198 protein-coding genes, 1 tRNA gene, 1 pseudogene and 1 riboswitch (2 of these 201 only partly in view) are annotated in these 226,672 nt (G+C 65.6%); of the genes and pseudogenes, 99 read left to right on the top strand and 101 right to left on the bottom strand.

Annotated features, from left to right (window positions below; translation table 11 throughout):
* On the bottom strand, positions 1-1,024 hold the 5' portion of the coding sequence (locus tag METLW4_RS0110825; protein WP_018266228.1) for an OmpA family protein. It extends 206 nt beyond the left edge of the window; the window shows 1,024 of its 1,230 coding nt (coding positions 1-1,024); it begins with the start codon at positions 1,022-1,024; its stop codon lies beyond the left edge, outside the window.
* 158 nt (positions 1,025-1,182) lie between these two features.
* Here METLW4_RS0110825 and hemW point away from each other — a divergent pair, with 158 nt between their 5' ends.
* Positions 1,183-2,352, top strand: a complete 1,170-nt coding sequence (gene hemW / locus METLW4_RS0110820) for a radical SAM family heme chaperone HemW (RefSeq protein ID WP_018266227.1) — start codon at positions 1,183-1,185, stop codon at positions 2,350-2,352.
* A gap of 12 nt (positions 2,353-2,364) precedes the next feature.
* On the opposite strand, the gene METLW4_RS0110815 is transcribed toward hemW, so the two are convergent.
* Positions 2,365-4,893 (bottom strand): TonB-dependent receptor, encoded by a 2,529-nt coding sequence (locus METLW4_RS0110815; RefSeq protein WP_018266226.1) that lies wholly within the window; start codon positions 4,891-4,893, stop codon positions 2,365-2,367.
* Between the two features lie 126 nt (positions 4,894-5,019).
* Positions 5,020-5,793 (bottom strand): tRNA1(Val) (adenine(37)-N6)-methyltransferase, encoded by a 774-nt coding sequence (locus tag METLW4_RS0110810; protein ID WP_018266225.1) that lies wholly within the window; start codon positions 5,791-5,793, stop codon positions 5,020-5,022.
* A gap of 168 nt (positions 5,794-5,961) precedes the next feature.
* On the opposite strand from METLW4_RS0110810, the gene METLW4_RS0110805 reads away from it, so the two are divergent.
* Positions 5,962-6,972 (top strand): polyprenyl synthetase family protein, encoded by a 1,011-nt coding sequence (locus METLW4_RS0110805; RefSeq protein WP_371212329.1) that lies wholly within the window; start codon positions 5,962-5,964, stop codon positions 6,970-6,972.
* 78 nt (positions 6,973-7,050) lie between these two features.
* Here METLW4_RS0110805 and METLW4_RS0110800 read toward each other — a convergent pair whose 3' ends face one another.
* Positions 7,051-7,554, bottom strand: a complete 504-nt coding sequence (locus tag METLW4_RS0110800; protein WP_018266223.1) for a Spy/CpxP family protein refolding chaperone — start codon at positions 7,552-7,554, stop codon at positions 7,051-7,053.
* 179 nt (positions 7,555-7,733) lie between these two features.
* Here METLW4_RS0110800 and acuI point away from each other — a divergent pair, with 179 nt between their 5' ends.
* On the top strand, positions 7,734-8,720 hold the full coding sequence (gene acuI / locus METLW4_RS0110795) for an acrylyl-CoA reductase (NADPH) (RefSeq protein WP_018266222.1): 987 nt from the start codon (positions 7,734-7,736) through the stop codon (positions 8,718-8,720).
* A 31-nt stretch (positions 8,721-8,751) separates the two neighbouring features.
* Positions 8,752-9,219, top strand: a complete 468-nt coding sequence (gene greA, locus METLW4_RS0110790; protein WP_018266221.1) for a transcription elongation factor GreA — start codon at positions 8,752-8,754, stop codon at positions 9,217-9,219.
* A gap of 46 nt (positions 9,220-9,265) precedes the next feature.
* Here greA and METLW4_RS24620 read toward each other — a convergent pair whose 3' ends face one another.
* The gene (locus METLW4_RS24620; protein ID WP_018266220.1) at positions 9,266-10,171 is read right to left on the bottom strand and encodes a division plane positioning ATPase MipZ; all 906 of its coding nucleotides are present in this window, start codon (positions 10,169-10,171) and stop codon (positions 9,266-9,268) included.
* Positions 10,172-10,380: 209 nt separating this feature from the next.
* On the opposite strand from METLW4_RS24620, the gene METLW4_RS0110780 reads away from it, so the two are divergent.
* The 5 genes from METLW4_RS0110780 to METLW4_RS24615 all read left to right on the top strand — a co-directional run bounded on the left by METLW4_RS0110780 (position 10,381) and on the right by METLW4_RS24615 (position 19,166).
* Positions 10,381-11,691, top strand: a complete 1,311-nt coding sequence (locus METLW4_RS0110780) for a replication-associated recombination protein A (RefSeq protein WP_026191426.1) — start codon at positions 10,381-10,383, stop codon at positions 11,689-11,691.
* A 501-nt stretch (positions 11,692-12,192) separates the two neighbouring features.
* Complete coding sequence (locus METLW4_RS0110775) at positions 12,193-13,002, top strand: outer membrane protein (RefSeq protein WP_018266218.1); 810 nt, start codon at positions 12,193-12,195, stop codon at positions 13,000-13,002.
* A gap of 299 nt (positions 13,003-13,301) precedes the next feature.
* The gene (locus METLW4_RS0110770) at positions 13,302-14,450 is read left to right on the top strand and encodes an efflux RND transporter periplasmic adaptor subunit (protein ID WP_018266217.1); all 1,149 of its coding nucleotides are present in this window, start codon (positions 13,302-13,304) and stop codon (positions 14,448-14,450) included.
* Positions 14,451-14,502: 52 nt separating this feature from the next.
* Positions 14,503-17,745, top strand: coding sequence for an efflux RND transporter permease subunit (locus tag METLW4_RS0110765; RefSeq protein WP_018266216.1), 3,243 nt, complete (start codon positions 14,503-14,505; stop codon positions 17,743-17,745).
* Positions 17,742-19,166, top strand: coding sequence for a TolC family outer membrane protein (locus tag METLW4_RS24615; protein ID WP_018266215.1), 1,425 nt, complete (start codon positions 17,742-17,744; stop codon positions 19,164-19,166). Before METLW4_RS0110765 ends, METLW4_RS24615 begins: the two co-directional genes overlap by 4 nt.
* 125 nt (positions 19,167-19,291) lie before the next feature.
* Here METLW4_RS24615 and METLW4_RS0110755 read toward each other — a convergent pair whose 3' ends face one another.
* Positions 19,292-20,248, bottom strand: coding sequence for a trypsin-like peptidase domain-containing protein (locus METLW4_RS0110755; protein WP_018266214.1), 957 nt, complete (start codon positions 20,246-20,248; stop codon positions 19,292-19,294).
* A 219-nt stretch (positions 20,249-20,467) separates the two neighbouring features.
* On the opposite strand from METLW4_RS0110755, the gene METLW4_RS0110750 reads away from it, so the two are divergent.
* On the top strand, positions 20,468-21,157 hold the full coding sequence (locus METLW4_RS0110750) for a hypothetical protein (RefSeq protein WP_018266213.1): 690 nt from the start codon (positions 20,468-20,470) through the stop codon (positions 21,155-21,157).
* A 152-nt stretch (positions 21,158-21,309) separates the two neighbouring features.
* Here METLW4_RS0110750 and ruvB read toward each other — a convergent pair whose 3' ends face one another.
* Both ruvB and METLW4_RS0110735 read right to left on the bottom strand, forming a co-directional pair.
* Positions 21,310-22,353 (bottom strand): Holliday junction branch migration DNA helicase RuvB, encoded by a 1,044-nt coding sequence (gene ruvB, locus METLW4_RS0110745; RefSeq protein WP_026191424.1) that lies wholly within the window; start codon positions 22,351-22,353, stop codon positions 21,310-21,312.
* Between the two features lie 431 nt (positions 22,354-22,784).
* Positions 22,785-23,489, bottom strand: a complete 705-nt coding sequence (locus METLW4_RS0110735) for a transglutaminase-like cysteine peptidase (protein WP_018266210.1) — start codon at positions 23,487-23,489, stop codon at positions 22,785-22,787.
* A gap of 121 nt (positions 23,490-23,610) precedes the next feature.
* Between METLW4_RS0110735 and METLW4_RS0110730 the strand changes: the two genes are divergently transcribed.
* The 6 genes from METLW4_RS0110730 (at position 23,611) to METLW4_RS0110705 (ending at position 27,635) form a co-directional block, all read left to right on the top strand.
* The gene (locus METLW4_RS0110730; RefSeq protein ID WP_018266209.1) at positions 23,611-24,822 is read left to right on the top strand and encodes a cupin domain-containing protein; all 1,212 of its coding nucleotides are present in this window, start codon (positions 23,611-23,613) and stop codon (positions 24,820-24,822) included.
* A gap of 159 nt (positions 24,823-24,981) precedes the next feature.
* The gene (gene rplM, locus METLW4_RS0110725) at positions 24,982-25,470 is read left to right on the top strand and encodes a 50S ribosomal protein L13 (RefSeq protein WP_018266208.1); all 489 of its coding nucleotides are present in this window, start codon (positions 24,982-24,984) and stop codon (positions 25,468-25,470) included.
* Positions 25,471-25,472: 2 nt separating this feature from the next.
* Positions 25,473-25,955 carry a 30S ribosomal protein S9 gene (rpsI, locus tag METLW4_RS0110720; protein WP_018266207.1) on the top strand — a complete coding sequence of 161 codons (483 nt, stop codon included), beginning with the start codon at positions 25,473-25,475 and terminating at the stop codon, positions 25,953-25,955.
* 85 nt (positions 25,956-26,040) lie between these two features.
* The gene (argC, locus tag METLW4_RS0110715) at positions 26,041-26,958 is read left to right on the top strand and encodes an N-acetyl-gamma-glutamyl-phosphate reductase (protein ID WP_018266206.1); all 918 of its coding nucleotides are present in this window, start codon (positions 26,041-26,043) and stop codon (positions 26,956-26,958) included.
* Between the two features lie 85 nt (positions 26,959-27,043).
* The gene (locus METLW4_RS0110710) at positions 27,044-27,334 is read left to right on the top strand and encodes a ribbon-helix-helix domain-containing protein (RefSeq protein ID WP_026191423.1); all 291 of its coding nucleotides are present in this window, start codon (positions 27,044-27,046) and stop codon (positions 27,332-27,334) included.
* Positions 27,225-27,635 carry a type II toxin-antitoxin system RelE/ParE family toxin gene (locus tag METLW4_RS0110705; RefSeq protein WP_371212325.1) on the top strand — a complete coding sequence of 137 codons (411 nt, stop codon included), beginning with the start codon at positions 27,225-27,227 and terminating at the stop codon, positions 27,633-27,635. The genes METLW4_RS0110710 and METLW4_RS0110705 overlap by 110 nt, the downstream gene beginning before the upstream one ends.
* 9 nt (positions 27,636-27,644) lie before the next feature.
* Here the strand turns inward: METLW4_RS0110705 and METLW4_RS0110700 are convergent, their stop codons facing one another.
* A complete protein-coding gene (locus METLW4_RS0110700) occupies positions 27,645-28,745 on the bottom strand; it encodes a COX15/CtaA family protein (RefSeq protein ID WP_018266203.1) in 1,101 nt (366 codons plus the stop codon).
* A gap of 178 nt (positions 28,746-28,923) precedes the next feature.
* Between METLW4_RS0110700 and METLW4_RS0110695 the strand changes: the two genes are divergently transcribed.
* The 4 genes from METLW4_RS0110695 (at position 28,924) to METLW4_RS0110680 (ending at position 31,339) form a co-directional block, all read left to right on the top strand.
* On the top strand, positions 28,924-29,523 hold the full coding sequence (locus tag METLW4_RS0110695; RefSeq protein ID WP_043332601.1) for a MerR family transcriptional regulator: 600 nt from the start codon (positions 28,924-28,926) through the stop codon (positions 29,521-29,523).
* A 67-nt stretch (positions 29,524-29,590) separates the two neighbouring features.
* Positions 29,591-29,668: transfer RNA gene (locus METLW4_RS0110690), tRNA-Pro, on the top strand.
* 142 nt (positions 29,669-29,810) lie between these two features.
* On the top strand, positions 29,811-30,122 hold the full coding sequence (locus METLW4_RS0110685) for a hypothetical protein (RefSeq protein WP_018266201.1): 312 nt from the start codon (positions 29,811-29,813) through the stop codon (positions 30,120-30,122).
* Between the two features lie 125 nt (positions 30,123-30,247).
* Complete coding sequence (locus METLW4_RS0110680) at positions 30,248-31,339, top strand: Mrp/NBP35 family ATP-binding protein (RefSeq protein ID WP_026191422.1); 1,092 nt, start codon at positions 30,248-30,250, stop codon at positions 31,337-31,339.
* Positions 31,340-31,442: 103 nt separating this feature from the next.
* On the opposite strand, the gene METLW4_RS0110675 is transcribed toward METLW4_RS0110680, so the two are convergent.
* Positions 31,443-32,768 (bottom strand): OmpP1/FadL family transporter, encoded by a 1,326-nt coding sequence (locus METLW4_RS0110675; RefSeq protein WP_018266199.1) that lies wholly within the window; start codon positions 32,766-32,768, stop codon positions 31,443-31,445.
* 232 nt (positions 32,769-33,000) lie between these two features.
* Positions 33,001-33,101, top strand: a riboswitch (TPP riboswitch).
* Between the two features lie 72 nt (positions 33,102-33,173).
* Here METLW4_RS0110675 and thiC point away from each other — a divergent pair.
* The 8 genes from thiC (at position 33,174) to cysG (ending at position 40,645) form a co-directional block, all read left to right on the top strand.
* Positions 33,174-35,006, top strand: coding sequence for a phosphomethylpyrimidine synthase ThiC (gene thiC, locus METLW4_RS0110670; RefSeq protein WP_018266198.1), 1,833 nt, complete (start codon positions 33,174-33,176; stop codon positions 35,004-35,006).
* Positions 35,007-35,217: 211 nt separating this feature from the next.
* Positions 35,218-35,460, top strand: a complete 243-nt coding sequence (locus tag METLW4_RS0110660; RefSeq protein WP_018266196.1) for a hypothetical protein — start codon at positions 35,218-35,220, stop codon at positions 35,458-35,460.
* A 325-nt stretch (positions 35,461-35,785) separates the two neighbouring features.
* A complete protein-coding gene (mog, locus tag METLW4_RS0110655; protein WP_018266195.1) occupies positions 35,786-36,328 on the top strand; it encodes a molybdopterin adenylyltransferase in 543 nt (180 codons plus the stop codon).
* Positions 36,329-36,437: 109 nt separating this feature from the next.
* Entirely contained in the window at positions 36,438-37,253 is an 816-nt protein-coding gene (gene dapB / locus METLW4_RS0110650; RefSeq protein WP_018266194.1) for a 4-hydroxy-tetrahydrodipicolinate reductase, read from the top strand.
* 39 nt (positions 37,254-37,292) lie between these two features.
* Positions 37,293-37,913, top strand: coding sequence for a 2,3-bisphosphoglycerate-dependent phosphoglycerate mutase (locus METLW4_RS0110645; protein WP_018266193.1), 621 nt, complete (start codon positions 37,293-37,295; stop codon positions 37,911-37,913).
* Positions 37,914-37,945: 32 nt separating this feature from the next.
* Positions 37,946-38,569: an alpha-ketoglutarate-dependent dioxygenase AlkB family protein gene (locus tag METLW4_RS0110640; RefSeq protein ID WP_018266192.1), complete on the top strand. Its 624-nt coding sequence runs from the start codon at positions 37,946-37,948 to the stop codon at positions 38,567-38,569.
* A 165-nt stretch (positions 38,570-38,734) separates the two neighbouring features.
* Positions 38,735-39,133 carry a cytochrome c-554 gene (locus METLW4_RS0110635; RefSeq protein ID WP_018266191.1) on the top strand — a complete coding sequence of 133 codons (399 nt, stop codon included), beginning with the start codon at positions 38,735-38,737 and terminating at the stop codon, positions 39,131-39,133.
* 105 nt (positions 39,134-39,238) lie between these two features.
* Positions 39,239-40,645: a siroheme synthase CysG gene (cysG, locus tag METLW4_RS0110630; RefSeq protein WP_026191421.1), complete on the top strand. Its 1,407-nt coding sequence runs from the start codon at positions 39,239-39,241 to the stop codon at positions 40,643-40,645.
* A gap of 4 nt (positions 40,646-40,649) precedes the next feature.
* On the opposite strand, the gene METLW4_RS0110625 is transcribed toward cysG, so the two are convergent.
* Together METLW4_RS0110625 and recQ are read right to left on the bottom strand one after the other, a co-directional pair.
* The gene (locus METLW4_RS0110625) at positions 40,650-42,656 is read right to left on the bottom strand and encodes a TonB-dependent receptor (protein WP_018266189.1); all 2,007 of its coding nucleotides are present in this window, start codon (positions 42,654-42,656) and stop codon (positions 40,650-40,652) included.
* A 556-nt stretch (positions 42,657-43,212) separates the two neighbouring features.
* Complete coding sequence (recQ, locus tag METLW4_RS0110620; RefSeq protein ID WP_018266188.1) at positions 43,213-45,018, bottom strand: DNA helicase RecQ; 1,806 nt, start codon at positions 45,016-45,018, stop codon at positions 43,213-43,215.
* Between the two features lie 165 nt (positions 45,019-45,183).
* Here recQ and METLW4_RS0110615 point away from each other — a divergent pair, with 165 nt between their 5' ends.
* From METLW4_RS0110615 to METLW4_RS0110605, 3 genes are all read left to right on the top strand, one after another.
* Positions 45,184-47,421, top strand: a complete 2,238-nt coding sequence (locus METLW4_RS0110615; RefSeq protein ID WP_018266187.1) for a multicopper oxidase family protein — start codon at positions 45,184-45,186, stop codon at positions 47,419-47,421.
* A gap of 154 nt (positions 47,422-47,575) precedes the next feature.
* Complete coding sequence (locus tag METLW4_RS0110610) at positions 47,576-49,126, top strand: bifunctional ADP-dependent NAD(P)H-hydrate dehydratase/NAD(P)H-hydrate epimerase (protein WP_018266186.1); 1,551 nt, start codon at positions 47,576-47,578, stop codon at positions 49,124-49,126.
* 159 nt (positions 49,127-49,285) lie between these two features.
* The gene (locus tag METLW4_RS0110605; protein ID WP_018266185.1) at positions 49,286-49,804 is read left to right on the top strand and encodes a DUF1269 domain-containing protein; all 519 of its coding nucleotides are present in this window, start codon (positions 49,286-49,288) and stop codon (positions 49,802-49,804) included.
* 42 nt (positions 49,805-49,846) lie between these two features.
* On the opposite strand, the gene METLW4_RS0110600 is transcribed toward METLW4_RS0110605, so the two are convergent.
* Together METLW4_RS0110600 and METLW4_RS0110595 are read right to left on the bottom strand one after the other, a co-directional pair.
* On the bottom strand, positions 49,847-50,623 hold the full coding sequence (locus METLW4_RS0110600) for a glycerophosphodiester phosphodiesterase family protein (RefSeq protein WP_018266184.1): 777 nt from the start codon (positions 50,621-50,623) through the stop codon (positions 49,847-49,849).
* A gap of 3 nt (positions 50,624-50,626) precedes the next feature.
* Positions 50,627-51,112 carry a RidA family protein gene (locus METLW4_RS0110595; protein WP_018266183.1) on the bottom strand — a complete coding sequence of 162 codons (486 nt, stop codon included), beginning with the start codon at positions 51,110-51,112 and terminating at the stop codon, positions 50,627-50,629.
* Positions 51,113-51,382: 270 nt separating this feature from the next.
* On the opposite strand from METLW4_RS0110595, the gene METLW4_RS0110590 reads away from it, so the two are divergent.
* Positions 51,383-52,237: a cell envelope integrity EipB family protein gene (locus METLW4_RS0110590; RefSeq protein ID WP_018266182.1), complete on the top strand. Its 855-nt coding sequence runs from the start codon at positions 51,383-51,385 to the stop codon at positions 52,235-52,237.
* Positions 52,238-52,300: 63 nt separating this feature from the next.
* On the opposite strand, the gene METLW4_RS0110585 is transcribed toward METLW4_RS0110590, so the two are convergent.
* The 3 genes from METLW4_RS0110585 to METLW4_RS0110575 form a co-directional block, all read right to left on the bottom strand.
* A complete protein-coding gene (locus METLW4_RS0110585) occupies positions 52,301-52,876 on the bottom strand; it encodes a beta-class carbonic anhydrase (RefSeq protein WP_018266181.1) in 576 nt (191 codons plus the stop codon).
* 123 nt (positions 52,877-52,999) lie between these two features.
* Positions 53,000-54,643: a copper resistance D family protein gene (locus METLW4_RS0110580; RefSeq protein ID WP_018266180.1), complete on the bottom strand. Its 1,644-nt coding sequence runs from the start codon at positions 54,641-54,643 to the stop codon at positions 53,000-53,002.
* A gap of 3 nt (positions 54,644-54,646) precedes the next feature.
* The gene (locus METLW4_RS0110575; protein ID WP_018266179.1) at positions 54,647-55,018 is read right to left on the bottom strand and encodes a copper resistance CopC family protein; all 372 of its coding nucleotides are present in this window, start codon (positions 55,016-55,018) and stop codon (positions 54,647-54,649) included.
* A gap of 149 nt (positions 55,019-55,167) precedes the next feature.
* On the opposite strand from METLW4_RS0110575, the gene METLW4_RS0110570 reads away from it, so the two are divergent.
* Together METLW4_RS0110570 and METLW4_RS0110565 are read left to right on the top strand one after the other, a co-directional pair.
* Positions 55,168-56,094: a glycine--tRNA ligase subunit alpha gene (locus METLW4_RS0110570; RefSeq protein WP_018266178.1), complete on the top strand. Its 927-nt coding sequence runs from the start codon at positions 55,168-55,170 to the stop codon at positions 56,092-56,094.
* Between the two features lie 147 nt (positions 56,095-56,241).
* A complete protein-coding gene (locus tag METLW4_RS0110565) occupies positions 56,242-56,586 on the top strand; it encodes a hypothetical protein (RefSeq protein WP_157235052.1) in 345 nt (114 codons plus the stop codon).
* A gap of 6 nt (positions 56,587-56,592) precedes the next feature.
* Here METLW4_RS0110565 and METLW4_RS0110560 read toward each other — a convergent pair whose 3' ends face one another.
* The 4 genes from METLW4_RS0110560 to METLW4_RS0110545 all read right to left on the bottom strand — a co-directional run bounded on the left by METLW4_RS0110560 (position 56,593) and on the right by METLW4_RS0110545 (position 60,153).
* On the bottom strand, positions 56,593-57,150 hold the full coding sequence (locus tag METLW4_RS0110560; RefSeq protein ID WP_018266176.1) for a gamma-glutamylcyclotransferase: 558 nt from the start codon (positions 57,148-57,150) through the stop codon (positions 56,593-56,595).
* A 78-nt stretch (positions 57,151-57,228) separates the two neighbouring features.
* Positions 57,229-58,527, bottom strand: coding sequence for a hypothetical protein (locus tag METLW4_RS0110555; RefSeq protein ID WP_018266175.1), 1,299 nt, complete (start codon positions 58,525-58,527; stop codon positions 57,229-57,231).
* Positions 58,528-58,588: 61 nt separating this feature from the next.
* Complete coding sequence (locus tag METLW4_RS0110550) at positions 58,589-59,623, bottom strand: hypothetical protein (protein WP_018266174.1); 1,035 nt, start codon at positions 59,621-59,623, stop codon at positions 58,589-58,591.
* A 269-nt stretch (positions 59,624-59,892) separates the two neighbouring features.
* Positions 59,893-60,153: a hypothetical protein gene (locus tag METLW4_RS0110545; protein ID WP_043332595.1), complete on the bottom strand. Its 261-nt coding sequence runs from the start codon at positions 60,151-60,153 to the stop codon at positions 59,893-59,895.
* Positions 60,154-60,467: 314 nt separating this feature from the next.
* Between METLW4_RS0110545 and phaR the strand changes: the two genes are divergently transcribed.
* Positions 60,468-61,082, top strand: coding sequence for a polyhydroxyalkanoate synthesis repressor PhaR (phaR, locus tag METLW4_RS0110540; protein ID WP_026191420.1), 615 nt, complete (start codon positions 60,468-60,470; stop codon positions 61,080-61,082).
* Positions 61,083-61,126: 44 nt separating this feature from the next.
* Here the strand turns inward: phaR and METLW4_RS0110535 are convergent, their stop codons facing one another.
* From METLW4_RS0110535 to gloB, 3 genes are all read right to left on the bottom strand, one after another.
* Positions 61,127-62,923: a putative bifunctional diguanylate cyclase/phosphodiesterase gene (locus tag METLW4_RS0110535; RefSeq protein WP_018266171.1), complete on the bottom strand. Its 1,797-nt coding sequence runs from the start codon at positions 62,921-62,923 to the stop codon at positions 61,127-61,129.
* 172 nt (positions 62,924-63,095) lie between these two features.
* Entirely contained in the window at positions 63,096-63,548 is a 453-nt protein-coding gene (locus METLW4_RS0110530) for a cupin domain-containing protein (protein ID WP_026191419.1), read from the bottom strand.
* A 2-nt stretch (positions 63,549-63,550) separates the two neighbouring features.
* Positions 63,551-64,324 (bottom strand): hydroxyacylglutathione hydrolase, encoded by a 774-nt coding sequence (gloB, locus tag METLW4_RS0110525; RefSeq protein WP_018266169.1) that lies wholly within the window; start codon positions 64,322-64,324, stop codon positions 63,551-63,553.
* Positions 64,325-64,424: 100 nt separating this feature from the next.
* Between gloB and METLW4_RS0110520 the strand changes: the two genes are divergently transcribed.
* The gene (locus METLW4_RS0110520) at positions 64,425-65,180 is read left to right on the top strand and encodes a class I SAM-dependent methyltransferase (RefSeq protein ID WP_018266168.1); all 756 of its coding nucleotides are present in this window, start codon (positions 64,425-64,427) and stop codon (positions 65,178-65,180) included.
* A gap of 7 nt (positions 65,181-65,187) precedes the next feature.
* Here METLW4_RS0110520 and METLW4_RS0110515 read toward each other — a convergent pair whose 3' ends face one another.
* From METLW4_RS0110515 to METLW4_RS0110505, 3 genes are all read right to left on the bottom strand, one after another.
* Positions 65,188-65,892 (bottom strand): alpha/beta hydrolase, encoded by a 705-nt coding sequence (locus METLW4_RS0110515; RefSeq protein WP_018266167.1) that lies wholly within the window; start codon positions 65,890-65,892, stop codon positions 65,188-65,190.
* 43 nt (positions 65,893-65,935) lie between these two features.
* Entirely contained in the window at positions 65,936-66,847 is a 912-nt protein-coding gene (locus METLW4_RS0110510; RefSeq protein WP_018266166.1) for an EamA family transporter, read from the bottom strand.
* A 125-nt stretch (positions 66,848-66,972) separates the two neighbouring features.
* Positions 66,973-67,977, bottom strand: coding sequence for an outer membrane protein (locus tag METLW4_RS0110505; RefSeq protein ID WP_026191418.1), 1,005 nt, complete (start codon positions 67,975-67,977; stop codon positions 66,973-66,975).
* Between the two features lie 300 nt (positions 67,978-68,277).
* Between METLW4_RS0110505 and METLW4_RS0110500 the strand changes: the two genes are divergently transcribed.
* Positions 68,278-69,555 (top strand): cystathionine gamma-synthase family protein, encoded by a 1,278-nt coding sequence (locus tag METLW4_RS0110500; protein ID WP_018266164.1) that lies wholly within the window; start codon positions 68,278-68,280, stop codon positions 69,553-69,555.
* Here METLW4_RS0110500 and METLW4_RS0110495 read toward each other — a convergent pair.
* Positions 69,540-69,770, bottom strand: coding sequence for a hypothetical protein (locus METLW4_RS0110495; protein WP_018266163.1), 231 nt, complete (start codon positions 69,768-69,770; stop codon positions 69,540-69,542). The two genes, METLW4_RS0110500 and METLW4_RS0110495, sit on opposite strands and share 16 nt — an antisense overlap.
* A gap of 205 nt (positions 69,771-69,975) precedes the next feature.
* Between METLW4_RS0110495 and METLW4_RS0110490 the strand changes: the two genes are divergently transcribed.
* The 3 genes from METLW4_RS0110490 to METLW4_RS0110480 are packed head-to-tail and all read left to right on the top strand — an operon-like array spanning position 69,976 to position 72,257.
* Positions 69,976-70,323, top strand: coding sequence for an antibiotic biosynthesis monooxygenase family protein (locus METLW4_RS0110490; RefSeq protein ID WP_026191417.1), 348 nt, complete (start codon positions 69,976-69,978; stop codon positions 70,321-70,323).
* The gene (locus METLW4_RS0110485; protein ID WP_018266161.1) at positions 70,320-71,561 is read left to right on the top strand and encodes a DUF2325 domain-containing protein; all 1,242 of its coding nucleotides are present in this window, start codon (positions 70,320-70,322) and stop codon (positions 71,559-71,561) included. The genes METLW4_RS0110490 and METLW4_RS0110485 overlap by 4 nt, the downstream gene beginning before the upstream one ends.
* A gap of 45 nt (positions 71,562-71,606) precedes the next feature.
* Positions 71,607-72,257 (top strand): 4'-phosphopantetheinyl transferase family protein, encoded by a 651-nt coding sequence (locus METLW4_RS0110480; protein ID WP_026191416.1) that lies wholly within the window; start codon positions 71,607-71,609, stop codon positions 72,255-72,257.
* On the opposite strand, the gene METLW4_RS0110475 is transcribed toward METLW4_RS0110480, so the two are convergent.
* Positions 72,254-74,308 (bottom strand): thioredoxin domain-containing protein, encoded by a 2,055-nt coding sequence (locus METLW4_RS0110475; RefSeq protein WP_018266159.1) that lies wholly within the window; start codon positions 74,306-74,308, stop codon positions 72,254-72,256. The two genes, METLW4_RS0110480 and METLW4_RS0110475, sit on opposite strands and share 4 nt — an antisense overlap.
* Positions 74,309-74,412: 104 nt before the next feature.
* Here METLW4_RS0110475 and METLW4_RS0110470 point away from each other — a divergent pair, with 104 nt between their 5' ends.
* Positions 74,413-76,020 (top strand): flavin monoamine oxidase family protein, encoded by a 1,608-nt coding sequence (locus METLW4_RS0110470; protein WP_026191415.1) that lies wholly within the window; start codon positions 74,413-74,415, stop codon positions 76,018-76,020.
* On the opposite strand, the gene METLW4_RS0110465 is transcribed toward METLW4_RS0110470, so the two are convergent.
* From METLW4_RS0110465 to METLW4_RS26460, 5 genes are all read right to left on the bottom strand, one after another.
* On the bottom strand, positions 75,996-76,292 hold the full coding sequence (locus tag METLW4_RS0110465) for a hypothetical protein (RefSeq protein ID WP_018266157.1): 297 nt from the start codon (positions 76,290-76,292) through the stop codon (positions 75,996-75,998). The two genes, METLW4_RS0110470 and METLW4_RS0110465, sit on opposite strands and share 25 nt — an antisense overlap.
* 128 nt (positions 76,293-76,420) lie before the next feature.
* The gene (locus METLW4_RS24610) at positions 76,421-76,825 is read right to left on the bottom strand and encodes a PRC-barrel domain-containing protein (protein ID WP_018266156.1); all 405 of its coding nucleotides are present in this window, start codon (positions 76,823-76,825) and stop codon (positions 76,421-76,423) included.
* A gap of 68 nt (positions 76,826-76,893) precedes the next feature.
* On the bottom strand, positions 76,894-79,191 hold the full coding sequence (locus METLW4_RS0110455) for an amylo-alpha-1,6-glucosidase (RefSeq protein WP_018266155.1): 2,298 nt from the start codon (positions 79,189-79,191) through the stop codon (positions 76,894-76,896).
* Positions 79,148-80,332 carry a glycosyltransferase family 4 protein gene (locus METLW4_RS0110450; protein ID WP_018266154.1) on the bottom strand — a complete coding sequence of 395 codons (1,185 nt, stop codon included), beginning with the start codon at positions 80,330-80,332 and terminating at the stop codon, positions 79,148-79,150. Before METLW4_RS0110450 ends, METLW4_RS0110455 begins: the two co-directional genes overlap by 44 nt.
* Positions 80,333-80,378: 46 nt before the next feature.
* Positions 80,379-81,971 carry a CYTH and CHAD domain-containing protein gene (locus tag METLW4_RS26460; protein WP_018266153.1) on the bottom strand — a complete coding sequence of 531 codons (1,593 nt, stop codon included), beginning with the start codon at positions 81,969-81,971 and terminating at the stop codon, positions 80,379-80,381.
* 206 nt (positions 81,972-82,177) lie between these two features.
* Between METLW4_RS26460 and METLW4_RS0110440 the strand changes: the two genes are divergently transcribed.
* Complete coding sequence (locus METLW4_RS0110440; RefSeq protein ID WP_018266152.1) at positions 82,178-83,029, top strand: nickel/cobalt efflux transporter; 852 nt, start codon at positions 82,178-82,180, stop codon at positions 83,027-83,029.
* 6 nt (positions 83,030-83,035) lie between these two features.
* Here METLW4_RS0110440 and METLW4_RS0110435 read toward each other — a convergent pair whose 3' ends face one another.
* Genes METLW4_RS0110435 through METLW4_RS0110425 form a run of 3 tightly spaced genes read right to left on the bottom strand, consistent with a single transcriptional unit; the run spans position 83,036 to position 87,243 of the window.
* Positions 83,036-83,902, bottom strand: a complete 867-nt coding sequence (locus METLW4_RS0110435) for an SDR family oxidoreductase (RefSeq protein WP_018266151.1) — start codon at positions 83,900-83,902, stop codon at positions 83,036-83,038.
* 10 nt (positions 83,903-83,912) lie between these two features.
* Positions 83,913-86,732, bottom strand: a complete 2,820-nt coding sequence (locus tag METLW4_RS0110430; RefSeq protein ID WP_018266150.1) for a heavy metal translocating P-type ATPase — start codon at positions 86,730-86,732, stop codon at positions 83,913-83,915.
* 25 nt (positions 86,733-86,757) lie between these two features.
* Positions 86,758-87,243 carry a methyltransferase family protein gene (locus tag METLW4_RS0110425; protein WP_018266149.1) on the bottom strand — a complete coding sequence of 162 codons (486 nt, stop codon included), beginning with the start codon at positions 87,241-87,243 and terminating at the stop codon, positions 86,758-86,760.
* 173 nt (positions 87,244-87,416) lie between these two features.
* Between METLW4_RS0110425 and METLW4_RS0110420 the strand changes: the two genes are divergently transcribed.
* From METLW4_RS0110420 to METLW4_RS0110405, 4 genes are all read left to right on the top strand, one after another.
* On the top strand, positions 87,417-88,571 hold the full coding sequence (locus METLW4_RS0110420) for an 8-amino-7-oxononanoate synthase (protein WP_018266148.1): 1,155 nt from the start codon (positions 87,417-87,419) through the stop codon (positions 88,569-88,571).
* On the top strand, positions 88,568-89,203 hold the full coding sequence (gene bioD, locus METLW4_RS0110415) for a dethiobiotin synthase (protein ID WP_018266147.1): 636 nt from the start codon (positions 88,568-88,570) through the stop codon (positions 89,201-89,203). The genes METLW4_RS0110420 and bioD overlap by 4 nt, the downstream gene beginning before the upstream one ends.
* Positions 89,204-89,357: 154 nt before the next feature.
* Positions 89,358-90,059, top strand: coding sequence for a hypothetical protein (locus tag METLW4_RS26455; protein ID WP_018266146.1), 702 nt, complete (start codon positions 89,358-89,360; stop codon positions 90,057-90,059).
* A 104-nt stretch (positions 90,060-90,163) separates the two neighbouring features.
* Positions 90,164-91,417, top strand: a complete 1,254-nt coding sequence (locus METLW4_RS0110405) for an adenosylmethionine--8-amino-7-oxononanoate transaminase (RefSeq protein WP_018266145.1) — start codon at positions 90,164-90,166, stop codon at positions 91,415-91,417.
* A gap of 49 nt (positions 91,418-91,466) precedes the next feature.
* Here the strand turns inward: METLW4_RS0110405 and METLW4_RS0110400 are convergent, their stop codons facing one another.
* Positions 91,467-94,976: an indolepyruvate ferredoxin oxidoreductase family protein gene (locus tag METLW4_RS0110400; RefSeq protein ID WP_018266144.1), complete on the bottom strand. Its 3,510-nt coding sequence runs from the start codon at positions 94,974-94,976 to the stop codon at positions 91,467-91,469.
* Between the two features lie 460 nt (positions 94,977-95,436).
* Here METLW4_RS0110400 and METLW4_RS0110395 point away from each other — a divergent pair, with 460 nt between their 5' ends.
* From METLW4_RS0110395 to METLW4_RS0110385, 3 genes are all read left to right on the top strand, one after another.
* Positions 95,437-96,081, top strand: coding sequence for a DUF1007 family protein (locus METLW4_RS0110395; RefSeq protein WP_018266143.1), 645 nt, complete (start codon positions 95,437-95,439; stop codon positions 96,079-96,081).
* Entirely contained in the window at positions 96,078-97,109 is a 1,032-nt protein-coding gene (locus METLW4_RS0110390) for a nickel/cobalt transporter (protein WP_018266142.1), read from the top strand. The genes METLW4_RS0110395 and METLW4_RS0110390 overlap by 4 nt, the downstream gene beginning before the upstream one ends.
* Before the next feature lie 202 nt (positions 97,110-97,311).
* On the top strand, positions 97,312-99,021 hold the full coding sequence (locus METLW4_RS0110385; protein WP_018266141.1) for a long-chain-fatty-acid--CoA ligase: 1,710 nt from the start codon (positions 97,312-97,314) through the stop codon (positions 99,019-99,021).
* A gap of 28 nt (positions 99,022-99,049) precedes the next feature.
* Here the strand turns inward: METLW4_RS0110385 and METLW4_RS0110380 are convergent, their stop codons facing one another.
* Positions 99,050-99,448 carry a DUF2147 domain-containing protein gene (locus tag METLW4_RS0110380; protein ID WP_018266140.1) on the bottom strand — a complete coding sequence of 133 codons (399 nt, stop codon included), beginning with the start codon at positions 99,446-99,448 and terminating at the stop codon, positions 99,050-99,052.
* Positions 99,449-99,496: 48 nt separating this feature from the next.
* On the opposite strand from METLW4_RS0110380, the gene METLW4_RS0110375 reads away from it, so the two are divergent.
* The 5 genes from METLW4_RS0110375 (at position 99,497) to METLW4_RS0110355 (ending at position 103,954) form a co-directional block, all read left to right on the top strand.
* Positions 99,497-100,300, top strand: coding sequence for a cobalt-precorrin-6A reductase (locus METLW4_RS0110375; RefSeq protein ID WP_018266139.1), 804 nt, complete (start codon positions 99,497-99,499; stop codon positions 100,298-100,300).
* Positions 100,301-101,758 carry a cobyric acid synthase gene (locus METLW4_RS0110370; protein ID WP_018266138.1) on the top strand — a complete coding sequence of 486 codons (1,458 nt, stop codon included), beginning with the start codon at positions 100,301-100,303 and terminating at the stop codon, positions 101,756-101,758.
* A complete protein-coding gene (gene cobD, locus METLW4_RS0110365; RefSeq protein WP_018266137.1) occupies positions 101,755-102,783 on the top strand; it encodes a threonine-phosphate decarboxylase CobD in 1,029 nt (342 codons plus the stop codon). The genes METLW4_RS0110370 and cobD overlap by 4 nt, the downstream gene beginning before the upstream one ends.
* Positions 102,773-103,474, top strand: coding sequence for a 5,6-dimethylbenzimidazole synthase (gene bluB / locus METLW4_RS0110360; RefSeq protein ID WP_018266136.1), 702 nt, complete (start codon positions 102,773-102,775; stop codon positions 103,472-103,474). Before cobD ends, bluB begins: the two co-directional genes overlap by 11 nt.
* 192 nt (positions 103,475-103,666) lie before the next feature.
* Positions 103,667-103,954, top strand: a complete 288-nt coding sequence (locus METLW4_RS0110355; RefSeq protein ID WP_026191413.1) for a hypothetical protein — start codon at positions 103,667-103,669, stop codon at positions 103,952-103,954.
* A gap of 75 nt (positions 103,955-104,029) precedes the next feature.
* Here METLW4_RS0110355 and METLW4_RS0110350 read toward each other — a convergent pair whose 3' ends face one another.
* The 7 genes from METLW4_RS0110350 to METLW4_RS0110320 all read right to left on the bottom strand — a co-directional run bounded on the left by METLW4_RS0110350 (position 104,030) and on the right by METLW4_RS0110320 (position 117,033).
* Positions 104,030-107,158 carry an efflux RND transporter permease subunit gene (locus METLW4_RS0110350; RefSeq protein WP_018266134.1) on the bottom strand — a complete coding sequence of 1,043 codons (3,129 nt, stop codon included), beginning with the start codon at positions 107,156-107,158 and terminating at the stop codon, positions 104,030-104,032.
* Positions 107,159-107,344: 186 nt separating this feature from the next.
* A complete protein-coding gene (locus METLW4_RS0110345) occupies positions 107,345-110,488 on the bottom strand; it encodes an efflux RND transporter permease subunit (protein ID WP_018266133.1) in 3,144 nt (1,047 codons plus the stop codon).
* A 10-nt stretch (positions 110,489-110,498) separates the two neighbouring features.
* Positions 110,499-111,815, bottom strand: a complete 1,317-nt coding sequence (locus tag METLW4_RS0110340) for an efflux RND transporter periplasmic adaptor subunit (protein WP_018266132.1) — start codon at positions 111,813-111,815, stop codon at positions 110,499-110,501.
* Positions 111,812-113,368: an efflux transporter outer membrane subunit gene (locus METLW4_RS0110335; protein WP_018266131.1), complete on the bottom strand. Its 1,557-nt coding sequence runs from the start codon at positions 113,366-113,368 to the stop codon at positions 111,812-111,814. Before METLW4_RS0110335 ends, METLW4_RS0110340 begins: the two co-directional genes overlap by 4 nt.
* 252 nt (positions 113,369-113,620) lie before the next feature.
* Positions 113,621-114,064 carry a DUF2147 domain-containing protein gene (locus METLW4_RS0110330; RefSeq protein WP_245258431.1) on the bottom strand — a complete coding sequence of 148 codons (444 nt, stop codon included), beginning with the start codon at positions 114,062-114,064 and terminating at the stop codon, positions 113,621-113,623.
* On the bottom strand, positions 114,061-116,745 hold the full coding sequence (locus tag METLW4_RS0110325) for an MMPL family transporter (protein ID WP_018266129.1): 2,685 nt from the start codon (positions 116,743-116,745) through the stop codon (positions 114,061-114,063). Before METLW4_RS0110325 ends, METLW4_RS0110330 begins: the two co-directional genes overlap by 4 nt.
* Positions 116,746-116,823: 78 nt before the next feature.
* Positions 116,824-117,033 carry a DUF1674 domain-containing protein gene (locus tag METLW4_RS0110320; protein ID WP_018266128.1) on the bottom strand — a complete coding sequence of 70 codons (210 nt, stop codon included), beginning with the start codon at positions 117,031-117,033 and terminating at the stop codon, positions 116,824-116,826.
* 146 nt (positions 117,034-117,179) lie between these two features.
* Between METLW4_RS0110320 and METLW4_RS0110315 the strand changes: the two genes are divergently transcribed.
* Together METLW4_RS0110315 and METLW4_RS0110310 are read left to right on the top strand one after the other, a co-directional pair.
* Positions 117,180-118,580, top strand: coding sequence for an RsmB/NOP family class I SAM-dependent RNA methyltransferase (locus tag METLW4_RS0110315; protein WP_018266127.1), 1,401 nt, complete (start codon positions 117,180-117,182; stop codon positions 118,578-118,580).
* A 60-nt stretch (positions 118,581-118,640) separates the two neighbouring features.
* The gene (locus METLW4_RS0110310) at positions 118,641-120,374 is read left to right on the top strand and encodes a heparinase II/III family protein (RefSeq protein ID WP_018266126.1); all 1,734 of its coding nucleotides are present in this window, start codon (positions 118,641-118,643) and stop codon (positions 120,372-120,374) included.
* Between the two features lie 130 nt (positions 120,375-120,504).
* Here METLW4_RS0110310 and METLW4_RS0110305 read toward each other — a convergent pair whose 3' ends face one another.
* Positions 120,505-120,771, bottom strand: coding sequence for a GIY-YIG nuclease family protein (locus tag METLW4_RS0110305; protein WP_018266125.1), 267 nt, complete (start codon positions 120,769-120,771; stop codon positions 120,505-120,507).
* A 248-nt stretch (positions 120,772-121,019) separates the two neighbouring features.
* On the opposite strand from METLW4_RS0110305, the gene purH reads away from it, so the two are divergent.
* From purH to METLW4_RS0110285, 3 genes are all read left to right on the top strand, one after another.
* Positions 121,020-122,612: a bifunctional phosphoribosylaminoimidazolecarboxamide formyltransferase/IMP cyclohydrolase gene (gene purH, locus METLW4_RS0110300; protein WP_018266124.1), complete on the top strand. Its 1,593-nt coding sequence runs from the start codon at positions 121,020-121,022 to the stop codon at positions 122,610-122,612.
* A gap of 602 nt (positions 122,613-123,214) precedes the next feature.
* Positions 123,215-124,735 (top strand): porin, encoded by a 1,521-nt coding sequence (locus METLW4_RS0110290; RefSeq protein WP_245258430.1) that lies wholly within the window; start codon positions 123,215-123,217, stop codon positions 124,733-124,735.
* Between the two features lie 142 nt (positions 124,736-124,877).
* Positions 124,878-125,999 (top strand): helix-turn-helix domain-containing protein, encoded by a 1,122-nt coding sequence (locus METLW4_RS0110285; RefSeq protein ID WP_018266121.1) that lies wholly within the window; start codon positions 124,878-124,880, stop codon positions 125,997-125,999.
* A 77-nt stretch (positions 126,000-126,076) separates the two neighbouring features.
* On the opposite strand, the gene METLW4_RS24595 is transcribed toward METLW4_RS0110285, so the two are convergent.
* From METLW4_RS24595 to ptsP, 4 genes are all read right to left on the bottom strand, one after another.
* Positions 126,077-126,349: a hypothetical protein gene (locus tag METLW4_RS24595; RefSeq protein WP_018266120.1), complete on the bottom strand. Its 273-nt coding sequence runs from the start codon at positions 126,347-126,349 to the stop codon at positions 126,077-126,079.
* Between the two features lie 107 nt (positions 126,350-126,456).
* Positions 126,457-126,876: a hypothetical protein gene (locus METLW4_RS0110275; protein ID WP_018266119.1), complete on the bottom strand. Its 420-nt coding sequence runs from the start codon at positions 126,874-126,876 to the stop codon at positions 126,457-126,459.
* 62 nt (positions 126,877-126,938) lie between these two features.
* Positions 126,939-128,009, bottom strand: a complete 1,071-nt coding sequence (prfA, locus tag METLW4_RS0110270; protein WP_018266118.1) for a peptide chain release factor 1 — start codon at positions 128,007-128,009, stop codon at positions 126,939-126,941.
* 257 nt (positions 128,010-128,266) lie between these two features.
* A complete protein-coding gene (gene ptsP, locus METLW4_RS0110265; protein ID WP_018266117.1) occupies positions 128,267-130,534 on the bottom strand; it encodes a phosphoenolpyruvate--protein phosphotransferase in 2,268 nt (755 codons plus the stop codon).
* 299 nt (positions 130,535-130,833) lie between these two features.
* On the opposite strand from ptsP, the gene METLW4_RS0110260 reads away from it, so the two are divergent.
* The 3 genes from METLW4_RS0110260 (at position 130,834) to METLW4_RS0110250 (ending at position 137,348) form a co-directional block, all read left to right on the top strand.
* Complete coding sequence (locus METLW4_RS0110260; RefSeq protein ID WP_018266116.1) at positions 130,834-133,704, top strand: sensor domain-containing phosphodiesterase; 2,871 nt, start codon at positions 130,834-130,836, stop codon at positions 133,702-133,704.
* Positions 133,705-133,929: 225 nt separating this feature from the next.
* Positions 133,930-136,068 (top strand): NAD-dependent DNA ligase LigA, encoded by a 2,139-nt coding sequence (gene ligA / locus METLW4_RS0110255; protein ID WP_018266115.1) that lies wholly within the window; start codon positions 133,930-133,932, stop codon positions 136,066-136,068.
* Between the two features lie 272 nt (positions 136,069-136,340).
* Positions 136,341-137,348, top strand: a complete 1,008-nt coding sequence (locus METLW4_RS0110250) for a methyltransferase (RefSeq protein ID WP_018266114.1) — start codon at positions 136,341-136,343, stop codon at positions 137,346-137,348.
* Positions 137,349-137,407: 59 nt separating this feature from the next.
* Here the strand turns inward: METLW4_RS0110250 and METLW4_RS27760 are convergent, their stop codons facing one another.
* A complete protein-coding gene (locus METLW4_RS27760; RefSeq protein ID WP_157235050.1) occupies positions 137,408-138,043 on the bottom strand; it encodes a hypothetical protein in 636 nt (211 codons plus the stop codon).
* A 142-nt stretch (positions 138,044-138,185) separates the two neighbouring features.
* Positions 138,186-139,037, bottom strand: coding sequence for an invasion associated locus B family protein (locus METLW4_RS26450; protein ID WP_018266112.1), 852 nt, complete (start codon positions 139,035-139,037; stop codon positions 138,186-138,188).
* A gap of 125 nt (positions 139,038-139,162) precedes the next feature.
* Between METLW4_RS26450 and METLW4_RS0110235 the strand changes: the two genes are divergently transcribed.
* The gene (locus METLW4_RS0110235) at positions 139,163-139,582 is read left to right on the top strand and encodes a hypothetical protein (RefSeq protein WP_018266111.1); all 420 of its coding nucleotides are present in this window, start codon (positions 139,163-139,165) and stop codon (positions 139,580-139,582) included.
* 2 nt (positions 139,583-139,584) lie between these two features.
* Here METLW4_RS0110235 and METLW4_RS0110230 read toward each other — a convergent pair whose 3' ends face one another.
* Positions 139,585-141,081 (bottom strand): methyltransferase domain-containing protein, encoded by a 1,497-nt coding sequence (locus METLW4_RS0110230; RefSeq protein ID WP_018266110.1) that lies wholly within the window; start codon positions 141,079-141,081, stop codon positions 139,585-139,587.
* 62 nt (positions 141,082-141,143) lie between these two features.
* Positions 141,144-141,917: a bifunctional 2-polyprenyl-6-hydroxyphenol methylase/3-demethylubiquinol 3-O-methyltransferase UbiG gene (gene ubiG / locus METLW4_RS0110225; protein ID WP_018266109.1), complete on the bottom strand. Its 774-nt coding sequence runs from the start codon at positions 141,915-141,917 to the stop codon at positions 141,144-141,146.
* A 309-nt stretch (positions 141,918-142,226) separates the two neighbouring features.
* Between ubiG and METLW4_RS0110220 the strand changes: the two genes are divergently transcribed.
* Complete coding sequence (locus METLW4_RS0110220) at positions 142,227-143,459, top strand: aspartate kinase (RefSeq protein ID WP_018266108.1); 1,233 nt, start codon at positions 142,227-142,229, stop codon at positions 143,457-143,459.
* Positions 143,460-143,529: 70 nt separating this feature from the next.
* Positions 143,530-143,940, top strand: coding sequence for a DUF2267 domain-containing protein (locus METLW4_RS0110215; protein WP_018266107.1), 411 nt, complete (start codon positions 143,530-143,532; stop codon positions 143,938-143,940).
* 96 nt (positions 143,941-144,036) lie between these two features.
* Here the strand turns inward: METLW4_RS0110215 and murJ are convergent, their stop codons facing one another.
* Positions 144,037-145,575, bottom strand: a complete 1,539-nt coding sequence (gene murJ / locus METLW4_RS0110210; protein WP_018266106.1) for a murein biosynthesis integral membrane protein MurJ — start codon at positions 145,573-145,575, stop codon at positions 144,037-144,039.
* A 151-nt stretch (positions 145,576-145,726) separates the two neighbouring features.
* Positions 145,727-146,701, bottom strand: a complete 975-nt coding sequence (locus tag METLW4_RS0110205) for a glycosyltransferase family 2 protein (RefSeq protein WP_018266105.1) — start codon at positions 146,699-146,701, stop codon at positions 145,727-145,729.
* 103 nt (positions 146,702-146,804) lie between these two features.
* On the opposite strand from METLW4_RS0110205, the gene METLW4_RS0110200 reads away from it, so the two are divergent.
* Positions 146,805-147,659 carry a ChbG/HpnK family deacetylase gene (locus METLW4_RS0110200; RefSeq protein WP_018266104.1) on the top strand — a complete coding sequence of 285 codons (855 nt, stop codon included), beginning with the start codon at positions 146,805-146,807 and terminating at the stop codon, positions 147,657-147,659.
* Positions 147,660-147,661: 2 nt separating this feature from the next.
* On the opposite strand, the gene nadC is transcribed toward METLW4_RS0110200, so the two are convergent.
* The 5 genes from nadC to METLW4_RS24585 all read right to left on the bottom strand — a co-directional run bounded on the left by nadC (position 147,662) and on the right by METLW4_RS24585 (position 152,938).
* Positions 147,662-148,519: a carboxylating nicotinate-nucleotide diphosphorylase gene (nadC, locus tag METLW4_RS0110195; protein WP_018266103.1), complete on the bottom strand. Its 858-nt coding sequence runs from the start codon at positions 148,517-148,519 to the stop codon at positions 147,662-147,664.
* Between the two features lie 97 nt (positions 148,520-148,616).
* Complete coding sequence (locus tag METLW4_RS0110190; protein ID WP_018266102.1) at positions 148,617-150,143, bottom strand: L-aspartate oxidase; 1,527 nt, start codon at positions 150,141-150,143, stop codon at positions 148,617-148,619.
* Between the two features lie 109 nt (positions 150,144-150,252).
* Positions 150,253-150,888, bottom strand: a complete 636-nt coding sequence (locus METLW4_RS0110180) for a DUF4202 domain-containing protein (RefSeq protein ID WP_018266100.1) — start codon at positions 150,886-150,888, stop codon at positions 150,253-150,255.
* Between the two features lie 203 nt (positions 150,889-151,091).
* Entirely contained in the window at positions 151,092-152,174 is a 1,083-nt protein-coding gene (gene nadA, locus METLW4_RS0110175; protein ID WP_018266099.1) for a quinolinate synthase NadA, read from the bottom strand.
* 272 nt (positions 152,175-152,446) lie between these two features.
* Positions 152,447-152,938 carry an SH3 domain-containing protein gene (locus METLW4_RS24585; protein ID WP_157235048.1) on the bottom strand — a complete coding sequence of 164 codons (492 nt, stop codon included), beginning with the start codon at positions 152,936-152,938 and terminating at the stop codon, positions 152,447-152,449.
* A 184-nt stretch (positions 152,939-153,122) separates the two neighbouring features.
* Between METLW4_RS24585 and METLW4_RS0110165 the strand changes: the two genes are divergently transcribed.
* Entirely contained in the window at positions 153,123-154,070 is a 948-nt protein-coding gene (locus METLW4_RS0110165) for an aspartate carbamoyltransferase catalytic subunit (protein WP_018266097.1), read from the top strand.
* A 36-nt stretch (positions 154,071-154,106) separates the two neighbouring features.
* Positions 154,107-154,457: a hypothetical protein gene (locus tag METLW4_RS0110160; protein WP_018266096.1), complete on the top strand. Its 351-nt coding sequence runs from the start codon at positions 154,107-154,109 to the stop codon at positions 154,455-154,457.
* A gap of 51 nt (positions 154,458-154,508) precedes the next feature.
* Here METLW4_RS0110160 and cysK read toward each other — a convergent pair whose 3' ends face one another.
* Together cysK and METLW4_RS0110150 are read right to left on the bottom strand one after the other, a co-directional pair.
* Positions 154,509-155,498, bottom strand: coding sequence for a cysteine synthase A (cysK, locus tag METLW4_RS0110155; RefSeq protein ID WP_018266095.1), 990 nt, complete (start codon positions 155,496-155,498; stop codon positions 154,509-154,511).
* Between the two features lie 48 nt (positions 155,499-155,546).
* Complete coding sequence (locus METLW4_RS0110150; protein ID WP_018266094.1) at positions 155,547-156,059, bottom strand: Lrp/AsnC family transcriptional regulator; 513 nt, start codon at positions 156,057-156,059, stop codon at positions 155,547-155,549.
* Between the two features lie 372 nt (positions 156,060-156,431).
* Here METLW4_RS0110150 and METLW4_RS0110145 point away from each other — a divergent pair, with 372 nt between their 5' ends.
* The 13 genes from METLW4_RS0110145 to METLW4_RS0110085 all read left to right on the top strand — a co-directional run bounded on the left by METLW4_RS0110145 (position 156,432) and on the right by METLW4_RS0110085 (position 169,630).
* Positions 156,432-156,893, top strand: coding sequence for an RrF2 family transcriptional regulator (locus METLW4_RS0110145; RefSeq protein WP_018266093.1), 462 nt, complete (start codon positions 156,432-156,434; stop codon positions 156,891-156,893).
* 225 nt (positions 156,894-157,118) lie between these two features.
* Positions 157,119-157,841, top strand: a complete 723-nt coding sequence (locus METLW4_RS0110140; RefSeq protein ID WP_018266092.1) for a protein-L-isoaspartate O-methyltransferase family protein — start codon at positions 157,119-157,121, stop codon at positions 157,839-157,841.
* 142 nt (positions 157,842-157,983) lie between these two features.
* On the top strand, positions 157,984-159,408 hold the full coding sequence (locus METLW4_RS0110135) for a TolC family outer membrane protein (protein ID WP_018266091.1): 1,425 nt from the start codon (positions 157,984-157,986) through the stop codon (positions 159,406-159,408).
* A 188-nt stretch (positions 159,409-159,596) separates the two neighbouring features.
* Positions 159,597-160,364 carry a PopZ family protein gene (locus METLW4_RS0110130; protein WP_371212324.1) on the top strand — a complete coding sequence of 256 codons (768 nt, stop codon included), beginning with the start codon at positions 159,597-159,599 and terminating at the stop codon, positions 160,362-160,364.
* Between the two features lie 43 nt (positions 160,365-160,407).
* Complete coding sequence (locus METLW4_RS0110125; protein ID WP_018266089.1) at positions 160,408-160,761, top strand: FtsB family cell division protein; 354 nt, start codon at positions 160,408-160,410, stop codon at positions 160,759-160,761.
* A gap of 148 nt (positions 160,762-160,909) precedes the next feature.
* Complete coding sequence (pdhA, locus tag METLW4_RS0110120; protein ID WP_018266088.1) at positions 160,910-161,947, top strand: pyruvate dehydrogenase (acetyl-transferring) E1 component subunit alpha; 1,038 nt, start codon at positions 160,910-160,912, stop codon at positions 161,945-161,947.
* Positions 161,948-161,957: 10 nt separating this feature from the next.
* The gene (locus tag METLW4_RS26445; protein ID WP_157235046.1) at positions 161,958-162,749 is read left to right on the top strand and encodes a hypothetical protein; all 792 of its coding nucleotides are present in this window, start codon (positions 161,958-161,960) and stop codon (positions 162,747-162,749) included.
* Positions 162,746-164,182, top strand: coding sequence for a pyruvate dehydrogenase complex E1 component subunit beta (locus METLW4_RS0110110; protein ID WP_018266086.1), 1,437 nt, complete (start codon positions 162,746-162,748; stop codon positions 164,180-164,182). Before METLW4_RS26445 ends, METLW4_RS0110110 begins: the two co-directional genes overlap by 4 nt.
* A gap of 28 nt (positions 164,183-164,210) precedes the next feature.
* Entirely contained in the window at positions 164,211-164,927 is a 717-nt protein-coding gene (locus METLW4_RS27755) for a hypothetical protein (RefSeq protein WP_157235044.1), read from the top strand.
* A 67-nt stretch (positions 164,928-164,994) separates the two neighbouring features.
* Positions 164,995-165,900 (top strand): 2-oxo acid dehydrogenase subunit E2, encoded by a 906-nt coding sequence (locus METLW4_RS24570; protein WP_018266084.1) that lies wholly within the window; start codon positions 164,995-164,997, stop codon positions 165,898-165,900.
* A gap of 251 nt (positions 165,901-166,151) precedes the next feature.
* The gene (locus METLW4_RS0110095; RefSeq protein WP_157235042.1) at positions 166,152-166,490 is read left to right on the top strand and encodes a hypothetical protein; all 339 of its coding nucleotides are present in this window, start codon (positions 166,152-166,154) and stop codon (positions 166,488-166,490) included.
* A 105-nt stretch (positions 166,491-166,595) separates the two neighbouring features.
* Positions 166,596-167,318, top strand: coding sequence for a hypothetical protein (locus METLW4_RS0110090; RefSeq protein ID WP_018266082.1), 723 nt, complete (start codon positions 166,596-166,598; stop codon positions 167,316-167,318).
* Positions 167,319-167,383: 65 nt separating this feature from the next.
* Positions 167,384-169,630 carry a primosomal protein N' gene (locus METLW4_RS0110085; protein WP_018266081.1) on the top strand — a complete coding sequence of 749 codons (2,247 nt, stop codon included), beginning with the start codon at positions 167,384-167,386 and terminating at the stop codon, positions 169,628-169,630.
* Between the two features lie 199 nt (positions 169,631-169,829).
* Here METLW4_RS0110085 and METLW4_RS0110080 read toward each other — a convergent pair whose 3' ends face one another.
* A complete protein-coding gene (locus tag METLW4_RS0110080) occupies positions 169,830-171,119 on the bottom strand; it encodes a type II toxin-antitoxin system HipA family toxin (RefSeq protein WP_018266080.1) in 1,290 nt (429 codons plus the stop codon).
* A complete protein-coding gene (locus METLW4_RS0110075) occupies positions 171,109-171,447 on the bottom strand; it encodes a helix-turn-helix transcriptional regulator (protein WP_026191407.1) in 339 nt (112 codons plus the stop codon). The genes METLW4_RS0110080 and METLW4_RS0110075 overlap by 11 nt, the downstream gene beginning before the upstream one ends.
* A gap of 340 nt (positions 171,448-171,787) precedes the next feature.
* On the opposite strand from METLW4_RS0110075, the gene hemC reads away from it, so the two are divergent.
* The 6 genes from hemC to METLW4_RS0110045 all read left to right on the top strand — a co-directional run bounded on the left by hemC (position 171,788) and on the right by METLW4_RS0110045 (position 176,973).
* Positions 171,788-172,714, top strand: coding sequence for a hydroxymethylbilane synthase (gene hemC / locus METLW4_RS0110070; protein ID WP_018266078.1), 927 nt, complete (start codon positions 171,788-171,790; stop codon positions 172,712-172,714).
* The gene (locus METLW4_RS0110065) at positions 172,711-173,409 is read left to right on the top strand and encodes a uroporphyrinogen-III synthase (protein ID WP_018266077.1); all 699 of its coding nucleotides are present in this window, start codon (positions 172,711-172,713) and stop codon (positions 173,407-173,409) included. Before hemC ends, METLW4_RS0110065 begins: the two co-directional genes overlap by 4 nt.
* A 191-nt stretch (positions 173,410-173,600) precedes the next feature.
* Positions 173,601-174,389, top strand: coding sequence for a phytochelatin synthase family protein (locus tag METLW4_RS0110060; protein ID WP_018266076.1), 789 nt, complete (start codon positions 173,601-173,603; stop codon positions 174,387-174,389).
* Positions 174,386-176,071, top strand: a complete 1,686-nt coding sequence (gene ggt, locus METLW4_RS0110055; RefSeq protein WP_018266075.1) for a gamma-glutamyltransferase — start codon at positions 174,386-174,388, stop codon at positions 176,069-176,071. Before METLW4_RS0110060 ends, ggt begins: the two co-directional genes overlap by 4 nt.
* Positions 176,072-176,097: 26 nt before the next feature.
* Complete coding sequence (locus METLW4_RS0110050; protein ID WP_018266074.1) at positions 176,098-176,529, top strand: YeeE/YedE family protein; 432 nt, start codon at positions 176,098-176,100, stop codon at positions 176,527-176,529.
* Between the two features lie 3 nt (positions 176,530-176,532).
* The gene (locus METLW4_RS0110045) at positions 176,533-176,973 is read left to right on the top strand and encodes a DUF6691 family protein (RefSeq protein WP_018266073.1); all 441 of its coding nucleotides are present in this window, start codon (positions 176,533-176,535) and stop codon (positions 176,971-176,973) included.
* Here the strand turns inward: METLW4_RS0110045 and METLW4_RS0110040 are convergent.
* The 6 genes from METLW4_RS0110040 to METLW4_RS27750 form a co-directional block, all read right to left on the bottom strand.
* Positions 176,948-179,368 carry a glycosyltransferase gene (locus METLW4_RS0110040; protein ID WP_026191405.1) on the bottom strand — a complete coding sequence of 807 codons (2,421 nt, stop codon included), beginning with the start codon at positions 179,366-179,368 and terminating at the stop codon, positions 176,948-176,950. The genes METLW4_RS0110045 and METLW4_RS0110040 overlap by 26 nt on opposite strands.
* Before the next feature lie 5 nt (positions 179,369-179,373).
* The gene (locus METLW4_RS0110035) at positions 179,374-180,222 is read right to left on the bottom strand and encodes an aldose 1-epimerase family protein (protein WP_026191404.1); all 849 of its coding nucleotides are present in this window, start codon (positions 180,220-180,222) and stop codon (positions 179,374-179,376) included.
* A 39-nt stretch (positions 180,223-180,261) separates the two neighbouring features.
* Positions 180,262-181,248: a GDP-mannose 4,6-dehydratase gene (gmd, locus tag METLW4_RS0110030; RefSeq protein ID WP_018266071.1), complete on the bottom strand. Its 987-nt coding sequence runs from the start codon at positions 181,246-181,248 to the stop codon at positions 180,262-180,264.
* A 68-nt stretch (positions 181,249-181,316) separates the two neighbouring features.
* Entirely contained in the window at positions 181,317-182,723 is a 1,407-nt protein-coding gene (locus METLW4_RS0110025) for a mannose-1-phosphate guanylyltransferase/mannose-6-phosphate isomerase (RefSeq protein WP_026191403.1), read from the bottom strand.
* A gap of 202 nt (positions 182,724-182,925) precedes the next feature.
* Complete coding sequence (locus METLW4_RS0110020; RefSeq protein WP_018266069.1) at positions 182,926-183,132, bottom strand: DUF1289 domain-containing protein; 207 nt, start codon at positions 183,130-183,132, stop codon at positions 182,926-182,928.
* A gap of 426 nt (positions 183,133-183,558) precedes the next feature.
* The gene (locus METLW4_RS27750) at positions 183,559-184,026 is read right to left on the bottom strand and encodes a hypothetical protein (RefSeq protein ID WP_157235040.1); all 468 of its coding nucleotides are present in this window, start codon (positions 184,024-184,026) and stop codon (positions 183,559-183,561) included.
* A gap of 331 nt (positions 184,027-184,357) precedes the next feature.
* On the opposite strand from METLW4_RS27750, the pseudogene METLW4_RS28530 reads away from it, so the two are divergent.
* A pseudogene (locus METLW4_RS28530) lies at positions 184,358-184,533 on the top strand (IS3 family transposase); the annotation flags it as partial.
* 49 nt (positions 184,534-184,582) lie between these two features.
* Here the strand turns inward: METLW4_RS28530 and METLW4_RS0110010 are convergent.
* The gene (locus METLW4_RS0110010) at positions 184,583-186,607 is read right to left on the bottom strand and encodes a hypothetical protein (protein ID WP_018266067.1); all 2,025 of its coding nucleotides are present in this window, start codon (positions 186,605-186,607) and stop codon (positions 184,583-184,585) included.
* A gap of 184 nt (positions 186,608-186,791) precedes the next feature.
* Between METLW4_RS0110010 and METLW4_RS0110005 the strand changes: the two genes are divergently transcribed.
* Complete coding sequence (locus METLW4_RS0110005) at positions 186,792-187,091, top strand: hypothetical protein (RefSeq protein WP_157235036.1); 300 nt, start codon at positions 186,792-186,794, stop codon at positions 187,089-187,091.
* Between the two features lie 46 nt (positions 187,092-187,137).
* Here the strand turns inward: METLW4_RS0110005 and METLW4_RS27740 are convergent, their stop codons facing one another.
* From METLW4_RS27740 to METLW4_RS0109955, 8 genes are all read right to left on the bottom strand, one after another.
* A complete protein-coding gene (locus METLW4_RS27740; RefSeq protein ID WP_157235034.1) occupies positions 187,138-187,677 on the bottom strand; it encodes a hypothetical protein in 540 nt (179 codons plus the stop codon).
* A gap of 158 nt (positions 187,678-187,835) precedes the next feature.
* Entirely contained in the window at positions 187,836-188,297 is a 462-nt protein-coding gene (locus METLW4_RS0110000; RefSeq protein WP_157235032.1) for a hypothetical protein, read from the bottom strand.
* Between the two features lie 109 nt (positions 188,298-188,406).
* Positions 188,407-190,290, bottom strand: a complete 1,884-nt coding sequence (locus METLW4_RS0109995; RefSeq protein WP_026191402.1) for a TniQ family protein — start codon at positions 190,288-190,290, stop codon at positions 188,407-188,409.
* On the bottom strand, positions 190,283-191,410 hold the full coding sequence (locus tag METLW4_RS0109990) for a TniB family NTP-binding protein (protein ID WP_043331815.1): 1,128 nt from the start codon (positions 191,408-191,410) through the stop codon (positions 190,283-190,285). Before METLW4_RS0109990 ends, METLW4_RS0109995 begins: the two co-directional genes overlap by 8 nt.
* 3 nt (positions 191,411-191,413) lie before the next feature.
* On the bottom strand, positions 191,414-193,702 hold the full coding sequence (locus METLW4_RS24565; protein WP_018266062.1) for a Mu transposase C-terminal domain-containing protein: 2,289 nt from the start codon (positions 193,700-193,702) through the stop codon (positions 191,414-191,416).
* Complete coding sequence (locus METLW4_RS27735; protein ID WP_157235030.1) at positions 193,699-194,448, bottom strand: hypothetical protein; 750 nt, start codon at positions 194,446-194,448, stop codon at positions 193,699-193,701. The genes METLW4_RS24565 and METLW4_RS27735 overlap by 4 nt, the downstream gene beginning before the upstream one ends.
* Positions 194,449-194,962: 514 nt before the next feature.
* On the bottom strand, positions 194,963-195,301 hold the full coding sequence (locus METLW4_RS0109965) for a hypothetical protein (protein ID WP_018266058.1): 339 nt from the start codon (positions 195,299-195,301) through the stop codon (positions 194,963-194,965).
* A 419-nt stretch (positions 195,302-195,720) separates the two neighbouring features.
* Positions 195,721-195,993, bottom strand: coding sequence for a hypothetical protein (locus METLW4_RS0109955; RefSeq protein ID WP_198290183.1), 273 nt, complete (start codon positions 195,991-195,993; stop codon positions 195,721-195,723).
* A gap of 95 nt (positions 195,994-196,088) precedes the next feature.
* On the opposite strand from METLW4_RS0109955, the gene METLW4_RS24555 reads away from it, so the two are divergent.
* From METLW4_RS24555 to METLW4_RS24550, 5 genes are all read left to right on the top strand, one after another.
* The gene (locus tag METLW4_RS24555; protein WP_157235026.1) at positions 196,089-196,907 is read left to right on the top strand and encodes an 8-oxoguanine DNA glycosylase; all 819 of its coding nucleotides are present in this window, start codon (positions 196,089-196,091) and stop codon (positions 196,905-196,907) included.
* On the top strand, positions 196,904-197,257 hold the full coding sequence (locus METLW4_RS0109945; protein ID WP_018266054.1) for a hypothetical protein: 354 nt from the start codon (positions 196,904-196,906) through the stop codon (positions 197,255-197,257). The genes METLW4_RS24555 and METLW4_RS0109945 overlap by 4 nt, the downstream gene beginning before the upstream one ends.
* On the top strand, positions 197,254-198,462 hold the full coding sequence (locus tag METLW4_RS0109940) for a PfkB family carbohydrate kinase (RefSeq protein ID WP_018266053.1): 1,209 nt from the start codon (positions 197,254-197,256) through the stop codon (positions 198,460-198,462). The genes METLW4_RS0109945 and METLW4_RS0109940 overlap by 4 nt, the downstream gene beginning before the upstream one ends.
* Positions 198,459-199,052: a 7-cyano-7-deazaguanine synthase gene (locus tag METLW4_RS0109935; protein WP_018266052.1), complete on the top strand. Its 594-nt coding sequence runs from the start codon at positions 198,459-198,461 to the stop codon at positions 199,050-199,052. Before METLW4_RS0109940 ends, METLW4_RS0109935 begins: the two co-directional genes overlap by 4 nt.
* A gap of 64 nt (positions 199,053-199,116) precedes the next feature.
* The gene (locus METLW4_RS24550; protein ID WP_043331813.1) at positions 199,117-199,713 is read left to right on the top strand and encodes a hypothetical protein; all 597 of its coding nucleotides are present in this window, start codon (positions 199,117-199,119) and stop codon (positions 199,711-199,713) included.
* A gap of 4 nt (positions 199,714-199,717) precedes the next feature.
* Here METLW4_RS24550 and METLW4_RS24545 read toward each other — a convergent pair whose 3' ends face one another.
* The 14 genes from METLW4_RS24545 to METLW4_RS0109860 form a co-directional block, all read right to left on the bottom strand.
* On the bottom strand, positions 199,718-200,497 hold the full coding sequence (locus METLW4_RS24545; protein ID WP_157235024.1) for a hypothetical protein: 780 nt from the start codon (positions 200,495-200,497) through the stop codon (positions 199,718-199,720).
* Entirely contained in the window at positions 200,490-201,947 is a 1,458-nt protein-coding gene (dgt, locus tag METLW4_RS0109920) for a dGTP triphosphohydrolase (protein ID WP_043332550.1), read from the bottom strand. Before dgt ends, METLW4_RS24545 begins: the two co-directional genes overlap by 8 nt.
* Before the next feature lie 302 nt (positions 201,948-202,249).
* Positions 202,250-204,679 carry a DNA topoisomerase (ATP-hydrolyzing) subunit B gene (gene gyrB, locus METLW4_RS0109915; RefSeq protein WP_018266048.1) on the bottom strand — a complete coding sequence of 810 codons (2,430 nt, stop codon included), beginning with the start codon at positions 204,677-204,679 and terminating at the stop codon, positions 202,250-202,252.
* A 303-nt stretch (positions 204,680-204,982) separates the two neighbouring features.
* A complete protein-coding gene (locus METLW4_RS0109910; protein ID WP_083919255.1) occupies positions 204,983-205,846 on the bottom strand; it encodes a DUF3592 domain-containing protein in 864 nt (287 codons plus the stop codon).
* A gap of 228 nt (positions 205,847-206,074) precedes the next feature.
* A complete protein-coding gene (locus METLW4_RS0109905; protein ID WP_018266046.1) occupies positions 206,075-207,313 on the bottom strand; it encodes a molybdopterin molybdotransferase MoeA in 1,239 nt (412 codons plus the stop codon).
* On the bottom strand, positions 207,306-207,800 hold the full coding sequence (gene moaC, locus METLW4_RS0109900) for a cyclic pyranopterin monophosphate synthase MoaC (RefSeq protein WP_018266045.1): 495 nt from the start codon (positions 207,798-207,800) through the stop codon (positions 207,306-207,308). Before moaC ends, METLW4_RS0109905 begins: the two co-directional genes overlap by 8 nt.
* A gap of 2 nt (positions 207,801-207,802) precedes the next feature.
* Complete coding sequence (gene trpC, locus METLW4_RS0109895; protein ID WP_026191400.1) at positions 207,803-208,627, bottom strand: indole-3-glycerol phosphate synthase TrpC; 825 nt, start codon at positions 208,625-208,627, stop codon at positions 207,803-207,805.
* An 86-nt stretch (positions 208,628-208,713) separates the two neighbouring features.
* Positions 208,714-209,727 carry an anthranilate phosphoribosyltransferase gene (gene trpD / locus METLW4_RS0109890; protein ID WP_018266043.1) on the bottom strand — a complete coding sequence of 338 codons (1,014 nt, stop codon included), beginning with the start codon at positions 209,725-209,727 and terminating at the stop codon, positions 208,714-208,716.
* An 88-nt stretch (positions 209,728-209,815) separates the two neighbouring features.
* The gene (locus tag METLW4_RS0109885) at positions 209,816-210,427 is read right to left on the bottom strand and encodes an anthranilate synthase component II (protein WP_018266042.1); all 612 of its coding nucleotides are present in this window, start codon (positions 210,425-210,427) and stop codon (positions 209,816-209,818) included.
* A gap of 337 nt (positions 210,428-210,764) precedes the next feature.
* Complete coding sequence (locus tag METLW4_RS0109880; RefSeq protein ID WP_018266041.1) at positions 210,765-211,856, bottom strand: site-2 protease family protein; 1,092 nt, start codon at positions 211,854-211,856, stop codon at positions 210,765-210,767.
* A 160-nt stretch (positions 211,857-212,016) separates the two neighbouring features.
* Positions 212,017-212,529, bottom strand: coding sequence for a transcriptional regulator LdtR (gene ldtR / locus METLW4_RS0109875; protein WP_018266040.1), 513 nt, complete (start codon positions 212,527-212,529; stop codon positions 212,017-212,019).
* A 207-nt stretch (positions 212,530-212,736) separates the two neighbouring features.
* A complete protein-coding gene (locus tag METLW4_RS0109870; RefSeq protein ID WP_018266039.1) occupies positions 212,737-213,300 on the bottom strand; it encodes a DUF6163 family protein in 564 nt (187 codons plus the stop codon).
* Between the two features lie 23 nt (positions 213,301-213,323).
* Positions 213,324-214,841 carry an anthranilate synthase component I gene (trpE, locus tag METLW4_RS0109865; RefSeq protein ID WP_018266038.1) on the bottom strand — a complete coding sequence of 506 codons (1,518 nt, stop codon included), beginning with the start codon at positions 214,839-214,841 and terminating at the stop codon, positions 213,324-213,326.
* 5 nt (positions 214,842-214,846) lie between these two features.
* Positions 214,847-216,757 carry a SurA N-terminal domain-containing protein gene (locus METLW4_RS0109860; protein ID WP_018266037.1) on the bottom strand — a complete coding sequence of 637 codons (1,911 nt, stop codon included), beginning with the start codon at positions 216,755-216,757 and terminating at the stop codon, positions 214,847-214,849.
* 248 nt (positions 216,758-217,005) lie between these two features.
* On the opposite strand from METLW4_RS0109860, the gene METLW4_RS0109855 reads away from it, so the two are divergent.
* The 4 genes from METLW4_RS0109855 (at position 217,006) to METLW4_RS0109835 (ending at position 221,364) form a co-directional block, all read left to right on the top strand.
* Positions 217,006-217,431 carry a hypothetical protein gene (locus tag METLW4_RS0109855; protein ID WP_018266036.1) on the top strand — a complete coding sequence of 142 codons (426 nt, stop codon included), beginning with the start codon at positions 217,006-217,008 and terminating at the stop codon, positions 217,429-217,431.
* Positions 217,432-217,583: 152 nt separating this feature from the next.
* A complete protein-coding gene (locus tag METLW4_RS0109850; RefSeq protein WP_018266035.1) occupies positions 217,584-218,069 on the top strand; it encodes a hypothetical protein in 486 nt (161 codons plus the stop codon).
* Positions 218,070-218,311: 242 nt separating this feature from the next.
* Entirely contained in the window at positions 218,312-220,045 is a 1,734-nt protein-coding gene (locus tag METLW4_RS0109840; RefSeq protein WP_018266033.1) for an ABC transporter permease, read from the top strand.
* Positions 220,046-220,056: 11 nt separating this feature from the next.
* On the top strand, positions 220,057-221,364 hold the full coding sequence (locus METLW4_RS0109835) for an ABC transporter ATP-binding protein (RefSeq protein WP_018266032.1): 1,308 nt from the start codon (positions 220,057-220,059) through the stop codon (positions 221,362-221,364).
* 9 nt (positions 221,365-221,373) lie between these two features.
* Here METLW4_RS0109835 and METLW4_RS0109830 read toward each other — a convergent pair whose 3' ends face one another.
* Positions 221,374-221,808: a CHRD domain-containing protein gene (locus METLW4_RS0109830; protein ID WP_018266031.1), complete on the bottom strand. Its 435-nt coding sequence runs from the start codon at positions 221,806-221,808 to the stop codon at positions 221,374-221,376.
* Positions 221,809-221,956: 148 nt separating this feature from the next.
* Here METLW4_RS0109830 and METLW4_RS0109825 point away from each other — a divergent pair, with 148 nt between their 5' ends.
* Positions 221,957-222,289 (top strand): rhodanese-like domain-containing protein, encoded by a 333-nt coding sequence (locus tag METLW4_RS0109825; RefSeq protein WP_018266030.1) that lies wholly within the window; start codon positions 221,957-221,959, stop codon positions 222,287-222,289.
* A gap of 120 nt (positions 222,290-222,409) precedes the next feature.
* Here METLW4_RS0109825 and METLW4_RS27730 read toward each other — a convergent pair whose 3' ends face one another.
* The 5 genes from METLW4_RS27730 to METLW4_RS0109795 form a co-directional block, all read right to left on the bottom strand.
* Entirely contained in the window at positions 222,410-223,942 is a 1,533-nt protein-coding gene (locus tag METLW4_RS27730; RefSeq protein ID WP_157235022.1) for an ATP-binding protein, read from the bottom strand.
* A gap of 118 nt (positions 223,943-224,060) precedes the next feature.
* Positions 224,061-225,662: a glutamine-hydrolyzing GMP synthase gene (gene guaA, locus METLW4_RS0109815; RefSeq protein ID WP_018266028.1), complete on the bottom strand. Its 1,602-nt coding sequence runs from the start codon at positions 225,660-225,662 to the stop codon at positions 224,061-224,063.
* Positions 225,663-225,997: 335 nt separating this feature from the next.
* Positions 225,998-226,312: a type II toxin-antitoxin system RelE/ParE family toxin gene (locus METLW4_RS24540; RefSeq protein WP_018266026.1), complete on the bottom strand. Its 315-nt coding sequence runs from the start codon at positions 226,310-226,312 to the stop codon at positions 225,998-226,000.
* Positions 226,309-226,578: a type II toxin-antitoxin system ParD family antitoxin gene (locus tag METLW4_RS0109800; protein ID WP_018266025.1), complete on the bottom strand. Its 270-nt coding sequence runs from the start codon at positions 226,576-226,578 to the stop codon at positions 226,309-226,311. The genes METLW4_RS24540 and METLW4_RS0109800 overlap by 4 nt, the downstream gene beginning before the upstream one ends.
* Before the next feature lie 83 nt (positions 226,579-226,661).
* Positions 226,662-226,672, bottom strand: partial view of an RsmB/NOP family class I SAM-dependent RNA methyltransferase gene (locus METLW4_RS0109795; protein WP_018266024.1) — the end only. The gene runs 1,282 nt beyond the window's last position; the window shows 11 of its 1,293 coding nt (coding positions 1,283-1,293); the start codon falls outside the window, past its right edge; its stop codon occupies positions 226,662-226,664.

Below are 226,672 nucleotides of genomic sequence, written 5' to 3'. Positions count from 1 at the left end.
CGCGCAGCTCGAGCGCCGCATCCGGGCATTGCTTCAGCGCGCCGGCGAGACGCGCGAGGAATTTCTCCGCTCCGGCGCCGAGCGCGACGCTCTTGGCCGAGAAGCGGATTTTCTCCGAGGCTGCGAGCGCCGCCAGCGCCGTGCGACAGGGCGAGCTTTCCTCGGCGGTCGCGGGCGCCGGCAGGCTCGGCCCTTCCGGCGCCGGCAGCGTCGGGTCATTGGGGCTGTTCCAAACCAGCGCGGCGGGCGGCGGAGACGGCTCGGCGGGGGGCGCGGAGCGCTCGGCCGTACGGCCTTCGGCAAGTTTCTCCTTGCGGCCTTTCTTGGGGAGAGGCGGCGCCGCGACCGTCGGGGGCCGCGCGGCCGCGGCGGCGGCGACGCGCTCCTGCTCGCGCTCGGCCCAGGCGGCCGCGGCGGCGCGATGAGCGTCCTGCTCGGCGGCGACGGCGGCGAGCGCCTCCTCGCGCTGGGCGGCGGCCTCCGGCGAGAGGGAGTCGACGCGCCAGACCGTTCGCACGCCGGCGGCGCTCGCCAGCCGCTCGGCCAGAGCCCTGTGGCCGGAAGCGTCGGCGGGCAAGAAGACGTCGCGGCCGCTGACCTCGAAATTCAGAGGATCGCCGCCCTCCCGCTGCACCAGCGAGCCGAGACGATGCCCGAGCGCATCCTCGAGGCTCACGGCCGCCTCGCTATTGGCGAGAATGGCGATGACGGCGACCACGCCGGCGCCGACGCGCCAGCCGATATGATCGCGCGCGATCGGCCCCGACCACAGCGCCACAGCGCCGATCCCGGCCAGAAAGGCGATGTAGAGCGCGAATGCGCCCTCGAGATAGAGCGCGACGCGGCCGAGCGCGGCCTTCGCGAGAATGGCGCCGAGGCATAGCGTCAACGCGAGCAGAAAGTCTCCCTCGCGCAGCAGAGAGGGGTCGTCGTCCGCGCGGCGCAGGCTGGCGAGGCCGGAGAGGGCGCCGACGAGAAAGGCGCTGACGAGCCAAATTCCGTAAAAGCTGAGGAAATAGGTCATGTGGGGCGCGGCATCTCGAGCGGGACGTCCCGCGAAGCGGCAATTAACGCCGCTTTCGCGCCTTTCAATGCGGCAATGCGAAACCATTCGTTCCGGCAAAGCCTCCGGCCGCGTTTCAGCAGCGTGACCTTCTCGGCCTGGCGTGGCATAAAGCCCCCATGGCTGCGACGATTCGAAACGCGTTCGACCCGGGCTTCGGCGTCTATGTGCACTGGCCGTTCTGCCTGTCGAAGTGCCCCTATTGCGACTTCAACAGCCACGTCCGCAAGGGCGAGGTGGATGAAGATCGCTTTGTGGACGCTTTCCGCACGGAGATCGCCCATCGCGCCGCTCTGGCGCCGGGACGCGAGGTGCGCTCGGTGTTCTTCGGCGGCGGCACGCCCTCGCTGATGCTCCCATCCACGCTGGAGGCGATCCTCCGGGCGATCGCCGATCATTGGCCCATGGCCGCCGATTGCGAGGTCACGCTCGAGGCCAACCCCACCAGCGTCGAGGCCTCGCGCTTCCGCAGCTTCAAGGCGGCCGGCGTCAATCGCGCCTCGCTCGGCGTGCAGGCGCTCAACGACATAGAATTGCGGGCGCTCGGCCGCCAGCATTCGGTGGCGGAGGCGCTCGCAGCGCTCGATGTCGCCAATAAGATTTTCGAGCGCACCTCCTTCGATCTCATCTACGCCCGTCCGCAGCAGACGCCGGCGGCCTGGCGCAAGGAGCTGGAGCTCGCTCTGGGGCGCGTGACGGAGCATGTCTCGCTCTATCAGCTGACCATAGAGCCGGAGACGATGTTCGAGCGCATGGCGGACGCCGGCAAGCTCGATCTGCCGGACGTCGACACGCAGCGCGCGCTATGGGACGTCACGCAGGAAGTGACCGCCCGCGCCGGCCTGCCGGCGTACGAGGTCTCCAACCACGCGCGGCCCGGCTCGGAATGCCGGCACAATCTCGTCTATTGGCGCTATGGCGAATATGCCGGCGTCGGCCCCGGCGCGCATGGGCGGCTCATCACGCCGCGCGGCCGCCGCGCCCAGGCGACCGAGAAGCACCCGGAAATGTGGCTCACCTGCGTCGAGACGGAGGGCCATGGCCTCGTCGAGGACGATCTGCTCTCCGCGGAGCAGGAGGGCGACGAGTTTCTGCTGATGGGCCTGCGCCTGCGCGAGGGCATAGATCCGGCCCGCTTCTTCGCCCTCACCGGCAAGAAGCTGTCGCAGTCGCGCGTCGCCGAGCTGATCGGCGACGGGCTCGTGGAGCTGACCCGCGACGATCGCATCCGAGTGAGCTCGGAGGGTTTCCCCGTGCTCGACGCAGTGGTGGCCGATCTCGCGGCGTGACGCCGCGCCGGCTCAATAGAGCTTCACCAGCAGGCTGCCGCCGAAGCTGCGCGGCTGATTGGTGAAGGCCATCGTCGCCGGCGTTGTCGAGGAGCCGGGCGACCAGCCGTTATTATTATTGGCGGCGCTGGTGTTGGTGGAGGTCGTCGTATTGGTCACCTCGCGGCGATCCAGCAGATTCTTCACCCAGAATGAAATGCTCCAGTGCTCGTCATCGCTGCGCAATCCGAAGCCGGCGTTGAGAATGGTGAAGGGCGCCTGCCAATACGTATTGGTCGCGACCGGGCTGGTAAAGAGAATCTTGTCCGTCCAGCTCGCATTGACATAGCCGAACAGAGTGACCGGCTGCTTGGCCCATTCGCCCCATTCGGCAAAGGCGGCGCCGAGCGGATGCTCGTAATTCGCGCCGATGTTGAAGGCCCATATCGGCAGATTCTCCCAACGTGTGTTCGAGCGCGAGATGGTGAGCGGCGGCTTCACCCCGTTGATATTGGTCGTCCAAATCCAGTCCGCCGGCGGCGCGGCGTCGGGATAGCTCACATAGCGCGCCTCGGTGAAGGCGCCGGAGGCGTTGATCCACAAGCGCTCGATCGGATTCCAGCGCCCGGTGAATTCGACGCCCTTCAGCCGCACATGAGGCACGGAGCCGAGATAGGTCGAGCGGATGGGCGAGCCGGTCGAGTCGACATAGTTCGTGTCCGTCTGATTGGCCTGGAAATTATAGAGATCGTTCCAGTAGAAGTTCACATTGGCGATCAGCTTGCCGTCGAGCCAATTGGTCTTGGCGCCGAGCTCATAGTCCCAGGAGACCTCGCGCTTGGTGAGGATCGGCTGAAATCCCTTGAAGGCGTTGGTCGAGTCGTAGATCGGAACCGCGAAATTGACGGCCGCCGCCTTCTCGCCGCGTCCGACGAGGCCGTAGACCAATATATTATCGTTGTAGCGATAGGACGGATTGAAGATTCCGGTCAGCAGATTGGCGCCCTTCGACGTTCCGCCGGTGTCGAAGAATTGCTGTGTCGAGCTCGCCCCGCGCACGGCGTTGGCCAATTGCTGCAAGGTGAAATTGCCGCTGAGATAGCCGGGCTGTATCCAGCCGAAATCCGAACCTTCCTTCACCTCATAGCCGTTGCGCAGACCGAAGGTGAGCGCGAGCTGCTCATCGACGTGATAGGTGGCCTGTCCATAGGCGGCGCCGTTGATCGTCAGCGCCTTGCCGTCCGTGTGGTAATCGACGCCCCAGAGCAGGCCCTTGCTCGTCGTCGGCGACCCGAACCATTGCGCGGCGTCCGAGCCATATTCCGTCTCGCTGTAATTGAAGACCTTCTCATAGAGGCCGAAGAGGCCGACCGTCCATTCGAGCGGCTGATCCTTGGGTGAGGAGAGGCGAAACTCCTGCAAATATTGATCGGTCCATTGATTGGTGTGGCTGTCGCTGATGTCGATCAGCTGATTGCCGGTGTTGTTGTAGGGCAGCAGGCGGAACTCGCCCCAGGCGGAGATCGAGGTGAATGTGTTCTCGCCGAGCTGCCAGTTCAATTCGTTCGAGACGGTGATCGTGCGCGAGTCCAGCGTGCCGAGATGCGTGTAATAGGGCTTATAGGGGTCGAAGGTCAGAATCTGCTTGCCGAGCCGCCGGAACACGGTGGTCGCATAATCGGTCGCGATCGTGCCATTGGCGAAAATCTGCAGCGAGTTGGAGAAGGGGCCGTTGTTGTTGTTGTTGTATTCCGCCGAGCGCGCATAGCTGAAGATGAGCCGGTCCGTCACCTCGTCGCCGACGTAATATAATTGCCCGCGCGCGCCCCACCGATTGGAATCGGAAATGCCGGCGCCCGTCACCTGGTCTTTCAGGAAGCCCCGATCCTTGTCGTAGAAGAAGGTGACGCGATAGGCGAGCTTGTCGTCGATGATCGGCCCGGTCACATTCAGCTTCTCGATGAGATGCGTGTGATTGCCGAAGGAGGTCTCGAATGTCGCCTTGCGCTCGAAAGAGGGCAGCTGCGTGCGCACGATGATGTTGCCGACCGTGGTGTTCTTGCCGCCCGCGGTTCCCTGGGGTCCGAGGCCGAGCTCGAAATTCTCGATCTCGACGAAATCGGCCCATTGGAAGCCGACCGCCTTCCAGAACACATTGTCGATGATGAAGCCGGTGTCGTTCTCCGAGCCATTGCCCGTGCCCGCGCCCTGGCCGACGCCGCGAATGGCGGGGCGGGAGGTCTGCGGATTGGAGATGTTCGGACGGTAATTGGGAACGAGCTGGGAAAAGTCCGAGAGCCGCTCCAAATGCTCGGTCTGCGCCTTCTGTCCGCCGACGAAATCGCCCGAGCGCGGCGTCTTGACGAGGACCTTCTCCTCCTGGCGCGTCAGCCCCGCGTCATTGACCGCGGCGCCGACCCGCACGTCCTCGATTTGCGCATTTTCGGGCGCCGCTTGGGCGAGTGCGGCGTCGCGCGAGGCGGAAGCCGCGAGAAGGAGAGTGAGAACGAGCTTGGAAGCCTCCAGCGAGGGGCTGCGTCCGACGAGCCGCTTTTGCTGCATTTTTGCCTCTAACATACTAGATTATAGTGATTTTAGCGCGCAGAGCAGCGCATATGCGTAGTTATACGTAGATTATAGCCACAGTCTCAGCTATGCCGCAACAATTAGTCTATCTGTGGGATATACTTAGTGATTGCCTGGGGCTGGCCAGGGCAGCTCGCCGTCGCCGCGATGGAGCGCGTCGGCTTCGGGCGTGAAGCCGCCGTCGGCGCCATGCAGAACCAGCGGCGGGTAGAGGGCCAGCGGCGCCTTCGAGCCTTTGACGCCGCGCAGCAGAATGCGCGTCGCGGCCTGGCCCTCGCGCGGCGCGATCGGCAAAATCGCGAGGCCGCCGAGCCGCGCGCCGACGCTGGCGAGGCAATCGGTCAGAGCGTCGGCGCGATGGATCATCGCCAGCGCGCCGCCGGGGCGCAGCAGCGCGACGCAAGCGCGTAGCCAGGGCTCCAGCCCGCCCGCGCTCACATGGGCGAGCGCGCGTCGCGGATCGGGCGAGACGCGCGCGCGGCCGAGCGTCAGATAGGGCGGATTGGTGAGGATCAGATCGGCGTTCGCGCCCTCGAGCCCGGCGGCGCGGCGCGCGGCGGCGGAGAGGACATCGCATTCGAAAACGCGCGCGCGCTCTGCGAGGCCATTGGCCGCGACATTCTCGCGCGCGAGCGAAGCGGACAAAGCGTCTATCTCGACGAGGCCGATCGTCGCCCGCGGCGCGCGCAGCGCGGCGATGAGGCCGACCGCGCCGACGCCGGCGCCTATGTCGAGCAAAAGGCCGCCGGGCTCGCGCGGCGCGGCGGCGGCGAGCAGAATGGCGTCCGTTCCCACCCTATGGCCGCGCGCGGGTTGCAGCAGCCGCAATTTGCCGCCGAGAAAGGCGTCGGCGCGCGGCGCGGCGGGCGCGCTCATGCAGGCCGGCGCGCAGAGACGAAGCCGCCTGCGCCGTGGCAAGCCGCGGGGCGGACGAGGCTTTTGGCGCAGGAGGCGCCTGCGCGCATCCCGGCTTGCCGCGAGAGCTGCAAAGCCTTAAGTTCCCTTCACATTCGACAGAGTCAAGCCAAAGGGGTCTACGTGGGCATCGTCATACCGCTGGAGGAAAAGGAAAAGAAGTCCGCCGGCCTCGATAATCTCCTTTCTCTGATCGGCCCCGACCTGCAGCGCGTCAATCAGCTGATTCTGCAGCGCACCGGCTCCGACGTGACGACCATCCCCGAGGTCGCCAATCATCTCATCTCTGCGGGCGGCAAGCGCCTGCGGCCGATGCTCGTGCTCGCCACCGCCGGAATGTGCGGCTATGAGGGCGACGGCCATATCAAATTCGCCGCCGGCATCGAATTCATGCACACCGCCACTCTGCTGCACGACGATGTGGTGGACGAGAGCGACATGCGCCGCGGCAAGATCGCCGCGCGAATGCTGTGGGGCAATGAGACCTGCGTTCTGGTCGGCGATTTTCTGCTCGGCCACGCCTTCAAGATGATGGTGGAGCCCGGCGTGCTCTCCTGCCTCTCCGTCGTGTCGCAGGCCGCCGCCGTCATCGCCGAGGGCGAGATTCTCCAGCTCAACGCCGCCAAGGACACGCAGACGACGGAAGACGCTTATATGGCGGTCATCCGGTCCAAGACGGCGGAGCTGTTCGCCGCCGCGGCCGAGGTCGGCCCCATGCTCACTGGCCGCTCCAAGGCGGACGAGGCGGCCTGCCGCAGCTATGGCATGAATCTCGGGATCGCCTTCCAGCTCATCGACGACGCGCTGGATTACGGCGGACAATCCTCCAAGCTCGGCAAGAATGTCGGCGATGATTTCCGCGAGGGCAAGATCACGCTTCCCGTCGTGCTCGCCTTCCGTCGCGGCTCGGAGACCGAGCGAGAATTCTGGCGTCGCACGCTGGAGAAGGGCGAGATCAACGACGGCGACGTCGAGGCCGCCTGCGCGCTGATGAAAAAGCACGACGCCATCAAGGACACGGTCGATCGCGCGAGCCACTACGGCGCCATGGCGCGCGACGCGCTGGAGATTTTCCCGGCCTCGCCGTGGAAGTCGGCGCTGCTCGAGGTCGTCGATTTCTGCGTCGAGCGCGCCTATTGACGCGAAAACGCCCCGCAGGCGACTTGCCATGCGGGGCGTCGAGGAGGCTTTTAGAGAGGATTAGACGCGCGGGAAGCGTCAGTCGTGCTCGGGACCTTCGTGCGGACCGCCCCATTCATGGCCGTGATGCGGGCCTTTGGCGATCGTATGCAGCAGAACGGCGAAGCGGCGCTTCTGGGCGTCGTCCAGGCTGTCGAAGAGCGGCTTGGCCGCCTCGGCGAGCTTCTCCGTCTCGGCGGCTTTCGCCGCGAGCGCCTTGGAGCGCCACTGCAGGCCTTCGATCACGCTGCGATGCTCGTGGATTTCCTTGATCTTGTCCTTGGCCTCGGCGAAGCGGGCGGCGCGCGCCTTGGCGATGTCGCGCAGCGCGGTCTCCACCGCCGGCCAGCTCTTCTCCTGGGCCGGAGTGAGCTTCAATCCGGCCTTCAGAGCGGCGACCTTGGCGTCGGTGAAGGCGGCGTGATCCTCCGCCGAGAATTGGTGGTGTTGATGCTCGCCGGGAGCCGGCTCGGCAAAGACTCCAGCCGAGAGCGGAAGGGTGAGAGCGACCGCGGCGACGGCGGCGAGGAGATGTTTCTTCATGAGCGTTCACCTGGGGGGAATGGGTGGACTTGACGCTCACACAATTCGTTCTCGACCGCCGAAAAGCAACTTAATGTTTGGTAATGTCCTGCTTCAGAAATCTTTCGTTTACATAGAGTTTTACGTATAGGCACGGATGGCGGCGCGCATGTCGCGTCCCGGCGAGAGAGGGGGATACAGTGAGCGCATTCACCGCCATACGCATCGACAAGGACGAGGCCGGCTATCGCGCCGATTATGCGCAGCTCGCCGACGGCGATCTGATGGAGGGCGACGTCGACGTCGCGGTCACGCATAGCACGGTCAATTACAAGGACGGCCTCGCCGTCACCGGCAAGGCGCCGGTGGTGCGGCGCTTTCCGATGATTCCGGGCGTCGATTTCGCGGGCGTCGTCACGCGCTCGAGCCACCCCGATTTCTGGCCGGGCGAGCAGGTGATCGCCGGCGGCTGCGGGCTCGGCGAGCAGCATTACGGCGGCTTCTCGCAGCGTGCGCGCGTCAGCGGCGATTGGCTGGTGCATTTGCCGCAAGGGCTGACGCCGGAGCAGGCGATGGCGATCGGCAGCGCCGGCTACACGGCCATGCTCTGTGTGATGGCCCTGGAGCGGCAGGGGCTCGAGCCCTCGCGCGGGCCGGTGGTGGTGACGGGCGCGGCGGGCGGCGTCGGCTCCGTGGCGGTGGCGCTGCTGGCGGCGCTGGGATGGCGGGTCGTCGCATCCACTGGACGTCCAGAGGAAGAAGCCTATCTGAAAGATCTGGGCGCGTCGGAGATCGTCGATCGCGCCGAGCTCTCCACCCCCGGCAAACCGTTGCAAAAGCAGCGTTTCGCTGGCGGCGTCGATACGGTGGGCTCGGTGACGCTCGCCAATGTTCTGGCGCAGACCTCGATCGACGGCGTCGTCGCGGCCTGCGGCAATGCGCAGGGAATGGAGCTGCCGACGACTGTCGCGCCCTTCATCCTGCGCGGCGTTTCGCTCATCGGCGTCGAGAGCGTTCGGCCCAGCCTGCCCTTGCGGCGCATGGGCTGGGAGCGTCTGGCGCGCGATCTCGACAAAGGATTGCTCGCCAGAATGACGGAGACGGCGCCTTTCGCGCAGGCGCTCCAGCGCGCGCGATCGATCGTCGCCGGCAAGATCAGAGGCCGGCTGGTGATCGAGATCGGCTGACGCGCAGCGGCGTCGAACAGGACGTGATGATATGAGCAGCGCTTTCACCAAAGAGCAGGACGACGACGAGCTCCGCCAGGAGCTGCCCGATCGTCCCATCAGCCCGCATCGCAATCTCGTGACGCCGGAGGGCCTCGCGATGATCGAGGCGGAGCTGGCGCGGCTGCACGACGAGCTGGAGGCGGCGCAGGCGCGGGACGACAAGGGCGCCGTTGCGCTGGCGGCGCGCGATCTGCGCTATTGGTCGGCGCGGCGGGCCACGGCGGAGGTCGTGCGGCCGATCGCCGATCACGAGCTGGCGCGCTTCGGCCATCGCATCGTCATAGAGGACGAGACCGGCAAGCGTCAGAGCTTTCGTCTGGTGGGCGAGGACGAGGCCGATCCCGCCAAAGGGCTCATTCCCTATGTCGCGCCGCTCGCCAAGGCGCTGCTCGGCAAGAGCGTCGGCGATGGCGTCGAGGTGATCCACCACAGCGCCAAAATCATCGAGATCGGCTGACTCTCCGGCGAGGAACCGCGCGGCGACCGCGCGGTTCGTTTTTGCGTCAGGCCGCTTTCCTGACCGCGGGCTTGGCCTGCGGCTTGGCTTTCTCGGCGGCGGCGGGCTCGGCGGCCTGCTTGCGCGCCGCGGGCTGCTCCTGCTTGGCCACGACCTTCTCCGCCTTGGCGGCGGGCGCGACCTTCTCCGGCGCTTTGGCGGCGACTTTGGCCGCAGGCTTCGCCTCCGCCTTGGCCTCGACCTTGGCTTCCGCCTTCACCGGCTTCGCCTCGACCTTGGCGGGAGCTTCCGCCTTCGGCTCCGGCTTGGCGACGGCCGCGGGCGTGAAGCCTTTCTTGAGGCGGCGCTTCACCGACTGCCACAATTCGCGCATCTCCTGGGCGGCGACGCCTTCGGGATTGAGCTCGCAGACGCCGAGGCCGAGGCGAGCCGCCTCCTGATAATCGACGCGCGCCGAGACCATGGGGGAGAGCAGCGCGCCGATCGACTGCAGCGCTTGCGCGCCCTGGTCGACGCGGGCGTTCTGCTGCGCGGGCGGGCATTGGTTGAGAAGAAAGGCGTAATCCTTCTTCTTGTCCTTGATGCTGGCGCGGGTCAGCTCGCAGGCCCAGAGGTCGAAGACATTGGGACGCGCGGGGATGATGCAGAGATCGGCGACGCGAATGGCGGCGTCCGAATATTCGCTGTCAGCGCCGGGCGCGTCGATGACGACGAGGGTCACGCCCTTTTTCTCGAGCGCCGCCAGCGCCTTGCCGAGCTTGGCCGGCGGCACATGCTCGACCGGAACGTCGGTCGCCTCACGCGCCCTCGACCATTTGACCAATGATTGAAGCGGATCCAAATCGATAATGAAAACGCGCTCGCCTGCGCTACTGGCGGCGACGGCGATGCTGCTGGCGAGCGTGCTCTTTCCGGCGCCGCCCTTCTGCGTGACGAATGCGATAGTGCGCATGCTGATCGACCTGTGTTTGAAAGTTGGGCTCCTACGCCGCCAGGACGCCACGATAGAACAGGGGGGTCGGTAGAATTTTACAGAATCGTAATAGCCTGGGAATGGTTAACCGCTGGTTAAACGAGCCCCGGCAAAGGTAAAGGTTCGGAAACTACGAACAACGGACGGGGTCGGGCGCGCTCGCCGGCGATCCGCTATAAAGGCGTCCCATGAGTGATTTGTTCGCCGCCGCCGGGCTCGATCGCAATGCGCCGCATCCGCTGGCCGACCGCCTGCGTCCGCAGCGGCTGGAGGAGGTCGCTGGCCAGGACCATCTCGTCGGCCCGGACGGGGCGCTGACGCGCGCGATCCGTTCCGGCTCGATCGGCTCGCTGATCTTTTGGGGGCCGCCCGGCACCGGCAAGACGACGGTGGCGCGGCTCCTCGCCCATGAGACCGATCTCGCCTTCGTGCAAATATCGGCGATCTTCACCGGCGTCGCCGATTTGAAGAAGACCTTCGAGGCCGCGCGCGCCCGCCGCGCCATGGGGCAGGGGACGCTGCTCTTCGTCGACGAGATTCACCGCTTCAACCGCGGCCAGCAGGATTCCTTCCTGCCGGTGATGGAGGATGGCTCGGTCACGCTGATCGGCGCGACGACGGAAAACCCCTCCTTCGAGCTCAACGCCGCGCTCTTGTCGCGCGCCCGCGTTCTGACCTTCAAATCGCTGGGCGCCGAGGCGATCGAGAAGCTGCTGCAGCGCGCCGAGCAGGCCGAGGGCAAGCCCTTGCCGCTGGACGCGGACGCGCGCGCCGCTCTCGTGGCGATGGCCGATGGCGACGGACGCGCCTCTCTGACTCTCGCCGAGGATGTCTGGCGCGCGGCGGGGGAGGGCGAGGTCTTCGATCGCGCCCGGCTCGCCGAGATCGTGCAGCGGCGCGCGCCCATCTACGACAAGGCGCAGGAGGGCCATTACAATCTCATCAGCGCGCTGCACAAATGCGTGCGCGGCTCCGACCCGGACGCAGCGCTCTATTATTTCGCGCGAATGCTGGTCGCCGGGGAGGACCCGCTGTTCCTGGCGAGGCGAATCGTCCGTATGGCGGTGGAGGATATCGGCCTCGCCGATCCGCAGGCGCTGGTCGTCGCCAACGCCGCCAAGGACGCCTATGATTTTCTCGGCAGCCCGGAGGGCGAGCTGGCCCTCGCGCAGGCCGTTCTCTATGTGGCCAGCGCGCCCAAATCCAACGCGGGATACGTCGCCTATAAGGCCGCCCGCCGCCTCGCCGAGGAGAGCGGCTCGCCCATGCCGCCCAAGACCATCCTCAACGCGCCGACCAAGCTGATGAAGAGCGAAGGCTATGGCGAGGGCTATCGCTACGATCACGACGAGCCGGACGCTTTCTCTGGCCAGGATTATTGGCCGGAGGCGCTCGGCCGACAGAGCTTCTACCGGCCCGTGGAGCGCGGCTTCGAGCGCGAGATCGCCAAGCGCCTCGACTATTGGGAGCGGCTGCGGCGAGAGCGGCGCGGCGGCTGACAGCGCGCAAATCATTGAAAGAAGAGTCGTTCTCGGATGGCGAAACGCGCTGCCTGGAACAAGATAGTCATCTCCAATGCTTCCATCACGCCGCGACTTATCTTCAAACGCTTGTTCACATTCGCTGTTCGAGCCTCCACGGCGTTCGTCGTTCTTCGGCGGTCGCCTCAGCGCCGCCGTCGCGGAGGAGCGAAGCAGCGCTTATGCAATCATATTGATTATTTTAGAAAAACAGATTTTATTGCGATTCGGTTAAGTGAGAATCTGCGCATTCGAAGATGTCAAGCATAGATTTCGAAAGAGCGTATTCAATGTGACGAAATTGTCACAATCATAATGAAATCGGAACAGCGGCGAAGCAAATTGGCGATGTCAGCGTTGACGTCGCTTTGGGCCGGGGCCTAGATCACGCTCGATCGGCAACACCAGCGGCCGTTCGGTTCCGGCGTCGGGGGGCGCAACGGACACGAGCGACGGCCGCACTGATCCAGTGAGGGACCTATGAAGACTCTTTCCGCCGTTGGCGCTATTGCGCTGGCCATCGCCGCCGCTCCGGCTTTCGCGGCCGACCTTCCGTCGCAGAAGGGCGCGCCCGCCTTCGTCGCTCCGGCCGCTCCTGCCTTCAGCTGGACCGGCCTCTACGCCGGCGTGAACATCGGCTATGGCTGGACCGACAATAACAATGTCAGCGGCCTGTCGTCCTTCGGCCTGCTGCCGGTTTCGGCCTGGTCCTATGGCGCCTCCAACGCCGATGGCGTGCTCGGCGGCGTCCAGCTCGGTTATAATTATCAGTTCGCCGGCACGGGCTTCGTGGTCGGCCTCGAGGCCGATTTCCAGGGCGCCGATCTGAAGGGCTCCACCGGCGGCTTCGGCTTCGGCCTGCTGCCGTCCGGCGTGACCGTGAATCAGCGTCTCGACTGGTTCGGCACGGTTCGCGGCCGCCTCGGCTACGCCGTTCTGCCGACCCTGCTGGTCTATGGCACGGGCGGCTTCGCCTATGGCCAGGGCTCGACGACCTTCTCCTATGCGGATGGCGTCGGCTTCACCGCCTTCGGCTCCGAGTCCGGCACGCGCACCGGCTGGACCGCCGGCGGCGGCGTGGAATGGGCTTTCCTGCCGAACTGGTCGGCCAAGGTCGAGTATCTCTACACGGAGCTCGAGCGCGGCAATGCAATCGGAACCCCGAGCTTCCCGCCGGTGCTGTTCGTCAACCAGCGCGGCGTGGAGAACCACTTCCACTCCGTCCGCGTCGGCCTGAACTATCACTTCAATCTGTTCGGCGCGCCGGGTCCGGTGGTCGCGAAATACTGATCTCTTCCGAGATCGGGGGGAGAAGAGCCCGGCGCTTTGCGTCGGGCTTTTTTCATTGGCTGTTCGAGAAGCAGGCGAGGCGCCCGTTTTTCCGGCGCTCTGGCGTGGACGCGGCCAGCCGTACGGGTTAAAGAAGTCTCGAGATGCGACTGCGAGACTTGGCCCATATCCTCCGCCGCCTGGCGGCGTCCGATGTCGTTCCCGCCGACGCGGGGGGGCGGCCGCCGAGCGTCATTCCAGTTTGGAACTCTTCTAATTCAGGGCGGGCGCGCCTTTGCGCCGCGCTGCTGGCGAGCGCCATGCTCGGCTCGCTATTTCCGCAAATCTCCGCGCCGTTTCGCGCTCTGCTCGGCGCTGGCGAGAAAGCCGCCGAGAGCGCCGACGCCAAGGGCGTCGATGGCCTCGTCAAGCTGACTGCCGAGCAGATCGCCGCCGCCAAGATCGCCACGGTCGCCGCCGCCTCGGGCGTGCTGACGCGCGATGTGGCGGCGCCCGCCGTCGTCTCTGTCGATCCCGACCGCATCGGCCGCGTCGCCGCCAAGGTCGTCGGCGCGGTCGCCGAATTGCGCAAGAGGCTCGGCGATCCGGTCGAGAAGGGCGAGGTGATCGCTATCATAGAGAGCCGCGAGGTCGCCGACGCCAAGAGCGACTATCTCGCCGCCAAAGTGGGCCTCGATCTGCAATCGGCCTTGTTCCAGCGCGAGAAGGGGCTCTTCGACAAGAAGATTTCCGCCGAGCAGAGCTTTCTGAAAGCCCGCGGCGCCTATGAGGAGGCGCGGCTCCGTGTCGAGCTGGCGCGCCAGAAGCTCGCCGCGCTCGATCTCTCGGAAGGCGAGATCGCCGCTCTCGCCGGCCAGCCGGTCGGCGAATTGCGCCGCAAGGAGATTCGCGCGCCCATCGCCGGCAAGGTGATCGAGCGCCGCGCCGATCTCGGCCAGCCGGTCGGCGGCGATGCGCAGATCTATGTGGTCGCCGATCTGTCCACCGTCTTCGCCGATATCGCCGTCGCCATCGCCGATCTTCCCTCCGTGCGCGAGGGGCAGAGCGTGCGCCTCTCGCATGACGGCGAGGAGGAGGCGGAGGGCCGCATCGTCTTCATCGGCCCCTTGCTCGACCATGAGACGCATTCGGGCCGCGCCGTCGCGTCTTTCGCCAATGCGGATTTCGCGCTTCGTCCCGGCACGGCGATGACGGCGCGCATCACCCTCGAGGAGAAGAGCGCGCGCCTGCGCCTGCCGCGCTCGGCGCTGCTCACTTTCGAGGGCGAGACGGTCGTCTTCGTGCGCGCGCCGGAAGGCTTCGTGAAGCGCAAGGTGGAGACGGGCGCGAGCGACAATGAGGCGATCGAGATCATCGCGGGTCTCGAGGAGGGGGAGCAGGTCGCCGCGACCAATGTCTTCGTGCTGAAGGCGGAACTCGGCAAGTCGCGGCTCGAAGGGTTGGACTGACCGCCCGCCTCGTCGATGACGGCGGCGCGCGACGGGAAATGTGTGACAATAGATGATCGAGCGTTGCATCGCCTTTTCGGTCCGCCAGCGCTGGCTCATCGCGCTGCTGACTCTGCTCGCCTGCCTCATCGGCGCCGCCTCGCTCGATCGCCTGCCGATCGACGCCGTGCCGGACATCACCAATAATCAGGTGCAGATCAACGCCATCGCGCCGGCGTTGTCGCCGACCGAGGTCGAGAAGCAGATCACCTTCCCCATAGAGAATGCGATCGCCGGCATTCCCGGCCTCGAATATACGCGCTCGCTCTCGCGCAACGGCTTCTCGCAGGTGACGGCCGTCTTCGCCGAGAAGCTCGACATTTATTTCGCGCGCCAGCAGGTGAACGAGCGGCTCGCGGAAGCGAAGGAGAATTTCCCGGTCGGCGTCGAGGCGCGCATGGGGCCGATCGCGACCGGCCTCAGCGAAATCTATATGTGGGCGATCCGCTATGCGCCGAAGACGCCGGGCCGCAAATATCTGGACGGCGAGCCGGGCTGGCAGAATGACGGGACCTATCTGACGCCGGACGGACAGCTCCTGCGCAGCGAGCTCGAGCGCTCGGCCTATCTGCGCACCGTGCAGGATTGGATCGTCAAGCCGCAGCTCAAAGTGGTGCCCAATATCGCCAGCATCGATTCGCTCGGCGGCTTCGTGAAGCAGTTCGACGTGCGGCCGGATGCGATGAAGCTCTATTCGCTCGGCCTCTCCTTCGCCGATGTCGCCACCGCGCTCGAGCGCAATAATCAGAGCCGCGGCGCCGGCTATATCGAGCGCAATGGCGAAGGCTATGTGGTGCGCAGCGGCGGCCGTCTGGAGACGATGGACGATATAGAGCGCGTCGTCGTCTCGACGCGCAATGGCGTGCCTTTGCGCGTGAAGGACATTGCCGAGGTCGGCGTCGGCCGCGAGATGCGCGTCGGCAGCGCTAGCATGGATGGCGAGGAGGTCGTCATCGGCACGGCGCTGATGCTGATCGGCGGCAATAGCCGCTCGGTCTCCGCCGCCGTCGGCGCCAAGCTCGACGTCATTCGCGCCTCGCTGCCGCCGGGGATAGAGGCGAAGACGATCCTCGACCGCACTGTGCTCGTCGACGCGACCATACGGACGGTCGCCTCCAATCTCGCCGAGGGCGCGCTGCTGGTCATCATCGTGCTGTTTCTGCTGCTCGGCAATTTCCGCGCGGCGCTCATCACGGCGCTGGTCATTCCCATCACCATGCTGCTGCTCGCCACCGGCATGGTCTATGGCCGCATCAGCGCCAATCTCATGAGCATGGGCGCGCTGGATTTCGGCCTCATCGCCGATGGCGCGGTGATCATCGCCGAGAACAGCCTGCGTCATCTCTTCGAGCGGCGCCATGCGCTCGGCCGCGCGCTCTCGCTCGAGGATCGGCTGCAGACGGTCATCGCCTCCGCCGTGGAGATGATCCGCCCCACCGTCTATGGGCAGGCGATCATCATTCTCGTCTATGTGCCTCTGCTGTCCTTCTCCGGCGTCGAAGGCAAGATGTTCCACCCCATGGCGCTGACGGTGATATTGGCGCTCGCCGCGGCCTTCATTCTCTCGCTCACCTTCGTGCCGGCGATGATCGCCATTCTCGTCTCCGGCCGCATAGAGGAGAGCGAGAACAGGTTCATCGCTTCATTGAAGCGCGCCTATCTGCCGCGCTTGCAGAGCGCCATTGCGGCGCCGCGCCGGCCCATCGCCATAGGCGCGGGCGCGTTTCTGCTGGCGCTGCTGCTCGCCTCGCGCCTCGGGCAGGAGTTCATCCCGACGCTCGACGAGAAAAACCTCGCCATGCAGGCGGGCCGCATTCCGAGCGCCTCGCTCACCCAGTCGCAGGCGATGCAGAACGAGGTCGAGAACGCCATTCATCGCGCGCCCGAGGTCGACTATGTCTTCTCCAAGACCGGCACGGCGGAGGCGGCGACCGACCCCATGCCGCCCAATCTCACCGACACCTATATTTTCTTGAAGCCGCGCGAGGCCTGGGCCGATCCCAAGCTTCCCAAGGAGGATCTGATCCGCCGCATCGGCGCGAAGGTCTCCGAGCTTCCCGGCAATCTCTATGAGTTCTCGCAGCCGATACAGCTGCGCTTCAACGAGCTGCTGGCCGGCGTGCGCGGCGACATAGCGGTGAAAGTGTTCGGCGAAGAATTCGACTCCATGGCCAAGGAGGCGGAGCAGATCGCCGGCGTGCTGCGCGGCGTCTCCGGCGCCGAGGATGTGAAGGTCGAGCAGATCGCGGGCCTGCCCTTCCTCGAGATCAAGATCGACAAGACCGAGATCGCGCATCTCGGCCTCAGCGTCGCGGAAGTGCAGGACGTCATCGGCGCCGCTGTCGGCGGCCAGCGCGCCGGCGTCGTCTTCGAGGGCGATCGGCGCTTTCCCATCATCGTGCGTCTGAAGGACGAATTGCGTCACGACATTCGCGCGCTGGAAAATCTTCCCGTCTCCGTGCGCGGACATGACACGGGGCAGACGCGCACCGTGCCGCTGAAGCAGGTCGCCTCCTTCTCCTTTCATGAAGGGCCGAACCAGATCTCGCGCGAGAATGGCAAGCGCCGCGTCGTCGTCACCGCCAATGTGCGCGGCCGCGACATCGCCTCCGTCGTCGCCGACGCGCAGGACAGGGTGAGAGCGAGAGTCACGCTGGCTCCCGGCGATTGGCTCTCCTGGGGTGGACAGTTCGAGAATCTCGCCGCCGCGCGGCAAAAGCTCGTGCTCGTCGTGCCGCTGTGCTTTTTCCTCATCTTCCTCTTGCTCTATTCGGCGCTGGGCTCGGCGCGCGATGCGCTCATCGTGTTCAGCGCCGTGCCTTTGGCGCTGTCCGGCGGCGTCGCCGCGCTCTGGCTGCGCGGAATGCCCATGTCGGTCTCCGCGGCTGTCGGTTTCATCGCGCTCTCCGGCGTCGCCGTGCTCAATGGCCTCGTGATGCGCAGCTATATTCTGCAGCTGGTGCAGCAGGGCCGCGCGCCGCGCGAGGCCATTGTCGAAGGCGCCATGACGCGCCTGCGTCCTGTCGCCATGACCGCGCTCGTCGCCTCGCTCGGCTTTCTGCCCATGGCCTTCGCCACAGGGACTGGCGCGGAAGTGCAGAAGCCCATTGCGACGGTCGTCATCGGTGGTCTGGTCAGCGCGACGGTGCTCACGCTCTTCGTGCTGCCGGCGCTCTATGCGCTGTTCGGCCGCGATGAGGCGGTCGTCGCGGCGGAGGAGGATGTCGTCGCCGAGCCGCGAGGCGCCGACGCATGAGAGGCGTTTCTGTCTTCGCTCTGGGGCTCGCGCTGCTGACGCCGGCCGCCGCTTCGGCGGAAACGCTCGCTAGCGCGCTGGCGCGCGCCTATGAGCTCAATCCGACCATCAATTCCGCGCGCGCGGGACAGCGCGCCAATGACGAGAATGTGCCGCGCGCGCTCGCGCAATTTCGTCCCAACGTGAGGACGGACGCCTTTCTCGGCGTCGAGCGGCGCCGCTCGGTGCAGAAGTCCTTCGAATACGACAATGGCAATTACCTCGATCCGCTATGGGTCGAGAGCATTCAGAACAATCGCGGCGGCGGCCCGCCGCGTTCCGCCGTGCTCAGCGTCGAGCAGCCCTTGTTCGACGGCTTTCGCACGCAGAACGCCGCGCTCGCTGCGCAGACCAATGTGCATGGGGGACGCGAGCGGCTGCGGCTCATGGAGCAGCGGGTGCTGTTCGAGGCCGTCTCCGTCTATATGAACGTGCTGCGCGACACCGCTGCGCTGCGCTTGCAGCAGAACCATGTCTCCGTGCTCGAGGAGCAGCTGCGCCAGACCAAGGAGCGCTATACGGCCGGCGAGATCACGCCGACCGATATTGCGCAAGCCGAGGCGCGCCTCTCCGCCGGCCGCTCACAAGCCGCGACGGCGCGCGCCGAGCTCGACGCCGGCCTCGCGCGCTATGCGCAGATCATGGGCGCGGAGGCGAAGCGCCTCGCGCCGGCCGAGCCGATCGATCGCCTGCTGCCGAAGACGCGCGAGGCGGCCGAACGCATCGCGCTCGTCGAGCATCCCGTGGTGCGCGCGGCGCAGCATGACGCCGAGACCGCCGATCTCGACATAAGGGTGATCGAGAGCGATTTTCTGCCGAGCCTCTCCATGGTCGGCAAGGTCTACACCGAGTCCGATATCGACGGCCGCGGCAATCGCGCCGTCGGCGCGCAGCTGCTCGGCAAGCTGTCGGTGCCGATCTATTCGGGCGGCGGGACCTCGGCGCGGCTGCGCCAGGCGAAAGAGACGGCGGGGCAGAAGAAATTCGATGTCGACGCCGCGCGCGCCGAGCTGATGGCGCTGACCCGCGCCAATTGGGGAGGGTTGCAGGCCGCCAAAGCGCAGATCGCCGCCGCCAGCGCGCAGATCGCCGCCGCCGAGCGCGCGCTCGAGGGCGTGCGCGAGGAGGCCAAGGCCGGCAAGCGCACCACACTGGAGATTTTGAACGCGCAGCAGGAGCTGCTCGGCGCGCGGCTGGCGCTGGTGGTCGCGCAGCGCGACCGCGTCGTCGCCTCCTATGCGGTGCTGGCGGCGATGGGGCGCCTCTCGGCCCAGCAGCTCGGCCTTTCCGTCGCCGCCTATGACGCTTCCGCGCATTTCGAGGCGGTGAAGGATTCGTGGGGCGGCATCGGGGGCGGAATCGAAACGCCCGGCGGCCGCTGAGAGCGACGCCGGGCGTTTTTCATCTACTCGGGGCTCGTCATTGCGAGCGAAGCGAAGCAATCCAGAATCGTTGGGCGGCCCCTGGATCGCTTCGTCGCTGCGCTCCTCGCGATGACGGCCGTTCGTCAGTCGCGGCCGGCGGAGCGGCGCTGCTCGCTGTCCGCGGCCTTGTCGGCCTCGGCCTTCTCGCCGGCGGGCGTCGCGCTGGCGGTGGCCGGCAGCGTTCCATTGCCGGCGGCGGCGAGCACCGCCTCGCGGAAGGCGCCTTCGACCGACACGACGAAATTGTAATTCGTCGTCGAATAAGGCCCGATGCGCGAGGGGTCATTGCTGCGCCAGCCGACCAGAATGGCGCCGAGCTTGGCGCGCTGCTCGCCCGCCAGAACCGCGCCGCCGGAGGCGCCGTCGCCCGTGCCGCAATCGAAGGCGAACTCGCGCGCGCCGCCCTTCAGCTGATTGGTCTGCGCGCGTAGGCGGCAGGCCTCGAAGGACATTGTCTCGGCGTCGCGCCAATCGGAATGGCCGCGCGAGACGAACTCCACCGTCTGCTCGACGGCGAGCTGGTCGGCGAGCTCATATGGCTTCACATCGTCCAGCGGCTGCGCGAGCCGCGCCACCGCCCAGTCGTTGATCGCCTTGACGGCGTAGGGCTTGGCCGAGCCGGCGACGATCGACGACATATCCACGGCGATGCGACGCTTCTTGCCATCCACCTCGGTGACGAATTGGCAGACGCGCGCGCGCTTGGCGCCGCGTTCGTCGAAGAAGACATGCGCCGCAGTGGTGATGACATTGTTGGAGAGCGTCAGCTGCCCGGCGCCATGCGCGCGGCCGCATTGGATGAGCCCGGAGGCGGCGTGCGACTGCTTCAGCGCGCCGGCGTCGAGCTTTTGACGCGCGGCGTATTGCTCGGCGTTGACGCGATGCTCGGAGCCGAGCACCAGCACTTTCGTCGGCTCCAGCCGCGCGGCAGCCGAGAATTTCACCTGCTGGGTGACGCCGGCTTCCGCGGTGGAGGTGGCAAATGGCGCAGCCGCCAAGCAAAGGGCGGCCGCGAAAAGACGATATTCGACGTTCTTCATCGCGTCCTCTTGTCTCGTTCGCGATTAGGACTATGCGAGGCCCTTGCAGTTCACAAGCTTGGCAGTAAGCAAAAACACGGACTTCGCCGGAATACCTTCGAAGCGTCACAGAGTCGCCACGCGCGGGCGCGGCCGCCGCGAAATCGCCGCCGTCTGCGGCGCGCGACAGGGGCGGGCGCTTGCGCTATTCACATCGAGACGAGGCGGAGGAGCGCTGTGATGCGAGCGAAGATGAGACGAGCGGCTTTCGCGGGGCTCGCTTTTCTGTCGGCGGCGCCGGCGTCGGCGCGCGCGCCCTGGCCGGATGATTTCGTCGGCCGTCTCGAGGCGCTGGCGCTGATCGAGACGCTGAACGCGGAGCTGCTCGCCGGGCGCAGCGCGACTTTGGTGCTGGAGAAATGGTGCGCCGACCATCACATGGCCGCGGAGCCGAAGATCGTCGCCCAAGTCGCGTCGGGCGCCGTCGCCGCGCCGAGCGCCGAGCAGCGCGAGCGATTGGCCGTCGGAGCCGAGGAGCCGGTGAAATATCGCCGCGTGGCGCTGCGCTGCGGCGCGCATACGCTTTCGGAAGCCGATAATTGGTATGTGCCTTCGCGCCTCACGGCGGAGATGAACCGCGCGCTGGAGACGAGCGACGCGCCCTTCGGCAAGGTGATCGCGCCGCTGCGTCCGTTCCGCCGCACATTCTCGGCGGAGATGCGCTGGTCGCCGCTGCCGGCCGGCTGGGAGGGCGAGACGCGCGAGACGCTCATGCGCGAGCGGCCGAAGAAAGCGGACCTCGATCCGCCGCACGCGCTGTTCGAGCATCGCGCCATCGTGCATGGCGGCGATGGCAAGCCGATCTCGGAAGTGCGCGAGACCTATACGAGCGAGCTGCTGGATTTCGACGCGGCGGCCGTGCGGGAGTGAAGGAGAAGCTTTGGGGAAGAGCCCCCTCCCTCACCCTCCTCCGCTGACGCGGGAGAGGGAAGCGGCAGATATTGCGCGAAATCTCCATGAAGCGCGGCGTCTGCTCCCTCTCCCGCGCATCGGGGGAGGGCCGGGGAGGGGGCGCGCTCGCCTCACTCCTCCTCTTCGTCGAACATTCCGAATTGCGCCGGCGGGCGCGACGGCTCGGCGAGGCCGAGATGGCGGAAGGCGTGCGGCGTCAGCAGGCGGCCGCGCGGCGTGCGTTGCAGAAAGCCCTGCTGCAGCAGGAAAGGCTCGATAATGTCCTCGATCGCGTCTCGCGGCTCGGAGAGCGCGGCGGCGATCGTCTCTATCCCCACCGGGCCGCCGCCGAAATTGACGGCCACCATTTCGAGATAGCGGCGGTCCATCACATCGAGCCCGATGCTGTCGACCTCGAGCAGAGCCAGCGAGCGATCGGCCAGCTCGCGCGTCACCTGTCCCGCATTCTCGACAATGGCGAAATCGCGCACGCGGCGCAGCAGGCGCCCGGCGATGCGCGGCGTGCCGCGCGAGCGCCGCGCGATCTCCCGCGCGCCATCCTCGCTCATGGCGACGCCGAGCACGCGCGCGCCGCGCCGCACGATCAGCTCCAATTCTTCCGCCGTGTAGAAATTGAGCCGGATCGGAATGCCGAAACGATCGCGCAGCGGCGTCGTCAGCAGGCCGGCGCGCGTCGTCGCGCCGACGAGGGTGAATTTGGCGAGATCGATCTTCACCGAGCGCGCCGCCGGGCCTTCGCCGATGATGAGATCGAGCTGAAAATCCTCCATGGCCGGATAGAGGATTTCCTCCACCGCCGGATTGAGGCGGTGAATTTCGTCGATGAAGAGAACGTCGCGCGGCTCGAGATTGGTGAGCTGCGCCGCGAGATCGCCGGCCTTGGCGATGACCGGGCCGGAGGTGGAGCGGAAATTGACCCCCAGCTCGCGGGCGACGATCTGCGCCATGGTCGTCTTGCCGAGGCCGGGCGGGCCGACCAGCAGCACATGATCGAGCGCCTCGCCGCGCGTCTTCGCCGCCTCGATGAAGATTTTGAGATTCTTGCGCGCCGCCTCCTGGCCGGTGAAATCGCCGAGCGAGAGCGGACGCAGCGAGGCGTCGGGATCGTCCTCGCGCTTTTCGGGCGTCACCAGCCGGCGGGGAGGGGTGGTCAAAGAATCGGGCTCCGATTGCGTCGATGCGCGGGCTGCCGCGTTATGCTAGACTATACGCCCGGAGAAAAGCCCGTGAGCCGCCCCTCGTCGCAATATGAGCATATGTCCCTCGACGATTTTGAGGAGCTTCTCGCCGACAAGCCCGCGAATGAAAAGTGGGAGCTGATCGGCGGGATCTGCCGGCGATCGGCGTGAGCGTGCCGCTCGCGGAAATTTATCGGGATGTGATTTCTATTTAGGTAGGGCGCGCTCCTTCTCCCGCCTGCGGGAGAAGGTGGCCCGACGTAGTCGGGTCGGATGAGGGGCCGAGCTCGTCAGCGGAATGACCGCCGCTTAACGTCGAAGAACAGAGGCGCCTGCGCGGACCCTCATCCGACCCTCGCTGACGCGAGGGCCACCTTCTCCCACGAGTGGGAGAAGGATAGGGCGCGTTATCGCGCGCCGATGCGCCGGCGGGTCTCTATCGTCACCCACACATTCGGGTCTTGCTGCGACTGGCGCTTCACGAAGCGATAGCCGGTCGCGTCCCATGGCTTCACCTCGTCGGCGAGATTGTCCAGCACGAAGTCGCCGCGATTGGTGCGCGCCGTCAGAATCGCATGGCCCTGGTCGTTCTTGTCGCGCACGATGGTCATCAGCAGCGCCTGGCGCGGAAAGCCCATTTCCATCAGCAGCCGGCGCTTCTGCAGCGCGTAGATCTTGCAGTCGCCCTTGCCGTCGGTGGGATAATCCCAATGATCGGCCATCGTGCCCCAATGCTCGAGATTGGAGAGCGGCTGTATCGCGGCGTTGACGGCGCGATTGATCTCGTTCAGCCGCGCCCAGGTTTCGCGCGAGAGGTCGAGATCGGCGGCGGGCAGGGCCGTTTGCTGGCATTCCTGCGGCTGGCGGCCGCAAAAATCCATCCAGCCATAGGGGATGGAGGTGGGCTCGCCGGTGACGACGAAGCTCGCGCGCGGGACCTCCGCGCGTGCGGCCGAGGCGCTGCAGACGATGAGCGCCAGAGCGAGCGGACTCAAGACGCGAATGAGAAAATAGGCCACGCGAACCCCCGAAGCCGGCGTGGAGCGCCGCAGCCCGCCGCTACGGAGCGCCTCGCCATCGAGGCCGAGAATGCGCGCGCGCCTTTTGCCCACTCGCCAATTCGAACGCTCGGATTTTAGCGATCCCGCGCTTTTCCCTGCGGTTGACCCTCGCGCTGGCGGCGCAATCTGACAGAGGCGGTCGCCTCCCCTTTTCCCTCGGAGAAAGAAGCAAATGGCCACTGCAAAGAAGCGCGAGACCGCCGCGCGTCCGACCCCCTCTTTCGGCAATCCCGATCTTCCGCCGCAGGGCGCGATCAATGCGCGAAACAAAGCCAGCCTCACCGATCCCGGCCCGCGCAGCGAGGCGATCGGCGGGCAGTTTCCTTCGGCGCAGTTTCCGCCGCCCACCGACGTCAGCGACATGCCCATGTTCTGGGCGTCGTTCAACAATGCGCCGAAGCGCGTGCAGAACGGCGGCTGGGCGCGGCAGGTGACGCAATATGATTTCGCCATCGCCGAGGAGATTTCCGGCGTCGATATGCGCCTCACCGCCGGCGGCATAAGGGAGATGCATTGGCACCTCGCCGCCGAATGGGGCTATGTCTCCTATGGCTCCTGCCGCATCACCGTGCTCGACGATCAGGGCCGCGCCTATGTCTCCGATGTGAAGGAGGGGGACATTTGGTATTTCCCCGCCGGCCAGCCGCATTCGCTACAGGGGCTGGGGCCGGACGGCTGCGAGTTCCTGCTCTGCTTCGACGACGGCAAGGCGACCGAATACAACACTCTGCTCGTGACCGACTGGATCGCCCACACGCCGCCGGAGATTCTCGCCGCGAATTTCGGCCTGCCGGCCGAGACCTTCGCCAATATCCCGCTCAATCAGCTCTATATTTTTCAAGGCGAGGTTCCCGGTCCCTTGGCCGCGGATCAGGCCTCATCGGCGCAAGGGGAGGGGGCGCCGCCCTATCCCTACACTTTCTCGCTGAAGGGCAGCGCCGCCGCCAAAAAGACCAAGGGCGGCGAGGTGCGCGTCGCCGACAGCGATAATTTCAAGGTCTCCTCCACCATAGCGGCGGCGCTGGTCACGCTCGCGCCCGGCGCGCTGCGCGAGATGCATTGGCATCCCAATGGCGACGAATGGCAATATTGGATCAAAGGCCATGGCCGCATGACGCTGTTCGACGCCGGGCCGAAGGCGGTGACACAGGATTTCCACGCTGGCGACATCGGCTATGTTAAGCGCGCCCATGGGCATTACGTGCAGAATGTCGGCGATACGGAGCTGCAGTTTCTCGAGGTGTTCCGCGCCGCGCATTTCCGCGACGTGTCGCTCACCGACTGGCTCACCCATACGCCGCCGGCCATGGTCGCCCAGCATTTGAACATAGACGAGGCGACCATCGCCAAATTCCCGCGCGGCAAGCCCATCGTCATGCCGTGAGATTTCAGGTATGATAATACCTATGCGGTCTATCGCCGGGAAATGCGGGCTTTTCGGGCGCTCACAGGCGCCCGATTCCGTTTGACAGGGGCGGCGCGGTCGCTTATCACCCAGCGATCCCACGGGCGCGGACCCGAAAAGAACGGAAATAGCTCTCCCATGTTTGGCAAGACCTATTCGGCGAAGCCCGCCGAAGTGCAGAAGAAATGGGTGCTGATCGACGCCAAGGGCCTCGTCGTCGGCCGCCTCGCCAGCCTCATCGCGCTGCGTCTGCGCGGCAAGCACAAGGCGACCTTCACCCCCCATGTCGACGACGGCGACAACATCATCGTCGTGAACGCCGACAAGGTGATCCTCACCGGCCGCAAGCGCGACCAGAAGGTCTACCATCATCACACGGGCTTCCCGGGCGGCATCAAGGAGCGCTCGGCCAAGTTCATCCTCGAGGGGCGCTTCCCGGAGCGCGTGGTCGAGAAGGCGGTGCAGCGCATGCTGCCGCGCGGCCCGCTCGGCCGCAAGCAGCTCGGCAATCTGCGCGTCTACAAGGGGCCGGACCATCCGCATGTCGCTCAGACTCCCGAGCCGCTGGACGTCGCCGCCCTCAATCCCAAGAATGCCCGCAACGGCAAGAACGCTAAGAGCGCCTGACCATGGCCGAGACCACGCTTTCCTCTCTCTCCGAGCTCAATCAGGCGACGGTCGCGGCAGCGTCCGAGGCGCCGAAATATGAGCAGAAGCTCGACAAATACGGCCGCGCCTACGCCACCGGCAAGCGTAAGAACGCCGTCGCCCGCGTGTGGATCAAGCCCGGCACGGGCAAGATCACCGTCAACGGCCGCGACGTCGCCGTCTATTTCGCGCGTCCGGTGCTGCGCATGATCCTGCAGCAGCCGCTCGGCGTCGCCAATCGCGTCGATCAATACGATCTCGTCGTCACGGTGGCGGGCGGCGGCCTCTCCGGCCAGGCCGGCGCCGTGCGTCATGGTCTTGCAAAGGCGCTCACCCATTATGAGCCCGAGCTCCGCAGCGCGCTGAAGCGCGAGGGCTTCTTGACCCGCGACTCGCGCGTGGTCGAGCGTAAGAAATACGGCAAGCGCAAAGCCCGCCGCAGCTTCCAGTTCTCGAAGCGCTGATTATCTCTCGATCGGCGATACGGGCGACAAAGGGCGGCGCGAGCCGCCCTTTTTATTTGTCTCACGGGAATCGGAACCAGCACCAATGGCGAAAATCTTCATCGACGGCGACAGCGGCACCACCGGGCTCGAGATCCGCGAGAAGCTCGCGGGCGCGCCGAATCTGGAGCTCGTCTCGATCGCGCCGGAGCTGCGCAAGGAGGTCTCCGCCAAGCGCGACATTCTCGCGCGCGTCGATGTCGCGATTCTCTGCCTGCCGGACGCCGCGGCCAAGGAGACGGTGGCGCTCGCCGATGAATTGGGCGAGGCCGGCCCGCGCATTCTCGACGCCTCCACCGCGCATCGCGTCGCGCCCGGCTGGACCTATGGTTTTCCAGAGCTCGCGCCCGGCCAGGCGGAGGCGATCCGCAAGGCGCGGCGCGTCGCCAATCCCGGTTGCTATGCGACCGGCGCGATCGCGCTGTTGCGGCCCCTCGTCGATGCGGGGCTGATCGCCGCGCAGGACGCGCTGACGATCAACGCCGTCTCCGGCTATTCCGGCGGCGGCAAGCAGATGATCGAGGCCTATGAGAAGGGCGAGGCGCCGGCCTTCGATCTCTACGGCCTCACGCTCGAGCATAAGCATCTGCCGGAGATCGCCGCCTATTCGCGCCTCGCCGCGCCGCCTTTGTTCGTGCCGTCCGTCGGCAATTTCCGACAGGGAATGCTGGTCTCGATTCCGCTCCGGCTCGACGCGCTCTCGGCGCGGCCCCGCGCGGTCGATCTCGAGGCGGCGCTGGCGCGGCACTATGCGGGCGCGACTTATGTGCGCGTCATGCCGGCGCCGAAGTCCGGCCGTCTCGATCCGCTCGCCTTGAACGGAACCAATGATCTCGAAATCTTCGTCTTCGCGCGCGAGGAGAGCCGCCACGCGCTGCTCGTCGCTCGGCTCGACAATCTCGGCAAAGGCGCGTCCGGCGCGGCCGTGCAGAATCTGGCGCTGATGCTGGGGGATGCGCGCTAGCTGTCGACCCGGGACCCGCCGATAGTGGACTTTACCTCATGCGCGCCGCAATATCTGCGGAGAGGTTCTGAGGAGGAGGCTCGCCGTGTCGAACGTCCAAAAAATCAGCGTGGCCCTGACGCATCAGCAAATGGCGGATGTGCGGGCGGCGATCGACGCCGGCGAATATGCGACTCCTGCGGAGGTCGTCAGCGAAGCGATCGGCGATTGGCAGGCAAAGCGCGCCGCTCGCCATGATGACATCGCGCGCCTACGCCAGCTATGGGATGAAGGCAAGGCCAGTGGCGATGGCGGCCATGTGGATTTCGGCGAATTGCGCAAGGAGGCGCGCAGCCGCCTCGAAACCGCGAAGGCGGCCGCCGCAAAGGATGGTTGAGCTTCGTTGGAGCAAGCGCGCGCGAGAAGACTTGCTGCAAATCTATGTTGCGATCGGCCTCCAAAACGTGAGCGCGGCCGATGCCTTCTATGATCGTCTCGAATCCCTCGCCGCGACGCTGACAGAACATCCGCGAAAAGGCCCACGTCGCCGCGACATTCGCCCGAGCGTGCGAATGCTCGTCGAGCGGCCCTATCTCATCCTATACGAGCTGACCCCGGACACGGAGCACGGCCCGGTCGAGCGGATCGAGATTTTGCCTGTGGTCGATGGTCGGCGCGACTTGCGCGGCGGCGTCTGACCGTCTTCCTCAATCCTCCTCCGCCTCGGCCTGCGCCGTGTGCAGACGACGCGCATGCAGCGTCGCGACGGCCAGCACGCCCATCGCCAACGCCTGATGCGCGAGGCCGGCCCACAGTGGCACGACGAGCAGAAGCGTCGTTATGCCGAGCACGACTTGCGCGCTCACATGGCCGAACAAGAGCCCGGCGCCGCGCGCCGCGCGCCCGCCTGCCGTGCCGGCGGCGTCGATTAAGTGAAACAGCGACAGCGCGAGAATCACATAAGCGATCATGCGATGATCGAATTGCACCAGCGCGACATTGTCGACGAGATTGCTCCACCAGGGCGAGAGCCGCAGCAGCTCGTCCGTGGGCGGAACGAAGCTGTCGTCCATCAGCGGCCAAGTATTGTAGGCGTAGCCGGCGCGCAGCCCGGCGACCAGCGCGCCGGCGCCGATCTGCGCGAGCACGAGAACGAGCAGAAGATTCGCGAAAAACGAGAGCCGCCGGCGCCCGCTCGCGACAATGATGCGCGTCCCATAGCCGAGCCCGCCCGCGACCCACAGACATGCGGCGAAGATGAAGGCCGCGAGCAGCAGATGAATGGCGAGCCGCTCCTGCGCCACCTCGACGCGATTGACGAGGCCCGAGGACACCATCCACCAGCCGACGCCGCCCTGCAGCGCGCCCAGCGCCAATATTCCGATGAGCTTCGGTTTCACGCTTTTCGGCAGCCGTCCGCGCAGCCAGAACCAGGCCAGCGGAACGGCGAAAGCGAAGCCGATGATGCGGCCGAGCAGACGATGGCTCCACTCCCAGGCGAAAATCGTCTTGAACTGCGCGAGGTCCATATTCGGGAACATCTCGCGATACTGCGGAATCTTCTTGTAATCCTCGAAGGCGGCTGACCATTGCGCCTCCGAGAGTGGTGGAAGAACGCCCGTTATCGGCTTCCATTCGGTGATGGAGAGGCCCGATTCGGTGAGCCGCGTCGCGCCGCCCACCACCACCATGGCGAAGACCAGCGCCGCTATGACGAGCAGCCACAGGCGAACGTCGGTCGCGCTCTCCTCGCTCGGCGGCGCGACGATGGCGGGCGTGGGAGCGGGAAACTGGATCCAGTCGGTCATGGGGCGGCTCGATGTGAGAGGCTCTCGCGCGCCAATTAAGGGGAGCCGCGCGCCCTTGTCCACGGGGCCGCGGGGCCGAAACGCCGAGGGCGAGAATTTTCCGGCTGAAAAACGCCACGTCCGGGAGGAAAATAGAAGCGCGCGAATCGTCGCGCGGGCAGGGAGCGGAGCGCAGATTTTGACCGCCAAGACCGATGGCGCCTTCCGCACGATCGGCGAGGTCGCGGAGAGCCTCGACCTTCCGCCGCATGTGCTGCGCTTTTGGGAGACGCGCTTTTCCGAGATCGAGCCGGTCAAGCGCGCCGGCGGACGGCGCTACTACCGGCCGCGCGACGTCGAGCTGGTCGCCGCGATTCGTCATTTGCTCTATGGCCGCGGCTATACGATCAAAGGCGTGCAGCGCCTGCTGCGCGAGCAGGGCGTTCGCGCGGTGATCGAGAGCGCCCGCGGCGGCGGCGGGCCGGAGCGCGGCGATTTCGACGAGCCCGAGCCGCAGGCCGCCGAGGCGCCGCTCTTCTCCTATGGCGAATCGCCGGCGCGGCCGCAGCCGTCACGCTCGTTTCACGCGCCGGAAATCCACGAGGAGGACGCGCCGAGGGCGTCCACCTCTCTCGTCGCGCTGGCGCCGCGCGAGCCGCCGCCCATGCTGACGCTGCCCGCCCTGCGCCTTTCCGAGGCGCCCGCCGCCGGCCTGCGCCCGCAGGACGAGCGGCTATTGCGGCAGGCGCTGGCCGATCTCGCCGAATGCCGCCGCATGCTGGAGCTGACGCGGCGGTGAATTCCTCGCTTCTTCTGCGCTGTCATGCGTTGCCAGCGGCTTCGCCGGCCTCTATAAGGGCGGCCATCGGAGTGTAGCGCAGCCCGGTTAGCGCACTTGTCTGGGGGACAAGGGGTCGTGGGTTCGAATCCCGCCACTCCGACCAATTCTTCTTTCGATGTTCCGTCACAGCATGGTCCGCGCTCACGGCGCGGGCGATGCGTCGCTCTCGGGCTCGGCAGGGTTGATAATTCGTCGCCACGCGCAAGTTCGTTACGGTCGTTAACCGTCAGCGAAAGGCGCAGCCCATGTCCGAGACGCTCATCAATCTCATCATCCAGCTCTTTGCCGGCGCGGCCGGCGGCTCCGGCGTCGCCAAGGCCAATAAGAATCTCGATCTCGGCCCGATCGCCAACGCCATCATCGGCGCGCTCGGCGGCGCGGGCGGCGGCTCCATCCTCACCTCGCTCATTCCGGCGCTCGCGGGGGCGGCGGGCAATGGCGGATTCGATATCGCCGTTTTCGCCGGCCAGCTCGTCGGCGGCGGCGTGTCGGGCGCGATCGTCACCGCCATCGTCGGCCTCATCCGCAACGCTCTCGTTCAGAAGCAGCGGGCGTGACGCGCCAGCGCGCGGACCTGTAGACGCATCGGCCGAATATCGGCATACCGATTGCGTAGAACGCTTCCAAAAGACGCCCTCCTCGTGAGGGCGTCGGATGCGGGTTCGTGCGAAAGGCGAAGACAGTGGCCGATGAAGCATCAGTCTTGAAAGCGCTGGAGAGCGTCGCCGGGCCGGGCGGCAAATCGATTGTCGCGGCCGGCCTCGTCAGCGGAGTCAATGTGTCGGGGGCCAAGGCCTTCGTCTCGCTCACCGGCGATCCGGCGCGGGCCAAGGAGCTCGAGGTTCTGCGCGTCGCCGTCGAGGGCGCCGTGAAGACCGTGCCGGGGATAGAGTCGGCGATCGTGACGCTGACCGCCGAGCGGGCGCCGGCGCCCGCCGCGCCGCCGCCGGGACAGGCGCCGCAGCGCAAGACCATCGCCGCGATCGAGAAGATCAAATATATCGTCGCGGTTTCCTCGGGCAAAGGCGGCGTCGGGAAATCGACAACCTCCGCCAATCTGGCGCTCGGCCTCGCGGCGCAAGGCTGGCGCGTCGGCCTGCTCGACGCCGATATCTACGGCCCATCGGCTCCGCGGCTGTTCGGCCTCAAGGGCCAGCCGGAGGTCGTCGGCAATAAGATGATCCCACTCGAGGCCTATGGGCTCAAGATCATGTCCATCGGCTTTCTGGTCGAGGAGGACGTGCCCATGGTCTGGCGCGGCCCGATGGTGGCTCAGGCGCTGGGGCAGATGCTCGGCGAGGTCGCCTGGGGCGAATTGGACGCGCTCGTCGTCGACATGCCGCCCGGCACGGGCGACGCCCAGCTGACCATGGCGCAGCAGGTTCCGCTCGCCGGCGCGGTCGTCGTGTCGACGCCGCAGGATCTGGCGCTGATCGACGCGCGCCGCGGCGTGGCGATGTTCCAGAAGGTCTCGACGCCCATTCTCGGCATTATCGAGAATATGAGCTATTTCCTCTGCCCGCATTGCGGCGGCCGCACCGACATCTTCTCCCATGGCGGCGCGCGGAAGGACGCTGAGGCGTTGGGCGTGCCCTTCCTCGGCGAGGTGCCGCTCGATCTCGCCATTCGCCAGACCTCGGACGCCGGCACGCCGGTCGTCGCCTCCGCGCCGGAAGGCCCGCATGCGGCGATCTACAAGGAGCTCGCCGCCAAGGTGAAGACTCTGCTGGAGACGCAGTCGCTCCGCGCCCCGCCGAAGATCGTCATCGGCTGAAACATGCGAAAAGGCCGCGGCCGCCGTCTGGCGGGCCGCGGCCTTTTGCTTTTTCTCGTGGGCCGGTCAGGCGCGCTCGGCTCTCGCCGCCGCCGACCAGTCTTCAGAGATGGGTCGGGATGAAAGAATCGTCGCCGAGGTCGAATTTGTAGTTCCAGCCGATCGAGACCTCGGTTCCGCGCAGCCAGAGATTGACATTGGCGGCCGGATTATAGGCGCCGAAAGGCGTCGCCGGCGTCTGCGGCAGCGCTTCGCGCCCGCGGACGCTGTTCTTGAAGCCATAGACGAAGGCGACATCGATCGTCGAGTTCTTGGTGATGGCGTAGCTCACGCCCGCGCTCGCGTGATGCGCATTGATGATCGGCGCCAGTATGTTCAGCGTCACGCTGTTCGTCGGTATCGGATTGGTCGCGTAATGATAACCGAGGCGTAGGGCGAGGCTGGGCTGGACGCGCCATTCGACGCCGAAGGACGCCGAATCCGTGTCTTTCCAGCCGAAGCCCGGGCCGTTCGACGAGCCGAGCGTGCGATAGAGGACCGGGAAGCTCGGATTGCTCACCGAGGAGACGCCCGAATAGAAAATATGGCGCCAGTCGGCCATGACCGTCAGGTCAGGGGTGAGGTCATAGGCGACGCCGGCGGTGATCGAGGCGGGAATGTCGAAGCGGCCGCCATCGGCGAAAAGCCCGGAATATTTGGCGAAGCGCGTCATGAACATGGGCGTCGACGCGGCGGCGCCGATGCGGAACTGATCGGTCACGCGCCATTGCATGCCGAAGCGGACGCCGCCGCCGAAGGACCAGTCATAACCATTGTCCGAGAGGCGATACATGTCGGACGAATAGGGCGAGAAGGTCTTCAGGCCCTGTATGTTGATCGTCTGCACGGCGATCGTCGGCGCTATGCCGATCGCCAGCGAGCCGAATTTTTGCGCATAGGCGAAGCTGGTGAAGGACTGCTCCAGATTGACGCCGGCGTAGCCGCCGCCGAACGGGCCGCCGAGCGGCGGGTGATAATGGCCGAAATCGAAAGAGGTGGCGATGCCGCCATTGCCGTAGGACGCCGTGCCCCAGGACGAATTGGCGTCGAGCGGCGAAACATATCCGCTGTTCGGCACCGGAAAGATCGGACGGCCGCTGCGAATATCGCCGGGCGCCACGACTTTGGGCAGCCCGTCGGTCGAGTAGCCGCGCTCCGGCATGAGGGCGGTGATGCCCACTTGCATCTGGCGCTCGAGATCGACAATGCCGGCCGGATTGACCGAGATCGCCATGGAATCGCGCGAATCGGCGACGCCGGCGCCGCCCAGCGCCTTCTGACGCGGGCCATAGCCGATCAGAAAATAGCCGTCCGCCGCCAGCGACGGAGCCGTCATCGAGACCGTGAGCGCAGCCGCCGAGGCCAGATTACGCCAGGAATATCCGTTCATTATCTATCGCCCCGCCCCAGATTTCGGTCGCCGTTCACACGCCATTTAGAAGCACTCGGCAATCCGGCGGCGTTCTCATCACACGACTCACTATTGTCCGAGACCCTAGCAGAGCGCTCGCCCCGCGACAGCGCCGTCGCCCGGATTTCCGTGAATAATTCGAGGCCTGTCACGTTTTTGCCACAGCGCGTGATTGCCGGCTTGCCGCGATCCGAGGCCGCGGGTAGAATCGGAGCATGGCGAGGGGCGCCTCTCCGAGAGGAGCGGCTGAGAAGCACCCATCGAACCTGATCCGGGTAATGCCGGCGCGAGGGAAGGCCAGCAGGACGCGACGCCCGATTTTTCGGGACGGCGCGCCCGACTTCATCGCCCGCCGCCCATCCTCAGAACCAATGGAGCGCGACGATGAACGTGCAGGACAAGCGCCCGACGACGCCCCAGAGCGTGACCACCGGACCGATCGGCGCCTCGCGCAAGCTCTATTTCGCGCCGCGTGGCCGCGAGGATATTCGCGTTCCCGTCCGCGAGATCGCGCTTCATCCCTCCGCCGGCGACGCGCCTCTGCGCGTCTATGACCCGTCCGGCCCCTATAGCTGCGCCGATTTCACGCCCGATCTCGCGGCCGGCCTGCCGGCGGCGCGGCGCTGGCTGGAGAGCCGCGCCGGGCTCGAGGCCTATGACGGTCGCGCAGTGAAGCCGGAGGACAATGGCTTCGTCGGCGAGGATCGGCTGGTCCCACCCTGTCCCGCGCCGCGCGCCATTCGCCGCGCCGCCGGCTCGGCGCCGGCGACGCAGCTTGAATTCGCGCGCGCCGGAATCGTCACCGAGGAGATGATCTATGTCGCGCATCGCGAGAATCTCTGCCGCGAGCGCGCCTTCGCGCAGGCGGCGGAACGGATAGAGGCGGGGGAGGGCTTCGGCGCCGCTGTCCCGGCTTTCGTGACGCCGGAATTCGTGCGCGAGGAAATCGCCCGCGGGCGCGCCATCATCCCCGCCAACATCAATCATCCAGAAGCCGAGCCGATGATCATCGGCCGCAATTTCCTGGTGAAGGTCAACGCCAATATCGGCAATTCGGCCATTACCTCCTCTGTGGCGGAGGAGGTGGAGAAGATGGTGTGGGCGATCCGCTGGGGCGCCGATACGGTGATGGATCTCTCCACCGGCCGCAATATCCATAACATCCGCGACTGGATCATCCGCAACTCGCCCGTGCCGATCGGCACAGTGCCGATCTATCAGGCGCTGGAGAAGGTCGGCGGCGACGCCACCAAGCTGGATTGGGAAGTGTTCAAGGACACGCTGATCGAGCAGGCGGAGCAGGGCGTCGATTATTTCACCATTCACGCCGGCGTGCGCCTCGCCCATGTGCCGCTCACGGCGGATCGCGTCACCGGCATCGTCTCGCGCGGCGGTTCCATCATGGCGCGCTGGTGCCTGTCACGTCATTCGGAGAGCTTCCTCTATGAGCGCTTCGACGAGATTTGCGACATCATGCGCCGCTATGACGTCTCCTTCTCGCTCGGCGACGGTTTGCGTCCGGGCTGCATCGCCGACGCCAATGACGCAGCGCAATTCGCCGAGCTGGAGACGCTGGGCGAATTGACCAAGATCGCCTGGGACAAGGGTTGCCAGGTGATGATCGAAGGCCCCGGCCATGTGCCGATGCACAAGATCAAAGTGAATATGGAAAAGCAGCTGCGCGATTGCGGCGAGGCGCCTTTCTACACGCTCGGGCCGCTCGTCACCGACATAGCGCCCGGCTATGATCACATCACTTCCGCCATCGGCGCCGCGATGATCGGCTGGTTCGGCACGGCGATGCTCTGCTATGTCACGCCGAAAGAGCATCTCGGCCTGCCCGATCGCGAGGATGTGAAGACCGGCGTCATCACTTATCGCATCGCAGCGCATGCGGCCGATCTCGCCAAGGGCCATCCGGCGGCGCAGGAGCGCGACAACGCCATGAGCCGGGCGCGTTTCGATTTCCGTTGGGAGGATCAGTTCGACATCGGCCTCGATCCCGATACGGCGCGCCGCTATCACGACGAGACGCTGCCCAAGGAGGCGCATAAGGTCGCGCATTTCTGCTCCATGTGCGGGCCGAAATTCTGCTCCATGCAGATCACGCGCGATCTGCGAGAGGAGGCGGCGGCCATCGCCGAGCGGGAGAAGGGCTTCGCCGAAAAGAGCGCGGAATTTTTGGAAAAGGGCGCGCAGATCTACGTCGCCGAATGAGGCGCGCGACGGCGGTTTTCGTCGGAAAATGCGGGCGGGAGCTTTTTCTGCGTTGCAGCGAAGGCTTTCTCCGCATCGTCTTCGGCGCGACACCGAAATGTCAATTACATTGACAGCCGCAGCGAAAACAGCCTATTTCCCCCGCGGGACGATGCGCCCTGTAACAAAATAAGGGACAAATGCTCCCACGTCCAAAAGAGGGAAACGGCAAATGAACATTCGCGCCATTGTGACGGCCGCTGCTCTGTCGCTCGGCATGGTCGGCCCGGTTTTCGCCGGTTGCGACACCAAGGATGAAGACAAGCAGGGCGTCTGCGTCGACAAGTGCTACTTCGAATTTCTTTCGATCAAGAATCGCTTCTCCTCGACCCCGGCGTCGATCGAGAAGGCCAAGTCCGACAAGGACGCCTGCTATCAGAAGTGCGGCTGCGAGCCGGCCTCTGTGAAGGAGTAATCCTTATCGGATCGACGCGAGCCGGGCGGGAGCAAAGCTCGCCTCGAGGCTCGTGACGCCGCCGGGCGCGCGATATATCGCGCGCCCAGGAGGCCTCGGAATGGGCCTCTGAGAGACGATCTCGCGCGCTGTGCTCGAATTCCATACAGTCGCCGTGTTGCTAAAATTGCGCTCGATGCGCCGACGCTGCGGATAACGCTCTCTCGCTCAGAAGAGGCGACGCCGCTCCACCATCATTCTTCACTTCCGATTCGAGGATGCTTCGTCGTCGCGATGGACGGAGCTTTCGGTTGTCTCGCGCCTTGGACCCGCTATTGTGCGGCGCATGACTGAGAGACAGCAAGCCGTCATCGGCGTCGTCACCGCCTCCGACCGCGCCAGCGCAGGCGTCTATGAGGACATCAGCGGACCGGCCATCGCCGCCTATTTCGAGAAGGTGCTGACCACGCCCTTCCGCATAGAGCGGCGCCTCATCCCCGATGGCTTCGAGAGCGTGCGCGACACGCTCATCGATCTCGCCGACAATATCGGCTGCGATCTCGTCGTCACCACTGGCGGCACGGGGCCGTCGCCGCGCGATCTGACGCCGGAGGCGACGCTCGCCGCCGCGCCGCGCGAATTGCCCGGCTTCGGCGAGCTGATGCGCAAAGTGTCGCTGGCGCAGACGCCGACGGCGATATTGTCGCGGCAATTGGCCGCGCATCGCGGCAAATGCCTCGTCATCAACCTGCCCGGAAAGCCGGCCGCAATCGAGCTCTGCCTCGACGCGGTGATGCCGGCCGTGCCCTATTGTCTCGATCTCATCGGAGCGGCCTATATAGAGACCGATCCGGCGCGCGTCGCCGCCTTCCGCCCGAAAGGCAAATAGCCGCCCGATCGGGTGGGGCGTCTCCCCTTCTCATTCGCGCATCGGGGCTGTATAGACTGGCCGCCGGCTCGAGTGAGGCCGCGCGAATTTCGAATGGGGGCGAAGCGTCATGAGCGATGTGCGGCTGGTCATCGTCGGCGCCGCCGGCCGCATGGGCCGGATGCTCATCGCCGCCGCCGGCGAGACGAAAGGCGTCGCTCTGACCGGCGCGCTCGTATCGTCCAATTCCCTCGTCCTCGGAGAGGACGCCGGCCTGCTGGTCGGGCGCCCCGCCAATGGGGTGCGCCTTTCCGCCGATGTGGCGGCCGCGCTGGCGACGGCCGATGTGGCCATTGATTTTTCGACGCCCGCGACGACGGTGGCGCTGGCCCGGCTCGCTGCGGCGGCGGGAGTCGCCCATGTCATCGGAACCACCGGATTTTCGGGCGAGGACCTCGTCGCTCTCGCCGCAGCGGCCGAGCGCGTTCCCGTGGTGCGCTCCGGCAATATGAGCCTCGGCGTCAATCTTCTCGCCGTTCTGGTGGAGCGCGCCGCAAAGGCGCTCGGCTCCGCCTGGGACATAGAGATCGTCGAGATGCACCACCGCATGAAGGTGGACGCGCCCTCGGGCACGGCGCTCCTTTTGGGCGAGGCGGCGGCGCAGGGGCGGGAGATCGCGCTCGCCGAGCATAGCGCCCGCGCCCGCGACGGCCTCACCGGCGCGCGGCGGGAGGGCGACATAGGCTTCGCCTCGCTGCGCGGCGGCACGGTGGTGGGCGAGCATTCGGTTATTTTCGCCGGGGCGGGCGAGCGCATAGAGCTCGCGCATCGCGCCGAGGATCGCGGAATTTTCGCGCGCGGCGCGATCGCCGCAGCAGTTTGGACGCGAGGCCGGCCGGCCGGCCTCTATTCTATGGCCGATGTGCTCGGCCTCGCCGGCGCCTGATCGCGCGCCGCATCGTTCGATTCGAGGGACATAGCCCGCATGGACCGTATTCTCGTCCTCCTCCGCCATGGCGAAAGCGAGTGGAACGCCAAAAACCTCTTCACGGGCTGGAAGAATCCTGACCTGTCGCCCAAAGGGATCGAGGAGGCGCGGCGAGCCGGGCGGGAGCTCAAGCGCATCGATCTGCGCTTCAACATCGGCTTCACCTCGCTGCTGCTGCGCGCGCAGCACACGCTCGATCTCACCTTTCATGAGCTCGGGCAGAGAGATGTGCCCGTCATCCGCAGCCGCGCGCTCAATGAGCGGCATTACGGCGACCTCTCCGGCCTCAACAAGGACGAGGCGCGCCAGCAATGGGGCGAGGAGCAGGTGCGGCTGTGGCGGCGCTCCTATGACGTCGCGCCGCCCGGCGGCGAGAGCCTCAAGGATACGGTGGCGCGCGTGCTGCCCTTCTATTGCCAGGAGATTCTGCCGCGCGCCATGCGAGGCGAGCGTGTGCTGGTCGCCGCCCATGGCAATTCGCTGCGCGCTCTGGCCATGGTGCTCGACCGGCTGACGCCCGAATCGGTGTCCTCGCTCGAGATCGCCACCGGCGTGCCGATCGTCTACCGGCTCAATTCCGATTCGACCGTCGCGACCAAGGAAGTGCTCGACCGCTGACGCGCGGCCGCTCCGCGCCGGATGGAGCGATCATGTCTGAAATAGAGCCGGGCGTTCGCCTCTATCGCGGCTATTTCGACGAGGCCGCGCAGCTCGCTCTGCTGCGCGAGCTGGAGCGGATCGTCGCCGGCGCGCCCTGGTTCACGCCCACCATGCCGCGCAGCGGGCAGCCCTTCTCCGTGCGCATGACCAATTGCGGGCCGCTCGGCTGGCTCAGCGATCAGGCGCGTGGCTATCGCTATGAGGCGCGCCATCCGCAGACCGGCGAGCCCTGGCCGCCCATGCCGCAAATGCTGCTCGACGCCTGGGCGGCGCTGGCCGGGCATCCGCAGCCGCCGCAGGCCTGCCTGGTGAATTACTATGGGCGCGACGCCAAGATGGGCGCGCATCAGGACCGCGACGAAGCGGATTTTTCGGCGCCGATTCTTTCCGTTTCTCTCGGCGCCGATTGCCGTTTTCGTCTCGGCGGCGTGAAGCGCTCCGATTCGTCGCGGGCCTTCGTTCTGTCTTCGGGCGATGTGCTGACGCTGGGCGGGCCGGCGCGGCTGCGCTTCCATGGCGTCGATCGGCTGCTGCCGGAGCTCGCGCCGAAGCTCGCGTCGCCATTATTCGCCGAGGGCGGGCGCATCAATTTGACGTTGCGCCGCGTTACCTAACGATATTTCAGGCCCCGTTCAGGCGGGGGAGCATATTGTCACCAATAGCGCTCCGATATAGTTTCCCGGCCGCGGGATGAACGATCGGCGCTGGCGTCACGCCCGGGCCGGCAAAACCAAGATAGTCGGTTCCCAGGGGACGACGCTTCGAGGAAAGGAACGAGGATGAAATCTGTGACCAGACTGGCGCTCGCTGCGGGCGTCGTTTTCACCGCCATGGCCGGCCAGGCGATCGCCGCCGGCGATCCCGCGGCGGGCGAGAAGGTCTTCAACAAGTGCAAGGCCTGCCATCAGGTCGGCGAGACGGCGAAGAACGCCGTGGCTCCCGAGCTCAACGGCATCAACGGCCGCAAGGCCGCCTCGGTCGAGGGCTACACCTATTCCGACGCGCTGAAGGGCGCCGGCATCACCTGGGACGAGGCCGCCTTCAAGGAATTCGTCAAGAATCCGAAGGCCAAGGTCGCCGGCACCAAGATGGTGTTCCCGGGCCTGCCGTCCGAGGCGGACCAGGACAATGTCTGGGCCTATCTCAGCCAGTTCGGCGCCGACGGCAAGAAGAAGTAGTCCGAGCCTCTCGTTCGGTTGGCGAAAGCGGCCCTCGCGGGCCGCTTTTTCTTTTGCAGGATAGGGGCTAAATGCCCTCGTGACAGTCATGGAGAGAGAGCCGAGTTGACGCGCAAGCCAGACGAAGTCCCTGCCGAGCTAATGCAGGAGCTCGCGACCCTGCCGGTGTTCTATGCGCTGGAGGGCCGGCGCGTGGTCGTCGCGGGCGGCTCCGATGGCGCGGCTTGGAAGGCGGATCTCGCCGCCGCGGCCGGCGCGCAGGTCGATGTCTTCGCGGCGTCTCCCTCGCCGCGCCTCCAGGCCGTCGCCGCGGCGCGCGCGCGCCTCACCCTGCATGAGCGCGGCTGGCGAGCGGACGACCTCGCCGGGGCGGCCATGGCGCTCGCCGTCATCGAGGACGATTCCGAGGCGCAGACCTTTCGCGACGCCGCGAAAGCGCAGGGCGTTCCCGTCAATCTCACCGACCGGCCGGCGCTCAGCGATTTTCTGATGGGCGCCATCGTCAATCGCTCGCCGCTGGTCATCGGCGTCTCCACCAGCGGCGCGGCGCCGGCCTTCGCCCAGGCCGTGCGCGCCCGCGTCGAGACGCTGATTCCGTCGAGCTTCTCCGCCTGGACCAGAGCGGCGCGCGCCTGGCGTCCGCGCGTGATGGCCTCCGGCCTCGATTTTTTCGCGCGCCGCGATTTCTGGCGCCGGTTCACCCGCGAAGCTTTTGCACGCGTCGAGCATGCGCCGCAGGACGGCGATCTCGACGCGCTGCTCGAGGAGACGCGTCGCGCTGATGAAACGTCCGCGCGCGGTCGCGTCACTCTGGTCGGCGCCGGGCCGGGCGACCCGGAACTGCTGACGCTGAAAGGCCTGCGCGCGCTCGTCGGCGCCGATGTCGTTCTCTTCGACGATCTGGTGCCCGCCGCCGTGCTCGATCTCGCGCGGCGCGAGGCGGTGCGCATCAATGTCGGCAAGCGCGGCTATGCGCCTTCGGTGAAGCAGGAGGAGATCACCGCTCTTCTGGTGAAGCTCGCCAAGGAGGGCAAGAATGTCGTGCGCCTCAAGGGCGGCGATCCGATGATCTTCGGCCGCGCCAATGAGGAAATCGGCGCCATTCGCGCCGCCGGCCTCGAGGCGGAGATCGTGCCCGGCGTGACGGCGGCGCTGGCGGCGGCGGCGGCGCTCGAGGTCTCGCTCACCAATCGCGACACGGCGCGCCGCGTGCAATTCGTCACCGCGCATACGAGCGACGGCAAATTCCCCGAGGACATAGATTGGCGCGCGCTCGCCGACCGCCGCGCGACCACGGCGGTCTATATGGGCAATCGCACGCTTCCCGCTCTGTCGAAGCGCCTGCTCGAGGAGGGCATGGACCCTGCGACCCCGGCCTTTCTCGTCGAGCGCGCCAGCACGCCGCAGCAGCGCATCATCGCGGGCTCGATCGGCGATCTGCCGCAGCGCGTCGCGCAGGAGACGCTCGAAGGGCCGTGCCTCGTGCTGATCGGCGCGACGCTGCGCGGCTGAGCGTTCAATATTTGAACGACACCGTCGCCGAGATCGAGCGCGGCTCGCCGCGAAAGAGCGCGCCGCCGGACGTGAAATTCGGTCGATCGGTGAGATTGCTGGCGCTCACGTCGAGCTTCCAATGCTCGTCGAAACGATAGCCGAGCGAGGCGCCGAGCATTTGCTGCGGCGCGAGGGTGAAGCCATAGACATTGGGCAGCGTCGCCTCCGCCGCGCTGGCGTAATAATAGCTCGCGCCCAGTTCCAATCCGCGCAGGAAATCCCATTCCGGCTTGTAGTCGAGGCTGACGCTGAAGACGCGGCGCGGCGCGCCGAGGAGATCGCTGCCCGCTTGCGAGGGGACGTTGGAATCCTTTGCGACGACGGCGTGCAGAAAAGTGGCGGCGCCGCTCGCGTTCAATCCGGGAAGAATTTCGGCGGAGAGATGAAATTCGACGCCATGGCTGTGCTGGCGTCCTGTGACGAGGGCGTAGAAGCCGCCCGGATCAGCGGGATCGGCGATGGCGACATGATCGCGCGTCACATCGAAAAGGCCCACTTCGAAGCGCGCTTTATAGTCTGGAAAGCGCCGCTCGAAGCCGACCTCATATTGTGTGTCCTGTTGCGGCGGCGGCGCGTCGCCGCCGCGCACGCGCACGGAAATATTGGGAATGAGCGAGCGCCCGAAGGCGGCAAAGAAATGCGTCTCGTCGTCCGGCCGATACAATAGGCCGGCGCGCGGGCTGAAATAGCCGCGGATTCCCTTGCCGATCGTGGAGGACGATGTTCCAGAGAGCGCGCCGAGAGGATCGAAGACGGTCTCGCGCTGCGCCAGCAGATCATAGCGGCCGCCGAAGAGAATGCGCCATTGCGGCGAGAGATCGATGAGATCCTGCGCATAGACGGAGCGGCTCCAGGCGCGCGCCGCGCCATTGGCCCATTGCGCGCCGAAAAAATCGACGCCGACCGGATAGATCGGCGCGCCTATGTCGATGTTCGGCAGCGTGTCGCGCGCGAATTTTTCGTCATGGCCGAAGAAATAGTCCCAATGCTCGAGCCCGAGAAAAACGCTGTGGCCGATATCGCCGGTCGAGAAGCGTCCGTTCAGCCGCAGCTGCGCGTCGAAGCTTCGCGACGCCTGATGCGTCCGCACCGGGCGGCCGAGCGTCACCGAATGGAGGCCGTCATAGCCCCAGCCCTGAAACCAGCCGTATTGGTTGCCGTTCAGCGAATAATCGACGACCGATGTGAGCGACCAGTCGGCGCCGAAGGCGTGCTCATAGGTGAAGGTGAAATCCGCCGCATTCGGCGTCTCATGCTCATAGACCGGCGCGCCTGCGTAGAAGGAGCGCGGCGCATGTAGAAAGATCGGCGCGGCCGGCGCGCCGTCGCGATAGACGAGGCGCGATGCGCTATATTCGGCGCGCAATGTCGCCTTGTCGCCATTGTCGAGGATGAGCGTTCCCGTCGGCGCGAGGAGGAATCCGCGCGAGCGCACATAATCGACGAAGCTGCCGACGCTCTGCGCGAAGCCGGTCATGCGGAACAGCAGCGTCTGCGCGTCGTTCAGCGGCGCGTTCACATCGAAGGTCGTGCGATAGACGTCATAGGCGCCGATCGTCGCCGTTCCGCGCGCGAAAGTCTCTGTCGTCGGCGCCTTGCGTATGTAGTTCGCCGAGCCGCCATAGCCGCCGAGCGCCTTGCCGAACAGCATGGCGGAAGGGCCTTTGTAGAATTCGACGTGATCGACCGTCGAAAGATTGACCTCCTGCGAGGTGAAGCCATGCGCGGCGCCGTCGAACAAAGTGAGCCCGCCGGGAAAGCCGCGCATCACAAAGCCCGGCGAATAGCCAGAATCGGAGACCGACGCATTGACGAAGACGCCGGCGACATCCTTGCCGAGACTCTTCGCCTTCGGCGCGTCGTCCTTCTCCTTTTTTTCTCCCGGCCGCATCTGCGCGACGCCGACTCTCGCTTCCTCCGTCGCCTCCTCGCAAAGAGCGGGCGCAGGCAGAGCGAAGACAGAGATCATCGCTATGTCGCGGAGGCTTCGACGTAGACGATAGGAAGAAAGCGCGCTGGACTGCGCGTCTCGTCTCTCGCTCCGAGCAAGCAAAAACAAGGGATCTACGCTCGTCGGGCGACGCTCTGCGCGCGTCGTCCGAGAATATGCGTCAGGATGAAGCCTCACATGAACCTCACGGCGAAACGCGCCGCGGAACAGAGCAGAACTCGCTCCGGCGCAGCATGCCGCTCTCTTATAACGCACTCTCTTTCGACTGCAATCGAACGACAAAATTCATCGGCGAATCTTTCACCAACCTGTCGTGTTACTTTCGCGAGACATTTCTGAAAACGCATGCGCGGTCGAATGCGCTTTGCGCGCCGCGCGCTTTTAGAGTGTTTTCGAGCGAAGCGGGGACCGGTTCGCGTAAGGAAAACATGATGGAACAAGGGAAACTAGAGTCATTCCGCTTCGATCTGAGCCGGAACGACTCTCGACGCGGATGATGGCGAAGCTCTCCGTCATAGGCGTCGAAGATGACGGAGGTGGTTCCGCGCCTGTCGCCGTCGCCGAGAGCGCCGGCTCAGCGCAGCGCGTCGGACAGCGCCTCGAGGAAAGCGTCGCCATATTGCGCGAGCTTGTGCTCGCCGACGCCTTGCACGCGGCGCATTTCGTCGAGCGTCGCCGGGCGGCGCGACGCCATCTCGATCAGCGTGCGATCGGGGAACACCATATAGGCGGGCAGGCCGGCGTCGCGCGCCAGCTCCAGGCGCTTTTTCTTCAGCGCCGCCAGCACGCGCTCCTCCTGATCGTCCAGCGGCGCGCCGCGCGGCGCCTCGCCGCGCTTGCCGCGCGGCGCCTTCGCGGTCAGCGGATCGCGGCGCAGCGAAATCTGCGCGCGGCCGAAGAGAATATCCTCGCCCTTTTGCGTCAGGCGAAAGCCGCCATGTTCCGTGCTCGCCAGAGCGCGCGCCGCGAAGAGCTGCCGCAGGATCGCGCTCCAATCCTGCTTGGAGCGATCCTTGCCGACGCCGAAGGTCTTGATGGATTCGTGGCCGTTGCGGCGCACCGCCTCGCTGGCCTCGCCGATGAGAATATCGGCGAGATAGCCGGCGCCGAAGCGCTGCCCCGTCCGCATGGCGGCGGAGAGCGCCTTTTGCGCATCCACCGTGCCGTCATAGACATGCACCTGGCCGAGACAGACGTCGCAGCGTCCGCAAGGCGGGCTCTCCTCGTCGAAATAGGCGAGCAAGGTCTGGCGTCGGCAGGAGGGCGTCTCGCACAGCATGGCGAGCGCGGAGAAGCGATCGTGCTCTATGCGCTTGCGCTCATCGGGCACGTCTTTCTGATCGATCTGCCGGCGGCGGAAGGCCATGTCGTCGAGGCCGTAGAGCGTGAGCGTGTCGGCCGGCAGACCGTCGCGGCCGGCGCGGCCGATCTCCTGATAATAGGCCTCGACGCTCGACGGCATGTCGGCGTGCGCGACGAAACGAACGTCCGGCTTGTTGACGCCCATGCCGAAGGCGATCGTCGCGACGGCGATGATTCCGTCCTCTTGCAGGAAGCGATCCTGATTGCGATTGCGCAGCGTCTGCTCGAGCCCGGCGTGATAGGCGATGGCCTCATGGCCCTGCTCGGCGAAATAGGCGGCGAGCTTTTCTGTGCCGTCGCGCGAGGAGCAATAGACGATGCCGCTCTCGCCGCGGTGCTTGTCCAAAAAGCGTTGCAGCTGGCGGCGCGGACTGTCCTTGGCCGCGAAATTGAGCGCCAGATTGGGCCGGTCGAAGCTGTGCAGAAAGACATGCGGATTGGTCTTGAACAAGCGCTGAGCGATATCGGCGCGCGTCGCCTTGTCGGCGGTGGCGGTGAGGCCGACGACCTGCGCGCCGAGCGTCGCCGCCGTCGCGCCGAGCTCGCGATATTCCGGGCGGAAATCATGGCCCCATTCGGAGACGCAATGCGCCTCGTCTATGGCGAGGCGGGCCGCGCCGGCGCGTTGCAGCTCGGCGATGAGGCCGGGCATCACCAGCCGCTCCGGCGAGACGAACAAGAGCCGCAATTCGCCGGTGCGAATGCCGCGGCGCGCCTCGTCATTCTCGGCGGCGTCGTTCATGGAGTTGAGCGTCGCCGCCGGCACGCCATAGGCGCGCATCTGCCGCACCTGATCGCGCATCAGCGCGATGAGCGGAGAGACGACGACTGTGAGCTTGCCGTCGACGAGGGCGGGCAGCTGGTAGCACATGGATTTGCCGCTGCCCGTCGGCATGATGGCGAGCACCGGCTCGCCGGCCAGCACGGCGGCGATGATCTCCGCCTGGCCGGGCCGGAAATCCTCATAGCCGAACACGGATTTGAGCAGCGCGCGCGCCTGCGGGGGGAGGGAGGGCATGGGAAGGAGTTAGCACGCCGGGGGAGATGGCGCGAGGGCGACGCGGCTATCGTCCGATTTCGGCCAAAGGAGACGATCCGTCACATTGTTCGCCACAATATGGGCGATCATTCTCCCGTTCGCGGTTTCGCGTTCGTTTACTTTGTCTCTCGAGGATTTCGTTTCATGCTCATGAAATTCGACAATCACCTGCCGCTCGCCGCCCTCGACGTCATCGGCGCCGGCCAGACCGGCGGCTGGGGGAAGATCGCCATTTCGGTCGAGGCGCGCAGCGTCAAATATACCGATTCCGTCGCCGCGCCGGCCTCGCCCAACGCCTGGTGCTATATTCGTCAGGGCTCGCCGCAGGAGCGCGCCGCCAGCCTCGAGAATTATCTCGGCCCCATCGTCAATGTCACACGCGGGCGCCCGCTCGAGGTGGTCTGGATCAACCGAATCGGCTCCATGCCGGCGGAAAAGCCCGGAGACGCGCGCTCGCTCGCCATGCCGCCGATCGATCCGCCGCCCATGGATCTCGCCGAGGACATAGACCAGTATAAATCGATGAATTATCCGGTCGGCGTCGTCGCCCATCTGCACGGCGCCAAGGCGCGGCCGGATTCGGACGGCTGGCCGCTGAGCCCGGCGAGCTTCGAGGGCAATCCTTATGGAATGCCGGCCTATCGCTCCTATTGCTATCCCAATGACCAGCGCGCGGCCATGCTGTGGTTCCACGATCATGGCATGGACAATACGGCGGTGCAGGTGCACGCCGGCCTCGCGGGCCTCTATTTCGTGCGCGACAATTCGGACGCCGAGCTGTTCCACCTCATCGGCGACGAGACGCAGGAATTGCCGCTCGTCATTCAGGACCGCTGCCTGAACGCCGACGGCGCCGGGGTGAGCTATTTGAAGGGCGTGCCGCTGCAGAAAGATCCGGCGACCGGCAAGCGCTCCTTCATTCGGCCGGAATTTCTCGGCGACACGATTCTCGTCAATGGCCGGCCGTGGCCGCACGCCCATGTCAATCCCAAGATCTATCGCCTGCGCATTCTCAATGGCTCCAACGCTCGCAGCTATGCGCTGACGCTGGCCGATCCCGATGGAAAGATCGGCGGCAAGATCTGGTATGGCGATCTTCTCACCGCCATCGGCAATGACGGCGGCCTGTTCAGCCGCGGCGAGAAGCTCGAGGAGCTGGATTATCTGCTGCTGGCGCCGGGCGAGCGTCTCGACGTTCTGCTCGATCTCACGCAGATCGACAATGACGTCCTCGGCTCGCTCCATCTCGTCAATCTGTCGATCGCCGGCTATGACCCGGCGCAGCCGGAGCAGGAGCCGATCTTTCAGAACGACGCCAATTCCGTCTTCGCGCCGGGAACGCCAGAGGCGCTGAAGGCGATCGCCTTCACGCCAAAGAGCGACGGACCGCATGCCGATCTGCCGCTCGCCAATGTGATGGAGTTCCGCATCGTCGACGCCGCGCATACGCATGGGGCCGCGACGCCCGCTGCGCCGGCCGCGCATCACGCCGCGGCGGCGCCGCTCGATCGCGTCACGCTCGACAAGATTTTGCTGCGCTACGCCGATGACGAGAGCTTCCGCTGGGACGCCAGCAAGCCGGGGCTGACGCGCGCCAACGCCGATGCGCCCGTGGTGCGCAATCGTTTCGTGCTGCTGATGAACGACACCGCCGGCAAGGCGGATGTCGAGCCGGTCAGCCCGATCACCGGCGGCCCCTGGCGCGACACGCAAATGTGGGAGCTGCGGCCGTCCACCGCGCCGGCCGGCGACTTGAGCGCCTTCACCGCGCCCTTCGACGCCAAGCTGGCGACGCCTTGGGAGGAGGGCCAGCCCGCTGCGGGCGTCGCCTATCAGGTCTCGCGCGCCTTTTTCTTCGAGCCCGCCGATCCCAATCCGCCCCATGCGGCGCGCCACGCCGATCCGCTATGGCCGCTCGCGACCGATAATGTCGATCCGGCCGGCTATCCGCCCATCTATCGCTATGCGCATCTCTATCGGCACAATCCGGCGGCGGGGCGCGCTGTCATCCGCCCGCGCGAGGGCAGCTATGAGCGATGGTATGTCGCCAATATCGGCAATGACCAGGCGCATCTCGCCGATGGCGTTCCCGATATGCATCCGTTTCACATGCATCTGGTGAATTTCGTCGTGCTGCGGCGTTTTCGCCTGCGCAAGGACGCCTCTGAGAACTCGCTCTTCGCGCGCATAGAGCGACGGCTCGATTTCGATGGCGTCGTGCGGCATGACACTGTGCGCATCCAATCCAATGAGCTGGTCGAGCTGCTCGTGCATTTCCCGCGCGGCTATACCGGCGTCTATCCCTATCATTGCCATCTGGTGGAGCATGAGGACATGGGCATGATGCTGCATTTCGACGTGCAGCCCCAAGGCGCGCCCTGAGCCTCGCCTCGGCGCGGCGCCGATTCGGGCGCCGCGCTCTCGAGGCGAGACGCCCGGCCGCCCCGCTGGCGCAAACGCGTCAAAAAAGCGCGGGTTTCCGCCATAGCGGGGAAAAGGCGTTGCGGAGCGGGGCGGTTTCGCCCACCATCGCGCCATGCCGCTCGGACCCTATCCGCCCGAACTTTTGACCACAGCGCAAATGGCGCGCGCCGACCGCCTCACCATAGAGAGCGGCGTCGCCGGCATGGCGCTGATGGAGAAGGCCGCCGCCGCCATAGCCGCGGCCGCCACCGCCTTTCTGGTGAAGACGGCGGGGCGGCGCGTGCTGGTGCTGTGCGGGCCGGGCAATAATGGCGGCGACGGCTATGTCGCCGCGCGCATATTGCGCAGCCAGCGCTTCAAGGTGCGCGTCGCCGCGCTCACGCCGCCGGACACGCTCAATGGCGACGCGCGCTTGGCCGCGGCGAGCTGGGATGGCCGCGTCGAGGACGCCGCCACTTGCGATTTCAAAGGCGTCGATCTCGTCATCGACGCTTTGTTCGGCACGGGTCTCGCGCGTGATCTGGACGGGCCGACGGCGGAGCTGATCCTGCGTCTCAACGCCTGGCGCGAGGAGACCAAGCAGAAGGTCATCGCCATCGACATTCCCTCCGGGGTCGACGGCACCAGCGGCGCCATTCGCGGCGTCGCCGTGCAGGCCGATTCGACAGTCACTTTCTTCCGTCTGAAATGCGGGCATCTGCTGCTGCCGGGTCGGCTTCGCTGCGGAACAATCTCCTGCGCCCATATCGGCATAAGGTCGAATGTGCTGGAGAAGATCCAGCCGCAGACCTTCGTCAACGAGCCCGCCGCTTGGCGCGACGCTCTGCGCCTGCCCGGCGTCGAGGGCCATAAATATGCGCGCGGCCATGCGGTGGTGGTCTCGGGCGGCGCCTCGCATACGGGCGCGGCGCGGCTCTCGGCGCTGGCGGCGCTGCGCGGCGGCGCCGGGCTCGTCACTCTGGCGACGCCGCAGGAGGCTTTCGCCATCAACGCGCCGGCGCTGACCGCGGTGATGCTGCGCGTCGCCGACGGGCCTGCCGGGCTCGCCGCTCTGCTCGAGGACAAGCGCAAGAATGTCGTCGCTCTGGGGCCGGGGCTCGGCGTCGGCGAGGCGAGCTGCGCTCTGGTCGAGGCCGCGCTCGCGCCGTCGAAGGAGCGCCGCGCGGCCGTGCTCGACGCCGATGCGCTCACCAGCTTCGCGCTCGCGCCCGACCGTCTGCGCGAGGCGATTCGCGCCGCGCCCGGCCCGGTCGTGCTGACGCCGCATGGCGGCGAGTTCGCGCGGCTTTTTCACGGCCAGCGCTGGGAGCGGACGATCAGCGGCGCGCCCATCTCCAAGCTGGAGCGCACGCGCGACGCCGCGCGCGATATCGGCGCCATCGTTATTTTCAAAGGACCGGACACTGTGGTCGCCGCGCCGGACGGGCGCGCGTCCATATTGGCGGAGGCTTCGCCCTGGCTCGCCACCGCCGGTTCCGGCGACGTTCTCACCGGCATTGTCGCCGGCCTGCTGGCGCAAGGCATGGAGCCTTTCGCCGCCGCTTCCTGCGCGGTGTGGATGCACGCCGCCGCGGCGGATGATTTCGGCGCGGGCCTCATCGCGGACGATATCATCGACCGTCTGCCGGCGGCTTGGCGCCGGCTGGTTTCGATTCAGCCCTAGCTCCCTACATAGAGAGAAGCGGAAACGATGCGCGCGGTCGCGCGTTTCGCCGGGTGACGGCGGAGCGCGCATCGTCGTCTCGCATTCGCGCGGTCGTCGCAACGACACGTTCACGCGCTTCAATGAGGATGCGCGTCTACCGACAAGAGGAGAGCTTTCATGTCCGATCTCGTTGTCATCGTCTATCCGACCGAGGCCAAGGCCGAGGATATTCGGCAAAAGCTGTTCGAGCTGCAGAAGGAATATGTGATCGAGATCAGCGACGCCGTGATCGCGGTGAAGGAGCCGAGCGGCCATGTGAAGCTCAATCAGCTCATCAACACCACCGCGGCCGGCGCCGTCAGCGGCACCTTCTGGGGCGCGCTGATCGGGCTCATCTTCCTCAATCCGCTGCTCGGCGCGGCGATCGGCGCGGGCGCGGGCGCGCTCAGCGGCGCGCTCACCGATTACGGCATCAACGACGCTTTCATGAAGCAGCTCTCGGAGACGCTTCAGCCCGGCAACGCCGCGCTCTTCGTGCTGATCCGCAAGCTGACCACCGACAAGCTGCTCGACGCGGTGAAGGGCACTGGCGGCATCGTGCTCAAGACCTCGCTCGACCACAATAAGGAGCAGGCGCTGCGCGACGCGCTCGCCGCGCATGTGTCGACGGCGGTCGCTGCGCCTTCGACGCCTTGAGCCGCTGAGGAACGTGACTCTCTCCCGTGGCGCGGGAGAGAGTCACGGCGCAAATCCCTCGAAGACGATCTGATCGGCGAAGGCGAGAGCGGCCTTCGCCTGTTCCGCGCTGCGCACCGTCCATGTCGTCACCGGAACGCCGAGCTCCTCGCGGCAGCGGCGCGGAATCGCATGCGGCAGATCGGCGACGTTCCAGGAGAGAAAATCCGGCCGCGTGCGCGCGACATGGGAGAATTGCGTGAGTTCCTCCCGTTGCGCGGCGGTGAGAAAGCTCCAGTCCGGCCCTTCGTAAGACGCCTCTGCGACAATGCCGAGCGGAACGCCGGAAATGCCCAACCGATCGAAATGCGCGCGCAATTCGGCGATCGGCGCGGGGTCGAAGCTCTCGATCGCCACGGCTCCGCGATAATGCGCGACGATGTCCGCGACATTGCGCGCGAGGGTGAGATCGCCGTCGAAGCGGCTCTTGATCTCGATGAAGAGCGGAACATTTCCGCCGATCGTCGCGAGAAGATCGCGCAGCGTCGGCACGCCCTCGCGCGTTCCGCGCAAGGTGAGCCGCGCGATCTCGAAATGACTGAGCGCGTCGAGACGGCCCGTCGCATCGGTCAGGCGCTCCAATGTCTCGTCGTGGAAGACGACGACCTCGCCATCGGCGCTCGCCTGCACGTCGCATTCTATCGCGTAGCCGGCGCAGGCGGCGGCGCGCGCCGCCGACAGCGAATTCTCGGCCACGCCTTTCGCGAGATCGTGCAGGCCTCTATGCGCGATCTTATGTTCCGTGAGCCAATGGTAACGATCGCCGCCGCTCTGGCGCATCGGCTACGCCAATATCTCGAAGGTCGCGTCCACCTCCACCGCGGCGTCGAGCGGCAGCTGGGCGACGCCGACGGCGAAGCGCGCATGGCGTCCATTCTCGCCCAGCACGGCGGCGACGAGATCGGAAGCGCCGTTCAGCACTTGCGGAATCTGGCCGTAATCGCCGGCGCTGTTGATGAATCCGCCGAGCCGCAGCACGCGCAGCTTGGCGAGATCGCCGCCCGCCGCGACGGAGGCTTGCGCGAGGAGATTGAGCGCGCAGATTCGCGCCGCCGCCTGGCCGGCCTCGAGCGCGACCGAGGCGCCGAGCTTGCCCTTATGCGCGGGATCGATCGCGCCGCCGGCGCCGACCGGCAATTGTCCCGAGACGAAGACCAGATTGCCGGAGCGCGTCCAGGGCACGTAATTGGCGACGGGAGCCGCCGGGGTAGGGAGGGTTAGACCCAGCGCCTCGAGCTTTTCGAGCGGCGTCTTCGCTGTGTCGGACATCGCGCTTTTCCTTTCCGAATCTCTGAAGAAATTTGCGGCTTTGCCGCCGACCGTAATTTGGCCAAGGTCGGGAGGCAATGCGTCGAGCGAGACTTCGCCTCGACATCTCGCTCGTCCGAGATAGAGTGGACGTCAGCGCGGGCGCCGCGCCGCGACGACCCGCCGGAGCGAAAATAGAGCCCTCCGGCCCCTGTCGTCGTCGACGCGAAGCGCCGGGAGACGCCGGACCCGAAACCAACCAAGAGCGCGACAGAGGGAGAAAGACCCCATATGGCTCAAAAATATCTCATCGGCGCGACGCTCGCCTGCGCCTCCTTCCTCGCGCTCGCCGCCCATGCCGAGACCGCGGCCACTGTGGCGGCCGTCACCGGCCATCCGCAGCTGACGCCGCATCGCGCCGTCTATGATCTGACGCTGGCGCAGGCCTCGGGCAGCAAGGCGCCGACCTCGGCGCGCGGCCGCATCGCCTTCGATTTCACCGGCTCCTCCTGCGAGGGCTGGGTGCAGAATTTCCGCCAGATCACCGAGCTGCAGCCCGCCGAAGGCCCGCCGCGCCTCTCCGACATGCGCTCCGCCACTTTCGAGGCCGGCGACGGCAAGGATTTCCGTTTCCGCATCGAGACCAAGCTCGACAATGTCCAGGCCGAGGACATAGACGGCAAGGCCAAGAAGAAGACCGGCGCCGCGCTCTCGGTCGATCTCGCTCGGCCCAAGCAGTCCCAGCTCTCGCTGGACGGCGGCGCGCTGTTCCCCACCGAGCATCTGCGCCATATCCTCGCCGCGGCCCTCTCCGAGGAGCGCATTCTCGAGGCCAAGGTCTTCGACGGCTCCGGCGACGGCGAGAAGGTCTTCGACACGATGAGCGTCATCGGCCGGCCGACCAGCAGCGTCGTCACCGAAAAAGCCGCGCAGATCAAGGAGCTCGAAGGGCTCAAGCGCTGGCCGGTGTCGATCTCCTATTTCGAGCCGGGCAAGCGCGACGAGCAGCCGGTCTATGTGCTGTCCTTCGACCTCTATGAGAATGGTGTCTCCCGCGCGCTGAAGCTCGACTATGGCGATTTCGCGCTGACCGGCGAGATGACCGAGCTCTCCATTCTGCCGAGCGCGGCCAACTGCAAGATGTGAGGCTTCGGGCCGATCTCTCGAAAAAAGAAAGCCCGGCGCGTCGCGTCGGGCTTTTTCGCTTCATCAGGCGCGGCCGGCCTCGGTCGCCTTGGGGACCTCGATCAGCTTGCCGCTCTTCACATCATAGATGAAGCCATAGATCGGAATATTCTTCGGCGTCAGCGGATTCTCCCGGATGCGCTTCACATCCTGATAGACGCTCTCCTCCTGCGACTCGATGGTGAGCCATTTCACGAAATGGCCGGCCGTGCAGCCGCCGCCATGCTGGGGGTTGGACCATTTCGTTCCGTCGAAGGCCGCGGTCGCCAGGCTGTCGTCGAGAAGATCGGCCATCACCTCGTCGCAGAACAGCTCCATGCCGCAGTCGGAATGGTGGATCACGAACCATTCGAGCGTGCCGAGCAGCTTGTGCGAGATGATCAGCGAGCGAATGGCGTCATCGGAGGCGCGTCCGCCGGCGTTGCGGATCACATGTGCGTCGCCTTCGGAAAGGCCGGCGTATTTGGCCGGGTCGAGGCGCGCGTCCATGCAGGTCAGTATGGCGAAACGCCGCGCCGGCGGCAGAGCGAGCTTCGCCTTGTCACCGAAATCCGCGACATATTTGTCGTTCGCCGACAAGACTTCCGCGAGAATCGTCATTTGTTCCTCCCATTCGGCTTTTCGCCTTTCGGCCCTTCGCCGTTCGCGATTTCTAAGGCGGGGGCTTTCGGGGACCGAAATGCAGAATTTTCATGGAGGCATGAACAATCTGCATAAGCAGAATCACGCTTCCCGATAGGCGAGCAGCATCAGCCCGGCCAGAGTGAAGGCGATGGGCCAGACGATTCCGGCGATGCGCGCGCCGCGGCCCTCGAGGCGTATCTCCAGCCAGCGGGCCGAGGAGGCGAGCAGGCCGACCAGCGCCAGCGGCGTATGCGTGACCTCGATCAGAAATTCTTCCCTTATGTTGGAAAGCCCGTGCGAATGGGCGAGCAGCAGCGCGCCGCCGACGCCGGTGATGAAGGGGAAGGCGAGCGGCGCCCATTGCGCCTTCACGCGCCGCGTCCGCACGCGCCATTCGAAAATACCGAAGCCGATGATGAGCGCGAGGAAGATGCGATGCTGCGCGATCTCGGGATCGCGCAGGCTCTCTATGAGGCCGAGCTGGCCGAGCGGCCAGACCGCCTCGTCGGCGCGCAGGAAGAGAAAGCCGGCGAGGCCGAGCATCAGCATCGGCCAATGGCGCGCGAGCGGAGCGAGGCGACGCCAATGCTCGAGCAGCGCCAGCAGCCCCATGGCGGCGACGAAGAGCCCGGCGATGTGGTGGTTATATTCGGACCAGGCGATGTCCTCGGCGTTGCGCTGCGCGGCGATGACGGCGGCCGCGTCATTCGTCTCGGTCGCGGTCGCTTCCTCGGCGCGCGCGGTCTGGACCTGCGGCAGCGAGACGGAGAGGGTGGAGTGATCCGGGCTCTCGAGCCGCGGCGGCCATTGCGGCGTCAGCCGCTCGACGATCTCGGCGAAGCTCACCCGGTCGCGCGCGAGATCGACGGCCGGCGGCAGCGAGGAGAGCGAGGCGGCGGCGAAGACGACCGTCCAGCCGACGCCGATCTCCACCTCCGCGAAACGGCGCAACCGCGCGAAGGCGGCCCGATCGGCCGGCGAGCGGCGGACGGCGAGGAAATTGAGCGCGCCGAGCGACAGAAGGCCGGCGAAGAGGATTGTCTTGGCGCCCACCATGACGCCATAGGCGGCGCCGTAGAAATTCTCGACGGCGCCGATATAGACGATCGACATGGCGACGCCGCCGGCGGCGATCATCGCCACGGCGATCATGGAGAGATGCGAGAAGCGCAGGCCGATGGCGCGCTGCGCCTCGCCGTCCGGCGCGCGGGCGAGCGCCATGAGGAAATAGGGAATGCCGCCGATCCACAGAGCGACGCCGGTCAGATGCGCGAGCTCCGCGGCGACGAGGCCGGGCGGATTGTCCAGTCGGCTGACGGCGTGCGTGGCGCCGAGCCGCGCGCAGACCAGGGCCGCGGCAAAGGCGGCGAGGGGCAGGGGCCGCGCTGCGCCGCCGCGAATCGCGAAGGCGAGCGCGAGAGACGGCGCCGCCGCCAGCGCATCGGCTTTCACCGCATCGGCGGTGAGCGCATCGGCGAAGGAGAGTTCTAGGGCGCCGACGAGCATGGTCGCGAGCGCCGCGGCGTCGAGAGCGACGAGGCAGGCGAGGGCGATCGCGCTCCAGAAGACGATTCGTCCGGCGCGCGCGGCGATGGGCTCCGCCGCTGCGCCGAGCCGCGGCGCCAGCGGCTCGGCGACGAGCAGCAGAAAGGCGACGCCGCCGACGGCGAGCGACAGCGCTCCCGATATGGAGCCGCGCAGAATGACGCTGAGAAAGCCGTAGATTTCGATGAATTGCTGCATGGCTCAGCGGCCGACGCGAAAGGAGATGTCGCCGCGGGTGATGTGTCCGTCGACGCTCAGCACCTGCCAATGCAGCCGATAGGCGCCGCGCCGAAGATCATGCAGCCCGGCGCGCAGCTCATCGGCGGCGGCGCCCTCCAGCAGCGGAAGCACAGTTCCATGCATGTCCGGCGAGATCAGCAGCAGCCGCGAGCGGCGCGCGTCGATCCGGCAGTTGAATCTCAGCTCCACATCGAGATCGGGTCCGAGGACGATCTGCGCCTCCTGCGGCGTCGATTCCGACAGGACGGCGTGCGCCTGCGCAGGCCTCGCTCCTTCGATCCAAATCGCCGCCGCCGCCCCGCCGATCGCCAAGACGAAATCACGTCCCCTCATTCCAGCCCTGCGCTCCTTTGTCATCGCCGGCAGCTGAACAATAGCGCGGGCGCTCGGATGGCGCGCGGCTTTTTTGCGGGCGCCTCGCCGCGTTGACCGGCGCGCGCGCCGCGACTAGCCTGCCGGCCGCAGCATGAGGATCGATGCAAATGACCGCGCCAGACAGACTTTCTCCCACCCGCTCGTTCCAGGGCCTCATTCTGACCCTGCAGAATTTCTGGGCGGCGCAGGGCTGCGTCATTTTGCAGCCCTACGATATGGAGATGGGCGCGGGCACGTTTCACCCGGCCACCACTCTGCGGGCGCTCGGCCCCAAGCCCTGGAAGGCGGCCTATGTGCAGCCGAGCCGGCGCCCCAAGGACGGGCGCTATGGCGAGAACCCCAATCGGCTCCAGCACTTCTATCAATATCAGGTGATTCTGAAGCCCTCGCCGCCGGATTTGCAGTCGCTCTATCTCGCCTCGCTGGCGGCGATCGGCGTCGACGCCAAGCGGCACGACATCCGCTTCGTCGAGGATGATTGGGAGAGCCCGACTCTCGGCGCCTGGGGATTGGGCTGGGAATGCTGGTGCGACGGCATGGAGATCTCGCAATTCACCTATTTTCAGCAGGTGGCGGGCTTCGATTGCGCGCCCGTCGCCGGCGAGCTGACCTATGGGCTCGAGCGGCTCGCCTGTTATCTGCAGGGCGTCGATTCGATCATGGAGCTGAATTTCAACGGCGGCGACGAGGACCAGGTCACTTACGCCGATGTGTTCCTGCAGGCCGAGCAGGAATATTCACGGCATAATTTCGAGGCCGCCGACACGGAGAAGCTGTTCTCCGACTTCCGCGCCGCCGAGGCCGAATGCCGCAAGCTGCTCGCCTTCGGCGACAGAGGCGAGGGCGAGCGCCATCTGATGGCGCTGCCCGCCTATGATCAATGCATAAAGGCCAGCCACGCCTTCAATCTGCTGGATGCGCGCGGCGTGATCTCCGTCACCGAGCGGCAGAGCTATATTCTGCGCGTGCGCGAATTGGCGCGCGCCTGCGGCGCCGCCTGGCTGCGCACGGAGGGCGGCTCAGCGGCCGCCTGATCGTTCAGAACCACGAAGCGTTTGACAAAAGTTCCTTTTATGTTCTAAATTTGTTCTCGTCTTTCTTCGAGGTTTTTCGTGAGGGGCGTGATGTTCGTGGTCGATCGAATCCAGGGCCGGGACGGAAGGCCGGCGGCCGAAGCGTCCGTGGTCATTCGCGGAGGCGGACTGGCGGCGCTGCGTGCGACGCCTCTGCGCGAGCGCTTCTATTCCTGGCGCGCCGGCCGCGGCGAGCGCTATGTCTGCACGATATTTTCGGCGGAGGAGGAAGCGCTGGTGGCGGGCTTCGCCCGCGCCGTCGTCATCGGCGTGGCGCGCGAGGGCGCGGAGCGTCGGCCGGTCTGCGTGCTCTCGACCGAGGAATTCGATGCGCCGAGCGGCCGTCTCGCGCGCGCGGCGGCCGTCGCTCTCGGCGTGAACGAATGGCATGTGCGCTTTTGCGCTCTGCCGGTCGAGGTCGCGCGCCACCTCGCCAAAGCCTTGCTGAACTGAGCCTGCTCAGGCGCTCTCGGCGAGGGAGGCCGTCGGCGCCGAGAGCCGGCGCACGATCTCGGCGAGGGCCGGATCGTGAATGTCGAGCTGCTGGAGATGCTCATGCGTGTTGCGGACGTAGGATGGATTGTCGCCCGAGGCGCCGACGCCGCCTTCCACGAGCCGCGTCATCTCGTCGATCGACAGGCGCCCGGCATATTGCTCATGCGCGCGATCGACGATGAAGGCGAGCGCGCGGGCGGAGCCGCCCTCGGCGAAGCGCAGACCCACATTGCGCTCGACATAGACTGAGGTCACGAGCTCGCGCGCGCGCAGATAAGCGATCGTCTCCTCGCGCGCCGCTCCGGCGACGCGAAAGGCGACGCCGAGGCAGGAGCCGCCATAGTCGAGGCCGAGCACGAGGCCGGGGCGCTCCCGCGTGCCGCGGTGGACATGGGAGAAGACGCAGAGCGATCGGTGATAGCCATGCACCCAGGCGAGGGCGCTCTCGAGAAATTCGAAGCCCGGCCGCCACATCAAGGAACCATAGCCGAAGACCCAGAAATCGCCGTCCATCGTCGCCATCGGTCGCAAGCCCTCCTTTCGCGCTTCAAATCCCTCGATTCGGCCGCTCGCCGGAGCGTCTCGCCGAGCCTGCGCCGCTCACAGCCGGTGATCCTCGATCGTCGCCAGCAGCAGCACGGCGATGCTCCACACGATGGCGAAGGCGAGGAAGATCAGCAAGGGGTAAGTCAGGCGGTGCGGATAGCGCGAAATCTCCGGCGTCGCCGGCGGAACGAAGACGGTCAGATAGATGCTCTGCCGATTGGCGCGCAATTGCGCGCGGTCGAGATCGGCCTTGGAAAGGGCGTAGAAGCGCTCGGCGAGCGCCTTGCGAACCTCGAGCTCCTCGAATTTCGCCAGAATGCCCGAGACGGTGGAGCCGGAGGAGCGCGCCCCGTCGTTGGAGGTGAGCTTGCCCTTCAGCTCCTTGATCTGCTTTTCCGCGGAGTCGAGCTGCTCGCGCAGCACGCGCACCGTCGGCGCCTCTGGCGACAATTCATGCGCGGCGACGAAAAGCTCGCTCTCCAGCCGGATCTTCTGCGCGACCAGCGGCGCCAGCAGCTTGCCGATCTCGGTGCCGGTCAGGCTGGGGTCGATGACGCCGAATTCATCGCGGAACTTGTGCAGATCGGACAGCGTCGCCTGCACCGCCTCGAAGGAGCGGCGCACGTCTCTCTCCGCCATTGCGGTGGCGTCGCGGCGCGCGCGCTCGGAGATGCGATTGACCAGCGCCTCGCTCGCCGCGACGATGGCGTTGGCGAGCGCATAGGCGTCCTCCTTGCGGAAGGCGCGGACATTGACGGTGACGAGGCTGGAGTTGGCGTCCACCGTGGTCTCGACCATGGATTGCCAATAGTCGGTCAGCTGCTCCATCGTCGCGTTGCGGCGCAGCCGTGCCCAGAAATCGGCCTCCGGCCGGCGGTAGATGGCGCGCAGGTCGAGCTTGGCCATCACATCGCTGACGATCGCGCGGCTGCGGATGTAGCTGGTGACGATATAGGCGTTCTGCCCGGACGGCGTGAAGGTGAAGGCCGCCGACTCGCCCTTGGGCGTCGCGACGGCCTCCAGCTCGATCGCGCGCACCGCGAAGCGCGTCTCGACCGCGAATTGATCGGCGGCGAAAAAGGCGAAATAGACGCTGGCCGCGAAGGACGGAACCAGCACCAAGGCGATGAAGCTCAGCCACAGCGGCGGAATGCGCGTGCGGCTCTCGAGCGCGCGATTGGCCTCCGTCGCGATCCGCTCGACCTGGACGACGATCTGGCGCGCAGCCTCCGGCGCATGGGCGAGCGGCCGCAGCCATCCGGCCGGGACCAGCGCTCGCGCGGGCTTCGGCTCCAGCCTGGGGCTGCGCGACCGCAGACGCTCGTCGTCGAGCGGGGGCTTGGTCTCGATCATCGGCGTCCGCCGGCGATGCGCGCCCGCTGCGGCGCGAGCTTTGCGGCGTCAGAAATCTTCGTCAAAAGGCCTCCTCGATCGCCGCTTTGGCGGTTTGGTAGACTTCGAGGTCCTGCTCCAGCAGCAGATCGACCTCCGGCAGCCGGCGCAGCTCCCGCGCCAGCTCGCCCACCGCCGCGAAATGCGGCAGCGTCGGCAGAACGCCGGGCTCTATGTCGAGCAGGGCCTCCACCTCCTCGAGAAAACGGTCCTGACTCTCGCGCAGCCCGACCACGGAAAAGCTGGCGAGAGCGGCGAGCGCCTTGGCTACGGCGTTCTTGGGCGGCGGCTCGTCCAGCGCCTCGGAGGCGAGCTGCCGCGTCAGCGGATTGGCGAGCGCGCCGATGACGTCGCGCGGCATCGAATCGAAAGCGCGCCGCAGGCCGGAGCCGTCCGGCTCGATCTGCTGCGCGAACTCGATCGCCCGCTGATAGGTGAGCATGTCGCGCGGCCCCAGCAGCTCCTCGCCGAAGCGCGAGACATGCTTGAGCGTCAGCAGTCGCTCGGCGAGCTCGAGATAGGGATCGTGCATCAATATGATGGAATTGAACTTGTCTTGCAGCTGGCCGGAATAGCTGGCGAAGGTCAGGCGGCCGCTGACATAGAGCGAGCTGACGTTCTCCAGCATGAAGACCTGCATCGCGGTCTCGCGGCCATGCCGCTCCACGCCCTTGTGGAAGAACTGAAATCTGTGCTCGACCTTCTCGTCCAGCCGCCACAGCGGGAAGAGATGCGTCTCCAGCCGAAAGACGCGGCGCTGCGTCACTTCCGCGCCATTGCGCCGACGGTAGATCAATATGCCGGATTCGGCCTCGCGAATCTCGAGGCCCTGATTCGAGGCGAGGTCGGGAACGATAGAGCTGTCGACCGTGAAGCCGCAGAGGCCGGTGGCGTGGCGGCCGGCGGCCACCAGCGACGGCCGCCCCTCGCGGCAGGTCAGCTCCGCGATCTGAATGCCGTTCTGCGTTATGCGAAGCGTCGGCGAGGCCGTGTAATCGTCTGGAACGACATAGCCGACGATCTGGTCGCTACGGTCGGCTTCTATGTTGAACAACATGAGCCCAATTCCGTTTCCGGCCTGTCTCGCTCCCGCTGGCGTCCGACGGCGCCCGTCTCTGGCGGAGCGCCGATCGGCGAATCGGCCGCCGCGCGCGCCGTCTCGGCGCGCTGTTTCGCATATGGGCGAGCCCGTCTCAAGCGCTCGGGCTCTCGGCGGGCCGCTGCAGCGGCGCCTTCCTCATAGCCGATTGCTGCGCTGCGGGAAACCGCATGCCGCGCTGCGGCGAAAAATCGCGAAAGCACCCTGTTTTCGTCAGATTTCCGCCATCACCACCAGCCCCGGCCCCAATAGCCGCCGCGCGGCCCATAGCCATAATAGGGATAGTCGTAGCGGGCGGCGCGCCGGTCGGCCGAGCGGTCGAGGTCGACCTGCATCAGGCATTTCGAGAAACCGTCGCTCCCCGGCCTGAAGCCATAGTCTCGGCAGCGGATTTCATCGGCGGCGCGCTGCTCGGCCAGGCTCGTGGTGTTGCAGGCCCCGACGAGGAGCGCCGCGGCCGCCGCGAGCAGCAGCTTGGTGATCGGCATGTCGTCCTCCAATGGGCTTCGTCGAATGGTCTCTCGCAATATAGCCGAGGCCGCGGCTCTTATCGAGAGGCTACCGCGCCCCGAATTCGACCTTTGCAGGAGGAAAAAACCTTTTCGCGACGAATTCATTGCGGGATGCGTGCGGTTGCGGCTATCGTTCGGAAAGAAGCTGCGATCGCTCAGCGCGTCGCCGGACGAGAAGCGAGGAAATTTTGCTACGCACGCCGAAATATGAGAAGGGAGCCGGCGCTCAGCCCGCCGGAGCCGAGAAGAGCGTGGCGGCGCGCCAGGATGACGGAGGCGGCGGGCGGAACATGGCCACCGAAAAAAAGCCGACGACGATCAAGAAATACGCCAATCGGCGTCTCTATGACACGGGCACGAGCACTTATGTCACGCTCGAGGATCTCGCGGCCATGGTCAAGCGCGGCGAGGATTTCGTCGTCTGCGACGCCAAGACGGGGGAGGACATCACCCGCCCCGTGCTGACGCAGATCATCTTCGAGCAGGAGGGCAAGGACGGCCAGAGTCTGCTGCCGATCGCCTTTCTGCGCCAGCTCATCCGCTTCTATGGCGATTCGATGCAGATGCTGGTGCCGAGCTATCTCGAGTTCAGCATCGACCGGCTGACGCGCGATCAGCAGAAGTTCCGCGATCAGGTGTCGCAGGCGCTGGAAGGCGCGCCTTTCGGCGAGCCGACGCGGCAGGCTTTTCAGTCGCTCGAGGAGCAGGCGCGCAAGAATATGGCGGTGTTCCGCCACGCGCTGACCATGTTCAATCCCTTCGGCCTGCCGACCGAGCCGCCCGCCGCCCCTGCGGAGGCCGCGGCCACAGCCGCCGAGCCGCCGCGCTCCGATCTCGACGAGATGAAGCGCCAGCTCGACGAGCTGAACAAGCGCATCGATCAATTGTCGACAAAGGGCGGCTGAGCGCGCCGTCTCTCGTCGACGCGCGCCGCGAGAGGCGCGCGGCTTCAGGCGAGCCGCGCGAGAGGCTGCGACTCGCCCGGCGCCGCGACCATCACCGCCGAGCCGTATAGCGAGCCCTGGAAATAATCGACGCCCCAGCCTTGCAGCAGCTGCGCCGTCTCCTCGTCCTCCACCCATTCCGCGACGATCTTCAAGCCGAGATGCCGCGCGAGATCGGTGAGCGTGCGCACGAAGAAGCGATCATCCTGCGATTTGATGATGTTCTGGACGAAGACGCCGTCGATCTTGACGAAGTCGAAGTCGAGCAGGCGCAGATTGCGGAAGGATGTGTGTCCGGCGCCGAAATCATCCATGGCGAATTTTATGCCCTGGCGCTTGCAGTCGGTGATGAGCTGCCGCGTCTTGTCGAAATCGTCGATCAGCGTCGTCTCGGTGATCTCTATGGTGAGGCGATCGGCGACTCCCGCATAGACGCGCGTGGCGTTGGCGAGCCACTCCGGCCATTCGGGATCGTGGAGCGTGGCGACGGAGGCGTTGACCGAGATGCGCAGCGACGGATCGGCGCGCAGCTGCGCGAGCGCCAGCTCCAGAACGCGCTGATCCAGAAGGCGCACCAGGCCCGACTTCTCGGCGATGGGCAGAATGTCGCCGGGCACGACGATGGAGCCATCGGCCAGCCGCACGCGCAAAAGCGCCTCGTAAAAGGCCGTTTGGCCGGTCTGCGCTTGCACGATGGGCTGAAAGGCCAGCTCGACGCGGCGCTCGTTGAGGGCGGAAACGACGCTGTCGGAAATCTGCAGCGCATGCAGCCGCCCATTGTCGCGGGCCAGCGAGGTGGCGTAGCAGACGAGCCTCTGCGCATTGCGCTGACGTGCCGCGTCCAGCGCCTCCTCGGCGTGCTGGAACAGCACGGCCGGCGATCTCCCGTCGCGCGGCGCGACGACGGCGCCGATGCGCGCCGACACGGAGATGGAGCCGATCTCGGTCGTGAAAGGCGTTTGGGCGATCACCTCGATGAGCCGCTGGCCCGTCGATTTGGCCTGCTCGACGTCGCAATTCTCCAGCAGCACGGCGAATTTATTGCCGGCGTAGCGCGCGACGAGATCATTGACGCGCACATTGCTCCGCAGCCGCGAGGCGAGGCCGACGATGATCTCGTCGCCGGCGTCATAGCCGTAGGTGCGATTGAGCGCGAAGAGATTCTCCAGCGCGACGAGCAGAATGGCGAAAGGCTTGCGCGTCTTCTCGGGCTGTCCGAGCAGGCGCAGCGAATGTTCCGCCAGAAGCGCGCGGCTCATCGCGCCGGTGAGTGCGTCGAATTGCGCGCTGCGGGTCATCCGGCGCTCCATCTCGTGGCGCTCGGTGATGACGCGCACGACGCCATGGGCGCGGCATGGGCGGCCGTCGCGGCCGGCGAACCATTTGCCGCAATCCTCGATCCACACCAGCGGGCCGCCGCCGGTTTCGCGCGGCGGCGCCAGCGCATAGATGGCGTTGAAGAGCACGCCATTGCCGTCGTCGCTGCCGGTGGCGGTGACGATGGCGTCGAAGCGCGAGGTCGCGCTCTGCGCGCCGAGCCGCTCGCCATAGGCGCGCCCGCTCGAGAGATCGACATCGGCGAAGCCCGGCAGCACTTCGGCGAGATTGTCGCCCCAGCCGAGCCGATCGGTCACAATGTCCCACTCATAGGCGAGCATGCCGATCGAGGCGAAAATGTCGAGCGCATCCGGCCCCGCGGGCTGGCGCGGCTCCGTCGTCTGGATCGGCGCTGCTGCGGGGGAGGAGGCCGGCTCCTGCAATCCCGTGGAAACCGCCTTATCGGCGAGATGGCGCAATTGCATCGGTTGGGCCTGATCGAACGAATACGGATGCGGCGAAGTATTGGGGGCCAAAAGTAAACGGGTCGTTTAGCGCTCCGCCGCCGCGCCGCGGGCGTGCGACGGGCGGCGAAGGCCCGCGCGCCCGTATCGCCCGTTTTCGATCATTCATGGTCCGAAATCGGGGCGATTCGGCCTATTCCGCGCTGTCTTCGCGCGATGGAGAAAAATCCGCGGAGGCCAGCTCGAAGCGGGAGAACTCGAAGCCCGGCGCGACCGTGCAGCCGACAAGCGTCCAGGCGCCGAGGCTGCGCGCGCTCTGCCAATGATCCGCCGGCACGACGATCTGCGGCTGCTCGCCATCGCTCACGCGCGCGCCGAGAATATGCCGCGCGCTCGTCGCGCCATTCGCGGAAATGTCGAGGGCGAGCGGCGCGCCGGCGTAATAATGCCAAATCTCGGCGGCGTCGACGCGATGCCAGGCGGAGACCTCGCCGGCGCCGAGCAGATAATAGATCGCCGTGGAGGCGGCGCGGCCGTCCGCGACCGCGCGGGAATCGCGAAAGGTCTCGCGATAGAAGCCGCCTTCGGGATGCGGCGCGAGGGAGAGCAGCCGCGCGATATCGGCGGCCGAAAGGCTCGTGTCCATCGTCATCGGAAGACGTTCTTCCTTTCGCGGATCTGCGTGAAGACCTGGACCGAATCGGCGGTCTCCATGCCGATCGCGCGCCGCAGATCCGGGTCCTCGGCGCGCAGGAAGGGATTTGTGGCGAGCTCGAGAGCGATGGTCGTCGGCAGCGTGGCCTCGCCGGCGGCGCGCAGCGCGTCGACCTCGCGAGCGCGCTCGGCGAGCAGGAGATTGTCGGGATCGACGCTGCGCGCGAATCGCGCATTGGCCTGCGTATATTCATGGCCGCAATAGACGCGCGTCTCCGGCGGCAATTCGGCGATCTTCTCCAGTGAGGCGTGCATGACGTCCATCGGCGTCTCGAAGACGCGGCCGCAGCCCAAGGAGAACAGCACGTCGCCGACGAAGAGAATCTCCTCCGCCTCGAAATGATAGAGAATATGTCCAGTCGTATGGCCCGGCGCCTCTATCACCCGCGCCGTCGCCGCGCCGACCGTCACCAAATCTCCTTCGCCGACCTCGAGATCGAGGCCGGGGATGCGGGCGCGATCCTTGCGCGGGCCGACGGCGCGAGCCTTTGGAAACAGCGCCTTCAGCCCCGCCACGCCCTGAATATGGTCGGCGTGGTGATGGGTGATGAGAATGTCGGTGAGCGTCCAGCCGCGCCGCGACAATTCCGCCGCTATGGCGCGCGCGTCGGGCGCATCGATGGAGGCGACGGCGCCGGTCGCCTCGTCCCGCAGCAGCAGGCCGAAATTATCGGCGAGGCAAATGAATTGAACGACCTCGACGCTCATTGCGCTGCTCCTGTCGAAACGCATAGGATCGGCGGGGCGACGCGGCCGCGACCGTTTCTCGCGCTTGCGTCGCGCCTTGGATAAATGCGAAATAGCAGATATGTCGCTCGACGTCGTCGACTTGCGGAATTTTTACGCCTCGCCGCTCGGTCAGGTGGCGTTGCGCCTCCTCGGGCGCATGGCGCGGACCCGCTGGGAGGATCACTCCGGGCTGCGCGTGCTCGGCGTCGGCTACGCCACGCCCTATCTCGTCGATTTTCAGGAGCGGGCGCAGCGCGTGCTCGCCTTCATGCCGGCCGCCCAGGGCGTCGTCCATTGGCCCAATGGCGGACGCTCGGCCTCGGCGCTGGTCGAGACGACGATGATGCCGCTGCCGGACGCCAGCATCGACCGCGTTCTCGTCGTCCATGCGCTCGAGGTCGGCGAATCGCCGCGCGACATATTGGAGGAGATTTGGCGCATTCTCGCGCCGGGCGGCCGGGTGATCGTCGTCGTGCCCAGCCGCTCGGGCCTGTGGGCGCGGGTGGATACGACGCCCTTCGGCCATGGCCATCCCTATTCGCGCGGCCAGCTGCAGAGCCTTTTGCAGGAGACGCTGCTGCTGCCGGTCTTCTGGGGCGAGGCGCTCTATGTGCCGCCCTTCGCCCGCGCCTCGCTGCTGCGCTCGGCTCCCGCCTTCGAGCGAATCGCCGGGCGCTTCTCGCTGCCCGGCGGCGGGGTTCATATCGTTGAGGCGACCAAGCAGCTCTATCGCCCGGCGGGCCTGCGCCGCGCCGTGCGCCGCGCCCTGCCGCCGCTGGACGAGGTGCTGGCCCCGGTGGGCGCCGGCGCCGGACGCGACGCCCCGGCGCTCTGAGAAAGGCTCAGCGCGGGGCGCCGCCGCCTCGACGGCCGAACTCGACCGGCAGGCCGAAGCTCCTGGCCAAAAACAGGCCGCCATGCAACAGACCGGCATTGTCTATGCCATGGTCGAGCCCGGCGGACAGATGCCATTGCGTCGGAACCTCCGCCTTGGCCAGCGCGTTGGCCGAGAGCAGCAGCGCATCGGCCGGGATCATCGAATCCTCCTCGCCATGGACGAGCAGCACCGCCGGCGGCTTGGCTCCGAATTGCGGGGGGATATCCGGCGGCTCGCCGCCCGCCACCAGCACGCCCGAATAGCCGAGAATGGCGGCCGGGGCCCGGCGCAGCCGCAGGCCCACATGCAGCGCCAGCATCGTCCCCTGGCTGAAGCCGACCAGAGCGAGCTTGCTCTCGTCCAGCTCGTTCTTGGCCAGCTCCTCGGCGAGGAAGCTCTCCAGCAGCGGCCGCGTCGCCACCACGCCGCGCCAGCGCTCGCCAGGATCGCGCATGGTCAGCGGAAACCATTGCCGCCCATTGGGCGAGAGCGCGCAACGCTCCGGCGCATGGGGGGAGACGAAGGCGGCGTCCGGCAGGAAGGACCGCCATTGCCGGCCGATCTCGATGAGATCATTGCCGTCCGCGCCATAGCCGTGGAGGAAGACGACGAGCTGCTTGGCCTTGCCGGCCTTGGGCTGAATTCGGGGGCCGTCGATCTGGGACGCCATGTCTGATCTCGCAATTCTAAGGGGATGCGGGCCGAATCGGCCGCTATCCGCCGTTCAACACGGCCGCGACTCCGGCGATCAGCATCGCCAGGCCGAGCCATTCCCGCGCTCCGGTCCTCTGCGCGAACATGCGGCGCGTGACCAATTGCGCGAACAAGACTTCGATCAGCGCCAGCGTGCGCACCCGCGGCGCGGTCTCGAGAGCGAAAGCCAGGAACCAGAACAGCGTCGCAAAAGCGCCGAGCAGTCCCGCCGACAGCGATTCCCGCCACTGGGCGACGATGGCGAAAAGGCCCCCGCGGTCGAAGACGCCCAGATAGAGCAAGATCAGCGCCGTTTGCAAGACGAGCCCGAGAACCAGCTCGGTCGCGGCCGCGACCATGATGGACGGGCCGCCGAGCGCCAGCACGCCCTCGCGATAGAGAACCGTCGAGCCGCCGAACAGCGCCGCCGAGGCGAGTCCGTAGAGAATTGGCCGCCAGGTCGCGCCGCGCAACGCCGCCGCAGGATCGGGCAGCGACAGAGCGAGCACGCCTAATGTCGCGCCGAGCGCGCCGAGCGCGAGCGATGGGGTCGCCGTCTCGCCGAGAAACAGCATTCCGAAGACGACGAGCTGCGCCGCTTCCGTCTTCAGCAGCGCCGTCACAATGACGAAGGAGCGCTCCTTCATCGAGACGAGCATCAACGCCGTCGCCGCGATCTGCAGCGCGGCCGCCGCTGCGATGACGAGCACGGCATGCGCTCGTGGCGCCGGCGGCGGAACATCGGCGATGGCGCAGGCGCCGGCGAGAATGAGAAAGGCGAAAGGACAGCCGAAGAGAAAGCGCACGAAGGTCGCGCATGCGGCGCCGAGCTTGTCGGTGAGATCGCGCTGCAGAGCGTTGCGCAAAGTCTGTCCGCCCGCGGCGGTGAGAGTGAATGCGGCCCAGGCCCAGGCGGGAGCGGCGGAGATCATTTGCGGCGGAGCTTTCGTTGCGTCGCTCGTCTTCTAGCGCGAACCGCTCCGAAATATCCACGCTGAAAAACGAAAAGCCCGGCCATGAGGCCGGGCTGTCGCGATCTCGAAGAGAGAAGATCGGATCAGTATCTGGCGACGACCGGAACCGGCGGCGCCGAGATGAAGTGATAGTTGATGCCGACGCGCGCGATGTGTCCGTCGAATTTCACGCGCGTGATGCCCTGGTTGATCGAGGTGAGCAGCGGCGAGGTGATGCCGAGGAAGCTGACCGACGGGCCGGTCGCTGCAATCGGGCTGTTGAGGTAACGCGCCGTGCCGAGATCGTAGTAGAGATATTCGGCCTTGAAGCTCAGGTTCGGAGCGAACAGCCACTCGATGCCGCCGCCGACCGTCCAGCCGATGCGCGATTGATCGTAGCGCGAGAAACCGCCGATCGAGCCGTAGGGAACGCTGACCGAAAGGAGCGGAGGGAGAACGGACAGCGTGTTGTTCAAATAGAAGGACTGATGCGTCGCCGCCTGCGTTCCGCCATAGGCGAGACCGCCGGTGGCGTAGATCAGGAAAGACGGTCCCCAGATGTAGCCCAAACGGCCGCGCACAGTGCCGAGCCAATCCGTGCGCGTCGTCACCGTGGTGGCGCCGGCGGCGGAGCGGTCCAGTCTGAGAATGCCGGGTCCGATGTTGAAGGCGTTCCACGACGAGCCGCTGACGAAGCTGCTATCGCTACGGATGCCGGCTCCTTGCAAATCGGCTTCGAGACCGACCAGGAAGCTGTTGCCGAATTGATAATTGTAGCCGACCTGGCCACCTCCGATGAATCCGTTGCGCTGCGTGTTGGCGGTCCCGCTCAAAGCGAGGCCGGCGCCGCCGGCGCGAGGATCGATCACGATCGGAGCGAGAAAGCCATTCGGTCCGAGCGAGTCGTAGATGTGGGCGGTCGTGACATCGATGTTGTTGCTCGCGCCGAACGAATAGCCGGCGTTCAGACCGACGTAGAATCCGGTCCACAGGGGCGGCGGCGGCAGCGGAGGCGGCAGCGGAGCCTTGACGGCGGGCAGGTCCGCGGCCAGCGCCGCTCCAGCGGATAGAGCCAGTGCAATCGCGGTGGCTGAGAATAACTTCTTCATCGAGGAATCCTTTTTCAACAAAGTTTGTCACCGCATGGGCCGCGCGCTGTCGCTGTCCGCTCGCCGTGGGTAATGCGGCTATTGAAATGCTAAGTCGCTCGTTGAGATTCGGTCAACGACGGTGAACCGCAACGACGTGACATTTCATCGATTTTCTGTGACTGTGACGTGCATGCGACCTTAGCGAAAAAAGCTACGTATTCATTTGTGTGGAGATGATCGAAGAATGCGCGCGCGCTGGATTTCATATACGGAATCGCAACCGATCTTCCGCGCCGAGTCGACGACAGGAGAGAGATCATGAGCAGCGAACGCTATCACAAGATCCGCATCGGCGATCATCGTCTCCACGCAGAGACGCTGATGCTCGGCTATGGCTATGATCCCGCTCTCTCCGAAGGATCGGTGAAGCCTCCGGTGTTTCTCACATCGACATTCGCATTCCGCACGGCGGAGGATGGACGCGATTATTTCGACCATATCGCCGGCCGCGGCGCGCATGCGCGCAACGAGGCGCCGGGGCTCGTCTATTCGCGCTTCAATCATCCAAATCTCGAGATCCTCGAGGACCGACTCGCCGTGCATGAGAATGCGGAGGCGGGGCTCGTCTTCTCATCCGGCATGTCGGCGATCGTCACGACGATCCTCGCCTATGCGAAGCCGGGCGACGTGATCTTGCACAGCCGTCCGCTCTATGGCGGAACCGAAGTGCTGATCGGCCGCACGCTCGCGCCATTCGATATAAAAAGCGTCGGTTTCGCCGACGGGCTCGACGAGAGCGTCATGCGCGCCGCCGCCGAGCGCGCGATGGCGTCGGGCAATGTCGCCATGATCTTCGTCGAGACGCCGTCCAATCCGATGAACAGCCTCGTCGATATCGCCATTGTGGCGCGCATCGCGCAAGAGATCGGCGCGCGTCAGGGACGGCGTCCGATTCTGTGCTGCGACAACACATTGCTCGGGCCCGTGTTCCAATCGCCGCTCGAGCATGGCGCCGATCTCTCGCTCTATTCGCTGACCAAATATGTCGGCGGCCACAGCGATCTCATCGGCGGCGCCGTCATCGGCGCGCATGCGGCGCTGGCGCCGATCCGCACGATGCGCAACGCCATAGGCACGCAACTCGATCCGCATTCCTGCTGGATGCTGGCGCGCTCTCTCGAGACATTGTCGCTGCGCATACGCGCCGCCGCCGGCAATGCGGCGATCGTCGCCGAATATCTCTCCGCGCATCCGAAGGTCGCGCGCGTGCATTATCCGCCGCTGCTGCCGCCGGATCATCCGGCGCGCGCGCTGATGCAGCGTCAATCGACCTCCGCGGGCTCCACCTTCTCCTTCGATGTGGACGGCGGCGAAAGGGAAGCTTTCGCCTTTTTGAACAGGCTGCAGATTTTCAAATTGGCGGTGAGCCTCGGCGGCACGGAGTCGCTCGTTTGCCATCCGGCGACCACTGTTCATTCTGGATTGGCGGAGGAGGCGCGACGCGAGATCGGCATCACGCCGGCGCTGGTGCGCATGTCGATCGGCATAGAGCATCCAGAGGATCTCGTCGCCGATATCGCTCAGGCGTTCTCCTGAGCGATCACATCGCCGCGCATGATTCGCGCTGCGAAATCGTCGCAGCGTCGCCGCAGGCATTCGTCGGGGCATTCGGTGGCGTAATGCTCGCCGAGCGCGGTGAGACAAAATCGCGCGAGCGCGCGCTCGTCCTCTCGCACGCCTGCAGGCGCGGCGCGCGCCGCCGCCTCGAGCAGCGCGTCGATCCTGCCGCGCTCGCTTTCAATATCGCACATGGCCTTCTCCTTTCGCTTTCGCCGCGCCGATGATGGCGGCGTTTCTGGCGATATCGTGGAGCTGCGGCTGGAAAGCTTGCAGAGTAGGATTTTGGAAGTCTTGCAGCCTCCTCGGCCGAGACGGGGCTTGATCGCGACGCGGCGCCGGGCGACGATGGCCTCCAATTCCGGCCGCCGGCGCGCGGCCGACGAAACGGAGCTCGGCATGTTCATCGCGATGAATCGATTCAAAGTGGTCAAGGGCGAAGAAAAAGCGTTCGAGCAGATTTGGGCCTCGCGCCGCACGCGCCTCGAGGAGATGGAGGGATTCATTTCCTTCCATCTGCTGCGCGGGCCGGAGCGCGAGGATCACACGCTCTACGCCTCGCATACGATGTGGGAGACCAAGGCGAGCTTCCTCGCTTGGACGACGTCGCAGCAGTTCCGCGATTCGCACAAGGACGCCGGCAAGAACAAGCCGCTCTATGTCGGCCATCCCGAGTTCGAGGGGTTCGACGCCGTGCTCGCGCAGACCAATGCGCGTGACGATGCGGCGGTGGAGGCGACGCCATGAGCGAGCGGCGGCCTCTCGTTTCATTGAGCGTGCTGAAATCGGCCATGGCGAGCGAGGGCTTCGAGCTCGCGCCCGCCGCGCGGCGGGAGGCGGGCGCGCGTCGCCGCATATGGGAGATCATCGGCGCGTCGCATTGCTCGATCGTCGGCACATGCCTGACGATCGCGGAATTGCGCAAGATCGCGCGGCGCACCGGCTTTCTCGGCGACGAAGCGCGCTACAATGATTATCAGGTGCATGGCCTCTTCGTCGAGAAGATGCATGACGAGAATGTCGTCTCGCGCGCCGTGCAGAAGCATCTCGACACGCGCTATGAAGGCGCCATTCGTAAGGCCAAGGCGCTCGACGGCGAGGAGGCGCTGCTCGCCTATTGGGAGAGCGCGATCGACGCTGGCTTCGTTCCCGGCGCCTATTGGGCGCTGATCGGCCATCCGCGCCTCACGCCCGGCGTCGAGACGCGCATTTTCGGCGATATTCACATGATGTCGCATTTGAGCGGCGCCGCGCATCGCGGCGACGCCCGCGAGGCGGCCGAAGCGCGACGCGCGAAGGCGGAGATCGCGCGCCGGCTCGCCAGCGTCATCGCCGAGCGCAATGACGAGCTGGCCGTGCTGCGCGACGAGATCGTTCGGCTCGGCGCGCAGCTTCGCGAGGCGCGCACGCTCGCCAGCGAATGCGAGAGCCTGCGCCGCGAGGTCGACGCTTTGCGCGCGGCGGAGCGCGGCGACGAGACATTGCGCGCGCTCACGGCGCTCCGTCTTTCACATGCCGAATTGCGCGAGGATTATGCGCGGCTCGAGCGCCGCCTTGAGCGGATGAAGGCGAAGGAGACGCGCGCCCCGGCGCCGATTGTTTCCGAAATCGCCGTTGCGGCGGCGCCCGTCGCCGACGAGCCGCGCGAGAGCGAAACGGATCTGTGCGGCCGCTGCCTGCTCTATGTCGGCGGCCGGCCGCGCACGGTATGCCGGCTGCAGCGTCTCGTTGAGCGGCGCAATGGCTCGCTCATCCATCATGACGGCGGCATGGAAGACAGTCGCGCCATGCTGAGCGAGCTGGTGCGGCGCGCCGACGCCGTGTTCTTTCCCGTCGATTGCGTCAGCCATCGCGCTGTCGGCGCGGTGAAGAGCTTGTGCGAGAGCCATGGCATTCCCTATTGTCCATTGCGCAGCGCGAGCGCTTCGGCTTTCGAGAGAGCGATCGAGACGCTCGCCGCGCCGGCGGCGGAGGCGCAGCGATAGGGAGGGCGCGTGAAGCATCCATCAGCGCATGCAATGGCGCATGCAATGGCGCATTCTTGGGCTCCCGCGGTGAGCGAAGGGCGCATCGAGATCACGCGTCTCGATTTCGATCTCGCCGCGCCTTGGTCCGAGGCCGATTGGGACGCGCTGAGCGCGGAAGAGCGCGCGCGGGCGCTGCGCTTTCTGCGGCATGAGGATCGGCTGCGCATGATCTCGACGCGCGCCGCATTGCGGCGTCTCATCGGCGAGAAGCTGGGCGTCGATCCGGCGGCGCTGCGCTTCGACTCCGGGGCTTACGGCAAGCTCGGGCTCGCGGGCGCGGGCCTCTTCTTCAATGTCTCGCATTCCGGCGCGTGCGCGCTTATCGCCGTCTCGCGTCATTGGGAGGTCGGCGTCGACATAGAACGCGCCGATCGCAAGGTGGACGTCGCGGGTCTCTCCTCCATCGCCTTGACGCGAGAGGAGCGCGAAGGGATCGACGCCGCTGGTTTTTTCGAGCGCTGGGTGGCCAAGGAGGCGGCGCTGAAAGCGCTCGGCATCGGCATAACGGAGAAGCTGCAGGCCTTCTCCATATGGCCGGGGCAGGGCGATCTCTACGAGCTGCGCCACGCCGAGGCGGATTGGGGCGATCTTCGCATCGCGCGTCTCGAGGCGCCGCCGGGCTATGCGGCGGCGCTGGCGTGGAAGACGCCCTAACGAAGCGCTTTCTCGAGCTCCGTCGCCTCGACGATCGGCAATGAGCAGGTCGCGCCGCGGCAGACATAGGCGGCCGCGCTTCCGTTGATCATTGTCTTGCCGGCGGCGGGATGCGCCGGCGGCAGCTCGGCGCCCGGCGCGACAATGGCGAGCGTGCGGCCCGGCAGGCTCACGCCATGAACCACGCGCAGCAGCGCGGCCGTGTCCGGCGCGTCGCGCGCGCCGATGACGACGATCTGCAATCCGTCGCGCAAAGTCTCGGCGCCGTTCAGCAGCGTGGAATAGCCGAGCATTCCGCGTCGCACGGCGCTGGCGAAAGCCGCGAGCGTGGAGTCGGCGCGGGCGCGATAGCGCTCGTCGCCGGTGAGATGATAGAGCTGCGCGAGAATTTGCGTCATCGTCCCATTGCCGGAGGGCAAGGGGGCGTCCTCGGCGATTTTCGAGCGGCGGATCAGCGCTTCCGCGTCGTCGGCGGTGAAGAAATAGCCGCCGGCGTTCGCATCGCGATAATGCGTCTCGACGATCTCGATCCAATCGCCTCCGCGCTCGAGGAAGCGCGCTTCGCCGGTCGCCTCATGGAGCGCCAGAGCGGCGCGCGTGAGATCGGCGTAATCGTCCAGCACGGCCATATGTTTCGCGCGGCCGGCGCCATAGGAGTGCAGCAGCCTTCCACCGGCGGTGGTCATTTTCGCGGCGATGAAATCGAAGGCCGCCGTCGCCGCCTCCAGCCAGTCGCGCCGCCCGAAGACTTGCGCGGCGCTGGCTATTGCGGCGATCATCAGCCCGTTCCAATCGGCGAGCGCCTTGTCGTCGCGGCCCGGCCGCACGCGCGCCGCGCGCGCCGCCAAAAGCTTCGCGCGATCCAGCGCGAGCGCGGCTTCTTCTTCCGCCGACAGCAGTTCCATCGAACGTAGGCGATTGGGAATGGATTTGCCTTCCCAATTGCCGTCCTCCTCTATGTCGTAGACGGCGCGAAAGGCCGCAGCGCGCGCGCCGAGAATGGCGTCGACCTCGGCCGCGGTCCAGACATAGAATTTGCCTTCCTCATGCTCGCTGTCGGCGTCGAGGCTGCTGGCGAAGACGCCTTCCGCGAGCCGCATCTCGCGCAGCGCCCAGTCGATCGTCTCCTCTATGCGCGCGGCGTAGAGCGGCGTCTTCTCGTCTTGCCAGACGAGCGTCAGCAGATCGACGAGCTGGGCGTTGTCATAGAGCATTTTCTCGAAATGCGGGACGAGCCAGCGCTCATCGGTCGAATAGCGCGCGAAGCCTCCGGCGAGATGATCGTAAATGCCGCCCTGGCAAATATGATCGAGCGTCGTCAGCACGGCCTCGCGATAAGAGGCGCGGCCCATGCGCTTCCATGCGCGCCAAAGAAATTCGAGGCTCGCCGCCTGCGGAAATTTCGGCGCGCCGCCGACGCCGCCATTGGCGCGATCGATATAGCCGTCCAGCTTTTCGGCGATCGTCTCGACGAGATCGGGCGAGATCGGATCCGCGGGCGCGGTTTCGGCGAGGCGGCTCAGCCCTTCGCCGATCGCCGCCACATTGCGCGTGACCACTGCGGGATTCTCGCGCCAGAGCTCGGAAATGGCCTTCAGAATATCGGCGAAGCCGGGCATTCCATAGCGCGGCTCCGGCGGGAAATAGGTGCCGCCCCAAAAGGGCTCGCCGTCCGGCGTCAGAAACATGGTCAAAGGCCAGCCGCCGCGCCGCCCGGTGAGCTGCAGCGCCTGCTGATAGAGATGGTCTATGTCCGGCCGCTCCTCGCGATCGACCTTCACATTGACGAAATTCTCGTTCATCAGCGCGGCGATCGCGTCGCTCTCGAAGCTCTCGGCCGCCATCACATGGCACCAATGGCAGGCGGCGTAGCCGCTGGAGAGCAGAATGGGCTTGCCCTGCGCCTTGGCGAGCGCCAGCGTCTCGGCCGACCACGCGCGCCAATGGACGGGATTGTCCTTGTGCTGGAGGAGATAGGGGCTCGTCTCCTCCCCGAGGCGGTTGCGGTCTTGCGTCACTTGCGGTCTCTCCATCGGAGGCGGCTTTGCCATAGCACGCCGGGCGCCAGCGGGCGAAAGGCGCAAAAGCGACAAAATCCCGGCACGCCCTTTGCGTCGCTTTGCAGCAAAAGGCCAGACGGCTCAGGAGCTGAAATATGCTGGACGTTGTGATTGTCGGGGGCGGGGCCTGCGGCTTGGCGCTGGCGCGCGGTCTCGCTGGGGCAGGGGTGAGCTTCGCGCTCTATGAAGCGCGTCCGCGGCTCGGCGGGCGCGTATTGTCGGTCGAGGACAAAGCCTCGGGAATGCGCGTCGATATGGGTCCGACCTGGTTCTGGCCGGACACGCAGCCGACCATCACCGCTCTGGTGAAGGAGCTCGGCCTCACGGATTTTCCGCAATATGATCCGGGCACGGCGCTGCTGCTCGCCTTCGGCGACAAGAAGCCGGAGACGCGCATGACGCCCAATCTCCATTCCGGCGCGCGTCGGCTGGAGGGCGGCATGGCCTCGCTGATCGAGGCGCTGACGGCGGCGGTTCCGGCGGATGCGATTCATCTCTCCTCCGTGCTGCGCGCCATCGCCGACCGCGGCGATCATGTGGAGCTGACCTTCGAGTCGGACGGCAAGACCGAGACCGTGACCGCCAAGCGCGCCGTTCTCGCTCTGCCGCCGCGCCTGCTGGCGGAGCATCTCGCCTTCCAGCCGGAGCTCGACGCGCTGAGCCGCAACGCCATGCGCAGCGCGCCGACCTGGATGGCGTCGCAGGCCAAGGCCGTGGTCGGCTTCTCCGGCGCGCCGGCCTGGCGGGCGGAAGGGCATTCCGGCAACGCCTTCGCCACCCATGAGCAGGCCGTTCTGGGCGAGATTTTCGACGCCTGCGACGCCTCCGGCGAGCGCGCGGCGATCGGCGGCTTCTTCGCGCTCTCCGCGGAGCTGCGGGAGGCGTTCAGCGGCGGCATGTCCATGCTGATCGAAAGTCAGTTCGTTCAATTGTTCGGCAGGTCGGTCGAGGACGGCGAGCAGCATGTCCAGGATTGGACGCACGAACCCTTCACCTGCGCGACGATCGATCTCACCCCGCCGTCCGAGCATCCCGACTATGGCGATCCGCTGCTGCGGCAGGCCTTTTGGGACGGAAAGCTCTATCTCGGCGGCACGGAGACCGCGCGCGAGGGCGGCGGCTATCTCGAGGGCGCGCTGGTCGCGGCCGAGCGTATAAGGCTGCGCCTTCTCGATCAGAAGGAGACGTCGACGATGATTTCCGGCGAAGGCGCCTCCGGCGAGGCGCTCAATGAAGCCAGCATGGCGCGTTTCCGCGAATGGGTGAACGCCAAGCGCGCCCCGACTTTCGCCAGCTATCGCCAGCGGCTGAATTTCGGCCTCTCCAACGGCCAGAAGGAGCAGATCACGCAACGCGCCATGCTCGGCGCGATGGAGGCGGTGCTGAAGGAGGCGATCGCCGTGCTCGAGGGCCTGCCCTTCGACCATTCCGTCGTCGCCGTCGACAAGGGCCGCTCCGATCTGACGCCGCTGGCGCAAAAGGCCTTCGACGGCTTCATTCAGGAGCTGCTCGACGGCGTCATCGACTTTAATCGCACCTCTTGCGCGCTCTCCAATTTCCCGGAGGAGCACAAGCCGTCCAAGGATTATCTCCAGGTCACGCTGCTCGACATTGCGGCGGCGTGGAAGGAGTTCTCGCTGGACGCCAATCAGGTGCTGCTCGACAAGCGCGTCGTCGATCAGCAGGCGACGCGCAGCCTCTGATAGCCGAGAAAAGCGCCCCAATTGTCGTAGACGCCCGCATTCACGAGACAGCCGTTGCGGGCGTAGACGTAAGGATAGGGCGCCGGATAGCGGTAATAATACGAATAGGGCGTGGCGGTGAGGACGCCCGGCGTCAGCGCCGGAACCGCGCCCGGCACAGGCGCGGGGAGCTCGGGAACGAAAAATCCGTCGGCCTGCGCGAGAGCGGAGGTCGACGGAGCGAGGAGAAGCGCAGCCGAAAAGCCGAGCGCCGCGAAGCGTCGAAGAGTCACGAGAAAATCTCCATTCGAAAAAGCGAGTCGAGAAAAAACGCCGCGCGAATCGACGGTCTGAAATTTCTAACGCATAGCGGCGAAGCCTGTCGATCCTGGAGCGAGCCGCAGGCGCGCCGCCGCGCGCCTCAGCCGCGCGGACGCGGCTGCTGCTCGCCCTGCCATTGCTGCGACTGCTCGTCCCAATAAGGGCGCGCGTGATAATGCTCGTGAACACGCTTCTCCCAGTCGCGGTCGGTCCAGCTGTCGTCGCTGAACTCGGGCGCATTCTGCAGCTGCTGCTCGATGATGTCGGCGACATAGCCCTCGCGTTCATTGTCGTAGGAGAGCGAGTTCCACGGCAGCGGATAATGGCTGTGGCCGAGGCCGAGAAAGCCGCCGAAGCTCATGACGGCGTAGCGCACGCGGCCCGAGATCTTGTCGATCATCAGATGATCGATCTCTCCGAGCTGATTGCCGAGCCGATCGAAGACAGTCGTGCCTTCGACGTCTTCGCTGGAGACGAGATTGAGGTCGGGATTGGCGCTCGCCATCGGCAGTTCCTCCTGTGGCCGCGATCGTCCCGAAGCAACGCGGCGGCTCTGGAATGGTTCCGCCGCCCTCAGCCCTTGGCCGTGAGCGGATGCTCGCGCACATCTGGATCGAAGACCAGCGACACTTGGACGTCGCCGATGGTGCGCAGCACATGCAGCGATATGGCCGAGCGGGCGTCCTGCTTCAACGCCAGATCGACGCGCGCCTCGCCGAGCGAGAGATCGCGTATCACGATCTCGCCGGCCGAGAGCGGCACGGAGGGATTCACCAGGCGAATTTGTCGCGCCTTATGGTCGAACTCGAGGCCGAGCATGGTTTGGATGAGCAGGAAAGGCGCACTCGCCGCCCAGGCCTGTGGCGAGCAGGCGGCGGGATAGAGAGTGGGGCCGCGTCCGCGGCGCCGGCGAAAGCCGCAATAGAGCTCTGGAATGCGGCGCGCCTCCATATAGCTCGCGGCGCGGATCAGCGAGTCGAATATCGCCGCGACGCCCTCCTTGAAGCCATAGCGGCCGAGCCCATGCGCGATCAGCGCATTGTCATGCGGCCATATGGAGCCGTTGTGATAGGACATGGGATTGTAGCGGCTCTCGCCGCGCGCCACGGTGCGCAAGCCCCAGCCGGAAAAGAATTTGGAGTCGAGCAGCCCATCGGCGACGCTCTGCGCGCGCTCCGGCCGCGCTATGCCTGCATAGAGCGCATGTCCCGCATTGCTCGTGCGCACCTTGCATTGCTTTTTGTCGCCGTCCAGCGCCAGCGCATAGGTGCCGATCTCCTCGCACCAGAAGGCCTCCTCGAAACGCGCGCGCAGAGTCTCGGCGGCGCGCGCCAGCTCCTCGGCGCGCGCATGCAGGCCGAGCTCGCGCGCGCAATGGGCGGCGAGGCGCCGCGCGGCGTAGACATAGGCCTGCGCCTCGACCAGAGCGATCGGGCCATCCGCGAGACGTCCATCGGCGTGGAAGACGGAATCATGCGAATCCTTCCAGCCCTGATTGCGCAATCCCTTCTCCGTATGGCGCGCATATTCGACGAAGCCGTCGCCGTCCGGGTCGCCTGGTCCGTCGATCCAGGCGAGCGCGCGCTCTATCGCCGGCCACAGCTCGCGCACCAGCGCGTAATCCCCCGTGCGACGCGCGTAATAGCCGGCGAGAACGATGAAGAGCGGAGTCGAATCCACCGAGCCGTAATAGAGGCCGAAGGGAATTTCGCCGAGCGCCGCCATCTCGCCGTCGCGCATCTCGTGCAGAATCTTGCCGGGCTCGCTGTCCGCGCGCGCGTCGAAATCCTCCGCCTGATGCGCGGCGAGACGCTTCAGCACGCCGATGGCGATGCTGGGGTCGAACCACAGCATTTGCAACGCGGTGATGATGCCGTCGCGTCCGAATGTGGTCGAATACCAGGGAATGCCGGCGTAAGGATAGCAGCCTTCCGCCGTCTTGGTGAGCAGCATGCGCACATCGGCGGTCGAGCGCCAGAGGATTTGATTGAGCGTCGGATCGGATGTCTCGACATGCGCGCTCTGGCCGGCGGCGGCCTTCAATTCGCGATGCAGACCGGTCAATCCGTTGAAGAAGGATTGCGTCGATTTCGGCAGACGTCCGCGGCTCGCGGCGGTGAGGAAGATCGTCTGCGCCTGGCGCGGCGCGAGGCGCAGCGAATAGGTGGCGACGCTGTCGACGAGAAGCGAAGGATCGGGCTCGAAGGACAGCGCCGTCTCGCGCAGCGCGCCGTCGAGGCCGCGATAATAGAGCGCGACTGCGCCGGCCGCCAAAAGCTGCGTCCAGGCGCGCCCGCGTTGCGCGCGCTTGACGCCGCGCACCTCGAAAATATCGGCGAAATCATTGCCGAAGCCGATCGACAGATCGAGCCGAACCTCCTCGGCGCTCTGGTTGGAGATCTCGAGCCGCTCGCGCAGCGAGCCGTCCTTGAGATAGAGCGTGCGCGAGACATAGACCGAGTCTTTCAGCAGCGCGATCTTCTCGTCGCGGAAAATATCGGGATTGGTGAGATCGACATAAAAGCTCAGATTGTCGTCGCGTATGGCGGAGTCGAGCAGCAAGGGCTGCGCGCCTTCGATCAGGAGCTCGAGATGAGAGAGATAGCGCGTGTCGTGATCGAAGAGCCCGTCCGGCCCGCCCGCCGTCGCGCCTATGTCGCCATGGCTGTCGAAGACGGCGAATGTGTCGTCGTGCTTGAGCGTGCGGCGCGGCCGCGAAGGCGGCCCGGTCGCCGGAATGTAGAATTGCAGCTCATGCGCCTGCGGCGCGTCGCCGGCGTCCGGCGGCGCGCCGGACTCTCGCGGCTCGCGCGCTGCCTCGCTTTCGCTAGAGCGGGGGATATGTATCGTCCGGTTCGATTTGCTCGACATTCCTGCTGAAATAGGTCGGCGGCAGCACAATGGGATGCGCGCGCAGCTCGGCCGGCGCCGGAGCGCGCAGCAGGCGGCGATAGATGGCGACATATTCCGCCGCCATTCGCGCCGCAGAAAATCGCTCCTCGAAGCGTCGCCGGATCTGCGCGCGGTCGAGCGCGAGCACGCGCGGAAGACGCGCGATCGCCTCCGCGACATTCTCCACCAGCGCGCCGGTGACGCCGTCCTCTAGGATCTCCGGCGCCGCGCCGCGGCGAAAGGCCAGAACCGGCGCGCCGCAGGCCATCGCCTCGATCATGACGAGGCCGAAAGGCTCGGGCCATTCGATCGGAAACAGCAGCGCGCGCGCCTCGCCGAGAAAACGGCTCTTGCAGCGATCGTCGATCTCGCCGACGAACTCGATTCCCGGAAGCGACAGCAGCGGCTCGATATGCTCGTGAAAATAGGCCTTGTCCGGCAGATCGACCTTGGCCGCGATCTTCAGCGGCAGGCCGACGGCGCGCGCTATGGCGATGGCGTGATCGAGACCTTTCTCCGGCGATGTGCGGCCGAGAAAGGCGAGATAATCGCCTGCAGAATGCAGCGTCGGCGCGAGCAGATCGAGCGGCAATGCGTTCATCACCGTGCCGACGAAATTGGCGTGTGGAACGGCCTTGCGCTGCGAGTCGGAGATGGAGACCAGCGGCATTTCGGGAAAGCCGGCGTAGAGACGATCGAGATCGGGAAGGTCCTGGCGCCCGTGCAGCGTCGTCAGCGTATGCGCCGCAATGTCGCGAAACAGCGGGAAATGCAGCTGATCGATATGAAAATGCAATATGTCGAATTGTGAGGCCACGCGCCGCACGCGATCGAGCATCAGCAGATAGCTCGGCGTCGGATCGCTCGCGCGCTTCTGACGCAAAGGCAGATCGCTGCAGCAGACATGTCGCGCGGAAGTGACCGAGCCGCCGCTCGCAAAGAGCGTGACGTCATGGCCCTGCGCGACCAGCTCCTCGGTGAGAAAGGAGACGATGCGCTCCGTTCCGCCATAGAGGCGCGGCGGCACGCTTTCGATCAATGGCGCGATCTGGGCGATTTTTAAAGGCGGCGGACGCGTCCATTCGATCGGCGCGCGCCACTGCTGGTGCAGCGTGCTCATTTGGCAAGACAACGTCTCGCGGGCGTCTTGGTTCCGCGCGCATGGCTCAGCGCCAGAATGTCTCGAGCTTCTTCAAGGATTTCTCGGTCTTCTTCCAATCCGTCGCGGCGCCCTCGCGCGCATGCGCGCACCAGCCTACGGCGAAGGCGCTCGCCGGCGCGATATCGGGGTCGGATGCGCCGAGATCGCGCAGCAGCTCCGCCGCGACGGCGAGATCGTTGATGGCGCCGAGCTCGTCCTGCAGCGCGGCCGTGCGTCGCAGATAGTGGCGCGATTTCGCATGCGCGTCGAAAAGGGATTCGAAAAACTCCGCGGCGTAGCGCGCCTTCTTGAAGGCGATGCGCGCATGGTGCCGCTGCTCCGGCGTCAGCGCGGCGAGGTCGCGGCTCTTCTTCAGCGCGCGGCGATGCAGCCGATCGAGCGAGCGTATGGCGAATTGCTTCGCCGAGCCGGGCGCGCTCGCATCGAGCCTCGCGCGTCCATCCTCGCCGGGCTGCGCGCGCCAATTTCTGGCGGCGAGGGCGGCGCGCAGATCGACGACGAATTGCGTCGTCCGCGGCGCGGCGATGAGCGCGGCGACGGCGGCGTGCGCTTCTATGCGTCGCCGCTCGACCGCATCGAGCAGCGCATAGAAGCTCGGCTCGCCATTGGCCTGGGCGAGCGGACCGGCGACCAGCATATCGACGAGCACGTCGAGATTGCGCGCCGCGCCGAGTGTCGTCGCTATCTCCTTCGCGCGCGCGGCGGCGATCTCCAGCGCTTCGCTCGTGACTCCGCGGCGCAGCATGCCGACGCCGGCGCGCAGGCGTCGCAGCGAGACGCGCATCTGGTGAATGGCTTCCTCCGGCGCCTGATATTGCAGCGCCGGCCAATTGGCGACGAATTGATCGAGGCAGGCGGAGAGCGCCGCGACGATCGCTTCATCCAGCGAGGCCCCCTCGGCGAGCGTCGGCCGGCGCGCCTTCGCCGGCGCGAGGCCTTCGCCGGTCGCGCGCGCCAGCGCCAGCTCGGCCTCGCTCATCGGCAGAAAGCGCGCTCTCACGCGCGGCGCGAGCTCGGCGGCGACGTTCCAGAATTCTTCCTCGGCGCCGTCGATGAGCTGCAGCTCGATCTCATGGAAATTGACGCGGCGTCCACCGCATTCGACGAAGCCGTCGTCGAAGCAGACGGCGATGCGCGTCTGCGCGCGCTCGACCAGGCGCTCGCGTCGCTCCGTCTCGGCGACGCTGCGCGCCTCCAGCGGACGATCGGCGATGGAGCGGCGCAGCGGCTCGGAGAAGCCGAGCATCTTGCCGACCTCGAGCGTCGGCACGCGTAGCTCTATCGAGCCGCGCGCCCCCGGCGCCGAAGGGCGCTCCCAGCTCAGCTCGACGAAAGCGGCGCCATGCATCTCATAGCCGCGCAGCTGAATATTCTGCTTGCGCAGATCATCGACGGCGGTGTCGAAAATGATCGAGCGAATGCGCCGCGTCGGCCGCGAGACGGAGCCGATGGTGAGGCTGTCGCTGCGGGCGGCGACGGTCATGCCGGCGCGATCGGTTCCAAAACGGATGCGCGGACCTTCGCCGCTGCGCCGGCTCCGCAAGGCGCGCCGGGTCGCCTCCTGGGCGGCCGCGCTCGAGGCGAGTTGGCGATCCATATGAAACCGTGCGGCTTTCGGGCTCGATGCGGAGAGTTTCGGCTCTCGCGACGGGCCGGTCAAGGGGCGGGACAGGGATTAGATGTGGCGCGGACGGCGATTTCGCTATTCATGCTTACCGCGGCAAAAGCGCCGCGCGCCCAGAAGAGGGACTTAACCGGCGGCCCGAAAGTCAGTATATGCCACGGGCGGAGAATAGAGGGCGCATGGCGAATCTCGCGGATTTGTTTCGGGACGGCGCGGCCAACGCCTGGCTGTTCGCGCCGACGGCGGTCGCGCTCGGCGCGCTGCACGGCCTCGAGCCCGGCCATTCCAAGACGATGATGGCGGCCTTCATCGTCGCGGTGCGCGGCACGGTCGGTCAGGCGATTCTGCTCGGCCTCTCGGCGACGCTCTCGCATACGGCGATCGTATGGATCGTCGCGCTCACCGGGCTCTATCTCGGCGCGCATTGGAACGCAGAGGCCAATGAGCCCTATCTGCAAATCGCCTCCGGCGCGCTGATCCTCTCCGTCGCCGCCTGGATGACATGGCGCATCTGGCGCGATCGTCCGCGCGCGCATGCTCACGATCATTCGCATGACCACGCGCATGGACACGACCACGATCACGATCATTCGCATCGCCACGCGCACGACCATGCCGCGGCGGACAGCGTTTCGCTGATTCTCGACGAGGAGACGATGGACGCGCATGAGCGCGCCCATGCGCAGGACATAAAGCGACGCTTCGCCTCCCGCCATGTGACGACGGGGCAGATCATCGTGTTCGGCCTCACCGGCGGGCTCATCCCATGCCCGGCCTCGATCACCGTGCTCCTGCTCTGTCTTCAGCTCGGGCAGATGGCGCTGGGCGCGGCTCTGGTGCTGTGCTTCAGCATCGGCCTCGCGATCACAATGGTCGCCGTCGGCGTCGCCGCGGCGCTCGGCGTGCGTCATGCGTCGGACCGTTGGTCCGGCTTCGATGCGATCGCCGCCAAGGCGCCCTATCTCTCCGGCGCGCTGATCTCCATTGTCGGACTCTACACGCTCTATTCTGGCTTTGCGGCGCTCGGCTGAGCGCGCTCAGCCGCCGAAGGGGAATTTCTGCACGCCGGCGGTGATCGGCGCGTCGAGGAAGAAATCCAATATCGCCGGCTGGCTCGGATCGACCGCATAGGGCGAGAAATCCGTCACGCCTTCCTCGGCGAGAACATTCACATCGATGAAGAAATTGCCGGTGCAGGCGCGCGCCTCGCGCGTCAAAATCGCATGGGCGGCGTCGGCGACGATTTGCGGCTTGCGCGCGCGGCGCAGCACGGCGTCGCCGCCGAGCAGATTGCCGACGGCGGCCGTGGCGATCGCCGTCTCCGGCCATAGCGAGTTCACCGCGACCTTGCCGGAAAGCTCGCGCGCGAGGCCGAGCGTGACGAGGCTCATGCCATATTTCGCCATTGTGTAGGCGAGATTGGGCGCGAACCAGCGCGGGCTCATGTCGAGCGGCGGCGACAGAGTGAGAATGTGCGGATTGGCGGATTTCTTCAGATAGGGCAAAGCGAGCTTGGCGCAGAGAAAGGTCCCGCGCGCATTGATCTGATGCATCAGATCGAATCGCTTCATCTCGATCGCCTCGACGCCGCGCAGATCGATCGCGCTGGCGTTATTGACGAGAATGTCGACGCCGCCGAAGATCGCCGCCGTCTTGTCGAAGGCCTCCTGCACCTGCGCGTCGAAGCGAATGTCGCAGGGCAGGGCGAGCGCCCGCCCGCCCGCCTTCTCGATCGCCGCGGCGGCGGTGTAGATCGTCCCCGGCAGCTTTGGATGCTCGGCGACGCTTTTGGCGATGATCGCCACATTGGCACCGTCGCGCGCCGCGCGCTCCGCTATCGCGAGGCCGATGCCGCGGCTCGCGCCGGTGACGAGAAGAGTCTTGCCTGCGAGCGATCCCGCCATGGGCGCGCGCTCAGGCCGCGACCCGCGCCGGATAGCCGGCGTCGGTGATGATCTTGGCGAGGCCTTCCGGGTCCTTGGGCGAGGGGGAGACCTCCACCTTGCCGGTGGCGAGGTCGATCTTCACCTGCGCCTGCGGCTCCGCCTTCTGCACCGCCTCGGTCACATGCTTCACGCATTTGCCGCAAGACATTTCCTGAACGTCGAATGTCGTCGTCATATCGTTTTCCTCCTCATTGATTTGCAGCGGCGAGCCCGAAGGCTCGCGGTCCGACGCCGCTATGGACCGCGAGCCTTCAGGCTCGCTCTCTTCCACGCGCAAAGGCGTTTCGAAGCTCGTCGCGCTCTCCTCCACCGGCGGCTGGAAGCGCCGCAGCCGCAGCGCATTGGTCAGCACGAAGACGCTCGAGAACGCCATGGCGCCCGCGCCGAGCATGGGCGAGAGCAGCGTTCCATTGAAGGGATAGAGCGCGCCCGCCGCGACGGGAATCAGAATCACATTATAGGCGAAGGCCCAAAAGAGATTCTGCGCGATATTGCGCATGGTCGCGCGCGAGAGCGCGAGCGCGGCCGGCACTTTCGACACATGGCCGGACATCAGCACGACATCGGCGGCCTCGATCGCAATGTCGGTTCCCGTGCCGATGGCGATTCCGACATCGGCGGCGGCGAGCGCCGGCGCGTCATTGACGCCATCGCCGACGAAGGCGATGCGTCGCCCTTCGCGCAGGCGCTGCAATGCGGCCACCTTGCCCTCCGGCAGCACGCCGGCGATCACCTCGTCCATGCCGAGCTTCGCCGCAATGGCGCGCGCGGTGCGCTCGTCGTCGCCGGTTATCATCGCCGTGGCGACGCCTTGCGCATGCAGAGCGGCGACGGCGGCGACGCTCGTCTCCTCGAGCGCGTCGGCGACGCAGAGAATGGCCGCGAGCTTTCCATCGATCGCGACATAGAGCGGCGTCTTGCCTTCCGCCGATAGCCGCGCCGCGGTTGTATCGAAGGCGCCGATATCGAGGCCGAGCGCCGTCATGAAGCGAGCGGCGCCGACGGCGATCTTTCGCCCCTCCGCCGTCGCCTCGACGCCCATGCCGGGCGTCGCCACAAAGTCTCGCGCCTCGACGAGGGAAAGCCCGCGCGCTTTCGCGGCGGCGACGAGCGCGCCGGCGATCGGATGTTCCGAGCGCGCCTCGACGCTGGCGGCGAGCCGCAGCGCGTCATCGGCGGAGACGCCTTGCGTCGCCTCGAGATCGGTGAGCTCGGGCTTGCCGCGCGTCAGCGTGCCGGTCTTGTCGAAGGCGATCAGCGTTACATCGCGCAGGCTCTGCAACGCCTCGCCCTTGCGGAACAAAATGCCGAGCTCGGCCGCGCGCCCCGTGCCGGTCATGATGGCCGCCGGCGTCGCCAGCCCCATGGCGCAAGGGCAGGCGATGATGAGCACCGCGACCGCCGCCACCAGAGCATAAGAGACGTCGCGCTGCGGGCCGAAGGCGAGCCAGACGATGAAGGTGACGAGCGCGATTGCGAGCACGGCGGGCACGAAGACGCCGGTGACGCGATCGACCAGAGCCTGTATCGGCAGCTTGGCGCCTTGCGCCTGCTCCACCATGCGAATGACGCCGGCGAGCACAGTATCCGCGCCGACGCGCGTCGCGCGAAAGGTGAAGGCGCCGGTCGTGTTCACCGTGGCGCCCGTCACCTCCGAGCCTTTGCGCTTGCCGACAGGCGCGGGCTCGCCGGTAATCATCGATTCGTCGACATGAGAGGCGCCGTCGACGATGATTCCATCCGTCGCTATGCGCTCGCCCGGCCGCACGGCGACGAGATCGCCGACGACGACATCGTCGATCGGCAGCTCGATCTCCTCGGCGCCGCGCAGCACGCGCGCGGTCTTGGGCTGCAACGCGGCGAGCGCGCGGATCGCCTCCGACGTGCGGCCCTTGGCGCGCGCCTCGAGCGTGCGGCCGAAGAGGATCAGCGTGACGATGACGACGGCGGATTCGTAATAGACATCGGCGGCGCCATGCGGCAGCAGGCTCGGCGCGAAAGTGGCGACGACCGAATAGAGATAGGCGCTCATCGTGCCGATGGCGACGAGCGAGTTCATATCCGGGTGGCCGCGCCAGAGCGAGGGCAGGCCTTTCTCGAAGAAGGCGCGGCCCGGCCCGGCGAGCACCAGAGTCGCGAGAATGAAGGAGAGATAGCGAATGGTCTGATGGCCGATGGCGGCCATGAGCCAATCGCCGAGTCCCGGAATCGTGTGCGCGCCCATCTCGAGGAAGACGACCGGCGCGCTGAGCGCCGCCGCGACGATGAGGCGCTTGCGCAGCGACGCGGCCTCCTGCTCGCGCGCGGTCCTCTCGCGATCGGCGGCTTTGGCGCCGGTCTCGAGCTCGCGCGGCTCATAGCCGGCTTCCGCCACCGCGCGGCGCAGCGCCTTGGCCATATCGCCGCCGCTGAGCGCGCGCACCCGCGCTCGCTCCGTCGCGAGATTGACCTCGGCGGCGATCACGCCAGGAACGGCGCGCAGCGCTTTTTCGACATGGGCGACGCAGGAGGCGCAGGTTATGCCGCCGACGCCGAATTCGATCGTCTCGATCGCGGGCTCATAGCCGGCCTCGTCCACCGCGCGGGCGATCTGCGCGAGGTCCGCGCCCGGCGCGAGCGTGACGTCGGCGCGCTCCGTCGCGAGGTTGACGGAGGCCGAGAGCACGCCCGGCGCGCCGCGCAGCGCCTTTTCGACATGAGAAACGCAGGAGGCGCAGGTCATTCCGCGCACGCCGAAGGCGAGATGCGCGTCGGCGGGCGAGTCTGCGCGAGTCGCGGCGTCGGCCATCAGATTCAGCTCCTCTCGCCTCAGTCTACAACCAGCGGCGCGTTCTCGCGACATAGGCGTCGAACTCGGCGCCGAACCGTTGCGACAAATGGCGCTCTTCCCGCTCTATCGCCAGCCGCTGCACCAGAACGGCCGCCACGGGCGTGAGCAGGAGCATCCATGTCGAGCCGAGGGCGAGGCCGAGGCCCGCGATCAGCGCGACATGCGACACATAGATGGGGTTGCGCGACCATTGGTAGGGCCCTGCGGTGACGAGGCTCGAGACGGCGCGATCAGGCCGGATCGTGGTGCCTTGCCGGCGCATCAGCGACGCGCACCAGAGATCATTGGCGAGCGCGAGCGCGACGATGAGGCCGCCGGCGATGCGCGCGCCGAGCGGCCAGGCGTCCTCGGAGAGCGGCAGAAGCAGATCGAGCAGCGCCCCGCCGGCGATCGCCGCGAGGAGCAGCAAAGGCGGCCATGCGATCCGCGACGGCGGATCGGCCTCGGCTCGGCTCTCGTCGATGGACATGGGAACCCTCTTTCTGCTCAGATCGCGTTGGCGTGAAGGATTTTCAAGTTGCGACCGGATGAAAAGCCGCGGCCTCGGGCTTTCTTGCCGTCCCGTCGCCGCCCGGCTATTTAACCGGCTCCCCCGGCGCGATGAAAGTCGCATGATGTTCCGGGCGACCCGGGAAGGATCGAGTGACGATAGATCGCGCGAGCGGAGCGCTCGACTTCTACGCCGCGGACCTCGCGCGCCTCGCCGCGCAGGATCGCTTGCGCACGCTCGCGCCGCGCCATGGGCTCGACTTCAGCTCCAATGATTTTCTCGCGCTCGCCGAGTCGCAGGAGCTGCGCGACGCCGCCGCGGCGGCGCTGGCGCGCGGCGTTCCCGTCGGCGCCGGCGGCTCGCGGCTGCTGCGCGGCGACCATGAGGAGCATCAGGCTCTGGAGCGCGAGGCGGCCGCCTTCTTCCATGCGGAGAGCGCGCTGTTTTTCGGCGCCGGCTTCACCGCGAATGAGGCGCTGCTCTCGACCTTGCCGCAAAAGAGCGATCTCATCGTCCATGACGCGCTCGTGCACGCCAGCGCGCATGAGGGCATGCGGCTCTCGCGCGCGGAAAGCGTCGCCGCCGCGCATAATGACGCCGACGCATTCGCCGATCAGATCGCGGCATGGCGCCGCGGCGGCGGAACGGGCCGGCCCTGGATCGTCGTCGAGAGCCTCTACAGCATGGACGGCGATTTCGCGCCGCTCGACGCGCTCGCTAAGATCGCCGCGCGTCACGACGGCTTTCTCCTCATCGACGAGGCCCATGCCACCGGCGTCCATGGCCCTGGCGGGCGCGGCCTCGCCGCCGCGCTCGAGGGTCGCGAGAACATTGTCACGCTGCATACATGCGGCAAGGCGCTCGGCGTCTCCGGCGGCCTCGTGCTGCTGCCAGCGACGCTGCGCGAATTCCTCATTAACCGCTGCCGGCAATTCATCTTCGCGACGGCGCCGTCGCCGCTCGTCGCCGCTTGCGTTCGCGCCGCGCTGCCGATCGTGGAACAGGCGGAAGGACGCCGCGTCGCATTGCGCTCGCGCATCGCGCTCGCCGCGCGCAAATTGCAGGAGGCGGGACTGGCGCCGGCGCAATCGCAGATCGCGCCCGTCATTGTCGGCTCCAATGCGCGCGCGTTGGCGCTGGCCACGGCGATGCAGGCGCAGGGCTATGACATTCGCGCGATCCGCCCGCCGACCGTCGCCGAAGGAACCGCGCGTCTGCGCATCTCGCTCACGCTGCATGTGAGCGAGGCGCAGATTTCCGCCATGGTCGACGATTTGGCGTATGCGCTCGCGGGCCTGCCGGCATGACGCGCCTCGTCGTCGCGGGAACCGACACCAATGTCGGCAAGACTGTGTTTTCCGCCGCGCTCGCCGGCGCGCTCGGCGCTTATTATTGGAAGCCGGTGCAGTCCGGCCTCGAGGGCGAGACCGACACGACTTCCGTCGCGCGACTCTCCGGCCTTCCCGAGGAGAAGCTCCTGCCGGAAGCCTATCGTCTGCGAACGCCGGCGTCGCCGCATCTCGCCGCGCGGTTGGACGGCGTCGCGATCGACGTCGATCGTCTGGCGCCGCCGGATCGCGCGCCTCTCGTCATCGAGACGGCCGGCGGGCTGATGACGCCGCTGACGGAAGCGTCTCTGACGATCGATCTCATCGCACGCTGGCGGCTTCCGGTCGTGCTCTGCGCGCGCACCACGCTCGGAACGATCAATCACAGCCTGCTGTCGCTCGAGGCGCTGCGTCGTCGCGACATTCCGATCCTCGGCGTCGCCTTCATCGGCGAGGAGAATGAGGAGACGCAGCGCATTATCGCGAAACTCTCCGGCGCGCGCGCGCTCGGCCGTCTGCCCTTTGTCGCGCCGCTCGGCGCCGAGACGCTGCGCGAGGCTTTTCTCGCGCATTTTCGTCTCGCCGATTTCAATTCGCGTCTTCCGCAATGACGCCCCTTCGTCATTGCGAGCGCAGCGAAGCAATCCAGAGCCATGAGGCGGCTCCCGGATTGCTTCGTCGCTGCGTTCCTCGCGCGGACGAACTCGGGCGTTCTGGCTCTGTCGCGGCGAACGACAATGCGCGCCGCATCGAGGAGCGCGCGGCATGATGGCGCGGCGCTCGTTCCTTTCCATTGCGGCGTCGCTCGGCGGCGCGTGGGCGCTCGCGGGCTGCGACAAGCCGGGTTCCGGCGCGGCGTATCGCTACCGCCTGACGCTGGACGTCGAGACGCCGGAAGGCGCGAAGACGGGTTCGAGCGTCATCGAGGTGCGGACATGGGAAACGCATTTCGAGGGCAAACGCACCAATCACGCGGTGACAGGCCAGGCGGTCGTCGTCGATCTCGGCGCGCGCGGGCTACTGTTCGCGCTGCTCGCGGGGCGCGGCGAAAATGGTGGGCTCGGCTCAGTGGACCATGCAGCCTATCTGCCGGCGCTTGTGGCGCTGCGCGGGGGAAAACTGCGAGACTCCGATCCGGCATTCCAGAAAAACTTGTCCTCGACGGGCGGCGGCGATTTGATCGACAAGGAGATCCCGTTTCTCGTGCGCTTTCGCGACGTCGATGATCCGAAGACGGTGGAGGCGGTCGATCCGAATGATCTCGCAAAGAGCTTCGGCCTCAGCGTGCGCTTGAAACGCGCGACGATCGAGATGACCAGCGATCCGGTGACGACGGGTATTGAGAAACAGCTGGGGTGGTTGGCCGCGCTCAAAGGCGGCTACCTTGATGGTCAGTTCGCAGGGGGTGGACCGGCCCTGTCGAACATCCTTCATGGCGGCAATTTTAAATCATCAGGGGGCCAATGACATGGCGATCTCCGATAATCTCTTTCTCGCTATTCTTGCGATGGACGCATATAATCAAGGCTGTGGCGCCAGAATTCTAATGACGACAGCCAAAGGAGACGGTAATGACATCGCCCGTCTGGCGGCCTTTCACACAGCATGCGCTGCAGAAAGACGCGATCCTCGTCGCGCGCGGCGAGGGGGCTTGGCTCGAATGCGCGGATGGCCGCCGCATTCTCGACGCCATCTCCTCCTGGTGGGTCATCACCCATGGCCATCGCCATCCGAGGATCGTGCAGGCGATCAAGGATCAGGCGGATCGGCTCGATCAGATCATCTTCGCCGGCTTCACCCATGAGCCGGCCGAGTCGTTGGCGCGTCGGCTCGTCGCGTTGACGGCGCCGGGGCTCGATCATCTGTTCTATTCCGACAGCGGCTCCACATCGGTGGAAGTCGCGATCAAAATGGCGCTCGGCTATTTCCGCAATCGCGGCGTCGCGCGCAATCGCGTCATCGCTCTCGAGCATGGCTATCACGGCGACACTATCGGCGCCATGTCGACCGGCGCGCGCTCCGTCTTCAACGCGGCCTATGAGCCGCTGCTCTTCGATGTGACGCGCATTCCTTTTCCCAGCGCCGGCTGCGAGCAGCAGACGCTCGACGCGCTGGAGGCTGCCTGCCGCAGCGCGGACGCAGCGGTTTTCGTCGTCGAGCCGCTCGTGCTCGGCGCCGGCGGCATGCTCGTCTATGGCGCCGATACGCTGCGCGAGATGCGGCGCATCTGCGCTGCGCATGGCGTGCTCTTCGTCGCCGATGAGGTGATGACCGGCTTCGGCCGCACCGGAACGCTCTTCGCGTGCGAGCAGGCGGGCATCGTTCCCGATATCGCCTGCTACGCCAAAGGCATCACCGGCGGCTCATTGCCGCTCGCCGTGACCATGTGCTCGGCGGAGATTTTCGAGGCGCATTATTCCACCGACCGCGCGCGCACATTCTTTCATTCGAGCTCGTTCACCGCCAATCCCATCGCCTGCGCGGCGGCGCTGGCCAATCTCGACATTTGGGAGAGCGAGGATGTGCGTGGGCGCATCGCGCATCTTTCGGCGATGCAGGAGGAGCGGCTGCTGCGCTTTACGAATGACGCGCGCTTTTCCAATGTGCGGCGCATCGGCACGATAGCGGCGCTCGATCTGCGCGCGCGCGACGCCGGCTATCTCGCGACCATCGGCCCGGCGCTCTATGAATTCTTCATTTCGCGCGGCTTGCTGCTGCGTCCGCTCGGCAACACGATCTATATTCTGCCGCCCTATTGCATAGAGGCGAGCGAGCTCGACGCGCTCTATGCGGCGATCGACGAGGCGGGGGATCGCTTCCGCTGAAAGCGCCGCGTTCCGCCTCGACAGAGAAGGCGGCGCGCCGCCTTCTCCCTCACTCCGCCGCCATCTTCAGATCGGGCTTGATCGCGTAATATTCGCCATAGAGCCGCGCGATCTCGGCGCGCGCCTCCAGCACGCTGCGGGCGCGTATGTGGCCGAAGCCGCGAATCTTCTCCGGTATGCGCGCCAGCGCGACGGCGGCGGCGTGATTGGCCGGCGATAGGCGCGGCAGAATATCGTCCAGGAGCGTCTGATAATCGGCGAGCATCTTGCGCTCGGAGATGCGGTCGCTGTCGGGACGGAAGGGGTCGAGAATGGTGCCGCGCAGGCCCTTGAAGCGCGCCAGCCATTTCAGCACATGGAACATCCACGGGCCGAAGGTGATCTTGCGCGAGCCGCCTATGTCGTTCTTGCGCTGGAAGGCGACGAGATTGGGTGCGAGATGCAGCTCCATGCGCAGATCGCCCTCGAAGATTTCGGCGAGCTGGCGCTGGAAAGAGCCATCCGTGTAGAGCCGCGCCACCTCGAACTCGTCCTTGGCCGACATCAGCTTGAAGAGGCCGCGCGCCACCGCCTCGGTCAGCTCCTTCGTTCCGGGAACGCGCTCCTTCTCCAGCCGCGCGACGGCGTCGACGCGAGCGCGATAGCGGGCGGCGTAAGCGGCGTTCTGATAATCGGTGAGGAAGGCGACGCGGCGATCGATCATCTCCTCGAGGCTCTGCGAAACGTCACGAGTCGGATTGCGCTCGCGCAATGAGGAGACGACGGTCGTTACGCTCGAAAGATCATGCGCGGCGCGGCGGCCCCAGGCGAAGGCGGAATGATTCATCGCCACCGCCTCGCCATTCAGCTCGATCGCGCGCAAGAGCGCGGCCTCGGAGAGCGGCAGCAATCCCTTCTGCCAAGCGTAGCCGAGCATGAACATATTGGCGGCGATGGAATCGCCGAGCAGCGCCAGCGCCAGCTCCGTCACATTCAGGAAATCGACGCGCTCGCCGGCGGCCTCGCGTATGGCGCGCTCTATGCGCTGCGCCGGCAGCACGAAATCCGGGTCGCGCTCGATATCGCCGGGAAACACCTCGGCGCTGTTGACGACGACATGGCTGCGCGTGGGATCGATGGCCGCGAGTATCTGCTTGCCGCCGGCGACGACGAGATCGCAGCCGAGCACGAGATCGGCCTCGCCCGCGGCGATGCGGATCGCATGAACCTCGTCGGGCGTGCGGCCGATCTTCACATGGCAGTAGACGGCGCCGCCCTTTTGCGCGAGGCCGGCCATGTCGATGACGCCGACGCCCTTGCCCTCGAGATGCGCGGCCATGCCGAGAATGGCGCTGACCGTGACGACGCCCGTCCCGCCTATGCCGGCGACGAGCACGCCGTAAGGCGCGGCGCCGATCTGCGGAACGGCGGGTTCCGGCGGCGGCGGACATTGCGTCTCGCTGGTCGGCGCGGCTTTCTTCATGCGCGCGCCATGTACGGTGACGAAGCTCGGGCAGAAGCCCTCGAGACAGGAGAGATCCTTGTTGCAGCTCGACTGATCGATGCGGCGCTTGCGGCCGAACTCCGTCTCCAGCGGCTGCACCGACACGCAATTGGAGGCGCGGCCGCAATCGCCGCAGCCTTCGCAGACCAGCTCGTTGATGACGACGCGCACATCCGGGTCGGGATATTCGCCGCGCTTGCGGCCGCGGCGTTTCTCGGTCGCGCAGGTCTGATCATAGATCAGAATGGTGACGCCATCCGTCGCGGCCAGCTCGCTCTGCACGCTGTTGATGACGTTGCGATGATAAATGTCGAGGCCCGGCGGCCATTGAATATCGGAGGCGTATTTGTGCGGCTCGTCGGAGACGAGCGCGATTCGGGCGACGCCTTCCGCCGCCACCTGATGCGCTATCGCCTCGACGGTCAGCTCGCCCTCATGCGCCTGTCCGCCGGTCATGGCGACGACGCCATTGAAGAGAATCTTGAAGGTGATGTTCGTCTTCGTCGCGACGGCGAAGCGAATGGCCAGCGAGCCGGAGTGATTATAGGTGCCGTCGCCGAGATTCTGGAACACATGCTTGCGCGTCGAGAAGGGCGCCTCGCCGATCCAATTGGCGCCTTCGCCGCCCATATGCGTGTAGCCCTCGGTCGAGCGGTCCATCCATTGCGCCATATAGTGGCAGCCTATGCCCGTATAGGCGCGCGCGCCCTCCGGCACATGGGTGGATGTCGAATGCGGGCAGCCGGAGCAGAAATGCGGCACGCGCACGCCGGCGTCGGTCAGCGATTTGCGGCGCTCCTGCATTTGCTCGAGCCGGCGCACGCGCCCTTCGAGCTCGTCGGAGCGAACGTAGTTCAGCAGCCGCCGGCCGATGGCGATGGCGACGTCATTGGCGTCGAGCGAGCCTTTGACCGGGAAGAGCCATTCGCCGACCTCGTCCTTCTTGCCGATGCAGATGGGCTGATGCGACGAGCCATAGAGCTGCTCGCGCAGCTGCACCTCGATCAGCGAGCGCTTCTCCTCGACGACGATGACGAGATCGAGCCCGCGCACGAACTCGCGCAGGCCTTGCGGCTCGAGCGGCCAGGGGCAGGCGATCTTGTAGAGGCGCAGGCCGTAGTCATTGGCCTTCACCTCGTCTATGCCGAGATCGTCCATCGCCTGGCGCACGTCGAGATAGGATTTGCCGACGGTGATGACGCCGATCTTGGCGTTGGGGCCGCCCGATGTGACGATGCGATTGAGGCGATTGGCGCGGATGAAGGCGAGCATGGCGTCGCGCTTGCTCTCCTGCATGCGCTCTTCCTGCGTCAGCACCGGATCGCGCGGACGTATGTTGAGGCCGCCCGGCGGCATCAGAAAATCGAGCGGCGCGATGGGGCGCACGCGATCGAGCGAGCCGTCGACGGAGGCGGTGGATTCCACCGTGTCCTTGATGAGCTTCAGGCCGGTCCAAACGCCGGCGTAGCGCGACAGCGCGAAGCCCATGAGTCCGTAATCGAGAATCTCCTGCACGCCGGCCGGCGAGAGGATCGGCATCATCATATCGACGAAGACGAACTCCGACTGATGCGCCGTGGTGGAGGATTCCGCCGTGTGGTCGTCGCCCATCAGCGCCAGCACGCCGCCATTGCGCGAGGAGCCGGCGAGATTGACATGGCGCAGCGCGTCGCCGGAGCGATCGACGCCCGGCCCCTTGCCGTACCAGACGGAGAAGACGCCGTCATATTTGCCTTCGCCGCGCATCTCCGCCTGCTGCGCGCCCCAAATGGCGGTGACGGCGAGATCCTCGTTGAGGCCCGGCATGAAGAGAATGTCGTGCTTGTCGAAGAGCGCCTTCGCCTTGTGCAGCTGCGCGTCTATGCCGCCGAGCGGCGAGCCGCGATAGCCGGAGACCAAGCCCGCCGTGCGCAGTCCGGCGCGACGATCCATCTCCTTCTGCATCAGCAGAAGACGCACGATCGCTTGCGTGCCGTTGATGAGCACATGCGTCTTGGAAAGATCGAATCGATCGGCGAGGGACACGTCGCCTAGGGCGGGGCCGGTTGTCGTGGCGCCGGCGACTTCATCCGCCATACGTATTCTCTCCTCGCTCGGCGCGACCCTCGCGGGGAGCCCCGCTCGCGCAGGGCCGCGCGACGTCATCGTCTCGGAGAGGGGCGCGAGGCCCGCTCCCCCTATGAAGCGTTGCCGCTCGAAAGCTCTCGCGCGAGGCGCTTTCGAAAGAGTCATATTGCGGATTTGCGCGTCGGCGGAAAGACTCCCGTCCTCCTCATCCGTGAAAATCCGTATCCCATCCGCGAGGGATGGCCGCCGCCGCCCCCGGCGCGACCCGCCCGGCTTGTCCTTGCGGCGCCGGGCGTGGCATTATACGTCACGACGAGCGACGCCAGCAAGCGAGCCTTCGCGGGCGCCGAAAAAGCTGTCGAAACAGCGCGTCCGGCCCTGTTTCCGCCGCCTTCCGCGACTACAGCCTCCGCGCTCGGAGCGGGAGCGATTCGCGAGAGCGCCGCGCCCCACCGAGGCGAGAGCCCCTATGCCGAGAAGATTCGCATTCGCTTCGCTGACCCTCGCCATGGCGCTCGCCGCCGTCCCGGCCGTCGCGCATCCGCATGTGTGGGTCGCCATGCGCAGCGAGATCGTGTTCACGCCTGACGGCAAGATCAAGGGCGTGCGCCACGCCTGGACCTTCGACGAGATGTATTCCGCCTTCGCGCTGCAAGGGCTCGGCAAGGACGGCAAGCCGCCGAGCCGCGAGGAGCTCGCGCCGCTCGCCAAGACCAACGCCGAATCGCTCGCCGAATTCGACTATTTCACCTTCGCGAAATATCAGAACGCCAAGGCCGCCTTCGGCCCGCCCGAGGATGTGTGGCTCGAGGCCGACGACAAGCGCATCGTCACCATGCATTTCACTCTGCCGCTGGAAAAGCCGCTGCCGGCGCAAAAGCCTTTCTCCTTCCAGACTTATGATCCGACCTATTTCGTCGCCTTCGATCTCGAGAAGCAAAATCCGGTAACTCTCGCCGGTGCGCCGGCGGGCTGCTCCACCAGCGTCGTGGAGCCGAAGCCGTTGCTCGCCGTCGACACGCAAAAGCTCAGCGAAGCCTTTTTCGCCAATATGTCGCCCGGCGCCGATTTCGGCATGAAGCTCGCCGCGCGCATCGTCGTGGCCTGCCCGTGAGGGTTTCGCCGCGGAGTCGCGCGCTGCTCCTCCTCCCGGCCCTGGTCCTGGCGCTGGCCGCGCTCGCGCTGTCGCAGGACGTCGCGCTGGCGCAGGCCGCGCGTCATCCTTTCGCCGTCGGCCCTTCGGAAGGCCCAGTGGGCGCGGCGAGCGGCCTCGCCGGCCTGCTGCTCGCCTGGCAGAGCAAATTCCATTTGGAGCTGCAGAACGCCGCGCGCGCGCTGAAAACAGACAACAGCGCCTTCTTCCCTCTGGCGGCCGCGAGCTTCGCCTATGGCGTTTTTCACGCCGCCGGACCGGGCCATGGCAAGGCCGTGCTCGCCTCCTATATGATCGCCAATGAAACGGCGCTGAAGCGCGGGCTGACGCTCGCCGCCCTGGCGGCGCTGCTGCAGGGCGTGGTGGCCATCGCGCTCGTCGGCGTGGCGGCCATTCTCTTCGGCTTCACCGCGCAGCGCATGACCGAGGCGGCGACATGGATCGAGACGGCGAGCTACGCCGCCATCGCCGCCGTGGGCGCGCGCCTCGCCTATGTGAAAGGGCGCGCGCTGCTCGCCGCGCTGCGGGAGCCGGCGCCCGTCCTCGCCGTCGCGCGCCGCGGCGCCTTCGCCTGCGAAGCGGTCGACGACGATCCCGGCCATGTTCACGGGCCGGACTGCGGCCATATGCATGCGATCGACGCCGCTCGGCTCGGCGCCGGCTTTCGTTGGGGCGATGCGCTGGGGACGGTCGTCGCGGCGGGGCTTCGTCCCTGCTCTGGCGCCATTCTCGTGCTCGTCTTCACACTGTCACAAGGCGTCTTCATAGCCGGCGCAGGAGCGACGCTGCTGATGTCCGCCGGCACGGCGATCACCACCGGCGCCTTGGCGGCGACGGCGGTCTTCGCCAAGGATTTCGCCGCGCGTCTCGCCGCGCGCAGATCGTCGCGCGCGGAGACGCTGCTGCGCGCGGGCGAGCTGCTCGCCGCTCTCCTCGTGCTCGCTTTCGGCCTCGCGTTGCTGCTCGGCGCGCGCGCCGTCGGCGCCTGAAGGCTTTCAATTTCGCGAGCGGCAGCGATGCTGCGCTGCGACGACGATCGTCGCGCGCGCGGGGCTGCGCTCGCGCCCGCGGCGCGCTATATTTTCGTGTGTGGATTGCGCTGTCCCGAGTTGTCGCTATCCCGAGCAAACGCTAATCCATTGAGCGGACCGCTGGGCCGCGGTCGATCGCGCCCATGCCCGGAGGCCACGAATGACTGCCGCCACTCTCGCGTCGGACCCTTACGCCACCCGTCCCTGGGTCGCGTCTTATCCGCCTTTCGTGCCTGCCGAGATCGACCCGGCGAGCTATTCGACCCTCGTGGACATGTTCCGCCAGAGCGTCGTCGAATTTTCCGGCCGCACCGCTCTCGAGAGCTTCGGCGCCAAGCTCACCTATGCGGAATTCGGCAACGCCGCGCGCTCGATCGCGGCTTGGCTGCAATCGCAGGGAATCGCCAAGGGCGATCGCATCGCGATCATGGCGCCCAATGTGATGGCCTATCCGCCCTTGATCTTCGGCGTGCTTTTCACGGGCGCGGTCGTCGTCAACGTCAATCCGCTCTACACGCCCAAGGAGCTCGCCCATCAGATCGAGGATTCCGGCGCGCGCATGATCTTCGTGCTCGAGAATTTCGCGCACACCGTCGAGGCCGCATGGCCGTCGATGAGCCTCGAGAAAGCCGTCGTCATCGCTCCGGGCGATCTTCTCGGCCTGCGCGGCCCGATCGTGAATTTCATCTCGCGCTATGTGAAATGCGCCGTGCGGCGCTATCGCCTGCCGCAGAGCCTGCGCTTCTCGCGCGTGCTGTGCGAAGGCGCCGTGGCGCCGCTGCGCGACGCCGACGTCGGCCCGGACGATCTCGCCTTTCTGCAATATACCGGCGGCACCACCGGCGTCGCCAAGGGCGCGATGCTGCGGCATCGCAACATAGCGGCCAATGTCACGCAATCGGCCGCTTGGCTCTGTCCCTATCTGCCGACGCCGCTCGATCAGGTGATGGTGACGGCGCTGCCGCTCTATCACATCTTCGGCCTCACCGCCTGCTGCCTGCTGATCGTGAAGATCGGCGGCTCCTGCCTGCTCATCGCCAATCCGCGCGATATTCCCGGCTTCGTGAAGACGCTGCGCAAATCGCGCTTCACCATGATCTCCGGCGTCAACACGCTCTATGCGGCGCTCGCCAATCATCCCGATTTTCGGCGCGTCGATTTCTCCGATCTCATCTTCTGCATCTCCGGCGGCATGGCGACGCAAGACGTCGTCGCGCGCAAATGGAAGGAGATCACCGGCCATCCCATCATCGAAGGCTATGGCCTTTCGGAGACCTCGCCGGTCATCACCTGCAACCGGCCCGATCTCGTCGAATTTTCCGGCGCCATCGGCTATCCCTATCCCTCGACGCAAGTGTCGATCCGCCTGCCTTCCGGCGAGCCCGCGCCTTTCGGCGAGCGCGGCGAGCTCTGCGTCAAAGGTCCGCAAGTGATGGCCGGCTATTGGAACCGGCCGGAGGAGACCGCCGCCGCGACGACGGAGGACGGCTTTTTGCGCACCGGCGACGTCGCCGTGATGATGCCGGATGGACTGATGAAGATCGTCGATCGTCTCAAGGAGATGATCCTCGTCTCCGGCTTCAACGTCTATCCCAATGAAGTCGAGAATGTGCTGACGCGCCACCCCAAGGTCAGCGAGGCGGCGGTGATCGGCATTCCCGATCCGCATTCGGGCGAGGCGGCGCTCGCCTTCATCGTGCCGCGCGATCCCAGCGTCACCGGCAAGGAGCTGCATGACTTCTGCCGCGAGACGCTGACGCATTACAAGGCGCCGCGCCATTTCGAGTTCCGCGACAGCCTGCCCAAGACCAATGTCGGCAAGGTTCTGCGCCGCGTTCTGAAGGAGGAGTATCTCGCGCGGGGGAAATAGAGCGGCGCGCAGAAAGCGCGCCAGCCGCTCAGCGCACCCGCGTCCACTCCTCGCCGCCGCAGATATTGGTGCCATTGACGCAGCCCTCGAGCAGCAGCACCTTCTCGCTGCGCAGCGCGAGGCTCGCGGCGTAGCTCTGGCCGTCCTTGGCGTTATAGATGGTGCCGGTCCATTGATTGTCGCCGGTCGGCTTCAGATTCAGGATCGGCAGGCCGAGCAAAGAGCGCTTGCGCTGGCGGGGGTCGGGATTGTTCTCGTCGACGCCCTTCTCGGAGAGCCAGGCGATCTTGCCGCAGATCGCTTGCCCGCAGCGGCTGATCTGAATATGCGCGGTGCCGTCGGCGACGCGCCACTCGCCGATCGGATCGGCGAGCGCCGCGGTCGCGACGACAGAAAAAATCGACGCGCATATCCAGGACCGCTTCATCTCGAGCCTCCGTTTGAATAATCACGGGCGGGAGTATAGGGCTAAGCCATGCCTCAGACCAATACGCCGGCCGCGGCGCCCCTCGCTGCGCTGCGGCAAAAGGCCGGGCCGATCCGGGCGCTCATTCTGGGCGGAACCAGCGAGGCGCGCGCGCTCGCCGCTCGTCTCGCCGGCGACGCGCGCCTTCATGCGGTGGTCTCGCTGGCCGGCCGCACCAGCGCGCCGCTCGCCTCGCCGCTGCCAGTCCGCATCGGCGGCTTCGGCGGCGTCGAGGGGCTGACGCGCTATCTCGTCGAGGAGCGCATCGAGCGCGTGATCGACGCCACCCATCCTTTCGCGGCGCGAATTTCCGCCAATGCGCGCGCGGCCTGTGCGGCGCTCGGCCTGCCGCTGCTGGTCTACACGCGCGCGCCTTGGAGCGCTGTGGAGGGGGATCGCTGGATCGAGGTCGCGGACAATGCCGGCGCGGTGGCGGCGCTGGGCGAGGCGCCGCGGCGCGTCTTTCTCACCATCGGCCGTCTGGGGCTCGCGGATTTTCTGTGTGCGCCGCAGCATTATTATCTGATCCGAACGATCGATCAGCCGCAGGAGAACGATCTACCGCAACGCTACCAATTGATCCTGGAGCGCGGTCCTTTCACAGTCGAGAGCGAATTGTCCCTGATGCGCGCCTCGGCGATCGACGTCGTCGTCTCCAAGAACAGCGGCGGCCGCGAGACCTATGCGAAGATCGAAGCCGCGCGCATGCTCGGCCTGCCGGTCGTGATGGTCACGCCGCCGCGCGGCGGCGCGGCGCGCATCGTTCATGACGTCGCGGCGGCCGTCGATTTTCTCTTTTGCGAGGCGGCCTAGATGAGCGTCGCTCTGATGTTCCAAGGCACGGGGTCGGATGTCGGCAAATCGCTGGTCGTCGCCGGCCTCGCGCGCGCGCTCACACGGCGCGGCTATCGCGTCGCGCCCTTCAAGCCGCAGAATATGTCCAACAACGCCGCGGTGACGGCGGACGGCGCCGAGATCGGCCGCGCCCAGGCGCTGCAGGCGCGCGCCGCCCGTCTCGCGCCGACCGCCGATATGAATCCCGTGCTGCTGAAGCCGCAGGGCGCCGCCGGCGCGCAAGTCGTGCTGCGCGGAAAGATCGTCGGCTCGGCGCGCGCGCGCGACTATCAGCAATGGAAGGCGGGGCTCATGTCCGCCGTGCTGGAGAGCTATGAGCGCCTGCGCGCGAGCTGCGATATCGTGCTGGTCGAAGGCGCGGGCAGCGCGGCGGAGATCAATCTGCGCGCCAATGACATCGCCAATATGGGCTTCGCTCGCCGCGTCGACGTCCCGGTCGTGCTGGTCGGCGATATCGACCGCGGCGGCGTCATCGCGCAGCTCGTGGGCTGCAAGGCCGTGCTCGATCCAGAGGATGAAGCGCTGATCCGCGGCTTCATCGTCAATAAATTCCGCGGCGACCCCTCGCTCTTCGACGAAGGCATGCGCTTCATCGCCGAGCGCACCGGCTGGCGGCCGCTCGGCCTCGCGCCTTTTTTCGCCGACGCCGCGCGTCTGCCGGCGGAGGACGCTTTCGGCCTGCGCGCCGGCGCCTCGGACGGGGAGGGCGGCCTGACCATCGCCGCGCCGCTGCTGCCCAATATCGCCAATTTCGACGATCTCGATCCGCTGCGGGCGGAGCCCGGCGTGCGTTTCATTCTGGTGCGGCCGGGCGAGCCGCTGCCGGCGGAGGCGCGGCTCGTGATCCTGCCGGGCTCCAAGGCGACGATCGCCGATCTTTCGGCCTTCCGCGCGGCCGGCTGGCACATAGACCTCGCCGCGCATATTCGTCGCGGCGGGCGCGTCTTCGGCATTTGCGGCGGCTATCAGATGATGGGCCGCCGCATCGCCGATCCGCAGGGGCTCGAGGGTCCGCCCGGCGCGGTGGAGGGGCTCGGCCTCCTCGATATGGAGACGGTCTTCGAGACCGAGAAAGTGCTGCAGCAGGTGAGAGGCGCGACCATCGCCGACAATATCCCCTTCTACGGCTATGAGATGCACGCCGGCCGCACGGAGGGGCCAGATTGCACGCGTCCGCTGCTGCGCTTCGAGGATGGGCGGCGCGACGGCGCGGTTTCGACGGATGGGCGCTGCGCCGGCGTCTATGTGCATGGCTTTTTCGCCGATGATTCTCTGCGCGCCGCCTTTCTGCGCGATCACGGCGCGCGCGCCTCGGACCTCGCCTATGAGCAGTCGATCGAGGCGACGCTCGATGGCCTCGCCGAACATTTCGAGCGCCATTTGGACGTGGATGCGCTTTTGGAGCTGGCGCGATGAGCGCTTCGCCGCCGATCCTGCCGCCGATCCTGCATGGGGGCCGGCTCGATCTCGCGCGGGCGCTATTTCCAGAGGCGCCGGAGCCCTGGATCGATCTCTCGACTGGCGTCAGCCCCTATCCCTATCCGTTTCCGCCGCTCGCGCCGGAGGTTTTCACCCGCCTGCCGGATGTCGCTGCGCTGGCCGCGCTGGAGCGCGTCGCGGCCGTCGCCTATCGCGCCGGGCCGACGGCGCAGGCAGTCGCGGGGGCGGGGACGCAGGCTTTCATTCAATGCCTGCCGCGCATGAGGCCGGCGGCGCGGGTCGCCGTCCTCGGCCTCACTTATGAGGAGCATGCGGCCGCCTGGCGCGCCGCCGGCGCCGAGGTCGCGCGGGTGGAGACATTGGAGGAGATCGCGGCGGCCGAGATCGGCGTCGTCGTCAATCCCAATAATCCCGACGGCCGCCTCGAGCCCGCCGCGCGCCTCGCCGAGACCGCGCGCGCCATGGCGGCGAAGGGCGGGCTGCTGATCGTCGACGAGGCTTTCGCCGATTTTCTTCCCGCCGAGGCCAGCCTCGCGCCGCGCGCGGGGGAGGAGGGCCTCCTGCTCTTGCGGTCCTTTGGCAAGACCTATGGGCTGCCGGGCGTGCGGCTCGGCTTCGCCCTCTGCGGCGCGGCGCTCGCCGAGCCGTTGCGGGCGGCGCTCGGACCCTGGAGCGTCTCCGGCCCGGCGCTGGCGATCGGCGCGGCGGCGCTCGCCGATGCGCCCTGGCTCGCGGCCCGCGGCGTCGCGCTGGCGCAGGACGCCGCCCGGCTCGACGGACTGCTCGCCGCATCGAGCTTCGAGATCATTGGCGGAACGTCGCTTTTTCGGCTCGTTCGGCATGCGGCGGCGGATCGATGGTTTGCCCATCTCGCCCGGCGCGGCATATTGACGCGAAGGTTCGGCGAGCGGCCGGATCGGCTCCGTTTCGGCCTGCCGGCTGAGCCTGTGGCCTGGGAACGGCTGGAGCGCGCATTGGAGAGCGGACGAAATGGTCTTTGATCCCGAGCCGTCGCTCGTCGCCAGCGCGCCATTCTCGGAGGAGGAGCGCGCCGCCGTCTATCGCGCCATCCACACGCGCCGCGACGTTCGCGACGAGTTCCTGCCCGATGAATTGTCTCACGAGGAGGTGATGCGCCTGCTCGACGCCGCGCATCACGCGCCATCCGTGGGCTTCATGCAGCCCTGGAACTTTCTGCTCATCCGCGACCGCGGCTTGCGGGAGGCGGTGCACGCCGCATTCGAGCGCGCCGCCGAGGCGGAGGAGGCGCTGCTGCCGCAAGAGCGCCGCGCGCAATATCGCAGCCTGAAGCTGCAGGGGATTTTGAAGGCGCCGCTCAATATCTGCATCACCTGCGACCGCTCGCGGCAGGGCCGGACGGGGCTCGGCCGCACGCAGCAGCCCGAGGCCGATCTCCTCTCGACCGCTTGTGCGGTGCAGAATTTCTGGCTGGCGGCGCGAGCGGAGGGAATCGGCGTCGGCTGGGTGAGCATATTGAGAGAACAGGACTTACGTGCGATTCTCGACATTCCGCCGGACATCGCCATCGTGGCCTATCTCTGCGTCGGCCGCGTCGCCAAAGCCTATGCGCAGCCGGAGCTCGAAATTCGGCAATGGGCCAAGCGCCTGCCGCTAAAGGAATTGATCTTCTCCGATCGGTGGGGAAATCGCATAAATAATTCCGAGGGTTGAGGCAGTTACAAAATTGACAAGCTTTTGTGATTTTTAGGACCCTGAAAGCCGCGCTCTCCTTTTGACCTTCGCCTGAACAGGTCTATAGTGAGCGCAAGGCGCAAGGGCGGATGCGCTGCAGCATGAGCTAGTGGCTCCGCTCGCGGTATGCGTCTTGCTTGCCATTAGGCCGGCAATCTTGGGGTCGGATTTATGAAACCAGCAGATTACGAGCTCGTTTACGATAAGGCCCGCCCTCTCTCGAACACGACGACGCTCACTGTCGCGGAAGTGCCGGATCGAATGGAAGATCTGCTGCATCTGCTCAGCGAGGCGATGATCGAGGGGCGTGACAATCATTCGCGGCTTACGGAAATTCACCTTCCCATGTCGCGCTTTCCGCAGATGGATTCGAAATTCTGGCACATCCCGGTCGAGGATTGTGGCGAGCATCCCGTCCTGCGGCTGTTCTTCGAGACGCAGAGCGACTTCACGCACTGATCTCGACGATCGCCTCGCGGCCTTCATAGGCGCCCTTATCCCTGCATGCGGGGACAAGGGCGCCGCCGCGGCGCGTCACGAGGCTTTCGCCGTCTGCGGCTCCGCGATCGCCGCCTCCCGGCTCGGCGCTTCCGCCGCCCGCCGCGGCCGCCGGCTCTCCAGCTTGCTCATCAGCAGATAGATCACCGGCGTCGTGTAGAGCGTCAGCATTTGGCTGAGCAGCAGACCGCCGACGATGGTGACGCCGAGCGGACGCCGCATTTCCGCGCCGACTCCGCCGGCGAAGGCCAGCGGCAGCGCGCCGAGCATGGCGGCGAGCGTGGTCATCAGGATAGGCCGGAAACGCTCCACCGCCGCCTCCAGCGCCGCGTCGCGCACGGAAAAGCCTTTGTCGCGCTCGGCGTGCAGGGCGAAGTCGACCAGCATGATGCCGTTCTTCTTCACTATGCCGATCAGCAGCAGAATGCCGATGAAGGCGATCAGCGTGAATTCCGTGTCGAAGGCCTCGAGCGCCAGCAGCGCGCCGAGTCCGGCCGAGGGCAGGGTGGAGATGATCGTCACCGGATGGGCGAGGCTCTCATAGAGCACGCCGAGGATGATGTAGACCGCGAGCAGCGCGGCCAGGATCAGCCACGCCATGCCGGAGGAGAGCTTGCGGAAATCCTTGGCGTCGCCGGCGAATTCCGCCTGCACCCCATTGGGGAGCCGCATTTCGTCTGTGGCCGTGAGAATGGCTTTCGCCGCTGCGTCCAGCGTATGGCCGGGCGCGATGTTGAAGGTGATCGTCGCGGCCGGCAGCACGCCCTGATGATTGACGACGAGCGGCATGGTCCCGCGCTCTATGCAGGCGACGGCGGTGAGCGGCACCTGGGTTCCGTCGCTGGCGGAGACATAGAGGCCGGAAAGATCGCGCGGGTCGCGCTGGCGCGACAGCGGCGCCTCGACGATGACGCGATATTGATTGCGCTGGGTGTAGATGATCGAATCCTGGCGCTGGCCGAAGGAGCTGTTGAGCGCCGCGTCGATCGCCTGAATCGGCACGCCCATGCGCGAGGCGGCGGTGCGGTCGATCACGACATTGGCCTTCAGCGCGCCCTGCTGCCGATCGGTGGTGACGTCGGCGAGATCGGGCAGGCGTTGCAGCCGCGCCAGCAGCTTGGGCGTCCATTCTTCCAAATCATCGACCGTGGAGGCGGTGACGGTGAACTGATATTGCGCCTTGCTCTGGCGCCCGCCGGAGCGCAAATCCTGCGACGGCGTCATGAAGACGGAGAGGCCGGCGATCTTGCCGAACTCGTTGCGCAGGCGCGCCAGCACCTCGAAGCTCGACGCCTTGCGCTCGGTGGCGGGCTTCAGCGCCAGGAACAGCCGGCCCTGATTGCCGGACATGCTCTGATTGGAGCCGCCGATGAAGGAGCCGACATTGACGACGTCCGGGTCGGCGGCGGCGACGGCGGCGGCCTTTTTCTGCAGCGCGACCATATCGCCGAAGGAAATATCCGCCGACGCTTCCGTCGTTCCGTTGAGCAGGCCGATATCGTCCTGCGGCAGATTGCCCTTGGGGACCGAGGCGTAGAGATGGACGGTCCAGCCGATCGTCAGCGCGACGACGCCGAGCGTCGCCCAAGGATGATCGACGACAGGCCGCAAGCTGCGCGCATAGAGGCCGACGAGCCGCGCCAGCGCCCCCTCGACGATGCGGTCGAAGCGCGACGGCGTTTCTCGCTTGGGGGAGGGCAGATGCGCGCAGATCGTCGGCGTCACCGTCAGCGAGACGATGGTCGAGATGACGATGGCGAAGGTGAGGGTGAAGGCGAACTCGCGCAGCAGCCGGCCGAAAATGCCTTCCATCAGCAGCAGCGGGATGAAGACGGCGATCAGCGACAGGCTGATCGAGACGACGGTGAAGCCGATCTGCTTCGCGCCGGCGAGCGCCGCCTCCAGCCGGCCCATGCCGCGCTCGACATTGGTCTCTATGTTCTCGATCATGACGATGGCGTCGTCGATGACGAAGCCGACGGCGATGGTGAGCGCCATCAGCGAGAGATTATCGATCGAGAAGCCGGCAAGCCACATGGCCGCGCAGGAGCCGACGAGGGACAGCGGCACCGTCACCGCCGCGGCGAAGACCGGCGTCGCCCGGCGCAGGAAGACGAACACCACCGCCATCACGAGGGCGATGGAGACGAGCAGCGTGTTCTGAATCTCCGAGACGCTGGCGCGGATCGTCTGCGTGCGATCGGAGAGGATGGAGACGTCGACGCCGCTCGGAATCCATGTCCGCAGCTCGGGCAGCAGCGCCTTCACCTGATCGACCATGGCGATCACATTGGCGTTGGGCTGGCGGGTCACGATGATGATGACGGCCGGCTTGCCGTTGAACCAGCCGGCCCCCAGCCGATTGCGCACGCCGCGCTCGATTGTGGCGATGTCGCCGAGCTTGACCACGGCGCCATTGCTCGCCGAGACGACGATATTGCGAAAGTCGCTCGGCGTCGTCAGCTGATCGCTGGCGCCGATGGTGCGGCCGAGCTGATCGCCATTCAGCGCGCCGACCGGCGAGAGCGCATTGGCGGAGACGATGGCGCTCGCCACCGCGTCGACGCCGAGGCCCATCGCCGCGAGTCGCGCCGTATCCATCTGCACGCGGATCGCCGGCTGCTCGGCGCCGGCGATGCGCACCTCGGCGACGCCCGGCACTTGCGAGATGCGCTGGGCGATGACCGTGTCGGCGGCGTCGAAAACGGCGCTGGTCGGCAAGGTCTCCGAGGTCAATGCGAGGACGATGGAGGGCACCGTCGCCTGGCTCGCCTTGCGGAAGACCGGCAGCAGCGGCAGATCGGTGGGCAGGTCGGTGGCGGCGGCGTTGATCGCCGCCTGCACGTCGCGCGCCGCGGAGTCGATGTTCCGGTTGATGTCGAATTGCGCGACGATCTGCGTCTGGCCGAGCGAGCTGACCGAGGTGAGCTCGGTGACACCCGAAATTCCGGCGAGGCGGCGCTCCAGCGGCGCGGCGACCGAGGCCGCCATTGTCGCCGGATCGGCGCCCGGCCGCGCCGCTATGACGCCGATCGCCGGAAAGTCGATCGCCGGCAGGCTGGCGACGGGCAGGAAGAAATAGGCGATGGCTCCGACCATGAACAGCGCCGCCGCGAGCAGGCTCGCGCCCACCGGCCGGCGGATGAAAGGCTCGGAGATGTTCATGGCGTTCGCTCGGCGCGCGGGCGAGATCGTTTCGCGCGGCCTTCGCCGTATTCCTTCTCCCCGCTCGCGGGGAGAAGGTGAGGATGGGGGGCCTGGGCCGTTTTCCGTTGCTGGCTCATGCCCCGAGCCCCTCACCCCGACCCTCTCCCCGCAGGCGGGGAGAGGGAGAAATGGCGCCCAACCCTATCACTCCGCCGCCTCCCTGCGCTCGGACGGCGGCGCGGTCGGCGCGGCGGGCTGCGGCTGCTGCGTCTGCGATCCCTGCAGCCAATCGCGCAGCCGCGCGCGCAGGCGATCGACGGCGAGATAGATGACCGGCGTCGTGTAGAGCGTCAGCAGTTGCGACAGGACGAGCCCGCCGATGATGGAGACGCCGAGCGGGATGCGCAGCTCGCTGCCCGGCCCATGCGCCAGCGCCAGCGGCAGCGCACCGAGCAGAGCGGCGAGAGTCGTCATCATGATCGGCCGAAAGCGCAGCCGGCAGGCGCGCACGATAGAGTCGAAGGGCGTCAGCGCCTCGGCCTTCTCCGCCTCCAGCGCGAAGTCGATCATCATGATGGCGTTCTTCTTGACGATGCCCATCAGCAGCACGACGCCGATCAGCGCCACCAGCGACATGTCGAGCCCGGTCGCCATCAGCGCCAGCAGCGCGCCGACGCCGGCGGAAGGCAACGTCGTCAGCACGGTGAAGGGATGCGCGTAGCTCTCATAGAGCACGCCGAGCACGACATAGATGGCGATGGCCGCCGCCAGAATGAGCCAGGGCTGGCCGGCGAGCGACTTGCGGAACTCCGCCGCATCGGCGCTGAACATGCCGATGATGGAGGAGGGCAGGCCGATCTCGCGCTCTATGCGGGCGATCGCCTCCACCGCATCGCCGAGCGCGGCGCCGGGCGCGAGGTCGAAGCTGATCGTCGCCGCCGGAAACTGCTCCTGATGCGCGACGGCGAGCGGCGCCGTCGTCTGCTCCACCGAGACGAAGGTGGAGATCGGCGTCTGCGGGCCGCCATTGGTGGGCGAGACATAGAGCTTGTCGAGCGCCGTCGGATCGCGCTGATATTGCGGCGCCGCCTCCAATATCACGCGATATTGGTTGGACTGGGCGTAGATGGTGGAGATTTGCCGCTGGCCGAAAGCGTCGTTCAGCGTGTCGTCGACATTCTGCGCGGTGACGCCGAGCCGCCCCATCAGCTCGCGGTCGATGTGCAGGAAGGTGCGCAGCCCGCCGTTCTGCGTCTCGGCGGCGACATTGCGGAACACGCCGTCGCGGCGGATCGCGTCGATCAGTCTCTGCGACCAGTCCTGCAGCTCGGCCTGGTCGGGCGCGGTCAGCGTATATTGATATTGCGAGCGGCTGGCGCGCGTCGTGATCTGAATGTCCTGCACCGGCTCTATGTAGACGGCGGCGCCGGGGACGCGCTCGGCCGCCTGCTTCAGCCGCTCGGCGATCGCGTCCGCGCCTATGCTGCGCACATCGCGCGGGCGCAGCGTCACCGACATATGGGCGACATTGGTGGTGGCGTTGAGCGGGCCGACGCCGAGCACCGAGGCGGTTCCCGTCGCCTCCGGCTCGGCCTCGAAGATTTTCGAGACCTCGGCCTGCAGCCGCGTCATCGTCTCGAAGGAGGAATCCGGCGAGGCCTCCAGCACGACATTGAGCAGGCTCGTGTCCTGGCGCGGCAGGAAGCCCTTGGGGATGAAGGCGTAGAGCGCGATGGTGAGCGCCAGAGTGCCGAAGGTCAGCGCCAGCATCCATTTCTGCCGGCCGAGCGCGATGGCGAGAGTCTTGGCGTAGAATTCGTCGAGCCAGGCGGAAAAGCCGCTGGCCTCCGCATGGGCGGCGTGGCCGGCGCCCGGCTTCAGCAGCTTGGCGCAGAGCATGGGCGTCAAGGTCAGCGAGATGATCGCCGAGACGACGACCTGGGCGGTGAGCGTCAGCGCGAACTCGCGGAACATGCGGCCGACGAGGCCGGTCATGAACAGAAGCGGGATGAACACGGCGATCAGCGACACGGTGAGCGAGATCACCGTGAAGGCGATCTCCCGCGCGCCGTCCAGCGCGGCGCGATGCGGCGTCTTGCCGAGCTCTATGTTGCGGACGATGTTCTCGATCATGACGATGGCGTCGTCCACGACGAAGCCGGCGCCGATGGTGAGCGCCATCAGCGAGAGATTGTCGAGCGAGAAGCCGGCGAGCGACATCAGCGCGAAAGTGGCGATGATGGAGAGCGGCAGGCTGACGCCGGCGATCACCGTCGCCCGCCAGCTGCGCAGAAACACCAGCACCACCAAAATCACCAGCGCGGTGGCCAGCACCAGGGTGAATTCCACATCCTCGATGGAGGCGCGGATCGTCTGGGTGCGGTCGTTCACCACCTCGAGCGACATGCCCTTGGGCAGGGCGCGCATGACATTGGGCAGCTCCTTATGGAGCTGATCGACCGTGCTGATGATATTGGCGCCCGGCTGGCGCTGCACGTCGAGGATGATTGCCGGCTCGCCGCGATACCAGCCGCCGACCCTCGCATTCTCCAGACCGTCCAGCACGGTGGCGACATCGCGCAGCATGATCGGCGCGCCATTGCGATAGGCGACGACGACGGTCTCGAACTGCCGCGCCGCCTGCAGCTGGTCATTGGCGTCGAGCGTGTAGGATTGGTGGAGCCCGTCGAGCGAGCCCTTGGCGCCGGCGACATTGGCGGCGGCGATGGCGGCGCGCAAATCCTCCATGCTCATGCGATTGGCGGCGAGCCGCGCGAGATCGGCCTGAATGCGCACCGCCGGGCGCACGCCGCCCTCCACCGCCACATGGCCGACGCCCGGCACTTCCGAGAGGCGCGGCGCGATCAGCGTGTCGGCGACGTCGCTCATCTGCCGCATGCTGGCGGTCTTGGAGCGCAGCGTCAGCGTCACCACCGGCGTGTCGGCCGGATTGACCTTCGCATAGACCGGCGGATAGGGCAGGCTGCGCGGCAGCGTCGAGGCGGCGGCGTTGATCGCCGATTGAACGTCCTGCGCGGCGGCGTCTATGTCGCGGTCGAGCTCGAATTGCAGCGTGATCTGCGAGAGGCCGAAGGAGCTCTGCGACGACATGGTCTGCAGCGACGGAATCTGCCCGAACTGCCGCTCGAGCGAGGCCGTCACCAGCGCCGCCATCGTGTCGGGATTGGCGCCCGGCAATTGCGTCGTCACCTGAATGGTCGGAAAATCGACCTGCGGCAGCGGCGAGATCGACAGGCGCGCATAGCCGAGCAGGCCGAACAAGAGCACGGCGAAGCTCAGCAGCGAGGTCGCCACCGGCCGTTCGATGAAGGGCGTCGACACGCTCATCGCCGGAGCGTCACCTCTGTTGCGGCGGGCCGCCGGCGTCGCCGCGCCTCTCGTCGCCGGCCTCGCCCTTGCGTTCCTCGCCTCTACGTTCCTTGCGCGGGCGCTTCGGAGCCTCTGCGCCGCGATCGGCCGTCGGCTCCATCACCTTGACCTGCGATCCGTCGACGAGCCGCGAGAAGCCGGTCGTCGCCACTTTCTCGCCCGGCTCGAGGCCGGAGACGACCACCGCCTGAACCTCGTCCTGCCGTCCGACGGAGACCGCCCGCATCGAGACTGTCTCATCCTCGTTCAGCGCATAGACGAAGGCGCCATTGGGGCCGCGCTGGATGGCCGCGCTCGGGACCACACGCGCGTCTTGTAGCACATCGACCGTCAACCGGACGTTGACGAACTGGCCCGGCCAGAGCGCGAGGCCCTTGTTTTCGAAGGTCGCCTTTATCTTCACCGTGCCGGTGGTCTGGTCGATCTGATTGTCGATCACCGTCACCACGCCCGTGTCCAGCACGCTGGAATTGTCCGGGCCGAGGGCGGCGGCGGGCGCGGGGCCGCGGGCCTGCGCCTTCTGCACCGCGGGCAGGGCCTGCTGCGGCACGGTGAAGACGACATAGATGGGCTGCAGCTGGGTGATGACGACGATTCCGGTCGTATCCGAGCTGTGCAGAATATTGCCGACGTCGACGAGCCTTATGCCGGTGCGGCCGTCGATGGGCGAGCGTATGGTGGCGTAGTCCAGCGTCGCCTTGGCGTTGTCGATCGCCCCTTGATCGGCGCGGATCTGCGCCTCGAGCTGGGTGACGAGCGATTCCTGCGTCGCATATTGCTGCTGCGAGCCGAAATTGCTGGCCGCGAGCTTCTTATAGCGCGTGACGTCGACGCGGGCGTTGGCGAGATTGGCCTCGTCCTGCGCCTTTTTGGCGACGGCCTGGTCATAGGCGGCCTGATAGAGCGTCGGATCGATGAGCGCGACAATGTCGCCCTTCTTGACGTTCTGCCCCTCGTCGAAGCCGAGCTTGATGAGCCGTCCGTCGACCTGCGTGCGGACTGTGACCGTGTTGAGCGCCTGCGCCGTGCCGACGGCGTCGATCGTCACCGGCACATCGGCGATCCGCACCGGCGTCGCCGTTATCGCGACCGGACCATCCAGGCTGCGGCGGCGCCCATCGCGCTTGCCGCCGGAGACCGCGGCCGCCTCTTTCGCTCCATCGCCGAAAATCCAGGGACGGGCGACGTAATAGCCGGCCGCGAGCGCGACGATCGCTCCCAGCGCGACCAGCGGCGATGGCCGCTTCGCGCGCCAGCCGGCCGGCAAGGAGAGCGGCGGCTTCACGGCCAGGGACCTTTGTCCGACTCATAGGCGCCGTCCTCGGCGGCGAGCTCGAGCGCGCGCGTCGCGCCGGACCAGCCGCCGCCGAGCGCCTGATAGAGGCTGGTGGCCGCCTGGAAATGCGCGAGCCGGACAACGGCCAGGGCGTCCTCGGTCTGGAACAGGGTCGTCTCCGTGGTCGACAGGGTGATGATGTCGATCGTTCCCTCGCGGAGCCGCGCCTCGGCCACCTCATAGGCCCGCCGCGCGGCAGCCACCGCCTCGCCCTGCAGCTTCAGCTGCCGGGTCGTCTCCTGTATGGCGATGAGCGCGTTCTCGACGTCGGAGAAGGCCGTCAAAATTTGTTTTTTGTAAGCCTGCGCCAGCTCGGCGAACTTGCCCTGCTGCAGCAGATATTGGCCCTGCAGATTATAGCCGTCGAAGACCGGCTGCGTGAGATTGCCGGCGATCTGCCAGGCGATCGCCTCTGGCCGGAACAGCGAGCGCAGCGCGATGCTCTGCACGCCGTAATAGCCGGTCATCTGGATCGACGGGAAGAAGGCGGCGCGCGCCTGCAGCACGGAGAATTCCGAGGATTCGAGCTTGGCTTCGGCCTCGGCTATGTCCGGCCGGCGCAACAGCAGCTCGGAAGGCAGGCCCGGCGCCACCTTGGGGTAGCGCAATCTGATGAGCGAGCCGCCCTTGATGACGGCGCTCTCCGGCGGGACGCCGAGCAGCACCGCCAGCGTGTTCTTCGTCTGGCGCAGGGTCTGCTCCAGCGGCGGCACCGAGGCGCGCTGCTGGGCCACGACGGAATCCTGCTGCGAAAAGTCGAGCGCCGTGGCGGTGCCGACGTCGAGCCGGGCCTTGATGGCCTTCAGCACGGTTTCGGCGATCTTGATGTTGTTGTGGGCGATGCGCAGCCGATCTTCCGCCGTCAGCACCTGAAAATAGGCGTTCACCACCGATGCGATGGTGGAAATCTCGACCACGTCGCGATCGAAGCGGCTGGCGTAGGCGAGGAGGCGGGCGGCGTTGGAGGCGTCCTGATTCTTGCCCCAGAAGTCGATCTCATAGCTCGCGGTGAGCTGCATCTGGAAGAAATTGGCGCGCCGCGCGCCGAGCGCGCTCGAGCTGGCCGCGCCGGTCGTCGTCGTGGCGCTGGTGGAGGCGCTGGTGCTCGTCGCGCTGGTGATCGTCGCCGGCGTCTGCGTGCGCCGCGCTATGTCGTTCATCGTCAGCGAGGGCCACAGCGGCGAGCTGTTGATGCGCGCGGTGGCGTCCGCCTGCTGGATGCGCGCCACGGCGGCGGCGATGTCGAGATTCTGGTCGAGCGCCTTGGCGACGAGGCTGGTCAGCTCCGGCGAGCCGAAGCCCTGCGACCAGTCCTTTGCGGCGCGGATCGGCGCGGCGGAGCGCGCCGGCTTGTCGGCCTTGAAGGCGGGCGGGGTTTCGATCGTGGCGTCCGGCTTCTCCCAATCCAGCACGCAGCCGGAGAGCGCCGTCGTGGCGGCGAGCGCCGCGGCGCGACCGAGGAGCAGGGACGGCCGTGATCGTCGTCTCGAAGACAAGGACAATTCCGTTCTATCTGCAAGCGCGCCCGGGCGGGCGCGTGACCCCTGACAGGGCCTAGACCAATGAGCGCCGCCTTCAAAGCGGGCGCGTGAATTTTCCACCGGCGCTTCTCGGTCGAGAGCGCCGATTCCACTCGACCCCACGAAAACGGCCTCGCGAGGGCGCGTGAAAGAGCCGCCGAAAACAACTGATTCCGTCGCCGCGGCTGCGCTCGACCCTGCGAGGCGGGGCCGTTATGGTCAAGTTACGGATTGTTAATTTCTTCGCCGCGACGTCGGCGTCTTTTGGGAAGGCGCCGGCTCGCCCGGCACTTTGCTCCAGCTTTCGCTCTGACACAAGAAGGCGATCAGGCAGCCGGTGAGCGTGAGCTGCGTCGGGCTGTCCAAGGTAATGATTCCGATATAGATTTTGCCGTTCTCAGGATTGAAGAGGTCGCCTTTCCAGCGATTGGCCTCGGTCCGCGCCGCATGGCGCAGAATCAGCATGGGCTGCTGGCCGGGGGGAGGCGGCGGAAACACGCCGCGCGCGCAGAGCTTGCCGTCGCAATCGAAGAATTCGAGCTTTTGCTGATGGCCGCCGCGAATCCATACGCCATAGATCGGCTCGGCAGGGGCGGGCGCCGCCTCCGCAGGGGCCGCCGCCGCGGGAGTCGCGGAAGCGAGGGCGAGAAGCAGGGAAAAAGCCGCCTTCTTCATCATGGCTCCGAGCCTATCACGCCGCGCGGCGGCTGCACAGGCGAAGCCGGCTGCGCCGAATCGCTCGCTGCGCCCTGCGGACCGCCGATCGCCTCGGCCTCCTCCTCCAGCCGTGGCGGGCCGAGGAAGGCCGGCACGATGATGAAGGCGGCGAGCAGAGTGAAGAACAGCGAGATGGCGAGCAGCGCGCCCATGCTGGCCGTTCCCGGATGGCTCGACAGGAACAGGCTGCCGAAGGCCGTGCCCGTGGTGAGCGCGCTGAAGAATATGGCGCGCGTCAGGCTCGAGGCGAGCATGTCCGAGACGCCCTTGCGCCAGGCGATGACGTAATAGATGTGGAAGGCGACGCCGACGCCGAACATCAGCGGCAGCGCGATGATATTGGCGAAGTTGAGCGACATGCCGAGCAGATCGGCCGCCTCGAGGCTCATGATTCCCGCGAGCACCAGCGGGCCGAGCGTGAGCGCGACATCGCTCGCCCGCCGCAGCGCGACGACGAGAATCAGGAATATGGCCACGAAGGCGAGCACGCCGGCCTGCAGAAAGGCGTCGACGACGGTCTTGCCGGCCTCGGCGACGATGACGGGCGGACCGCCGGCGTCCGGGGCGAGCGTCTGCACCGCCTCGGCGAAGCGCGTCATCACCTCGCGATCATTGCTGTCGCCCTTGGGCGTCACCTCTATGCGCACCGCGCCATCGGCGGCGATCCATTCCGAGCGCAGATCCTCGGGCAGCGAGTCGGGCGTGATCTTCTGCGCGGCGAGCGCTCTGCGCAGCTCGCCGAACAGGCGCTCGAGATCGGAGAGGGCGGCGATCTGCGCCTCCTTGCGAATCTCCGGGCTGGCCTTGACCAGCGCGTCCAGAGAATCGGCGAAGCGGATGAGCCCGGCCGGCGCCTTGGGCGCGCTGCCGGCCTTGCGGATCGTCTTGGCGGCGCGGGCGAGGGCTTTCTTTGTCTCCTCGTCGCTCGGCGCGGGCTTCACCGTCGGATCGAGAACCTTGCGCAGCTGAGCGGCGGCGTTCTCGAGCAGCGGCAGCTTCTCGTCCTGATCGGCGGGAATCAGCTGGTCGATCGTCGTCACATGATCGACCTCCGGCAGAGCGGCGATCCTTTTGGCGAGCTCGCGCGCCGCCGGCAGGGACGGCGCCAGCGCCTCGATCTTATTGGGCGCCGTCTGCGGATTTTTGGAGAGATCGAGGAAGGTCGCGACCGATTCGACCGTCTGGTCGCGCAGATTCATCGGATTGGAGTCGAAGCGCAGATGCAGCAGGAAGGGCGCGCCGGCGAGCGTCACCACCGCCGTGGCGACCAGCACCAGCACGCGATGCCGGGCGATCCAATGATCGACGGCGGCCAGCGAGGCGGTCTCCACCGGCGCCGTCTCCGCCTTGGGGCCGAGAATGCGGATCAGCGCCGGCAGGAAGGTGAGCGTCGCCAGATAGGCGATGATCATGCCGAGGCCGGCGATGAGGCCGAGCTCGGCGACGCCGCGAAATTCGGTCGGCAGAAAGCAGAAGAAGCCGGCGAGCAGCGAGACGGCGGCGAGCGTCAGCGACCAGCCGATGCCGCGCGTCGCCGCCAGCAGAGCTTGCGGCAGATCGTCGACATTGTGGCGCTCCTCGCGATAGCGCGTGGCGAATTGAATGCCGAAATCGACGCCGAGGCCGATGAACAGAACCGCGAAGGCGACCGAGATGAGATTGAAGCGGCCGATCAGCGCTATGCCGAGGCCCGAGGTCATGGCGAGGCCGGCGATGATCGTCACCAGCACGGCGAAGATGAGCCGCTTGGAGCGCAGCGCCGCCCACAGGATGAGCGTCACCACCGCCAGCGTGGCCGAGACATTGAGCCCGGTGTTCTCGGCGACGGTGGCGAATTCCTCATCCGCCAGCGGCACTTGGCCGGTCAGCCGCACGCTCACGCCCTTGTCCGGGACGAGGCCGAGCGATTTCGCCGTGTCGCGGATGATCTGCACCGCATCATGGCCGGGCTCGAGCGCCGAATAGTCGATGATCGGCTTGATGAGCACGATGCGGCGCGGCTCCGCGCTGGGGCCGACCGAGGGCGTCTCCGGCTCGCGGCCGCCGGCCAGCAGCTTCTCCCAGGAGACCTTGGCCGGCTTGCCGGCGAGCACGGCGTCGAAAGCGTCGGTGAAATTGTCGAGGCCCTTGGCGAAGGAGGCGAGGCCGCGCTCGCTCGCCGCGACCTGCTTCAGGCCGAACAGCAGAGCGTCCGACAGGCCGCGCAGGCTGGGGTCCTCCGCCAGCGGCTGCAGAAACTCGCGCTGCGCGACGAGAGAATTCATGTCGCGGCGAATCTCGTCGACGCCGAGGAAGAGAACGCCATTGTCGCGAAAATATTTATTGTCGTCCGGGCGCCAGACGCGGGACATCAGCGGCTTGCCGGTCAGCGCGTCGCGCAGCTCATTGGCGCTTTTTTCCGCCTGTTCGCTGGTCTTGGCGTCGATGACCGCCACGATGATGTCGTCGATCTGCGGAAAAGCTTTGTAGAGGCGCGACTCATTGGCGCGCCAGGGAACCTCGGGCGAGAAGAGATGCGCCGTATCCGTGTCGATGGCGAAACGCGTGGCGGTCACATAGGCGCCGGCGGCGGTGAGCGCGAGCGTGACAATGACGACCGTCCAAGGCCGCCGCAGACACCAGGCCACGAGCTTTTCCAACATCAAGGGTCCTCGAATTGTGCGGAGCGCCGTGGGCGGCGCTCGTCACGCCCGCCGCGAGCATGGGCTCGGGCCTGGCGTTCAGAAGTCGCTGGCTATTCCTTTGGTCTCCCAGTCGCCGTAGCGAGCGGGGTCGAGCCCGCCGCGGCCGCCGAGCTCGCGCTGTGGCGCGGCGCGAGTTCGGCTCGCGCGCGCGCGGCGCTCCTCGGCTTCCGCCAGCGCGCGCTGCGCTTCCGGCGGCAGGGTCCGCTCGGCCGCGGCGCGTTCCGATCGTGTCTCAGCTTCGTCCATTCATCCTCCTCGGAACGCGACGCTCCCGGGAAACTGGCCCGGGAAACTCTCCCGACAAGCTGGTTCTCGGGCGCGCGATCGGCGCTCGCCTCAGGTCAGCTCCGTATGTGATATAAACGACGATTCGATCCGCGTCGAAGGTGTGAATGCGAGACAATAGACCTTTCTCCGCCAAGGCCAAGGCGCGGGCCGGCTTCCTTCCGGCGGACGCCGCGCGCGAGGCCGAGGCCGCTCAAGTGCCGGGGCTGCAGGCGCGCATCGCCGCGGCCAATGTGATCGCCGATGTCGCGCAAGGCGGCCACCGGCTGGACGAACGTTTTTCTCCGCAGGCGGTTCCGTACCGGCTCGCGGGAATGGAGCCGCGCGACATAGCGCTCGCGCGCTCCATCGCCTATGTGGGCGTTCGCCGGCTCGGCGCCATTCGCCATGCGCTCGCGGCTCTGCTGGAGAAGGGCCTGCCCAAGCAGGCCGCGCGGCTCGAATGGCCGCTCGTCGCCGCGGCGGCGCAAATCCTCTTTCTCGACGTTCCCGATCACGCCGCCGTCGATCTCGCCGTGCGCGCGGTCCGGCTCGAGCCGAAGACCGCGCCCTTCGCGGGCTTGGTGAATGGCGTGCTGCGCAATCTCATCCGCCGGCGCGAGGAGTTTCTCGGCGCCGATCCGCTCGATCTCGACACGCCCGCCTGGCTCGCGCAGCGCTGGATCAAATCCTTCGGCGAGGCGCAGGCGCGCGCCATCGCCGCCATGCATATGCAAGAGCCGCCGATCGACCTCACGGTGAAATCGGACGCCGAAGGCTGGGCGCAGCGCCTCGATGGCATTGTTCTGCCGACCGGCTCGGTGCGGCTGCGCGCGCGCACGCCGATCGTCGAGCTCGACGCTTATGCGGAGGGCGAATGGTGGGTGCAGGACGCCGCCGCCGCTCTGCCGGCGCGGCTGCTCGCCGTCGAGCCGGAGGAGCGCGTGCTCGACATGTGCGCTGCGCCCGGCGGCAAGACCGCGCAGCTCGCTCTCGCCCGCGCGCAGGTGACGGCGCTCGATCGCTCCGCCGAGCGGCTGAAGCTGCTCGCCGCCAATCTGCAGCGCGTTCGCCTGCACGCAGACATAGCGGTGGGCGACGCCGCCTCTTATGCCGCCGCGCGTCCCTTCGACGCCATTCTGCTCGATGCGCCCTGCTCGGCGACGGGGACGGTTCGCCGTCATCCCGACGTGCCCTGGATCAAAAAGCCCGGCGATCTCGATTCCCTCGTCGCGCTGCAATCGCGCATATTGGAGCGCGCCGCCGCTCTGCTGCGGCCGGGCGGGCGCCTCGTCTATTGCACCTGCTCGCTGGAGCCGGAGGAGGGCGAAGCGCAGATCGCGAGCTTTCTGCGCCGTCATCCCGAAATGCGCCGCGCGCCCATCGACGCCGCGGCCGATCGCGTGCCGGCGGAATTCGTGACGCCGGACGGCGATTTGCGCACGCTGCCGTCCTATTGGCCGAATGAGGACGCGCGCCTCGCCGGTCTCGACGGCTTCTTCGCCGCGCGGCTCGTGCGGCGCGACTGACGTAAGGCGGGGGATCGCATCTGTCGCTTTCCCGCTTTTGCGTTTCGTGTCATCCCATTCATGATTCGCTTCGCTCCGCTCGAAATCGCGGAGCGCGAGGAGGACGCTCTGAGCGAGACGGCCAAAGGCTCTGGACAGCGATTGGCGAACGCCGCCGCGCGCGGCGTCGCCACATTCGCGCGCGCGGTGCGCGGGCCTTATTACGCCGTGCAGGCCATGGGCGTTCGCGCGCCGGAGCGGCTCTATGTGGCGCCGCAGGACATTCGCACCGCCGATCCCACTGTCGCGGATGAAATCTACGCCGGCTATTTTTCTTTCGACGGCAAGGTCGTCGAGACCAATGGGCGCTCGCCCTTCTCCATCGCGCCGCCCTCCGTCGCCTGGCGGCGCTCGCTCGCCGGCTTCTCCTGGCTGCGGCATTTGCGCGCCGCCGATCGCGCGCTCGCGCGCGCCAACGCTCGCGCGCTGGTCGACGAATTTTTGCGCACGCGCACCGATTTCGTGGACGATCCCGCCTATGAGCCGCGTATCGTCGCGCGCCGCACGCTGTCTTTTCTGGCGCAATCGCCGATTCTGCTCGAGGGCGCCGATCAAGATTTCTACGAGCGTTTCATGCGCGCGCTGGCGCGCAATATTCGCTTTCTGCTGCGCGCCATGGGCTCGGAGCGGCGCGCCTCGGATCGGCTGCTCTGCGCCGTGGCGCTCGCCGCATTCGGCGTCTGCGCCGACGCCGGCCGCAAATTCGAGACGCGCGCCACCGCTCTGCTGGACGCCGAGCTGTTCCGCCAAATTCTGCCGGACGGCGGCCATATCGGCCGCAATCCCGATACGCCGGTGGAGCTGCTGCTCGATCTCTTGCCGCTGCGCCAGGCCTATGCCGCGCGCGGGCGCCGGCCGCCGGAGCGGCTCACCGCCTCCATCGCGGCGATGATCTCCTTTCTGCGCGTGCTGAAGCATGGCGACGGCTCGCTGGCGCTGTTCAACGGAATGGGCCGCGCGCCGCCGGATCGTCTGGCGACGATCCTCGCTCATGCCGACTCCGGCGGCGCGCCCATTCTCGACGCGCCGCATTCGGGCTATCGGCGGCTGCAGGCGGGCGCGGCCGCGGTCGTCATCGACGCCGGCGCGCCGCCGCCGCTGGTCTTCTCCGGCGCGGCCCACGCCGGCTGCCTCTCCTTTGAATTTTCGATCGGCGCCGAGCGCATCGTCGTCAATTGCGGCGCGCCGCCCGCCGGCTCCGACGCGCTGCGCCGCGTCGCGCGCTCGACGGCGGCGCATTCCACCCTCGTCGTCGAGGATCGCTCCTCCTGCCGCATAGAGGCGCGGCCGGGGCGCGGCCGGCCGGAGGAGCGCATCGTCGCCGGTCCCGCGCAAGTGAAGGCGTCGCGCCGCGCCACCGACACGAGCCATGAGCTCGAGCTTTCGCATGACGGCTATGCGCGCGAGCTCGGCCTATTGCACGAGCGCCGGCTGGCGCTGGCCCATGACGGCTCGCAGCTGCTCGGCGACGACAGGCTCATCGCGCTGCGCCACGGCGCGCGCGCCGAGAATTTCGTGCTGCGCTTCCATCTGCATCCCAATGTGCAGGCGAGCGCGGCCGGCAACCGCAAGGTGCTGCTGCGCAGCCTCGGCGTCGATCTCGTCTTCGAGGCCAACGCCGATGTGAGCGTGGAAGAGAGCGTCTTCTTCGCCGGCCCGGCCACAGCGCGCAAGAGCGCGCAGCTGGTGGTGGACGGCCGCGGCGTGAAGGACGCGCATTTGCGGTGGTCGTTTTCGCGGGTGGAGGAGGGGTGAGCGACCGAGACGCTGGCGGTTTCAAGATGGCCACGGTCGCAAAGACCAATCCACGCCCCGAGGGACCGCCGGCGTCCAAGTCTCGCAAGAGACGATGCGATCATGCAATCCACGCCGCGTCGCTTCCGCGCTATCGGGCGAGTTCCTCGAGGAGATCGCGCCAATCGGGATTCATGTCGAGGATCAGCTTGGCCTTCCAAGCGCGACGCCAGTGCTTCATATTCCGCTCGCGCTGAATTGCGTCGCGAATATCCTCGAAGCGTTCGTACCAGACGAGCCGCGTCAAGCCATAGCGTCTCGTAAACCCCTCGAAGAGCCCTTCACGATGCTCGAAGGCTCGGCGCGAGAGATCGTTCGTCACGCCGGTGTAGAGCGTTCCGTTTGGTCGGTTGGTCATGATGTAGACCCACCCTCCAGCCATGCCGCAGTTTGCAAGGCGTGGGTGGCCGGGACAAGCCCGGCCAGGACGGCGGCCGTCGAAAAACGAGGGTTGAAAGCGGTCCTTTCGGCGTCCGTTCTACAGCTCGGTGCGTCCCGCTGGCGATCTCGTCGGCGCCCAGTTGGTTTCTCCCCCCGGCGATCTATGCTAAGCGCCGGGCGATATCCTTTCCCCGCGACGTCTTCGCTCCACCAAGAGGGACCTGAATGCCGGTCGATCTGCGCCGTATCACGAGAGCTCTGCTGTCCGTCTCCGACAAGACGGGGCTCGTCGAGCTGGCGACGGCTCTCGCTGGGCTGGGCGTCGAGCTGATCTCCACCGGCGGCACGCGCAAGGCGCTCGCCGATGCAGGCCTCGCGGTGCGCGATATTGCCGACGTCACCGGCTTTCCCGAGATGATGGACGGGCGCCTCAAGACTCTGCATCCCAAGGTGCATGGCGGCCTGCTGGCGATCCGCGAGAATCCCGAGCATGAGGCGGCCATGCTCGCTCATGACATTCCGCAGATCGATCTGCTCGTCGTCAATCTCTATCCCTTCGAGGCGACGCTGGCCAAAGGCGCGCCCTTCGAGACGTGCGTCGAGAATATCGACATTGGCGGGCCGGCGATGATCCGCGCCGCCGCCAAGAATCACGACGATGTCGCCGTGCTGGTCGAGCCCGCCGATTATGATGGGTTTCTGGCCGAGCTTTCCGCCAATTCCGGCGCCGCCACTCTGGCGACGCGCCGGCGCCTCGCGCAAAAGGCCTACGCCCGCACGGCGGCCTATGATGCGGCGATCTCCAACTGGCTGGCCGGCGCGCTCGGCGAGGCGACCCCGCCCTGGCGCGCCATCGGCGGCCATTTGTCCGAGCCCATGCGCTATGGCGAGAATCCGCATCAGAGCGCCGGCTTCTATCTGACGGGAGAAAAGCGCTTCGGCGTCGCCACGGCCAAGCAGGCCCAGGGCAAGCAGCTCTCCTACAATAATGTCAACGACACCGACGCGGCTTATGAGCTCGTCGCGGAGTTCGATCCCGCGCGCACGGCGGCGGTGGCCATCATCAAGCATTCCAATCCTTGCGGCGTCGCCGAGGGCGCGAGCCTCGCCGAGGCCTATCGCAAGGCGTTGCGTTGCGATTCCGTCTCGGCCTTCGGCGGTATTGTCGCGCTCAATCGCAAGCTCGACGCCGAGGCGGCGAGCGAGATCGTGAAGATATTCACCGAGGTCATCATCGCGCCGGATGCGGACGAGGAGGCGATCTCCATCATCGCCGCGAGGAAGAATTTGCGCCTTCTGCTCGCCGGCGGCCTGCCCGATCCGCGCGCGGGCGGGCTCACCTTCCGCAGCGTCGCGGGGGGCTTTTTGGCGCAGTCGCGCGACAATAGCGTCGTCGATGATCTGACGCTTTCCGTGGCGACGAAGCGCGCGCCGAGCGAGAAGGAACTGGCGGATTTGAAATTCGCCTTCCGCGTCGCCAAGCATGTGAAGTCCAACGCCATCGTCTATGCGCGCGATCTCGCGACGGTGGGCGTCGGAGCGGGTCAGATGTCGCGCGTCGACTCCTCGCGCACGGCGGCTTTCAAGGCGGAGGAGGCGGCGCGCGAGGCCGGCGTGCGCGAGAGCTTCGCGGTCGGCTCGGTGGTCGCGTCCGACGCTTTCTTCCCCTTCCCGGACGGGCTGCTGGCGGCGGCCTCGGCCGGCGCGACGGCGGTCATTCAGCCGGGCGGCTCGGTCAATGACAAGGACGTCATCGCCGCGGCCGACGAGGCCGGCCTCGCCATGGTGCTGACCGGCGTGCGTCACTTCCGCCATTGAGCCGGCCTGCGCTGCGGCGCAATATGTTTCCATAGTCCGTTGTTTTAGCGTGGGGTGCGCGACATCGTGCCGCGTCCCCTGCGCCGCGCATATTGTCGCGCTGTCGCATTTTGCATCGAATAGAGCGCGACTGTCGCAGGCTGCGTCAGTCGTTTCCGCTACAAAGCCGATAGCGTGACAATTCTGAGGCGATTTCGAGCGGTTCTAATTGCCATTGTGCGCCGCATCGCGCCTAATCATCCCGAGAAATACGACGCTCTCCTCTTGCGAGGCGAGCATAGATCGGGAGATGTGCTTGAAGTCGAGACGACACATTAGCTGATCGAAAGAGCTCGATCGTTCATCTGCCGCATTTCGACACGCCTTTCCTTTGTGAATGGCGGTCATGCCGCAGCCTCCCCCACAATTTCGGTCCGATCTCGTCGCGCTGCTCTTGCGAGCGGCGGCGCCCGGTCGCGCCGTCACCGGACTTTCCTTCCCAGGGAAAGAGGCCCGCGCCGCTGGGTCGATGACGAGCGGCTCACTCAATCCTCCCTAAAACTTTCCCGGCCGTCTCTTCGAAGGGCGGCCGGGACTTTTCAAGAAAAAAAACGGAAACGCCAATGACAGGAACCGGCGATGCGGCCGCTCCGCGCCCAATGCGGCTCGATGCGGCGAATGTGATGGCGGCAGGACTTGCCTTTATTACGATCTGTACTGGAGCGGCGCGCGCCGACACCACCGACCAGCTGCTCGACCAGCTGAAGGCCAAGGGAATTCTCACCAAGGGCGAATATCGCAAGCTCAAGGCGCGCCATGCGGCCGAGATCGCCGCGCCGGCCCGCGCGGCTGTCGCGAGTCATGCCGCGCAGCCGGTCGCGACGCCTTCGGATCGCTACATCACGCGGCTCGACAAAGGGATCGGCGCGCGCGTCGGCGCGGTCGACGTTCGCATCTCGGGCCAGCTCGCCTTTTTCGCGACCGAGCAATTCAAGCAGGCCGGAACGGCGAGCATCGCCGGCGGGCTCGGCGGCGGCAGCCTCTATAATAATTCCTCCGCCATTCGCTCCGGCCTGCTGCCGAGCGCTCTGGCGCTCAATCTCTCGACCGAGCAGGAGGGCTATAAGGTCTCTTTCTCGCTCGGCCTCTACGCCGGCGGCAATAATATTCGCGTCGGCCTGCTCAACGGCAACAGCTCCGGCGCCTCGGTGGCGCTCGGCACGCCGGGCGTCGATCTGCGCCAGGTGTTCGGCGAGATCAGCTCGCCGGATTTGGGCTCGCTGAAGGTCGGCCGCGATCTCGGCCTCTTCGCCGCAGACGCCATTCTCAACGATTTCACGCTGTTCGGCGCCGGCACCATCGCCGCCAACGCCAGCCCCTCCAACACCAGCCTCGGCCGCATCGGCTTCGGCTATGTCTATGCGGATTGGATTCCGCAGCTCACCTATACGACGCCGGATTTCCATGGCGTCACCGTCTCGGTCGGCGCCTTCTCGCCCTATCAGCAATTCGACAACGCCGGCTCCTATGTGTCGGCGGCCGGCGTGCTTCCCTATTCGGGCGTCATGACCGGGCATGACCAGCCGGGCTTTCAGGCGCGCGTCAAATATGTCGGCGAACTCGCGCCGGGGATGAAGCTCACCCTGTGGACCTCCGGCCTCACCCAGCGGCATCGCGTCGAATCCGGCGACGCCATTCTGCTGCCGCGCGGCGCCGGCGTGCGCTCCATGGCGATAGACGCGGGCGGGCGGCTCGACGTCGGTCCGGTGACTCTGGTCGGCTACGGCTATAAGGGCGTCGGCCTCGGCACGACGGGGCTCTATTTCGACGGCGTCGGCTATGACGGCGAGCGGCGCAAATCCTCCGGCTATTACGCGCAGGCCGGCTACACGCTCTTCGAGCGCCTGACCTTCGGCGGCAGCTATGGCGTCAGCTATCTCGACGCCAATCTCGCCGATTATCCCGGACGGCTCGGCGATGGCGCGCTCGTCTCCGCAAACGCCTCGACGATCGGCTTCGTGAAATATCGCTTCACCGATTGGGTCACCTTCCAGAGCGAGTTCATACGCTCGGTCTCGCATAATCTGCTGGGGCAGGGGGTGAGGACCAACGCGCTCGTCGCGGGAACGATTTTCTCTTTCTGATCGCGGGGATAGCGGATCTGCCTGCGACAATTTGTGCGGTGCACAAAGCGGGCGGGCTCTCATAATAAAAGGCGGCGGTCGGCCCGGCGACGGTTCGGCCGCCGCCGCCGCGTGATCGGGCGGCCGTGAAAAGGCGTCTCAAATGCCCCTCTATTCCGCCAGCCTGACGGAGGCGGCGCGTGATAAATTCTTCGGCCGCGGCGAGCTGCCGACAGTCGAGCTGAAACAGCCGATCCTGCGCTCTTGGCTGCGCTGCGCCGAGCTCGGCCTCGACGCCGCCCGGCCGTCGCGCGTCGCGCCGCTCGAGCGGAGCGAGCTGCAGATGTTTCTCGCGCGGCACGAGCGGTTGCGGCGCTTGTGCCGGCCCGAGCTCGACGCGCTGAACGCCGAGGCGCATGAGACGGGCGCGATCGTCATTCTCGCCGACGCCCAGGGCATGGTGGTCGACGCCATCGGCGATATCGGCTTCGCCGGCCAAGCGGCGGAAATCGCGCTGAAGCCGGGCGCGCTCTGGAGCGAGGCGGCCGCCGGCACCAACGCCATCGGCGCCGCGCTGGCCGAGCGGCGGGCCATGGCAGTGCATGGCGGCGAGCATTTCTACGAGAGCCACAATATTTTGAGCGGCGCGGCGGCGCCCATCGTCGATCCGCGCGGCGTCGTCGTCGGCGCGCTGGCGCTCGCCGCTCACGCCGCCGTGCAGCGCGTGCATGCGCTGGGGCTGGTGCGCTTCGCGGCGGAGCAGATCGAGCATCGCTTCTTCGGCGGCGGCGCTTTCGCGGCGGCCACCTTGCTGCGCTTCCACACTGATCCGGCCGTCGTCGGCGCGCCGCGCGAGGGCCTGCTCGCTTTCGACGAGGACAAGCGCCTCATCGCCGCCAATCGCCGCGGCCTCTCCTTCGTGCAGCGCGATTGGTGCGCGCTCGATGTCGCGCGATTGGAGGAGCTGTTCGAGCCGCTGCGAGCCGGGCCGCAAATGGGGGAGATCATCGGGACCGACGGACGGCGCTATTATGGCCTCGCCAACACGCCCGGCGTCTGCCGCGCGCGGCCGACCGATTGTCCCTGGGAGCTGCAGGACATCTGCTTCGAGCCGCCCTCCGCGCGGCTCGCGGAGCACCGCCTGCGCGACGCCGAGCTGTCGGCGATGCGCGCGGCGCTCGACGCTTGCGACGGCAATTTCAGCAAGGCGGCGCGCATTCTCGGCGTGCATCGCAGCACGCTCTATCGCCGCTTGAGCGAGCGGGCGGGAGAGAGGGCGCGCTAGAATCTTTCCGGTCGAGAGGCGCGGCCGCTTCGAGATCGAAGGGCCGCGCCTTTTCGGGCTCGCTCATCCGCGCTGGCTCACTCGCAGACGCGCATGTGGCGGAAGTAGAGGACATTGCCCCAATCGTCGGTCACCGGGCGGCGGGCGATGTAGCAATTGCTGGGCGCCTCGGAGGCGGCGATGGCGCCGAGAGTCAGCGCGGTCAGCGCGCCCGCCGCGGCGACGCCGCCCCAATAGTGGCCGTGATGACCGTGACGCCAATAGGGATCCGCCTGGGCGGTGGAGGCGGTGAAGGTCGAGGCGGCGAGAGTGGCGGCCAGCAGGCCGGCGGCGAGGAATTTCTTGGACATTTTTGCGCTCCGTGGCTCGGTGTCGTTCACGTCTCTCGTGAACGTCCCGAACTTACGAAGCGCCGAGCGCCATGGATGTGCGCCTTCGCACGAGACCGTCGTCGGCGTCAGTCGTCGATCACCTCGATCTCATTGTGATCGCACCACTCCCGCAGCGCCGCTTCCTGGGCTTTCGCCTCGAAGTCATACCAAGCGTCGAGCGCATCGCGTCGCTCGAGGAAGTTCTTGAAACGCGAGAACGCGCCCTTCCGCATAAAAATTTCCCGAACGTCGTCGAAGCCATCCGCTAGAAATAGGCGCGTGAATTCGAGCGCGAGCGGCTTGCCGAGACCGAGCGCATTCGGGCTCGGAAGCTCGAGATATTTCTCGTCGTCCTCGATATCGTCGGGCAATTCCTCGAGATCTTCGTCGAGGTCGGTTCGCCAATAGATCCGGCCCGTCTCTCGGCAGAGAAAAACCTCCGGGCCGGCTCCGTCGGCGCTGACGGATTGGGAGGCCTCGTGCAATTCCTTCCATTTGACCGGCATGATTTGACTTCCGGGCCGAGGGGGAATGCTGAAAGACGATTATACGCCCAAAAGCGCGGCTATCACTCCTCGCTCTGCGCGAGCAGCTTCGCCTGATGATCCGTCGTCAGCGCGTCGAAAATCTCGTCCATCTCGCCTTCCATCACGCGATCGAGCTTGTAGAGCGTCAGATTGATGCGATGGTCGGTGACGCGCCCTTGCGGAAAATTATAGGTGCGGATGCGCTCCGAGCGATCGCCCGAGCCGACCTGCGCCTTGCGGTCGGCGGCGCGCGCATTGTCGAGGCGCTGGCGTTCTGCGTCATAGAGCCGCGAGCGCAGCACCTCCATCGCCTTGGCCTTGTTGCGATGCTGCGAGCGCTCCTCCTGCATCATCACGACGATGCCGGATGGAATATGCGTGATGCGGATCGCCGATTCGGTCTTGTTGACATGCTGGCCGCCGGCGCCGCCGGAGCGCATCGTCTCTATGTTGAGGTCCTTGTCGTCTATGGCGACGTCGACATCCTGGGCCTGCGGCAGCACGGCGACCGTCGCCGCCGATGTGTGAATGCGTCCCTGCGTCTCCGTCGCCGGCACGCGCTGCACGCGATGCACGCCGGATTCGAACTTTAATTTCGCATAGACGCCACGGCCGGCGATCTCGGCGACGATTTCCTTATAGCCGCCGAGCGCGCCTTCGCTGGCGGAGAGAATGTCGACGCTCCAGCCTTTGACGCCGGCGTAGCGCTGATAGGCGCGGAAGAGATCGCCAGCGAAGAGCGCGGCCTCATCGCCGCCGGTGCCGGCGCGCACCTCGAGGATGACGCCCTTCTCGTCGGCGGAATCTTTCGGCAGCAGAGCGAGCTTCAGCTCATGCTCGGCGCTGGTCAGCGCTTCCTGCGCGACATCGAGCTCGCCTTCGACGAACTCGCGCATGGCCGGATCGATCGCCGGATCGGCGAGCATCTCGCCGGCGCCGGCGATCTCGGCCAGCGTCGCGCGATAGATTTTGATCTTGGCGACGACATCGTCGAGCGAGGCGAGCTCGCGCGAGAGCGCGACGAAGCTCGCGGCGTCCGGCCCGGAGCTGAGCCTGTCGGCGATCTCCTCGTGACGACGCAGAATGAGGTCGAGCTTGTCTTGGGCGAACATGGGGCGAGCCGAGCGAGAGGGTAGGGGATGGCGTGGAGCGAGGCGCGAGCGTCGCTAGCGGCCCCGGTCTTTCGCGCGCCCCCTCGGCTTTTCATCGCTGTGCGGGGCCGGCCCCCTCCCCAACCCTCCCCCGCTACGCGGGAGAGGGAGCAGACTGCGCGCGTCATCGAGATTTCGCGCAGCGCCGGCCATTCCCTCTCCCGCGTAGCGGGGGAGGGTGAGGGAGGGGGCGTTTCCGCGTTCGAATCGGCCCATGCTCAAACCGGAATATCGCGGGCGGCGGCGAATTCGCGCAAAGTCTCGCGCAGGCTCGGCGCGCCGTCCTCTCTGGCGAGCAGCGAGGCCAGGAACACCTCCGCCTCGTCGAGATTGACGGCGAGGATCATCGCCTTCACCGGTCCGATCGACGACGGCGACATGGACAGCGAGCGATAGCCGAGCGCGAGCAGCGCCAGCGCCTCCAGCGGACGGCCGCCCATCTCTCCGCACAGCGTCACCGTCTTGCCGGCGCGCTTGCCCGCGGCGGCGATGCGCTCCAACGCGCGCAGCACGGGGGTGGAGAGCGTGTCGTAGCGCTTGGAGACCCGCGTGTTGTCGCGATCGGCCGCATACATGTATTGCACCAGATCATTGGAGCCGACCGACAGAAAATCGGCGCGCGCGGCGATCGTGTCGAGCTCCCACAGCAGCGACGGCACCTCGACCATGGCGCCGAGCTGCACATTGGTCGGCGGCGCATGGCCGTGGCGCTCAAGATGCGCGAGCTCGCGATGCGCGATCGCCTTGGCCGCCTCGAACTCCGCGACATTGGCGATCATCGGGAACATGATGCGCACATCGCGTCCGCCGGCCGCTTTCAGCATGGCGCGGATCTGCATGCGCAGCAGGCCCGGCCGATCGAGGCCGATACGGATCGCGCGCCAGCCGAGCGCCGGATTCTCCTCGTCGATCGTCGCCATATAGGGCAGGATTTTATCGCTGCCGATGTCGAGCGTGCGGAAGGTGACGGGGCGGTCCTGCACCGCGTCGAACACCGCCTTGTAGAGCAGGAACTGCTCGTTCATGCGCGGGAAGCGCGGCGCCAGCATGAATTGCAGCTCGGTGCGGAACAGGCCGATGGAGCGTGCGCCGGTCTCGTGCAGATGCGGCACGTCGACGATGAGGCCGGCGTTCATATGCAGCGCGATCTCCACGCCGTCCTTGGTGACGGCGGGCACGTCGCGCAGCTTGGCGTATTGCTCCATGCGGCGGGCGCGCAGCCGCGCCTTCTCGCCATAGGCTGTCTGCACATCCGGCGGCGGGCGGATGTGGACGTCTCCGGTCACGCCGTCGACGATGACGGCGTCGCCCGCCTCGACGAGATCGGTCACATTGGCGGCGAGGCCGACCGTCGCGATGCCGAGCGCGCGGGCGACGATGCCGACATGGCTCGCCGGGCCGCCTTCCTCCAGCACCAGGGCACGCAGCCGCGAGCGGTCGTAGTCGAGCAGCGCCGCCGGCCCCATGTTGCGGGCGATGAGAATGGCGTTCTCGGGGATCGATTCGCGCTCGGCCACATAGCTCTGCCCGGTGAGCTGATGCAGCAGCCGATTGGCGAGATCGTCGAGATCGTGGAGCCGGTCGCGCAGATAGGGGTCGGTCTGGCGTTGCAGCTTGGCGCGGGCGTCGTTCTGCACGCGCTCCACCGCGGCCTCCGCCGTCAGGCCGCTGCGCACGGCCTCGTGCAGCCGGCGCACCCAGCCGCGGTCATTGGCGAAGATGCGCACCGCCTCCAGCACCTCGCGATGCTCGCCGGCGCCCATGCGGTCGCCATGGGCGACCAATTCGTCGATGGAGAGGCGCATCGCCTCGATCGCCGCATCGACGCGCTGGATCTCCGCGGCGATATCCTCGGCGATGAGCTGCTTCACGACGACGCGCGGCTCGTGCAGCACGGCGTAGCCGAGCCCGACGCCCTCGCACATGGGCGCGCCCTTCACCGCCACCGGCCGGTCGAGCGCGAAGCTCTCCGGCGTCTTGGCGATGGAGCGCAGCTCGCCCGAGGCGATCATCTCGGCGACCAGCATCGCCGTCGTCTGCAGCGCCTCTATCTCCTCCTCGGAATAGATGCGCCGCACGCGGTTCTGCACGACGAGCACGCCGAGCGTGTTGCCGCCGCGCAATATCGGCACGCCGAGGAAGGAGTGGTAGATCTCCTCGCCCGTCTCCGGCTTGTACGAGAAGGAAGGATGCTCCTGCGCCTCGGAGAGGTTCAGTGGCTCGGCGCTTTTGGCGATGAGGCCGACGAGGCCCTCGCCGGCGTGCATTGTGGTGAGATGCACCGCCTCGCGATTGAGGCCTTCGGTCGCATAGAGCTCGAGCCGCTGATCGGCGCGCAGCACATAGACCGAGCAGACTTCCGCCACCATATTGGACGCGATGAGCACGACGATCTTGTCGAGCCGCGCCTGCGCGCTCACCGGCTCCGCCATGACCTCGCGAAGCCGGCGGAGCAGCAAGCGGGGTCCGCCGAGAGCGCTACGCATCCAGTTTCCTTAGTTTCGACAGGCTGTCGCCGCCAGACGAGGGCTCTGCGTGGACGCATCTCCCAAATCTAGAGAACTTCTAAATTTCTGCCCTGTTCCTGTTTCAGCGTATATTGGCCCCGTTCGGCCTCCGCAAGCGCGGCCGCTCGCCCGCTCGCGATACGCAAAGACCATACCGGCTTGCAGAGCGACGACTTAGCCGGTACCAGTCAAAATTCAGACAAGAAGAAATCCGAAAGCCGACCGGTCCACCTCGCGACATTCGGACTTTTTCGGCCTGCGCGCCAGAGACGAGATTCGTGCCGCTATCCAGATATCTGATCGCCCTCCTGTTTCTCGTCCTCTGCGGGTCGCCGGCGCTCGCCATCGATTCCGTGCGCGTGCCGCAGGACGCCTCCGCCATCGACCTCACCCATGCGGTGGAGAAATATTCATCCGAGGGCGACCGCCTCCAGGTGTCGACCGCCCCCGGCTCCGATGGAATCATCCGACGCATCGAGGTGGGCGCCAAGGAAGCGGGCACCCGCCCCAGCTGGATCGTCTTCGCGCTCACAAATGATACGGATGAGCAGCTGGAGCGGCTGATCGTCGCTCCGCATTTCCGGCTCCAGGGCTCCGGCGTGATCTGGCCGGATCTCGGCGCGACGCGCATTTCGGCCATCACCGCGAGCCAGGGGTTCCCGCCGGAACATGAGGAAAGCGGGGACGCCGATGTTTTTCGCCTGACCCTCGATCCCGGCACGACGATCACCTATGTCGCCGAGCTGCGCACGCCCAATCTGCCGCAGCTCTATCTGTGGGAGCCGGACTCCTACAAGGACAAGGTGACGAGCCTCACGCTGTACAAGGGCATCGTCATCGGCATCGCGGGCCTTTTGGCGCTGTTCCTCACAATCGTCTTCGTCGTCAAAGGCGCGGTGATCTTTCCGGCGGCGGCGGCGCTCGCCTGGTCGGTGCTGGCCTATGTCTGCATCGATTTCGGCTTTTGGGCCAAGATCTTCGGCGTCGATCCCAACGCCGACCGCATTTGGCGCGCCGGCGCCGAGACGGTGCTGTCGGCGACGCTGGTGGTGTTTCTCTTCGCCTATCTCAACCTCAACCGCTGGCATGTGCGCGCCTGGCATGTCGCCGCGCTCTGGCTGCTGATTCTCGCCGATCTCGTCGGCCTCGCCATTTTCGACGCGCCGGTGGCGGCGGGCGTCGCCCGCATCTCGCTGGCCACGGTCTCGGCGGTCGGCTTCGTGCTGGTCCTCTATCTGGCGACGCATGGCTTCGATCGCGCCATCATGCTGATTCCGACATGGTTTCTGCTGCTGCTCTGGGTCTGCGCGGCGGGCTTCACCGTGGCCGGCTGGCTGACCAATGACCTCGTCTCGCCGGCGCTGGTCGGCGGCCTGGTGCTGATCGTGATGCTGATCGGCTTCACCGTTATGCAAAATGCCTTCGCCAGTGGCGGCCTCGCCCATGGCGCGATCTCCGACACCGAGCGCAAGGCGCTGGCGCTGACCGGGGCCAATGAGATCGTCTTCGACTGGGATGTGCCGGCCGACTACATCTATGTGAGCCCGGAGGTGGAGGAGCAGCTCGGCCTCGACCGTGGCGGGCTCGAGGGAGCGGCCTCCTCCTGGCTCGCTCTGCTGCATCCTTTCGAGCACGACCGCTATCGCGCCTGCCTGGACGCGCTGCTCGAGCAGCGGCGCGGGCGCATCAATCAGGAATTCCGTCTGCGCGCCGCGGACGGCCATTATTTCTGCTACCGGCTGCGGGCGCGCCCGGTCATCGGGCAGGATGGCGAGGTGATCCGCGTCGTCGGCACGCTCATCGACGTCACCGACGAGCGCAACGCGAGGGAGCGGCTGCTGCATGACGCCGTCCACGACAATCTGACCGGCCTGCCCAATCGCGAGCTGTTCTTCGACCGGCTGGAGGCGGCGCTGGTCTTCGCCGGGCTCGAGGCCGGCCTGCGGCCCACTGTGCTCGCCGTCGATATCGACCGTTTCCGCCAGATCAACGAGCAGGTCGGCGTCGCCACCGGCGATTCGATCCTGCTCACCATCGCCCATCGCCTCACCCGGCTCCTGCAGCAGCAGGACACTCTGGCGCGGCTCGACGGCGATCGCTTCGCCATCATCCTCGTCTCCGAGACCAACGCCGACCATGTGATCGCGCTGGCCGATTCGGTGCGGCGGACGCTGGCGACGCCGGTGCGCTTCACCGATCGCGAGATTTCGCTGTCGGTGTCGATCGGCGTGGCGCTCTTCGACAAGGAGTTGCATCCCGACCGGCACGAGATGCTGGAGGACGCCGAGATCGCGCTGCGCCACGCCAAAAAGCTCGGCGGCAATCGCATAGAGGTGTTCCGCCCGGCGATGCGCGCGCAGCGCTCCGACCGGCTGACCCTGGAGGCCGATCTGCGCCGCGCGCTGGAGCGCGGCGAGATCAAGGTGTTCTTCCAGCCGGTGGTGCGGCTCGAGGATCGCACCATCGCCGGCTTCGAGGCGCTGCTGCGCTGGGACCATCCGCGCCTCGGCCAGCTCGATCCGAGCGAGTTCAGCCAGGTCGCCGAGCAGACCGGCCTCGTCGTCGATTTCGGCCTTTTGGCGCTGGAGCGCACCGCGCGCGAGCTCGCCGCCTGGCAGCGCGCGCTCGCCGTCGATCCGCCGATCTTCGCCTGCGTCAACATAGGCTCGCGGCAATTGCTGCGGCACGATCTGTTGCGCGACGTCAAAAGCGTGCTGATGCGCAACGACATCGTCAAAGGCAGCCTCAAGCTCGAGCTGAGCGAAGGGCTGGTGATGGAAAATCCCGAATACGCCGCGCAAATGCTCGGCCGCATCAAGGAGCTGGGCGCCGGCCTCGCGATGAGCGATTTCGGCTCCGGCTATTCCTCGCTCGCCTATTTGCAGAGCTTCCCCTTCGACACGATCAAGATCGGCCGCTCCTTCACGCGCCAGACCGGCAAGGGCTCGCGCGCGGTGATTCTGCGCTCGCTGATCTCGCTGGCGCATGATCTCGGCATGGATGTCGTCGCCGAGGGCGCCGAGACGGAATCGGACGCCATCGAGCTCTATCAGCTCGGCTGCGCCTATGCGCAGGGCTACGCCTTCGGCCGCCCGATCAGCCCGATGGAGGCGCGCAGGCTGGTGGGCGCCGCGCCCGAGGCGGCGTAGGGCAGGGGCGTTACTTCCTTCTCCCGCTCGTGGGAGAAGGCGGCCCGACGAAGTCGGGTCGGATGAGGGTCCTTTCGAATATCCATACGCTTTGCGTCATCGCGCAAATAATCGTAAACGGCGGAAGCGGCGCGAGCCCTCATCCGACCCTCGCTGACGCGAGGGCCACCTTCTCCCACGAGTGGGAGAAGGCGCGTGCGCTGGTTTTCAAGTTCGGAAGTCATCATGAGCGCTGATGATGGTCGCCCCTCGGGCAAACGCGCCGAGAGAAAGCCAACGCCGATCGAAGATCTCTCGCCGCGGCGGGCGAAGCTCGAATATTCGCGGCTCGCGGAACAGCTCGCCGAATATGACCGCCGCTATTATCAGGAAGACTCCCCCGCGGTCAGCGACGCCGAATATGACGCGCTGCGCCAGCGCTATGAGGCTTTGGAAAAAGCCTTTCCCGAGCTTGCTTCCGACGCCTCGCTGACCAAGAAGGTCGGCGCCGCGCCGGCGGAGAAATTCGCCAAGATAAAACATGTCGTGCCGATGCTCTCGCTCGGCAATGTCTTCGCGGATGAGGATGTCCATGAATTCGTCGCGCGCGTGCGGCGCTTTCTGGGCTTCTCCGACGAGGCGCCGCTCTTCTTCACCGCCGAGCCGAAAATCGACGGCCTCTCCTGCTCGCTGCGTTATGAGAAGGGCGCGCTCGTCTATGCCGCGACGCGCGGCGACGGCTATGAGGGCGAGGACATCACCGCCAATATTCGCACGCTCGAGGAAATCCCGCAGCGCCTCAATGGCGAGAGCTGGCCGGATGTGCTGGAGGCGCGCGGCGAGGTCTATATGCGGCGCGAGGATTTCTTCGCGCTCAATGAGAGACAGGCGGCGGCGAATAAGCCGCTCTTCGCCAATCCGCGCAATTCCGCCGCCGGCTCGCTGCGCCAGCTCGATCCCAAGGTGACGGCGAGCCGGCCCTTGCGCTTCTTCGCCTATAGTTGGGGCGAGGTCAGCGTCATGCCCGCCGACACGCAATATGGCATGGTGCAGGCGCTGGCGAGCTTCGGCCTGCCGACCAATCCGCTCACCAAAATTTGCGTCGGCGCCGATGAGATGCTCGCGCATTTCCGCGATATAGAAGCGCGCCGCGCCACGCTCGGCTATGACATAGACGGCGTCGTCTACAAGGTGGACGATATCGGCCTGCAAATTCGCTTGGGCTTCGTCTCGCGCGCGCCGCGCTGGGCGGTGGCGCATAAATTTCCCGCCGAACAGGCGAAGACCATTGTGCGCGGCATAGACATAAATGTCGGCCGCACCGGCGCGCTGACGCCCATCGCGCGGCTGGAGCCGGTGACGGTCGGCGGCGTCGTCGTCTCCAACGCCACTCTGCACAATGAGGACGAGATCGCGCGCAAGGATATTCGCGTCGGCGACACCGTCGTCGTGCAGCGCGCCGGCGACGTCATTCCGCAGATCGTCGAGGTGGTGCTGGACAAGCGGCCGGAGGGGACGAAGCCTTACGAGTTCCCGCATGTCTGCCCGGCCTGCGGCTCGGCTGCGGTGCGCGAGATCGACGAGAAGGGAGTCGCCGATGTGGTGCGCCGCTGCACGGGCTCGCTGGTCTGTCCGGCGCAGGCGATCGAGCGCTTGAAGCATTTCGCCTCGCGCAACGCCATGGATATTGAGGGGCTCGGCGACAAGCAGATCGAGGCTTTCTTCGAGGAGGGTCTCATTCGCACGGCGTCCGAGATTTTCACTCTCGCAGAGCGAAACCGAACGAGCCTGACCAAGCTCGAGAACAGAGAGGGCTATGGCGAGACCTCGGTGCGCAATCTCTTCGCCGCGATCGACGCGCGGCGCAGCGCGCCGATCAATCGTTTCCTCTTCGCGCTCGGCATTCGCCATGTCGGCGAGACCAACGCCAAGCGCCTCGCGCGCCATTTCGGCGATTTCGCCAGCCTGCGCGACACGGCGCGCGAGGCCGCGCCGGGAAGCGAGGCGCGCGAGCGCATCGAAGCGATCGAAGGCATTGGCGGGGTCGTCGCCGAGGCGCTCTATGATTTCTTCGCCGAGCCGCACAATGAGCGCGAGATCGACGCCCTGCTGCAGCATGTGACGCTGGAGCCCATGCCGCAGATCGAGAGCGCTTCGCCGGTCGCCGGCATGACGGTGGTCTTCACCGGCGCGCTGGAGAGGCTGACGCGCGATGAGGCCAAGGCGCAGGCCGAGCGCTTCGGCGCGAAAATTTCCGGCTCCGTGTCGAAGAAGACCGATCTCGTCGTGGCGGGGCCGGGCGCCGGCTCCAAGCTCGCCAAGGCCAAGGAACTCGGCGTCGAGGTCATCAGCGAAGAGGAATGGTTTTCGCGCACAGGGCAATAGGGTCGAAGTCGACCGGCGCTGCGCCAAATGGTAAGACGAGTCTGTCATTTTGAAAGTAGGGCGGTCCCTTCTCCCACTCGTGGGAGAAGGTGGCCCTCGCGTCAGCGAGGGTCGGATGAGGGCCCGGCCCGCCTAGCGCGATCTCAGAGAGATTTTTTGAAGCGCCGCGAACCGCGGCCGCCGCCCTCATCCGACCCGGCTACGCCGGGCCACCTTCTCCCGCAAGCGGAAGAAGGAGACGCGCGCGAAGATCGCTGTTTGTGAGGACAAAGATGAGCCAGCTCTCCCCGGAAAAAATCCTCGGTCTCGGATTCGCCTTTTGGAATTCGAAAGTCCTGCTCACGGCGGTCGAACTCGGCCTGTTCACTGTCCTGGCGGAAGGCCCGGCCGACGCCGAAACGCTGCGCGGCCGGCTCGGCCTGCATGAGCGTTCGGCGCGCGATTTCTTCGATGCGCTGGTGGCGCTCGGAATGCTCGAGCGCGAGAACGGCCTCTATCGCAACACGGCGGAGACGGATCTCTTCCTCGATCGCGCCAAGCCGAGCTATGTCGGGCAGATATTGGAAATGTCCAATCTGCGCTTGTTCGCGAGCTGGAACCGCCTCACCGATGCGTTGCGCACCGGCGCCGCGCAGAGCGAGAACGCCGCCGACGGGGATTTTTTCGGCGCTCTCTACGCCGATCCGCAAAAGCTGCGCGGCTTCCTTACTGCGATGAGCGGCATAAGCGCCGGTCCGGCGCAGGCCATCGCCGCGAAATTCCCGTGGAAGGATTATGCGAGCTTCGTCGATGTCGGCTGCGCGCAGGGCATGGTTCCCGTCACGGTCGCGCGCGCGCATCCGCATCTTATCGGCGGCGGCTTCGATCTGCCGCAGGTGCAGCCGATCTACGACGATTTCGTCGCGCAGAACGGCCTATCGGATCGACTGCGCTTCTATTCGGGCGATTTCTTCAAAGATGCGCTGCCCAAGGTCGACGTCATCGTCATGGGGCATATTCTTCACGATTGGAATCTCGAGGAGAAGCGCCTGCTGCTCGCCAAGGCCTATGAGGCGCTGCCGAAGGGTGGGGCGCTCATCGTCTATGAGGCGCTGATCGACGACGAGCGCAAGACCAACGCCTTCGGACTGCTGATGAGCCTCAACATGCTGATCGAAACGCCCGGCGGCTTCGATTACACCGGCGCGGATTGCCAGGGCTGGATGCGTGAGGCCGGCTTCTCGCAGACGCGCGTCGAGCATTTGCTGGGGCCCGATTCGATGGTCGTCGGCGTGAAGTGAGCTTTGCGAAGCGTCGCGAAGCAATCCCGATGCAAGACGGCTCTTGCGACGCTGGCTCGTCAATAAGCGAGATATTCTGGATTGAAGATGTAGACGAGGCCAGAGTATCGCTCATCGACCCAGGCGTAGGGTTGATGGATGCCCGCCTGTCCACGACACAGTATCTCGACGAGCCAACCATTCTGGCTCAGCAATCCCGAGCGCGGGTCGACGGTGTTGGACGTCGAAAACAGATTGAAAATATTTCTAATTTCATCGAGATCGCAGTGCATGAAAAAGAAGCTGCTATGATCTAACAGCAGTCGAGGTATCGCATTCGAGGTAAGGTTATCGAGCTCGATAAATCCGCTGAACAAAATTTCATGCGCTCGGCTACGCATAACCTCTTCAGAGCGAACGCCATTCGGTAGGGCGACGCCTGCATCCGCCAGACGTCTCCAAAGTTTTTTGTAACGGGTAATGCGGTTGTCTTCCAACCACCCACTATGCGCAAAAAGCACGGGACGTCCGTTGAGGTGTGTCGCCGCTACTCGTGGCGCCATGATGTCCAGTATCTCTGCAGTTACAATTTCTTTGTCCGACCAGTTGTTGTCGACGTATCCGACTGCGCTCAAGCAGCAAGGAAGCTTGTCTGCTATAAAGAATTCGTTGTCCTTCCGAAGATCCTGAACGCTCACAAATCGCTTGGCGGCCATAACGACGACCTTGTAGAACTAAGTTGAATTTTGAGCTTCGCGTCGAGCCTAAAGCCGCGACAACCCATTATCAATGGCGTTCGTCTCAAAGGATCGATAGTGCCGCGCTGATCGTGGCGCCGGGGGCCCCCGTCGCGCTCGCCTACGGGCATTCCTTTTGCACGCGGCCGAGCGCGTCCGAGAGGCCCTTCAGCGAATAGCTGTCGGTCGTGACATTGCCCTTGGCCGAGGGCGCCTTGACGACGAGCTTTGTGCCGCTCTTCAACGCCTCGACGAATTCTTTCTCTTTCGCCGGATTCTTCACCCAGGCGTTGGAGCCTTTGGTCACGAGCTCGAAATTGTCGCCGTCGATGTCGGCGCTGGCGGCGCCGCCATCCTTGGCCGCGAAGCCGAGGATGATCGCCACCTCATTGCGCACGCCTTCGCCGGGCCGCGTCGAGATGAAGACATAGGCCTTGTCGCGCTGCAATTTCGCCGGCTGGCGATCTTTCGGCTCGGCGAGCGCATAGCAGGTCTTGTCCTTGCCCTGCCCATGCGCGGTCATGGCGTTCCAATCGCCATAGGAGCCGATGGCGGTCGGCGTCTTGGCGCCGGGCTTCTCTTTCTCGGCCGGCTTCTCCTTGCCCGCCGACTTGGCGTCCTTGCCGCCCGAGTCCTTGCCGGCATGGTCCTTGCCGCCTTTGACAGGCTTGCCGTTCTTGTCCTTGGCGGGCTTGGCGTCCGGCTCCTCGGACTCGTCCGCGGCGGCGGCCTTTTTCGCATCCGCGGGCTTCTTCGCCTCGGCGGTCTTTTTCGCGTCCGCGGGCTTTTTGGCGGCGTCCGGCTTTTTCGTCTCCGGCTTTTTCGCCTCCGATTTGGCGGGCTTCTTCTTATCGGCCTTGGGTTCGGCGGCCGCATCCTCGGCCGCCGGCTTTTCTTTGGCGAGCGCCGGCGCCGCGACAGTGAGGCCGAGGCCGGCGGCGAGAAGGAGGGGAAGGAAAGAAGGGCGAATCATGGCCGCAATTCTATCGCCCGCGCCTGTGGCGAACCAGTGGCGGCGTCACAGATGAAGGCGGATCGCTGGAATGTTTCCTGCTTGGCGCGTGCGCGCGAAAGACGCGCGCGAAACGGGATGCTTCCATGGCCAGACGGCATATTCTCTATATCGAGCGCGGCAAATTGCCGGATCGCGCCGCGCATCAAAAGGCGATCGACGCGACCAAGATCGGCGTCGCGCTGGATCACGACTACGCGCCTTTCGCCGTCGAGGGCTATCTGCCCTGCACCTATGACGGCGAGGACGCCGGCTTCGACATTCGCTTCTCGGAGCGCGACCCCGCCGCGGCGCTGTCGCCGGAACTGGCCGCGGCGATCGGCGGCCGCGATGCGCAGATCGCCATCAAATGGTCGAGCGACCCTCGCGAGAAGATCGCGGCGCTGGCCTTCAGCGCCGCGCTCGCCAAGGATTTCGAAGCGATCGCCCATGATCCCGAGAAGGACAAGATCATCGCCGCCGACGCGCTGCTGAAGCAGGCGAAGGCGGCGCAGGACGAGCTATAGTCTCAGCGTTTCCGCAGCAGGACCAGCCGGCCGTCGACCGGCCGGTTGGCCTCTATGCGGATCGTCGTCGCCCGCGAGACGAGCGGGACGAAGTCCTTTTGCGAGAGCGCCTCTATATAGGCCGGATCATGCGCGAAGCGGCCGGCGGGATCGAGCGCGTAATCCGTGCCGGCGCCGGTCTCGAAGCTGAATGCGAAGACGCCGCCCGGCGCGAGACGCGCCGCCGCGCCGGCGAACAGCGCCGAGAGATCGCCGAGATAGATCAGCATATCGAGCGCGACCACGAGATCGAAGCGCTCGTCGCAGCCGGCCAAAAACGCCTCCGCGTCCTGCTCCACGAGCCGCGAATAGAGTCCGCGCTCGCGCGCTTTCTCCAGCATGCGGGAGGAGAGGTCGACGCCGACGATCTGCGCGCCGAAGCCGGCGAGCATGGGCGCCGCGAGGCCGGTGCCGCATCCGAGGTCGAGAATGCGTGGAAAGCTGCTCGCGGTTTCCGCCAGCAGAGGCTGCAATGTCTCCGGCACGCGATAGTCGAGCCTCTCCGTGAGGTGACGGTCGAAGTCCGGCGCATAGAGATCGAAGCAGGCGGCGATATAGGCCGGCGAGGCGCGCTCGCGCGGCGTCCCGCGCAGCGCGTCGAGATGGAATGGGATGATCTGATCGTCCGGCGCCGCGCGCAGCAGCGCCTCGCCGAAGCGAATCGCCGCCTCCTTGTGGCCGAAGCCGCAGAGCGCGCGGAACACCACGCGGCCGATGCGTGCGTCCTCCTCCGCGTGAAGCCCGGCGGCGCGCCGATAGGCGGCGAAGGCGTCCTCGGGCGAGGCGTGCAGCGCCGTTTCCACGCAAGCGGCGAGCGCATATTTGCGGACGATCGCCGCTTCCTCGGGCAGAGCGGCGGCGGCGGGCGCCAGAGCGGCGCGCGCGGCCGCGAACTCGCCGATTAGATAGAGCGTCTGGCCATAGCAGGCGTAGAGGCCGGGCGTGGCGACGCCGCGCTCCAGCGCGCCGCGCAGCAGCGTGACGGCTTCGTCATAGCGGCGGCTCTCGAGGCAGATGAGGCCGAGCCCGGTCGCCGCCTCGGCGCAGGCGGGATCGAGATCGAGCGCCGCGAGATAGGAATGCTCGGCGGTGGCGGTCTCGCCGATTTCGTTGCAGAGGCTGGCGACGGTGAGCCAGACCTGCACGCGGCTCGGATCGCGCTCCAGCGAGGCGATGAAGCATTGCAGCGCGTCGGCCTTGCGGCCGTCGAGCCAGAGCACCGCGCCGAGATCGGCGAGGAGATGAGCGTCCTCGGGCGTCAGCGAGGCGGCCGTCGTCAGAGCGGCGACCGCGCCGGTCACATCGCCCTCCTGCCAGAGGCCGAGGCCGAGATAGCGCAAAGCTTTGACCGGCGATTCGCCGGCGTCCATCATTTCAGCGAAACGAGGAAAGCGCGCGCGCCAGACAGCGAGCGTGTCGATAAGGTCCGGCGGCGACGGCGGAGAAATATGCAGACTCATGCGGCTATGCTCCCGAAACAAACGGGACATATCCTGCCGCGCCGAGCTGTCGTCAGGCTGGCCTAGCCGACCTTTGTCGCGGCCATCATGTAATTCACATCGGTGTCGTGGCTCTTGCGCCAGCTGCGCGTCAGCGGCTGGAAGCTCATGCCGGAGCGGTCGATCTCGCGCAGACCGGCGCGGCGCAGCCAGGCCGACAATTCGTCGGGCCGCACGAATTTGTCATGGTCGTGCGTGCCGCGCGGCACCCAGCCCAGCACATATTCGGCGCCCAGAATCGCCAGCGCATAGCTCTTCAGCGTGCGGTCTATCGTGGCGAGAAACAGCATCCCGCCGGGCTCGACCAGCGAGGCGAGCGTCGCGACGAAATCGCTCTGTCCTTCGACATGCTCCAGCACCTCCATGGCGACGACGATATCGAAGCGCGCGCCTTCCGCGGCCAGCGCCTCGGCGGTACTGTTGCGATAGGCGATGTCGAGGCCGGAGCGCTCCGCATGGCGGCGCGCCACCTCTATATTATTGGGCGCGGGATCGACCGCCGCGACATTCGCGCCCAGCTCGGCCAGCGATTCGCTCAATATGCCGCCGCCGCATCCGATATCGACGAGCCGCAGCCCCGCGAGCGGCTCCGCGTCGTGACGGTCTCGGGCCGCGCCGTCCACGCGAAAATGCCGGCAGGCGAGATCGCGGATGTAATTAACGCGGACAGGATTGATGTCGTGCAAAATGCCCATTTTTCCCGTGGCGTCCCACCACAGCTCGCCGAGCCGGTCGAAGCGGTCGACGTCTTTCGGGTCGACGCTGGCGGAATGGGGGCGGTCATGATGCTGCGGCACGCTTGTCCTCTCTCATCGGCTCTCGGGGCGCCGAACTGTTCGAAGAAGGTTTCCTCATCCTGAGGAGCCCACGCAGTGGGCGTCTCGAAGGACGAGGAAGCCGTCATCCCCGCCTTCTGGAACCCTCGTGCTTTAAAGACGCGCCTTTTCAGGCGCTCCTCGGCATGAGGGGGCGGGGGCTTGGTCCAGTCCCCGCCGCGGCGTTGACACCGGCGACGGGGGCGTCACATATACGCCCGCTTTTGGTCGGATGCGAGCGGCCATCCGGCTCGCCCCGAGCCGGGCCCGTGTTTCCAATCTAGGTCGGTCATGGCTCGTCTGGTGATGAAATTCGGCGGCACCTCGGTCGCCAATGTGGAACGCATCCGCAATGTCGCGCTCCATGTGAAGCGCGAGGTGGAGGCGGGCTACAAGGTCGCCGTCGTGGTCTCGGCCATGTCCGGCAAGACCAATGAGCTGGTCGCCTGGTGCAAGGACGCCGCCGTTCTGCACGATCAGCGCGAATATGACGCCGTCGTCGCCTCCGGCGAGCAGGTGACCGCTGGCCTTCTGGCCATCGCCCTGCAGAATCTCGGCCTTGCGGCGCGCTCGTGGCTCGGTTGGCAAATCCCGATCCTGACCAGCGACGCCCATGGCTCCGCGCGGATTCAGTCGATCGACGGCTCGGCGCTGCTCTCGGGCTTCGATCGCGGCGAGGTCGCCGTCATCGCCGGCTTTCAGGGAATTCACCAGCCGAGCGGCCGCATCACCACGCTCGGCCGCGGCGGCTCGGACACGAGCGCCGTCGCCGTCGCCGCCGCGATCGAGGCGGACCGCTGCGACATTTATACGGATGTCGACGGCGTCTACACCACCGATCCGCGCGTCGTTCCCAAGGCGCGGCGCATGGAGCGCATCGCCTTCGAGGAGATGCTGGAAATGGCCTCGCTCGGCGCCAAGGTGCTGCAGGTGCGCTCGGTGGAGGTGGCCATGGTGCATGGCGTCCGCACCTTCGTCCGCTCGTCCTTCGACGATCCGGCCCGTCCCAACAGCGGCACGCTGATCTGCAAAGAGGAGGATATTGTGGAAGCCCAGGTCGTGACCGGCATCGCCTTCTCGCGTGACGAGGCGCAGATCACCCTTCGCGGCGTCGCCGACAAGCCCGGCGTGGCGGCCGCGGTCTTCGTGCCGCTGGCCGAGGCCGGCGTCAATGTCGACATGATCGTGCAGGTCGCCTCCGACGCGACCATGACCGACATGACCTTCACCGTGCCGGCTGCCGAATATGAGCGCTGCCTCTCCATTCTCGAGAAGGCCAAGCCCTCGATCGGCTATGCCGGTCTCGCCGGGGCCAAGGATGTGGCGAAGGTCTCGGCCATCGGCATCGGCATGCGCAGCCACGCCGGCGTCGCCGCCCGCGCCTTCAAGGCGCTGGCCGAGAAGGGCGTGAACATTCGCGCCATCACCACTTCGGAGATCAAATTCTCCGTGCTGATCGACGCCGCCTATACGGAGCTCGCCGTCCGCACGCTGCATTCGCTCTACGGCCTCGACGCCGAGTGAGCCGCTGCGAATTCGTCGCAATCGCCGCGTAATTGTCGAGACCGAGCTTTTTTTGAAGTAGGAGCCGAGCATGGATGAATTGATCGCCCGCATTTCCGCAGCGCTCGGCGTCGAGCCCGAGACGGCGCGCCTCGCCGCTGGTCATGTGCTCGGCTTTTTCCGCAAGGAATTCCCGGACGGTCCGGCGGCCGATCTCATCGCCAAGCTGCCCGGCGCCGAGGAGGCGATCGCCGCGGCCGAGGCGGCTCCGGCGGCGGATGGCGGGCTGCTCGGCGGCTTGCTGGGCGGGCTCGGCGGCCTCGTCGGCGGCTCCAAGGGCGATCTGATGGCGCTCGCCGGCCGGCTCTCCAGCGTCGGCCTCTCCATGGATCAGAGCCAGGCGCTGGCCAAGGAGTTCTTCGCCCATGCCGAGGGGCTGGTGGGCAAGGAGAAGCTGAAGGAAATTACCGATTCGGTGCCGGGGCTGTCGCAGTTTCTGTGAGGCCGTTTTCGTCCAGCGGACAGAAGCGAGCCTGAAGGCTCGCGGTCCGGGGCGGGCGTTGGACCGCGAGCCTTCGGGCTCGCTTCTCGATGCGTGTCAGCGTTTCGCCCGTCGCAGCTGCGACAGGCGCAGGCCGAAGGCGCGCAGGCAGACGGCGAGAACGCCCGCATAGACGAGCGCTCCCGCTGCGCCCAGCAGCAGCAGAGCGGCGATGTCGCGCATCGGCCCGAGGCGCCCAGCCAGCGCCATCGCCGGCCCATAGCCATAAAAGGCCGTCGCCAGCAAAGGCGCGCTGGCGCAGAGGCTCGCGATGGAGACGCGCAGAAACGTCTCGTCGAAGCGCATCGCCCCGCGATGCAGCGCGAGGCCGATCAGCGCCGCGAGATTGATCCATAGGCCGACGGAGGTCGCAGTGGCGAGGCCCGGCGCGCCCATCGGCTCATAGAGCGCGATCTTCAGCCCCACATTCACGACGACGGCGCCGAGCGCGACATACATGGGCGTCTTGGTGTCGCCATGCGCCTGAAAGCTCGCGCGCGCCGAGGCGATCAGCACCAGCGCCATCAGCCCGCCGCCATAGGCCGCGAGCACATCGGCGGCGGCGACGGCGTCGGCGTGGGTGAAGGCGCCGCGCAGGAAGACGCCGCTCATGATGAGCTCGGGGATCGTCACAAAGGCGATGAAGAAAGGCGCGGCCAGCGCCACTGTCAGCGCCATCACGCGATTTTGCGCCGCATGGGCGCCGTCCTCGTCGCCGGCGGCGATGCGGCGGCTCATCTCCGGCAGCAGCACTGTGCCGGCCGCGAGGCCGATGACGCCATTGGGGAGCTGATAGATGCGATCGGCGTAATTGATCGAGGAGACGCCGCCGTCCGGCAGCATCGACGCGATGATCGTATCGGCGAAAATGGCGATCTGCCCGCTCGCCGAGCCGATCACCGCCGGCCCCAGCATCAGGAAGAATTCGCGCACGCGCTTCCAATGCGGCCGCGCGAGGCCTTCCATCACGCCGATCATGCGGGCGTTGGCCATCAGCAGAGCGAGCTGCAAGACGCCGGAGATGGTCACGCCCCAGGCGGCGGCATAGGCAGCGCTCGGAAACAGAAAGGCGACGGCGAGCGCCGCGATCATGGTGAGATTGAGCAGATTTGGCGCGAAGGCGGGCGCGGCGAAACGGCCATTGGCGTTGAGCGTGCCCTGATGCAACGTGACCAGAGTCATGCAGAGCAGATAGGGGAAGGTGATGCGCGTCAGCGAAACGGCGAGCGCGAATTTCTCCGGCCGATCATCGAGCCCCGGCGCGAGCAGGGCGACGAATTGTGGCATGAAGGCGTAGGCGAGAAGGAGCAGAACGATCTGCGAGGCGAGCAGAAGCGTGAACACCTCGCTCGAGAATTCCTTCGCCGAGTCTTTTCCTTGCTGCTCGAGCGCCTTGGAATAGCAGGGGACGTAAGCGGCGTTGAAGGCGCCTTCGCCGAAAATGGCGCGGAAATGATTGGGCAGGCGAAAGGCGATGAAGAAAGCGTCCGCCGCGAGCCCGGCGCCGAGAATGCCCGACAGCATCACATCACGCAGAAAGCCGGTGATGCGCGAGAGCAGCGTGAAGCCGCCGACAGAGAGGAGATTGCGGATCATGGAGCAACCACACCCCTCATGCTGAGGAGCGGCCGCAGGCCGCGTCTCGAAGCACGAGGGGCTCCAGAAGGCGGAACCGATAGATGCGGCGTGCTTCGAGACGCGCCTTTCAGGCGCTCCTCAGCATGAGGGGGGCTCTGGAATCGATTGGTCACTCGAGCGGCCTCGCCGTTTCGTCTTCCACCCCTACACGCTCAGCGACGAGATAGAGCGGGCGTCCTTTCACCTCGCCGAAAATGAGCGCGATATACTCTCCGAGCACGCCCAGCGAGAACAATTGCATTCCGCCGAGAAAGGCGATGGAGACGATCAGCGAGGCGTAGCCGGGGACATCCACGCCATAGAACACCGTGCGCCAGAAATAATAGGCCGCCATGGCGAGCGCGAAGGTCGAGACGGTGATTCCGATCACCGCCCAGACCTTCAGCGGCACGGAGGAGAAGGACATCAGCCCGTCGAGCGCGAAGCGGATGAGCTTGGCGTAATTGAATTTGGAGCGGCCGGAGGCGCGCTCCTCCACCTCGAAAGGCACGCCGATCGATTTGAAGCCGATCCAGGCGAAGAGGCCTTTCGAAAAGCGCGCCCGCTCGCGCATGCGCGAGAGCGCGTCGATCGCCTGGCGGTCGAGCAGGCGGAAATCGCCGGCGCCGCGCGGCAGCGGCGTCTCGCCGAAACGATCGAACAGGCCGTAGAAGAGATTGGCGAAGAGCGTTCGCATCAGCGGCTCGCCGGCGCGGTCGCGGCGCACGCCATAGACGTTCTTATAGCCCTCGCGCCATTTGGCGACGAATTCGGCGATCGTCTCCGGCGGATGCTGGAGGTCGGCGTCCATCAGCGCCACGGCCGCGCCGCGGGAATGGTCCAGAGCGGCGGCTATGGCGATCTCCTTGCCGAAATTGCGGCTGAAGGACACTGCTTTGACGCGGGCGTCCTCTCTATGCAATTCGCGCAATCCCGCGAGCGTTTCGTCCGAGGAGCCGTCATCGACGAAAACGATCTCGAAAGAGGCGGCGCAACGCTCCAGCACGGGCTTCAGCCTGGCGACCAGCGGGCGAAGATTGGCCGCCTCGTTGAAGACCGGAATGGCTACGGATATCTCCGGCGGATTTTCGGCTTTATCGTCCATCGCTCGCCTTATAGGTTCGGACCGGGCAAGAGAAACGGGCAAGACCTAGGCGGGCGCGCGAAAATGCGCAAGCGCGCCGAAGCCGGGAGGACGGGGTAGGAAGATGGCGGCGCAACGTGCGGTCGCGCTCTGCGCGGATGATTACGGCCTCTCCATGGGCGTCAGCCTCGGCATTCTCGAGGCGCTGGACGTCGGGCGGCTGACGGCGGTCTCCGCGCTCACCAATGTCGATCGCTGGCCGGCCATGGGGCGGGAGCTGGCGCGCCGCCGCCATGACGCCGACATCGGCGTGCATTTCAATCTGACGCTCGGGCGTCCGCTCACCAATATGCCGAAATTCGCGCCCGGCGGCGTGTTTCCGCCGCTGCGCGAGGTGATTCGCGCCGCCATGCGCGGAAAGCTGCCGATGGAGGAGATCCGCGCCGAGATCGACCGCCAGATCGACCGCTTCTACGCGGTGATGGGCCGCGCGCCGGACCATCTCGACGGGCATCAGCATGTCCATGCGCTGCCCGGCGTGCGCACGGCGCTGTTCGACGCGCTGGAGAAGCGCGGCCTCACGGGCGAGAAGCTCTGGCTGCGCGACGCCGGCGATCGGATGCATCGCATCGTGATTCGCGGCGCCGACATGCGCAAGGCCATGGTGGTCCGCGCCATCGGCCGCGGCTATCGGCGCGAGGCGGTGGCGCGCGGCTTTCTGCTCAACGAAGGCTTCGCCGGCTTTTCCGATTTCGATCCGCGCAGCGATTACGCCGCGCAATTCGAAACCTATTTGCGCGCGCCCGGCGAGCGGCATCTGGTGATGTGCCATCCCGGCCGCGTCGACGAGGATTTGCGCGCGCAGGACCCGGTGACGGTGACGCGCGAGCAGGAGCTCGCCTTTCTGCTCTCGTCGCGCTTCGAGGAAGTGATGCTCAATCGCAGCGCGTCGCTCGCGCGGCTGCGACGAGAGGTGTGACCTTATCCAATTTCTATATCGAGGCCGAGATCCAGCGTTTTCGCGGAATGCGTGAGCGCGCCGACGGAAATGAGATCGACGCCCGTCTCCGCTATCGCCGCGATCGTCTCCAGCGTGACGCCGCCGGACGCTTCCGCGCGCATTGCGCCGCCGATCAGCGCGACCGCGGCGCGCAAAGAATCGAGCGCCATATTGTCGAGCAGCACGATATCCGCGCCTTCGGCGAGGACCTCCTCGAGCTGCGCGAGCGTGTCGACCTCTATCTCTATCTTCACCATATGGCCGGCGAAGGCTTTGGCGGCGCGCAATGCGGGGCCGACGCCGCCGGCGACGGCGATGTGATTGTCCTTTATCAGCACCGCATCATCGAGGCCGAAGCGGTGATTGGCGCCGCGGCCGCAGCGCACCGCATATTTCTCGAATGCGCGTAGCAGCGGCGTCGTCTTGCGCGTGTCGCAGACCTTGGCCTTCGTATGCGCGATTTTCTCCGCATAGCGCGCCGTGAGCGTGGCGACGCCACAGAGCCGGCCGAGGAAATTCAAGGCGACGCGCTCCGCCGAGAGAATGGCGCGCGCCGGGCCTTCGATCCGGGCGAGAACATCGCCCTCGCCGATGCGCGCGCCGTCCTGCGTCGCAGGCGTGAAGACGACGGCGGGGTCGACGAGGCGAAATGCGGCCGCCGCCACGCCGAGGCCCGCGACGACGCCGGCTTCGCGCGCGGCGATGACGGCGCGGGCGTGGGCGGTCTCGGGGATCGTCGCCTGAGTGGTGATGTCGCCGGCGCGGCCGAAATCCTCGGCGAGAGCGGCGCGCACGGCCTCTTCTACATGCAGGGCGGGGAGCGTCCAGGGGGCTGTCATCGCGGCGTCCGAGCTGAAGCGAGCCTGAAGGCTCGCGGTCCGAGGCGCGCGCTGGACCGCGAGCCTTCAGGCTCGCATCGACGGCGCTGAGACGCGATCATTTCAGCGCGTCCTCGGCGATAGCGCGCGCTTGCGTCATTGTCATGTAGGAGCGATGCGCGAGCGCGTCCTCGGCGCGCGGAAAATCGGAGCGGAAATGCGCGCCGCGACTCTCGCGCCGCGCCAGCGCCGCGCTCGTCGCCAGCAGAGCGGTCAGCGCCATATTGCGCAATTGCGCATTGGTTGTCGCCGCCTCTACGCGCAGGATCGTCCGCGCCGCGCGCGTGAGCCCGATCGCATCACGGATAACGCCGACATCGCGCGCCATCACATCGCGCAATTCGTCGATGAGGCTCTGCTCGGGCGCGTCGGCCGCGTCGGGCGATGGGGCAGGGGCGGGCGCGGCCTCGACAGTCTGCTCGCCTATGTCGTTCGCGATGCGCGCTGCGAACACCACGGCCTCGAGCAGGGAGTTGGAGGCGAGGCGATTGGCGCCATGCACGCCGGTGGAGGCGACCTCGCCGGCCGCCCAAAGTCCGGCGAGAGACGTCCGCCCGCGCGCATCGGTGGCGACGCCGCCCATGTGATAATGCGCGGCGGGCGCGATCGGAATGGGTGCGGTCACAGGATCGACGCCGCCGGCCATGCAGCTCGCATAGACGGTCGGAAAGCGCGCGGGAAACTCCGCGCCGACAGTCGCGCGCGCATCGAGAAAAGCGCCGCCTCCCGCCGCGATCGATGCGAAGACGCCGCGCGCCACGATGTCGCGCGGCGCGAGCTCGGCGGCCGGAGCGATCTCCGCCATGAATCGATGGCCGGCGCGATCGATGATGATCGCGCCTTCGCCGCGCAGAGATTCCGTCGCCAGCGGCGCCGGATCGACGCCAATGTCGATCGCGGTCGGATGGAATTGCACGAATTCCGCATCGGCGACGAGCGCGCCGGCGCGCGCCGCCATTGCGAGGCCGATTCCGCGCGCTTCCTTGGGATTTGTGGTGACGCGGTAGAGATGGCCGATTCCGCCCGTCGCCAGCACGGTGGCGGGTGAGAGAAAATCACGCAAAATGCCGTCGCGGCCGCGCGCGCGCAGGCCGATGACGCGTCCGTCATGGGTCAGCAATTCCTGCGCGGAAAAGCCTTCCAATAATTCGATGGAAGGCGTCGCGCGAACGGCGGCGACGAGCGTCTCCATTATCGCGCGGCCGGCGGTGTCGCCCTTCACGCGCACGATGCGCCGCTCGGAATGGGCCGCCTCGCGCGAGGGCGTGAATTGGCCGTCGGCGCGATCGAAGGGCACGCCATAGGAGAGGAGATCTTCGATGCGGGCGCGGGCTTCGCGCGCCATGCCGAGCGCGACTTGCCGATCGACGATGCCGGCGCCGGCCTTCAGCGTGTCCTCGGCGTGGCGCTCCGGCGAATCCGTGTCGAGCACGGCTGCGGCGACGCCGCCCTGCGCCCAGAAGGACGCCGCGCCTTCGTCGATGGAGCCTGGAGTGAGCACGCGGACGTGGCGCGGTGCGAGCTTCAACGCGCAGAAGAGGCCGGCGAGGCCGCCGCCGACGATGAGGATGGGAGTCTGTGTCACGTTGAACGCTCCCGAGCGCGCGGCGCGTTGCGCGCAATATCGATGACGCGCGGAATCTGCTCCCTCTCCCGCATGGCGGGGGAGGGGTGGGGAGTGGGCGCGCCGATCATCAGTCGATCGCTACGGCTGCGAGCTTGGCGAGAGCCTCGCTCTCCTTGGCGATGGCCGCCGCCACCAGCGCGCGCGTACGCTCCGGCAAGGGCAGGGCCAGCGCCGCGCCATGGCCCTTGGGCGACATTTTGCACAGCGTCTTGCCGAGGATGTCGACGATCTTCTCATCGTCGTAGTCTTTGTATTTCTCGTGGAAGTCGTCGAAATAATGCTCGAGGAAGACGATCGCCGCGACATTCTCCAGCGCTTGGGAATCGCGATCCTTCTTCAGCTTCTCCTTGCGGATGATCGCGCCGACATGCGCGATCTCGTCTTCCGCATAGCCCTGAGCGCGCATGAGCTCGCCGACGAGGCGCGCGTGATGCGCGCGGCACTCCTTGCGCCAATCATTGTAGCCGTGGCGGCCGAGCGGGAAATTCTCGCGCGGAATGTCCCAGCGGCGCAAATGCTGCGCGCGCGTCGCGATTTGCAGCAGCTCCGAGGCGTCGGGATAGAGCGCGGCGAGGCGCGCCGTCATCCGCTCGGCGTAGACGATCTCGAAAGCGCGCTCGGCTCCATCGGCCGTCACTTTGCGTGGATCGTCGGCGTTGGCGGCGTCGATCGCTGCGATCAGAGCCTCGTATCGAGCCGTCATGGCCGCGCTCCTTTGAGAATTCCTTCTCCCGCTTGCGGGAGAAGGTGGCCCTCGCGTCAGCGAGGGTCGGATGAGGGTCCTTCGGCCGTTGTCTTGCGCATGGCGATTTGGGGCGGACGGGAGGCAGGATTGTCTTCGACGTTCCCTCATCCGACCCGGCTTCGCCGGGCCACCTTCTCCCGCAGGCGGGAGAAGGGAGTCCTCTAACCCAGATCGATCATCCGCTGCACGGAGACGCGCGCGCGCGCGGCGATCAGCGGATCGACCGTCACCTCCTCGCGGATGTGGACCAGCGCGTCGAGAATCTTCGGCAGCGTGATGCGCTTCATATGCGGGCAGAAATTGCAGGGGCGGATGAACTCGGTTCCCGTCGTCTCCGCCGCCACATTGTCGGCCATGGAGCATTCGGTGACGAGCAGCACGCGCGCCGGCTTTTTCGTGCGCACATAATCGATCATCGCCGCAGTCGAGCCGGCGAAATCGGAAATCTCCACCACCTCGCGCGGGCATTCGGGATGGGCGATGATCTTCACGCCCGGATGATCGGCACGATAGGTCTCGAGCTCTTCCGCGGTGAAGCGCTCATGCACCTCGCAGGCGCCGCGCCAGGCGATGATCTTCACCTTGGTCTGCGCCGCGACATTCTCGGCGAGATAGCGGTCGGGCAGCATGATGACGCGATCGGAGCCGAGGCTCTCGACCACTTTCAGCGCATTGGAGGAGGTGCAGCAAATGTCCACCTCCGCCTTCACTTCGGCGGAAGTGTTGACATAGGCGACGATCGGCACGCCCGGATATTCGGCGCGCAGCGCGCGAACGTCGGCGGCGGTGATGGAGGCGGCGAGCGAGCAGCCGGCCTCGAGATCGGGCATCAGCACCACTTTCTCGGGGCTCAGAATCTTGGAGGTCTCGGCCATGAAATGCACGCCGCCCTGCACGATGATCTCGGCGTCGGAGGTGGCGGCGAGCTTGGCGAGCTGCAGGCTGTCGCCGACGAAATCGGCGACGCAATGATAGATTTCCGGAGTCTGGTAATTATGGGCGAGAATGACGGCGTTGCGTTCCCGCTTCAGCTCGTTGATCGCCTTCACATAGGGCGCGTGATACGCCCATTCGATCGCCGGCATGACCTTCGCCACCCGCTCGTAGAGATGGGCGGTCGCGGCCTCGACCTCCTTGCTCCAGGCGAGATTGGGCATGGGCAGCACGGGAAAGCGCTGCGCCGCTCCGACGAGCGCGCCGATGGCGGGCGCATCGAGACGCTTCTCGGGGAAGGTGAGGGTCATGGACCTTGCTCCATCCTCACTTATGCTCAATTCGAGCATAAGGCGGGTCGATCAAAATCTCCTTCGGGCGCCGCCCGACGGAGGCTTATTTTGTAGCTTAAGTGTCATGGCGCGTTTGAGCAACCCTCGCCAACCACTCTTCGCGCTACAGATATGCTCGCACTGAGCATATGTCAATCGGTTCGAGGGCGCGCGCCGCTGTGCGAGAATTCGCGCAAAAAAGCCCAGGGCCGGGGGCCGGCCATGGGCTGTCGCGTCTCTATGGTCCGCCTTTATCGGGCGAAGACGGCGCCCTTGCGCTTCAGATAGTTGCGGTCCACATAGCCGGACTTGCCCTCATAGGTGACCTTGCACCAGCTGGTCATCCAGCCCTTTTGGCAGGCGGAGGCGGCGACCTTCTGGCCCGGCGGGATTTGGGCGATGGCCTTCCAATTTCCGCCGGGGCCGGAGCGCACGGCGGTGGTGTCGCGGGTGACGAGCGGGGCGACGATGACGTTCTTCATCGTCGGCTCCAGCGTGTTGGCGGCCACGAAGCCGCGCTTGCCCTTGTAGCGGATCTGGCACCAATCGTGTTTCCAGCCCGGTCCGCAATTGTCGAGCCGTATCTTGGCGCCGGCCGGGATTTGGGCGATGACCGGCCAGCGTGCGCCGGGGCCGGAGCGCATGTTGGAGAAATCCGTGGCGACGGTGGTCGCCGCCATGGCCGTGGCGGCGCAGAGGGAGAGAGCCGCCGCGAGAAGCGGCGAGCCGAGCCGAATTTGCATGGCGATCTCCTGTTTCGTGAAAAATTCGGGGAAAGAGCGTCTCTGAGACGGGCAAAGGCGAGAACTCTTTTTCATCCCCTTTGGTTCCGCCGTCGCTTTCGAGCGATCGTCTCGAGGATTTCTCAACCATGAGCGCGCGGCGGGAAGGCTGGCCAGCGCGCCGGAAACTGTTATAGACGGCGGCATGCCGCAAAAACCGCATCCCGCCTTCCCGCATCGCCATCTGCTCGGCATAGAGGGGCTGTCGCGCATCGACATTCTCACTCTGCTCGATATGGCGGAGGAGGCGATCGAGGTCTCCCGCCAGGTGGAGAAGAAGCGCGCCACGTTGCGCGGACGCACCCAGGTCAATCTCTTCTACGAATCCTCCACCCGCACGCAGGCCTCATTCGAGATCGCCGGCAAGCGGCTCGGCGCCGACGTCATGAACATGTCGGTCGCCAATTCCTCGGAGAAGAAGGGCGAGACGCTGCTCGACACGGCGATGACGCTCAACGCCATGCGGCCGGATATTCTGGTGGTGCGCCACGCCCGCGCCGGCGCCGTGCATCTTCTGGCGCGCAAGGTGGATTGCGCCGTGGTCAACGCCGGCGACGGCGCCCATGAGCATCCGACGCAAGCGCTGCTGGACGCTTTGACGATCCGCCGCCACAAGGGCCGCATCGAGGGGCTCACAGTGGCGATCTGCGGCGATGTTCTGCATTCGCGCGTCGCGCGCTCCAATATTATTCTCCTGAGCGCGCTGGGCGCGCGGCTGCGCGCGGTCGGCCCCTCCACGCTCGCGCCCGATTCGCTGTCGCGCCTCGGCGTCGAAGTATTCCACGACATGCGCGCGGGGCTCGCCGGCGCCGATATTGTGATGATGCTGCGGCTGCAGCGCGAGCGCATGAACGGCGCCTTCGTGCCCAGCAGCCGCGAATATTTCCATTTCTTCGGCCTCGACGAGGAGAAGCTCGCCTTCGCCGCGCCCGATGCGCTGGTGATGCATCCGGGGCCGATGAATCGCGGCGTCGAGATCGACTCGAGCGTGGCCGACGGCGCGCGCTCGCTCATCAGGGATCAGGTGGAAATGGGCGTCGCCGTGCGCATGGCGGTGCTGGAGGCGCTCGCGCAGCATCTGCCGAATGTGTAGTATGCGCCGGTTTCGCCGATCGCAGAGGGGCGCCGCATGGTCTTTGTCGTTCGCCTGATCACACTGTTTTCCGAAAGCCTGTTGCAGCAGTTCGTCAATGGCGTCGGCATCGTCGCCTTGATGGTCGCGCTGGCGGTCGGCTTTTTTCGCCTGTCCTGGTGGAAGAGCGCGCTGATTCTCACCTTCATCTTCGGCTTCGGCGTCGAATATCTCTTCGAAGGCTGGATCAAATTCTCCGACAAGGCGGAGAGCGCGAGCGAGCGCTGGCCGTGGATGCTGCTGATTTATTTCTTCATCGTCTTCGTCGCTTATTGGACGGGGCGCTTCGGCCGTCGCCATTTGGAGCGCCGCGGCAAAGCGGCTCCGCAAAAGCCTCATACGCATTGACATAAAAATCGGGCGATCCGAGCCACGCGGCCCGGATCGCCGCAGTCTGGATCAGACGCCTTCGAACAGCGCGGTCGAGAGATAGCGCTCCGCGAAGTCGGGGATGATCAGCACGATATTCTTGCCTTCCGCCTCCGGCCGCGCGGCGATCTCGAGCGCGGCCGCCACGGCGGCGCCGGACGAGATGCCGACCGGAATGCCTTCGAGTTTGGCGAGCTGGCGCGCGGTCTCGAAAGCGGTCTGATTGCCGATGGTGATGATCTCGTCGATGACCGTGCGGTCGAGGATCGGCGGCACGAAGCCCGGGCCGATGCCTTGAATCTTATGCGGTCCCGGCGGGCGGCCGGACAGCACCGCCGAATCCTCGGGCTCCACGGCGACGACCTTGAGGCCGGGGCGGCGCGGCTTCAGCACTTGGCCGACGCCGGTGATCGTGCCGCCGGTGCCGACGCCGGAGACGAAATAATCGATCTCGCCTTTGGTGTCGTTCCAGATTTCCTCGGCCGTCGTGACGCGGTGGATCTCGGGATTGGCCGGATTCTCGAACTGCTGCGGAATGACCGCGTCGGGATTTTCAGCGGCAAGCTCGGTGGCTTTGGCCACGGCGCCCTTCATGCCCTGCGCGGCCGGGGTCAGCACCAGCTCGGCGCCGAGCACGGCGAGAATGCGGCGACGCTCGATCGACATGGATTCCGGCATCACCAGAATGAGGCGATAGCCGCGCGCGGCGGCGACGAAGGCGAGCGCGATGCCGGTGTTGCCGGAGGTCGGCTCGATGAGCAGATTGCGGCCCGGCGCGATGCGGCCGCTCTTCTCCAGCGAGTCGATGAGATTGACGCCGATGCGGTCCTTGACGCTGGCCAGCGGATTGAAGAATTCGAGCTTGCCGAGAAGATTGGCCTTGACGCCCTTCTCCTTGGCGAGACGGTCGAAGCGCACCAGCGGCGTGTCGCCGAGCGTCTGCGTGATCGAATCATAAATGCGGCCGCGCCCCGGTTTTTCCGAACGGACGTAAATCGGCGCCGATACTGCCTCTGACATTGGGTGCTCCTGGAATAGTGTTGGTCGCTGACGCGCTTGCCGCAGAGCTTATCCTGCAATGGCTTCTTCGGCCACCCGGCGCGCGCGGGGAAAAGCGATGGGCGGGGCGGTTTCCAGCGGCAGCGCGGTCGTCGCCTTGATCCGTTCCATGGCGAAGCGCGACACGACATTGCGCAGAGGCGCGATCGCGATCAGCCGCTTGTAGAATTCGTCGAAGGCGACCATGTCGGACACGACCACGCGCAGCATGTAGTCGACGTCGCCGGCCATGCGATAGAACTCCACCACCTCCGGCATGGCCGCGACGGCGCCGGTGAAACGGTCGAGCCAGGCGTCCGAATGCTCGCCGGCCACGATGGAGACATAGACGCTGAGGCCGAGGCCGAGCTTCTCGGGCGAGAGCAGGGCGACCCGGCCCTGCAGAACGCCGCTCGCCTCCAGCCGCTGAATGCGCTTCCAGCAGGGGGTTTGCGACAGCCCGACCTGCGCCGCTATGTCGGCGATGGAGAGGGAGGCGTCCTCCTGAAGTATCGAAAGAATGTGGCGGTCGATGGCGTCCATGGCGCGTCCCGTGGCTTTCGAGAATGATTTTCCTATAGTCCACAAAAATACTATAACATGTCAAGGTAAGAAGTTGCGCTCGAGCCGGATGGGCCGGGCTGTGACGCCAGCGTTACCAATCCCGCTCCCGACCGCGAAATTGGCGCCTGGAGGGCGGCGCGGCCGGCGAAGGGGCGTTCGGCTGCGATTTTTCGATGTGTTTTATAGGCTGTAGAAGAAAATCATCATTCGGCTCCGCGCGGCTGGACCCCGGGCGAGCGGGTCGCCAGTGGACAATAACCGCGCAATGGCGCCATTTTGCTGTAGAATCCGTTCGCCGGAGAATAATTAACCCCTGACGCCGGCGAGGCGGATGCGAGGAGACGCCGCTCGATGTTGACGAAGAAAGCGAAATACGGATTGAAGGCGATGGTCTATCTGGCCGGCTTCGAGCCGGGGCGGACGGCGCTCGTCACCGATATCGCCGCGGCGAATCAAATCCCCAAGAAATTTCTCGACGCCATCCTCGGCGAGCTGCGCAACGCCGGCTTCGTCCATTCCAAGAAAGGGAAGGGCGGCGGCTACACGCTGGCGCGCGCGCCGCAGGACATGCGGGTCGGGAACATCATCAGAGTGCTGGACGGGCCGCTGGCGCCGATCCAATGCGCCAGCCGCACCGTCTATCGCCGCTGTGACGATTGCGAGGACGAGGCCCGCTGCACCGTGCGCCTGCTGATGCTGGAGGCGCGCGACGCTATCGCCAATGTGCTGGACAATCGCACGCTGGCGCAGATGCGCGCGCTCTCCGAGGGCGATCCAGCCGGCGCTCTGCTCGGCGAGCTCGAGCGGAATTGAGGGGAAGGCGCCGGGCCGCCATGGACATGGGCGCGGCGCGAACCTATAAAGCGCACGGCCGAGCTCTTGCAGCGCGGCGAAGCGAATGCGTTCGGCGAGAGGAGCCGGCCCGTCCGAACGCCTTCTTTGGAATTTTGGCGTCTTTCATGAGGCGGGGCGCCCGCGGCGGACCGGCGGCCGTCGTCGAGACCCCCCGCGAGAGGCCGGCGCGACGCCGGAAGGTCGATGGCCGAAGCTGCTGAGCTCCACGCAGAGACGAATTCGCAACAAGGCGCGGCGACCGCCGCCCTGCGCCAGACGATGGTCGAGCGGCAGCTGCGCACATTCGACGTGACGGATCTGCCGCTGCTGCGGCGCTTCCTCACCGTGCCGCGCGAGATTTTCCTGCCGCACGACCTCGCTCCGCTCGCTTATTCCGATCTCGCGCTGCGGCTCGAGAACGAGCATGGCCGTCCCGGCCGGACGCTGCTGCCGCCGCTGGTGCTCGCCCGCCTGCTGCAGGACGCCGGCGTTCGCGAGACGGATCGCGTGCTCGACATCGCCGGCGGCACATTCTACTCCTCGGCGCTGCTGTCGCCGCTGGCGCGCGAAATCGTCGCCCTCGAGGACGACGCTCGCCTCACGGCGACGGCGCGCTCCTATCTGCAATTCATCGGCGCAGCCAATGTGCGCGTCGAGACCGGCCCGCTCGCGGCCGGCGTTCCTGCCGCCGCGCCCTTCGACGTCATCATCGTGCAGGGCGCGGTGGAGGCGGGCCTCGATCGTCTCTTCGAGCAGCTCACCCCCGACGGCCGCCTGCTCGCCATCGCCAAGGCGGAGCCGGACTCCGGCTGGGCCGTCACCCGTTTCGATCGCTCCGGCGGCGCCCCGGCCGGCGCGCGCGCTCTGTTCGACGCTTCCGCGCCTGTTCTGGAGGGCTTTGAAAAAGCGCCGGGTTTCGTGTTCTGAGGGCGAGCGTTCCAAAGCCTTCGTCGTTTCGGCTTGGAATCGCCCTGTTTCGAGCGTCGTGTTCCGTGAGTAGGCCGTAGGGCTCGCCCCGCGCTTTCGTCGAGCGCCGGGCGCGCTTTGTTCCAGAGCGGGTCTTTGTGGAATGCGTATCGTCGAATTGCGTCCGTCGTCCTGGCTCGGGCTGTGGCTTTTCGTCCTCGGCCTCGCGGCTCCGTCCGCGGCCGGCGCGGAGACGCTGAAGGAGGCGCTGGCGCGCGCCTATCACGGCAATCCCGATATGAATCAGCAGCGCGCCAATGTGCGCGCCAAGGACGAGGACGCGCCCAAGGCCGCCGCCGGCATGCGTCCCAAGGCGAGCATTTCGGCGAGCGCCGGGCCGCAGAATTCCAACATCAAGATTCCCGCCGGCCGCAGCCAGCAGACCGGCCAGCGCACCTATATGTACGACGAATATGTCGGCTATCCGCGCGGCGCGACGCTGAGCCTGTCGCAGACTCTCTATGACGGCGGCCGCACCGGCAATTCCGTGCGCCAGGCCGAATCGGGCGTCTATGCCGCGCGCGAGGGGATGCGCCTCACCGAGCAGGCGACGCTGCAGAACGGCGCCACCGCCTATATGAATGTTCTGCGCGACACGGCGGTGCTCGATCTGCGCAAGAACAATGTCGCCGTGCTGGAGCAGCAGCTCGAGCGCACGCGCGATCGATTCGCAGTGGGCGAGGTGACGCGCACCGATGTCGCCCAGGCCGAATCGACTCTCGCTCAGGCGCGCACCGAGCTCTATGGCGCGCAAGGGCAATTGAAGACCAGCGTCGCCACTTATCGGCAGATCATCGGCGCCGAGGCGAAAAATCTGCAGCCGGCGCAATCGGTCGAATCGCTGCTGCCGAAATCGCTCGATCAGGCCATCGCCGTCGCCATCGTCGAGCATCCGGGCGTCGTCGCCGCGCAACATCAGGTGGATGTCGCCGCTTCTGCGGTGAAGGTCGCGGAAGGCGCGCTGGCGCCGACTCTCTCGGTCTCCGCGCAGCTCTCACAGCAATATGATTCCTTTCTCGGTTCGCCCGCGACCCGGCAATTTTCCGCCGGCGCGAGCGGACGGCTCGACGTGCCGATCTATCAGGGCGGCGCCGAATACGCGTCGATTCGCCAGGCCAAGGAGCAATTGGGCCAGGCGCGCTTCAACGCCGATCTGCAGCGCGACAGCGTGCGCGCCAGCGTCGTCTCCAGCTATGCGCAGCTGGAGACGGCGAAAGCCTCGATCGTCTCCGGCCAAGCCGCTGTCAAGGCGGCGGAAATCGCTCTGCGCGGCGTGCGCGAGGAGGCGCAGGTCGGACAGCGCACCACGCTCGATGTGCTCAATGCGCAATATGCGCTGCTCAATGCGCGCGTCTCGCTCATCATCGCGCAGCGCGATCGCGTCGTCGCGTCTTACGCGGCGCTCGGCTCCATAGGGCGCCTCTCGGCCGACAGCTTGAAGCTCGATGTCGTCGCTTATGATCCGACGACGCATTTCGAGCAGGTGCGCGGCATGTGGATCGGCGTCGATTCGCCCGCCGAGCGCTGAACGCCGCGCGACGAAGCCGCGCTGCGTAAAAAATCGTGTGCATACACCCTTACGCACAACCCCTGTGGTTTTACCAAAGGGGGGAATCATCCGATGATGCGACTCGACGCTCGAAGTGAGCGGAGAAGAATAGCGCGCGGCGATGATATTGCGGAGCCGTCGCCGCGAGACGGGAAGCAGCACATCTCATGAGCGCAATGAACGCTTCGATCACCGCGCCGGCGCTCGACGCCGAGCGCCGGTCGCACGAGCCGTCGATGGAGGAGATCCTCGCATCGATCCGGCGCATCATCGCCGACGACGACGCTTTGCCGGCCGCGAGGCGCGACAAGGAGAAGCGCCCGGCCGAGCCGCCGCAGCGCGAGGAGGCGCCGCCCGCGCCTGCGCCCGCCTTGCGCGCGCCCGTGGCCGCTCGTCCCGCGGCTCCTGCGCCGATCGCCGCCGCGCCGGCTCCGGCTCCCGTCGCCGTTCCCGAGGTCGAGCCCGCCAAGCCCGCCGAATTCTGGCTGCGGCCGGCAGCCGCTCCCGAGGCGGAAGCCGCGCCGGCTCCCGAATCGTCCGATCAGAGCCGCTGGTCCGAGGACACGGCCGAGGAGGTCGTGGACGAGACGCTCGACGAGCCCGTCGTCGCGGCGGCCGAGGAGCCCTATGTGCAGGACATAGCGGATGAGCCGGTCGAGGAGCAGATGATCGCGAGCATCGAGCCGAGCCCGGCGGAGCCGGCCAATGACAGCGATCCCACGCCGCTCGTCTCGACCGACGCGGCCATGTCGATCGGCGCGCATTTCCAGGCGCTGGCGGCGAGCATTGTCATCAGCGAGGCCGATCTCATCGAGCGTTATGCGCAGGACATGTTGCGGCCCATGCTGAAGCAATGGCTCGACGACAATCTGCCGCATCTCGTCGAGCGCCTCGTGCGCGCGGAGATCGAGCGGGTCGCGCGCGGGCGGCGCTGATCGCCGATTCGGCGAGACCCAGGCCGTTAACGACGCTTATACAATGTTCGCGCAAAGTGGCGGCATGTTCGCTCGTCATGTTCTGCGCTCCTTTGTGATCCCCCTGCTGCTCTACGGAGCGGCGGGGCTCGTGGCGAGCTATTTCGTCTGGCACGGCGTCAACGGCCAGCGCGGGCTCAAGACCGGCGTCGAATATGAGCAGCGCATCGCCGAGCTGCGCGCAGAGCTCGGCGGGCTGAAGGCCGAGCGCGCCCAATGGGAGCGTAAGCTCGCGCTGGTGCGCGGCGACGTCGTCGACGCCGATATTCTGGACGAGGAGGCGCGTCTGGTGCTCGGCCGCGCGCATCGCAACGACATTGTGATTCTTACGCCCCCCGCGCCGCCCGCGCGCCGCTGAGGACAGCGCCGCGAGACCGCTCGTTTTCGTCACGCGCTCGAGCTATTCTGCCGAAGGCGGAGCCCTCGCGCGATGCGGGAGGGACGAGGGCTCGCTCACGCCTCACACGCTCCCAGATAATGTCCAACGACGACGAGGATGGGCGGCCATGCCGGCAGCGGACAGAAACGCGAAAATCGCCGATGTGGCCAGCGCCGCCGAGGGCGCGCAGGCCGAGGGCGGCATTCTGGCCTTCACGCGCGAGCAGGAGCTTTCCGCCTATCGGGCGATGCTGCTGATCCGGCGCTTCGAGGAGAAGGCCGGCCAAATGTACGGCATGGGCCTCATCGGCGGCTTCTGCCATCTCTACATCGGCCAGGAGGCGGTGGTCGTCGGCGCGCGAATGTCGGCGAAATCCACAGATCAATTCATCACCGGCTATCGCGACCATGGCCATATGCTCGCCTGCGGCATGGAGCCGAAGCGCGTGATGGCGGAGCTCACCGGGCGGCGGGGCGGCTATTCCAAGGGGAAGGGCGGCTCCATGCATATGTTCTCGCGCGAGAAGAATTTTTATGGCGGCCATGGCATCGTCGGCGCGCCGGCCCCGCTCGGCGTCGGCCTCGCTTTCGCCGATCTCTATCGCGGCGACGGCTCCGTCTCGCTGACCTTTTTCGGCGACGGCGCCGCCAATCAGGGGCAGGTCTATGAGAGCTTCAACATGGCGGAGCTCTGGAAGCTGCCCATCGTCTTCATCGTCGAGAATAATCGCTACGCCATGGGGACATCGGTGGAGCGCTCCTCGGCGCAGTCGAATTTTTCGATGCGCGGCACGGCCTTCAACATTCCCGGCCGGCAGATCGACGGCATGGATGTGCGCGCCGTCGCCGCCGCCGCGCGCGAGGCGCTCGACTGGTGCCGCGCCGGCAAGGGGCCTTTCCTCATCGAGGCGCAGACCTATCGCTATCGCGGCCATTCCATGTCCGATCCGGCGAAATATCGCTCCAAGGAAGAAGTTCAGCGCGTGCGCGAGGAGCATGATCCGATCGAGCAGGTGCGCGCCCGTCTGCTGGCCGGCGGAGCGAGCGAGGACGAGCTGAAGCAGATCGACGCCGCCGTGCGCCGCATCGTCTCCGAGGCGGCGGATTTCGCGACCAATGATCCAGAGCCCGATCCGAGCGAATTGTGGACGGATGTGGTGGTGTGAGGAGGCGGCGATGTTTGGATGGTTTCGAGGAAAGCCGCAGCCCGTGTCCGCGCCGGCTAAGCCCGCTGTCGCGGACGATTGCCGAGTCCTTTCGGATGACGACGCTCCACACTTTCAAAGAGCGCTCGAGGAGCTTGCGGGGCTCGGCCTACGCTTTAGCGCAGAATACGAGGGGCGCTTATCAGAGTTGGCCGAGGACATAGCGGAGATCGAGTCTGGACAATCTGTTCCAAAGACTTTTTCCCCGGACGACTGGGTTCGTATGGCGTTCTTCAGCGTCGTCGACTTTGAGGACGAAAACGAAACTATTGTATTCGAAAACTCTTTTCATGAACAAATCGACTACTCCGACACAGATGGCGTGGGATTGCTGCGATATGCCGAAATGGCTTGCAATCTCGTCGCTTTGACGGGCCACGACTGGATTGTCGATTCAGTGAGCATCGAAAATCGGGCAAATGGCTATCGAAGTGAGGTTTTCCTCGGTCCATCGGAGCGATCGGCGGACGAATGGAGGGAAGGCGAGGCTCCGATCGAGACCGGCGCCTCGCTCATTGTGACACTGCGAAAGGGAACGCAGGCTACTTCATTCGATCTGCGACAGAACGAACCCAAATGGCCCAATCTTCGAGCGCTCGTCCAAGGACTCGATGCGGCCCTCCCACCTTCTGCCGTTGGACGCTTCCTGATCTGGGACGGTGATAACGTCATCTATCTTCAACCTGACAAGGCGGAGAAGCTCGGGGCCTATTGCGGCGTCGAGTTTATGGCGCCCGAGGAATTCGCGAGCGCTCATCCATGACCATCAACGTCCTCATGCCGGCGCTCTCGCCCACGATGGAGCAGGGCAAGCTCGCCAAATGGCTCAAGAACGAAGGCGATAAGGTCAAGGCCGGCGATGTCATCGCCGAGATCGAGACCGACAAGGCGACGATGGAGGTGGAGGCCGTGGACGAGGGCGTGCTCGCCCGCATCCTCGTGCCGGGCGGCGCCGAGAATGTCGCCGTCAACACGCCCATCGCCGTCATCGCCGAAGAGGGCGAGGAGGTCGGCCCCGTGGAAGCTCCGCCTTCGACGCCGGCCGCTCCGGTCGAGGCCGCCGCGCCTGCGCCGGCGAAGGCGCCCGATATTCCGGCCTCCGCTCCGCAGGAGTCCGCCGTCGCCGCCTCCGTTCCCGCTGCGCCGGCGACTGTGGCCGAGCCCGCCGCTCCTTCGCCGGCCGTCGCCGTCCCCGAAATTCCCGCCGATACGACGCTCATCCCCATGACCATGCGCGAAGCTCTGCGCGACGCCATGGCGGAGGAGATGCGGCGCGATCCCAATGTCTTCGTCATCGGCGAGGAGGTCGCCGAATATCAGGGCGCCTATAAGGTCACGCAGGGGCTGCTGCAGGAATTCGGCCCGCGCCGCGTCGTCGACACGCCGATCACCGAATATGGCTTCGCCGGCCTCGCCGTCGGCGCCGCTTTCGCCGGGCTGCGGCCGATCTGCGAGTTCATGACCTTCAATTTCGCCATGCAGGCGATCGACCACATCGTCAATTCCGCGGCCAAGACGCTCTATATGTCCGGCGGGCAGATCAATTGCCCCATCGTCTTTCGCGGCCCCAATGGCGCCGCCGCCCGCGTCGCCGCGCAGCACAGCCAGGATTATGCGGCCTGGTTCTCGCAAGTGCCGGGGCTGAAGGTCGTCGCCCCCTCCAACGCCTCCGACGCCAAGGGGCTCTTGAAGAGCGCCATTCGCGATCCCAACCCGGTGGTTTTCCTCGAGAATGAGATTCTCTACGGCAAGCAATGGGATACGCCCATGCTCGAGGATTTCCTCATTCCGATCGGCAAGGCGCGCATCGCGCGGCCGGGAACGGATGTGACGCTGGTTTCCTTCTCCATCGGCGTCGCCCATTGTCTCGCCGCCGCCGAGGCGCTGGCCAAGGAGGGGATAGAGGCGGAGGTCGTCGATCTGCGCACCCTGCGGCCGATGGATGTTCCCGCCATCATCGAATCGGTGCGGAAGACCGGCCGCTGTGTCGCGGTGGAGGAGGGCTGGCCGCAATGCGGCATAGGCGCGGAGATCGCCGCCCGCGTGCAGGAGGAGGCGTTCGATTATCTCGACGCGCCGGTGCTGCGCGTCGCCGGCAAGGATGTGCCCATGCCCTATGCCGCCAATCTCGAGAAGCTGGCTCTGCCTTCCGTCGCCGAGGTGATCGCGGCGGCGAAGGCCGTTCTTTATAGATAAAGCAGGCAATCTGACGGGTGCCACTCCGATGGTCGATGAATCGCTGTTAAGCCGATTGTTGGTCGGTTTGCCAAGAGAGCCTAATGCTGCGATTTTGACGTTTGCTCGAAATATTTTATCTGCAATCGAGCAAATACGCACCTTTGACCAACGGGATAGCGTAGCTATTTATTCATTCATGACAAGATTTATACAGAAATACGATATAGTTGTCAAGATTCAGGAAAAGAGGATTATGGAAATTAGCAGTGATGATGTTGTTGTTGCCGCAAATAGGATCGTGCGATCGGAAATTTTGCTTTCTGAGGCTTCGATACTAGAAGATGTCGAAAATGCAATGTCTCGTGTTGCTCTCGATATCGACCAAGAAAGTTTTGGTATCGCCACTTTAAATGCGAATGAGAAGCAAAAAATACAAGAGCACATTCGGAAAATACGTTTGTTGATACACGAGAGTGATTTAGATATTCGCAAGAAAAATGCATTGCTCGACAGATTAAATGCGTTGTCATCTGAGGTGGATCAGTATGGAACTCGAACTGATCGGTTTTTTGCGTTCATGGGAGACATCGCTTTCGTAGCTGGAGACATGGCAAAGAAAGCCAAGCCGCTCGTGGATGAGGTCAAAGACATGATGAAAATTATCAGTCGTTCGCGGGCTCGCCAGGAGGGCGTTTCGTTGCCCCCTGGTGACGAAGCGATTCTTCTGCCGCCACCCGAGAATGTTCGAGCTGAGGACGTTTAAGATGGCGCTTTCGGGTGATGTTCGAACGAGCGCGAGTGGCCCGGAGGGACGCGAATTTTCCTCCCCCTTGGCGCGCAGGCTGGCCAAGGAAGGCGGGCTCGATCTTTCCGCGCTGAAGGGCTCCGGCCCGCATGGCCGCATCATAGAGCGCGATGTCAAATCGGCGCTCGGCTCAGGCGCGCGGCCCGTGGCGGCGGCGTCTTCGGCCCCGATGATCGAGGCGCCGACCGGAATGTCGGACGCCGTGGTGCGCCAGCTCTTCGCGCCGGGCTCCTTCACCGAGGTTCCGCATGATTCGATGCGCAAGGCGATCGCGCGGCGCATGGTCGAGGCGGTGCGCAGCATTCCGCATTTCGCGCTGCAGACCGATTGCGAGATCGACGCGCTGCTGCGTCTGCGCGAGGATTACAACAGCGCCGCGCCCAAGGGCGCGAATGGCGAGCCCGAGTGGAAGGTCTCGGTCAATGACATTATCGTCAAGGCCATGGCGCTGGCGCTCCAACATGTTCCCGACGCCAATGTCACCTTCACGCAGACGGCGATGCTGAAGCACAAATCTTCCGATGTCGGCGTCGCCGTCTCCATCCCGGGCGGGCTGGTGACGCCCATCGTGCGCAACGCCGAGACCAAGAATTTCCGCGAGATCGCGACCGAGCTGAAGGATTTGGCGCGGCGGGCGCGCGAGCGCAAGCTGAAGCCCAATGAATATGAGGGTGGAACCACCGCCGTCTCCAATCTCGGAATGTTCGGCGTCAAGAATTTCGCCGCCGTGATCAATCCGCCGCATGCGACGATTCTCGCCGTCGGCGCCGGCGAGGAGCGCATCATCGCCAGAAATGGCGCGCCCGCCGTGGCGACGATCATGAGCGTCACCCTCTCGGTCGATCACCGCGCCGTCGATGGCGCGCTGGGCGCGACGCTGCTCGCCGAATTCAAGCGGCTGATCGAGCATCCGGCCGCCATGCTCGTCTGAGCGGCGGTCCTGGGCGCGGCGCGGGAGCAGCCGCGCCGCCGATCTCCGTAATAACGCGTACAACATAACGCGAATATTTCACGAAGCTCACACGAACCTCGCGTAACCTTCGCGTAACATGATTTTTTCCAAAAATTCCTTCGACGATACGCTCTCCCGACAGGACGGTGACAGGCGCTCGCCCTATGATGGCGCGTTCGGTCATCGTCGACGCTCGGATCATGAGAGATTTGCGCGAAGGAGATTTCGAGATGGATCATATTTCGCGTGACGCTCATAAGAGCTGGCGCGACCTTTCGCTCTATCTGCCGGTCCGCGCGCGGATGCGTCCCCTTCTTCGGCGCAAGGCGCAATCCCTCGCTCACACCGGCGAGCTCCCGCCCGACTGCATCGTCACCTCTATTTTCGAGACCGGCGAATCGGTGATGTGCGTCACGCAATTCGCCTTTGGCGGCGGCGCGCGCCACACGCTCATCGCGCCGCTCGCGCAGCTCGCATTCGATCGCAGCGGACCTCTGTCGAAGGAGATCGATCTCTTGCGCGCCCGGCCCGCGCACGCCCCGGGGCGCCGGCCCGCGCCGATTTCTTAACGCTTCGTTCATCGGCTCGTGCGCGCGAGCACAGAAATCCCGCGCGCGCTCCCGCAATATCTCAGCGTTCGAGACGAACGAGAGACATTGCGACGGAGCATTGCGATGACCGATATTGCCAAGAACCTTTTCGATTTTCTCAAGAGCGTGGCCCTGGTGACGGCGATCGGCGGGCCGAGCGCCGCCGCCGGGGCCTTCGTCTATCAGCGGCCCGACTCGGCGCTGATGCTGCTCTCCAAGGTGCAGTCGGTCGAGATCGGCGATTTCAAGCTCGCGCTCGGGCAAAAGGCTTTCGAGATCAATCCCGATCTCGGCGCGAAAAAGAATTCCACGGATGATCTCGTCGCCCGCGCGCGCAACCTCGGGCCGCGCGAGGTGGAGCGGCTGATCCATCTCCTCCCGCTCGACGCCTCCGGCATGGACAAGCTCGGCGCCGATGCGATCAAATGCGACTATGAAAAAGCCGATGCGCGAACGCGCCTCTTCGCCGTCATCGACAAATCGCTGGAAGAGAAAAATCTGATCGAGATCACGCGGCGGGACGATCTGATCGCTCAAAAGACGCATGACGTCTATGGCCCTCCGAGCGCTTGCTATCGTGTCGTCGTCACCGCGCTCGGCGCCGATGTGAAGTCGATGATCGTCTCCGAATTGACCCGCTATTTCACCAGCGAGCTAGATGTGGGAGCGCCTCCCGCAGCCGTCAAGCCCGCGAACGTGATGCCCGCGATCGACAAGCCGGCGCTCAATAAGCCGGTGAGCGAGCGGAGCCGGACGAAATTCGCCCAGCCCCGCCGCGATGCGGCGGAACGGATCGCCGCCCGCTGAGCGTTCCGCGAAAATCATGCGTGAAGCGGTTCCCAACGCGCTCGAAAACGCTCTAAGACAGCGCCATGAACGGCGAGGCGGACAGGAGCGAAGGGGCGCAGATCGTCGAGATCCTGCTGCCGGTGGCCGTCGATATGGCCTATTCCTATTACGCGCCGCCGGCGCTGCGCCTTTCGCCGGGAGATTGCGTCGAGGTCCCGCTTTCGACGCGCAAATCCTTCGGCGTCGTCTGGTCGGTCGCGCCGGCGGGCGGCGCCGGGCCGGGCAATCTCAAATCCGTCATCGCCAAATATGACCGGCCGCCGCTGGGCGAGACATTGCGCGGCTTTGTCGATTGGGTGGCGCGCTGGACCTTGGCGCCGCGCGGCATGGCGCTGCGCCTCGCCACGCGCGCGGTGGAGGAGGCGGCGCCGGAGACGCCCCGCGTGGGCTATCGGCTCTCCGGCCCGCCGCCCGAGCGCATGACGGCGGCGCGGGCGCGCGTCATAGAGGCGGCGGAGGGCGGCCTCACTTTCTCCAAGGGCGAGCTCGCCCGTGCGGCGGCCTGCTCCAATGGCGTCGTGGACGCGCTGGTCGACGCCGGCGCGCTCGAGGCCGTCGCTCTGCCGCCCGAGCCCGTCGCCGCGGCGCTCGATCCCGATTTCGCGCGCGCGCCGCTGGAGGCCGAGCAGCTCGCGGGCGCCGAGGCGTTGACGAGCGCGGTGGAGCAGGGCGGCTATCGGCCCTTTCTGCTGGAGGGCGTCACCGGCGCCGGCAAGACGGAGGTCTATTTCGAGGCCGTCGCGGCGGCTCTGCGCGCGGGCGGGCAGGCGCTGGTCTTGATGCCGGAGATCGCGCTCACCGCGCAATTCCTCGAGCGTTTCGCCGCGCGCTTCGGGGCCAAGCCCGCCGAATGGCATTCCGGCGTCTCCGAGCGCAAGCGCGCGCGGCTGTGGCGCGGCGTCGCCCTGGGCGAGGTGAAGGTGGTGGCCGGCGCGCGCTCGGCGCTGTTCCTGCCCTTCTCGAATTTGCGGCTCATCGTCGTCGATGAGGAGCATGAGGCCGCCTATAAGCAGGAGGATGGCGTCGCCTATCACGCCCGCGACATGGCGGTGGTGCGCGCGCGGCTCGAGGGCGCGACCATCGTGCTCGCCTCGGCGACGCCTTCCATCGAGACGCGCGTGAATGCGCAGAGCGGCCGCTATGGCTATTTGCGCCTCACCGCCCGCGCCAACGCGAGGCCCATGCCGCGCATAGAGGCGATCGACATGCGCGCCAATGGGCCGGAGCGCGGACGTTGGCTCGCGCCGCGGCTGGTGGCGGAGGCGCAGGAGACGATCGCCCGCGGCGAGCAGGTTCTGTTCTTCCTCAATCGACGCGGCTATGCGCCGCTCACGCTCTGCCGCAGCTGCGGCCATCGCTTCCGCTGCGAGAATTGCGACGCCTGGCTCGTGGAGCATCGCTTTCGCCGCGCGCTGGTCTGCCATCATTGCGGCCATGTCGAGCGCCGCCCGCACATATGCCCGGAATGCGAGGCGGAGGATTCGCTCACCGCCTGCGGGCCGGGCGTCGAGCGGCTCGCCGAAGAGGCGGCGATCCTCTTTCCCGACGCCCGCACTCTGGTGCTCTCCTCGGATTTTCCCGGCGGGCAGGAGCGCTTGCGCCGCGAGCTCGCCGAGATCGCAGCCGGCTCTTTCGATATCGTCATCGGCACGCAATTGGTGGCGAAGGGGCATAATTTCCCCTTTCTCACCCTGGTCGGCGTCGTGGACGCCGACAGCGGTCTCGGCAGCGGCGATCCCCGCGCCGCCGAGCGCACGTTTCAGCTGCTGAACCAGGTGACCGGCCGCGCCGGCCGCGGCGAGAAGCCCGGCCGCGCGCTGATCCAGAGCTGGCAAGCCGACCACCCGGTCATTCGCGCCATTCTCTCCGGCGAGGCGGAGGCGTTCTACGCGCAGGAGACGCGATTGCGCGAGCGCGCCGGCCTGCCGCCCTTCGGGCGCCTCGCGGCGCTGATCGTCTCGGCCAAGGACGCCGGCGCCGCCGAGACCCATGCGCGCGCTCTGGCGCGGGCGGGGCATTCGCTGCCTTCCACCGATCGCTATCGCGTCGCCCCGGCCGGCGGCCTGCCGGAGGCCGATGAGATCGTCGTGCTCGGCCCGGCCGAGGCGCCCATCTCGCTCATTCGCGGGCGCTATCGTTTCCGCCTGCTGGTGAAGGCGCCCAAAAGCGCCGATCTGCAGGCCTATCTGCGCGCCATGCTGGCGGCGGCGCCCAAGGAGCGCGGCGGCGTGCGCGTGGCGGTGGACGTCGATCCGCAGAGCTTTTGGTGATGTAGGAAAACGATCCCCCGTCCTGAGGCGCTTTTTGCGGAACGCAAAAAGCCTCGAAGGATGCTCCACGCGGGCGGCGGCCCGACCTTTCGAGACGCCTGCTGCGCAGGCTCCGCGGGGCGAGGGACTGTTGTCGAGCCCACGCATCGCTGGCGAACCTATGCGCCCGCGCGAGCGCGCACCATTGGCCGGACGCATGCTAGACATCGCGTTCCAGCGCGGCAATCGCCTGCGGCGCATCCTCGAAAGCATAAGGATTGAGGAAGGTTCGCCGCCACAGCTGTTTGCGATCGATCGAGGAAAGCTCGGCCTCTTCGGCGATTTCGCCGAATTTCGCATAGACCCCTCTGATCTGCGCTTCGATGAGCTCGCTCGCAGCCTTCGCGCTCAACTGGAACTGCGGCGCAGCCAACAGGCAGACCGCAAGCGTGCTGGCGCTGTGCTCGCCGATGATCCGCATAGCCTGATTGGCCTCGCGCCCGGTGCGGCGTTGCGGGCAGATGTCGTAGGCAGGCGTCAGGGACAGCTTTTTGCCATCCCAGAACGCGGCATGATTGCGCGCGTGATCGTCGTTATTGCCGCAGAGCACATTGAACACCATCCGGCCAAACAGTTCGCGCAAGCTCGCCTTTGGCGTCGTGAACCTCGTGCGAATGATCTGCGCCAACTCCTCGTAGGACGCATAGCGCCCCGTCATCTCATCGAGCCCGAGCATGGTCAGCGCCGACACCATCGATTTGCGCGCCCAGCCCGCCGGCGTTCGGACGCGATCGAAGCGCTCGATCAGCAACACGTCCTTACCCGCCGATTTTTCAAGCCGCACTGGCGCAACCGTCAGCCCCAGATGCTCGGCGAGGCGCATGGCGATGAATTCGGCTTTCACGACATTGATCAGATCGTTGCTCGATGAGAACTTCGCGATGAATTTCGCCTCGGGGGCGTCGATCGCCGCTTTCGGGCGCGCGCCGCCGAGACTGGTGCCATGGAACAGCGCGCGTTCCAGCTCAGGCGTTACGGGAACGCCGCTTTCCACGCGTTCGGCGATCGATTGAAGTTCTTCCAGCGTCGCGACCGCGCCCGCGCGCGCCTCGAACGTTTTGGCGGAAGTCTGAAAATCGAGAGCGCCTATCCGGTCCGAAGCCGATTGCAGCATATAGCTCAGCTCATCGAGCGTATCGACGTCGATGTTGCCGCCCTTTGCGCCAAACAACCGATTGATGATGACGCGACGGCCCCAGGCGTCGGGCGATCCGTCCCGTAGGCACCCTGCGATGGTCAGCGTGCCGTCGGGAAAAATGGCGCCACGCCTCAGCGGCAATTCCGGGTCATAAATCGCGATGGCGTCGTTCCGCTGCAAATAGGACTGACCGTAGTTGAAGACATATCGATCGTCCTCTCGTTCGATGAGGCCGGCGACCACCGGATCGACGGCGCCCGGCAGCCAGATCCACACATAAGCTTCTTTCGGCGCGGCCTTCTCAGAAGTCATCCTTCACCGACTTTTCCTTCGGGCGCGCAGAGCGCGAGAGCAGCGTCAGCTTTTGCGCCAACATGTCGTTGCTGAGGGTCATGGCGGCGCGATCGAGATCGAACAGCCGAATTCCGACCAGCGACGCCACTTCGAATGCTGCGCCGATCGAACAGCCGGGATCGCCTCGCTCGATCCGCTGCAACAGCCCCCGCGAAACACCCGCGCGCTCAGCCAGCTCGCTGATGGTCTCCTTGCGCCCAATCCGGCTTTCGCGGATCAGGCGACCGAGATAGGTCACTGCCTCTGAGGCGTAGCGAGAGGTGGCCCGGTGCACAGGCTTGGGCATTCGATGATCCATTAATGAGACTCGACAGCCTCCTGCGGCCGTTTTATGGATCATGCGCCCACAAAAAGGGAAGAGTCAATGAGTGATCTATAAATAGATCATTAGCTTGCTTAGTGATCTGTTTATGGCCCTCCCGCTCCCTCCGCGAGCCTCGACCGCTAATGCCACTCGAGGTGCGGTTCCGCAGGACTATGCGCGCGCAACGTTCCCGGAGGTCTGCGCATGTCGTGGCGACGCAGCGAGGTCGATGCGGACGTCCGCTGCCATGAGTTCCCGCCCGCTTGTAGCCCGGCCGCTTTTCCCTATAGTCCGCTCGACAATTCCCACGGCGGACGAGGCTATGACGACCACACAATTGCGCATCGGCACACGCGGCAGCCCTCTCGCTCTGGCGCAGACGCGGCAGCTGCGGGCCTTGCTGGCCGCGGCGCTCGGCCTCGAGGCGGAGACGCTGCCGATCGAGGTCATCCGCACCACGGGAGACATGATCCAGGACCGGCCGCTCTCGGAATCGGGCGGCAAGGGGCTGTTCACCAAGGAGCTGGACGTCGCCCTCATCGAGGGGCGCATCGATCTCGCCGTGCATTCCTCCAAGGATTTGCCGACGCATCTGCCGCCTCAGATCGCCATCGCCGGCTATCTCCCGCGCGAGGATGTGCGCGACGCCTGGATCGGCCGCAAGGGCGCGACGCTGGACGCGCTGCCGAAGGGCGCGGTGGTGGGCACGGCCTCGCTGCGGCGCGGCGCGCAGGTGAAACGGCTGCGGCCGGATGTCTCTATCGTGCTGCTGCGCGGCAATGTCGAGACCAGGCTGCGCAAGGTCGAGAGCGGCGAGGTGGACGGCACGCTGCTGGCGCTCGCCGGGCTCAAGCGGCTCGGCCTCGAGCGCCACGCCACCGCCATTCTGCCGATAGAGGATTTTCTTCCTGCCGCCGGGCAGGGCGCCATCGCTGTCACCAAGCGCGCCGGCGACGGCAAGGTTCGCGAGGCTCTGGCCGCCATTCTCGATCCGGCGACCGCCGCCGCGCTCGCCGCCGAGCGCGCCTTTCTCACCGTGCTGGACGGCTCCTGCCGCACGCCCATCGCCGCCCATGGGAAGCTCATCGGCGAAGAGATCGAGTTTCATGGCCTGGCGCTGCGGGCGGATGGCTCGCAGGTTTATGAGGCGCGCCGGCGCGGGCCGGCCATAGACGCCGCGCTGATCGGCGACGCCGCCGCCAATGAGATTTTGCTGCGCCTGCCCAATGGAGTCGCGGGTCTCACATGAGGCGCGTTCTCGTCACGCGGGCGAGAGAGGACGCCGAGCGCACGGCGGAAGAGTTGCGGCGGCGCGGCTTTGCGCCGCTGATCGCGCCGGTTCTGGAGATCGCCGCCACGGGCGCGCCGGTTCCGGCCGGCTTCGACGCGGTTCTGGCGACCAGCGCCCGCGCGGTCCAATTCGCCGAAGGGCTCGCGGCCTTGCGCGCGCCGTTTTTCGTCGTCGGCGCCAAGACGGCGGCAGCGCTGTCCGCGCACGGCGCGATGGTGGAGGCGAGCGCGCCCGATGTGGCGGCGCTGACTCGTCTGCTCGGCGCGCGCTTTTCGGCGCCGGCGCGTTTTCTCTATCTCGCCGGCCATGATCGCAAGGACGATCTCGAGAGCTTTTTGCGCGCGCGCGGCCATGCGGCGACAGTGGTCGAGACCTATGAGGCGCGCGCCGTCGCCGCTCTCGCGCAGGACGCCTGCGCCGCTCTGGCGGCCGGCGAGCTGGAGGCCGCGCTGCATTATTCGGCGCGCAGCGCGTCGATCCTCCTCGCTCTGGCGGAGGCCGCCGGCGTCTCGGCCGCGCTCCGCGCGCGCGTCACGCATTTCGCTCTGTCCGAGGATGTCGCGCGCGTGCTGCGCGCCGCCGGCTGCGCCAATGTGCGCGTCGCCGCGACGCCGGATCAGGCGAGCCTATTGGTCGCGCTCGAGGCGCAATAAAGCCGCCTTTGCGGGATGAGAATTGCATGGCGCCGCGCGCGCCTCTAGCTTGTGTCGGCGCGACCTCGACGGTCCGCTTCTCCGAGGATGAAATGACGAAGACGTGGATCTCATACGGCTTCCGTGTGGCGGGGTCGTCATTGCGAGGAGCGGAGCGACGAAGCCATCCAGAGCCGCCTCATGGCTGTGGATTGCTTCGCTTCGCTCGCAATGACGGCCGGGGCGGTCGCGCGGAAACGATCTCGCGGCGGCGTTCGGCCGCTGTTCTCGCGCTTCTCTTTTGCGCGATCGCCGCCGCAGTCTCGCCGGCGCTGGCGGAGCGGCTGCCGCTTTCGGACAATCTCGTCGATCTGCGCAGCGCGCAGGGGCGCGAATGGTTTCTCGAATCGGAGGCGCGCGAGGCCTATTGGCCGCTCTCCTCGGAATTCGTCACGCAGAAGAACGGCTCCTTCTGCGGCGTCGCCACTCTGGCGATGCTGCTCAACGCGCTCGACATTCCCGCGCCCGCCGGCGGCGAGGGGCAGGGGAGCTTCTCGCAGGACAATCTGTTCAGCGAGAAGACCGAGGCGGTGGTGAAGCAGGAGAGCATTTTGCGCCGGGGCATGACGCTCGACGAGTTCGGCGGCCTCGTCGCCAGCTTCGGCCTCGAGGCCAAGGTCGTGCATGCGGGGCAGAGCTCGCTCGGCGAGTTTCGCGCCAGCGCGATCGAGCAGCTCTCGCGCAAGCGGCGCCATGTCGTCGTCAATTATCAGCGCGCCGCGCTCGGCCAGACGCGCAGCGGGCACATATCGCCGCTCGCCGCCTATGACGCCAAGACGGATCGCTTCCTGCTGCTCGATGTCGCGCGCTACAAATATCCGCCCGTATGGGTCGCGGCGGCGGAACTGTTCGACGCGATGAGCACGATCGACGGCGGCAATGACGGGCGCAGCCGCGGCTATGTCCTCATCGGCCCGCAGGCGGGAATAGGCGAAAAATGAGCGACGCGCGAATGCGAGCAATTCTCTCCCTCTGCTTCTCCGCTCTCGCTTTCGCCACTGCCGCCGAGCCCGTCGCGACCGGGCGGCGCGGCATGGTGGTGAGCGAGCATCGTCTCGCCAGCGACATTGGGCTCGACATATTGAAGGCGGGCGGCAACGCCATCGACGCCGCCGTCGCCGTCGGCTATGCGCTCGCCGTCGCGCATCCCTGCTGCGGCAATCTCGGCGGCGGCGGCTTTCTGCTGGCGCAGCTGCCGGGGCAGGGCGTGCGCTTCCTGGATTTTCGCGAGACCGCGCCCGCGGCCGCCGGCGCCGATCTCTTTCTCGACGCAAAAGGCGCCGTGGATAAAGACGTGAGCCGCAGCGGCTATCGCGCCGTGGCGGTTCCCGGAACGGTGATGGGCCTCGAGACCGCCCACGCCAAATACGGCCGCCTGCCGCGCGAGAAAATCATCGCGCCGGCGATCGCGCTCGCCGAGCAGGGGTTTGTTCTCGAGGACGCCGATATTCGCGTGCTGCGCGCGGCGACGCGGCTGAAGGACAGTCCCGCGGCGGCGAAGATTTTTTCGCGCGCGGACGGCTCGCCTCTGCAGGCCGGCGATCGGCTGATTCAGAGCGATCTCGCGCGTCTGTTGCGGGAGATCGCGGCGCAGGGGCCGCGCGCCTTTTATGAAGGGCGCATTCCGCAGGCGATCGAGCGCGCCGCGCACGCCGAGAATGGCGTGATCGCGGAACAGGATTTCGCGATCTATGAGGTCATGGAGCGCACGCCGATTCATTGCGCCTATCGCGGCTATGATTTCTATTCCGCCGCGCCGCCGAGCTCGGGCGGCGTCGCGCTGTGCGAAATATTGAACATTCTCGAAGGCCATGATCTCGCCGCGCTCGGCTTTCACTCGCCGCAATCCTCGCATCTTCTCGTCGAGGCGGAGCGGCGCGCCTTCTTCGATCGCAACAATTCGCTCGGCGATCCCGATTTCGTCAGCAATCCCGTCGCGCGTCTCACCTCGCGATCCTATGCGGCGGAGCTGCGCGCCGGCATTTCTCCCGATCATGCGACGCGCTCTGTCGATCTCGCGCAAGGCTCCGCGCCGCGCGAGCGCTTGCAGACGACGCATTATTCCATCGTCGATGGCGAGGGCGGCGCTGTCTCCGTCACCTACACGCTCAACGGCTATTTCGGCGCGCAGGTGATGGCGCCGGAGACGGGCGTGCTGCTCAATGACGAGATGGACGACTTTTCCGCCGCGCCCGGCGCCGCCAATGGCTTCGGCCTCGTGCAGGGAAGCGCCAACGCCATAGCGCCGGGCAAGCGGCCGCTCTCCTCCATGTCGCCGACCATTGTGATGAAGGGCGGCAAGGTCGCGCTGGTTCTCGGCAGCCCCAATGGGCCGCGCATCATATCGGTGACGCTGCAGACGGCGCTCAATGTCATCGATCATCATATGTCGTTGGCGCAGGCGGTGGCGGCGCCGCGCATCCATCATCAATGGCTGCCGGATGTCGTGCTGGCCGAGCCCGGCGCGCTCTCGGAGGAGACGCGCCGGCGGCTCGAGGCAATGGGACATAAAATAGAAGATCACGCGCCCTTCGGCGCATCGGAGGCGATAGCGATCAGCGAAGGCGCGATGACGGGCGTCAATGATCCGCGCTCCGCGGCGGGATCGGCGCGCGGCTATTGAGCCGAGGCGGGGAACGGAGGACGAGAATGCAGATCGATTGGGCCAATTTCACGCCGTGGAGCGCGGCCGCGGGCGGCGTGGCGATCGGGCTCGCAGCCGGCCTCATGATCCTGCTGCTCGGACGCATAGCGGGGATCAGCGGCATCGTCGCCGGCCTGCTGCAGCCCGTGAAGGGCGATGCGGCCTGGCGCCTCGCCTTCGTGCTCGGCCTCGTCGCATCGGCCGCGCTTCTGCGCGTCCTCGGCGCGGCGCAGACGCCGGTCTTCGACATAGGCTATGGCGCGACCATCCTCGCCGGCCTGCTCGTCGGCTTCGGCGCGCGGCTCGGCGGCGGCTGCACCAGCGGGCACGGCGTCTGCGGCCTGTCGCGCCTGTCGCCGCGCTCGCTCGCCGCCACCGCCGCCTTCATGACGAGCGGCGCGCTCACCGTTTTCATTCTGCGCCACATAATGGGCTGAGCCATGACGAGATCGACCATAGCCGCTTTCGCCATCGGCCTTTTGTTCGGCCTCGGACTCTGCGTCTCCGGCATGATTCTGCCGAGCAAGGTGAAGGGCTTTCTCGACATCGCCGGCGCTTGGGATCCGTCGCTGGCCTTCGTCATGGGCGGCGCCATTGCCGTCGGGCTGATCGCCTTTCGCTTCGCCCGCACCCGCTCGCGCGCGCTGCTCGGCGAGGAGATGCGTCTGCCGACGAGCAAGGCCATAGACGCGCCGCTGCTGCTCGGCTCGGCCATATTCGGCGTGGGCTGGGGGCTCGGCGGCGTCTGTCCCGGACCGGCGATCGTCGATCTCGCCTTTCTCGATCCGCAGATCATTCTCTTCGTTATCGCAATGCTCGTGGGCATGGCGCTCGAGAAGAGCGCGCGTGGCCTGCTCAGCGGAGCGCGCCGCGGCGCATGATCTCCTTTATGCGCGCGTCGAGCCTTTGCGCGAAAGCGTCGGTCGAGAAGCGCGTTTCGGCGAGCAGGCGCGCCGCCGCGACCTTGGCCTCGCGCGCCGCGCGGTCGTGGAAGACGGCGCGCATCGCCGCGACGGCGCCCGTGTGATCGGGCTCGGCCCAGCGTTGATCGCCGCGCATGCGCGGATATTCGCCGGGGCCGACGGGAACGAGGCGATAGGGCGCGAGAAAGGCCGTGGAATCGTCGCAAAATTCCATATTGCCGGAATAAGCGGTGGCGATCACCGGCGTCTCCAGCGCCATCGCCTCCAGCATATGATAGCCGAAGCCCTCGGCGCGATGCAGCGAGACATAGCAATCGGCGCCTTCGATCAGCGCCATCTGCTCCGCATCGTCGAGAATGCGATCGACGAGGACGATGCGCTCGCATTCGGCCACGACATTGCGAATGGAGCGCCACACATCCATCTCGCGCGGCGCGCGCACGCGATCGACGCTATGCGTCTTGATGACGAGCTTGACCTTCGGCTCATGCCGAAAGGCGGCGAGAAAAGCGCGCATCACGCCGAGCGGATTCTTGCGATAGACGCCGGAGAGCGCGTCGCAGGAGGCGAGAAAGACGAATTCATCGTCGCGCGCTATGCCCGCATAGGCGAGCGCGCGCGCCGCCGCGCGACCCTTTTTGCGCACGGCCCGCGCCGATGTGCCGACCGTATGAGTGGGCCGATGGGCGGCCAGCGTCTCTCTCGTGAAGTCCGAGGCCGACCAGAGCTCGTCGACGAGCGTCAGGCCGAGCATTTGCGCCGGATGCGGCGTCGCCATCTCGAGATAGGGAAAGCCGATGAGCCGTCCGTCCGACCATAGGTCCGGCAGATAGGCGATGGCGCTCGGCAGCTCCTCCAGATTGAGATGAAGAATATTGATCTTCGCGCGATGCAGAGTCGTCGGCGGCGGCGTGGCGTCCTCGCGCACGCAATTGGGATAATCGAGGGTGAAGTCGCAGAGCCGCAGCGAATAATCGAGGCGCTCGAGCGCGGCGGCGAGCGCGCGGCAGCTGTCCGCTATGCCGAGCTGCCGGCTGAACGGGCCGATGAGCTGAATGTCGACGCGCTCGCCGCGCGGCGCCGGCAGCGTCGCCGAATGCGCGCGATGGCCGGCGGGCGTGCGCGAGCGATAGCGCCGCGCGCCGAAATCATAGCCAAGCGTCTCGATCGAGGCGCGCCAATGCGCGACATCGACGCCGCCGGCGCCGAAGAGGCGTCGCGATTCTTCGTCGAATGGCGCGGCGCCCGCCTGTGGCGTCAAAAACGCCGCGAGCCAATCCGGCGGAATGAAGCGCAGATAATGCGGCGCGCGGGCGGAAAAGAGCAGCACGGCGAAATAGGCCGCGCGCCGCTCGCTCTCCTGCGCGAGATTTGCGCCGCGTAGATTGGGATGCGCGTCGACAAAGCGCGTCATGAAGAGGGAGAGCGGGAAGCGCGCGTCCGTTTCCTCATGGGAGCGCAGCAGCGCCTCATGCGCCGGCGCGATGAGGCAATCTTCGACATTGAAGGCGGCGGCGCCATAGGCGGCCCAGCGGAATATCGCCTCGAGCCGCGCATCCGCGCTGGCGTCTCGCGGCGTCTGCGCGAAGAGGCGCATCGCGCGGCTCGGCGCGAGACGATCTTGCGCCGTCGGTCCCTCGTCGAGGAAGGCGATGTCGCCCGCGGAGAGCGGTATGCGCAATGGGCGGCGCGCGCGGCCGTAGAATTCGACATAATGCGCGAGAAAAGCCTCGCGATCGGCGATCGAGATCGTCGCGTCGAATTGATCGGCGAGGTCCCATTTGTAGCGATTCTGGTCGAGATAGGCGCAGAGCGCCTCGCCGAGAACGGGCGCGGGCGCAGGGACGGGCGTCGGCGCGAACAAGAGCTCCGTGGCGCGCAGGGGCGAGGGATCGGCGGGCGCAGCGATGTCGCCGGCGGCATCGTCGCGAAAGGCCCCGGCGAAAGTCGCGCGCAGGTAGTCATCGCGGCCGAGGCGGCGCGCGAGGAGCGGGCGCTTTGCCGTCGCGGTCAGCTCGAAGGGCGTTTCGGCGAGGGCGCGGACGCCGATCCGCGTCTCGGCGCCGCGCAGCAGAACGGGCGGAATTTTGATATCGAAGCCATGGCGGCCGTCGCCGAAGCCATGGGCGACGAGATCGTCGCGCGGCCGATCCGCCAATTGCTGGGCGACGAAAACGCCATCGGCGAAAATATCGACCAGCACGCGCCGGCCCGCATGCGCGGGGCAATAGGCCCAGCCGCGAATGACGCCATCGGCGGCGCCGTCCAGTCGGCCGACAATGTCGAGATCGCCCGTCGGAAGGCCGAGCGAGCGTCGCAGCAGCTTGATCGCATGGCGCTTGGCGACGCCCATGATGCTCAGCCTATCTCTATGCGCAGAGTGAAATCGCGCCTCTCGCCGGGCCATGCACGCGCGATGCCGGGCTTCTCGTCGAGCGGGCCGGCGAAGCCGACCGGCGAATCATAGCCATGCCAGGGCTCGATGCAGAGGAAATCCGCGCCGGGCTTGGACCAGAGGCCGAGATGCCGGAAGCCGTCCCAGGCGATTTGCACGGATCGCCCGCTGCCGCAGCAATAGACGAGGCTTTTGCTCGTCAGAGCGTCGAAGATGATCGCGTCATCGGCGAACAGCTCCTCCCGCAGCGCCAACGTTCGCCCCTCGACCGGCGAATCCTTCATGCGGCCGAGCAGCCCGCCGGTGAGCTTGCGGATCGGCGCCGGCTCATGGCGCTCGAAATTGATGCGGCTCTGCGTTTTGGCGGCGTCGCCGAGCGGCCAGCGAAAGGCCGGATGCGCGCCGATGGAAAAATACATGTCCGCGTCGCCGAGATTGGTCACGCTATGGCGAATGTCGAGACGCGGACCGTCGAGGGTGAATTCCACCTCGAGCAGGAATTCGAAAGGGAAAATCGCGCGCGTCGCGTCGCTGGCGCGCAGGGCGAAACGCGCCGAATGCGGAGACGCCTCGACGATGGCGAACTGGCTGTCGCGCGCGAAGCCATGCTTCGGCATCGCATAGCTGTGGCCGCGGTAATCATAGCGGTCTTGCGCCAACCGGCCGACGATCGGGAACAGCAGCGGACTATGCTTGGGCCAGCTCGGCTCGCCAGCCCAGAGATAATCCACGCCGTCGCGCGTGCGCAGCGATTGCAGCTCCGCGCCTTTTGAAGAAATGTAAGCGGCGAGGCCGTCCGAGGACAAGGCCACGCCGTCTCGTTGCTCGTTCATGGGCCCGGACACGGGCCCTCAGGCGTTCGTCTGATGCTTCAGCCGCTCGAGATCGGCGTCGACCATCTCGCGAATGAGCGCATCGAGCGATGTCTCGGGCGCCCAGCCCAGCGCCTTGCGCGCCTTGCTGGAATCGCCGAGCAGAATGTCCACTTCCGCCGGGCGGTAGAATTTCGGATCGATCACCACATGCGCATCCATGTCGAGGCCGGCATGGGCGAAGGCGATGCGGCACATGTCGCGCACAGTGGTGGTGACGCCCGTCGCCACCACATAATCGTCAGGCGTCTCCTGCTGCAGCATCAGCCACATGGCGCGCACATAATCGCGCGCATGGCCCCAGTCGCGCTTGGCGTCTATGTTGCCGAGGCGCAGCTCCTTGGCGAGGCCGAGCTTTATGCGCGCCACGCTATCCGTCACCTTGCGGGTGACGAATTCTATGCCGCGCAGCGGGCTCTCATGATTGAAGAGAATGCCCGAGGAGGCGTGCATGCCGAAGCTCTCGCGATAATTGACCGTGATCCAATGGCCATAGAGCTTGGCGACGGCGTAAGGCGAGCGCGGATAGAAGGGCGTCTTCTCGCTCTGCATCGGCTCCTGAATGAGGCCGTACATCTCGGAGGAGGAGGCCTGATAGAAGCGCGCGCCGGGGGCGCCGAGCCGCAACGCCTCGAGCATATTGGCGACGGCGACGGCGGTGATGTTGGCGGTGAGAATGGGCTGGCGCCAGGAGGAGGCGACGAAGGATTGCGCGGCGAGATTGTAGACCTCGTCCGGCTTCACCTCCTGCACGATGCGCAACAGGCTGGAGAGATCGCTAAGATCGCCGTCGAGCAGCTGCACGTCATTGGCGACGCCGAGCCAGCGCAGGCGATGGTCCTCGACGCCGCGGTGCGAGGAGCGGCGGATCACGCCAGAGACTTCATACCCTTTGCCGAGCAGAAGCTGTGCGAGATAGGCCCCGTCCTGTCCGGTAATGCCCGTCAGCAGCGCGCGTTTCGTCATGCACCCCTCTTAATTCAAATCCACTTTCGCGGCTTTTATCATCGCCCGAGCGGCCGTCTATAGACGATCTAGGCGCGGCTATACAAATCGGCGAGGCGCACGATATCGTCCTCGCCGAGATAGGAGCCGGTCTGCACCTCGATGATCTCGAGGTCGATCTTGCCCGGATTGCTCAGGCGATGAATGCAGCCGATCGGCAGATAGACCGATTCATTCTCGTGAACCAGCAGCGTCTCCTCGTCGCGGCCGACCTCCGCCGTGCCCTTGACGACGATCCAATGCTCGGCGCGATGAAAATGCTTCTGCAGCGACAGGCGCGCGCCCGGCTTCACCACAATGCGCTTCACCTGATGCCGATCGCCGGAGTCGACCGACTGATAAAAGCCCCAGGGGCGGAAGATGCGCTTGTGCTCGCCCGCCTCGCGGCGGTTCTCGCGCTTTAATTGATCGACGAGCTGCTTGACATTGTCGCCATGCTCATGGCCCAGCACCAGCACGGCGTCCGGCGTCGTCACCACAATGACGTCGTCGACGCCGACGACAGTGGTCAGCGTCTCGTCCGAGCGCACATGCACATTGCGCGACTCGCGCACGACGCCATTGCCGCGCACGGAATTGCCTTGCGCGTCGCGCTCGGTCAGCTCCCACACGGCGCGCCAATTGCCGACGTCCGACCAGCCGATGTCGGCCTCGATCACCGCGGCCTTGCGCGTCTTCTCCATCACCGCATAATCGATGGAGGTCTTGGGGGCGCGGGCGAAAGATTCGGCGTCCAGCACCAGAAAATCGAGATCGCTGCGGCCGGCGTCGATCGCCTTTTCGGCGGCGTCGAAAATCGCCGGCTCGAAATGGGCGATCTCGGCCTGCATCACATCGGCGCGGAAGATGAAATTGCCGCTGTTCCACAAATAGCCGGCGTCGATATAGCGCTGCGCGGTCTCGCGATCGGGCTTTTCGACGAAGGCCTCGAGCTTGGAGACGTCGCCGGCGATGCGCTCGCCGGGGCGAATATAGCCATAGCCGGTGGCCGCATGGTCGGGCTTGACGCCGAGCGTGACAATAAAGCCGTCCGCGGCGGCGGAAGCCGCTTTCTTGCAGAGCTCGACGAGGCCTCGTGGGTCGCGCACCACATGATCGGCGGCGAGCACGACGACGATGGTCTGCGGCGAGCGGCGCGCGGCGACGCCGGCGGCGACGGCGACCGCGGCGGCCGAATCGCGCCGCGTCGGCTCGAGGACGATATCGGCCGCGGCGCCGATGGCGCGTAGCTGATCGGTGACGAGGAAGCGATAATCGGCGTTGGAGATGATGACCGGCTTGTCGAAGGCCTCGTCCGCCAGCGTCTGAATGGTGGTCTGGAAGGTCGACAGCTCGCCGATGAGCGGAATGAATTGTTTCGGGAGAGTTTCCCGCGATTCGGGCCATACGCGCGTGCCCGCCCCGCCGCACATTATGACAGGTAGTATCTTCGTCATGTCTCGCCTTTCGGTCGAGGGATGAACCGGCGGGGGCAGATCACGAGAGGGAAGCAGTTTTCAAGAATGCAATCAAAAAGATCGAAGGTCTCATTCCTGCGGCCGTCCGCCGACGAACAGGCAAGCTATAGGCTCGAGGCTCCGCCTTTGGCAAGAGGGCGCTCCGGCCCATTCGGCCAGAGGGCCGACGAGCGCGCTGGCTTCACGACCTCTTCGTCTGCGGCGACGCGTGAGGCTCCTTCGGCAGGCGCGCGCGTCGCGCCGGCAGAGCGGCGAGAATGCGCGCGCGCTCCGCCTCGGAGGCGTCGCGCCAGCCGGCGATCTCGGCCATCGTCCGCGCACAGCCGACGCAAAAGCCCGTCGGCGCGTCGATGCGGCAGATTTTTACGCAGGGCGTTTTGTCCGACATTGCAAAACCTTGACTCTCTTCCCTGCATTTTCGACCGTTTTTCGATCTACATGTCGGACTCTTTTCGCTCGGTAGTCTGACTCACCGAGTTAACGGACGCAAGGAAGTCCGACTCAGTGGCAAAATGCGGGATTTCGTGAATTACCAAGACGGCGAAGTCTGAAAAGACGGCTACAGGATTGCAATCTCAACGTGCAAGAGTCCTGCGAATAAGAAGATTATGGTCGCGGCCTTTCCGTGCCGCCGATCACGATGTCCGCCTCCATCTTCACCGTTCGATAGGCATTCACTTCCGAAACCTCCGATGTTCACATAGGCGTCGCCGTTACAGATATTGATTGCAACGATGAAATATGATCATGGAAAGTTTTTGCGTGCTTATATATTTCACATATATTCAAAGATCCAATTAGTATTGTTGTTTCGTCAAAAAAAGGCTATGCTTGTCTCATCAATCGCTATGGACATCCCATTGTGATTATGAATATGTGCAGATGGGCGTGACTGCTTGCCGCCTCTTCCTGATGTTGGATCAAATCCATGTTCATTCACATCTCGAACATCCGTTACAGACTTCGTTGATGCAAGGAAATTATTGCGCTTCTCCCTGTCAAGTCCAAGCTTGCCCGCTCCATGCTCGTATATGCGCCGACATCTAACTATTTTGAATAAAAATGACTTAGCCATCGCCATCTGAATTCGTGATATCGACCGCCAATCCAGTTCATAATTCCGACCTGTCCTGTCTCCGCTTTCCCCTCTCAATTTTAATAAGATTTCAAAGTCTTGACAGGCGTCGCTCAATATGAATTCAAGCTTACCAATTGGAGATAACGTAGGAACATTAGGATATTCCGCTCCATCTCTCATTTCATCTCCTGAAATACTGCTCATCAGATTCTCTCCCTATATACCCGATGCTATCGCCGCGTGCCACGAACCCTCATTGTCCGATCCAGCCCGTTCATCGAGATTACAGATTCCGATCTAACGAGGTTCACAGACATTCATTTTATGACGATCGCACGAACCCGCAGTTCGTCAAGAGTCCTGATTCCATTCAATCTTGATACTTTGTGTCAAGACCCCACCTTATGCGCGCGCAACCACATCGCCCGAGCACAAATCGGAAATCGCAGCTCCGGTGAACCCAACAGAAGACTGAATACGATGACCCACGTTCCCTCATGGACCATCGTCGCCGGCCTCGGCACAGCACCGGGGCGATCACGCCTCGCAATGGGCTGCGACCGCCACGATCGAGGCGAAGATCGGCTGCACGGATGGAACTGGTTTCGCCAAGCCGAGCGCGACTCCAGCGTTCATCTTGGCGCGACGACGGATGAACGCGAGCGGATCAAGGTGCTGGAGCGGGAGAACCGCGATCTGCGTCAGGCCAATCATCGTTGTTGCGCGCCGATCATCCGCCTTGACGACGGGCTTATCGCAATCAATGATTAACACCACAATCCTTAGAGGGCGACATGGAAGGTGTCGGCTGCCGCGAGGTGACAATTAGGGCATCGAGCGCGTTGTTGGCTCTCAAAATCAAAACGCACCGCGCGAGTAACCACAGGAACAGACCTCCAAGTGCGCTGCTTAACGCGAGGGCCGTTTTTTCATCCAACGTTTCCCACTTGGTGGAGTTGAGCCTTTTTGCGTTCTTCCATAAGGCGTATGCCTTGCCGGCGATACGAACTTGGTTTGCGCCATGGAAAGAAACTTCGAATCTTCCAGCAGCGACATAGCTGTCGCTCAGATGCGTTGCAATGATGGCGTTATCAACGGCGAGTTGACTGACATCGCCGCGGAATGAAATGAAATTGAGAATTCCGAATCCATCGTGACTAAATTTGGCCTCATCGGTGCGGACTGTGATCCAGCCATCGCCGTCAGAAAACGTTATGTTACTGGCGTTTGGTCGATATGTCCGTCCGGTATGGACGCTTTTAATTCGAACTAGGGCGCCAATGACGGCGGTCGGGTGAGACGCAAGCGTATCACCTGTTGTTTTCGTTGGTGATATACTACGACATATTAGCTTTTTGTCGCCGTTTCTGCGGACATCGGGCGTTATCGAGAAAGCGAACGATTGGTCGTCTGCTTGAATTGCAAGAGCGCGTGGCTTTGGCGAAACGGCGTCACCCTTTGCGCCGAGAAGTTCGGCGGAGATGTAAAAGGCCGCTCCCGAAGTTGGTGAAAACTCCAATTTCGCATCGCGCTGCACTAACTGCGTATATTCAACGGCCTTTTGGTCGGCACTCTTTTTCATCCAGTAAAAATATGATTTAGAATCAAGGTGCAGCTTGCCTTTTAGTGTGTCTGAGGCTGGTGTGAATATATTAACGGAGCCAATGTCGAACTTGAGACTGAGATCATTCACATTGTTCAAGTGAATTACGTTGGCACTGTTCGACTTCGCTGAGTCGATGGAATCGCCAATGCAATCGGCGAATAGTTCCACGGCTATGTTGAACTCCGCAGTGTTGGTGCGGCGTTGCCAATGGGCGCTCATAGGGCTATCCACACCCCGCCATGACAGGCTGCCGTCACGGATGTCTTGCGGCAGGAACTGGAACGCAACGTCATCAGTTGGGGGCGTTGCGTGCCGAGTGCCTGATTGGGATTCCTGCGATCGGTTGTCGTGGATAGCCGTGCCGGAGATCGGGGTAGAAAGGATTGCAGTAATGTGCGCGGGAATCGGTTTGTAAACGAATGAGCCGAGATAGTAGACGACCGCGCTGACAATGACCCCGCTGGTCGCGATTGGAAATGCCGAGACCAGACGCCTTAGGATCGCTCTTGCCGATAGGACGCTGAATATGATGTTGTAGGCTACCGCCAGCAACAGGACGATCAGTGAAATGGCGAACGCGCCAAGTAAGTTCATAATCAGGTTTTCGACTGCGAATTGAACCGTAAAATTCTGCTCGACCGTGGCAGAGAAAACGTCGAGGACGCAAAGGCCAGCGAAACTCGCGATGCACGCGTGCCTGAAGACGTCCTGAGGCGCTGTCCGGCACAACGAGAAGGCCGTAATGCCGGTGGCAAGTAACAGGAAGCGCCAGTCGAGGCCGACGATGAGCCAGTTTTCGATGCTTGGAAACGACCCGAGCGCTTCTTGATAAAGCGATGAATAGATCGACGCAGAATCTGAATAAAATAGTGCCAATACAAACTTTTGTAGTAGTGGGCCAATGCTCAATACGAACGACATTGCGAAAATGAACGGCGCGTATATGAATGCAGTCTCTATATCGTCGATGGGGCTTCTATTCAACAGAGCATTCAATAAGCTTCTGGTGCTGTTGGTTGCCGCAGGCGCGAGCCTTTGGAATATCTGTCTATACTTGACGCCGTGAAATCGAGCGTCGGGCGTGCTCGATGGGGTGACGAGACCGTTGTCCTCTGCATCCGACGCTAGAGTCGTTCCACGTTCGACTGTGCGAGTCTTCGACTCTGTCGTCTCGTCCATTGCTGCATTCCCCGGCAGAAGCACTCGCCTCCATAACCAGCATCGCACGGATCAACTCCCCGTCAAGAATCTTTGATTCCATTCAATGTTAACACCGTGCTCGCGCAACCCCGATTGAAGCTCGCCAATCGTGCACCTTCCCGAAATCTGGGCTATGCTGACGCGCGCAACAGGAATCGCCAGCATGACCCGCGTTCCCTCATGGAACATCGTCGCCGGTCTCGGCACCATCTGGCGCGAAGAGGTGTGCGATCTACTCGCCGTCTTCCGTGACGCCGGGCCCTACAATCTCGCCGTCGCCGTCGGCTTGACGAGCAAGACACAGGACGACGGGAGTGCCTTCAGGCTGCGACTGGCGGAGACATCTCGATCGCTTGCGACGTCGCCTGATTCCAATGGCCTTTTGCATCTGCGGCTCTGGGCAGCCCTGAGAGGGACCTTCGACGCCTCGCCGATCCGGCCTCTACGTGATCACGTTTTTTAAATCTCAGATATACTGGACACTACAATGCAATGGCTTCCCAAACGAATCACTCACCCCTCTGATGCTTATTCTTCATTATAACAATCATTGATATCAGCCCATCGTCAGAAAGAGTCTTGGACATCTTGCCTGATGCGGCTAGAAAGGCAATAATATCGCTCGTGGAGACGGCTCCGTTAAGTCCAATACAGCTTTTCCAAATAACATCAATCGTATCATGCCAACGATCACTCTTATCAAATAGTCCCCTAAGGCGAATTACCTCTACTATATCATCTATTGCATCCATCTTAGAAGATGGACCGCAATCATTGTGAGCCAACACCCACGCGCCTTTCTCGAAGTATCTAATATCTGATATTCTAAGTCCGTCCACAACTCTCAGGATCCTTTTACAGACGACTTCCGTTTCCCTCCAACTAAAAACATCGATGGAAGCTGATGGAGGGAGATTGGCGCAATTTTCGATAGGTGTCGGATCCTTATCTGCCGGATCATCGCTGGCCTGAGCCGGGGCGCAGGAAAGGACCATGAAAAACATGAGCACTGCCGCCATCCGCATCTGATTTCCTTTCATTCCGAGCAAGAGTAGGCGCCTTTGGCCTCAAGACCTCTCCTCGAGACTCGCACGGATCAATGCGGCGTCAAGAGTTCTTTGATTCCACTCAATGTTGACACTTCCAGTGCATCGATCGCGATCAAATAGCCTCCCGTTAGGCGGGATTCTTTGTCTGCCGACGGCGCCTACTCGTTGCACTTCTCGGGGGATCCCGGGAAATCCGAACATGCTCCAAGCTCCGCATTCCAAATGTATTCGAGATGCCGCTGCGGACGGTCGACGAACGCTTGGATAACCACGACCTTGTCGTCCCGAAACGTCACGTTCAAAACGCCGGTTCCCGATCCCCCACGGCTCGCATTGCCAATGAAATGCAGAACGTTCGGATTGTCGGCGCTCAATCGGCGGCCTTCGGCTTTCATCACCTCGACAACATGTTGCCGAGAAGCAAATTGAAGGCTCAGCAACAATTTCTGAGTCAACGGCGTGCATGAAATTTCCGTCCGTTTGGGATCATCCCAACAGGAGGAATTGTCGGCCGCCACGGACGCGGTCGCAAACATCGCGGACATAAAGGCCGCAGCAGACAATCTCCCCATGGTCCCCCCATGCCGATGCGGTCCTGATTTTGCGACGTCAGAGCGCATATCCATGATCCAGATTCGCACGGATCAACGCGGCGTCAAGAGTTCTTTGATTCCATTCAATGTTGACACCTTCTCCCATCGCGCCAACCCGTTTGAATGACTCCAGAATTCACCTCCCATACCTCTCCCGATACCTCGCCTTCCAATCCGCCGGGATATCCGTCCGCCGATAGACCGTGACCCGGCATCGCGGGTTGTCGTCGCGGGCGAGCACGGGAACGACGCCCATGTCGGCCAGCAGCGGAATCACATATTTCGGCTTCGTTCGAAGCTCGGCGGCGAGGTCGGTCGCGGTGACGAACTCGCGGCGGAAGGCGGCGACGTTCTTAGGCGTCGTGCGGATCGCCTTGCCCTCGTCGGTGACGCGGGCCATCAGCCCGGCGTCGAGGATGGCGTAGGCGGTCTCGCGATGGACGCCGAGCAGGGCGGCGACGCCATCGATGTCGACCGTGCCCTCGACGACGCGGCTGGGGCGCTTGAAATCGACCGCGCCGATCAGCAGGCCGGAGATCCCGGCGACGTTGGCCAGCCGCGCGCGAACGCGAAGCTCGCCGTCGAGGACCATTTGGAGGGCGCGCACGATCCCGCCGTTGTTGCGGCGGTTGGCGACGTCGACGAGCGGCTCCATGCCGGCCGGCGCCGTAGCGACTGAAGGGGCGTCGCCGGCGAGCCGCCGAACGAGATCGGCGACGTCGGCGCGCGAATAATAGGGCGTCTTCGCGCCGTAGCGGGCATGGATCTCCATCGGCTTCAGGAAGGCGCCGACGACGCGGAAGGTCCTCCAGCCGTCGAGGCCCAGCGCGTCATCGAGCGACTGCGCCGACAGCGACTCCTCGAAGAGGTCGACGATCTCTCGCATGACGGCGCGGGGCACGGCGACGGGCGTGCCCCTCCTCGTCTCCGCCGGCCAGCGGTCCATCGACTTCAGATAGCGCGCGATCAGATCCTGCGACCGCCCGGTGGCGACCGCTATGTCGTTGACGCTGACGGGCGTGTCCTCGCCGACGAAGGCGGCGGCCGCGCCGCGCCGGTGCACGAAGGAGCGCCGGGCGTGGTGGGCATGGATGGCGTCGAGCAGATCCTTTCCGGCAGGCGTCGCCTTGATGGTGCGCGCCCACATGACGAGGTAGCCGTAGACCTGATCGACGCCCCATGAGCCGAGGCCGACATCGTCGCGCGCGGCGACGGCGTCGAGCAGGGCGTCGAAGGACGCCGGCCAGCCGGCGGCGACGTCGAAACCGGCGGAGAAGGCCTCGGGGTGGCGGGAGACGTCGATCTTTCCGAGCGCGCCGAAGGCGCCGTCCACGGCGGCGGCCCCGAGGTGGCCCATCACGTCGCGCGCCTCGCGCAACGACAGGCGGTCGAGGAATGGAACCGCCACGCGCTTGGCTCCGCCGAGGCGTCCGACGATGTAGGCGTCGGCGCGCACATGCGCGGGCGGCGCGGCGACCGGCTCGCAGTGAAGCAGCCCGTGGCGGTTGCGGCACATGGTCAGTCCACCCGTCTCCCATGTGAGCGGATCGCCGCAGGTCGGACAGGCGGCTTCGAGGCGAACGGCATGGATCGGGCAGGCGAGGACGCTGGCGACGTCCCACCAGAACCGCCGGTGGACGCGCCAGCCGGGGGAGCGCGCGACAATGGTTTCGTCGGAAAGATCCTGCCGCCAGCAGGCCGGGCACCAGCGGCGCGTCCTCGTCGTCCAGTCGTCGCGGTGCAGGATCTCGCCGGCGACGAGCACCTCCTTCTTCGAGATCACGCGCGCGGTCGAAGCCGTGAAATCGGCGGGGTCGGCGCCGATGAAGGCGCGCAGCGACACGTCGACGTCGCCGAGCATGAAGTCCGCGAGATTCAGGCCGCGCGATCTGAAGCGCTCGCGGCTCCACGGCTCGCCGTTGATCTCGAACATCCGCATCAGATGGCCCTGGGCGGACTCGAGGGGAAGGCGGGGCGCGCGAAGGCGCAGAGGCGAGGGGAGACGGACGGCGTCAGACATCGAAATCCTCGTCGTTCACAAGGTTGGCGGCGCCCTTGCCGCGAAGCAGCGTGTCGAAATCCTTCTGGAGCTCGCGGATCGGGCCGATCTTCGTCACGTCGGGGACGAGAAACGGATTCTTCGCGGAGCCGGTCTCCCAGATGTCCTCGAAGCACTCGGCGAAGAGCGGCTTCCAGTCCCCGATCGAGGTCAGGCCTCGATTGATCGCGAGCATGGCGGCCTGCTTGATGAGGAGCGCGATGCGTCCCCGGTAGCCGCCGCTCGCCTTCGTCAGCCGCAGCAGCATGTCGGGATCCGTCCATTTGGGGACCGGCGTGAACCCGATGCCCTTGGCGTAGAATTCGATGAACGCCTTCAGTTTCGCCTGGTCGCGGGCCGTCGTCCGCAGCGGCGCGAACGCCTTGAACCGGCACCGCATCCGCAACTGGTCGTCCAGCGCGATCAGCCGCTTCAGCGAGGGCAGTCCCGCCATGACGAGGCCGATCGGATACGGGTCGACCGTCGGCGGCAGGGGGCCGAGAAGGGCCGCGAGCTCCTCGTCGTCGACTCCCTGCAACAAGCCCTTCAGCGTCGACATCAGGTTCTCGCGCTGATCGTGCGTCTTGCCGAGGAAGACGTGGTGCATCTCGTCGATGAAGATCACGCAAACGCCGGTGTTGTAGAGCGCCGGGCGGACGCGCGACCAGATCTCGGCGGGCCGACCGCGCGGCGGAAGACGCTTGCCGGTGAGCTTGAAGTAGAGCTCGATGCCGAGCGTCGTCAGGTCGCAGGGCGCGGGGGCGCGCACATAGACGACGGGGCGCACGTCGCCGAACTCGTCGGAATAGGCCGCGAGGCGAGGGTCGCCGCACTCGATGAGGTGCTTCATCGTGTGGGATTTGCCGACGCCGCTCACCCCGCGGATCACCAGGCCGAAGGCCTCGGCCTCCTTGTCTTCGATGGCGTTGAGCTGGAACTTGAACTTCTCGAGAACGTCGCGGAACACCTCGTCCTTGATATGCACTCCCCTCACCGCCGCCTTGCGGCGCTGACGCAGATCGGCGCCGGGGCTCGCGACGGCGAAGCGCTGCTTTCGCATCCGCGAGGGAGATGTCGTTTGCGTATCGGTCGGCGCATCCATAGATCAGTCCTCCCAAGTGCTCGGATCGTCCCAGTCCGACGCGGTCGAGGATCCGTCGGCGTTGTCGTCGGCATCCGCGTCGATTACGTCACGGTCGTCGTCGACGGCTCCGTCCTCCATGCGCTCCGCCGCGACCGGCTCGGCGCTTGGAGGCGCGCCCGGAATCGAATGACCGCCGTCTCCCACGCCGGCGGTCACGGGCGGGCCGTCGCCCGGATCGGCGGCCTTGCGCCGGCGGCGTCGGAACGGAACCGGGCCGTCGTCGCACGGCGGGTCGCCCTCCGCGGACGGATCGCGCGCGATGTCGAACCAGACGTCGTCCACGCTGTCGCGGTACCAGTCGATATCCTTCCGGGTCATCTTGATCGGCTTGGCGCCGAGACGCGCGCCGGCCTCGACGAGCCGCTTGCGGGCGGCGCGCAGAATGGAGAGCGGGACGCGCTGGTTCTCGGCGACGTGCTGGCGCGCGAGCGCGACCGTCTCCTTCCATTGGGCGAGCGACACGCCGTCGCAGAGGTCGGGCTCCAACGCCGGCACGGAGATCCACCGGCCTTGGCCGCGCTCGCTGCCCTCGTCGAGAACGAGGACGGCGCCGAGGTCGTAGGGATCCACCTTGACCATCAGCATCTGACCGATGTGCCCCTCGCGGCGGCGGATCGTCTGCAACTCCTTGGACTGGTAGGACAGCCCGAGGAAGGTCACGCCGAGCGACGTCACCGTGCGCTGGATGACGAGCGACAGGATGACGTCGAGATCCGCCGCCGCGGGCGGCATCTCGAGGCCGGCGCCGCCCAGGTGCTCCCACATCTGCAACGGCGTGCGCCCGAACAGGTAGGGCGAGGACCGGTTGTGCAGCTCGTCGACGATGTAGAGCCGCAGCAGCCTGTCGAGATCCTCCCATGTCGCGGCGGCGCGTCCCTTGGAATCATAGTCCCCGCGCTCGCGGCGGTCGGAGAAGGTCCGCCCCGGCAGGAAGGACAGGAAGTCCTGCGCGACGACGCCGAGGCCGCGCTCGATCATGCCCTTGAGATGCGGCGTGCCGCGCGGCATGCGGCGGATTCGAATCCGCAACTGCCCGCAGGCGGCGCGCAGGCTCAGCGAGTGGAACTCGGGGCCGTTGTCCACCTTCAGCATTCTCGGGGCGCCGAATACGGGCCACGGGTTGACCGTGTCGACGCCCGTCAGATCCTTCGGCATGATGCCCATGCGCAGCACCGCCATCACGCTCGTCCACGACGGGCAGTCGCGCGAGAGGTGATAGCCGAAGACCATCCGCGTCGCCTGACAGCGCGCGAGGGTCAGCCAGACCCTGTAGGTCTTCTTCCGGCGCCGGTCGCCCTTCGACTCCTTGCCGTCCTTGTCGACGAGCAGGATGTCGAGCGGCGTGTGATCGATCTCGACCACCTCGAGGGGCAGCGTCGCGCGCGGCGCCTTCTTGACGAAGGGGAAGTCCTCCTGCGCCCTCTTCCGGCCCTTGCGATAATAGGTCTGCTCATAGGGCGTGACCTTGTCGTCGATGAACCGCAGGAACGCGTCGTAGGACGGATGCGCGAGAGCGGTCCCGTCGCGCGCGTTGATCGCGTCGATGTCGCCGCACATGCCCGTGTGGACGGGCTTGGCCGGCGGCCCCTCCATGATCAGGTAGTGCTCCCGGATCCACTTCCACATGATGTCCACGACCGCCGGGGCGAGCCGCGTCTTGTCAGAGCCCTTGGAGTCGTGGCAGGGCGCGAGCGCGACGACGGCCTTCCCGGAATTCCGCCAGCGCCAGTGCCAGCCGCGAAGCGTCGAGCCGCCGACATACTCGCGGGGGAGCGTCGACGCCGACACGCCCTCGATCCGCGCGCGCTGGCGCCGGCGCAGCCAAGAGACCAGCTTGGCGACGCGCGCGTATCCCTCGGGGCGTTTTGGAAAGCGCCCGCGCCTGTTCTCCTTCTCGGGGGACATGCACATGTCGGCGATCTCGACGTAGTCGAGCCGGCGCAGCGCCTCCTCGCGATCTCGGGGCCTGAAGCTGTCGATCGAGCGGTCCATATTGGCCGCGACGGCGTCGTCCAGCTTGCCGTCGCGGGCGCGATGAACCTTCAGCGACCGGTCGAAATAGAGCCGCCAGAACTCCGCATGAGTGATCAGGCGGCGCACGCCGGCGGAGCCGAGCGACCGCAGCAGCGTTCCGCCGGCGTCCTGGCTCTCGAACGCGTGCATGATGCCGTCGATTTCGACGCAGTCGCCCTTGTGCAGCCTGAAGCGGGCTTGGCCGAAATTCCTGTCGGTGGTCGCGGTGTCGGTCATTGTCGTGTCCGCCTCGGTCGGGCGTGGAGCGGTTTCAGCGCGGGGGAATCTCGACGAAGGCGTGGTCGTCGAGCAGGACGTCGTCGTGGACCATGCGGAGCTCGCCGAAGGCGACGAGGCGCGCCACGGCGCGAAACGCCCGGTCGCCGAGTCCGGAGAGCCGCCTCAGGTCGCGCACGCAGGCGCGGCCGCCCAGTTCTCGAACGACCACGCGCATGCTGTGGAGCGCCGCCTCGTCGGCGACGAAGGTGCGCGCGCCGGCGAGCAGCGAGGCGTTTGGCGAGCTTCGGCTGGACGGAAATCTCCCTGTCGGTCCAAAGCTCGAAGCCGTCGTAGCCGGCGTCGAGCGCGGCGGTCCGAATGAAGGGCGCCTTGGACAGGAACCGCGTCCTCCCGACGAGCGTCATCGGCATCACCTCGACGGCGATCCAACGTCCGTCGGCGAGGACGACCGCGAAGTCGGGCGTGTAATTGCGCCGCTTGCCCTTGTCGTCCTTCCACCGGAAAGACGCGGGCTTCTCCCAATACTCCACGACGCTCGGGTCGTTCTCCATCAGGACGACGAAGTCGCTGGACAGCGTTCCGTCGCAGCGGACCATGCGGTAGTTCATCGCCGGCTTCGCGGAGGGGAACTCCTCGGAGATCCAGTCGACCGCGCGGTGGACGGCGTCGCGCCTGTGCAGCGGACTGTCGACGAAGCGCGGCGTGTAGACGGCGGCGCCGTCGGAATTCTTGTCGGTCATCATACGGCCCACGTTCTGGGGCGCGACCGCGCGGCGCCGAAGAATTTTCCGGTCCCGCTTGCTCCTTTCCGGGAGACGGGGCAGAATCCTCCGATCGCCGACGCGAAAGCGCCGTCGTTATCGGCGCGAAAGCGCCGGTTTTTCTCGACGACGCGAAAGCGCCGTCGTTATCGGCGCAAAAGCGCCGGTTTTTCTCGGCGACGCGAAGGCGCCGTCGTTATCGGCGCAAAAGCGCCGTTGTTCTCGGCGGCGCGAAGGCGTCGTCGTTGTCGGCGCGAAAGCGCCGGTTTCCCCCGGCGACGCGAATGCGTCGTCGAGGTTGAAGAGCCGCCCGGTGGTTTCTCAGGCCTTGGCCGGTCGGCGGTTTTCGGCGCCTCGGGGTTTCCCCGGGGCGCTCAACGTTTCAGGAGGATTCTCGTCGTCCTCGTCCTCCATCGGACGGACGGTGACTCCGATCGTAGAAAGAATCGAATCCCCGAAAATTCAGTGCGACGAAAAAATTTCGTCGGCGGTCGATTCACGCCGATCGGCTGTCATCGCTCGAAGCCATCGAGCGGATCGCGCGCGACAACGGGAAGCGGACGACGACACCGGGCGCCTTGCGGGCCGCGCGCTTTTCCGCCTCGTCGAGAACCGTTCGCCCAATGGCGACGAGCGCGGCGCCGGCGGCGGCGCGGAACGTCGCGTCGTCCACCTCGCTCCTGATCTGGAACAGCCGCGCAAAAACCTCGTCGAACAGATCCTCGCTGGTCATGATCGTTCTCCTTGAAACGGCGCGGTCCCGCCGCGTCTTGTCGCCGATGAAAAAGGGCTTCGAATCCGGGGGCCGTTGGTCCGCAACGGAAAAATCGTCCACGCCGCGCCGAGTCGCGCGGTTCTGGATCGCGATGAGGTGGAGCAGCCCGTGCGCCGTCGCGGCCTATGCGCGTTCGGCGGACACGGGCCGGCGTTCCGAATATTCAGGGGCGGGGAGGGAGGTCGCCGGGACGACGAACAAGTCCGCGCGCGCGACCGCGCCGGCGGGGATCATCGATATGAGAATTTGGAAATAGGACATGGGGAACGCTCACTCGAGACGATCCCCGACGCCTTTCAGACGACCGGCCACGTGGGGACGAACGCGGTCGGCGGGGCGCCTTCGGGCGCCCGTTCGAGGCTTTCGCGTTCGTGCATGGTCGGTGCGGTGGTCATGGGTGCGATATAACGAACGAAGGGTGAACGAGTCAAGTGGACTCGTGATCCGCTTCTGGAATTCGACAACTGTGCTCCTTGCCGTCAATCGTCCATCAAGCGGTGAACGGCTCTCAATAAATATATAATTTGCATTTTTCTGTTTTCCGGCAGTTCCGGGAGCCGTGCTGCGATCGCCGTGACGATATCGAGGCTGATGTCCGCATCTTCCTTCGGATGGCTTTCGAGCCATTCCTTCAGACGGCGTTCCGTCTTGCGTGCGATTTTAACCTTGTTTTGCAGTACTCTGCTTAGGTGCGGCTGCGACAGTCCACAGGACTTCGCGACCGCGGCCTGGGTTGTACGCAGGACTTCCATCCTGTCCGCTACCGCTGCAACGATGTCGTGAGGGCCCATTGACGCTCGCCTATCCGCTGGCTATAAATTACATAAAATACATTGGATGCGCCGCCATGCAACGGGTCATCGGTGAATTCTCGGGCAAATACGAATTTCTCGACCTTCCAGACCCGGATGTCGTGCTCCTCGACGGTGTCCGGTGGGGAGCCTTCGAGCATCCTTTGACGCCGGCTTTTTGGGTCAGTCAGGCTTGGCTGTCATGCAATGACGATGCGCGAAACTTTCGTCTCGGATCTTCCCTCGTCGAAGAGGTGACGATCTGCCTGCTCGGCGGTTACGGGATTCCCGCAGAAGTCGGCCTTGCCGCCGCCGCCCGTGTTCTGAAGGAAATAGACTCCGCCAGAGAGATTCCTCTAACGCGAAGCGGCTTGGAAGATCTCCTTCGCGAACCGTTGGAGGTGAACGGCCGGTCCGTCCGTTATCGCTTCGCTAGGCAGAGGGCCGCGTATGTAGCTGCGGCGCTGGAAGATCTTTCCGCGATCAACGAAACGGCGTTGTCCGATGTCGAGTTACGGGAAGCTCTTCGACGGCTCCCTGGCATCGGTCCGAAGACAGCGTCATGGATCGTCCGCAACCGGCGAGCCAGCGACGAGGTGGCGATATTGGATGTTCACATCGTCAGGGCGTGCGTGATGATGAACGTATTCGGCCGGAACTCTGATCCTTCGAGGAATTATTTCGTGCTTGAGCGGAAGTTTCTCGACTTCTGCATGGCGGCATGCGTGCGGGCGTCTGTCATGGATGCAATAATGTGGGCAACTATGAGAAAAATCAGCAAGCCGCTCTTGCGCCATTTGGATTATTCACTACCTTCGAAACAACTCGATCTCCCTCTCTTTGGAGAGGCATTATTTCAGGAGAGCATTGCATGACGGGAACCGGTGGTGATCGTGACGATTACTCCAGCTCAATCGGGGTGAACGGCAAGAGCGGTGGAAGTCTTGATCCTTGTCTCGTTGCCCGTTCTGGCCCGATCAACAGCCCGAAGGCGAGCGTTCTCGGCTCGTTAGCTGTCGGCTCCATCCTAGAGGTGGACATTCAAAACGCCGGGCGTGCCCCTGTCTTAGTAGTCAAGGATTCCAGTGGGGCGGTGGGGGGATCGCTGACCTTCGTCGGCTATCTTGAACTGATCGACTGCATCAAGAATAAGGGCATCAAGTATAAGGCGACCGTCACGCACATTTCCGGCGGTGTTTACAGCGTGCTGGTGGACCCGGCGTGACGAGGAACTTCACGATCGTCGGCGGGATATACCTCGAGCACTGTATCCAGGCGCCTTGGCATGTCGTCATGGGGTCGGGAGGGCGCGCCGCGCAGGCCGTAGCACATATCGTCCAAGGGCAGCTCACTCTCGCGTCCTTCGTCTTCCCTCGATACCATGCGGAGGCGGAGCGTTTGGCGGGGGAATGCGAAGCGAAGTTGCTCGCCTTCGACGCGCGCCATGGAGTGGCATTCCACTACCTGCACTCGTTGTCGACGCCAAAAATTATTCCTCCTCCAACTCGGATGCATATTCACGAGCCAATCACCGTGAACGACGATGTCGTTTTGCGATACGGGATGCTCGAAGGCGACGCGATAGTTCACGCCGACATTGCTGTTTTCGATCCACAGTCGGCATTCGGCGCAGCGCGTTTCGGCGCCAACGGTTCCTCGGCGGAACGTCTGGCCGTGGTCATGAACCAGTCGGAAGCGCTGTCGATGACCGGGAAGGTAAAACCCGACGAAGCCGCCGCTTCGCTGTTGGACACCGGTGAGGCCGAGGTCGTTATCATCAAAATGGGTGGACGAGGCGCACTGGTCGTTACGAAGAAAGAGACGAGAATCATCCCGGCTTACAAAACGAAATTCGTGTGGAAGCTCGGTTCTGGTGACGTCTTCTCGTCCACATTTGCGGCCTATTGGGGCTGTGAAGGGCTGGATCCGTTCATCGCCGCCGAAGCGGCATCCAGAGCCACCGCGTGCTATTGCGAAACCAGATCGCTGCCGGGACCTGATTTCGACGAACTCATGCGCCGAGATCATCCTCCCGTCACCCCGGGATCTGGGCGGGTCTATCTCGCGGCTCCGTTCTTCGATCTTGGTCAGCGATGGCTGGTCGAGGAAACCAGAACGCTTCTCCGTGACCTTGGCGCGGACGTGTTCTCGCCGATACACGATGTCGGCCCGGGGCTCGCCGATCTCGTGGCGCCTCGTGATCTCGCTGGGTTGGAGACGGCGGATGTCGTCTTCGCGATCCTGAACGGTCGCGATCCCGGCACGCTTTTCGAAGTCGGCTATGCGCGCAAGCTTGGCTTGCCCGTGGTCGCCTTCGCACAGAATGTGACCGCCGAGGATCTGAAGATGGTTGTCGGATCTGGAAGCGATGTGGTCGACGATTTCGTTACGGCTCTCTATCGCACGATTTGGAGCTTGCCCCCCGCATGAACGGTCTACTTCTTTCCGGCGGCATGGATTCCATCAGTATCGCATGGTGGAAAAGGCCCGATGTCTGCATTTTTGTGGACTACGGCCAAAAGCCGGCCGCAGCCGAAGAGGCCGCCGGGCGATCTGTTTGCGAGGCGATAGGCATTCGCCACGAAGTGGTCCGCGTCGATTGTTCCTCCCTCGGCTCCGGAGACATGGCAGGCCTTCCGCCCATCAGTTTGGCGCCCGTTCCCGAATGGTGGCCATTCAGAAACCAACTCATTCTGACACTGGCCGGCATGGCCGCAGTGCGACTGGGCGTTACCGATCTCATGATAGGCGCGCTAGCGACGGACGGTCAGCACGCCGATGGGCGCCCGGAATTCATCGAGAGGATCTCCGGCCTGATGGGGATGCAGGAAGGTGGACTGACGGTGAGCGCTCCCGCGATTTCGATGACGGCGGATGAATTGGTACGCACGTCTTGCGTGCCCCGTGAGGTTCTCGGTTGGGCGCATTCCTGCCATATCGGCAATTTCGCCTGCGGAGGCTGCCGGGGGTGCGTCAAACATTATCGGACATGGAAAGCCCTTGGCTGGGAACCCCACTGAACCTTTTCCGCGGGATCCACCGCTAAGGTGGGAGCCTTACATTCCTGAGGTTCGGGAAATCGAGATGCTCGATCGCCCGAAGCCGAGGCCGGATCGCGGATTTCACGATGTATTGCAGGGGCGACGCTCAGCGCTTCGCGGCCCCGTCGTTTGGAGCGATGTCGCCGAGTTGCTCTGGCACGCCATGGCCTATCGGGGATTTGCCGACAAAGGTCGTGCTGGACTTCCAATAGCCTGGTCGGCCAGCCCCTCCTCTGGAGGACTGCAAACCGTCGGCGTCGCGTGCATACTCGATGACGACTCCGACGTGAGGCTCTACGATCCAGCAATGCACGCATTCATGGTGCTCCCCGCCGACCGCTGTGCGGTTCACGCCAAAAATATAGAGGCTGTCGTCGCTGTCCTCGGCGCCCGAAGAGGCTGTACGCTTCGGCTCATTGGAGATTGGGCCAAGCTATCTGCGGCCTACGAGAACGCCGAGACGCTCCTCTTTCGTGATGCCGGCTGCCTTATCGCTACCCTGTGCCTCTGCGCCGAATGGCTCGACCTCTGTGCCTGCCCCCTCGGATTCGTTGGGCAGGACGTGGTCCCGCTCTTGGGTTTGCCGGTCGACCGCTTTCGCGCCGCCGGCGGTGTTCAAATCTCGAAGTTGGTCGAGTAGACTCTCAAAACAGATCGTCGTTTACGACGTCCACATAGTTAAGTTTGAATTTTCCTAAGTCGATATCATTATCGCGAAGCTTTATCTTGAGCGAGGTCAACTCGTCTTTGTCGACGGCAACCCGACCATAGGTACGCACTTGAGCTTTTTCAATTTCATAAAGACAATGGTCGTCGAGACTCTTCGCGAGAAATTTGGTCAGTTCTGGACCCAATTCCGCTCGCCACTCAACGAGAGCGCGTAGCGTCCGAGCGACCGCGCCCAGAAGATTCGGGTTGTCCTTCAAAAGAATATCGACGGTTCTTTTGTTGATGTTTTCGACGAAATTCGAATGGCAATATATTTCCTTCGAATGTACGATATAGACTATCGCATCGCAATCGAAGAATGTCGTATTTATCAGGTCGTTCAGGCCGCAGGCCTGAACAAGTCCCTCTCGAATCGCCCATGTATTGTGTAACGTCCACACGTCGAATTGAGTGTCGCGACCATGCAGACGGTAGCCGCCGAATCGATTTCGGTGAACCTTATAGTCCACTAGGAAAGATTCGAGCCGCTCGGGAGTGGCGTCGACCACCAAGTCGATATCCGAATTGAACGACTGTTCGTAGCCGCGCGCGAAGTCCCGCAACATTCCGCCGAATATGGCGACGTCTCCGACCTCTCGAAGCCTTTCGGCAAGCTCCTTGGCCTCGATACCGCGGCTGGAGGTGTCCAGGTAGCGCTGAACTCGCTCCTTGAGGTCGTCGATGTCGGCGATCGGACGAGACATGGTGTCAGCCACGGAAGCGCTCCAAGTCCTTGAGGAGGGACACGGCGTAGGTGTCGGTCATGCCCGAAATCATGTCGGTCATGAGCTGGAGTTCGCGATACCTCATCGGCATCTTAGATAGGTTGGCGGCCCGCCGATAGTTCTCCGAAATCCGTGAAAAAACATAGTTCGAGAACGGATCCTCTCTCTTGGAGTCGATGTTTGCCGCATCCGTTCTGTCGATGATGGCAGACCAGAAAAGGTCCATCAGCGCATGGATCGTTCCATGACCGGTCAATTCGATCTCAAGGATGCTCCGATGCTTGTACACATTGGTTTTTGCAAAATGCTTCAGGGCATTGGCCAGTGTCGATGCCTTGGACTCCATGAGAAGCTCCCCCTCGAATTGACCGGAGAGGATCATATCTATATTTGCGACGAACGCCTCAGTGGTGGCGACGACCATCGAAGCGATCGCATCGACTCGAAACATCTGCATCGAAATATCGCACACTTCGTCGAATGATAGTGGGACGTTTCTTTTTTTACCCCTATATTCCTTGTCCCTATCTTCTGCTTTTCGACACAGTTTCAAAATTGTTTCGTCATCTTTCTCTTTTCCCTCATGATTTAGCCAAGCGACCACGTCGTATACCGATATAAGTCTCTTTTTAACTGCATCTTCTATGTCTATGACAGAGTATGCGATATCGTCGCATGCCTCCATAATAATCGTGAGTGGGTGCCGAACTCCTTCTCTTAATCCCGTGCGCTCCCACACATCGTGAACGATATCAGCTTCCGACTGGAAGAAATTAAACTTCTTCCGGCAGTGTATGCCGTCCATTCTATTGTTCGATGAAACTGGATACTTCAAGAGCGCCGCAAGAAACGCGTAGGTCATATTCAACCCAAATTCGTCGTCTATGATTTGCAACCGCGTCAATAAACGGACAGCCTGTGCGTTTCCTTCAAAGGCTAGGAAATCCCTTCGGTGGACCTCGTCCAAACCCTCGACATCGAACACTCCGAATCCGTCCTCGTTCTCAGATCGGCGCCCATTGTTTTTGATCCAGCTTCGAATGGCGTCCTCGCCTTGATGGCCAAACGGCGGGTTTCCTAAATCGTGAGCCAGACCTATCGCTCCCAGCAGCGACGGAATGGAACGGTGCGGGTGCAACTCAGCCGGAACGCCAAGCTCGCTGGCATGCTGGTAGACGAGTGCAGTCCCGATGCTGCGGGCCAGATTCGCCACTTCATGGCTATGGGTGAGCCGCGTCCGAACGCTATCGTTCCGATCGAGAGGAAAGACCTGCGTTTTATCCGCCAGTCGGCGTACTGGCGTCGAAAACAGGATGCGATCGTAGTCGCGTTCGAGTTCAATCCTGTGCTCGTCGATCTTTCGAGGCTGATTTGGATCCTTCGGCGGCTTGCGACGGTCGTCGTTCAGCAGCTTACGCCAATCCAATCGTTTCGAGCACATGATACGGTTCCCCGAGGACACGACGCATAGATGAAAAGCTAGACCTCGACGGTATGGAGACTCGCTCTTTTGTTCGCAATTTGGAAGTGGAAAAAGGGTCATCTCAGGCGGACAAATGCTGTGGAGGAAACTCCTTCGACTAGCGGCCTTCTCGCGGAGCCGACCAAACCCTACGCTTCAGCCACGCAACCTTTGCGAGCATCTTGACGCCGGCGAAAAAAGGGAGTCGACGTTTTCCGCCAAATGAGTCATACTACTTCCCTGAAGAGTCAGACTTTTGCATTATCGGTCAGTTTCGATCATCACACGTCCAAATTGGCGACGTTCAGCGCGTTCTCCTGGATGAACTCGCGGCGCGGCTCGACGATGTCGCCCATCAGCTTCACGAAAATATCCTCGGCCTCCGCCGCCTCCTTCACCTTCACCTGCAGAAGCGAGCGCACCTCGCGGTCGAGCGTCGTCTCCCACAATTGCTCGGCGTTCATCTCGCCGAGGCCTTTGTAGCGTTGGATGGTGAGGCCCTTGCGGCCCTGCGCGGCCATTGCGTCATAGAGCGCCAGAGGGCCGGAGAGCGCGGTCTCGTCGCTGCGCCGCGCCAGCGCCGCCGGGCCGGCAAAAATTTCGCGCAGGCTCTCGGCGCGCTCCTGCAGCTTGCGCGCCTCGCTGGAGGCGAGCAGCGCCGCATCCAGCGTCACCGCTTGCGCGACGCCGCGCAGCGTGCGGCGGAAGACATAGCCGCCCTCGCGCAATTCGCCGGTCCAGCCGCGCTCGGTCTCCTCCGCTATGGCGTTGAGGCGCTCGGCGACCTCGGTCGCTTTCGCTTCGTCGGGCGGCGATAGCAGCGCATTCGCCATCGTCGCCTGCTCCACCACATTGCGGTCGTAGCGCGAATGCAGGCTGCTCATGATGGTGCGGAACGAACGCGCATCCTCGAGCGCGGCGCGCAAATCCTTGCCGGCGCGCTCCTCGCCATTGCCGCAGCGAAGCACGGCGCCGTCGAGCAGCGAGTCGATGAGATAATCCTCGAGCGCGCGCTCGTCCTTCAAATATTGCGTCGATTTGCCCTTCGTCACCTTATAGAGCGGCGCCTGCGCGATGAACACATGGCCGCGATCGATCAGCTGAGGCATTTGCCGATAGAAGAAGGTGAGGATCAGCGTGCGAATATGGGCGCCGTCGACGTCGGCGTCGGTCATGATGATGATCTTGTGATAGCGCAGCTTGTCGGCGTTGAACTCGTCGCGGCCGATGCCGGTGCCGAGCGCCGTGATGAGCGTGCCGATCTGCTCGGACGACAGCATTTTGTCGAAGCGCGCGCGCTCCACATTCAAGATTTTGCCGCGCAATGGAAGCACGGCTTGAAACTCGCGATTGCGGCCCTGCTTGGCCGTGCCGCCGGCGGAATCGCCCTCGACGATGAAGAGCTCGGCTTTCGCCGGATCGCGCTCCTGGCAATCGGCGAGCTTGCCGGGTAGATTGGCGACGTCGAGCGCGCCTTTGCGCCGCGTCAGCTCGCGCGCCTTGCGCGCCGCCTCGCGCGCGGCCGCGGCCTCGCAGACCTTGGAGACGACGCTCTTCGCCTCTTGCGGATGCTCCTCGAGCCATTGGTCGAGCAGCTCATTGACGACATTCTCGACCGCCGGACGCACTTCGGACGAGACCAGCTTGTCCTTCGTCTGCGAGGAGAATTTCGGGTCCGGCACCTTCACCGAGACGACGCAGGTGAGGCCTTCGCGGCAATCGTCGCCGGTCAGATCGACCTTCTCGCGCTTGGTGAGGCCGGAACGCTCGGAATAGCCGGTGATCTGCCGCGTCAGCGCGGCGCGAAAGCCCGCGAGATGCGTGCCGCCGTCGCGCTGCGGGATGTTGTTGGTGAAGGCCAGAATATTCTCGTGATAGGAATCGTTCCACCACAGCGCGACTTCGACATTGATGTGCTCGCGCTGGCCGTGGATGAGGATCGGCGCGCCGATCAGCGCCGACTTGGCGCGATCGAGATAACGCACGAAGGCCTCGAGCCCGCCCTCGTAATAGAGCTCCTCGCGCTTTTGCTCCGCATGGCGCGCGTCGGTGAGCACGATGCGCACGCCGGAGTTCAGAAAGGCGAGCTCGCGCAGGCGATGCTCTATGGTCGCATAATCGAATTCGACGACGGTCTTGAACGTCTCGAGCGATGGCAGGAAGGTGACTTCCGTTCCGCGCTTGGGCTTGCCGTCCTCGATCGGCGCTTTGCCGACGACAGCGAGCGGCGCGACGGAATCGCCATTGGCGAATTCCATGAAATGCTCGCGTCCCTCCTGCCAGATGCGCAGCTTCAGCCAAACGGACAGCGCGTTGACGACAGAGACGCCGACGCCGTGCAGGCCGCCCGAGACCTTGTAGGAGTTCTGATCGAATTTGCCGCCGGCGTGCAGCTGGGTCATGATGACCTCGGCCGCCGAGACGCCTTCCTCCTTGTGAATGCCGGTCGGCACGCCGCGGCCATTGTCGGTGACGGTGCAGGAGCCGTCGGCGTTCAGCGTCACGGTGACGAGAGTGGCGTGGCCGGCGAGCGCTTCGTCGATGGCGTTGTCGACGACCTCATAGACCATGTGATGCAGGCCGGTGCCGTCATCGGTGTCGCCGATATACATGCCCGGGCGCTTGCGGACGGCGTCGAGGCCGCGCAGCACCTTGATGGAATCCGCGCCATATTCGGGCGGCGTGGCGGCTCCGTCTTCGGTGTCGGTCATGCGGGTTTGGGCTCCTCGGGCAGGGCTCGATTCGAGAGTGTTGTTTTTACCGCGAAAGGCAGTGGAAAAGCGAAGAAAATCCGAAGGGCGGCGCCGGCGGCGGGATATCGCGTCCGGCGTCCCGGCCGCGCTCGTGGCGGGCGAGGCGCCGAGACATTGCGACAAGGGGAATGGACGGCGATGTTCCGCTCATGTCCCGGCTTTTCGGGGCGTGCGACCTCGGCGCGTCCGATTTTGCTGCAAGGCTGGTCGCGCGCGCCCGATCGACGATTGCGAGCCCGAGGCTCGCAATCGAACAGGACTTCAGACCAGCGTCGCGATGCCATATCCCCGCACATACAACTGGCTGCGGCTGTGGTTGAGGGGGTCGACCAGTGCGACAGGTTGGTCTGTCGCCGAGCGAGCATAGTCTTCCAGCTCAGACGCAGTGCGGGAGCCGATCCTATACTTCCTTACCGGATGATTGGGGCCGTCGTCTCGCAGGCGATAATCGAAAATAATCCAGTAAGAGCCATTGAATGACCGCCGTCGAACGTTCGTAACGATTGCTGGAACCGCTTCGCCGTTCCTCAGCAGCCGCGCCTCACGCGTATATTGACGTCGCCACAGCCAGACGGTCGCGCCGTAAACGGCAAGAGCGCCGATGGCTATCGGAAGGGTAAATTCGAAAGAACGATAGACGACGAAAATTTCTTCTATTCCCGGATAACGAATGGCCGAGCGCTCGGGCTTTTGCGGGTCGTAGATGATTTCGACGAGCGATCCAGTGGACAATTGATCAAAATAATTCTGATCGACATCATCCGAACCTTGCACGGTTTTGCCCGGCGCGATCTGAAACTCATAAGACAGCGAATGTAATCTATTTCGTCGCTTGGTGTGGTCTAAAACTCCTATCACATGCCCCTTGGCCGAAAGGCCGCGTGTTTGCAGAAGATAGGCTTGCCACTTCGCATACGCGGTGGTCCCGGGCATTCCGATCGCTACTCCGAAGCAGATCAACATCTGCATACGAAGCATAGCGATATAAAACGGGCTCTTTTTCACCGCCCGTGGGATTGGCTGCGCTAACTCGACCGGAGGTTTCCAATCGGCTCCCAAAAGAAATTTCCCGCAATTGCTGCTGACGATGACGATTCGATTGTAGCAGGAAAATCGGCCTGCCATCCACGGACTATCGCCTGCGCGAGATCGGCGACGAGCGAATGACAGTAAAAGACTGGGCTGTAGACGCCCCTTCACATAGCCGCCGACCCTCCCTCATGCCGAGGTGCCCGCGAGGCGGCCGTCTCGAAGCGCGCGGAGCCATTGGGTTCCGCCTTCTCGAGCCCCTCGCGCCTCGAGGCGGCGCCTGTGGCGCCTCCTCGGCATGAGGGGATTTCAGGTCCGCGCGTCTCAGGAGACGAAAGCTCCCGGCAGGCGCAAAATCCGGCAGGGGCCGCCCGCCGCCACAGCGCCGTCTCCCGCCTCGCGGATGAGCAGCGCCTGCGAGCGCGCCAGCTCTGTCAGCAGCGAGGAATCCTGCAAGGCTTGCGGCGTGGCGACGAGCCGGCCCTCGGCGTCGCGCGACAGCGTCGCGCGCATATAGTCGCGGCGGCCCTTGTTGGGCTTCAGCGGCGCGCCGGCGACGGCGGCCTCGGTCTCGTCCGACCCCGCGCGCGGATCGCCTTGCAGCGCGCGAATGAGCGGGCCGAGGAAGACCAGCGCGCAGACGAAAGCCGCCACCGGATTGCCCGGCAGGCCCAATATGCGCGCCTCGCCCAGCGTTCCATGGATCAGCGGCTTGCCCGGCCGCATGGCGATGCGCCAAAAGTCGAGCGCCATGCCCTGGCGGGCGAGGGCCGGCCGCAAGAGATCGTGATCGCCGACCGAGGCGCCGCCAAGCGTCACCACAATATCGGCCTTGGCCGCGCGCGCCTGCTCGAGGGCTTTTTCCAGCTCGGCGATATCATCGCGGAAAATGCCGAGATCGACGACCTCGGCGCCGGCGGCTTCGGCGATGGCCGCCACCGCATAGCCGTTGCAGGCGATGATCTGCGCCGGGCCCGGCTCGGCGCCGGGCGGAACCAGCTCGTCGCCCGAGGCGATCAGCGCCACGCGCGGGCGCCGCGCGACGGGAAGCAGCGGATGATTGATGGCGGCGGCGAGCGCCAGCTCGCTGGGGCCGATGCGCGTTCCGGCGAAGAGGGCGGGGTCGCCCTCGCGAAAATCGAGCCCGCGCTCGCGAATATGGCGGCCGGGCGGAGGCGGGGAGGCGGCGCCGATTCCGGCCGCGTCCACCGTCGCGTCCTCCTGCAGCAGGATCGTATCGGCGCCCTCGGGCACGGGCGCGCCGGTGAAGATGCGCGCCGTCTCGCCGGCGCCGAGCGCGGCGCCATAGCCATGGCCGGCGGCGCTCTCGCCGACGAGCTTCAGCCGCGCGCCGGGCGCTGCGAGATCGGCGGCGCGCAGCGCATAGCCGTCCATGGCGGAGACCGCGACCGGCGGCTGCGTGCGGCGCGAGACGAGGTCCCTCGCCAATGTGCGGCCGAGGGCTTTGAAGAGCGGAGCCTCCTCCTCGCCCGCGAGGCGCGTCGCGCCGGCGAGCACGCGGGCGAGAGCTTCGTCCACGGACAGCAATTTGTCGTCAGCCATTCTTGTCCATTTCGTCGCGACGCCATTCGCCGGAGCGTCCGCCGCGTTTCTCGACCAGCTCGATTCCCTCGATGCGCATGCCGCGATCGACGGCCTTCAGCATGTCGTAGATCGTCAATAGAGCGACGCCGACCGCGGTCAGCGCCTCCATTTCCACGCCGGTCTTGCCCGTGACGGAGACCTCCGCCGTCGCGCGCACGCCGGGGAGATCGGCGTCCGGCTCGAGATCGACCGCGATCTTGGTGACGGGCAGAGGATGGCAGAGCGGGATCAGCTCATGAGTCTTCTTCGCCGCCATAATGCCGGCGACGCGGGCGACGCCGAACACATCGCCCTTCTTCGCCTGCCCCTCGACCGCGAGAGCGAGCGTCGCGGCGTCCATCACGATCTCGCCGCGGGCGATGGCGACGCGTTTCGTCTCCGCCTTGTCGGAGACGTCGACGATATGCGCTTCGCCCTTGTTCGAGAGATGCGTCAGCGAGCCCATGTCTATGCGCGCGCCCGCCTGTGATCGCCCTTGACCGAGCCATGCAGCAGCTCGCGCGTCGCCGTCGTCACATCGTCCTTGCGAACGAGGCTCTCTCCGACGAGGAAGGTGAAGACGCCGGCCTTCTCGAGCCGCAGGCAATCCTCATGGCTCGCAATGCCGCTCTCGGCGACGATGATCCTGTCCTTGGGGATGCGCTCGACGAGCCGCTCGGTCGTCTCCAGCGTGACGTCGAACGTATGCAGATTGCGATTGTTCACGCCGATGAGCCGCGTCTCCAGCGCCAGCGCGCGGTCGAGCTCCTCCTCATTGTGGACCTCGACGAGAACATCCATGCGCAGATCATGCGCCGTTGTGTTGAGGCGCAGGGCCTCCTCGTCGGACACGGCGGCCATGATGATCAAAATGCAATCGGCGCCATGGGCGCGCGCCTCGAAGACCTGATAGGGGTCGTAGAGGAAATCCTTGCGAATCGCCGGCAGATTGGCGGCCTTGCGCGCGGCCTCGAGATCCTCGAGCTTGCCCTGGAAAGAGGGGCCGTCGGTCAGCACCGAGAGACAGGCGGCGCCGCCGGCCTCATAGGCGCGCGCCAGCGCCGGCGGATCGAAATCATGGCGCAGCACGCCTTTGGACGGGCTCGCCTTCTTGATTTCGGCGATCAGCGCGATGCGTCCCTCGGCGAGCTTGGCCTCGATCGCATGGACGAAGCCGCGCGGCGGATCATGATCGCGCACATTGCGCTCGAGCGTCGCCAGCGGCATGCGCACTTTGGCCTCGGCGATCTCCGTTCGCTTATAGGCTTCGATCTTGCTCAGAATGTCGGTCATGCCGCTCACGGTCCTTCGCGCCTTGCACAGCTTTTCTACCACGAACACACGAAGGACACGAAGCATTTCCAGCTGGCGCGGCGCGCTCACGCATTGGAGACGCGAATGAGCGCCTCGAGCTTGGCCTGCGCGGCGCCGCTGTCCAGCGCCCGAGCGGCGAGATTCGCGCCCTCGCGAAGATCGGCCGCCGCTCCCGCCACCACCAGCGCCGCCGCAGCGTTGAGCGCGGCGATGTCGCGATAGGCGTCGCGCGTCCCCGCGAGCACGGCCCGCAGGGCGCGGGCGTTATGGGCGGGATCGCCGCCGACGAGCGCCTGCGGCTCAGCGCGCGTCAAGCCTGCTTCCTCCGGCGTCACCGTGAAGCTTCGGACGGCGCCGTCCTCGAGCGCGACGACATGAGAGGGCGCGGTCGTCGTCAATTCGTCGAGCCCGTCCTCGCCATGGACGAGCCAGACGCGCTTTGCGCCCAGCTCCGCCAGCACGCGCGCCAGCGGCTCCAGCAGCGCGCGCGAGGAGACGCCGAGCAGCTGCTTCTCCACCCGCGCTGGATTGCACAGCGGGCCGAGCAGATTGAAGATCGTGCGCAGGCCGAGCTCTCCGCGCACCGGCGCGGCATGGCGCATGGCCGGGTGATGCGTCGCCGCCGCCATGAAGCAAATGCCTGTTTCCGCGAGGCAAAATTCGGCGTGCTCGGGCGCGCCGCCGACCTTGACGCCGAGCTCCGCCAGAACGTCGCTGGCGCCGGAGCGCGAGGAGGCGGCCCTTCCGCCATGCTTGGCGACGCGCACGCCGCAGCCGGCCACGATGATCGCCGCCAGTGTGGAGACATTATAGGTTCCGGCGCCGTCGCCGCCGGTTCCGACAATGTCGATCGCATCTGTTGCGCCCGCGACCGGCGCCATCGCCGCGCGCATGGCCTCCGCCGCGCCGATGATTTCGTCCACCGTCTCGCCGCGCTGGCGCAGGCCCATCAGAAAGGCGCCGAGCTGCGCTGGCGTCGCGCCGCCTTCGAGCACAGTGGAGATCGCCGCGCGCGCCTCCTGCCGGGAGAGCGTCGCGCCGGCGGCGAGGGATGCGAGATAGGGCTTGAGGTCGGTCACGGCCGAAAATCTCGGTTGAAGGATGCGAGCCCCAAGGCTCGCGGTCCAAGGCGGGCTCTGGACCGCGAGCCTTCGGGCTCGCAGCGATTCACGCGACTTTGGCGGGGCGTCGCGTCGCGTTCCATTCCTGCGCGAGATCGAGGAAATTGCGCAAAATCTTGTGCCCATGCTCCGAGGTGATGCTCTCGGGGTGAAATTGCACGCCATGCACGGGCGCGCTCTCATGCGAGAGGCCCATGATGAGCCCGTCCGGCGTCTCGGCGGTGACGCGCAGGCAGGAGGGCAAGGTCTCGCGCGCGACGATCAGAGAGTGATAGCGCGTCGCCTGGAACGGCCCCTCTATGCCGCGGAAGATCGTCTCGCCCTTGTGCAGGATCGTCGCCATCTTGCCGTGCACGGGCAGGGGCGCGCGGATCACATCGCCGCCGAAGGACAGGCCGATGGATTGATGGCCGAGGCAGACGCCGAAAATCGGAATCGTCGCCCAGGCCGCGGCGATGAGATCGAGGCAGATGCCCGCCTCCTTGGGCGTGCAGGGGCCGGGCGAGAGCACGATGGCCTCCGGGCCGGCGGCGAGCACTTCGGCGACCGAGACCGCATCGTTTCGCTTGACCGTCACCTCGGCCCCGAGCGAGCCGAAATAATGCACGAGGTTGAAGGTGAAGCTGTCGTAATTGTCGATGAGCGTGACTTTTGTCATTCGCGCTTGGGTCCGGTTCTCGGCGGCGTGGGCTTGCTCTCCCACCGCGGCTCGATTTTTTCGGCTCTTCGGCCGCTCAAGTCAATTCATTCGCGCCGCTGCGCGCCTCTCCGTCGAGGGCTTACATCCTCCTCGCCCCCGCGTCGTCTTGGCCGGGCTTGTCCCGGCCATCCACGCCACCGCGCCGAGGCGTTTCGGACGCTCGGCGTGAAGCTGAAGCTCCCGCCGCGCGCCTGTCGAACGAAAATCCGTCGATGGCTGGCGCTTTCCTTTGCTTTCGCAATGGCTTGGCGTGGATGGCCGGGACAAGCCCGGCCAGGACGGCGCCTCTCGTGGTTCAGCCGCGCCGGCCCAGCCGCCAATCCGGCCGCAGATTGGCGATCAGCATGATCTCGCCGATGCTCTGGCGCGTCAGCAGGCCGACCAGCGCGCCATCGGCGCCCAGCACGCCCATGGCCGAGGCGCCGGCGAATTTCTCGATCGTTTCGTCCAGCGGCGCGGCCACGCTCACGGTGGGGGCGTCGCGCTGCACATGGGGGGCGATCGGCGCGCTGCGGTCGTCGGCCTTCAGCGCCTCGATTATGTCCGAGCGGTCGAGCAGACCCATGAAGCGGCCATCCCCCGCGACCACCGGAAACTGGTCCTGCGAGGTCGCGAGCAGAGTCTCGACCGCCTCGCCGAGATCGGCGCCCCAGGCAATAGCGGCGATGCGGGTCTCCATGGCGTCGGCGACGGTGAGGCCGCGCGCGGCCTCGCTCGCGACCGTCATCTGCGCCTCGCCGCTGGCGGCGATGTAGACGAAAATGGCGATGAAGACGAGCATGGGATTGCCGAACAGCCCCAAGAAGCCGAGCGCGAAGGCGAAGCCTTGGCCGATGGAGGCGGCGATGCGCGTCGCCTTTCCGCGCGGCAGCCACATTGCGAGCGCGGCGCGCAGCACGCGGCCGCCGTCCATGGGGAAGGCCGGGATCATGTTGAACAGCGCCAGAAACAGATTTGCGGCGGCGAGACGCGCGAGGACGTTGAGATGCGGATCGTCGAGCTGCGCCAGCGTCTCCGGCTGGAAGGCGCCGAGCGCGACGAACAGGACTGTGGCGATGACGATGTTCACCATCGGCCCGGCGAGCGCGACCAGCAGCTCTTGAGAGGGCTTTTCCGGCATATGGTCGAGATTGGCGACGCCGCCGATCGGCAGCAGCGTGACCTCGGTCGAGAGAATGCCGAAGCGCCGCGCCATCAGAATATGGCCGAACTCATGCAGCACGACGCAGGCGAAAATGAGCGTGATGAAGATCACGCTGTCGCGCGCCGCCTGCGCGCCGCCGCTGCGATAGGCGGAAAAGCCGATCCAGGCGAGCAGCAGCAGAAAAGTGATGTGAATGCGGACGGCCGTGCCCTTGAACGAGCCGAGCGTGAGCGACCAGCGCATGGAAGAGGCCTCTCTATCGACGTAACGTCCGCGAGCGTTTCTCATAGCAGAAATCCGCGCCATTCCGCCAAAAATCCGCGATAGGCGACTAAGAAAAAGGGCGATCGACGCGTGAAGCGAAGATCGCCCGAGTGGAGCGGAGAAAGTCTCGGAGGAAGCGTCAGAGGCGATAGCGAATCTGATCCGTCCAGAAGCGCTCGAGGCGCGTCAGCGCGGTGTTGACGGTGCGGAACTCGGCGGTGGAGACGCCGCCGATCTGCTCCACCGTGGTCGCATGCTTCTCGTAGAGGGCTGCGACGATATCATGAACCTCCTTGCCCTTGGGCGTGAGGCTGATGCGCACGGAGCGGCGATCGACGCGCGAGCGGGCGTGGTGGAGGTAGCCCATCTCGACGAGCTTCTTGACATTGTAGGAGACGTTGGAGCCGAGATAATAGCCGCGCGTGCGCAGCTCGCTCGCGGTGAGCTCCTTGTCGCCGATATTGTAGAGCAGCAGCGCCTGCACGGAATTGACGTCGCCGCGATTGCGGCGGTCGAACTCGTCCTTGATGACATCGAGCAGGCGGCGATGCAGACGCTCCACCAGCGTGAGGGATTCGAGATAGATCGGACGAATTTCGTTGATCTTCTCTGAGCGGACCTGCGCCGCCTCGGTCTTCGACGCCGTATTCATGAACAAGCTCCGTCTCGTTTATTGCGCCGGATATTGGAAAGTCCGGTCCGTGTCTCGATGGACCAGAACCTATCCGCCGCGAATGAAGACCGCTTTAAACAACAGCCTGAATCCGTCGTTTACCTCCACTACCGTCGATGCGGTAAATGGGTGGTGAATCAAGTCGTTAGAATTGTATTAGCCGTATCGCGGACGTGCGCCGCGCGCTTACTGGCCGAACCGGGCGAGAAGCGCGCGCGCCTGACGTTGCAGGCGGCTGAAGCGGCCGTCCGCGGCCTCGGTCTCGGGACCGCGCCGCCGGCGGCGCTTCTCGCGCAGGCGCTGCGCCTCATAATCGCGGCCGGCCTCGAAGGTGAGGAAGAAATAGAGGCCGATGAGCGCGAGATCGAGGGCGATGAGCCAATAGCCGCCGGCGAAAAATCCCGGCACGCTCAAGGTCACGAAGATTTGCGCGCCGGCGATGAGCAGCCACAGCACGCCGCCCCAGGGCGTCGCCAGCCAGAGCCCGACGCCGGCGACGAGATCGAGCACGGCGAAGAACACGACGGCGATGGCGGCGTTGGTCGGCGTCTCGTCGAATATGGGCTTGCTCGCGGTAAGCACGATGACCCATTGCATCACGCCCTGCAGCAGCCAGAACAGCGCCATGACGCGCATGAACAGCGTGAGCATATGGCCCCAGCGCGCCGACTGCCCCGCCGCGCCGGCGTCGCCGAGGCGGATCGGCCGGTGAGGGTCGTCCGCCTCCTCATAGAGCGTATGCTCGGTCACGCGCCGCCTCTTTCGCTCCGGCTCTACTGCCCGCGCCGCGCGCGCGTCGCGAAGCGCACGGCTTCCTCCGCGGCGCGGAACAGCGCCTTGGACTTGTTCACCGTCTCGCGATGCTCGTAATCGGGGTCGCTGTCATAGACGACGCCGGCGCCCGCCTGCACATGCATCTTTCCATCTTTCACGATCGCCGTGCGCAGCACGATGCAAGTGTCCATCTGCCCGCCGGCGCCGAAATAGCCGATGCAGCCGCCATAGATGCCGCGCTTGTCGGTCTCCAATTCGTCGATGATCTCCATGGCGCGGACTTTCGGCGCGCCGGAGACCGTGCCGGCCGGAAAGCCGGCGGCGAGCGCGTCTATGCAGTCGCGTGCGGGATCGAGCGCGCCTTCCACATTGGAGACGATATGCATCACATGGCTGTAGCGCTCGATGGTGAAGCTGTCCGTCACCCGCACGCTTCCCGTCGCGGCGACGCGGCCGACGTCATTGCGTCCGAGATCGAGCAGCATCAAATGCTCGGCGCGTTCTTTCTCATCGGCGAGAAGCTCGGCGGCGAGGCGCTCGTCCTCCGCCTTCACGGCGCTGCGCCAGCGCGTGCCGGCGATGGGGCGGATCGTCACCTTGCCTTCGGCGACGCGCACCAGAATTTCCGGCGAGGAGCAGACGATCTGGAAATCGCCGAAATTGAGAAAGCAGAGAAAGGGCGCCGGATTGACGCGGCGCAACGCGCGATAGAGCGCGAAGGCGGGCAAAGCGAAAGGCGCGGTGAAGCGTTGCGACAGCACGACCTGGAAAATATCGCCGGCGCGAATGTAATCCTTGGCGCGCTCGACCATTTCCAGGAAACGTCCGGGCGCGGTGTTGGAGACCGGCTCCTCGGCGAGAAGATGCGGATCGGCCTCGGCCTCGCGCTGCTCGAGCGGCGCCTCCAATGTCGCGACCACGGCGTCGAGTCGCGCGAGCGCCGCCTCATAGGCGGCCTTTGCGGAAACGCCGGCGGCCGGGCGCGCGGGCGTCACCACGATGATCTCGTCGCGCACATTGTCGAAGACGACCATGACGGTCGGCCGCAGCAATATCGCGTCGGGCACGCCGATCTTGTCGTCCTTGGCCGGGGCGAGGCGCTCCATCAGCCGCACAGTGTCATAGCCGAGATAGCCGAACACGCCCGCCGCCATGGGCGGCAGATGCGCGACCTCGTCGATCGCGGATTCGGCGAGCAGCTCGCGCAGCGCGTCGAGCGGCGGCTTCGCGCAGGGCTCGAAAGCATTCGCGTCGCGCAGCGCGCGGCGGTTGATCTCGGCCGTCTCGCCATGGATGCGGAAGACGATGTCGGGATCGAGCCCGATCATCGAATAGCGTCCGCGCGCGGCGCCGCCCTCCACCGATTCCAGCAGGAAGACATTGGCCGTCCGCGCGCGCGTCAGCTTCAGATAGGCCGCGACCGGCGTCTCGAGGTCGGCGACGAGCCGCGTCGCCGCCAGCGACGCGCGGCCCGCCTCATAGGCGGCGGCGAATTCGTCGAACGACGGTTCCGACAATGCGCTCACTGGTTTTGTTCCGCTCCGCCGGTCGCCGCCTGCAACGCGCGCTCGTTGATCGAGACGTTGAAGACCTTCTCGAGCGCGCCGATATATTGCTCGAGAATATCATTGGTGAAGGCCGGCCGCAGCTGGTCGATCGCCGCCTTGGCCTCGATGGAGGCGGGATCATAGGCCGGCGTCGACGCGCCCTTCACCTCGAAGACGAGGCGTCCGCCATCGACCGCGGCGGAGCCGGCGCCCTTGGGCGGCGCGTCGAAAATGGCGACGATGGCCGCGGTCGACAGCTCGGGATGCGGCGCGCGCTTCACATCGCTCACATGGCGGACCTCGGCGCCGGCGCCCTTGGCGACGTCCTCTATCGCCTTGCCGCCGCGCAGCTCCGCGGTCAGCGCCTCGGCGCGCTCGGTCAGCGCCTTCTGCTGCTTCTCGCCGCGCAGAGCGGTCTCGACGGCTTCCTTCACCTCGTCGAAGCTGCGCTGGCGCGCCGGCTCCACCTTGGCGATCTCGAACCAGACATAGCCGCCGTCGCGCGTCGGCACAGTGTCGTTGTCGACGCCGACGTCGGAGGCGAACACCGCCTTCAGCAGATCCTCGGAGCCGAAGAGGGCGGGAACATTCTTGCCGGCGGGATCGAGGCCGGTGGAGTCCACCGCCTCTATCGTCGCGACCTCGAGGCCGGCCGCCTTGGCGGCCTCGGCCAGCGTCTTGCCGCCGGTGCGCTGATCCTCGATCGCGTCATGCAGCTTGCGCACGGACGGCGCCGAGCGCTCCTGCGCGATCTCGCGGCGCAGCTCGTCGGCGGCCTCCTCATAGCCGCGGGTGAAGACGCTGGGGATGATCTTCTCGACCTGCAGGATCGCCGCGCCGAAGGCAGTCTGAATGGGGCCGACGAAGCCCGGCTCGCGCGAGGCGAAGACCTTGTCGGCGATCTGCTTGTCGCCGAGGTCGTGCGCCTCGAGCAGGCCGAGGTCTATGTCCTTTTGCGAGAGCTTGCGCTCGCCGGCCAGCGCGTCGAAGGAGAGGCCGCCCTTCAGCCGCTCCAGCGCCTTCTCGGCTTCCTCCTTGGAGGCGAAGAGAATCTGGCGCAAATGGCGTTTCTCGGCCGTGCCGTAGCGCTTGGCCTTCACCTCGTCATAGAGCTTGCGGACATCGGCCTCGGCGACCTTCTGCGGCTCGGCGAGCGAGGCCGGCGTCACGGTGAGGAGCGCGAGCTTGCGATATTCGCGGGCGCGGAAGCTCTGCTCGCGATCGGCGAAATATTTCTTCAGCTCCTCCTCGCTCGGCTTGGCGACCTCGCCGACGGCGGAGGCGGGGAGCAGGAAATAGTCGACCTCGCGGATCTCGTTGCGGAAGCGATGCAGCGTCTCCAGCACGAGGCGCGGCGGCTCCAGGCCCGTCACGATGGAATCGGTCAGCGCCTTGCGCAGATAGCTGCCCTTCTGCTCGAGGAGGAAGCTGCGCTCCGTGTAGCCGGCGTCGCGAATGAGCTGCTTGAAGCGGTCGGAGTCGAATTTGCCGGTCGGACCCTTGAAGACATTCTCGTCGCGGGTGAGGCGCAAGGTCTCGTCCTCAGAGATGGCGAGGCCGAGGGCCTTCGTCTTCTGGTCGAGGGAGAGGTCGGTGATCATGCGCTGCAGCACCTGCTGATCGAGGCCGAAGCGGCGGGCCTCCTCATTGGTGATGGCGCGGCGGGCGCGCTGCTGCAGGCGGCGCAGCTCGTTCTGATAGGCGCTGCGATAGGCCTCGACCGAAATCTCGCCCGAGCCGACCTTGGCGAGGCGCGTGGAGGTGAAGCCGCGGAACACGTCGCCAATGCCCCACACCGCGAAGCTCAGCGCGATAAAGCCCATGACGAGCCCGAGGATGATGCGGCCGATCCGATGTTGCGAGGCGATGCGCAGGCCTTCCAGCATGATTTGGGGCTTCCCTTGGGCTTTGCGGGGCTCCGGCTCTTTCCTGACGATCGCGGCCGGAATTGGCGCGGACTATAGGTAGCGTCGCCTCCACTTGCAATCTTGCGCTCCGCCGCCCCTTCGGGCGGGCTCCAGCGCGGCGGAGCGTGCCGAGAGACCGAGGGAACCGACCCGCGTCCCGCACGTTGTGACGCCCTGGGGGGCCGCCGCGGTCTCTGGAGCAGAGCTCGCGATACGGGAGTGTGCAAATGAACCTCACGAATCTGACGATGGGCGCGGTCGCGCTCGGATTGCTGGCCATCTCTCTACCGGCGATGACGGCTCCGGCGTTGGCGTTGCCCTCGGCGGCTCCGGCGCTCGCCGCCGGCGCGGCCTCAGATATCGCCAAGGCTCGTTACCAGGACTATTCGGGCGCGCGCGCCTCCTCCAAGGCGACGAAGGGCCGCTCCGCCGCCTCCGGCGGAAGCTGGTCGAAAAATTCCAAATATGGCGCCGCCGCCGGCAAATATGCCTCCGGTAAGGCCCGCGTCGCCGGCCAGAGCGGCCAGCAGGGGCGCTCGGCGATCCAGGGCCGCTCCTCCTCCTCCAGCCAGGGCCGCTCCTCGATCGGCGGCCATGGCATAGCGCCCTATAGCGACATTCCGCATCGCGCCATGAAGCACGGCGCGCGCTGACGCGGCGCTCTCCTAAAGCGATCTTCAATCGTCTCTCGGCCGCCGGTCGCGTCGCGCGCCGGCGGCCGTTCGTGCGTTAACTCGCCGTTAACCATGGGCGCGGACACTCGGACCACTGAGACATCGCCTCGGCGTCGCTCAGGAGGTCTCTCATGTCGACGGCGGCGACGCCACACTCGCGGTCCAATGGCCTCCGATTCTTTCGGCTTCTCGGCGTCATCGTCGCCTCCATCGGCGCGGGCGCGGCGGCCGGCTTTTTTCTGGGCTCGCGCACCGGCGTCAAAAATGCGCTGCAGGCCGCGCAGAGCATAGACGGCCAGACTCTCGCCAAGGCGCTCGACTGGAAGCCGGAGGTCTCCTTCGGGCTCGAGCAGCGTCGCGAGATCGCCCGCTTGCTGGATGAGGCGCGGGCGACGCGGGCGCTGATCGAGTCGATTCGCCATGACGAGGAGGCAGTGCGCGCCGGCGCGCGGCTGCGCGCGCTGGAGACGGCGCGCGACACGGGCGCCTCGCGGCTGGAGCGGCTCGAGCAGCGGCTCGACCGGCTCGACGCGCGCATCGATCCCGCGCCGACCGGCTCGCTGCCCAAGGGCGAGGCCAGGCGCGACTCCCGCGCCGCGCCCCTCGGGACGCGCTGAACGGCGGAAATCATTTCCATATCGTTTCTGAGCCGGTCCGCGGCCGCATTTCGGCGCTCCCGCCCGCCGCCGACACGCGATTGTCATATGGCTTGGCCATTGGACGGCGGCGCATAGCTTTGGGCCGCTCGATTCCCACAGTCGGGGAGGTGACGGCGGTATTCTGCTGTGCGACATGCTCTCCCGCCGGGGCCACGCCTCCGGCCGCCTCTGCGCCTCGCTTCGCCGAAAGCCGGTCGTTCATGCTCAATAGTTTCGTCGCGCTCACCTCGCTCGGCCGCCGCGCTCTGCCCAATCTGTGGGATTTCGTCGCTCTGGCGCTCGTCCTCGGCGTCTTCGCGCTGGCCGCCTTCGGCTGGCGCGGCATGGCGCTGCCGCTCGAGGCGCCGGAGACGGCGCAATTGTCGCTCGATTACTCGGCGCTGCCTTATTACGGGCTGCGCACCACGCTGCGCATGTTCGCGGCGATCGGCTTCTCGCTACTCTTCACGCTCGTCTACGCCACGCTCGCCGCCAAGAGCCGCCGCGCCGAGATGATTCTGGTGCCGCTGCTCGATGTGCTGCAATCGGTGCCGGTGCTCGGCTTTCTGTCCTTCACCGTCACCTTCTTCCTCGGCCTCTTTCCCGGCTCGACGCTCGGCGCCGAGGGCGCGGCGATCTTCGCCATCTTCACCAGCCAGGCCTGGAACATGGCCTTCTCCTTCCACCAGTCGCTGCGCACCGTGCCGCGCGATCTCGACGAGGTGGCCAAGAGCTTCGGCCTCACGTCCTGGCAGAAATTCTGGCAGCTCGAGGCGCCCTTCGCCATGCCGGGTCTCATCTGGAACATGATGATGTCCATGTCCGGCGGCTGGTTCTTCGTCGTCGCCTCGGAGGCGATCACCGTCGGCGACGTGAATGTGCGCCTGCCGGGCGTCGGCTCCTATCTGGCGCTCGCCATAGAGAGCAAGCGGGTCGATTGCGTGGCGGCGGCGGTGATCGCGGTGGCGCTCATCATTCTCGCCTATGACCAGCTGCTGTTCCGGCCGATCGTCGCCTTCTCGGGCAAGTTTCGCGTCGAGCTTTCCGCCTCGCAGGACGAGGCCGAGAGCTGGGTGCGCGATCTCTTCGTGCGCACGCGCTGGCTGCGCGTCGCCGCGGCCTGGCCGGCCTCGCTGCTCCGCCGCGTCTCGCTGTGGAAGCTGACCTTGCCTTTCGCCGCGCCGCCCCTGCCGCAGAGCCGCCGCGCGGCCATCGTCCTCGATATCGTCTGGTTCGCGGCGATCGGCGCGGTGTTCGTCTACTCGCTCTATCTCGTGCTCGAATTCGTGCGCAGCGCGGTGAGCCTCGAGGAGTTCCGTCACGCGCTGCTGCTCACCTTCTACACGATGATCCGCGTCATCGTGCTGATCGCGCTCGCCACGCTGATCTGGGTGCCGATCGGCGTGTGGGTGGGCCTGCGTCCGCGCATCGCCGAGAAAATCCAGCCGCTGGCGCAATTTCTGGCGGCCTTTCCGGCCAATGTTCTGTTTCCCATCGCCGTCATCGGCATTCTCACCTTCCGGCTCGATCCCGACATATGGCTGTCGCTGCTGATTATTTTCGGCACGCAATGGTACATATTGTTCAACGTCATCGCCGGCGCCTCGGCCTTCCCCAACGATCTGCGCGAGGTCTCCGCCAATTTCGGCATTCGCGGCTTCGCCTGGTGGAAGAACGTCATTCTGCCGGCGATCTTCCCTTATTACGTGACCGGCGCGCTCACCGCCTCGGGCGGCTCGTGGAACGCCTCCATCGTCGCCGAATATGTGAAATGGGGCGAGGACACGATCGAGGCGCAGGGCATAGGCGCTTATATCGCCGCGGCGACGGCGGCCGGCGACTATCCGAAGATCGTGCTCGGCGTCTCGCTGATGAGCGTCGTCGTCATATTGTTCAACCGTCTCTTCTGGCGCCAATTGTTCGGCTTCGTCGAACGGCGCCTGCGCCTCTCCTGAAGGGTTCCGCCATGTCCGCGACGAAAGCGCCTCTGCTCGAGCTCCGCAATGTCTTCCAGGCCTATGGCCGCTCGTCCGGCGAGAAGGGGCCGGTGGTGCTCGACGATATCTCGCTGCGGCTCGACGATGGCGAGATCGTCGGTCTGCTCGGGCGCTCGGGCTGCGGGAAATCCTCGCTGCTGCGCATCGTCTCCGGCCTCGCGCGGCCGACCGGCGGCGAACTTTTCTATCGCGGCGAGAAAGTGGTCGGCCCGGTCGACGGCGTCGCCATGGTGTTTCAGAGCTTCGCTCTGTTTCCCTGGCTCTCCGTGCTCGCCAATGTGGAGCTCGGCCTGCGCGCCAAAGGCGTGCGCGAGGCGGACGCCCGCCGCCGCGCGCTGAAGGCGATCGACATCATCGGCCTCGACGGCTTCGAGAATGCGTATCCGAAGGAAATCTCCGGCGGCATGCGCCAGCGCGTCGGCTTCGCCCGCGCGCTCGTCGTCGCGCCCAATATTCTGCTGATGGACGAGCCCTTCTCGGCGCTCGACGTGCTGACCGCCGAGACCTTGCGCACCGATCTCCTCGATCTGTGGGTCGAAGGGCGCATGCCGATCAAATCCATTCTGATGGTGACGCACAACATCGAGGAGGCGGTGCTGATGTGCGACCGCATCGTCGTGCTCTCCTCCAATCCGGGCCGCATCGCCGCAGAAATTCGTGTGACGCTGGCGCATCCGCGCAATCGGCTCGATCCCGAGTTCCGCCAGCTCGTGGACCAGATCTATGCGCTGATGACGCGTCGCGCCGAGGCGGCCAAGGCGCGCGAAGGGGCTTTCCCCGGCCTCGGCCTCGGCATGGCGCTGCCGACGGTCTCCACCAACACGCTCGCCGGCATGATCGAGGAGGTCGCCGCGCCGCCCTATGACGGCAAGGCCGATCTCCCCGCGCTCGCCGACAGCCTGCAGCTCGAGATCGACGATCTCTTCCCCGTCGCCGAAACGCTGCAGCTCTTGCGCTTCGCCGAGCTCGCCGAGGGCGACATAAAGCTGACGACGGCCGGCAAGCGCTTCGCGGAGATGGACGTCGACCAGCGCAAGAAGCTGTTCGGCGACCATCTGCTCGCCTATGTGCCGCTGGCGCAGCGCATCCGCCGCGTGCTGGACGAGCGGCCGTCGCATTACGCGCCGGCCACCCGCTTCCGCGAGGAGCTCGAGGATTACATGAGCGAGGATTATGCGGAGATGACGCTGAAGAGCGTCACCACCTGGGGCCGCTATGGCGAGATTTTCGCCTATGACGAAGGCGCGCAGACCTTCAGCCTCGAGAATCCGCAATAGGGCAGGGCGTCACCGCACGCGATTCAGCTGCCCGCGCAGTTCGCCCTCGGGATGCTTGGCCGAGTGGATGTTGAAATACCACTGGCCGTCCTCGAGCTGCTTGACCTGCTTGGCGTCGAGCGTCGCCGAGCCCTGGAAGGTCTCCTCCACGGCCTCGACCGGCAGCACCGGCGCGGCTTTCTCGCCGGCCTTGGCGGGACCGTGGAAATGCGCCTTCAGCTCCTGGCCCTCGAGGCCGACATAATAGCCTTTCCAGCTGATTTTCCGTGTCTTGGGATCCAGCGTCACGGCGATGGAGCCGACGCCCTTGCTCGCGCTCGGCGGATTTTCCGCGCCGCCGGAGAGATCGCCCTTGAACATCTGCACTTCGGCGAAAGCGGGCGAGGCCGCGACGGCGGCGAGCGCGACTACGGCCGCGAGCGCGAGCGATGCATTCCTGGACATTTGTGGAGCTCCTGTGTCAAATGGCGGAAACAACGCCCCCGAGGGCTTGCCACCTAACGCGCCCGCGCGACGCTTCAAGCCGCCGCCCGCGCCTTTGCGGCTGTGGCGAAAGCGCGCGACGCCGCGCAGAGATTTTGGGAAGAACGAAATGGCCGAGTGGTATAGCGAGATCAGCCTAGAGGATTTGAAGAGCGGCATCGCCGACAAGTCGATCATTCTGGTCGATGTGCGCGAGGCGGACGAATACGCCCAGGGCCATATCGACGGCGCGCTCTTCGTGCCGCTGTCCGCCTTCGATCCCGGCAAGATTCCGGCTCCGGCCGAGGGCCAGAAGGTGGTGGTCTATTGCCGCTCCGGCAAGCGCTCGGTGACCGCCATGGAGCAGGCCCGCCTCTTCGGCCGCCGCGACGTGAGCACGCATTTCGGCGGCGGCATCATCGGCTGGCAGAAGGCCGGGGAGCCGGTGGTCACGGGAATGTGAATCGGTGGATGGGCTGAGGTAGCCCCCCCCCGCCGCGATAGATTGCCTGCGAGAGACGAGAGGAAGGGCGACGCCCTGCGTCGACCTTCGCCGCTGGCGTTCGATACTGTGCGTACACGCCTAAAGACCGAACCCTTTCACGTATTGCGTGGCTTTTTCCAGCATGTATTTCTTCATATGTGCTTCGGAGAGAGTGTTTTGTGATTCTTTAATCTCGCCATTCAATCCTCGTCCACTTGTACGCCACGTCGGCTCTATGCAAATGAATTCGCCAGGCCGCAACTCGATCTGGATATCTGGTTGAAGAGCACTGCCCGGAAGAGCCCGCTTTTCTGATGTAACCAGAAGTTCAGGGGCATCATCCCGCAGGCACGCGGCGATCAAAGCAGCAAGAGCCTTGTTTAATGGCTTGTCGTCTTTCGATGCAACAGTCTGAATGCGAATGAAGTCATCGACCGTCTCTTGTCCGATACGCCGCGATCCCGCGAATGGTGCAACCTCTTTGTCTGTTTCTCGTAAAATTGCTTTATACAATCGGGAGGCTTTCATCGCCGTTTTTGCTGCCTCGATATTAATTTCCGGTTGTTTCAATTTTGCCTTGAGATTCGTGTCACCGAACGCACGCACCGCCGCAACAGATACGTTGGCGGGCACGCCGAAAAGCCTCGTATCGATTGCTCTAAGAAGGTGAGCCAAGCGCCCACGGCGCTCTTTCCACTCGCTAATATAGATAATGCTTTCATCCGCTTGGTCAATCAATTCTCCTATTTTATCAATATCGACCTTACTCTGAATGCCTTGCGTCAAGGCATCCGCAGTCGCATTCAGGGCTTTTAGATCGTCCCCCGGTAACGCAACCCACAAATGTGGGATCGAGCGAACCTTTAAAACCGACCATGTCCTATCTCTTTCTGCATTCGCAATTTGTGTGATGCGTCCAAAGAAATCAGAAATTGTTTCACAGCCCGGTAGTACATCTGCTGCAATTTTTTTTGTAATTCCATAGGCTTCTAAACTGTCTCCAGTTAGCGATCGGCTAGTATTATCCGCTAAATCCCAATATTTAGAACTTGGAACGCCACGGAAATGGTATTGCCCTCGGGACTCTTCGTCTGCCATCGAGTCACGGCCGACGGTCCAAGCCGCGTCGGCAACAGCTTTCGCACTCTCAGGTTTGGTTATGGGCCACAAGACGACCGCTGCGCCGCCTGGTTCTCGAAAGGTGTTCAGCAGTGAGCTAAAAGTTTCCTCCACCGCGGCAAGATCTGCTGCAGTGGGGTTATCGCGCCGTTCGATAAGAATTATTCGGTTGCGTGGATCGTTTGGTATTACGTCAGCAGATATAAATCGTGGTAAATCGCTCAGTTGACGGTTGTTGGAAAAGGTGCTCACTCGGATATTCACAAAAAAGCGGCTTAGAGTCTGAAGGAATGTTGTTTTCCCCGATCCAGAAAGGCCATAAAATACCTCAATAACGCCTCCTCCGCCGTCTCTTACCCTCCGCAATAACTCGTCAACACGATTTGCTGCGTCATCCACGCGCTCAACGATTTCAGCGGGATCAATCTTGGCATCGGCGGCTCGCTGCTCAAGAAACTCCCATCGCCGCGGCAATTCTAATCGTGGAAGGGTGGTCGGTAGATCGGCGCTCATTTATTTATTTCCTGTCGCGGATAGATTAACACTCATACCTTGCGGATCGCTTCTTAGAAAACAATGCATTGCTCGTTGCGAAGTCGGGCTAGGACCCAATTCAGATTATTCCCGCTTCCTACTCCCACTCGATCGTCCCCGGAGGCTTGCTGGTCACGTCGTACACAACGCGATTCACGCCGCGCACCTCATTGATGATGCGCGTCGCCGCCCGGCCCAGGAAATTCATGTCGAAGGGATAGAAATCCGCCGTCATTCCATCCGTGCTCGTCACCGCGCGCAAAGCGCAGACATGGTCGTAGCTGCGGCCGTCGCCCATCACGCCCACTGTGCGCACCGGAAGCAGCACGGCGAAGGCTTGCCAGATCACGTCATAGAGACCGGCCTTGCGGATCTCGTCGAGATAGATGGCGTCGGCCTTGCGCAAAATCTCCAGCTTCTCGCGCGTGATTCCGCCGGGGCAGCGGATGGCGAGGCCGGGGCCGGGGAAGGGGTGGCGGCCGACGAAGGCCTCCGGCAGGCCCAGCTCGCGGCCGAGCGCGCGCACCTCGTCCTTGAACAATTCGCGCAAGGGCTCGACGAGCTTCATATTCATGCGCTCGGGCAGGCCGCCGACATTGTGATGCGATTTGATCGTCACCGAAGGCCCTCCAGAGAAGGACACGCTTTCGATGACATCTGGATAGAGCGTGCCCTGCGCCAGAAATTGCGGCGCGCCGCGGCCGTCGGCGGCGATCTTCTTGGCCTCTTCTTCGAAGGTCTCGATGAAGAGGCGGCCGATCGTCTTGCGCTTGACCTCCGGGTCCTCGACCCCTTCCAGCGCTTGCAGGAACAGCTCCTGCGCCTCCACATGCACGAGCGGAATATTGTAGTGATCGCGGAAGAGGGTGACGACCTCCTCCGCTTCGCCGCCGCGCAGCAGGCCGTGATCGACGAAGACGCAGGTGAGCGCATCGCCGATCGCCTCATGGATCAGCACGGCGGCCACGGCGGAATCGACGCCGCCCGAAAGCCCGCAGAGGACGCGGCCGGAGCCCACTTGGCGGCGCACGGCCTCGATCGCCTCGCCGCGGAAGGCCGACATGGTCCAGTCGGATTTCAGCCCAGCGACATTGTGCACGAAATTGGAGATGAGCTTCGCGCCATCCGGCGTATGCGCCACCTCGAGGTGAAATTGCACGCCGTAGTAGCGCCGCGCCTCGTCGGCGATGGCGCCCATTGGGGCGTTCTCGGAGGCGGCGATGACGCGAAAGCCTTCCGGCAGGCGGGTGACGCGGTCGCCATGGCTCATCCATACGGGATAGCGGCCGCCCTTTTCCCACACGCCGGAAAAGAGCGGGCTCTCCTCGACGACGCCGATCTCGGCGCGGCCGAATTCGCGATGATGGCCGCCCTCCACCGCGCCGCCCAATTGCGCGGCCAGCAGCTGCTCGCCGTAGCAAATGGCGAGCACGGGGATTTTCGCGTCGAAAATGCTCTGCGGCGCGCGCGGCGAGCCGTCCTCGGTGACGGAGCAGGGGCCGCCGGAGAGGATCACCGCCTTGGGGCGGATTTCGGCAAAGGCGCGCTCGGCGCTCTGGAAGGGCGCGATCTCGCAATAGACGCCGGCCTCGCGCACGCGCCGCGCGATGAGCTGCGTCACCTGCGAGCCGAAATCGACGATCAGCAGCTTGTCGTGGCGATCGGCGATGTCGTGGTGGAAGCTCTCAGTGGCGGTCATGCTGGTCTTTCGTGTGTGGGGGCGCGTGAGAGGTAGTGACTACCTCTCGTCGTCGGCAATGCGCAAGAGCGCGGCGCGGCTGGGCGATCGGGTGAATGCCGAAAGGGGCGCGATCACCCTCCCCTTTAGGGGGAGGGTCGGCCGGCTATAGCCGGACGGGGTGGGGTTCACCGGCGAAGACTCCGGGCGTCACCCCCTCCCGATCGCCTTCGGCGCTCGACCTCCCCCCTCTAGGGGGAGGTGGAAACGCCTCTTCAATCAACACTTCGCGTTCGCCCGATCGCCTTGGCGCGGCGCGCGAGACGAAAGGCGAAGCCTCTGGCGCGGAGGGCCGCTCACATTTGCGGGGGCTTCTCGGAAAACATCGTCTCGACGTCTTGCGCTCCGTGAATGACGCGCACGATTCCGATTGGACGCATCGACGGCTCATAGACGATCAAATAGGAAAAGACCGGCCAAAACTTCACCTTCTCGTCGGTGAGGTCCTCTCTTTTATGCCCGGCCTCAGGATTTTCGGCGATGAAGCGTAGCGCATGGCGGATTTCGCCCAGGACATGCCGGGCGAGCATCGGACCGCCTTTGCGGGTCAGATAGCGCCTCATGGCCTCGAGATCGCTATGGGCTTCCGGCGAAAGGCGAAAGTGGCTCACTCGGTGTTACGCCGCTCCTCGGCGTCGATCTCCGCTTCCAGCCGATCGAACGCCTCCTCGCCGTCCACGCCTCGCCCGGCCCGCAGCGACGCGAGGCCGGCGGCGATCTGCGCGCGGATTTCGTCCTTGCGCCAGGCCTCCAGCCGGTCGCGCTCCTCCATCAGGCGAAGCGCTTCGCGCACCACTTCGCTCGCGGAGGTGTAGCGGCCGGTCTGCACCTTCTGATGCACCAGCCGCTCGAGCTCTGGGGTGAGGCTGACATTCATGGGGTCGCTCGCATGGGCTCGCTCGGAAAAAGGTTTCTCGGGCCGAAGATAGCGCAATAACGAGCTTTGACAAATTTCGTTATTCACCCGCGCT

This window comes from Methylosinus sp. LW4 (genome assembly GCF_000379125.1).
GTDB lineage: Bacteria > Pseudomonadota > Alphaproteobacteria > Rhizobiales > Beijerinckiaceae > Methylosinus.
Note: the sequence above shows the minus strand (reverse complement) of the source record. Positions and strands in the feature narration are given on the sequence as shown.

What these genes read in the sequence shown, in the direction of transcription:
- hemW (WP_018266227.1), top strand. Translation starts at nt 1,183, where the DNA reads ATGGCTGCGACGATTCGAAACGCGTTCGACCCGGGCTTCGGCGTCTAT.
- METLW4_RS0110815 (WP_018266226.1), bottom strand. Translation starts at nt 4,893, where the DNA reads ATGCAGCAAAAGCGGCTCGTCGGACGCAGCCCCTCGCTGGAGGCTTCC.
- METLW4_RS0110810 (WP_018266225.1), bottom strand. Translation starts at nt 5,793, where the DNA reads ATGAGCGCGCCCGCCGCGCCGCGCGCCGACGCCTTTCTCGGCGGCAAA.
- METLW4_RS0110800 (WP_018266223.1), bottom strand. Translation starts at nt 7,554, where the DNA reads ATGAAGAAACATCTCCTCGCCGCCGTCGCCGCGGTCGCTCTCACCCTT.
- greA (WP_018266221.1), top strand. Translation starts at nt 8,752, where the DNA reads ATGAGCAGCGCTTTCACCAAAGAGCAGGACGACGACGAGCTCCGCCAG.
- METLW4_RS24620 (WP_018266220.1), bottom strand. Translation starts at nt 10,171, where the DNA reads ATGCGCACTATCGCATTCGTCACGCAGAAGGGCGGCGCCGGAAAGAGC.
- METLW4_RS0110780 (WP_026191426.1), top strand. Translation starts at nt 10,381, where the DNA reads ATGAGTGATTTGTTCGCCGCCGCCGGGCTCGATCGCAATGCGCCGCAT.
- METLW4_RS0110775 (WP_018266218.1), top strand. Translation starts at nt 12,193, where the DNA reads ATGAAGACTCTTTCCGCCGTTGGCGCTATTGCGCTGGCCATCGCCGCC.
- METLW4_RS0110770 (WP_018266217.1), top strand. Translation starts at nt 13,302, where the DNA reads ATGCTCGGCTCGCTATTTCCGCAAATCTCCGCGCCGTTTCGCGCTCTG.
- METLW4_RS0110765 (WP_018266216.1), top strand. Translation starts at nt 14,503, where the DNA reads ATGATCGAGCGTTGCATCGCCTTTTCGGTCCGCCAGCGCTGGCTCATC.
- METLW4_RS24615 (WP_018266215.1), top strand. Translation starts at nt 17,742, where the DNA reads ATGAGAGGCGTTTCTGTCTTCGCTCTGGGGCTCGCGCTGCTGACGCCG.
- METLW4_RS0110755 (WP_018266214.1), bottom strand. Translation starts at nt 20,248, where the DNA reads ATGAAGAACGTCGAATATCGTCTTTTCGCGGCCGCCCTTTGCTTGGCG.
- METLW4_RS0110750 (WP_018266213.1), top strand. Translation starts at nt 20,468, where the DNA reads ATGCGAGCGAAGATGAGACGAGCGGCTTTCGCGGGGCTCGCTTTTCTG.
- METLW4_RS0110730 (WP_018266209.1), top strand. Translation starts at nt 23,611, where the DNA reads ATGGCCACTGCAAAGAAGCGCGAGACCGCCGCGCGTCCGACCCCCTCT.
- rplM (WP_018266208.1), top strand. Translation starts at nt 24,982, where the DNA reads ATGTTTGGCAAGACCTATTCGGCGAAGCCCGCCGAAGTGCAGAAGAAA.
- rpsI (WP_018266207.1), top strand. Translation starts at nt 25,473, where the DNA reads ATGGCCGAGACCACGCTTTCCTCTCTCTCCGAGCTCAATCAGGCGACG.
- argC (WP_018266206.1), top strand. Translation starts at nt 26,041, where the DNA reads ATGGCGAAAATCTTCATCGACGGCGACAGCGGCACCACCGGGCTCGAG.
- METLW4_RS0110705 (WP_371212325.1), top strand. Translation starts at nt 27,225, where the DNA reads ATGAAGGCAAGGCCAGTGGCGATGGCGGCCATGTGGATTTCGGCGAAT.
- METLW4_RS0110700 (WP_018266203.1), bottom strand. Translation starts at nt 28,745, where the DNA reads ATGACCGACTGGATCCAGTTTCCCGCTCCCACGCCCGCCATCGTCGCG.
- METLW4_RS0110685 (WP_018266201.1), top strand. Translation starts at nt 29,811, where the DNA reads ATGTCCGAGACGCTCATCAATCTCATCATCCAGCTCTTTGCCGGCGCG.
- METLW4_RS0110675 (WP_018266199.1), bottom strand. Translation starts at nt 32,768, where the DNA reads ATGAACGGATATTCCTGGCGTAATCTGGCCTCGGCGGCTGCGCTCACG.
- thiC (WP_018266198.1), top strand. Translation starts at nt 33,174, where the DNA reads ATGAACGTGCAGGACAAGCGCCCGACGACGCCCCAGAGCGTGACCACC.
- METLW4_RS0110660 (WP_018266196.1), top strand. Translation starts at nt 35,218, where the DNA reads ATGAACATTCGCGCCATTGTGACGGCCGCTGCTCTGTCGCTCGGCATG.
- mog (WP_018266195.1), top strand. Translation starts at nt 35,786, where the DNA reads ATGACTGAGAGACAGCAAGCCGTCATCGGCGTCGTCACCGCCTCCGAC.
- dapB (WP_018266194.1), top strand. Translation starts at nt 36,438, where the DNA reads ATGAGCGATGTGCGGCTGGTCATCGTCGGCGCCGCCGGCCGCATGGGC.
- METLW4_RS0110645 (WP_018266193.1), top strand. Translation starts at nt 37,293, where the DNA reads ATGGACCGTATTCTCGTCCTCCTCCGCCATGGCGAAAGCGAGTGGAAC.
- METLW4_RS0110640 (WP_018266192.1), top strand. Translation starts at nt 37,946, where the DNA reads ATGTCTGAAATAGAGCCGGGCGTTCGCCTCTATCGCGGCTATTTCGAC.
- METLW4_RS0110635 (WP_018266191.1), top strand. Translation starts at nt 38,735, where the DNA reads ATGAAATCTGTGACCAGACTGGCGCTCGCTGCGGGCGTCGTTTTCACC.
- METLW4_RS0110625 (WP_018266189.1), bottom strand. Translation starts at nt 42,656, where the DNA reads ATGATCTCTGTCTTCGCTCTGCCTGCGCCCGCTCTTTGCGAGGAGGCG.
- recQ (WP_018266188.1), bottom strand. Translation starts at nt 45,018, where the DNA reads ATGCCCTCCCTCCCCCCGCAGGCGCGCGCGCTGCTCAAATCCGTGTTC.
- METLW4_RS0110615 (WP_018266187.1), top strand. Translation starts at nt 45,184, where the DNA reads ATGCTCATGAAATTCGACAATCACCTGCCGCTCGCCGCCCTCGACGTC.
- METLW4_RS0110610 (WP_018266186.1), top strand. Translation starts at nt 47,576, where the DNA reads ATGCCGCTCGGACCCTATCCGCCCGAACTTTTGACCACAGCGCAAATG.
- METLW4_RS0110605 (WP_018266185.1), top strand. Translation starts at nt 49,286, where the DNA reads ATGTCCGATCTCGTTGTCATCGTCTATCCGACCGAGGCCAAGGCCGAG.
- METLW4_RS0110600 (WP_018266184.1), bottom strand. Translation starts at nt 50,623, where the DNA reads ATGCGCCAGAGCGGCGGCGATCGTTACCATTGGCTCACGGAACATAAG.
- METLW4_RS0110595 (WP_018266183.1), bottom strand. Translation starts at nt 51,112, where the DNA reads ATGTCCGACACAGCGAAGACGCCGCTCGAAAAGCTCGAGGCGCTGGGT.
- METLW4_RS0110590 (WP_018266182.1), top strand. Translation starts at nt 51,383, where the DNA reads ATGGCTCAAAAATATCTCATCGGCGCGACGCTCGCCTGCGCCTCCTTC.
- METLW4_RS0110585 (WP_018266181.1), bottom strand. Translation starts at nt 52,876, where the DNA reads ATGACGATTCTCGCGGAAGTCTTGTCGGCGAACGACAAATATGTCGCG.
- METLW4_RS0110580 (WP_018266180.1), bottom strand. Translation starts at nt 54,643, where the DNA reads ATGCAGCAATTCATCGAAATCTACGGCTTTCTCAGCGTCATTCTGCGC.
- METLW4_RS0110575 (WP_018266179.1), bottom strand. Translation starts at nt 55,018, where the DNA reads ATGAGGGGACGTGATTTCGTCTTGGCGATCGGCGGGGCGGCGGCGGCG.
- METLW4_RS0110570 (WP_018266178.1), top strand. Translation starts at nt 55,168, where the DNA reads ATGACCGCGCCAGACAGACTTTCTCCCACCCGCTCGTTCCAGGGCCTC.
- METLW4_RS0110560 (WP_018266176.1), bottom strand. Translation starts at nt 57,150, where the DNA reads ATGGCGACGATGGACGGCGATTTCTGGGTCTTCGGCTATGGTTCCTTG.
- METLW4_RS0110555 (WP_018266175.1), bottom strand. Translation starts at nt 58,527, where the DNA reads ATGATCGAGACCAAGCCCCCGCTCGACGACGAGCGTCTGCGGTCGCGC.
- METLW4_RS0110550 (WP_018266174.1), bottom strand. Translation starts at nt 59,623, where the DNA reads ATGTTGTTCAACATAGAAGCCGACCGTAGCGACCAGATCGTCGGCTAT.
- METLW4_RS0110545 (WP_043332595.1), bottom strand. Translation starts at nt 60,153, where the DNA reads ATGCCGATCACCAAGCTGCTGCTCGCGGCGGCCGCGGCGCTCCTCGTC.
- phaR (WP_026191420.1), top strand. Translation starts at nt 60,468, where the DNA reads ATGGCCACCGAAAAAAAGCCGACGACGATCAAGAAATACGCCAATCGG.
- METLW4_RS0110535 (WP_018266171.1), bottom strand. Translation starts at nt 62,923, where the DNA reads ATGCAATTGCGCCATCTCGCCGATAAGGCGGTTTCCACGGGATTGCAG.
- METLW4_RS0110530 (WP_026191419.1), bottom strand. Translation starts at nt 63,548, where the DNA reads ATGGACACGAGCCTTTCGGCCGCCGATATCGCGCGGCTGCTCTCCCTC.
- gloB (WP_018266169.1), bottom strand. Translation starts at nt 64,324, where the DNA reads ATGAGCGTCGAGGTCGTTCAATTCATTTGCCTCGCCGATAATTTCGGC.
- METLW4_RS0110520 (WP_018266168.1), top strand. Translation starts at nt 64,425, where the DNA reads ATGTCGCTCGACGTCGTCGACTTGCGGAATTTTTACGCCTCGCCGCTC.
- METLW4_RS0110515 (WP_018266167.1), bottom strand. Translation starts at nt 65,892, where the DNA reads ATGGCGTCCCAGATCGACGGCCCCCGAATTCAGCCCAAGGCCGGCAAG.
- METLW4_RS0110510 (WP_018266166.1), bottom strand. Translation starts at nt 66,847, where the DNA reads ATGATCTCCGCCGCTCCCGCCTGGGCCTGGGCCGCATTCACTCTCACC.
- METLW4_RS0110505 (WP_026191418.1), bottom strand. Translation starts at nt 67,977, where the DNA reads ATGAAGAAGTTATTCTCAGCCACCGCGATTGCACTGGCTCTATCCGCT.
- METLW4_RS0110500 (WP_018266164.1), top strand. Translation starts at nt 68,278, where the DNA reads ATGAGCAGCGAACGCTATCACAAGATCCGCATCGGCGATCATCGTCTC.
- METLW4_RS0110495 (WP_018266163.1), bottom strand. Translation starts at nt 69,770, where the DNA reads ATGTGCGATATTGAAAGCGAGCGCGGCAGGATCGACGCGCTGCTCGAG.
- METLW4_RS0110490 (WP_026191417.1), top strand. Translation starts at nt 69,976, where the DNA reads ATGTTCATCGCGATGAATCGATTCAAAGTGGTCAAGGGCGAAGAAAAA.
- METLW4_RS0110485 (WP_018266161.1), top strand. Translation starts at nt 70,320, where the DNA reads ATGAGCGAGCGGCGGCCTCTCGTTTCATTGAGCGTGCTGAAATCGGCC.
- METLW4_RS0110480 (WP_026191416.1), top strand. Translation starts at nt 71,607, where the DNA reads ATGGCGCATTCTTGGGCTCCCGCGGTGAGCGAAGGGCGCATCGAGATC.
- METLW4_RS0110475 (WP_018266159.1), bottom strand. Translation starts at nt 74,308, where the DNA reads ATGGCAAAGCCGCCTCCGATGGAGAGACCGCAAGTGACGCAAGACCGC.
- METLW4_RS0110470 (WP_026191415.1), top strand. Translation starts at nt 74,413, where the DNA reads ATGCTGGACGTTGTGATTGTCGGGGGCGGGGCCTGCGGCTTGGCGCTG.
- METLW4_RS24610 (WP_018266156.1), bottom strand. Translation starts at nt 76,825, where the DNA reads ATGGCGAGCGCCAATCCCGACCTCAATCTCGTCTCCAGCGAAGACGTC.
- METLW4_RS0110455 (WP_018266155.1), bottom strand. Translation starts at nt 79,191, where the DNA reads ATGTCGAGCAAATCGAACCGGACGATACATATCCCCCGCTCTAGCGAA.
- METLW4_RS0110450 (WP_018266154.1), bottom strand. Translation starts at nt 80,332, where the DNA reads ATGAGCACGCTGCACCAGCAGTGGCGCGCGCCGATCGAATGGACGCGT.
- METLW4_RS26460 (WP_018266153.1), bottom strand. Translation starts at nt 81,971, where the DNA reads ATGGATCGCCAACTCGCCTCGAGCGCGGCCGCCCAGGAGGCGACCCGG.
- METLW4_RS0110440 (WP_018266152.1), top strand. Translation starts at nt 82,178, where the DNA reads ATGGCGAATCTCGCGGATTTGTTTCGGGACGGCGCGGCCAACGCCTGG.
- METLW4_RS0110435 (WP_018266151.1), bottom strand. Translation starts at nt 83,902, where the DNA reads ATGGCGGGATCGCTCGCAGGCAAGACTCTTCTCGTCACCGGCGCGAGC.
- METLW4_RS0110430 (WP_018266150.1), bottom strand. Translation starts at nt 86,732, where the DNA reads ATGGCCGACGCCGCGACTCGCGCAGACTCGCCCGCCGACGCGCATCTC.
- METLW4_RS0110425 (WP_018266149.1), bottom strand. Translation starts at nt 87,243, where the DNA reads ATGTCCATCGACGAGAGCCGAGCCGAGGCCGATCCGCCGTCGCGGATC.
- bioD (WP_018266147.1), top strand. Translation starts at nt 88,568, where the DNA reads ATGACGCGCCTCGTCGTCGCGGGAACCGACACCAATGTCGGCAAGACT.
- METLW4_RS26455 (WP_018266146.1), top strand. Translation starts at nt 89,358, where the DNA reads ATGATGGCGCGGCGCTCGTTCCTTTCCATTGCGGCGTCGCTCGGCGGC.
- METLW4_RS0110405 (WP_018266145.1), top strand. Translation starts at nt 90,164, where the DNA reads ATGACATCGCCCGTCTGGCGGCCTTTCACACAGCATGCGCTGCAGAAA.
- METLW4_RS0110400 (WP_018266144.1), bottom strand. Translation starts at nt 94,976, where the DNA reads ATGGCGGATGAAGTCGCCGGCGCCACGACAACCGGCCCCGCCCTAGGC.
- METLW4_RS0110395 (WP_018266143.1), top strand. Translation starts at nt 95,437, where the DNA reads ATGCCGAGAAGATTCGCATTCGCTTCGCTGACCCTCGCCATGGCGCTC.
- METLW4_RS0110385 (WP_018266141.1), top strand. Translation starts at nt 97,312, where the DNA reads ATGACTGCCGCCACTCTCGCGTCGGACCCTTACGCCACCCGTCCCTGG.
- METLW4_RS0110380 (WP_018266140.1), bottom strand. Translation starts at nt 99,448, where the DNA reads ATGAAGCGGTCCTGGATATGCGCGTCGATTTTTTCTGTCGTCGCGACC.
- METLW4_RS0110375 (WP_018266139.1), top strand. Translation starts at nt 99,497, where the DNA reads ATGCCTCAGACCAATACGCCGGCCGCGGCGCCCCTCGCTGCGCTGCGG.
- METLW4_RS0110370 (WP_018266138.1), top strand. Translation starts at nt 100,301, where the DNA reads ATGAGCGTCGCTCTGATGTTCCAAGGCACGGGGTCGGATGTCGGCAAA.
- cobD (WP_018266137.1), top strand. Translation starts at nt 101,755, where the DNA reads ATGAGCGCTTCGCCGCCGATCCTGCCGCCGATCCTGCATGGGGGCCGG.
- bluB (WP_018266136.1), top strand. Translation starts at nt 102,773, where the DNA reads ATGGTCTTTGATCCCGAGCCGTCGCTCGTCGCCAGCGCGCCATTCTCG.
- METLW4_RS0110355 (WP_026191413.1), top strand. Translation starts at nt 103,667, where the DNA reads ATGAAACCAGCAGATTACGAGCTCGTTTACGATAAGGCCCGCCCTCTC.
- METLW4_RS0110350 (WP_018266134.1), bottom strand. Translation starts at nt 107,158, where the DNA reads ATGAACATCTCCGAGCCTTTCATCCGCCGGCCGGTGGGCGCGAGCCTG.
- METLW4_RS0110345 (WP_018266133.1), bottom strand. Translation starts at nt 110,488, where the DNA reads ATGAGCGTGTCGACGCCCTTCATCGAACGGCCGGTGGCGACCTCGCTG.
- METLW4_RS0110330 (WP_245258431.1), bottom strand. Translation starts at nt 114,064, where the DNA reads ATGATGAAGAAGGCGGCTTTTTCCCTGCTTCTCGCCCTCGCTTCCGCG.
- METLW4_RS0110325 (WP_018266129.1), bottom strand. Translation starts at nt 116,745, where the DNA reads ATGTTGGAAAAGCTCGTGGCCTGGTGTCTGCGGCGGCCTTGGACGGTC.
- METLW4_RS0110320 (WP_018266128.1), bottom strand. Translation starts at nt 117,033, where the DNA reads ATGGACGAAGCTGAGACACGATCGGAACGCGCCGCGGCCGAGCGGACC.
- METLW4_RS0110315 (WP_018266127.1), top strand. Translation starts at nt 117,180, where the DNA reads ATGCGAGACAATAGACCTTTCTCCGCCAAGGCCAAGGCGCGGGCCGGC.
- METLW4_RS0110310 (WP_018266126.1), top strand. Translation starts at nt 118,641, where the DNA reads ATGATTCGCTTCGCTCCGCTCGAAATCGCGGAGCGCGAGGAGGACGCT.
- METLW4_RS0110305 (WP_018266125.1), bottom strand. Translation starts at nt 120,771, where the DNA reads ATGACCAACCGACCAAACGGAACGCTCTACACCGGCGTGACGAACGAT.
- purH (WP_018266124.1), top strand. Translation starts at nt 121,020, where the DNA reads ATGCCGGTCGATCTGCGCCGTATCACGAGAGCTCTGCTGTCCGTCTCC.
- METLW4_RS0110290 (WP_245258430.1), top strand. Translation starts at nt 123,215, where the DNA reads ATGACAGGAACCGGCGATGCGGCCGCTCCGCGCCCAATGCGGCTCGAT.
- METLW4_RS0110285 (WP_018266121.1), top strand. Translation starts at nt 124,878, where the DNA reads ATGCCCCTCTATTCCGCCAGCCTGACGGAGGCGGCGCGTGATAAATTC.
- METLW4_RS24595 (WP_018266120.1), bottom strand. Translation starts at nt 126,349, where the DNA reads ATGTCCAAGAAATTCCTCGCCGCCGGCCTGCTGGCCGCCACTCTCGCC.
- METLW4_RS0110275 (WP_018266119.1), bottom strand. Translation starts at nt 126,876, where the DNA reads ATGCCGGTCAAATGGAAGGAATTGCACGAGGCCTCCCAATCCGTCAGC.
- prfA (WP_018266118.1), bottom strand. Translation starts at nt 128,009, where the DNA reads ATGTTCGCCCAAGACAAGCTCGACCTCATTCTGCGTCGTCACGAGGAG.
- ptsP (WP_018266117.1), bottom strand. Translation starts at nt 130,534, where the DNA reads ATGCGTAGCGCTCTCGGCGGACCCCGCTTGCTGCTCCGCCGGCTTCGC.
- ligA (WP_018266115.1), top strand. Translation starts at nt 133,930, where the DNA reads ATGAGCGCTGATGATGGTCGCCCCTCGGGCAAACGCGCCGAGAGAAAG.
- METLW4_RS0110250 (WP_018266114.1), top strand. Translation starts at nt 136,341, where the DNA reads ATGAGCCAGCTCTCCCCGGAAAAAATCCTCGGTCTCGGATTCGCCTTT.
- METLW4_RS27760 (WP_157235050.1), bottom strand. Translation starts at nt 138,043, where the DNA reads ATGGCCGCCAAGCGATTTGTGAGCGTTCAGGATCTTCGGAAGGACAAC.
- METLW4_RS26450 (WP_018266112.1), bottom strand. Translation starts at nt 139,037, where the DNA reads ATGATTCGCCCTTCTTTCCTTCCCCTCCTTCTCGCCGCCGGCCTCGGC.
- METLW4_RS0110235 (WP_018266111.1), top strand. Translation starts at nt 139,163, where the DNA reads ATGGCCAGACGGCATATTCTCTATATCGAGCGCGGCAAATTGCCGGAT.
- METLW4_RS0110230 (WP_018266110.1), bottom strand. Translation starts at nt 141,081, where the DNA reads ATGAGTCTGCATATTTCTCCGCCGTCGCCGCCGGACCTTATCGACACG.
- METLW4_RS0110220 (WP_018266108.1), top strand. Translation starts at nt 142,227, where the DNA reads ATGGCTCGTCTGGTGATGAAATTCGGCGGCACCTCGGTCGCCAATGTG.
- METLW4_RS0110215 (WP_018266107.1), top strand. Translation starts at nt 143,530, where the DNA reads ATGGATGAATTGATCGCCCGCATTTCCGCAGCGCTCGGCGTCGAGCCC.
- murJ (WP_018266106.1), bottom strand. Translation starts at nt 145,575, where the DNA reads ATGATCCGCAATCTCCTCTCTGTCGGCGGCTTCACGCTGCTCTCGCGC.
- METLW4_RS0110205 (WP_018266105.1), bottom strand. Translation starts at nt 146,701, where the DNA reads ATGGACGATAAAGCCGAAAATCCGCCGGAGATATCCGTAGCCATTCCG.
- METLW4_RS0110200 (WP_018266104.1), top strand. Translation starts at nt 146,805, where the DNA reads ATGGCGGCGCAACGTGCGGTCGCGCTCTGCGCGGATGATTACGGCCTC.
- nadC (WP_018266103.1), bottom strand. Translation starts at nt 148,519, where the DNA reads ATGACAGCCCCCTGGACGCTCCCCGCCCTGCATGTAGAAGAGGCCGTG.
- METLW4_RS0110180 (WP_018266100.1), bottom strand. Translation starts at nt 150,888, where the DNA reads ATGACGGCTCGATACGAGGCTCTGATCGCAGCGATCGACGCCGCCAAC.
- nadA (WP_018266099.1), bottom strand. Translation starts at nt 152,174, where the DNA reads ATGACCCTCACCTTCCCCGAGAAGCGTCTCGATGCGCCCGCCATCGGC.
- METLW4_RS24585 (WP_157235048.1), bottom strand. Translation starts at nt 152,938, where the DNA reads ATGCAAATTCGGCTCGGCTCGCCGCTTCTCGCGGCGGCTCTCTCCCTC.
- METLW4_RS0110165 (WP_018266097.1), top strand. Translation starts at nt 153,123, where the DNA reads ATGCCGCAAAAACCGCATCCCGCCTTCCCGCATCGCCATCTGCTCGGC.
- METLW4_RS0110160 (WP_018266096.1), top strand. Translation starts at nt 154,107, where the DNA reads ATGGTCTTTGTCGTTCGCCTGATCACACTGTTTTCCGAAAGCCTGTTG.
- cysK (WP_018266095.1), bottom strand. Translation starts at nt 155,498, where the DNA reads ATGTCAGAGGCAGTATCGGCGCCGATTTACGTCCGTTCGGAAAAACCG.
- METLW4_RS0110150 (WP_018266094.1), bottom strand. Translation starts at nt 156,059, where the DNA reads ATGGACGCCATCGACCGCCACATTCTTTCGATACTTCAGGAGGACGCC.
- METLW4_RS0110145 (WP_018266093.1), top strand. Translation starts at nt 156,432, where the DNA reads ATGTTGACGAAGAAAGCGAAATACGGATTGAAGGCGATGGTCTATCTG.
- METLW4_RS0110140 (WP_018266092.1), top strand. Translation starts at nt 157,119, where the DNA reads ATGGCCGAAGCTGCTGAGCTCCACGCAGAGACGAATTCGCAACAAGGC.
- METLW4_RS0110135 (WP_018266091.1), top strand. Translation starts at nt 157,984, where the DNA reads ATGCGTATCGTCGAATTGCGTCCGTCGTCCTGGCTCGGGCTGTGGCTT.
- METLW4_RS0110130 (WP_371212324.1), top strand. Translation starts at nt 159,597, where the DNA reads ATGAGCGCAATGAACGCTTCGATCACCGCGCCGGCGCTCGACGCCGAG.
- METLW4_RS0110125 (WP_018266089.1), top strand. Translation starts at nt 160,408, where the DNA reads ATGTTCGCGCAAAGTGGCGGCATGTTCGCTCGTCATGTTCTGCGCTCC.
- pdhA (WP_018266088.1), top strand. Translation starts at nt 160,910, where the DNA reads ATGCCGGCAGCGGACAGAAACGCGAAAATCGCCGATGTGGCCAGCGCC.
- METLW4_RS26445 (WP_157235046.1), top strand. Translation starts at nt 161,958, where the DNA reads ATGTTTGGATGGTTTCGAGGAAAGCCGCAGCCCGTGTCCGCGCCGGCT.
- METLW4_RS0110110 (WP_018266086.1), top strand. Translation starts at nt 162,746, where the DNA reads ATGACCATCAACGTCCTCATGCCGGCGCTCTCGCCCACGATGGAGCAG.
- METLW4_RS27755 (WP_157235044.1), top strand. Translation starts at nt 164,211, where the DNA reads ATGGTCGATGAATCGCTGTTAAGCCGATTGTTGGTCGGTTTGCCAAGA.
- METLW4_RS0110095 (WP_157235042.1), top strand. Translation starts at nt 166,152, where the DNA reads ATGGATCATATTTCGCGTGACGCTCATAAGAGCTGGCGCGACCTTTCG.
- METLW4_RS0110090 (WP_018266082.1), top strand. Translation starts at nt 166,596, where the DNA reads ATGACCGATATTGCCAAGAACCTTTTCGATTTTCTCAAGAGCGTGGCC.
- METLW4_RS0110085 (WP_018266081.1), top strand. Translation starts at nt 167,384, where the DNA reads ATGAACGGCGAGGCGGACAGGAGCGAAGGGGCGCAGATCGTCGAGATC.
- METLW4_RS0110080 (WP_018266080.1), bottom strand. Translation starts at nt 171,119, where the DNA reads ATGACTTCTGAGAAGGCCGCGCCGAAAGAAGCTTATGTGTGGATCTGG.
- METLW4_RS0110075 (WP_026191407.1), bottom strand. Translation starts at nt 171,447, where the DNA reads ATGCCCAAGCCTGTGCACCGGGCCACCTCTCGCTACGCCTCAGAGGCA.
- hemC (WP_018266078.1), top strand. Translation starts at nt 171,788, where the DNA reads ATGACGACCACACAATTGCGCATCGGCACACGCGGCAGCCCTCTCGCT.
- METLW4_RS0110065 (WP_018266077.1), top strand. Translation starts at nt 172,711, where the DNA reads ATGAGGCGCGTTCTCGTCACGCGGGCGAGAGAGGACGCCGAGCGCACG.
- ggt (WP_018266075.1), top strand. Translation starts at nt 174,386, where the DNA reads ATGAGCGACGCGCGAATGCGAGCAATTCTCTCCCTCTGCTTCTCCGCT.
- METLW4_RS0110050 (WP_018266074.1), top strand. Translation starts at nt 176,098, where the DNA reads ATGCAGATCGATTGGGCCAATTTCACGCCGTGGAGCGCGGCCGCGGGC.
- METLW4_RS0110045 (WP_018266073.1), top strand. Translation starts at nt 176,533, where the DNA reads ATGACGAGATCGACCATAGCCGCTTTCGCCATCGGCCTTTTGTTCGGC.
- METLW4_RS0110040 (WP_026191405.1), bottom strand. Translation starts at nt 179,368, where the DNA reads ATGGGCGTCGCCAAGCGCCATGCGATCAAGCTGCTGCGACGCTCGCTC.
- gmd (WP_018266071.1), bottom strand. Translation starts at nt 181,248, where the DNA reads ATGACGAAACGCGCGCTGCTGACGGGCATTACCGGACAGGACGGGGCC.
- METLW4_RS0110025 (WP_026191403.1), bottom strand. Translation starts at nt 182,723, where the DNA reads ATGACGAAGATACTACCTGTCATAATGTGCGGCGGGGCGGGCACGCGC.
- METLW4_RS0110020 (WP_018266069.1), bottom strand. Translation starts at nt 183,132, where the DNA reads ATGTCGGACAAAACGCCCTGCGTAAAAATCTGCCGCATCGACGCGCCG.
- METLW4_RS27750 (WP_157235040.1), bottom strand. Translation starts at nt 184,026, where the DNA reads ATGAGCAGTATTTCAGGAGATGAAATGAGAGATGGAGCGGAATATCCT.
- METLW4_RS0110010 (WP_018266067.1), bottom strand. Translation starts at nt 186,607, where the DNA reads ATGGACGAGACGACAGAGTCGAAGACTCGCACAGTCGAACGTGGAACG.
- METLW4_RS0110005 (WP_157235036.1), top strand. Translation starts at nt 186,792, where the DNA reads ATGACCCGCGTTCCCTCATGGAACATCGTCGCCGGTCTCGGCACCATC.
- METLW4_RS0110000 (WP_157235032.1), bottom strand. Translation starts at nt 188,297, where the DNA reads ATGCGCTCTGACGTCGCAAAATCAGGACCGCATCGGCATGGGGGGACC.
- METLW4_RS0109995 (WP_026191402.1), bottom strand. Translation starts at nt 190,290, where the DNA reads ATGTCTGACGCCGTCCGTCTCCCCTCGCCTCTGCGCCTTCGCGCGCCC.
- METLW4_RS0109990 (WP_043331815.1), bottom strand. Translation starts at nt 191,410, where the DNA reads ATGGATGCGCCGACCGATACGCAAACGACATCTCCCTCGCGGATGCGA.
- METLW4_RS24565 (WP_018266062.1), bottom strand. Translation starts at nt 193,702, where the DNA reads ATGACCGACACCGCGACCACCGACAGGAATTTCGGCCAAGCCCGCTTC.
- METLW4_RS27735 (WP_157235030.1), bottom strand. Translation starts at nt 194,448, where the DNA reads ATGATGACCGACAAGAATTCCGACGGCGCCGCCGTCTACACGCCGCGC.
- METLW4_RS0109955 (WP_198290183.1), bottom strand. Translation starts at nt 195,993, where the DNA reads ATGGAAGTCCTGCGTACAACCCAGGCCGCGGTCGCGAAGTCCTGTGGA.
- METLW4_RS24555 (WP_157235026.1), top strand. Translation starts at nt 196,089, where the DNA reads ATGCAACGGGTCATCGGTGAATTCTCGGGCAAATACGAATTTCTCGAC.
- METLW4_RS0109945 (WP_018266054.1), top strand. Translation starts at nt 196,904, where the DNA reads ATGACGGGAACCGGTGGTGATCGTGACGATTACTCCAGCTCAATCGGG.
- METLW4_RS0109935 (WP_018266052.1), top strand. Translation starts at nt 198,459, where the DNA reads ATGAACGGTCTACTTCTTTCCGGCGGCATGGATTCCATCAGTATCGCA.
- METLW4_RS24550 (WP_043331813.1), top strand. Translation starts at nt 199,117, where the DNA reads ATGCTCGATCGCCCGAAGCCGAGGCCGGATCGCGGATTTCACGATGTA.
- dgt (WP_043332550.1), bottom strand. Translation starts at nt 201,947, where the DNA reads ATGTGCTCGAAACGATTGGATTGGCGTAAGCTGCTGAACGACGACCGT.
- gyrB (WP_018266048.1), bottom strand. Translation starts at nt 204,679, where the DNA reads ATGACCGACACCGAAGACGGAGCCGCCACGCCGCCCGAATATGGCGCG.
- METLW4_RS0109910 (WP_083919255.1), bottom strand. Translation starts at nt 205,846, where the DNA reads ATGGCAGGCCGATTTTCCTGCTACAATCGAATCGTCATCGTCAGCAGC.
- METLW4_RS0109905 (WP_018266046.1), bottom strand. Translation starts at nt 207,313, where the DNA reads ATGGCTGACGACAAATTGCTGTCCGTGGACGAAGCTCTCGCCCGCGTG.
- moaC (WP_018266045.1), bottom strand. Translation starts at nt 207,800, where the DNA reads ATGGGCTCGCTGACGCATCTCTCGAACAAGGGCGAAGCGCATATCGTC.
- trpC (WP_026191400.1), bottom strand. Translation starts at nt 208,627, where the DNA reads ATGACCGACATTCTGAGCAAGATCGAAGCCTATAAGCGAACGGAGATC.
- METLW4_RS0109885 (WP_018266042.1), bottom strand. Translation starts at nt 210,427, where the DNA reads ATGACAAAAGTCACGCTCATCGACAATTACGACAGCTTCACCTTCAAC.
- METLW4_RS0109880 (WP_018266041.1), bottom strand. Translation starts at nt 211,856, where the DNA reads ATGCGCTGGTCGCTCACGCTCGGCTCGTTCAAGGGCACGGCCGTCCGC.
- ldtR (WP_018266040.1), bottom strand. Translation starts at nt 212,529, where the DNA reads ATGAATACGGCGTCGAAGACCGAGGCGGCGCAGGTCCGCTCAGAGAAG.
- METLW4_RS0109860 (WP_018266037.1), bottom strand. Translation starts at nt 216,757, where the DNA reads ATGCTGGAAGGCCTGCGCATCGCCTCGCAACATCGGATCGGCCGCATC.
- METLW4_RS0109855 (WP_018266036.1), top strand. Translation starts at nt 217,006, where the DNA reads ATGAACCTCACGAATCTGACGATGGGCGCGGTCGCGCTCGGATTGCTG.
- METLW4_RS0109850 (WP_018266035.1), top strand. Translation starts at nt 217,584, where the DNA reads ATGTCGACGGCGGCGACGCCACACTCGCGGTCCAATGGCCTCCGATTC.
- METLW4_RS0109840 (WP_018266033.1), top strand. Translation starts at nt 218,312, where the DNA reads ATGCTCAATAGTTTCGTCGCGCTCACCTCGCTCGGCCGCCGCGCTCTG.
- METLW4_RS0109835 (WP_018266032.1), top strand. Translation starts at nt 220,057, where the DNA reads ATGTCCGCGACGAAAGCGCCTCTGCTCGAGCTCCGCAATGTCTTCCAG.
- METLW4_RS0109830 (WP_018266031.1), bottom strand. Translation starts at nt 221,808, where the DNA reads ATGTCCAGGAATGCATCGCTCGCGCTCGCGGCCGTAGTCGCGCTCGCC.
- METLW4_RS0109825 (WP_018266030.1), top strand. Translation starts at nt 221,957, where the DNA reads ATGGCCGAGTGGTATAGCGAGATCAGCCTAGAGGATTTGAAGAGCGGC.
- METLW4_RS27730 (WP_157235022.1), bottom strand. Translation starts at nt 223,942, where the DNA reads ATGAGCGCCGATCTACCGACCACCCTTCCACGATTAGAATTGCCGCGG.
- guaA (WP_018266028.1), bottom strand. Translation starts at nt 225,662, where the DNA reads ATGACCGCCACTGAGAGCTTCCACCACGACATCGCCGATCGCCACGAC.
- METLW4_RS0109800 (WP_018266025.1), bottom strand. Translation starts at nt 226,578, where the DNA reads ATGAATGTCAGCCTCACCCCAGAGCTCGAGCGGCTGGTGCATCAGAAG.